The organism is Pseudomonas sp. NFX224 (assembly GCF_048565165.1).
Taxonomy (GTDB): Bacteria; Pseudomonadota; Gammaproteobacteria; order Pseudomonadales; family Pseudomonadaceae; genus Aquipseudomonas.
The window spans coordinates 1,318,084-1,540,573 of the sequence record NZ_CP183416.1; the positions used below are offsets into that span (position 1 = coordinate 1,318,084).

Consider the following 222,490-nt stretch of genomic DNA (forward strand, 5'->3'; position numbering starts at 1 on the left):
CGGCGATCATGCCGTTGATATCGATCAGTGCGGTGTAGTTATCACTGCGGGTCGCGGCTTTTTCCATGTCCATCAGCGGCGTGAACAGCAACAGCGCGCCAAACAGGTACACAAAGGTCAGCAACTTGAAGAAAATCCCCCAGCGCCGGGAGCGACGCTGTTCTTGCACACCGGCCAGCAGCGTCTTTTCCAACAGCTTCCAGCTTTTTTCGTCACCGCTCTCTGCGCTCGCCTTGGCGGGCGCTTTCCACTCGTCGGCCATGCCTTCTACTCCAGCAAAAACGTATTAAGCCCGCTGACTCAGCCAGGCATGCAATTCTGAAAAGCGATCAATGGCTAGCCGCGGCTCGAACAGGTTCAGTGCGTCGATCGATTGAGCGCCGTAGCTGACCGCGACCGAATCCATACCGGCATTGCGCGCCATCTGCAAATCGAAGGATGAATCGCCGACCATCAACGCCTGCTCCGGACGAACCTCGCAATGGGCGAGGATCTGCTCAAGCATCAGCGGATGCGGCTTGCTGGCGGTTTCATCGGCGGCGCGGGTGATATCGAAATATTGCGCCCAACCATGCGCCTTCAGCACCCGATCCAACCCGCGCCGGGCCTTGCCTGTTGCGACCGCCAGGTAATAACCCTCGGCACGAAACGCCTCCATTGACTCCACCACACCTTCGAACAACGGCGAAGGCACAGCCTCCGAAGCAATGTAGTGATCGGCGTAGTGCTCGCGAAAGGCGATCAGCTCGGCATCGCTGATTTCCGGGTACAGCGTGCGGATGGCTTCCGGTAAACCCAGCCCGATGATGCCCTTGACGGCAAAGTCATCGCGCAGTTGAAAACCGGATCGCTCGGATGCCACATGCATTGCCTCGACAATCCGACCAATGGAATCGGCCAGCGTGCCGTCCCAATCGAAAATTAGCAGCTTGTATTCAGATGGGTGCACTCAAGCGCTCCACGGTTTTGGCCCACATCTCATCGACCGGTGCCTGAAGCTTCAGCTCGCCACCATCCGGCAGCGGCACGGTCAGCATGTAGGCGTGCAGGAACAAGCGCTTGCCGCCCAGATCGCGGATTTCCTTACTGAAATCGTCATCGCCGTATTTGGTGTCGCCGGCAATGCAGTGCCCGGCGTGCAAGGTGTGAACACGAATCTGGTGAGTGCGGCCGGTGATCGGCTTGGCTTCGATCAGGGTGGCAAAGTCGCCAAAACGACGCAGGACCTTGAACACGGTCACAGCCTCCTTGCCCTCCTCCTCGTCGACCTCGACCATACGCTCGCCGGAGCGCAGATTGCTCTTGCCGAGCGACGCGCGAACCTGCTTGATCGAGGACGCCCAGTTACCACGAACCAGCGCCATATAGCGCTTATCGACGCCATCGCCGCGCAATGCAGTGTGCAAGTGACGCAGCATGCTGCGCTTCTTGGCGATCATCAGCAGGCCGGAGGTGTCACGGTCGAGACGGTGAACCAGTTCTAGCTCCTTGCAGTCGGGGCGCAGCTGACGAAAGGCTTCGATGACGCCGTAATTCAAGCCACTGCCGCCGTGAACAGCGATACCGCAAGGCTTGTTGATCACGAGCAGCGCCTTGTCTTCGAAGACAATCGAGGCCTCCAGGCGCTGCAGCAGGCCCTGGGCCAATGGCACCGGCTCGTCCCGCTCAGGCACGCGAACCGGCGGCACGCGCACGATGTCGCCCGCCTGCAGCTTGTATTCGGGCTTGATCCGGCCCTTGTTCACCCGCACTTCGCCTTTGCGCAAAATGCGATAAATCAAGGTCTTGGGCACGCCTTTGAGCCGAGCGAGAAGGAAATTATCAATACGTTGGCCGGCATATTCCGGCGAGACCTCAAGCAGTTGTACGCCTGGGGTCGAAGGGGCAGTAGTCGTCATGGCGCGGATGATAACAATTTTTTATGGAATTGAAGCACTTAATCATTGCTGCTATAGTCGCGAACGCCGCCAAAAGCGGCTGGACAGCGGACCAACGGTCAAAAACCGGCCCTGACCAACGCAATTCACCAGGACGCGAGGCCGTCCTACGGGGCTTTCGCTACGTAACGGTGGAGTTTGCAGGTGTAACGAGCGCAGGTGACATGAGGCCTGAATCACGCCGTAAAGCAGAGTTTTCACTCGTTTTGCGAGCCATATTCACGGCCAGTTCACAAAGTGCAGTCAGCTGCGAATGACCCCGAGCGAACGCTTCGGAAACAACGCCTAAATTAGCCATGATGCGTGACCTCCCCTTTCGGAGCTCACGGTAAATGCCAACCCGCTGCGGATTCTGCGCGCGGCAGCACCCGAATTATCAGGGATACGTGTAGGGTGGAGATGCACAACCGCTGGACTGTGTAGCAATAGGCTTTATCAAGACGCTTCATCTCGTCCACAGCCGCCGGTTGATTCCTCCTCCTGACTGAGTGCTTAAGAGCCACAGCAAGCAGGACGCGTACGTCGCGATGAAGGCCCACATTGGCCGGACTTCGCTGGACACGGGAAATGGCCAACCACTCCCGACGCACCTGACACCGACCATGAGAAGTCGTGTGTGCCGAACGCCGTTTCCGGCAGCCCGGAAACCGACGGTACTACATGAAAAGAATGCTGATTAACGCAACTCAACCCGAAGAGTTGCGTGTTGCACTGGTAGATGGCCAGCGCCTCTACGACCTGGACATCGAATCCGGTGCACGCGAGCAGAAGAAGGCCAACATTTATAAAGGCCGGATTACTCGCATCGAACCAAGCCTTGAGGCTGCCTTTGTCGATTTCGGCTCCGAGCGCCACGGCTTCCTGCCCCTCAAAGAAATCTCCCGCGAATACTTCAAGAAAGCCCCCGAAGGCCGCGTCAACATCAAGGACGTCCTGAGCGAAGGCCAGGAAGTCATCGTGCAGGTCGAGAAAGAAGAACGTGGCAACAAGGGCGCCGCCCTGACCACTTTCATCAGCCTGGCCGGTCGTTATCTGGTTCTGATGCCGAACAACCCCCGTGCCGGCGGTATCTCCCGTCGCATCGAAGGTGAAGAGCGCAACGAACTGCGTGAAGCCTTGAACGGCCTGGTTGCCCCGGCCGACATGGGTCTGATCGTGCGCACTGCCGGCCTGGGCCGCAGCAGCGAAGAAATGCAGTGGGACCTCGATTACCTGCTGCAACTCTGGACCGCCATCAAAGAGGCCTCGCTGGATCGCGCCGCGCCTTTCCTGATCTATCAGGAAAGCAACGTTATCATCCGCGCCATCCGCGATTACCTGCGCCAAGACATCGGCGAAGTGCTGATCGACAGCGTTGAAGCCCAGGACGAAGCCCTGACCTTCATTCGCCAGGTGATGCCGCAGTACGCCAGCAAGATCAAGCTGTACGAAGACAGCGTTCCGCTGTTCAACCGTTTCCAGATCGAAAGCCAGATCGAGACCGCTTTCCAGCGCGTGGTCGAACTGCCTTCCGGCGGTTCCATCGTTATCGACCCGACCGAAGCCCTGGTGTCCATCGACATCAACTCGGCGCGCGCCACCAAAGGCAGCGATATCGAAGAAACCGCTCTGCAGACCAACCTTGAAGCCGCCGAAGAAATCGCCCGTCAGTTGCGTCTGCGCGACATTGGCGGCCTGATCGTCATCGACTTCATCGACATGACCCCTGCCAAGAACCAGCGCGCCGTGGAAGAAAAAGTCCGCGAATGCCTGGAAGCCGACCGCGCTCGCGTGCAAGTCGGTCGCATTTCGCGCTTCGGCCTGCTGGAAATGTCTCGTCAGCGCCTGCGTCCATCCCTGGGCGAAAGCAGCGGCATCGTCTGCCCGCGTTGCAGCGGCACCGGGATCATTCGCGACGTTGAATCGCTGTCCCTGGCGATCCTGCGCCTGATCGAAGAAGAAGCCCTGAAAGACCGCACCGCCGAAGTTCGCGCCCAAGTGCCGATCCCGGTCGCCGCGTTCCTGCTCAACGAAAAACGCAACTCGATCACCAAGATCGAACTGCGCACCCGCGCCCGCATCGTCATTCTGCCGAACGATCACCTCGAAACGCCGCACTTCGAAGTTCAGCGTCTGCGTGATGACAGCCCGGAAGCCGCCACCAACCAGTCCAGCTACGAAATTGCCGCTGCCGCTGCCGAAGTGGAAGAAGTCCAGCCAGCTGCCGCGACCCGCACCCTGGTTCGCCAGGAAGCCGCGGTCAAGACTGCACCGGCCCGCGCCAATGCTCCGGTTCCGACCGAAGTTGCCGCTCCGGCCCCTGCTCCGGTTGCCGCGCCAGAGCCAAGCCTGTTCAAAGGCCTGGTGAAGTCGCTGGTCAGCTTGTTCGCTACCAAGGAAGAGCCGGCCGCTCCGGTCGTGGTTGAAAAACCGGCTACCGAGCGTCCGGCCCGTAACGAAGAGCGTCGCAACGGTCGTCAGCAAAGCCGCAACCGTAACGGTCGCCGCGATGAAGAGCGCAAGCCTCGCGAAGAACGTGCACCGCGTGAAGAACGCGCACCACGTGAACCACGCGAAGAGCGTCAGCCACGCGAAGCCCGCGAAGAAACCCCGGCGGTAGCTCGCGAAGAACGCGCACCACGCGCTCCGCGTGAAGAACGTGCACCGCGTGCACCGCGTGAAGATCGCAAGCCACGTGGCGAGCGTGAAGAACGCGTACGTGAACTGCGTGAGCCACTGGATGCCGCTCCGGCCGCCGCTGCCGCTGCTGTCACCACTGAAGAACGTCCAGCCCGCCAGCCACGTGAAGAACGCGCTCCACGCCCACCGCGTGAAGAACGTCAACCACGTGCCGAGCAAGCTGCCGCCGTCGTTGCCGAAGAAGAGCTGCCAACCAACGAAGAACAACTGCAGGATGACGGTCAGGAAGGCGCCGAAGGGGATCGCCCACGCCGTCGCTCCCGTGGCCAGCGTCGTCGCAGCAACCGTCGTGAGCGTCAGCGTGATGCCAACGGCAACGTGATCGAAGGCTCGGATGAATCCGAAGCCGGCGAAAACGCTGAAGCGCCAAGCACTGCCGATCTGGCCGCCGGCCTGGCTGTTACCGCAGCCGTTGCCAGCTCCGTGATCAGCGCTCCGGCTGAAGCACAAGCCAACGAGCAAGCCGAACGCGCCACTGCCGCCACCCTGGAAACTGCTCCGGTTGAAGCGCCAGTCGTTGAAGCGACCACGCCGGTAGAAGTGACCGCCTCGCCGGAAATCGAAGTGGCCCAAGCGCCAGAAGCTCAGCCAGTGGTTGAAGCGGTTGCTGAAGCTGTTGTTATCGAAGTGCCTGCCGAAGTTGCAGAACCGGTAGTTGAAACCGTGACTGAAGTTGTTCGTGAAGTTCGCGAAGAACAAACCGCCTTCAACTGGGTTGCCGAACCAGCAGTTGCTGAAACGCCAGCGCCAGTCGTTGAAGCGCCAGTTGCTGAAGCAATGGTTTCCGAGCCGGTTGTTGTCGCTGCTGAGCCAGATCCAGTGGTCGAAGCACCGGTTGTCGCCGAAGTGGCGGCTCCCGTGGTCGAAGCCGCTCAGGTTAGCGCACTGACTCCAAGTGGCCGCGCGCCGAACGATCCACGTGAAGTGCGTCGTCGCAAGCGTGAAGAAGAGCGCCTGCAGAAGGAAGCCGAATTGGCTGCCGCTGCTGCTCCGGTTGCTGAAGCCGTTGTCGCTGAAGAACCAGCACCGGTTGTTGCTGAAGTCGTCGAGGCAGCGCCTGCCCCGGTTGCCGAAGTCGCTGCCGAGCCAGCTGAATCCGTGATCCACGAAGCGCCACGCTCCGTGCAGGATGCGGTAGAGAAACACGAACAAGCCGAAGAAAAAGAGCACGAGCCTAAACCACTCGTCTGATTCCCTCGGTAACTAAAAAGCCCCGCCTGGTGATCCCAGGCGGGGCTTTTTTATGCATAAAAATCAAAAGATCAATTTCTCCGGCACATCCACATCCCACAAAACCCCAGGATCATCCACCGCCACTTCAACCACCCGCGCCTGAGCAAACAATGGCTTGGCCCCCCGGTCACCCGATAGCGCCATCAACCCCGCAGAAAAACTATGGCCAAATCCCACCGGATGCCCATATTCCCCGTCCTGCACTGGAACACTGATGCAATCATCAGCCACCTGCGCCAGAACCTGTTCGATGGTCGATGGCAGGATGAACGGCATATCCCCCAGCACCATCAACCAGCCACCCAGTTGTGCAGACGCAGCGACACCAGCAGCAATGCTGTCGCCCATTCCGGTGGATTCAATCAGCACGATTTCACAGCCATAGGCCTTGGCCATGCGCATCACCTGCGGACGATCAGCAGTGGTCACCAGCACACGCTTTTCCAGCGTGGCCGGTAGATTCACCAGCACGTGCTCGATCACCGAACGAACAGCACCATCACGCCCCGTACAGTCCGCCAGCAACTTGTCCTTTTCATCGCCCGCCACCTGCCGAAACCGACTGCCCTGCCCCGCCGCCAGAATGATTGCTCCGATGGATTCGCTCATACGCGCTCCCGCAATGGCTTTTTCTGTTTCAGTTCGACACCATTCTTGATCGCGACAATTTCCGCCATCAGCGACAAGGCGATTTCCGCCGGACTGTGGCTGCCGATGTGCAAGCCGATCGGGCCGTGCAGCCGCTCGATAGCCTGCTGCGACAAACCCAGTTGCGCCAGGTTTTCCCGACGTTTCTGGCTATTGACCCGAGAGCCCAGCGCACCGACATAAAAAGCCCTGGAGTCGAGGGCGGTGAGTAGCGCCATGTCGTCCAGCCGTGGATCGTGAGTCAGGGCGACAATGGCCGTGCGTTCGTCAGTCTGGATATTCAGCACCGCATCGTCAGGCATGCCAGGGACAAATCGTCCGTGGTGTTCTTCCCAGCCGTAGACGAACTCGGTGCGCGGATCGCAGATCAGCACCTCGAAATCCAGCAGCCGCGCCATCTCGGCCACATAACGGGACAACTGCCCCGCACCGATCAGCAGCAAGCGCCAGCGCGGACCATAAATGGCCCGCAGCGTTTTGCCATCAAAGGTCAGCACATCCGATTTGTCGGCCGACTGTAAAACCACTTCACCGGTCGCGATCTCCAGCGAACGCGCGACGATTTGATGATCCTCACAGCGCGCCAGCAACTCGGCGACCCAATCTGCGTCGCCGACCCGTTCCTCAGTCAAACGCAAGGTGCCACCGCAAGGCAGACCGAAACGCGCAGCCTCTTCACGAGTGACACCATAGGTAATCAACTGCACCGGCGGGCCATCGACCGGAATACGGCCGTCATGCGACCGCGCAATCAGGTCATCTTCGACACAACCGCCCGACACCGAACCGATCACCACACCATCTTCACGCAATGCCAGCATCGCGCCAGGCGCCCGGGGCGCGGTGCCCCAGGTCTGGACCACGCTGTATAACACCACCCGCTGACCGGCGCGGCGCCATTCCAGCACGCTGCGCAGGACATTCAGATCGACGCTGTCCATCAGGCCTGCGCCTTCTGCCAGCCCTGCAACTGATAGCGTATCGGCAGGTCGCGGATGCGTTTGCCGGTGGCGGCGAAGATCGCGTTGCACAACGCCGGGGCAATCGGCGGCACGCCTGGCTCGCCGACGCCGCCCAACGGCACGGTGCCCGGTGGCGTAACCAGATGCACGGCAACTTTCTTCGGCGCCAGCGACATGCGCGCCACTTCGTACATGTGGAAGTTGTCTTGCTGGACCTTGCCGTCCTTGAAGCTGATCTCGCCCAGCACCGCGTTGCCCAGGCCCATGACGCAGGCGCCTTCGAACTGAGAGCGAATCCGCTCAGGGTTGATCTGCGGTCCACAATCGACTGCAATGTCCGCCTTGTGCACGATCAACGTGCCATCGTCTTTGACTTCAACCTCGATCACCGCCGCCACGTAGGTGACGAAGCTGTAATGCACCGCCAGGCCCAGGCCTCGACCCTTCGGTAATTCACGGCCCCAACCGGCGGCTTTGGCGGCGGTTTCCAGCACGGTGCGCAGGCGCCCGGTGTCGATCGGATAACGCTCGGGCGATTCGCCGTAGTTCCACTCCTCACTCAAGGTACGCGGATCGATCTGCCGATCCGGTCCGAGCAATTTGATCTGGTACTTGAGCGGGTCCTGCCCGGTCTTGTGCGCCAGTTCATCGATAAAGCTCTGGATGGCGAAGCCGTGGGGAATGTTCGACACCGAGCGGTACCAGCCAACGCGGGTGTGCACCGTCGCTTCAGGGTTTTCCAGGCGAATGTTGGGAATCGCGTAGGCCATGTTGGTGAAGCCCATGCCCAACTCGAAAGCCGCTTCGTGATTCATGCCCGGTGCGAACAACGCGGTGATGCTCGGCGCTACCGTGCGGTGCAGCCAGCCGGAGGGCAGGCCATCCTTGTTCAGGCTGGCCTTGAGGTATTCCGCCGACACGGTGTGGAAGTAGGAACAATGGATGTCGTCTTCACGGGTCCATTGCACCCGCACCGCTTTGCCAGGGAGTTCCTTGGCGAGGATAGCCGCCTCGATGATGAAGTCAGGCTTGGACTTGCGACCGAATCCGCCACCCAACAGCGTCACGTTGAACGTGACGTTGTCGAACGGCAGACCGAGGCGCTCACCGATTCGTGTACGGGTGACCTGCGGTGCCTGACTCGGCCCCCAGGCTTCGCACACGCCATCCTTGTAGCGGGCGATGGCGACCATCGGTTCCATTGGCGACTGCGACAAGTGCGGCAGGTAGTAAGACGCTTCCAGCGTGCTGTCGGCGCTGCTCATGGCGTCGTCGATGTTGCCAGTGTTGCGCACCACTTTGCCGGGTTTGAGGGACGCAGCCTCCAGCTCCTTACGGTAGGCGATCGAGTCGTAACTGGCGTTGGCGCCGTCATCCCACTCGATTTTCAGTGCCTCACGGCCCTTGATCGCCGCCCAGGTGTTGGTTGCAACCACGGCGATTCCGCCCAGCGGCTGAAACTCGGAAGGCAACGGACGGCTCTCGATCTGCACAACCTTGACCACGCCCGGGACCTTCATCGCCGCAATCGCATCGAAGGTTTTGACCTTGCCGCCGTAGACTGCAGGCCGGGCAATGGTGGCGAACAGCATGCCGTCGAAATGCACATCGGCGCCGTACACCGCGCGACCGTTAACGATGTCGTCACCGTCGATGGCTTTGGTGCCTTCCTTACCGATGTAGCGGAATTCCGACGGTTGCTTGAGTTTCAGGCTGTCACGCGCCGGGACGGCCAAGGCCCCGGCAGCAGCGGCCAGCGCGCCATACTCCAGTTCGCGACCGGAGGGTTTGTGGATGACTTTATGCAATTGCGCATGGCATTCGCTGACCGGGACTTTCCACTGATTGGCAGCGGCCTGCTCCAGCATGGTCCGCGCGGCGGCACCGCAGCGGCGCATCGGCTCGTACCAGTGGCGCATGCTGCGCGATCCGTCGGTGTCCTGGTTGCCGAAGCGCACTTCGTCACCCGGTGCCTGCTGCACTTTGACCCGCGCCCAGTCCGCTTCGAGCTCATCCGCCACGACCATGGTCAGGCTGGTGCGCACGCCCTGGCCCATTTCCGAACGGTTGCACACCACGGTCACCGTGCCGTCGGCGGCAATGCTGACGTAGACCTTGGGATCATCGACCCAACCATTGGGCATACCGTCGGCACCGAATTTCTTCTCTTCTGCGGCAAACGCGTCCTGCCATCCCCAACTCGCGGCTACCACCAGAGCACCGGCAGCGCCCACACCCTTAAGGAAACCACGGCGGCTGAGGTTGCTCAGGGCGAAATCCATCGGTAACTGGCTCATGCCTTGGCCTCCTTCAGGTGAGTGGATGCCTCGCGGATGGCGGTCTTGATGCGGTTGTAAGTGCCGCAACGGCAGATGTTGCCGACCATTGCCTCTTCGATCTGCTCATCGCTCGGGTTCGGATTGGTCTTGAGCAACGCAGTGGCGGACATGATTTGCCCGCCCTGACAGTAACCGCACTGGGCCACGGCCGTATCGAGCCAGGCTTGCTGCACGACTTTGCCGACCGGGTCGGCGTGCAGGTTGTCGATGGTGGTGACATTCTGCCCGATCACCGAGCCGATCGGCGTGATGCAGCTACGCGCCGGAGCGCCTTCGATATGAATGGTGCACGCACCGCACAGGCCCATGCCGCAGCCGAACTTGGTGCCGTTATAGCCGGCCACATCGCGGATCGCCCAGAGCAGTGGCATGTCCTCGGTGACGTCGAGTTGATGGTCTTGACCGTTGAGTTTCAGGGTAATCATGGGCACGCCCGCATAGTTCTTGAGTTATGGGGTCGAGCAATCTGCCATTGGATCTTGGTTCGGTACGCAGATCGACTCAGGCTAATGGGCTCTCTTGTGCTGACGGGAGCGTCTGCACCGGGCCTTTGATGGAGAAAATGAATTGCATCGTTAGCTCGCTAAGTTAACGCAGCATTAACAAAAAAGCCCTGCACTTTTCATCAGTGCAGGGCTTTGGATTGAACCTTTGAAGCGTAGCCTCAATAGCGGTTCGGCTCCATCTCCAGCTCGACATGGAAACGTTCTGAAATGTCTTTCTGGATACGCTGCGCCAGGTCGAGTAATTGCAGGCCGGTGGCGCTGCCGTAGTTGACCAGCACCAGTGCCTGCAACTTATGCACGCCCGCGTCGGCGTCACGGAAACCTTTCCACCCTGCCCGCTCGATCAGCCATCCGGCGGCGAGCTTCATCTGCCCGTCGGGTTGCGCGTAGGCCACCAGATCGGGGTATTCGCCCTTGAGCTGTGCGACCAGCGCCGCCGGCACCAACGGGTTCTTGAAGAAGCTGCCGGCATTGCCCAGCACCGCCGGGTCCGGGAGCTTTTCGTTGCGGATGCTGCAAATCGCCTGGCTGACATCGCTGGCGGTCGGGTGCTCGATGCCTTGCTCGGTCAGGCGCTGGCGAACAGGGCCGTATTCCAGGTGCAAATGCGCAACACGGTCGAGGGCAAAGCGTACGCGCAGGATAAGCCAGCGCCCCGGTTCCTGTTTGAACAGGCTGTCGCGATAGGCAAAGTTGCATGCTTCCAGGCTGAAATCACGCAGTTCGCCGCTGTGGCGATCAAGCGCCGTCAGACCGGCGAACACGTCTTTGATCTCAACCCCATAGGCGCCGATGTTCTGCATCGGTGCCGCACCGACGGTGCCGGGAATCAGACTGAGGTTTTCCAGGCCCGTCAAACCCTGCGCCAACGTGTGCTGCACGAATGGATGCCAAGGCTCGCCGGCCTCGGCCTCGATCACCACTTTGCTGCCGTCATCGCTCACCACGCGAATCCCGCGTGTGGCCATGCGCAATACCAGCGACTCGACATCCGCCGTCAGCAGCAAATTGCTACCGCCGCCGATCACCAGCACCGGGACATGATGCTCAAGCCCATAGGCCAAGGCTTCTCGCACATCGGCGTCGCTATGGGCTTCGGCGAACAGACGAGCCTGAACATCCACGCCAAAGCTGTTGAACGGCTTGAGTGAGACCTGCGACCGAACCTGCAAACTCATAACCGCCCCTTCAATTCGACCACCAGCAAATCACTGGCACGCTCAATCAAATCCAGCACCTGCTCGAAGCCTTGGTCGCCGTCGTAATACGGGTCCGGGACTTCATCGATTTCCGACTCATAACGACGCAGGAACAAATCCAGCTCGGCCTTGCCCTTGGCCGGTTGCAGGGCCTTGAGGTTGCGCAGGTTGCTGCTGTCCATCGCCAGAATCAGGTCGTAGGTGGCGAAATCGGCGCGGGTCACTTGCTGTGCGCGCTGCGTGGACAAGTCATAGCCACGCAGCTTGGCCGCGGCCTGACTGCGCTTGTCCGGCGCCTTGCCGACATGCCAGTCGCCGGTGCCGGCGGAGGCGACTTCGACCTGATCGGCCAGCCCCGCCTCACGCAGTTTGTGGCGCAACACGCCTTCGGCCGTGGGTGACCGGCAGATGTTGCCCAGGCAGACAAACAGAACCCGCATCAGGCCTCCAGCAGGCGACGAACGCGCTCAAGGTCTTCAACGGTATCGACACCGGCCGGCGGCGCGATCAGCGCGTCGGCGACGTGAATCCGTACGCCGTGCCACAGGGCACGCAGTTGTTCCAGGCACTCGGTGTTTTCCAGCCAGCATGGGCCCCAGCTGACGAAGTCATGCAGGAAACCGGCGCGATAGGCATAAATACCGATGTGGCGACGATACGGCACGCCTTCCGGCAATTGCTCACGGTTCACCGCAAACGCATCCCGTGCCCAGGGCAAGGTCGAGCGACTGAAGGTCAGCGCCAGGCCATTGAGGTCACTGACTACTTTGACCACGTTGGGATTGAACAGGGTTTCCACGTCTTCGATCGGCTCGGCCAGGGTGGCCATGCGCGCTTCGGTGTGGGCAGCCAGGTTGGCGGCAACCTGGTCGATCACACTCGCCGGGATCAACGGTTCGTCACCCTGGACGTTGACCACAATGGCGTCGGGTGCCAGGCCCAGTTTCGCCGCGACTTCCGCCAGGCGATCGGTACCCGAATTGTGATCCTCGCGGGTCAGCACCACTTCGGCACCGAACCCCTTGCAAGCCTCGACGATACGCGCATCGTCAGTGGCGACCACGACACGCTGGGCGCTGCTTTTGCTCGCCTGTTCCCAGACGTGCTGGATCATCGGCTTGCCGGCGATCAACAGCAGCGGCTTGCCCGGCAAACGGGTGGAGGCGTAACGCGATGGAATGACAACGGTAAAGGCTGTGGTCATTTATCCAGACGCTCGTCGGTGGTCAGGGTGCGGGCTTCGGTTTCGAGCATCACCGGGATGCCATCGCGAATCGGGTACGCCAGACCTGCACCCTTGCTGATCAGCTCGGTTTTGTCGGCGCTGAGCTTGAGCGGGCCTTTGCAGACCGGGCAAGCGAGGATATCGAGCAATTTGGTGTCCATGAGCATTCCCTGGATAGAAACGGTTTTAAGGCAACAGACGAGCTGGCAACAGGCGCATCAACTGTGTGTCGAACCAGGCCACGAAGGCCGGCGACGGCACAGCATCGACCGCCAGGTACCACCAGTCGGCGGCGGCAAAGGCACGGCACTTCACCGCGTCCTTTTCGGTCATCACCAACGGCAATGACGGGGTGAAATTCAAGGCCTGCACGCTGTATTCGGCGTGATCGGCGAACGCGTGCGGGACTGGCTGCCAGTGTAGCGTTTCGAGGGTCTTGAAGAAACGCTGCGGGTTGCCGATCCCGGCCACGGCGTGCAGCGCCTGGCCTGCGGAAAAATGATCGAGGGACCGGCGTTCGCCGCTTTGCAGGTTGACCAGCGCAGTGGGTTGCAACTGGAAGGCAAAACCATCATCGCGATCTGCCGTGGCGCCGTTGTAGAGCACTGCATCGACACTTTGCAGACGCTCAGCCGGCTCGCGCAACGGCCCGGCAGGCAGGCAACGGCGGTTGCCCAGACCTCGGGCGGCGTCGATCAGCACCAACTCCAGGTCCCGGGCCAACCGGTAATGCTGCATGCCGTCATCGGAGAGGATCAGGTCCAGCGGTTCGCTGGCCAGCAAGGCTTTGACGGCGCTGCTGCGATCAGGGTCGATCATCAGCGGCACGCCGGTGCGTTGAACGATCAGCAACGGTTCGTCGCCGGCAATCTCTGCACTTTGATCCGCCTCGATCCGCCATGGCAACTGCGGCGGCCTGGCACCGTAACCACGGCTGACCACGCCAACCCGCAAGCCGCTGCGCTGGCAATGCTGGATCATCCACAGGATCAGCGGCGTCTTGCCGGTGCCGCCAACCGTGATATTGCCGACGACGATCAACGGCACCGGCGGCTGGTAGATGTCACCCTCGCCCGCCAGAAAGCGTTTGCGCTTGTTGTTGACCACGCGCCGGTACAGCCACTCCAGCGGCTGCAACAGCTTGAGAGCCGGATGACCGGTGTACCACGCGGTGAGCAGACGATCGGACATGGCCATCAGGGCGCGGTCGGCGCCGCCTCGACTGTGGTCATGCGCAAGTGGCTGAAACCAAGCTTGCCGGCGGCGTCCATCGCAGTGATCACGGACTGATGCTGGGTTTTGCCATCGGCGCTGATGGACAGCGGCAGACTGGTATCGCCATTGGATTCTTTCTGCAGCGCTTCAATCAATGTGGCCAGGTCGCTTTTCGGCAAAACATGGTTGTTCACCGAGAACGCCCCGTCAGCGCTGATGACGATATCGAGCTGCCGGGTCTGGTCATCGGCCGAAGCGCCGCTGACCGCCTCCGGCAGCTCGACACGCAACTGGGTTTCACGGGTGAACGTGGTGGTCACCACGAAAAACAGCAGTAGGATAAACACCACGTCGATCAGCGACGCGAGGTTGATGTCCACTGTTTCCCGTGGTTTACGGCGGAATTTCACGCTTTGCCCTCGGTCAGGTCCACGTCGCGGTCGCCCTGCACTACCTCGACCAGTTTGATCGCTTCCTGCTCCATCCCGACCACAAGTTCATCGATCCGGCGTTGCAGGAATCGGTGGAAGAATACCGCCGGGATACCGACCATCAAACCGGCAGCCGTGGTGATCAGGGCCTTGGAAATACCACCGGCCAGCACCGACGCGTTGGTGGTCATGCCATTGCCGGTGAACGCGCTGAAAATATCGATCATGCCCAGCACAGTACCGAGCAGGCCCAGCAACGGCGCCATGGCCGCAATGGTGCCGAGGGCGTTGATGTAACGCTCCAGATCGTGGATGACCCGTGCCGCGGCCTCTTCGATGCACTCTTTCATGATCTCGCGACCATGCTTGGAGTTGGCGAGGCCCGCCGCGAGGATTTCACCCAGAGGCGAGTTGGCGCGCAGTTCCTTGAGCCTGTCTTTGTTGAGTTTCTTGTCCTTGATCCAGACCCAGACCTGCCCGAGCAAATGCTCCGGGGTCACACGACTGGCCCGCAGGGTCCAGAGACGCTCGGCAACGATCGCCATTGCCGCGATGGAACTCAGGATGATCGGCAGCATCATCCAGCCGCCGGATTTGACCAATTCCCACACAGTGTCAGCCCCCTCGAAAAAGTGCGCCACTCTAACATAGGGGGTGGGCGCACCGAAGACCGCGATGTCGCATCCGGTCGGGCTTTGATTACACGCGGTTACTCCTTCAAGGGGGGTGGGTCGCGCCAGAACCGCCGTTCGTGGCGCATCGAGCGCGGTGGCTCGAAACGTCCGAGTTGCAGATGAATGGCACCCTGTTCGGCACTGTCGTAGATCGCCATCACTCGTTTTCGATAGCGTGCCATCACCGTCGGATGAGGATGTCCGAACGAATTACCCTGACCACGGGAGATCAGCACCGCTCTGGGCTGTAAGCCGTTGAGCAGCGCCATCGAAGACGAACTGCGACTGCCATGATGCGGCGCCTGCAACCAGTCGGTCGGCACGGCCAATGGACTGTCGAGCAGTGCGCGCTCGGCGTTTGTATCGATGTCGCCGGTCAGCAAGAATCGCTCGCCGTTGGCTTCAATCTGCAAAACGCAGGATTTTTGATTGCTGTCCCGGGCTGACGACCATTGCCAGAGCCGGAAATTAACCCCATCCCAGGTCCATTGCCGGTCGAATTCACAGGCTTGGGCTTGCAACTCGACCGGTAACGCCGCGGGATCGCCACTGATTACACGCTTGACCGGCAGCCCGTTGGCAACTGCGCGGGCGCCACCGGCATGGTCGGCGTCGGCGTGGCTGATCAGCATCAGATCGAGTTCTTTCACGCCCAGTTTGCGTAAAGACGGCAGAACCACTCGCTCTCCCAGGTCGAAATCGCCGAAACGCGGGCCGGTGTCGTACAGCAGCGTGTGATGCCGGGTGCGCAGCAGGATCGCCAAGCCCTGGCCGACATCCAGTTGCCAGACATCGGCGATACCTTCCGGTAACTCGCCCCTCGGAGGAAAAACCAGTAACAGCAGCATCGGCCATCCCAACGGGCGCATCGGCACGCCCCTCGGCAATAACAGGAGAAAAGCCCCCAACGCACCTACGCACCAGACCCAAAACGGAACAGCCATGGGTACCCACGCAGGAATCTGACCAGCGACCAATGCCAGCCCCTTGAACAATCCATCGATCAAACCACCCGCCAGCCACAGCAAACCTTCGCCCACGTAGGGCAACGGCAGCAACACGGTGCCGAGCAACGCGGGAGGCAGCACCACCAGACTGATCCAGGGCACCGCCAACAAGTTGACCATTGGCCCACTGACGCTGACCGGCAATCCCAGCACCAGCAATAACGGGCCCAATCCCAACGCGATCAACCATTGCGCGCGGGTCCAGGTTTGCCACCAACGCCAAGGGCCCAACCGGCCGCCAAAGGTGAAGATCAGCACCGCCACCGCCGCGAAGGACAACCAGAATCCCGGCTGAAGACTCGCCAGCGGATCGAGCAGCAAAACGCCATTGAGCGCCAACAACAGTGGCCACCAGGCGCCAAGATGACGAAACCGCAGGCGCCACAACAGCACCAGACCGATCATCAAACAGGCCCGACGTACCGGCACCTCAAAACCGGCCAGTAATCCGTAACCAAGAGCGGCCGCGAATGCCAGGCCACAGGCCCAGGGCAGCCATGGCAGCCGGCTGGGCCAGAGCCCATAGCGGGCCAGCCCAGCGATCAATAGATACACCACGCCCGCCAGCAAACCGATGTGCTGTCCGGAAATCACCAACAAATGCACGGTGCCGGTGTCTTGCAGCACTTGCCAGTCTTCGCGGCTGAGCCCGGCGCCATCGCCCAGCACCAATGCCGCCAAGGCACCGGCTCGCCCCTGGGCGTCCACCGCTTGCAGTCTTTGGCGGATGCCGTCGCGCCAGGCCCATCGCGCTTGCCGTCCTTGACCGTGCCGGTCGCACCGATGCCTTGCGCCAGCAGCCAGGCCTCGTAATCGAAAGCGTGAGGATTGAGCAATCCGGCAGGACGCTTCAACTTGACCGCCAGTCGCCAGCGCTCGCCACTGTTCACCGGCGGGCCTTCATACCAGGCCACGCGCATGAGTTGCGGCACTTTTGCATGTCGCGACCGGGCGTCTGCCAACTCGAAACGTACGACGCCTTCGCTGTTCTGGGGCAACCCCACCACCCGCCCTTCGACCCAGCGGGTTTCGCCATCGAGGCTCGGCGACAGTCGATCGTCCAGCGCCCACTGCGCCTGCGCGCAAGCCCAACTCAAACCGAACAGGAAGAACGCCACGGGATACGTCCTGAACGGCAGCAACATCAAACCGACCACCGGCATCAACAACCACAACCCGACCGGCGGCAATGCCGGTAAAAAACGCAGGGCCAGCAATCCCAGCGCCAGCGCCATCATCCCTGTGCGCATACGCCCGTCCTTGAGAGTCCTGACCTTAGGCATAGCTGTCCGACCGCACGGCCGTGGTTATCAATTGTCACAAAGTCTGAATGGGCGCTTCATAGAATCCAGACATACTTGCCGCCTTGACCGACCGAGAAGCCTTATGCCCCGGCGATTATTCAAACGTTACATGCCAGACCCGACCAGCATCAGGGAACACAAGTCCTTACGCTTTCTCGGCACGCTGCTGCATGACCCGAACCTCTGGCACCTCAACCGCCATTCCGTCGCCCGGGCCATGGCGGTCGGTTTGTTCGCGGCGTTCCTGCCGATTCCGATGCAGATGCTGCTGGCGGCCTTCCTCGCCATCGTGGTGCGAGGGAACATGCCGATTGCGGTGAGCCTGGTCTGGCTGACCAATCCGATCACCATGCCAGCGGTGTTCTTTTGCACCTACCAGACCGGGGCCTGGCTGATGGACGTGCCTGCGCGGCATCTGCCCGATGAGTTGACCTGGGAGTGGATCAGCGGAGAGCTCTCGACCTTGTGGCAGCCGTTTTTGCTGGGGTCGGTGGTGACGGGGTTGGTGTTGGGAGCGTTGGCTTATTGTCTGGTGATGATGTATTGGCGCTGGTGGGTGGCGCGGCAGTGGCGGCGGCGTAAGCAGAGTCGGATGTGATTGGGTTTGATCGTGTACATATCCGTTGCTGCGGTAACGGCGGCTTATGTTTCCGCCCTTACGGCGGGGCACTTGGAAGAGCCTGCGCGGCCCGGCCCAAAGTAACTCGGCAGCGCCTACATCAGGCGTGGAACATTCGTAAGATCTGGTCGGCTGCCAGGCCGTCATCGCCAGCAGGCTGGCCCCCACAAGGGAACGGCGTACACCCAAACAGGCCGAGCGTTAGCTCGGCTGCCGCTTTTAATCCACCCACCCCATCGGCAGGCTGAGTGGAGGCGTTCATCCGCAACCCAAATCTCCCCCTTAGGTCCGCATCCCCCGCCCACTTACCAACAACCGCGCACACCCAAAATACAGAACCACCGTCGCCACCACCATAAAGGCAATCGCCACACTGATCCGGATATCCGAAACCCCAAGAATGCCGTAACGGAAAGCGTTAACCATATGCAACACAGGGTTGGCCAACGACACGGTCTGCCAGAACGGCGGCAGCAGCGTGATCGAATAAAACACCCCGCCCAGATAGGTCAACGGCGTCAGCACAAACGTCGGGATGATCGAAATGTCATCGAAGTTGCGCGCAAACACGGCGTTGATGAAACCCAGCAGCGAGAAGATCGTCGCCGTCAGCACCACCACCAGAATGGTCACGCCCAGGTGATGCACCTGCAAATCGGTAAAGAACAGCGACAGCAGCGTCACGATGACCCCGACCATCAACCCGCGCAGCACGCCACCGAGGGTGTAGCCGATCAGAATAGTGTGTGGCGAAACCGGCGAAACCATCAGTTCTTCGATGGACCGCTGAAACTTGCTGCCAAAGAAACTCGACACCACGTTGCCATACGAGTTGGTGATCACCGACATCATGATCAGCCCCGGCACGATGTACTCCATGTAGGTGAAGCCACCCATGTCGCCGATCTGCCGGCCGATCAGGTTACCGAAGATCACAAAGTACAGCACCATGGTGATGGCAGGCGGCAGCAGGGTCTGCGGCCAGATCCGGGTAAAGCGCCGGACTTCACGGTAAACGATGGTGTTAAGGGCAACGAGGTTGGGTTGCAGCTCGGAACTCATACCGCCACCTTCGACAGATTTTTCTCCACCAGGGACACGAACAGCTCCTCTAGGCGATTGGTTTTATTGCGCAGGCTCAGCACTTCAATGTTTTGCTGCGCAAGCTGAGTGAACAACGCGGTGATCCCCATGGACTTGTCCACCTGGACCTCGAGGGTGTGACCATCGAGCAACCGGGATGGATAGCCGATCAACTGCGGCGGCGCACTCAAGGTGTTTTTTAAATCCAGCAGGAAGGTCTCGACATGCAACTGGCCAAGCAACTGTTTCATGCTGGTGTTTTCGACGATGGTGCCGTGGTCGATGATGCCGATGTTGCGGCACAACTGTTCAGCCTCTTCCAGATAGTGCGTGGTGAGGATGATGGTGATGCCTTTCTGGTTCAGTTCGGTGAGGAAAGTCCACATCGAGCGACGCAGTTCGATGTCCACGCCCGCAGTCGGTTCGTCGAGGATCAACAGGCGCGGTTCGTGAACCAGCGCACGGGCGATCATCAGTCGGCGCTTCATGCCGCCGGACAGTGAACGCGACGGCACATCACGCTTGTCCCACAGGCCGAGCTGGGTCAGGTATTGCTCGGCGCGTTCCTTGGCGACTTTCGACGGGATGCCGTAGTAACCGGCCTGGGTCACGACGATGTCGAAGGTCTTTTCGAACTGGTTGAAGTTGAATTCCTGCGGCACCACGCCGATGGAGCGCTTGAGCTGCGCAGGATTCTTGTCCAGGTCGTGACCGAAGATATTCACCGTGCCGCTGGTCTTGTTCACCAGGGTCGAGAGAATGCCGATGGTGGTGGATTTGCCAGCGCCGTTGGGGCCGAGCAAGGCGAAGAAGTCACCTTCGGCGACGTCCAGATCGATACCACTCAAGGCCTGGAAACCGTTGCCGTAGGTTTTGGTTAGCTGCCGGATGGACAGAGCGGAACTCATATCGGATTTACGCACCAAGAAGGGAAGAAAGGGATAAGTAAGGGCGGGCGGCGAGCAATGCAACCGCGGCGCATGAACGCAATGGTGCTTGCCGCCGCCGCACAAGTACAGTCAAGTGTGTCGATAGTAGGTATTAAGTCAACGCGGTCATAACGGCCTTGCGATACGCCGGACGCTGTTGCAACCGTGCGTACCAGGCCTGCAGATGAGGCAGCGGCGCACGCTCGATCGGCATCTCGAACCAGGCATAAATGAAACTGCCGAGCGGAATGTCGCCCATGCCGATCTCGTCGCCGGACAGGTATGGTTTAGTCGACAACGCCTGATCGGCCATTGCCAGCAAGCCGTCGCACTCCTTGATCGCAGCCTTGATGGCGGGCCAGTCCTGCTGATCTGCCGGAGTACGCAACACGCCCCAGAATACGGTGCGGAACGGGCCGGCGAAACTGGAAGTGGTCCAGTCCATCCACTTGTCAGCGGTAGCGCGCGCTTGCACATCCGCCGGATACCACACGGTATCCGGCGCATGTTTGGCCATCAGGTAGCGCACGATGGCGTTGGATTCCCACAACACGAAACCGTCGTCTTCGATCACCGGCACGCGGCCATTGGGGTTCATGGCACGGTACTCGGGCGTATCGACAACACCGAAGGCACCACCCGCGTCGATCGCTTCATAAGCCAGCCCCAACTCCTCGGCGGCCCACAACGGCTTTCTCACATTCGATGAATTTTTCCGACCCCAGATCTTCAGCATGACCGCCTCTCGATTGATGAATGCGCAGGCAGCATACGCCGGATCAGGCGCGACTCAAATCGCTCTGCATGTCTCCCAGCAGTGGCGACAGTTGTTCGCCGAACAGATGCGGGTAGCACTTTTCCAGGTGCTCGAAAAAGAACGCTTCAGGCACATCGGCAAACTGGCCGTGATCGACGAGGTACTCCATCAGTTTCTCGCCATCACGGTTGAACGGGTGGAAAACGCTGTCATTGATGCCATCGAATTCCAGCGGTGCCACATTGAACAGCTCGCAGAGTTTCTGGTTGAACGCGGGGGTTACTTTGACCCAGCGATCCTGCAGGTAGAACTCGGTGTAGCCGTGCATGGCGAACATGTCGCTCTTGAGCAGTTCGAGCAGGCGCGGCGTCGACAAATGATTGCGCACATCCGCCAGGCCGATCCGCGCCGGGATGCCGCAATGCCGCGCGGCACCGGCGAGCAATGTGGCTTTGGGTACGCAGTAACTCTCCCCGGTGGCCAACGCGTAACTGCCGCACAGGGTCTGCGGATCGCGACTGAAAGTGTACGGGTTGTAGCGCACTGCCTCGCGCACGGCGTAATAAAGACTGATCGCCTGCTCGATCGGGTCGCGACGGCTGCCACGGTGTTTTTCGGCGAACTCCACCACGCTGGGGTGGTCACTATCGATGAAGCGGCCGGGGCTTAGGTACTCGTGCATGGGGGCGATCTCCTGGGGGAGCCTCGAGTCTAGCGAGAGGTTCAGCACAGAGATAACGACGTTTCGGCCAAACATGGACGCTTTGCCGCCCGTTCAATGAACGATTTCCCAGGCCCATTGCCAACCGGGCCTACAAAAATCATCCGGGGTTTCCCACGATTTCAATCACCTCGCTCTGACCACCCCGATTTACGGATGCCGTCTAAGCTCTGTGGGTTGGTTCGCCCTGGTTTCACGGAGGATTAAATATGCTGCTGTTGTGGATACTGGTTCTGGTTGTCGGGATAGCTTATTTAGCCCACCGTCGCATCTCGCCGCTGCCTGCCCTGGGCATCGTGGCTGTCTACCTGCTGGCAATGGGCATATTGAGTCACGCACCGGGCTGGCTGCTGCTGATTTTCTGGGTGCTGACCGCCGCTGTGGCGGCACCGCTGCTATTGCCTGATTTGCGTCGCAAGCTTTTCAGCGCGCCGATGTTCAACTGGTTCCAGAAAACCCTGCCGCCCATGTCGCAAACCGAACGCGACGCTATCGAAGCGGGCACTGTCTGGTGGGATGGCGAATTGTTCAGCGGGCGCCCGGACTGGAACAAATTGCTGTCCTACCCCAAAGCACAACTGAATGACGAAGAGCAGGCCTTCATCGATGGCCCGACCGAAACCCTCTGCGGCATGGTCAGCGACTGGCAACTCGGTCAAACCATGGACTTGCCGGAGGAAGCCTGGACGTACATCAAGGACCAAGGCTTCTTCGCCCTGATCATTCCCAAGGAATTTGGCGGCAAGGGTTTTTCGGCCTACGCTCACTCGCAAGTGGCGATGAAACTGGCGAGCCACAGCGGCGACCTCGCCTCTACCGTGATGGTCCCCAACTCCCTCGGTCCCGCCGAACTGCTGCTGCATTACGGCACCGATGAACAACGCAACCATTACCTGCCACGTCTGGCGCGCGGCGATGATATTCCGTGCTTCGCCCTCACCGGCCCACTGGCCGGCTCCGACGCTGGCGGCATGCCCGACACGGGGGTGATCTGCAAAGGTGAATGGCAAGGTCAGGAAACCCTCGGCCTGCGCCTGAACTGGGAAAAGCGCTACATCACCCTTGGCCCGGTGGCCACCCTCCTCGGCCTCGCGTTCAAGGCCTACGACCCGGACCATCTGCTGGGTGATAAAGAAGATTTGGGCATCAGCCTCGCGCTGATCCCCACCGATCTTCCTGGTGTGGAAATCGGTCGTCGCCACCTGCCATTGGGCGCTGCCTTCATGAACGGCCCGAACGCCGGCAAAGACGTGTTCGTCCCGCTGGAATTCCTCATCGGCGGCCAGGAAATGCTCGGTAAAGGCTGGATGATGCTAATGAATTGCCTGTCGGTCGGGCGTTCGATTTCCCTGCCGGCGGTGGGCACCGGCATGGCCAAGTTCACCAGCCTGGTGACCGGCCAGTACGCGCAGATTCGCGAACAGTTCAACGTGCCGATTGCCGCGTTCGAAGGTATTCAGGAAGCGATGGCGCGCATCGGCGGCAACGCCTGGATGATGGATGCCGCGCGGATGCTGACCGCCAACGCGGTGGACCTCGGCGAAAAACCGTCGGTGTTGTCGGCGATTCTCAAGTATCACCTCACCGAACGTGGCCGCGAGTGCATCAGCCATGCGATGGACGTACACGGTGGCAAGGCGATCATCGAGGGACCGAACAACTACCTTGCACGCAAATGGAACGGTGCGCCGATCTTCATCACCGTGGAAGGTGCGAACATTCTGTCGCGCAACCTGATGATCTTCGGCCAGGGTGCGATTCGCTGCCATCCTTTCGTGCTCAAGGAAATGGCGCTGGCCACCCGTGAGGACAGGGATCAGGCGCTGGTCGAATTCGACGGCCTGCTGCTCAAGCATATCGGCTTTGCCGTGGGTAACGCGGCCAGCACGCTGGTGCTGAATCTCGGTTTCGGTCATCTGGAACAGACGCCGGGCGACAAGCTCAGCCAAGGTTATTTCCGCGCGCTCAACCGTCAGGCGGCGGCGTTCGCACTGCTTGCCGACCTCAGCATGATGCTGCTGGGCGGCGAACTGAAACGCCGCGAACGCCTGTCGGCGCGCTTGGGTGATGTACTGAGCAACATGTACTTGGCCAGTGCCGCGCTCAAGCGTTACAACGACCTCGACGCACCGCAATACATGGAACCGCTGTTTACCTGGGCCATGGAGGAAAGCCTCGGTCAGGCCGAGCGGGCCATGGATGAACTGCTGAACAACTTCCCGAACAAAGTGCTGGCGTGCCTGTTGCGGGTGATCGTGTTCCCGTTCGGTCGTCGCCACAAAGGGCCTTCCGACAAGCTAGGTGCACAAGTGGCTGCGGTCATCGGTCGGGCCGAGGGCGATCCGGCACTGGAGGAGGTTCTGCTCGGTTGCTATCGCCCACAATCCGAGGAAGACCCGGTTGGCGCCCTGCAACATGCCTTCAACCTTTTGAGCGCCGCACAACCGCTACAGAAAAAACTGCACGTCGCGCTCAAGAGCGGTCAGGTCAAACCGGTCGCTGGCGAGCATGTCATCGACGCCGCGCTGGAGGCTGGGGTGTTGCAACCCGTGGAAGCTCAAACCCTGCGTGAAGCCGAGGCGGCGCGGCGCAAGGTGATCGATGTCGATGACTTCGACAAAGATGAGCTTGCAATGGCACAAGGGAAGGTCCGCTGATCCACCCAAGCATGTAAAAACGGGCGCAGGCGCTTTATACTCCCGCGCCCGTTTTGCTCTTGAGGACTTATCTCGTGTCCAACATCGTTGCCGATCATCTCGTATTGCTCGACCACCTGCGCAGCATCCTGGTCGCCGTAGGTGAGGCCGAACAGGTTCCCGACGAAAGTCATGCCTTGTTCCTGGAGCGCTTCGACGAACTGCTTGCACTGCTGCCGGTCGACCCGATCGAAAGCCAGTACCTGGGCCAGGACATCCTGTGCCAGGTCATCACTCGCTACCCGCAAATCGCCCACCTGGTCCCCCGCGACCTGCTGTGGTACTTCGCCGGTGACTGCCTGCACTACATGCCCGATGATGAAATCGACCTGTATCAGGCGCTGGAAGAACGTCGTTTCGAAGCCGAACAGAACGACGAACCGTTTGACTGGAATCAGGAAAAACAGCTGCTGGCGTTGTCGAACCAGGACAGCAAGCACTGATCCACGATCAGAAAATATCAAGGCCCGCACGGTGAACCCTGCGGGCCTTTTTTATGCTTTCAAAACAAGCCGTCACTCTCGGGCAACTCATACTCCGATACGGCCGTTATCAATCGGCCGGACTTGCCTGGTTTGCCCAACGTCGGCTCCTTGGCCAGGCACTCCACCAGGTAATCAATCGTCACCCGTATTTTGGGAGGCAGGTATCGGGTTGGCGAATGCAGCAACCAGGCGCCTCCGTGGTAGGACGCCAAGAAGGTCCAGTCCGGTAAAACTTGTACCATCAACCCTTTCTCCAAGGCACGGCGCGCCGTGAAATACGGCAGGCTGCCAATGCCGATGTGCTGCAATACCGCGCCAAAACGGACTCCCGTGTGATTGGCGGCATATCGCCCGCGTACGCCGACAGTGACCGTTTTACTGCCTTTCTTGAATTTCCAGCGCGCATCGCTTGGAGTTTCACCCAGATAAATGCAGCTATGGTTGAGCAAGTCATGGGGGTGAGTCGGCGTTCCGTGTTCGGCCAGATACTCCGGAGTCGCGCAGAGCAAATGGTCGATCGTCAGCAACTGCCGCCCCACCAACCCCGCAGGCGGCCGATCGGTGATGCGAATTGCCAGGTCGACGTGATCGTCGATCAAATCCACCTGACGATCCTCAAGCAACAGCTCCACATCCACTTTAGGATACCGGCGCAAAAACTCCGGCATATGCGGGTGAATCACGATCCGGCCCACCGCTTTGGGCACGCTGATACGCACCACGCCCTCGGGCTCATCGGTGAATTGGCCGCTGATTTCCATGACTGAACGAGCGGCGTTGACCATCTCCTGACAACGCTTGAATACCTCCTCGCCCCCATCGCTCAAACGCAACTTGCGCGTGGTTCGCTGCAGCAGGCGTGTGGCGAGGGCTTTCTCCAGCCGCGAAATACTGCGGCTGACCGCCGAGGGTGAAGAACCCAGCTGGCGAGCCGCCTCGGAGAAGCTACCGGTCTCGACGACCTTGACGAAAATCGCCATTTCACCCAGCAGCGGCAGTGGAAGATTTATGCTCACAACGCAACAGTCCTTTGATGTTTGAACGGATTATCACGCTATTCGACGCTTCATATAATAAAAAATAGAAATTTGATTACGAGCATGGAACATGACGCTTCGCCTCTTTTTCCATAGTGATGACCTCAGGGCCAACGTGGAAGTCCTGGAATGTACGCCCCACGAGAACGAATTCGCCGTGGTGTTGCGCGCAACATTGTTCCACCCCCAAGGCGGCGGACAACCCTGTGACACCGGCCGGATCGGCGAAAGCCAGGTGTTGCGAGTCGTTCAGGACCCGGACCGGATCATCCATTTTGTCGACCGCCCGGTAAAAACCGGCATGACCCGGATTTGCGTCGACGAACAACGTCGCCGTCTCAACACGCGCCTGCACTCTGCAGGTCATTTGATCGGGCACTTCGTCCAGGCCATGGGCTGGATGCCGATCAAGGGCCATCACTGGCCTGGTGAAGGACGCGTGCAGTTCAAGCCTTCCGAATCGGCACAGGAGGTTGAAGTCCAGACCCTGCAAAACGGCATTCAGCAGTGGATCGCCCACGACTTGCCGCGCCTGACATCGTTGCGCGAAGGCGCGCGGGAAATCGGCTTTGGAGAACTGCCCGCCTACGGTTGCGGTGGCACTCACGTACGTAGCCTGAAGGATCTGGGCACGGTCACGATCGAATCCCTTTCGCAGAAGAAAGGGACGCTGTCCGTCCACTACCACGTGGATTGAGCCTTTGGACAATGGCGCCAATGCCATTGCCCGACTCCGGGGGGAGCCAGCATTCGCAGGCTTCGTCGACTCTCTGATAGATGGACCTAAGACATGATGCTTGACGTCGAATGTCTCGATGAGACGTGCATAAAAAAACTGGCCAACGAAGAAGTCCTCGCCATCCGCGTCAAAGGCTGGCTGCCCTCGCCATTGGCAATCCAGATCGGCGACAGAATCCTCGCGCCGGGATTTGAAGGCTATATCAACGCGCCGAGCATCGGTCGTATCGGCATGGCGTTTTATGAGGCGGAAAACCAGCCGCTGCTGATCGAGGACTATTTCGAACGCGCCACCCGCAACATCGCGGAACTGCGCAACCGTTGCGCGCCCTACGCGTCGCCGGTCGACACCCTGCGCTGCATGCTCGACGAGTCCTGGCCGGCCGGTGCGCAACTGGAAAACCTCTACGGCCGCAAGATGTACGTCGGGCTCTCCCGCGTTGTGAAACCCGGCGTGTGTTTTCTCGCCCATCACGACATTTTCGCCAAGGACGCCCCGGACAGTTTTCAAGCCAGAAGCCTGGAAGCGCAGTTCGCCTGCAATGTTTACCTGAACATGCCCGCCAGGGGCGGTGCATTGCAGATATGGGACGACGACATCTCCCCGGAACAGTTCGATGAAATGCGTGGCGACAGTTACGGCATCGACCCGGCTCTATTGGGTACTCCGACCCTGGAAATTCTCCCCGCGCCCGGGGATTTCATCATGTTCAATTCACGCCGCATGCACTCGGTGACCCCGGGTGTGGCCGATCCACGCTTGAGCCTTTCCTTCTTCGTCGGCTATCGCGGCACTGCTTCCCCCCTGACCTTCTGGAGTTGAGATGCTTTCGAATTACCTGGGCGAGTTCCTGGCGCTGGCGACCATCCACTTCCTGGCCGTGGTCGCCCCCGGACCGGATTTCGCCGTAACCATCCGCCAAAGCGTGCGCTTCGGTCGCTGGGTGGGAATCTGCACGGCGCTGGGCATCGGTGCCGGCATTTCCGTGCACGTGCTGTACACCTTGCTGGGCGTCGGCGCCTTGATGCACACCACCCCTTGGTTATTGACGATGGCCAAGGTCGTGGGCGGTGCCTACATTCTTTACTTGGGCGTGAGTCTGTTGCGTAGCCAACCCAAAACCGTTCTGGAAGGCGAAAAAGACACGAATGAACCGGTGGTTGAACAAACACTGCTGACGGCGTTTACCACCGGTTTCCTGACCAATGCCACCAACCCCAAGGCGACCCTGTTTTTCCTGGCGATTTTCACCACCCTCATCAGTGCTACGACACCGCTGCAGATTCAGGCGCTGTACGGAGTGTGGATGTGCTTTGTGAATGCCTTGTGGTTTGTGATCGTGGCGCTGTTCTTTTCCAATCCCCGGGTCAGATTGCTGTTCATGCGCATGGGCCACTGGTTCGAACGCAGCATGGGGGTGATTTTGATTTTGTTTGCCGGGCGGTTGATGCTGTCGATGTAAAAACTGCCGACACGAAAAAGGCCCGCTCAGTCAGACTGGTGGGCCTTTTTAATATTGCGCATACAAATCGCGCACAAACAAAAACGCCGCTCAATGAGCGGCGTTTTTGTTAAATATGGAGCGGGAAACGAGACTCGAACTCGCGACCCCGACCTTGGCAAGGTCGTGCTCTACCAACTGAGCTATTCCCGCAAATGGCGTCCCCTAGGGGACTCGAACCCCTGTTACCGCCGTGAAAGGGCGGTGTCCTAGGCCACTAGACGAAGGGGACACGCTGCCCGGAACACATGGTGTGTGTTTCGGTGCCCAGATCCGCATCCGAAGACTTGGTTCTGGTTTCACTCAGCCCTGCCCGAAAGCAACGCTGTTTAAAAATGGAGCGGGAAACGAGACTCGAACTCGCGACCCCGACCTTGGCAAGGTCGTGCTCTACCAACTGAGCTATTCCCGCATTGGCGTCCCCTAGGGGACTCGAACCCCTGTTACCGCCGTGAAAGGGCGGTGTCCTAGGCCACTAGACGAAGGGGACACACTACAACATTCACTCCCTGCTTCGTTTCGCTGTGTGCTTTACGCTGCAAGTGGCGCGCATTCTATGGATGGATTGAGAGGTCGTCAACCCCCTGATATAAATTTATTTAAATCAATGACTTCGCCCTGCTTTCCGGCCCCAATCCGGATTTTCCGTCGCCCGGTGTTTGGCGCCTATATTCTGACACTCACCAAGGCGTTATAGTCGGCGCCATCAATGATGGCAATATGCTCTACAGATGCCAGCATTTATATAAGCAGACAGCGGCCGATACAGATTGAGCCACATCGATCCAACTCGTCGAGCGGCCCTGGGCGCTTATACAGCAAGCCACTACACTCGCACGCGAACCCTAAGAAGAGGTCTTACCGGTGACACCACTCATGATCACCCTGCTCGTCGTAGCCGGGATCGCATTATTGATCGCCATTGGCTACATCAACCATGTGGTGGAAAACAATAAGCTGGAAAGGGCCCGTACCAAGGTTGAACTCAACGATCGTCTGCGTCGTTGCGGTGAGATCACCGAAACCTTCCCCGGCCAATTGATGACACCGGCGCTCAAGTTGCTGCTGACGCGCCTGGAATTGAATGTTTGCCAACGCCTGCTGAACCTGGAAAAAACCAGTTCCAACCTCAAGGCCCGGATTACTGAACTGGAAGCTCTGGTGGGCCAAGGCGAATCGATCCCGGTCAACAACCCGCCGGCACCGATCCAGACCGAAGCCAAGGCCAAGGATGTACGCTTCCTCCTTGAAGCCTTGCACGGCCAGATCACCCGCGCGGCACAGGACGGCTTCCTGCCGCCCAACGAAGCCAAGCGCTGGATCCGCGAGGTCCGCCATATTCTGGTGCTGCTGCACATCGAGTTCTTCAACAACCTTGGCCAGCACTCCCTGCAACAGAACCAGCCCGGTCAGGCACGCCTGGCGTTCGAACGCGGTGCGCAATACCTGCGCAAACAGCAGGAACCACAGATCTACGCCGAACAACTGGAGTACCTGGAAAAACTCCTGGCCCGCGCCAACGCACAAGTCATGGACCGCATTGCCCCGGTAGAAGGCGAAGTGAACCAATTGACCGAAGGCCTCAAAGACGTTGAGGCGGATGCGGACTGGAAGAAGAAAGTGATCTACGACTGATCAGCGACAAAAGAGAAAGCCACCGGGAGGTGGCTTTTTTTGGGTTGAGATTTGGTTGGGTGAGCACACCGCCGCAACGGGTTGGCTGCCAGGTCGTCATCGCGAGCAGGCTCACTCCCACAGGGTCGGTGCAGGCATCAAAGCCTGAAATGCCCCACCATCCCCTTCAACTCAACCCCCAACTGCGCCAGCTCGATACTCGACGCCGCATTCCCCTGCATCGCCAGTGAAGACTGATCTGCACTGGCCCGAATACTCGTGACACTGCGATTGATCTCCTCGGCCACCGAACTCTGCTCCTCGGCAGCCGCAGCGATCTGCTGGTTCATCTGCTGAATCAACGACACCGCTGCCGCAATACTACCCAACGCACTCTCTGTCTGCAGCGCATCGCTGACCGCCAGTTTCACCAACTCGCCACTGCTCTGGATCTGCTGCACCGACGTCTGCGCAGCCGAGCGCAAGGCGCTGACCAGCCGCTCGATTTCCTCGGTCGATTGTTGAGTCCGCTTGGCCAATGCCCGCACTTCATCGGCCACCACCGCAAACCCCCTGCCCTGCTCGCCGGCTCGTGCAGCCTCGATGGCGGCATTGAGCGCCAGCAGATTGGTTTGTTCTGCGACACTTTTGATGACGCCGAGCACTGTGCCGATGTTCTGGATTTCCGCGCTCAGGCTTTCAATGCTCGAACTGGCCGAAGTAGCCGAATCCGCCAGTTGCTCGATCCGCGCCATACTCTGGCGCACCACATGCTGACCGCTTTCAACCTTGCCATCCGCCGTTTGCGCCGCCACGGCGGCTTCCTCGGCATTACGCGCGACATCGTGCACGGTGGCTGTCATCTGGTTCATCGCAGTGGCGACCTGTTCGGTTTCTTCCTTCTGGCTGCTGACTTCAAGATTGGTCTGTTCAGTCACTGCCGACAGCGATTGCGCTGAAGTGGCCAGTTGCTCGATGCCGGCCTGCAAACCGCTGACGATATGGCTCAGCCCTGCGCCCATCTGCTGCATCGCTTGCATCAACTGACCAATCTCGTCGCGGCGGGTCACGTCGATGGTCCCGCTCAAATCCCCCGAGGCGATCTGTTGCGCTACAGAAATCACACTGCGCAGCGGCCCCACGATCAACCGGGTGATGACCCACGCGGCAATCAATCCGACCAACAAAGCCAGAGCCGAAGAGCCAATGATCAGCAGCGAGTTCTTTTTCAGTTCGGTCTGCATCGACTGGTCTTCGGCGACATAGGCCTGGTCCACCCGCTCCACCACTTGGGCAGCGCGTTGATGCAATTGCTGATAGACGGTTTTTTCTTGCTCCAGCAGGCCGGTGTACTCGGTGAGTTTGTCGCTGAAACTGGCGATATGGCCGATCACTTCATTGAGGACGGTCTGGTAGCCCTCATCCTTGACCGTGGTTTTCAGCTCTTCAGCCTGAGCCAGTGCCTGACTGGCCTGTTCGATCTTGCCTTGTCCCGCGCTGTCGTCGCCCTTGCGGCTCTGGTCCAGACGCACGCGCGCTTCGTTCATGGCTTGCAGCATCAACCGGGAGACCTGGCTGACCTGATTGGCCTGCTCGATGAATTGCGCACCGTCCTTGCCCTCGGAATCCTTCAAGGTGTAGGTGCCGTCATCGGCAAGCCCGGTCTGCAACACATCGAGATTGTTGGCTACACTGGACACCGACCAACTGGCCATTTCCAGTGCGAGGTCCTTGGCCTGGCTGAGCGAGACAAACTCGTCGAACGCCTTGCGATAGGCGCCGAGGGACTGTCCGACATCGTTCATCACCGGCACATTTGCCGCAGACGCGGCCTTGAGTTCGTTCGCCAGAGCGATCAAGCCATCGACGCCTTCATGCAGGGCATCGACGGTTTTCGGGTTGCCGTGCAAGGCATACTCCTGCTCCAGCAGGCGCACCTTCAGCAGACCGTTGTTGAGCGACGACATCTGCTTGAGCCCGTCGAAACGATGGCTGATGGTTTGCAGGGACCAGACGCCGATGGCCGCCACCAGAGCGGTCAACAACAGCACCAGCACAAACCCGATACTCAGTTTTTTTGCCATACCGAGGTTGGCAAAACGTCCTTGCGCGGCCGAAATCATTGCACTTAGTCCCCTGCCATTTTCTGTAGATGCAGATTCGCAATGGGCCTGTGGCAACACAAGTCTCTGGCATCGGAATAATGGCAAAAAGCTACGTCTGCGTCGTTTTCAGAACGCTTGAGGTCGATCCCGAGCGGTGGCCTGAAAAAATGCCCGGGCTCGCGGATCGCAGGCACACGCCACATTGATGCGCAGCCATTCATTGGCCGCGCCAGCAGGGTCAAATGCCGTCGCCGATGACAGCACGACGCCGAACCGTCGGGCCTGTACCCGCACCTGAGCGTAGTCCGGCAGCCGCGATCGCGCCCAGATGAACAGACCTCCCGTGGGCTTGCCGAAAACCTCCCAATCAGCGTCTTCGAGCTGCTGCAATGCCGCCTGTCGATCGTTGTTCAAGCGCTGGCGCTGGCGCTGCACCAATTTGCGGTAGGCGCCATTGGCCAACAGACAGGCCAGAACAGACTCGCAAAATCTTGAGGCGCCCAAACTGCTGATCATCTTGACCTCGGCCAGTTGCGCAATCACTTCGCTAGTGGCCACCACAAAACCGACTCGCAGGGAGCTGCTGAGGGTTTTGGAATAGCTGCCGACGTAGATCACGCAGTCATCCAGTGCCGCGAGGCGCTTGCCGGGGCCATTGTGCAGGTCTGCATAGACGTCGTCTTCGATCACCTGCACACCGTGTTCTTTCGCCAGTTGCAGCACCTGCTGCGCCACCCCCGATGTCAGGCTGCAGCCGGTAGGGTTGTGGTGGAAGCTATTGATGAACAATCCGCGTGGCCGATGTTTCAGCAGCAACGCTTCCAGCGCTGCAACGTCCGGCCCCTGCGGCGTTCGTGGGACTTCGAGCATGGTGACACCGTGCAACCTGAGCAGATCGAACAGCATGGGGTAACCGGGGCTTTCCACCACCACGCTGTCACCCGGCTTGAACAACACTCGCACGATCAAGTCCAGGGCCTGGCTGGCGCCCGAAGTGGTCAGGATTTGACTGTCCTCAACGCTGATATCCAGCCGTTTCAGGCGTTTGAGAATCTGCCTGCGCAAGGCAGGCAAACCCAGCGGCGTGCTGTAGTTGAACAGACCGGCCATGTCGGTGCGACTGACCTGACGGATCGCGTAAGCCAGGTCGTCCGTTTCACGCCAGCTTTCGGGTAGCCCTCCACCACCCAGTTGCAACTCACACGAGGGAGCGCCCTCCTTGTCCTCAGCCCCTTCGAAACACACAGCCTGCGGATGCCCCTGAGCAGCCGCAGCCGTGGCCGCCACGACAAAACCCGCGCCATGACGCGACGCCAGCACACCCTGCGCGACCAGACGCTCACAGGCCTCGGCGACACAAGACTGACTGAGCAAGTTGATCCGCGCGATTTGTCGTACCGAAGGCAATCGCGCACCCGGCTCCACACCATTGCAACGGAGCCAACAGGTTAGCGCTTCGACAATTTGCTGGACGACCGGCACGAGGGCCTGTCGATCGATTCTCAATTCCATGAGCAAGAAACTCCTGTGCATTCTGCGCAAAGCAGTTAATCACAGGAGCGCTGAAAGGGATGTGCGACAACGCCGCCAAAACCCTTGGTTTTAACCATTTGAAACACACTGCCTGAAACTGCAGGTTTCATGTTTTCTATGGATTTCGCGTCTCTTTTTAGAACGCTGTGACCCCACCATCCACAGCCAATGAATGGCCCGTGGTAAAGGCAGCCCCATTGCTGCACAGGTACAGCACCGCGCTGGCGATTTCCTCGACTTTACCGATGCGGCCCACCGGGTGCATCGCATTGGCGAACTCACCTTTCTTCGGGTCGGCTTCATAGGCGCGGCGGAACATGTCGGTGTCGATCACCGCCGGGCATACGGCATTGACGCGGATTTTTTTCTTCGCGTATTCGATGGCGGCGGATTTGGTCAGGCCGATTACCGCATGTTTGGAGGCGGCATAGATGCTCATCTTCGGCGCAGCACCAAGCCCCGCCACCGAGGCCGTGTTGACGATCGCGCCGCCACCCTGGGCCAGCAACAGCGGCAACTGGTATTTCATGCACAGCCATACACCTTTGACGTTGACGCCCATGATCGCGTCGAACTCGTCGACAGAACCGTCGGCCAACTTACCCTTTTCGATCTCGATGCCGGCGTTGTTGAAGGCATAGTCGAGACGGCCGTAGGTATTGACCACTTCATCCATCAGATTCTTTACATCGCTTTCCAGCGTGACGTTGCAACGCACGAAGGTCGCTTCGCCGCCCGCCGTACGAATCAGCGCCACTGTGCCTTCGCCGCCCGCCGAGTCCATGTCGGCCACCACCACCTTCAAACCTTCAGCGGCGAACGCCTGGGCAGTCGCCCGGCCAATACCATTGGCGGCACCCGTCACTACGGCTACCTGGCCGGAAAACGTCATGCTCATTGTTTTGTCCTCGAAGAGAAGTTTTGCGGGGGATCGCGTTTTCCCAGTCTAGCCATGGCAGCACACGACGCGGCAGCACTATCAGAAGGCCGGTTGGGCGCCCATGAATTGCAGTGATGGAACTACCGTACCAACTATCACTGTACTGGATCAGCCTGCATTCGCCGCATCAGCCAAACTTGCGGCATCGCCCATGAAGGTCTATCAACAAGGCTTCATTCATCTTGAGTGCCTGCCATGACTTCACAGACCAATCGCCAGTTCCTGCTCGCCAAACGCCCCGTGGGTGCGGCGACCCGCGAGACATTCACGTATCGGGAAGTACCGGTCGGCGAACCGGCTGCGGGTCAGATCCTGGTCAAGAACGAATACCTGTCCCTGGACCCGGCCATGCGTGGCTGGATGAACGAAGGCAAGTCCTACATTCCACCGGTCGGTCTTGGTGAAGTGATGCGCGCGCTGGGTGTAGGCAAAGTCATCGCGTCGAACAATCCGGGCTTCGCGGTCGGCGACTACGTCAACGGCGCCCTGGGTGTGCAGGATTACTTCCTCGGCGAGCCGCGCGGTTTCTACAAGGTCGATCCGACACTCGCACCACTGCCGCGTTATCTGTCCGCGCTGGGCATGACCGGCATGACCGCTTACTTCGCCTTGCTCGATGTCGGCGCGCCAAAGGCTGGTGAAACCGTGGTGTTGTCGGGCGCAGCCGGTGCGGTGGGCAGCATTGCCGGGCAGATCACCAAGATCAAAGGATGTCGGGTGGTCGGCATCGCCGGCGGCGCGGACAAGTGCAAGTTCCTGATCGATGAACTGGGTTTTGACGGTGTCATCGATTACAAGAACGAAGACGTCATCGCCGGCCTCAAGCGTGAATGCCCGAAAGGTGTCGACGTGTATTTCGATAACGTTGGCGGTGACATTCTCGACGCGGTGTTGAGCCGTCTGAACATGAAGGCGCGAGTAGTGATTTGCGGCGCCATCAGCCAGTACAACAACAAGGAAGCGGTCAAAGGCCCGGCCAACTACCTGTCGCTGCTGGTCAACCGCGCACGCATGGAAGGCTTCGTGGTGATGGACTACGCGGCACAGTTCGCCGCTGCCGGCCAGGAAATGGCGGGCTGGATGGCCAAGGGGCAGCTCAAGAGCAAGGAAGACATTGTCGAAGGCCTGGAGACCTTCCCGGAGACGCTGATGAAGTTGTTCAGCGGGGAGAATTTTGGCAAGTTGGTGTTGAAGGTTTAACACCAAACAAATCCAGGAGCGAGTTTGCTCGCGATTGCGGTGAATCAGCCAGCATGAATGTCGACTGATACGCCCTCATCGCGAGCAGGCTCGCGCCTACAGGTTTAGCGGTGTTTACGCCAGCTCTGCCACCACAGAAGCCAACGCCTTCGCCGGATCGGCCGCCTGGCTGATCGGACGTCCGATCACCAGATAGTCGGAACCGGCGTCCAGCGCCTGACGCGGGGTCAGGATGCGGCGTTGGTCGTCCTGGGCGCTGCCCGCAGGACGAATCCCCGGGGTCACCAGTTGCAACGACGGGTGCGCCGATTTCAGAGCCTGGGCTTCCAGGGCCGAACACACCAGACCATCCATCCCGGCTTTTTCCGCCAGTGCGGCCAGGCGCAGCACTTGCTCCTGCGGCTCTATGTCCAGACCGATACCCGCCAGATCCTCACGCTCCATGCTGGTCAGCACGGTTACGCCGATCAGCAACGGCTGCGGGCCGCTGCGCTTGTCCAGTACTTCACGGCAAGCCGCCATCATGCGCAGGCCACCGGAGCAGTGCACGTTGACCATCCACACGCCCATTTCCGCTGCCGCTTTAACGGCCATGGCGGTGGTGTTCGGAATGTCGTGAAACTTGAGGTCCAAGAACACTTCGAAACCCTTGTCGCGCAGGGTGCCGACGATTTCCGAAGCGCAGCTGGTGAAGAGTTCTTTACCGACTTTGACCCGGCACAGCTTCGGGTCCAACTGATCGGCCAGCTTCAGTGCGGCGTCACGGGTAGGGAAATCCAGGGCGACGATGATAGGAGTCTGGCAGGCGGACATGAGTGGGCTCTCAGGCAAGTCGAAATCGGCGCGCATTGTAGCGGAACCAAGGGCGCTGCGGGACCCGATGATCGGTAAATCATCGATAACGCTCAGGCAAGACTAGCCTTTGCGGCAATTGTGTCGAGTCCGGTACATTCCCGACACGCCCACAACACCCTTGCCCGCTACCCTCGCCACCCGCAATACGTCTTTACAACAGCACTTCCCGCCCCCGGGCCGGACGCCTATGCTGAAACCACAACCTCGCAGCCCATCTTTGTGGTTGGCAGCCTACCTGGCAGATGAACGCACGCATGCATAACACCCAAGCTCCCGTGAACGACGATCAAAAAGCGCCCGGCGACGACAAACGCTGGAGCATTCGCGCCCTGATCGTCGACGATGACGTCCCGATCCGCGAACTGATGATCGACTACCTCGCCCGGTTCAACATCCACGCCAGCGGCGTCACGGATGGCACTGCCATGCGCCAGGCCCTGCAAGCGGAGCATTTCGACGTGGTGGTGCTCGACCTGATGCTGCCCGGCGAAGACGGTCTGTCGCTGTGCCGCTGGTTACGCGCCGAGTCGGACATCCCGATCCTGATGCTCACCGCCCGCTGCGAACCCACCGACCGGATCATCGGCCTGGAACTGGGTGCCGACGACTACATGGCCAAGCCGTTCGAGCCACGTGAACTGGTGGCGCGTATCCAGACCATCCTGCGCCGGGTTCGTGACGACCGCAGCGAACAACGGGCGAACATCCGTTTCGACAACTGGCGCCTGAACAGCGTGCTGCGTCAGTTGATCGCCGCCGATGGCCTGGTGGTGCCGCTGTCCAATGCCGAATTCCGCCTGCTCTGGGTGTTCATCGAACGTCCACGTCGGGTCTTGAGCCGCGAGCAACTGCTGGACGCCGCCCGCGGTCGCTCGATCGAAGCCTTCGATCGCAGCATCGACCTGCTGGTGTCGCGCTTGCGCCAGAAACTCGGTGACGACCCCAAAGCCCCTCAGTTGATCAAAACCGTGCGCGGTGAAGGCTACCTGTTCGATGCGCGAGACATCGGCTGATGCGCGGGCGCTTCGATACGCTGTTCGGTCGCCTGTTTGGCGTGCTGCTGATCGCGATCTTCCTGGCGCACATGCTGGCGTTTGCCTGGTTTCACTATTACGGCCCGCCGCCACCGCCCCGCCCCCCTGGGTTTTCCGAAGATTTCGCCGGACAACCACCGCCAGTGGACCCGCGCTTCAAAGCGCTTCCGCCACGGCCATGGTTCGGTGGGCCGCTGGTGCCGCTGACGTTTCAGTTGATCTCGCTGATCATTGCCGCGTGGTACGGCGCCAAGCTGCTGAGTAGGCCGATCCAGCGCCTGAGCGACGCCGCCGAGCGCTTGAGCGAAAACCTCGACAGTGAGCCACTCGACGAATCTGGCCCGCGGGAAGCACGGCAGGCGGCGCATACCTTCAACAAAATGCAGCGCCGGATCATCGAGCAGGTCAAGCAACGCTCACGGATGCTCGGCGCGGTGTCCCACGACCTGCGCACGCCACTGTCACGGTTGAAGCTGCGGCTGGAGCAGATCGACGACGACAAACTGCAAGGCCAGATGCGCCAGGACCTGGACGACATGATCAGCATGCTCGACGCCACCCTGACCTACCTGCACGAGCAACGCACCAGCGAGGCACCGCAATGGATGGATGTGCAGGCACTGGTTGAGTCGCTGAGCGAAAACGCCCAGGACCAGGGCGCCGATGTTCAGGCCCGCGGCCATTGTGCGCCGCTGCAAGTGCAGCCGATGGCATTGCGCTCCTGCGTCAACAACCTGCTGGACAATGCCTTGCGCTATGCCGGACAGGCGTTGATCACGCTGGAAGACCATCGCGAACAACTGGTCATCCGGGTCATCGACCACGGACCGGGTATCGCGGCGGAGCAACGTGAGGCGGTGTTCGAGCCGTTCTTTCGCCTGGAAGGTTCACGCAATCGCAATTCCGGCGGCGTCGGCCTGGGCATGACCATCGCCCGTGAAGCGGCAGAGCGGCTGGGTGGTCAATTGAGCCTGGAAGAAACGCCGGGGGGCGGCTTGACCGCGATTATCCATCTCCCTCGCACCTGAGCCCACAGGTTCTCGATGGTCTGACAGATGTGTACCGAATGGTACAAACCCCACACACCCACGACAACTCGCCCCTTGAGGCTGCATAAGCCGGTGCACCCGCCGGTTTTCCATTCCAGGGAGTGAGCCCAATGATTGGTAGCGTCAGCAATTACACGAGCTACACCGGCACCAGCAGCGCCACAGCCGGCAGTGCCCGCTCGCAGCAGTTCCAGAAGGAACTGCTGACGAAACTCGATAGCAATAGCGACGGTGCGGTGGATCAGGATGAGCTCAGCAGTGCGCTGTCGCAGAAAAGCGATGACGGCCTGCTGGTCAGCCTGAGCAAGAACTTCGCCGATCTCGACAGCGACGAGAGCGGGAGCCTGAGCACTGAGGAACTGGCCGCGATGGCCCCGCCACCGCCCCCACCACGGGACGAGGCACCGAACACCGAACTCGCTGACGCGCTGATCAGCGCCCTGGACGCCGACGGTGACGGCGCCATCAGCAGCGATGAACTGAGCAGCGGCCTGACCAGCGCCGGTAGTACCGCAGACAGTTCGCAAGTTTTCTCGGCCCTGGACAAGAACGAAGACGGCACCATCAGCCAGGATGAGCTGGCCAGCAGTCTGACGCCGCCACCGCCACCACGGGAAACGTCCAGCGAGGAGACATTCAGTGTGGCCGATGCCGACACCCTTACTGCTCAATCGACCTCAACTGAAGCCCTGAACAAAATGATCGCCAATCTGAGCAAGCAGTATTCGCTCGACAACGTGGCGAGCGTGGGCAAGTACCTGAACGTGGCGACCTGAGGTCCTGACCGAAACAAATGTGGGCGCGAGCAAGCTCGCTCCCACAGGGGTCGCATGGACCGCGAACTCAGCGCTTACGCAGAATCACGCTACCGATCGAGTAACCGGCGCCGAACGAGCTGAGTACCGCCAGCGAACCGGCAGGCAGGTCGTCCTGGTTCTTGTGGAACGAAATCACCGAACCTGCGGAACTGGTGTTGGCGTAGGTGTCGAGAATCACCGGCGCTTCCTGTTCGGAGGCGTCGCGACCGAGCAGTTTCTTGACGATCAGGTGGTTCATGCTGAGGTTGGCCTGGTGCAGCCAGAAACGCTTCACGTCGCTGACGTTGAGCTGGTTTTCTTGCAGATGCTCACCGATCAGCTCGGCCACCATCGGGCAGACTTCCTTGAACACCTTGCGGCCTTCCTGCACGAACAGCTTGTCTTTGGCACCGATACCCTCTTCCGCCGCGCGGTTGAGGAAGCCGAAGTTGTTGCGGATGTTGTTGGAGAACTTGGTCAGCAGCTTGGTGCTGACGATGTCGAACTGGTACTTGGACGTGGCCAGGTCAGCGCGCTCGATGATCACGGCGGTCGCCGCATCGCCGAAGATGAAGTGGCTGTCGCGGTCGCGGAAGTTCAGGTGACCGGTGCAGACTTCCGGGTTGACCATCAGGATCGCCCGGGCCTGGCCCAACTGGATGCTGTTGGCGGCGGTCTGGATGCCGAAGGTCGCCGAAGAACAGGCCACGTTCATGTCAAAACCGAAACCCTGAATGCCCAACGCTTCCTGTACTTCGATGGCAATCGCCGGGTAGGCGCGTTGCAGGTTGGAGCAGGCGACGATCACGCCGTCGATGTCCGCTGCGGTTTTGCCGGCACGTTGCAAGGCCTGTTCGGCTGCGCCGATGGCCATCTGGCAGAGCACCGACCATTCGTCGTTCGAACGCTCCGGCAGGCGTGGCGCCATGCGTTGCGGGTCGAGGATGCCTTCCTTGTCCATGACAAAGCGGCTCTTGATGCCGGAAGCTTTTTCGATGAACGCTGCGCTGGACTCGGTCAATGCTTCGATTTCACCGCTCGCGATGGCGTCGGCGTTATCGGCGTTGAATTGCGCCACATAGGTATTGAAAGACTGCACCAGCTCTTCGTTGGAGATGCTGTTGGCCGGGGTGTACAGGCCGGTGCCACTGATGACGACGTTATGCATGGTCGTGTCTCTAATCTGTTCAGGCAGAAAGCATTGGCACCGTCGTACCAATACACAAAGGGTCTATTCCCATCCGGGGGACGCAAACCTGGCATCGCTTTATTCCGACCTGCCCGCGGCGGCGAAGGCTCAAAACCGCGGGGCCGGCGTTTATAGGCGCGAAGTTTGCCATAAACCTTGGATTTTGGCGCCTTTTGCGAGAGCAGCAGCGTACCAATGTGCGAGCGAGCCTGCTCGCAATGGCGGTATATCAGGCAAACATTGGCGTCGACTGACACTCCGTCATCGCGAGCAGGCGCGCTCCCACAGGGTACGGTGGGAGCCCCTGTTTTATGGCTCGACCTGGCTCCACTGCTTGTTCAGGCGCTTATCAGAAATCGGCACCTTGGTCCCCAATTGCTGGGCGAACAGCGACACCCGGTATTCCTCCAGCCACCAGCGATACAGTTCCAGTTGTGGATCGCGCTTGCCTTCCTGGGCGTGCTTGTTGGCGCGGGCCTGGTATTGCGTCCACAGGCCGGACAATTCACCACTCCAGACCCGGTCCCGTTGCACCTGAGCGCCGATTTTCTCGAAACGCTGCTCGATGGCCTTGAGATAGCGCGGTAATTCCTTGAGCCACTGCATCGGCGTTTCCCGGACAAACCCCGGATACACCAGATGGCTGAGTTGCTGCTTGATGTCGTTCAGGGCCACGGCTTGCGCCAGATCGATCTTGCCCTTGAAGCGCTTTTGCAGGCCGTGCCAGAGCTTGAGGATTTCCAGGGTCAGCCTCGCCACACGTTCAGCATGTTCAGTCCAGGCGCCACGCTTGCGTTCGGCCAACGACGCCAATCCAGCACCGTCACGGGGCAACGGGTCTTCGCCTTCAAGAATGCAGCTGTCGAGGCTGGCCAGCAGAATGTCTTCCACCAGCGCATCGACGCGGCCCATGTCGCGGTACAGCAGGCCCAGTTCGGTCAGGCCCGGCAACTTGCCGCGCAGGAATTTCGCCGATTCGGCTAGTTGCTGCATGAGCAGACGCTGCAAGGCACGGCGATGCTGGAACTCGGCTTCGGCCGGCGTCGAGAAACGTCCTTCCTTGACCGTACCGCCCTCTTCCACCAGTGCCGGATAGACCGTCATCGACAACCCGGCGATCTTTTGCTGGGTTTTCTCGGCCACGGCAGCGAACACTTTCGGCTCGACCGGCTGCTGGCTTTTCGCGGTTTGCGGCACGGCCAATGCGGCTTGGCTGGCTTCAGCGAAACGCGCAGTCAGCTCGGCCAGATCCCGGCCTTCACCCAGGAACTTGCCCTGGGCATCGACGATTTCCAGATTCATCCGCAGGTGGCTCTCAACCTGCTGCGCGGCCTCGCTCCAGGCTTCGTCACTGACGCGGGCGCCCGTCATGCGCAGCAGCTCACGACCCAACGCCTGGGGCAGCGAGCCCTCGGCAAAGGTCATGCGTTGCAACGCGGCTTTGACAAAGTCCGGCACCGGCACGAAGTTCTTGCGCAGGGCCTTGGGCAGGTTACGCACCAACGCAATGCACTTGGCTTCGATAACGCCCGGCACCAGCCATTCCAGACGCTCCGGCGGCAACATCGGCAGCAGCGGCGCCGGCACCCGCAGGGTCACGCCGTCGCGTGGATGGTTCGGTTCGAAGTGGTAGCTCAGGGCCAGCTCCAGATCGCCAATGTGCAGCGTATCCGGGTAATGCTGGGCAGTGACTTCGCTGGCTTCGCGGGCCAGCACGTCCTCTTCGCGCATGATCAGCAGCTGTGGGTCTTTCTGGCTGTTGATCCGGTACCAACTGTCGAAGGTCGCGGTCTGGTGAATCTCCGCCGGCAGGCGTGCGTCGTAGAAGGCGTACAGGGTTTCTTCGTCGGCGAGGATATCGCGACGGCGAGCCTTGGCTTCCAGTTCGTCGAGTTGCTCCAGCAACTGCTTGTTGGCCGTCAGGCACTTGGCCCTGGACTGGATTTCGCCACGCACCAGCCCTTCGCGGATAAACAGCTCGCGGGACACTACCGGGTCGACCGGGCCGTAATGCACCGGCCGACGACCGACCACGATCAGCCCGAACAGGGTGATCTGCTCGAACGCCACGACCTGTCCGCGCTTCTTCTCCCAATGGGGTTCGAAGTGGTTTTTCTTGATCAGGTGCCCGGCCAGCGGCTCGATCCAGTCGGCATCGATCTTGGCGACCATGCGCGCGTAGAGCTTGGTGGTTTCCACCAGTTCGGCGGTCATCAGCCATTGCGGGCGTTTCTTGCCGATACCCGACGACGGATGAATCCAGAAGCGCCGCTGACGCGCGCCGAGGTAGTCGCCGTCTTCGGTCTTCTGGCCGATCTGGCTCAGCAGGCCGACCAGCACCGCTTTGTGCAGCTTCGGATAATCCGCCGGCTCTTTGTTGAGGCTCAGCTGCATGTCGCGGCAGATCAGGCTCAACTGGCGATGGGAATCACGCCATTCACGCAGACGCAGGTAATTCAGGAAATTCTTGCGGCACCAGTTGCGCAGCGGACTGGCGGTCAGCGCCTGGCGCTGCTCTTCGAAACCGCGCCACAGATTGACCAGCCCGGCGAAGTCCGAATCGGTGTCTTTCCATTGGGCGTGGGCCTGATCCGCTGCTTGCTGACGCTCCGGCGGACGCTCGCGCGGGTCCTGAATCGACATGGCGCTGGCGACGATCAGCACTTCCTGCAAGCTGCCCAGTTTGGCCGCTTCGAGCAACATGCGGCCCATGCGCGGGTCCACCGGCAACCGCGCCAATTGTCGACCCAACGGGGTCAACTGGCTGTTGCGGTCTACCGCCGAGAGTTCTTGCAGCAGGTTGTAACCGTCGCTGATCGCTTTGCCATCAGGCGGCTCGATAAACGGGAACGCGGTGACCTCGCCAAGGCGCAGGTGCAGCATCTGCAAAATGACCGCTGCGAGGTTGGTACGCAGGATTTCCGGATCGGTAAATTCCGGGCGCCCGAGGAAGTCTTCTTCGCTGTAGAGGCGGATGCAGATACCCGGCTCGACCCGTCCGCATCGACCTTTACGCTGGTTGGCGCTGGCCTGGGAAACGGCCTCGATCGGCAGGCGCTGGACCTTGGCGCGATAGCTGTAGCGACTGATGCGCGCGGTGCCGCTGTCGATCACGTAGCGGATGCCCGGTACCGTCAGCGAGGTTTCCGCGACGTTGGTCGCCAGTACCACGCGACGCCCCGGGTGCGACTGGAAAATCCGCTGCTGCTCGGCCGGCGACAAGCGTGCGTACAACGGCAGGATTTCGGTGTGTTTGAGCTGAGCCTTGCGCAGCATGTCGGCGGCGTCGCGAATCTCGCGCTCGCCTGGCAGGAACACCAACACGTCGCCGGGGCTGCGGCGTTCGCTGCGCTCATAAGCAGCGATTTCGTCGAGGGTGGCGAGGATTGCCTGATCCACGGTCAGGTCGTCCTCGACCCGGTTGCCCTCTTCGTCTTGCTCAAGCGTCAGCGGGCGATACCAGGTGTCCACCGGGAAGGTGCGACCGGAGACTTCGACAATCGGTGCATCGTCGAAGTGCCTGGAAAAGCGCTCCAGATCGATGGTCGCCGAGGTGATGATGACCTTCAGGTCCGGGCGACGCGGCAGCAGGGTTTTCAGGTAGCCGAGCAGGAAGTCGATGTTGAGGCTGCGTTCGTGGGCTTCGTCGACGATGATCGTGTCGTAGCGTTCCAGATACCGGTCGTTCTGGGTTTCCGCCAGCAGGATGCCGTCGGTCATCAGTTTGATCAGCGTATTGGAATCGCTCTGATCCTCGAAGCGCACCTGATAGCCGACCAGCGCGCCCAATGGCGTGCCCAGTTCTTCGGCAACCCGACTGGCGACGCTGCGTGCCGCGATCCGCCGTGGCTGGGTATGGCCGATCAGGCCATGCTGGCCGCGACCGATTTCCAGGCAGATCTTCGGCAACTGGGTGGTTTTACCCGAGCCGGTTTCGCCGGCGATGATCAGCACCTGATGCTTTTCCAGCGCCTTCTTGATTTCGTCGCGCTTGGCGGCAATCGGCAGGCTGTCGTCGTAACGAATCACCGGCAGGCTCGCCTTGCGCGCCAGCACCTGATCGCAGGACACCTGCATGCGTGCCACCCACTGGGCCAGCTTGGCCTCGTCGGGTTTCTTGCGCAGCTCAAGCAACTGCCGCCGCAGCCGGTGGCGGTCGGCGAGCATGGCGTGATCGAGGTTTTTCAGCAATTTGTCGATGGAGGGCGATTCGTCGGTCATCGGGTACGCAATTCAGTCGTCTAGTGGCGCAGGGTGCCGATTGTCGCAGATTTAAAGGACAAGCGAGGTGCGGAGCCGACTATTTGCGCCGATACGGAAACACATCGATCACCTTCCCCGCCCGAATCGCCTCCTGCAGGCTCTTCCAGTAATCGGCGTTGTACAACTCACCATGCAGTTGATCGAACAGCTTGCGCTGGCCGGAATCGGCAAACAGGAACGGCGGAAACTCTTCCGGGAACACATCCAGCGGTCCGATCGAGTACCACGGCTCGGAAGCCATTTCGTCTTCCGGGGTGCGCGGCTGCGGGATGTGGCGGAAGTTGGCTTCGGTCAGGAAACAAATCTCGTCGTAGTCGTAGAACACCACGCGACCGTGACGGGTGACGCCGAAGTTCTTCAGCAGCATGTCGCCGGGAAAGATATTGGCCGCCGCCAGTTGCTTGATCGCCAGGCCGTAGTCTTCCAGTGCCTCGCGCACCTGCGCTTCGTTGGCGTTTTCCAGGTACAGGTTCAGCGGCGTCATGCGCCGTTCGGTCCAGCAGTGGCGGATCAGTACCGTGTCGCCTTCCACCGACACCGTCGACGGCGCGACTTCCAGCAACTCTTCCAGACACGCCGGATCGAATTTGCTCAGTGGAAAACGGAAGTCGGCGAATTCCTGGGTATCGGCCATGCGCCCGACACGGTCGACGCTTTTCACCAAACGGTACTTTTCGATCACCGTCGCGCGGTCAACGTTTTTCGACGGCGAGAAACGGTCCTTGATGATTTTGAATACGGTGTTGAAGCCCGGCAGAGTGAACACGCTCATGACCATGCCACGCACGCCGGGAGCCATGATGAATTGGTCGTCGGTGTTGGCCAGGTGATTGATCAGCGCCCGGTAGAACTCGGACTTGCCGTGCTTGTAGAAGCCGATCGAAGTGTACAGCTCGGCGATGTGCTTGCCAGGCAGGATGCGCTTGAGGAAGCCGATGAACTCCGCCGGTACCGGCACATCCACCATGAAATACGAACGGGTGAACGAGAAGATGATCGACACGTCCGCCTCGTCGGTGATCAGCGCATCGATCTGGATGCCGCGCCCCTCAAGGTGCAACAGCGGAATCGCCAGCGGCCATTGCTCGTCGGCGGTGTAGATGCGGCCCACCAGGTACGCGCCCTTGTTGCGGTAGAGCACCGAGGAAAACAGCTCGACGCTCAGTTCCGGGTCCTTGCAGACCCAATCCGGCAGGTTCTCGCGCAGTTGCGCTTCGAGGCGCTTCAGGTCGCCGGGCAGGTCGGCGTATTCCTCGCTGAAACGGTAGTCGGCAAAAATGCTCGCGAGCATGCCGGACAACTGGCCTTGGGGTTGGTAGGTGCGGGTTTGTGCAGCGCGGGCCCGGCGCAGGCTCGGCCGGGTGGTGTGGATGAACATGCAGCCGTCGCTGATCAGGTCGTGGCTGAACAGCCCGCAGAAGATCGAGTTGTACCAGGTCTCGGACAGTTCATCGTCGAAGCGCAGGTCGATCAGGCTGATGTAGGCGCTTTTCACCAGCGGCCAGCAGCTGACGTCCAGGGTGTCGGTATCAAACGCGGTGCGCAGGCGCTCCACGGTTTCACTGACTTTTTCTTCGTACAGATTGATCCGCGCCGCCGACGCCGATTGCGTCTCCTGCCACTTGGCCTGCTCGAAGCGGGCCCGGGCGCCGTCGGTGATCTGGCGAAAATGCTCGCGGTAATCGTCAAAGCCATCGAGGATCAAGCGGGCGATGTCGGCGGCTGGCCATTGCTGCGGCATGGTGAGACCTCTGCGGGAATTCGTGAGCCTTGAGCTTAGCCAGTGAAGCGGGTGCAGGAGAAGTGTAATTTTGCGGGTGAATTAAATGCCCGTTTTCCGGTTGCCACGAACAAGGCTGTCAGCAACACTCTCGTCCCCATCAAGGAAGGAATCGCGCTGTGAGCCCCGTCGATCTATTTCGTTTACTGTCCCTGGCGGCCATTTGGGGTGCGAGTTTTCTGTTCATGCGCATCATCGCCCCGGTGATTGGCAGCATTCCTACCGCTTTCTTGCGCGTATCGATTGCCGCTGCCGGACTGCTGCTGATCCTCGGGCTGATGCGCATCAGTTGGGATTTCAAGGGCAAACTCAAAACCATAATGCTGCTCGGGGTAATCAACTCCGGGATTCCGGCGACACTCTATTCGGTGGCCGCGCAGGTGCTGCCCGCCGGTTACTCATCGATTTTTAATGCCACGACCCCCTTGATGGGCGTGCTGATCGGCGGCCTGTTTTTCCATGAAAGGCTCACCGCCGCCAAATTGGGGGGTGTATTCCTCGGGTTGCTCGGCGTGGGCGTGCTGACCCGTGCCGGTCCGGTGGCGTTCGACATGGAACTGCTGATGGGCGCCGTCGCCTGCCTGCTCGCGACCACCTGCTACGGGTTTGCGGGGTTTCTAGCCCGCCGCTGGCTCGATCAGGCAGGCGGTCTGGACAGCCGTTTGTCGGCACTGGGCAGCATGCTCGGCGCAACGTTGTTCCTGTTGCCGCTGTTCGGCTACAGCGTGATCAGCCAACCACCCGCGAGCTGGGGCGGCTGGAGTGTCTGGCTGTCGTTGCTGGGGTTGGGGCTGGGATGCACGGCGTTTGCCTACATTATTTACTTCCGGCTGCTGAGCTCGATTGGTCCGGTGAAATCGATGACCACGACCTTTTTGATCCCGTTGTTCGGGGTGTTGTGGGGTGGGCTGTTTCTCGATGAGCCGCTGTCGATGGCGCACGTCTATGGTGGGGTGTTGATTGCGGTGGCGTTGTGGCTGGTGTTGAAGCCGGCGGTGTTAAAGGTGGCTGAGGTGACTGCCAAGTAATTCGGTGGTGATGCTGATGAAGCCATCGCGAGCAAGCTCACTACAGCAGATCTTCTGTACACGGATCTCATGTAGGAGCGAGCCTGCTCGCGATAGCGGTGGAACTGACAACAACGATCACCAGGCCAGGTCACTCACCTCCCCATCCACCAACCGCCGAATCCCCAGCGGATTGGCGTTCTGCAACGCCTCGGGCAGCAACCCATCCGGGTAATTCTGGAAACACACCGGTCGCAGGAAGCGGTCGATGGCCAGTGTCCCCACCGACGTACCGCGAGAGTCAGACGTCGCCGGATACGGTCCGCCATGGACCATCGCCTCACACACCTCGACCCCGGTCGGATAGCCGTTGAGCAGAATCCGCCCGACTTTCTCTTGCAGTATTTCAGCCAGCCAGCGGTATTCCAGCAACTCTTCGGCCTCGCCAATCAACGTCGCTGTCAACTGCCCGCGCAGGCCATGCAGCGCCGCCGCCAACTGCGCCCGATCCTCGATTTCGATGACGATGGTGGTCGGCCCGAACACTTCCTCCTGCAACAACTCATCGCCGTTGAGCAACAAGCTGACGTCGGCCTTGAACACTTGCGGCTGCGCCTGATTGCCCTGCTGCGGTTTGCCCGCCAAATGAGTCAGCCCCGGGTGTTCGTGCAACTCGCTCAGGCCTCGGCTGTAGCTGGCCAATGTGCCGACATTGAGCATGGTTTGCGGCGGTTGCTGGTTCATACTCGCGCAGAAGGTTTCCAGGAACGCGCTGAACTGCGGCGAACGCAAACCAATGACCAGACCCGGATTGGTACAGAACTGACCACACCCCAATGTCACTGAACCGGCCAGTTGCGCCGCGATCTGCTCGCCGCGCACGGCCAATGCCTCGGGCAGCAGGAACACCGGGTTGATGCTCGACATCTCGGCAAACACCGGGATTGGCTGTGGCCGAGTCGCCGCCATGTGGCTCAGGGCATTGCCGCCCTTGAGCGAACCGGTGAAACCCACCGCCTGAATCGCCGGATGCTTGACCAGCCATTCGCCAACGCCACCGCCATAAATCATGTTGAACACACCGGCCGGCATTCCCGTGCGTTCGGCGGCGCGGATGATCGCGTCCGCTACCCACTCGGCGGTTGCCATGTGGCCGCTGTGGGCCTTGAACACCACCGGGCAACCGGCGGCCAGCGCCGAGGCGGTATCGCCTCCGGCGGTGGAAAATGCCAGTGGAAAGTTGCTGGCGCCGAACACCGCCACAGGCCCCAGGGCGATGCGGTACTGACGCAGATCCGGGCGTGGCAATGGCTGGCGGTCCGGCAACGCACGATCGATGCGCGCCCCATAGAAATCACCGCGACGCAGCACCTTGGCGAACAGGCGCAACTGACCGCTGGTGCGACCGCGCTCACCTTGAATTCGTCCGGCGGGCAACGCGGTTTCGCGGCACACCGTGTCGACAAAATCATCACCCAGTGCATCGATTTCATCAGCGATGGCATCGAGGAAGGTCGCGCGCTTTTCTGCACTCAAGTTTCGGTAGATCGGGTACGCGGTGGCGGCAGCCGTGGCCGCCGCGTTCACCTCAGCTTCAGAGGCCTGAAAGAAAAATCCAGGCAGTGGCTCGCCCGTCGTGGCGTCGAGGCTTTGCAGCTGCACTGTGCCGTTGGCACTGCGGCGACCGCCTATGAAGTTGTGTCCGAGAAGTGTGGTCATGTGGGGTCCTTGTACCTGATGCCATTCACTGTAGGCACGAGCAGGCTCGCTCCTACAGGTGGGGGCGGATTACAACGTGCGTACTTTACCGATGCCAAGCGGCTGGGCGCTTTCGCCAATGCCGTTGACCAACGGCGCGCCGAACTCGTCGAGGCTGATCTGGAAGCGATCCCCCGGCTGGGTCTTCACACCGTCGGCAAACGACAGCGTCGCAGTGCCGAAGTAATGCACATGAACATCACCGGGACGCAAAAACTGCGCGTATTTGAAGTGGTGAAATTCAAGGTTGGCCAGGCTGTGGCACATGTTGTCTTCGCCGCTGAGAAATTCCTTCTCCCAGATCGTTTCGCCGTTGCGCTTGATGCGGCTGGTGCCTACCAGGTGCTTGGGCAACTCACCGACACGCAACTCCGGCCCATAAGAGCAACTGCGCAATTTCGAATGGGCGAGGTAGAGGTAGTTGCGACGTTCCATGACATGGTCGGAGAACTCATTGCCCAATGCGTAACCGACGCGGTACGGCTGGCCGTCGTCGCCAATCACGTAGAGCCCGGTGAGCTCCGGTTCTTCACCGGCGTCTTCGGCAAATGGCGGCACCGGGAAATCCGCACCGGGGCGCACGACGATGCTGCCATCGCCCTTGTAGAACCACTCCGGTTGCGCACCGACCTGCCCGGCCGGCGGTTTTCCACCCTCAAGGCCCCATTTGAAAATGCGCATGGTGTCGGTCATGCCGGCTTCGATCTCACCGTCATGCTGGTGCATTTTGTCCCGTGCCGACGCGCTGCCCAGATGAGTCAGGCCGGTGCCGCTGATCAGGCAATGGGCGGGGTCTTCGTGGTCCAGCGGTGGCAGGACTTTGCCCTGCTTCAGCAACGTCGCGTAATCCGGTCCCGGTTCGGTGCCGCGCAAGGCAACTTCTTCTTGCAGATTGCGTTGCGCACGAATCGCCGCCAGTGCCAGTTCACGTGTGCTGCGGGTATCGCGCACCAGCAGAATTTGCGCCCCGGCAACCAGGCCGACCTGGCGTTCGCCCTCAGTGTTTTCAAATTGAATCAGGTGCATGTTGTGCCTCCAATCAGTCAACCGAACGCCGCCCGAAAGCGGCGCTTGAAGGTCATTCGATGATGTTGAAATCGCTCAGGTACTCATCGGAGATTTCCAGGCCCAGGCCCGGTTTGTTGTCGTCGAGCTGGATGTAGCCGTTGACCGGTTGTGGCTCGCCCTTGAACACGTAGTAGAAGAGTTCATTGCCGACTTCGACGTCGAACACCGGGAAGAACTCGGCCATCGGCGAAGCGGTGGTGGACATAGTCAGGTGGTAGTTGTGCATCTGCCCGGCATGGGGGATGACCGGCACCGACCAGGCTTCGGCCATGGCGTTGATCTTGCGCGCGGCGGTGATGCCGCCGACGCGGTTGGTGTCGTACTGGATGACGTCGACGGCGCGGCGTTCCAGCAGGTCTTTGAAGCCATACGAAGTGAATTCGTGCTCGCCGCCCGAGATCGGCATGATCCCCATCTTCTTCAGCTCGATATAGCCTTCGATATCGTCGGCAATCACCGGTTCTTCGAGCCAGCGCGGTTCGAACTCAGCGAGTTTCGGCAACATGCGGCGCGCATATTCCAGGGTCCAGCCCATGTAGCATTCAAGCATGATATCGACGTCCGGGCCGGCCAGTTCACGCAGGGCGCGCACTTGCTCGATGTTCTTGCGCATGCCCGCCGGGCCGTCTTTCGGACCGTAGCCGAAACGCATTTTCAGCGCGGTGAAACCCTGGCTCAGATAGCCTTGGGCTTCTTCGAGGAACAGGTCGAGGTTGTCGTTGGCGTAGAGCTTGGACGCGTAGGTCCAGATCTTTTCCTTGGTGCGCCCGCCGAGCAGCTTGAACACCGGTTTGTTCACGGCTTTGCCCATGATGTCCCAGATCGCGATGTCGATCGCCGAGATCGCCGCCATGCCGATGCCTTTTCGGCCCCAGGCGTGACTCTGGCGGTACATTTTCTGCCAGATGTATTCGTTGTCGAACGGGTCTTCGCCGATGGCGATCGGTGCCAGGTAAGTGTCGATGATTTCCTTGGCCACACGCGGCGCCAGAGCGCAGTTACCGATGCCGACAAGACCGGTGTCAGTCTCGACTTCCACCACCAGCCAGCCGTGGAAACGGAACGAGCCCATGGCGTCGCCGCGTTCGAACAGGATGTCGCTGGCGTTGGTGCAGAAGTGCGCTTGAGGCGGGACGACTTTGCCTTTCCACTCGAAAACGCGGGTACGGATCGCTTTGATTTTCATGAATACAGTTCCTTGGGCTGCCGGTTTCTTGTAGTTGTCGGTCGTGTGCGCAGAGCTTTTTTCGGATGGGCTCCTGCATTCGATGGAGCGACTTTAGCCAGCGCCCGGGGGCTGCGGATAATCACTTATGCGTATCCGGCGATAACCTGGGGTGATAGGAAAAACCGATTATTGGGTGGATCGAGTTATCAGCCACACCACAAAACAAATGTAGGAGCGAGCCTGCTCGCGATGGCGGCATGACAGTCACTGCAAAGGTGTCTGTTTTACCGTCATCGCGAGCAGGCTCGCTCCCACAAGGGTGCTGCGTTGTGTCAGTAGGTGTTCGTGCCCATCCGACAGGCAATCTCGAACGCCTGACGTGTCGCGCCGACGTTGGCCTTACCCTGCCCCGCGATGTCGAATGCGGTGCCGTGGGCCGGTGTGGTGATCGGGATCGGCAAGCCGCCCTGCACCGTCACGCCACGGGAGAAGCCCATCAACTTGATCGCGATCTGGCCCTGGTCGTGATACATGGTGACGACCGCGTCGAAGGCACTGGCATCGCCCTGGACCTTGAGGAAAATCGTGTCGCCCGGATACGGTCCTTCCGCTGCGATTCCCAATGCCTGCGCCGAGCGCACGGCCGGGCCGATGATGTCCAGCTCCTCGCGGCCGAACGAGCCGTTGTCGCCGTTGTGCGGATTCAAACCGCAGACGCCGATGCGCGGTTTCTCCAGGCCGTTGCGCTTGAGCGCGGTGTCGATCAGTTGAATCGCTTCCACCACCCGCTGCTGGCTGAGCAGGCCCGAGACATCGGCCAAGGCTACGTGGGATGTCACCCGGGAAGTCCACAAGTTGTCGAGCACATTGAATTCGCAGAACGGCCCGTGGAAATCCAGCAACTCGGCGAACCAGTGCAACTCGTCGTTGTGCGCCATGCCGGCCATGTGCAGCGAGGTCTTGTTCAGCGGCCCGAACAGGATCGCGTCGGTGGTGCCGGCTTCGGTCAGACGCAGCGCCTTTTCCAGCGTGTCGAGGCTGTAGCGACCGCCAATCACACTCGCTTCGCTGCGCGGGAACTCACCAACGGTGTCACCACGGAAGTCATAGAACAACGGCGTGTCATCGACAAACGCCAACTGCTCCAGCGACTCCACGCGGCGATAGGGAAATTCTGTGCCGGCGATGCGCATGCCGCGACGCATCTCCGCCTCATCGGCAATCAGGATCACGTTGGCTTTGTTGCGCACTTCAGGCTCGGCGAGCAGGCGTGCGATCAACTCAGGACCAATGCCCGCAGGGTCACCAAGGACCATGGCGATGGTGGATTTTTTCATGCTTCACTCCTCAAGGGTTCAGGCCACGCCCGGTCAATGGCGCAAGGTTCGCAGCGATAAACGCGCTGCGCGTTGCTGTAGAACAGTCGCTCCTGATCGGCCAGCGGCAGATCGGCGACGATGGATTTGAAACCGCTGTAGATGTCGTCGAACGAGCCGCACAGGCTGTCCACCGGGAAATTACTGGCAAACATCGCCCGACCGGTTCCGAACATGGCGACCACTTCGCGCACGATCCAGGCATTGTCTTTGGCGCGCCAGCGTTGGCCGCCTTGGCCCAGGCCGGAAATCTTCACCTGCACATTCGGCCACTGAGCCAGCCGCGCCATCGCCAGGCGCCAACCGGCCAGGCCTTCGGCGCTACGGTCGTTGGGCAACCCGGCGTGGTTGAGAATCAGGGTGATGCCGGGAAAGTCCCGGGCCAACCGTTCGGCTTCGTGAAGGTTCCACCACGGTGTCTGCAAATCGAAATGCAGCCCCAGGTCTTCGAGTGCGGCGTAACTACGTCGCCAATGCTCGTCGCTCATCAGGCTGCGCAGATGCCCAACCTGGTTTGGCGCGGTCGGTCCGCCGGGTTTGTGGCGAACACTGCGCACACACTTGAAACTCGCCTGTTCGGCCAGCACATCGATGGCGTCCGGATGGTCGAGCCAGGCTTGCGCGACGATTGCATTCGGCACGCCATAACGAGCAGCCAGTTGCTCGATGAAACGGGTTTCGCCAATCGGGTCCTGCGGGTTCCATTCGGTCTCGACGTACACCGTTTGCACGACGTTGTGCGGACCCGCATCGGCGAAGTAGTCCTCGGGAAAATAGCGGCGCTTGATCGCGCTGTAGTCACCGTAGCGAAACGGGATATTGGCTTCGGGGGCGAGCCACGGGTGATCGTTGATGGTCGGGTCCCAGAAATGATGATGGGCGTCGATGATCGGGCCGTTCCAGGCTTTTTTCAGTACGGGCTCAGACATGACGCACCTCGTCGAGACTGATGAACAGCGTTGCCAGCACGAACACCGCCGAGCATGCCGCGAAGAACCCCAGCACCGGGGCAAACCCACCGGACATTTGCAGGATCACGCCCACCAGGATCGGCACCGCAATGCCGCCGGTGCTGCCGGCCATGTTCATCACGCCGCCGATCAGTCCGACCCGCGCCGGAGCTGCCAGTAGCGCGGGGAAGCTCCAGTAGAGGCTGCCCCACATCAGGAAAAACGCGGTCATGGCCAACAACGCCACCGCCGCAAAAGGATTGCTCAGGGTCGGCAGCAACAGGAACGCGCCGAGCGCTACCAGACCGGAAAACGCCAGCAGGCTCTTGACCGCCACTGCGCGACTCACGCCTTTGCGGATCAAGCCGTCGCAGAGGAAACCACCGGTCAACGAACCCAGCGCACCGCAGACGAAAATCACGAATGTCGCTGCGCCAATGCCCTTGATATCAAACCCGCGTGCCTGGGACAGATAGCTCGGCCCCCAGGTCAGCAGACCGAAATACACCATCGCCCAACTGGCCCGACCGATCAGCAAACCGCTCAGGGAACGGGCGGCGATGCCCAGGCCTTTGACCGGTGCACGTGCGGCTTCGGCGGCGGGCGTGGCACGTCCGGCGTTGATTTTCTCCAGTTCCAGTTCATTCACCTGCGGGTGGCTGGCAGGGTCGTCACGCAGATAACGCCGCGCCACCCAGGCCAGCACCAGGGTCGCGATACCGGCGATGACAAAGGCCAACCGCCAGGAGTCCAGCGAGGCAATCAGATAGGCAATGATCAACCCGCCCAGTGCCACACCGAGTGGACTGCCGCTGTCCATCAACACCGCGCCACGGCTGCGTTCACCGGGCGCGAGCCACAGGGAGATCAGCTTGCCGCCCGACGGGAACAACGGCGCTTCCGAAGCCCCCAGCGCCACGCGGGCAAACAGCAATGACAAGCCCCCGGTGGCAAATGCCGCCAGCACCTGAAACGTACCCCACAACCCGGTGGACCAACTGATCACCCGATGCGGACCGAAGCGATCGATCATCCAGCCACCGGGAATCTGCAACAGTGCGTAAGCCCAGAAAAAGCTGCTGAGGATCAGGCCCTGCATGCTGGGTGACAGCGAAAATTCATTGGCGATCGTCGGCATCGCAATCGACAGCGAAACCCGATCGATCAGGTTGACCATGGTCAGCGCGAAGATGATTGCGAAGATCCGCCAGCGTACATTGCTGGCCTTGGCGGTTGCAGCCAGCGGCGCCGCCGCCGCGGCGGGCGAAGCATCTGCGCCAGGTAGATGCAGGGAAGCACTGGAACGAGCCATGGTGCGTACCTCTTTTATTATTTTTGTGGAGACTGCAGCGCCGCTTCATGTCGGCGTTTGTGAGCACTATCGAAGGCTCAGTGATAACCGTCTAATCAAAACTTGAAATAAGGCGATAGCCTCGGGTTATGTCATGCCGCGCTTTCGATGAGCTTTAAACGTTGGCACGCCTGCTTTTCTGTAGGAGCGAGCCTGCTCGCGATGGTCGTCAACGAACACGCGTGTTTCCTGTATTAGTGCAGTGCCCTTGAGTCCATCGCAAGCAAGCTTGCGCCTATAGAACGCCTGCTTCGCTCGCCTTGCTATAACCCCAGGCTATCGGTGTATGTATTGTTTTGACTAGACGCGGCGACGCCACGTTCTCACACTCAGGCCAGGCTTGCGGCTTCACAGCGCAGACAAGTCACTCATAACAAATACAAAAAAACGAGGCTCTTCCATCATGCGAAATGCATTCGTCCGTCGCACATCCCGTCTGTTTCTTGGCTGCACCCTGGTCGCCGCTGGCGCCCTTCCCGCTTTGGCTCACGCCTGGCAACCGGACAAGAACGTCGAAATCGTCGTGGCCGGCGGCCCCGGTGGCGGCACCGACCAACTCGGTCGGCTGATCCAGTCGATCATCACCACCCACAAGCTGCTCGACGTCAACACCATCGTCCTCAACAAGGGCGGCGGCAACGGTGCCGAAGCGTTCCTCGACATGAAAATGAACAAGGGCGATGCCGAGAAACTGGTGATTGGCACCAACAACATCTACCTGTTGCCACTGGTGTCCAAGCTTGGTTACCAATGGCAGGAACTGACGCCGATTGCCGCCGTGGCTGAAGACGACTTCATCCTCTGGAGTTACAAAGGCGCACCGTGGAAGGACGCAAAAAGCTTCTACGAAGCGGTCAAGGCTGACCCGTCGAACCTGCGCATGGGCGGCAGCCAGTCCAAGGATGTCGACCAGACCCTGACCCTGCTGCTGAACCAGACCACCAACAGCAAACTGGTGTACATCCCGTTCAAGAGCGGCAGCGAAGCCGCGACTCAACTGGCTGGCAAACACATCGCCGCCAACGTCAACAACCCCAGCGAAAGCGTCAGCCAATGGCGCGGCGACCAGGTCGAACCGCTCTGCGTCTTCAGTAAAGAGCGCATGGCCTACACGGACAAAGTCGCCGGAGACAAATCCTGGGCCGATGTTCCGACCTGTCAGGAACAAGGCCTGGGCATCGATCAATACCGCTTCCCGCGCACCGTGTTCATGCCCGGGGAAATCAGCGCCGAACAACGGGCGTTCTATGTCGAACTGATGCGCAAAGTCACCGAAACACCGGAGTTCAAGGCCTACGTCAAGCAGAACGCGCTGGTGCCGACCTTCCTCGAAGGCGAGCCGTTGACCGCCTACATCGAAAAAGACACCGCCCGCGTCACCCCGGTATTCAAAGAAGCCGGCTGGCTGAAAAACTGAAGTTGCCAGGGCCGCTCGTCCACGGGCGGCCGTCACCTGCTGGAGGTGTTTCATGTCACATTCTTCGGATTCACCGGCGCTGGTCAGCACCCGTTGGGTCGAACTCGGCCTGACGCTGTTCACCACCCTGATCGGCGCCGTGGTGATGTTCGGCAGCATCGAACAAGGCATCGGCTGGGGGGATGCCGGCCCTGAGCCGGGTTACTTCCCCTTTTACATCGGCCTGATGTTGAGCGCCGCGAGTGTAGCCAACGGCGTGCTGACCCTGGTGCGCTGGAAAGTATTGAGCGTCGCATTCGTCAGTCGCAGTGCTTTTAAACAAGTGATGTCGGTGTTCGTGCCGATTGCGCTGTTCGTCGGTTCGATGCCGTTCACTGGCATCTACATCGCTTCGGCGGCGTTCATTGCCTGGTTCATGTGGCGTGACAAAGTCCGCGCCAGGCCTTACGGCAAATGGATGATCGCCAGCGTGTCCCTCGGCGCGGTGCTGGCCAGTTACCTGATTTTCGCGTTGTGGTTCAAGGTGCCGCTGGATGCTGGCCCAATGGGCGACTGGATTGCCCTGGCCGGGAGAAATTTCAAATGAGCGAATTCGATTCCCTGCTGCAAGGCATGAACCTGATCCTGACCCCGGGCCATATCGGCCTGATGGTGATCGGCGTGCTGCTGGGCATTCTGGTCGGCGTCCTGCCTGGTCTCGGCGCCCCCAATGGCGTGGCGTTGCTGCTGCCACTGACGTTCACCATGTCGCCGGTGTCGGCGATCATTCTGCTGTCGTGCATGTATTGGGGCGCGCTGTTCGGCGGCTCGATCACCTCGATCCTGTTCAACATACCCGGTGAACCCTCATCGGTGGCGACCACCTTCGACGGCTATCCGATGGCCCGCGAAGGTCGCGCCGCCGAAGCCCTGACCGCCGCGTTCAGCTCGGCCCTGATCGGCGCCCTGTGCGGCGTCTTGTTGCTGACATTCCTGTCGACGAAGATTGCCGCGTTCGCCATGTCGTTCAGTTCGCCGGAGTTCTTCGCGGTGTACCTGTTGGCGTTCTGCACGTTCATCGGCATGAGCAAGAACCCGCCGCTGAAAACCGTGGTAGCCATGATGATCGGTTTCGCCATGGCGGCCGTCGGCATGGACACCGTTTCGGGCAACCTGCGCCTGACCTTCGACCAACCGATCCTGATGACCGGCATCAGTTTTGAAGTGGCGGTAATCGGCCTGTTCGGCATCGGTGAAATTCTTTGCACGGTTGAAGAAGGTCTAGTGTTCCGAGGCGAACACGCGCGCATTACGCCGATGGTGATTCTGCGCACTTGGGCCAAGTTACCGCGCTACTGGTGGACGATTGTGCGCAGCACGCTGGTCGGTTGCTGGATGGGCATCACCCCCGGCGGCCCGACCGCCGCATCGTTCATGAGCTACAGCCTGGCACGGCGTTTTTCGAAGAACCGCGAGAACTTCGGCAAAGGCGAAGTCGAAGGCGTGATCGCCCCCGAAACTGCCGACCACGCCGCCGGCACCAGCGCCCTGCTGCCGATGCTGACCCTGGGCATTCCAGGTTCGGCCACCGCTGCGGTGATGCTCGGCGGCTTGATGATCTGGGGCCTGCACCCTGGACCGACACTGTTCGTCGAGCAGCACGATTTTGTCTGGGGCCTGATCGCAAGCATGTATTTGGGCAACGTGGTGAGTCTGATCGTGGTGTTGGCCACCGTGCCGCTGTTCGCCTCGATCCTGCGCATTCCGTTCTCGATCATCGCGCCGATCATCATCATGGTCTGCGCCATCGGTGCGTACTCGGTACACAACTCGTTCTTCGACGTGGTGCTGATGCTGGGCTTCGGCGCGCTGGGTTATCTGTTCAAGAAACTCGGCTACCCGATTGCGCCGCTGGTGCTGGCGGCTGTTTTGGGCGACAAGGCCGAAGATGCGTTCCGTCAGTCGATGCTGTTCTCTGACGGGCAACTGGGGATTTTCTGGTCCAACCCGTTGGTGGGCAGCCTGACCACGGCGGCCCTGTTGATGCTGTTCTGGCCGTTGATTTCCAAGGCGTTAGGCGCGCTGTTGGGCCTGCGCAAATCCCCTGTCGCCAAGGCAAAATCGGTGCTGTGACACAGCAATGCTGGCAACGCCTGACATTTGTTGTCAGGCTTGCCGCAGACTTTCTTGCGAGCGCGGCCCATGACCCGAATTCCTGCTGCCAATATGATCCACAGTCGACTGCGTCTGCGCCAACTGCGGTTGATGCTGGCGCTGCAGGAATTCGGCTCGCTGCGCCGCGCTGCCGATCACATCGGCATGACCCAACCCGCCGCCACCAAGATGCTGCACGAAGCCGAGGACTTGCTCGGTGTCGAACTCTTCGAACGCCTGCCCCGTGGCATGCGCTCTACCCCGTTCGGGGAAACCGTCATCTACTACGCGCGCATGGTTTTCGCCGAACTCAGCGGCATGCGCGAAGAACTGGTCGCGCTCGAATCCGGCAACCTTGGCCGGGTCGCGGTCGGCGCTATTCCAGCGCTCGCTTCGGGGTTGTTGACCCGCACCATCGCGACGTTGAAGAAAAGCCATCCACGCTTGTCCATGAGCATTCAGGTCGATACCAGCGACGTGCTGGTACAGGCACTGTTGCAGGATCAACTGGACATCGTATTGGGGCGGATTCCGGTCGGCGCCCGCGCCGAAGAATTGCTTTTCGACAGCCTCGGCGAAGAAGCCTTGTGCGTGATAGCCAGCGCGCAAAATCCGTTGGCGCAGGAGAAGCACCTGGGCTGGGCCGAATTACAAAACATGACCTGGGTGCTGCAACAGCATCCGAGCCCGATGCGCGCGATCATCAATCAGGTGTTCCACAACGCCCGGGTCGACATCCCCAGCAGCATTGTCGAAACCACGTCGATCATGACCCTGCTCTCGTTGATTCAGCAGACCGACATGCTCGGCGTCACACCGGTATCGGTGGTTGAGGATTATCCGGGACGTGATCTGCTGGCGGTGCTGCCGATCAAGTTCGAGGCGAGGTTGCCTCCGTATGGCTTGATCACGCGGCGTCATCGCATTCAGTCATCGGCGATGCAGGCGTTCATGAACTCGGTGCGGGCCGAGCATGCGCTGAGCAAATAAAAAAGCGCTCCCAAAGTGCGGTTTTTTCATGCAGACAATCACCCAAACAACCAATACCCCAACAACACCAGCACCACCACCGCCAATACCGGCCGCAGCACGCGGTACGCCTTGGGGTTACCGCGCTTCCACTGTTTGACTGCACCGCTGATTTTGTCGCTGGAGTTCTTGCTCCAGGCATACGCCCGGTTGATTCCGCCAACACGCTCGTCATCGAGGTTCTGCGGTGCGGTGGCGCGGCCCAAAAAAGCACTGATCGAACGGTTGATGCGCGTCATCAGGCGACTGCTCAGCGGACGCTCGATGTCACAGAACAGGATGACCCGGGTCTGGTCGGTCTCGTTCTTGACCCAATGCACGTAAGTTTCATCAAACATCACATCTTCACCGTCGCGCCAGGCATACACCTGACCGTCGACAAAAATGCGGCAATCATCGGAATTGGGGGTCGACAGGCCCAAGTGATAACGCAGGGAACCGGCGAACGGGTCGCGGTGAGGGTTGAGGTGACTGCCGCCCGGCAGCAACGCGAACATCGCGCCTTTGACGTTGGGAATGCGGCTGACCAGTTCCACGGTTTTCGGGCATAGCAGCTCGGCCGATGGCAATGGTTTGTCGTACCACTTGAGGTAGAAACGCTTCCAGCCTTTCTTGAAGAACGAACCGAAACCGGCGTCGTTGTTCTTTTCGGCGGCGCGGATGTAGCCCTCGTCGAACAAGTGCATCGCTTCGTCGCGAATGGCTTCCCAGTTGTTCTTGAGCACATCCAGTTCAGGAAACCGGTTGCGGTCCAGATAGGGCTTGGAGGGCACGCTGGAGAACAGGTACATCAAGGCGTTGTAAGGTGCAAACAGCGCCGAATGGTTGACGAACTGACGCAGAACCGGCAGACGTGCCTTGCCACGTAAATGCACATAGAGGGTGCTGCCGAGAAACAGCAACAACAACGACGCCTTTACGGCAAAGGATAAAGTCATCTACGGCTCCCTGGTAACAGACACTTTGCACTACGCCATTTACCCGACGTCGCTGTTGGCATGATAAACGCTACCAACCAATGGAAAAACCCGTCCAAACCAACATTCAGTGCTAACGATTGCGCAACAACACATCAATTAACACAACGCGCCTGAACGTGGGCTGACCTGAATCAGCCCAGTTGAAGAAGGCATTTGCCCCTTCTCCACCACCGCGCGAAACCTGAGCGTTACTGCTGGTTCTCCTGCTCGGTAAACAGATCGCTGAACAGCATGCTCGACAAGTAACGCTCACCGGAATCCGGCAGGATCACCACGATGGTCTTGCCCTGCATTTCCGGTGTCTCGGCCAGACGCACCGCCACCGCCATCGCCGCACCGCAGGAGATGCCGCATAGAATCCCTTCCTCCTGCATCAAACGCAGCGCCATGGCCTTGGACTCCTCGTCGCTGACCAGTTCCACCCGGTCAACGATAGACAGGTCCAGGTTCTTCGGCACGAAACCGGCACCGATGCCCTGGATTTTGTGCGGGCTCGGCTTGATCTCTTCACCGGCCAGCGCCTGGGAAATCACCGGCGAAACGACCGGTTCCACCGCCACCGAGATGATCGGTTTGCCCTGGGTATTCTTGATATACCGCGAGACGCCGGTAATGGTTCCACCGGTTCCAACGCCTGCCACCAAAACATCCACCGCGCCGTCCGTATCGTTCCAGATTTCCGGACCCGTGGTTTTTTCGTGGATGGCCGGGTTGGCCGGGTTATCGAACTGCGCCGGCATGAAGTATTTGGACGGATCGCTGGCAACGATTTCGCCGGCTTTCTCGATCGCGCCTTTCATGCCCTTGGCCGGTTCCGTCAGCACCAGCTCCGCCCCCAGCGCCTTGAGCACCTTGCGTCGCTCGATGCTCATGGATGAAGGCATGGTCAGCATCAACTTATAGCCCCGCGCGGCCGCGACGAAGGCCAGGCCAATGCCGGTGTTGCCGGAGGTCGGCTCGACAATGGTCATGCCTGGCTTGAGTTTGCCGGTGCTTTCGGCATCCCAGATCATGTTCGCGCCGATCCGGCACTTGACCGAGTAACCGGGATTGCGCCCTTCGATCTTCGCCAGGATGGTCACACCACGCGGGGCGATGCGGTTGATCTGCACCAGCGGTGTATTGCCGATGGAATGGGCGTTGTCAGCGAAAATACGGCTCATGGCTGGGTCCTTAACGACAGCATTGAAATAGGGCATCAAGGTAAGCCTCTTGCCCTTGGGCGTCCAGTCAGGTCGAACGTCCGGTTGCCTGCGCAGTCAATGGCTTTAGATCGCCAGAGATTTGCCACTATGAAACGTCGTTACAGCTGGTCGCTGTGGACCCTCGCCGGCCTCGTTGTGCTGCTGATTACGCTGCACTTCGCCCTGCCCTACCTGGTGCGCGACTACCTCAATGACAGGCTGGCGGACATGGGCGACTACCGCGGCCAGATCACCGATGTAGACCTGGCCCTGTGGCGTGGCGCCTATAAAATCAACGGCCTGAAAATCGTCAAGGTCGACGGCAAGGTGCCTGTGCCGTTCGTCAATGCGCCGCTGATCGACCTTTCCGTCAGTTGGCATTCGCTCTGGTACGACCACGCGGTGGTGGCCGAAGTGCAGTTCATCAATCCCGAAGTGAATTTCGTCGACGGCGGCGCTAACAAACAGAACTCACAGACCGGTCAGGGCACCGACTGGCGCGCGCAACTGGGCAAACTGTTGCCCATCACCCTGAACGAAGTGCGGATAGATGACGGCAAGATCAGCTTTCGCAACTTCAATTCCAAACCGCCAGTGAACATGAATGCCACCAAGGTCGACGCAAGCATTTACAACCTGACCAACGTCGTCGACACCAAAGGCAAGCGTGACGCCCGCTTCGAAGGCAAGGCGCTGCTGCTGGGGCATGCGCCGCTGGAGACCAGCGCGACGTTCGATCCGCTGAGCAATTTCGAAGACTTCGAATTTCGCCTGCGGGCCAAGGACATCGAGCTCAAGCGCATGAACGACTTCGCCTCGGCCTACGGCAAATTCGACTTCAACGCCGGCCACGGCGACGTGGTGATCGAAGCCAAAGCCAGCAAGGGCCGACTCACCGGCTATATCAAACCGCTGCTGCGCGATGTGGATGTCTTTAACTGGCAGCAGGATGTGCAAAACGAAAAAAAGGGTTTGTTCCGCTCGGTGTGGGAAGCGCTCGTGGGGGGGACCGAAACGGTGTTGAAAAACCAGGGTAAAAACCAGTTCGCCACGCGGGTTGAACTCAGCGGTAGCGTGCATCAGCAAAATATCAGCGCGTTCGAAGCGTTTTTGCAGATTTTACGTAATGGTTTCATTCAGGCGTTCAATGCCCGGTATGAACGACCGAAGCCGGATGCTGGTTAACGTGACATGCCTCGCATGTCTATCGCCAATACGGCGATAGCTCAATGCCGGCCACGCGCCGAGACAGAGTCAAGATGTGACGCTCCATTCAGAGACTGAATAAGCCGTCTGCGTTCACAGTCGACCGGACAGCGCGTTATAGTCGGGGCTGACCATTTTATTGCGCCCCGCCCTGCCTCGTTCAGGTCGGCGTTACCGTTCGAGGATTAGCAGATGAAGTTCGAAGGCACCCAGGCCTACGTCGCCACCGATGACCTGAAGCTGGCAGTCAACGCCGCCATCACCCTGGAGCGGCCGCTGCTGGTCAAGGGCGAACCGGGCACCGGCAAGACCATGCTCGCCGAGCAACTGGCCGAATCCTTTGGCGCCAAGCTGATTACCTGGCACATCAAGTCCACCACCAAGGCCCATCAAGGCCTGTACGAGTACGACGCAGTCAGCCGTCTACGCGATTCGCAGCTGGGCACGGAAAAGGTCCACGACGTTCGCAACTACCTGAAAAAAGGCAAGCTCTGGGAAGCCTTCGAATCCGATGAGCGGGTGATCCTGCTGATCGACGAAATCGACAAGGCCGACATCGAGTTCCCCAACGACCTGCTGCAAGAACTCGACAAGATGGAGTTCTACGTCTACGAGATCGACGAGACCATCAAGGCCAAGAAACGCCCGATCATCATCATTACCTCCAACAACGAGAAAGAGCTGCCGGACGCCTTCCTGCGCCGCTGCTTCTTCCATTACATCGCCTTCCCTGATCGCACCACGATGCAGCGGATCGTCGACGTGCACTACCCGGACATCAAGAAAGACCTGGTCAGTGAAGCGCTGGACGTGTTCTTCGACGTGCGCAAGGTGCCGGGCCTGAAGAAGAAGCCTTCAACCTCCGAACTGGTGGACTGGCTGAAGCTGCTGATGGCCGACAACATCGGCGAAGCGGTACTGCGTGAACGCGATCCAACCAAGGCCATCCCGCCGCTGGCCGGTGCGCTGGTGAAAAACGAACAGGACGTGCAACTGCTGGAGCGTCTGGCGTTCATGAGCCGTCGCGGCACCCGCTAAGAGGCTGATGCCATGTTGCTCAACCTGTTCAATGAAATGCGTGCAGCCAAAGTGCCGGTTTCGGTCCGCGAACTGCTGGACCTGATCAACGCGCTGAAACAGCGCGTGACCTTCGCCGACATGGACGAGTTTTACTACCTGTCCCGGGCGATTCTAGTGAAGGACGAAAAGCATTTCGACAAGTTCGACCGAGCCTTTGGTGCCTATTTCAACGGCCTGGAAAAACTCGACGATCATCTTCAGGCGTTGATCCCCGAAGACTGGCTGCGCAAGGAGTTCGAGCGTTCGCTGACCGACGAAGAGCGGGCGGCGATCCAGTCCCTGGGCGGCCTCGACAAGCTGATCGAAGAGTTCAAGAAACGCCTGGAAGAACAGAAGGAACGCCATGCCGGTGGCAACAAATGGATCGGCACCGGTGGCACCAGCCCGTTTGGCTCCGGCGGCTTCAACCCGGAAGGCATCCGGGTCGGCGATGCCGGCAAGCGCCAGGGCAAAGCGGTCAAGGTCTGGGACCAGCGCGAATACAAGAACCTCGACGATTCGGTCGAGCTGGGCACGCGCAACATCAAGGTCGCCCTGCGCCGCTTGCGCAAGTTCGCTCGCCAGGGTGCGGCGGAAGAGCTGGACATCGACGGCACTATCGATCACACCGCCAAGGACGCCGGCCTGCTGAACATCCAGATGCGACCGGAGCGGCGCAATACCGTCAAGCTGTTGCTGTTGTTCGACATCGGCGGTTCGATGGATGCGCACGTGAAGATCTGCGAAGAGCTGTTCTCGGCCTGCAAAACCGAGTTCAAGCATCTGGAGTATTTCTACTTCCACAACTTCATTTATGAATCAGTGTGGAAGAACAACATGCGCCGCACCTCCGAGCGCACCTCGACCATGGACCTGCTGCACAAGTACGGCGCCGACTACAAAGTGATCTTCATCGGTGACGCCGCCATGGCGCCCTATGAAATCACCCAGCCGGGCGGCAGCGTCGAGCACTGGAACGAAGAAGCCGGTTACGTGTGGATGCAGCGGTTCAAGGAGAAGTACAAGAAGCTCATCTGGATTAACCCGTATCCGAAGGACACGTGGGGCTATACCTCGTCGACCAATATCGTGAGGGATTTGATCGAGGATCAGATGTATCCGCTGACCCTTCGCGGGCTGGAAGAAGGGATGCGGTTTCTTTCCAAGTGATCTTCTGTGCCCGTTCGGGACCCATCGCGAGCAGGCTCGCTCCCACATTGGTTTTGTGCACGACACAGATCAAATGTGGGAGCGAGCCTGCTCGCGATGCTTTTAGCGGTTATTGAAGCGCTGCAAATACTCGACGTGTTCGCGATGCGCCACATCCTGCACCACCGGTTTCAACCGCACCTGCGCCCCCGGCAAACATTGCGCCAACCGAGCCAGCGCCAACGGCGTCAACGCTCCCAAACGCGGATAGCCACCAATGGTCTGCCGATCATTGAGCAACACAATCGGCTGTCCATCCGGTGGCACTTGCACCGCACCCAACGGAATGCCTTCGGAAATCATCGGCTTACCCTGGTACTGCAACGCCGTGCCCAGCAGGCGAATGCCCATGCGATCGGCACGGCTGTCGAGACTCCACGCACTGTTGAACGCATCGAACAGACTCTGCCCGCTGAACTCACCGATTTGTGCACCGAGCACCAGATCCAGCGGCGCATCAAGATTCAGATTTGGCCGCTGGTCTGCGGTCAACTCCCGCAGCAACATCACTGAGTTGCCTGAGTAACTCAAACCCGCGCCTTTGCTCAACGCGCGACCCATGCCATCCAGTCCACCGAGTTCCTCACGGACCACCGTCGCGCTGCTGCCCAACACCTTCGGTGCATCGAAGCCACCCGGTGCGGCCAGATAGGCACGTGCGCCAAGCAACGGCTGGGTGAATTGCAAACGCTGACCTTTTTGCAGCCTGAAACTGCGCCACGATGCCAGCGCTTCACCGTTCACTTGAGCGCCCAGATCCGCCCCGGCCAGCGCCAGCACGCAATCTTCCTCGGCCACCACGGTGAACCCGCCCAGGGTGATTTCGATCACCGACGCATCCAGTCCGTTGCCCAACAACCAATTGGCCCACGACATCGAACGCCAATCGGCTGCACCGCCCTGGGTCACGCCCAAATGCCGCACGCCGACACGCCCGGCGTCCTGCAGCAGGCACAGCGGCGTGCTCGCCTCTATCGTCAAACGGCTCATACCAGGGACTCCAGTGGCGTGTCGTCACCGCCCAGGTTGATGAATTCGGCATGGCCGACCGCTTCGAAACGCACGGTGTCGCCCGGTTGCATCAGGCTGTAGCCATCACGGTTGCGGTCGAACAATTTGGTCGGCGTGCGGCCGATCAGGTTCCAGCCCCCCGGCGAAACCACCGGGTAAGCCGCCGTTTGCCGTTCAGCGATGCCGACACTGCCGGCAGCGACTTTCTTGCGTGGCGTGTTCAGGCGCGGCGCGGCCAGCACTTCTTCCACCAACCCCATGAAGGCGAAGCCCGGCGCAAATCCCAGGGCAAACACCTGATACTCACGCTCGCTGTGACGGCGAATCACGTCCTCGACTGCCAACCCGCTGCGCTGCGAAAGCAGGCTCAATTCCGGGCCGACGCTCAAGTCGTACCACACCGGCAACACATGACAGGTGCCGCGAGTGTGCGCGTTGGGCGATAGGTCAATCAGAGCTTGGGCAATCAACTCCCGGGCCTGAGTCGGGCTCAACGCGGTCAGATCGTAATGCACCATCAAGGTTGTGTAGGACGGCACCAGATCGATCAGGTGTTCCGCAAACGCCGCTCGCAGACTTTCGCTGGCCGCCAGCATCCATGGCATGTTGGCTTCGGCAATTTCATCGAACAAGCGCACCATCAGACAATCCAGTGCGACCACTTCCACCCGCAGTTTCATGACGCGCTCTGCCGGTTCAGGGCTTCACGGATTCGCTGCACGGCGGCGACCGAACTGGCGTTGTCGCCGTGCACGCAGAGAGTGTTGGCCTGCAAAAGCAGGTCACTGCCGTCGCTGGCGGTGAGGTTGTCGCCACGGGCGATGGTCAGCGCCTGATTGATGATTTTTTCCGGATCGTGATGCACCGCTCCCGGCAGTTGTCGCGAGACCAACATGCCTGCGCTGTCGTAAGCGCGATCGGCGAAGGCCTCGAACCACAGGGTCACGCCGTATTCATCGCCCAACTGCTGCGCGGCGCGGTTGTCTTTGGTCGCCATCAACATCAATGGCAGGTTGCGGTCATAGGCCGCCACCGCTTGCAGCACGGCGCGCAATTGCGCCGGGTTGGCCATCATGTCGTTGTACATCGCGCCGTGGGGTTTGACGTAACTGACCCGCCCACCCTGAGCCCGGCAGATGCCATCGAGGGCACCGATCTGGTAATGCAAAATGTCCTGAAGTTCCTGGCTGGTATACGCCATGGAGCGACGGCCGAATCCCACCAGGTCCTGATAGGCCGGATGAGCGCCGATCTTTACCCCATGACTGAGCGCCAGGCTGACGGTCTTGCGCATGATGCTCGGGTCGCCGGCGTGAAAACCGCAGGCGATGTTGGCGCAATCGATGAAGGGCATGACTTCCGCGTCCAGACCCATGGTCCAGTTGCCGAAACTCTCGCCGATGTCGCAGTTCAATAGCAGGCGGCTCACGATGAACACTCCTGTAGGCTTTGTTCTTTTTAGCTGCGGGACATATCTGTAAGACAGCCCCGCAGATTATCAGTTACTGGGCGTCGAGTTGTTTGCCACGGGTTTCCGGCAGGCTCAGCGCCGCCAGAATCACCACGCCGTAGGACACTGCCGCAAAGGCGCCGATACCTACGCTCAGCGGCACCGTCTGACTGAGCAAGCCGATCAGCAGCGGGAACAATGCGGCCAGCGCCCGGCCGATGTTGTAGCAGAAACCCTGGCCCGAGCCGCGAATGCGCGTCGGGAACAACTCGGTCAGGAACGCGCCCATGCCGCTGAAAATCCCCGAGGCGAAGAAGCCCAGTGGGAAGCCCAGCCACAGCATCACGCCGTTGCTAACGGGCAGCTGGGTGTAGAGCAACACGATGGTGAACGAGCCGACGGCGAACAGAATGAAGTTCTTTTTACGGCCGAGAATGTCGGTCAAATAGGCGCTGATGACATAGCCGACGTAGGATCCGACGATCACCATCGCCAGATACCCGCCAGTGCCGAGTACGCTCAAACCGCGTTCGTTCTTCAGGAAAGTCGGCAGCCAGGACGTGATCGCGTAATAACCGCCCAATGCGCCAGTGGTCAGTAACGAAGCTCGAATCGTGGTGAAGAGCATGCCGGGAGCGAAGATCTCGTAGAACTTCGACGGATTGCTTGGCGCTTGCCTGGCTTTGGCTTCGCGGTAGATTTCCGGGTCCTTGACCAGACGGCGGACGAAAATCACGAAAACCGCCGGCACAATGCCAAGGATGAACAGCGCCCGCCAGGCATCTTCCGGCGGCATGATCGAGAACAGCAGCGCATACAGAATTGCAGTCAGGCCCCAGCCCAACGCCCAGCCGGATTGCACCATGCCCACGGCCTTGCCGCGGTCCTGGGCACGAATCACTTCACCGATCAGCACCGCGCCGGCCGTCCATTCACCACCGAAACCGAAGCCCATCAGGGTGCGGGCGATCAACAGTTGCTCGTAGTTCTGCGCGAAACCGCAGAGGAAGGTGAAGAAGGCGAACCACAACACGGTCAGTTGCAGTGTGCGCACCCGGCCGATGCGGTCGGAGAGAATCCCCGCCACCCAGCCACCGATGGCCGAAGCGATCAGCGTGCTGGTATGAATCAGCCCGGCCTGCCCGGTGGTGATGCCCCACATGGCAATCAGGGTCGGCACCACGAAGCTGAGCATCTGAGTGTCCATGCCGTCCAGGCCATAGCCGATCTTGCAGCTCCAGAAGGTGCGGCGTTCCTGCTGATTGATGTTGCGATACCAGTCGAAAGGCCCCGGGCGAGCCGATGCTTTCGGGATGGCAGTGGTGTCGGGCGCACTCATGGCAAATCTCCGCGCTGATTTTATTGGTATTGTTCTGAGCCCCAACGACGCCTATCGTGGGAACCGGATGCGTCGATTTTTGGTCGCGCCACCCTGCCGCGTCCAACTAATAAAAACCCGTCCTAGCCATAAGAAAAACTTGATCCCATGAACCTGAAGTTTCTCGAGACCTTTGTCTGGGTCGCCCGACTCAAGAGTTTTCGCCTGACCGCCGACAAGCTCTTCACCACCCAGGCGTCGATTTCCAGCCGCATCGCCGTGCTCGAAAGCGAGCTCGGTGTGAAGCTTTTCCTGCGTGATTCGCGTGGAGTGAGCCTGACGCCCGAAGGCTTGAAAGTGCTCGATTACGCCGAGCAGATGATGGACACCATGCAGGCGCTCAAGCAGTCGATCGAAACCCGCTCGAGCAAAGCCGGGCGTGTGCGTATCGGCGTGATGGACACCGTAATCCACACCTGGCTTAGCCCGCTGGTGGCGCAGATGACCGATCACTATCCACTGGTGGAAATCGAGCTGGTGGCCGATACATCGCTCAACCTCTGCGATCAGCTGCAAAAAGGCTTCCTCGATGTGATCCTGCAAACCGACCTGCTACGCCAGGAAAGTGTGCGCAGCCTGGAACTGGCCAGCCACCCGATGGGCTGGATCGTCGCCAGCAATTCGCTGTACAACCGTGAATATTCAGGCCTCGCCGATCTGGCGAATGAGCGGATCATCACCTATTCGAAAAACTCCCATCCGCATCAGGAAGTGCTGGCGCTGATGCAGGCCAATGGCGTGACGGCACCGCGACTCAATTGCGTGAATTCGGTGTCGGCGATCACCCGGTTGTTGCGTGACGGCTTTGGCATCGGCGCGTTGCCGCCGGTGCTAGTGGCCGAGGAACTGGCGCGCGGGGAATTGACCTTGCTGGATATCGATCAACGGCCACCGGACTTGCAGGTGGTGGTGTCGTGGCGGGTGGGCGTTGAGTGGGTCGAGGAAATTGTCGCGTTGTGTCAGCAGGTGCTGGAGGGGTATGCGCGTCGGGTGGGTGAGCACTACATCAAACTGGCGCGTTGAGCTTTGGTAGCAGCAGGCTTCGCCAGCTGCTACAAAAATCCGTAGTGATTTACAGCCCGCGCAAATCCCGCTCTTCGATCGGCCGGCTCTGGCGCAGGCGTCTGCCGCCCAGCACCACCCAATCGATCAGACGGAACAGGCACTCGATGCCGAACGACAGCAGCAGTGCGCCGCTCATGCCCCAGATCATCGCTTCCGGGGTCAACAGGATCTGGTAGCTGTAGCCATTCCAGGTTTCCTTGCGAATATCCGGATCGGCGGCCAGCACCACTTGCAGGAAGCGGATGTACCACGGCCCTTGCATCGCCTGGAACTGCTTGTCCAATGCCACCTGACGGGTCAGCAGGTTACTCAGGCTGTCGGCATCACTGCGAAAGATCGGGTCTTCGCTGGCGCGGTAATGGGCCACCAAAGCCTGCATATCGCCCTTGAAGAACTGATTGGCGGTGTTCTGAAATCCGCTCAATCCGGTTTGCGCTTCAATCAGATGCGCTTCGATCCGCTTGGCATAATCGTTGATGAACCCCGGCACCTGGACACCGATCAACAGGCCCGCCGCAAATAACACCAGCCGTAGATAACTGAGCAACATGGGGAGCAGATCCTTATTCGGTCATGCCCTGGCTGACGCATTCACCGCGTCGCCACAGGCTCCATTGGCCCGGTTCGTAACGGGTCCAGGTTTCGTTTTCGGTCAGGGGTTCGGTGGCGATCACGGTGACCACGTCGTTGGGCGTGGTTTCGGCCTGGAAGTCGACGATCACGTCGACGTCCTTCAGACGCGCCGGGCCGAACGGGGCGCGGCGGGTAATCTGCGCCAGTTTGGTCGAGCAGTAGCAGAACAACCAGTCGCCATCGCTGAGCAGGCAGTTGAACACGCCTTTGTTGCGGTATTCGGCGCAGGCAGCGACCAGATCCGGCAGCAACTCCTCGACCTCGACCGGCTCGGGGAACGCCGCACGTACGCGGTTGAGCAAATCGCAAAATGCCGCTTCGCTGTCGGTATCGCCAACCGGGCGATAAAAACTGACCTTCGGCTGGAAGTCAGCCAATTGGCCGTTATGGGCGAAACACCAATTGCGCCCCCACAGCTCTCGGACGAACGGATGGGTATTGGACAGGCAGACCTTGCCGACGTTGGCCTGGCGGATGTGCCCGATCACCACTTCGCTCTTGATCGGATAGCGCTGCACCAGGTTCGCGACTTCCGACTCGCAGCTCGCCGCCGGGTCCTGGAACAGCCGCAGCCCACGACCTTCATAGAAGGCAATGCCCCAGCCATCGCGATGCGGACCGGTGCGGCCGCCGCGCTGCATCAGCCCGGTGAAGCTGAACACGATATCGGTCGGGACATTGGCGCTCATGCCCAATAACTCACACATGCTCGGACTCTCGCTCAATGGCAGGGGGCAAGGTTACAGACGAGGTTCGACCCGCATGCGCTGGGGATTGCTCGGCACTGGCGGACGACCGTAGCGATCATCGCCGGCACCGCCGAACGAGTGTTCCTCTTCCGGCTCCTCGGCACGGGCAGCAGCTTTCGCGGCGGCAGCCTGTTCCTTGCGGGCATTGGAGGCGCGTTCGAGGGGGAAGCGGATCGCCACGAACACCAGGTAAATGCCGAACGCGATCATGCCGTACATGAACAGATCGGAAATCGCCCGCCACGCGTTGTTGCCGACCTTGAACAACAAGTCCAGGGCGGTAATGGCGATGGCCGGGGCGACCTTTTCCTTTACCGGGTCAATGATGGTCGGGCTGAACAGCAGCACCGCCACCAGCAACCGCAGCGGCTCACGCAGCCAACGCCACATCCAGCGGGTAATGCGCATCCACACCAACAGGCAGCCCAAAGCGGCAAAGGCGTAGAGGCCCCAAGCGATCAGATAGTCGTTCTCGGTCATGGTGTCCATGGCAAGGCAGGCAAAGAGGCGCTTATGATAACGGCTTTTCGCCCGTCAGGCTGCCCCGCTGACGGCGTCGCCTATTTCGAACACTGTCCGAGAGTCCTCCATGCCCCTATCCGCCAACATTTGCGACGCCCCGATCGCCCACAAGGCCGAAGGTTCCGACCCGTATGCCTGGCTGCAGGAGCGCGACACCGCTGCGGTGCTCGACTACCTCAAGGCTGAAAACAGCTATCAGGACGCACAAACCGCCGATCAGGCCGGGCTGCGTGAAACCCTGTTCGAGGAAATCAAGGGCCGGATTCTCGAAACCGACCTGTCCCTGCCCTCGCCGTGGGGCCCGTATCTGTATTACACGCGCACCACGGCGGGCGACGAATACGCCCGCCACTACCGCTGCCCGCGCCCGGCCGATGACAGCCTGACTCTCGACGAAAGCCGGGAACAACTGCTGCTGGACCCGAACGTGCTGGCCAATGGCGGTTTCTTTGCCCTGGGCGCGTTCAGTATCAGCCCGGACCACCAGCGCCTGGCCTACAGCATCGATTCCTCAGGTGATGAGATCTACACGCTGTTCGTGAAGGAATTGTCCGACGGTCGTGTCAGTGAACTGGAATTCCAGGACTGCGACGGCAGCATGACCTGGGCCAATGACAGCCTGACGCTGTTCTTCGGCGAACTGGACGACACCCATCGCCCGCACAAGCTGTACCGCTATCGTCTGGACGGCACCGCGGCCGAAGAAGTGTTCCATGAGCCGGACGGCCGCTTCTTCATGCACTGCTATCGCGCCAGCTCCGAGCAGCAACTGTTGCTGTCCGTGGGCAGCAAGACCACCAGCGAAGTCTGGGTACTCGACGCCAACCAGCCACAGCAAGCCTTTACCTGCATTGCGCCACGGGTCGAGGACCATGAGTACGACGTCGACCACGGCACCCATGATGGCCAGTGGACCTGGTTCATCCGCACCAACCGCGATGGCATCAACTTCGCCCTGTATACCGCTGTCGATACTGGCTCGGCGCCGATCGAAGCCGATTGGCAGAACCTGATCCCCCACAGCGACACCGTGATGATTGATGGCATGAGCCTGAATGCAGCCGCCATGACCCTCAGCCTGCGTGAAGGTGGCCTGCCAATCATTGAAGTCCATCCGCAAGACCTGCCGAGCTACCGAGTGCAATTGCCGGACGCGGCCTACAGCCTGCACGTGCAGAACAGCCTGGAATTCGTCAGCGAGCGGATTCGCCTGCGCTATGAAGCGTTGAACCGTCCGGCGCAGATCCGCCAACTGCAACTGAGCAACGGCGAACAGCAAGTGCTCAAGCAAACCCCGGTGCTCGGTCCGTTCGACGCCGACGCTTACGTCAGCCAGCGCCTGTGGGCCACCGCGCCTGACGGCACGCAGGTGCCGATCAGCCTGGTGGTCAAGCGCGAAGCCCTTGGCAAACCGGTGCCGCTGTACCTGTACGGCTACGGCGCCTATGGCGAAAGCCTTGACCCGTGGTTCTCCCACGCACGCCTGAGCCTGCTCGATCGCGGCATGGCGTTTGCCATTGCACATGTGCGTGGCGGCGGTGAATTGGGCGAAGCCTGGTATCGCGCCGGCAAGCAGGAGCACAAGCACAACACCTTCAGTGACTTCATTGCCTGTGCCGAACACTTGATCGCCAATGGTTTTACCACCGCGCCACAACTGGCAATCAGTGGTGGCAGTGCCGGTGGCCTGTTGATCGGCGCGGTGCTCAACCAACGTCCGGAGCTGTTCGGTGCGGCGATTGCTGAAGTGCCGTTCGTCGACGTGCTCAACACCATGCTCGACCCGGAGCTGCCACTGACCGTCACCGAATACGACGAGTGGGGTAATCCTGAAGAACCGGACATCCATGATCGGATCAAGGCTTACGCCCCGTACGAAAACGTCACGGCACAAGCCTATCCGGCCACCTTGGTGATCGCCGGCTACAACGACAGCCGCGTGCAGTACTGGGAAGCGGCCAAGTGGGTGGCGAAATTGCGCGCGACCAAAACCGACACAAATCCGCTGCTGCTCAAGACCGAACTGGGCGCCGGGCATGGCGGGATGAGCGGTCGATACCAGGGATTGCGTGACGTAGCACTCGAATACGCATTTTTGTTCAAGGTTTTGCGGATTGCCTGAGGAACTTGGCAATACAACAATGATCCCCTGTGGGCCCCAGCCTGCTCGCTCCTACAGGGGGGATTGTGGTGGTTTCAAAATCAAGCCCGTAACAGACACAACAAAAAAGACCGCACGACATGTCAGAACCAACTTTACTGAACAACGAAATTCGCGACTGGCTGATGGACTGCGGTCTGTTCAACCAACTGCTGCCGGCGGATTTCGCCGCCGCTTCGGGCTATTTCAGCATCAGCACCATTGCCCAGGGCGAACAGATTTTCCAGGAGGGCGATGCCGGTAGCTTCATGTGCATCATCCATACCGGTCAGGTGGCGGTACAGAAATCCACCGCCGACGGACAACGGGTGACCATCGCCACCCTGCGCAGTGGCCGTTCGTTCGGCGAAATGGCGGTGCTTGACGGCGAACGTCGTTCGGCCAGTTGCGTGGCGGCGAGCAACTGTCAGTTGCTCAATCTGGGCAAGGATTCGCTGGAAAAGATGCTCAACGACGCTCCGAAAATAGCCGCCAAGATCATCCGCGCCCTCGCCGTCTCCCTTTCCAAGCGCTTGCGCATGGCCGATGGGCAACTGCTTTCGCAACAGGTTTAACCGCCGGGTGATTTGACCTTCGGCGGATTCTGCTCGATCCCCGGCACCGGCTGATCCTTGGTCGGCGGGCTCGGCATTTCGATAGGCACCAACGGCGGACCGCCACTGCCCGGGCCGACTTTTGGCATGGGTGCGGGAGTGATTTGCGGATACGGCGTGGGGGTCGCGGTGCCGGGCGAACCGGGTATCGGCGCGGGACTGACGGGCGAAGTCTGTAGCGTCTGGGCCTGCACTGCAGTAATCGAGAGCGCGGCCAGGGCAATGACCGTTAGAATGGTGCGCTTCATCAATGGCTCCGTTGGCCTTGTTGTCATTTGCAGGCTACTCCCAACTGCGTCCGTTTGCCTTCCCCTGTGCTGCCAATTTTCTTCAAGTGAGCCCCATGAAACGTTTCGTTCTGCTCGATACCGCCCCTATTCCCGAGAACGGCGGTGCCCTGTGCCTGTTCGAGTACGGCGAGGATTTCGTCATCAAGATCCAGGGTGGCGACGGCGGGCAACTGATGAACACGCGCATGCACGGCTCCGAAGATGCCCTGGCCGAGATTCCTTGCCGCAAGGTCGCCGGCCGGCCGAATTCGCGGGTGTTGATCGGTGGCCTGGGCATGGGTTTCACCCTCGCGTCGGCGCTCAAGCACCTGGGTAAGAGCGCTGAAGTGGTGGTCGCCGAGCTGGTACCCGGTGTCGTGGAATGGAATCGCGGCCCTTTGGGCGAAAAGGCCGGAAACCCGCTCCAGGACCCGCGCACGGTGATCCGCATGGAAGACGTGGCCAAAGTGCTGCAAGCCGAGCCGCAAGGCTTCGACGCGATCATGCTCGACGTCGACAACGGCCCCGAAGGCCTGACGCAGCGGGCCAACAGCTGGCTCTACTCCGCTGGCGGCCTGAGTGCCTGCGCCAAGGCCCTGCGACCAAAAGGCGTGCTGGCGGTCTGGTCGGCCAGCGCAGACCGCCAGTTTTCCGACAAACTGAAAAAAGCCGGGTTCAAGGCCGAGGAAGTGCAAGTCTTCGCCCACGGTAACAAGGGCACCCGCCACACCATCTGGATTGCCGAGAAGCTCAAGGGCTGAGCTAAACTGCGCTTATACCGTCATTAGTCATTTAACAAAGGTGAACCCATGAGTTCGTCCACCCCAACCAACACGTCGAAGCTGGACCGCATCCTCGCCGACAACCAGCGCGACAAGGAAATGGGCTACCGCGACAAGGCCCTGAAGATGTACCCGCACGTGTGCGGCCGCTGCGCCCGTGAATTCTCCGGCAAGCGCCTGAGCGAACTGACCGTGCACCACCGTGACCATAACCACGACAACAACCCGCAGGACGGTTCGAACTGGGAGCTGTTGTGCCTGTATTGCCACGACAACGAACACTCGCGCTACACCGACCAGCAGTATTTCGGTGAAGGCTCGCTGAGCACGCCGAAAATCGCCAAGGCCACGCATAACCCGTTTGCCGCATTGGCCGGGTTGATGAAGAAAGAAGACTGAAGATTTTCAGCGCCTGAACCGGCCTCATCGCCAGCAGGCTGGCGATGAGGCCGCGCCTGCACCGCCAATCTCTGATCTGACCGCAGCTCCCCAATCCCCGTATAATCCCGCTTTTTTCCAAAAGGCACCCCGCTCGTGGCAGACAAACGGTACAGCTGCATTGGTTTGTATAACCCCAAATCACCGGAGAACGTCGGTTCGGTGATGCGCGCCGCTGGCTGTTATGGCGTGGCGTCAGTGTTCTACACCGGCAAGCGTTATGAACGCGCCGCCGACTTCGTCACCGATACCAAGCGCGTCCACTACGACATCCCGCTGATCGGCATCGATGACCTGAAGAAAATTCTGCCGCTGAACTGCGTACCGGTCGCCGTGGAACTGGTCGAAGGGGCACGCCCGTTGCCCGAGTACACTCACCCGGACCGCGCGCTGTATATCTTCGGCCCGGAAGACGGCTCGCTGGATAAAGAGATTCGCGACTGGTGCGAAGACGTGGTCTACATCCCGACCACCGGTTGCATGAACCTGGCCGCCACGGTCAATGTCGTGCTGTACGACCGCATGGCCAAGGGCCTGAATACTCGCTCGGGGCCGAAATTCCGCTGAGAGGCCGCACATCCGATGGAACAAGCTGCCCGCCTGCGCAGTCAGCTTAACTATCGATTACTTCCTGCCTGGAGACAGATCATGAGCGAACTCAAACGCGTAGAACGTATCGAATCCACCCCGTTCCAGACCCACTCCGAGCAGAACGTCGAGGGCTGGGAACGCATCGGTTCGCTGGCCGGTGGCGTGGTGATGGTCGGCAAGGGCCTGCGTCGCGGCGGCATCTTCGGCTTGATTCAAGTGGCCATCGGCGGCGTGGCCCTGGCCCGCGGCATAACCGGCCACAGCTCGGCGAAAAGCCTGCTGGAAAAAAGCCGTCAGGACATGAACAACGTGCGGGCGAAGATTCAGCGGGCGGGTGAAGAATTGAAGGCATTGAAGGCCAATGCCGAGGCGGCGACCAAAACCGCGACGGTCACGGGGAATGATTCGTTGAAGTCGCCGAAAACCGGGGTTTGACCTTTAAAAGCAAAAGATCGCAGCCTTGGGCAGCGCCTACGGGGGTACGCAACCCCATACAGGCACTGCCGAAGACTGCGAACTTTTGATCTTTACTGAAGCAACCCGGTATCCAGGACTTTTGAAGATTCGCCAATAACACTTTCCGAAAGCTGCACAAATTCCTTGGTATCAATGCTCTCCAACCGCATTGCCCCGCGCATCACATCATCCAGCGAACGCTTGTTGCGCGTCTTCAAGCGAATCTCGCGGTCCAGTTCCTGCAACAGCACCACCGCTTTTGAAACCTGCGCCGGGCTGACCTGCTCGCCGCGCAGCGTGGTGACTTTCTGGCCGTCCTTGACCAAGCGACGGTGTAATTGATCGTAACGCTCGTCGCTCATGCCTCCGGCACGGCGCACCAGTTCAATGGCGTAATACTCGGCAAACCCTTCGCTGATCCAGTCACTGCGCTGCTTGTCGTTGATCCGCCCGAACAACTGCGCCAACTCCCGCACCAGCGCACTGCTGCCGCTTTCGCTGACCAGCGGTAAACGGCTGTTCAAGTAGATCGATTCTCGCGCGGCCAGGCTGCCGCGCCACATCGGATCGTTGGCGCCGACAATCAACAGCTTGGTGGGATGTCGAGGGAACACGGCTTGCACTTGCGGCCAAACGAACGTCAGCAAGGTGAGCACATCCATGCGGCGCATGCCCTGCCCTTGCGGTGAGGCCACGGTCACTTCGGTTTCGCCGAGACGGGTGCGACGGCTGCCAAGGTTTCCAGCGAGCATCCAGCCCGTGGGCCGGTCGAACAGACGGGAAACGTTGTCGATGCGGAACTTGTTTTTGCCGATTCGCGGCCAGGCGGTTTCGACGCTTTTCCAGCCGTCGGGCAATTCGAATTCGAGGCGTGACACCAGTTCGATGCCGTCCTGCTGATCGAGTCTGGCGGGAGGAACCAGATCGTCGCCGCGCATCAATGCCCAGTTCGGCGTCATGCGCGTATCAAAACTACCGGTTTTGCGGCCATGGCTGATACGGACGCGGTAGGTCAGGCTGGCCTTGTCAGCGGCCGGGTGCCAGACGCCACGGCTCTGTTTGCCCGGAGTCAGTTGCCATTGGCCATCGGCCTTGAAATCGCTGTAATGACTGCCGTCGCCGAGGTCGAAGTCCAGGCTGCGGACCGCCGAGCCCTGCGCCAAGGTCAGGCGCACTTCAGCCTGATCGCTTTGCGGCAACAGGCGCACGTGGTAATCCAGATCGACCTTCTTCGCCGCCCACACGGGCGAACTCAGGGTCAGCAACCCAACGACCAGTGCCCGCCGCCATCCCACAGCCATACACACTCCTTGGTGAACCCTTGACTCGTTCGGCGTTTAACCTGCGCGGAAAATCAGGTGATCTTCCCAATCATCTTCCGGCACGCTGCCTTCGGCGAACATACGCCCGGATTGTGAAATACGTTCGTGATGCACGGCATCGCGGTCGCCGCAGACCAGGTGATGCCACAGCGGCAGATCCTTGCCCTCGCTGACCAGGCGATAACCGCAGGTCGGCGGCAGCCATTTGAATTGATCGGCCTTGCCGGGCGTGAGCTGGATGCAGTCAGGCACAAAGTCGCGACGGTTCGGGTAATCCGTGCACTGGCAGGTTTTCAGGTCCAGCAGTTTGCAGGCGATACGCGTGTAATAGACGCTGTTGTCGTCTTCATCTTCGAGTTTTTGCAGGCAGCACAAACCACAACCGTCGCACAGCGATTCCCATTCCTCCTGATCGAGTTGATCGAGGGTTTTGCGTATCCAGAACGGTTCTACTTTGGCGGCCATGGTTCAAGCATCAACATCAGGTGGTGAAAAGGCCGCCAGTCTAGTGCCCGCAGGCCCGCGGGCCAAGCACTGGCGACTGCCGGTAGAACGCACTTGTCAGTTATTACGTCGCCAAGTAGGGTTTCGCGACGCCAATCACGTTCAAACGTAGCAAGGAATCTCTTGATGAGTGCTAACCCACGCGTTGCCGATTACGCCATTCACCCCCAGTTCACCGATCGCTGGTCGCCCCGCGCCTTCACCGGCGAAGCCATTCCCGAAGAAACCCTGCTGAGCTTCTTCGAAGCCGCGCGCTGGGCGCCATCGGCGTACAACTCGCAGCCTTGGCGCTTTCTTTACGCGCGCCGCGACACGCCAAACTGGGAGCGTTACCTGGGCCTGCTGAATGAGTTCAACCGCAGCTGGGCGCAACACGCTTCGGCACTGGTGATCGTGATTTCCAAAACCACTTTCGCAGTACCTGGCGCCACTGAAGAAACCCCAGCCCTGTGGCACACCTTCGACACCGGTTCGGCCTGGGGCCACCTGGCGCTGCAAGCGAGCCTGAGCGGCTGGCACACCCACGGCATGGCCGGCTTCGATCAGGAATCGACCCGCAAAGCGCTGAACATTCCTGAAGGTTACGCACTGCACGCCGCCGTAGCCGTCGGCAAGCTGGGCGACAAAGCAACCCTGGCGGATTACCTGCAAGCCCGAGAAGAGCCAAGCCCGCGTCGTCCGTTGAGCGAGCTGGCGGCGGAAGGTGATTTCACCCTCTAAATCGAGTAGGAGGCGGATTCACATCCGCCGTCCTCTCACACCACCGTACGTACGGTTCCGTATACGGCGGTTCAGGTTTAGCGGTTAAGCCGGGTTATCGTATCCAGTATCGAGACCAGCCCGAGTCGATCCCATAGTTTCTTCGGCAGCGCCTGATTCATATGGGGGGCTCCGGAGTTCCACCAAGGGCCTCGACCATTGAATGCCGAGTTACAAGCACGCGCCTCGTTGAGTCCCAAGCGCATCAAGTTGCGGGCCCTCGTAGAGGGCTGCTTCCATTGGCGCCAGATGATACAGCGAAGTTTATGTCGCACCCACCCATCCAGTGTCTCAAGTGCCCGCTTGCTCTGACTTAGCTTGAAATAGCCTGCCCAACCGCGCAGTACGGGGTTTATCCGTTCGATGACGTTCACCATCTTGCGGCTCCGCGTTGCACGCAGCAGGCTACTAAGTCGGTCGCGCAAACCTGCAGATCTCCCAGGGTAATTCGCGCGACCTTCCTGCTTATGCCTGTCGGATCTACGTCACAGCGTTCCGTGCAAGTATCGGGCTCTGAAGATGCTTGCCTTCTTACCCCGCTGCGCCGCCTCTATCCGCTTCCTGTTCGTCAGGCCAGCAATTTGCCTCGGGCTTCCTTCAGATTCGCAGTCACCCGCGACACCCTTGCCTCTGGCTAACACTTCCCCTTGCCGGGTGTGTAGAGGACTTTCACCTCCAAGTCACCAGCGAGGCCACCACAGCCAAGCTGGTTGCGCTTACGCGCAACGCGCCATCCCTGGCGCACAAGCAAAAAATCGCAGCCTTCGGCAGCGCCTACAGGTGTACACATAACCCTGTGGAGCTGCCGCAAGCTGCGATCTTTTTCGCTGCGCCTCAATACCCGCGAGCGAAATCCACTTCCCCGCGCAACGCCTCACCCGCCTCATACGCCCGCAGGTTCTCGACAAACAGTTTCACCATCAAGGATGGCGAAGTCGGTGCCGAGCTGTGGCCGGTCAGCAACAGGCCCCAGGCCGTCCAGAACGGATGACGTTGCGGAAGCGGTTCCTGCCGGCAGACGTCAATCACGGCTCCCGCCAGATGCCCTTCTTTCAAGGCGTCCACCAAGTCCGCATCGACCACCGCCACACCGCGCCCGACGTTGATGAACAACCCCGTCGGCTTGAACTGCTTGAACAGCGCTGCATCGTAGATGTCGTGGGTGTTCGGCGTATTTGGCAGCAGATTGACCACGTAATCCACTTGCCCCACCAGACGCGGCAAATCCTCGAGCGAACCGACTTCGACAAACGGCGCAAGCTCACGGGCGCTGCTGGCGATTCCGTACAGCTCGACGCCGAACGGCACGAGGAATTGCGCCACGGTCTGGCCGATGTCGCCAGTGCCGACGATTAACACCTTGCGCCCCGACAGGCTTTGGCCATGGCGACCGTCCCACTTGCGCTCGACCTGGCTGACCAGTCGCGCCAGTACTTCCCGCTCGTGACCGAGCATATAGGTGAGCACGTATTCGGCCATCACCTGACCGAAAATCCCCACGGCGCGGGTCAGGCGATAGTGGCGGGGCAAGCCGTCGGCCAGCAGCGGCGTGATCCCCGCCCAAGTCGATTGCAGCCACTGCGGTTGGTGACCCTGACGCAACAGCGTCGCCAACAGGTCAGGTTGACCGAGCCAGACCGGGCACTCAGCGGCCTGACGGGCCAGTTCAGCGGAGTCGCCGCTGGTCAGCACTTCCAGTTCCGGCGCTGCCTCGCGCAGCAATTGGGCGTACACAGAGTGGTCGTGTTCAGCAATCAGAACGCGCATGCTTCAACCTTAAAAAAAAACGCTGCAAACGGCAGACGACGCAGTATCCCTGCGTCGCCACGGCCATCGCCAAAATCATTCCAGTGTTTCACAGAGGCCCTGAACAGGACCTGTCTGCCGATTACATCGGGTCGTTGCGACGCAGCAACTCTTCCGGCAAGTGCTCGATGTACTCATCTTCGGCCGGCGGCATTTGCAGGTGATAGCCCTGCGTCTCAAGATTTCCCAGCACGACGGCGATGTCCTCGCGCGACAGTTTGCGCTCGGGGGTCAGTACCAGGTCGAAGGCGTGGATGGCTTTGCCGAACGCGGCCATCAAGGTTTCCGGTACGCGCTCCAGAGCATCGCTCTTGAGCACATAGAGGTACATCTCGTTTCTCTTCGAACTGCGGTAGATGGAGCAAATACGTTTCAAGGCTGTTCTCCGGCGGTGGCCAGGCTGTCGAGCAGCGCCTGGCCCATCAATTCGCGGCGCCAGCCACGCAGCGAATCAGGCAATTGGTAGGGACCATTGGGGTAGCCGCTTTTGAGCAGCGCTTCCAGGGTTTTCTTGCGCAGCATCAGCTCAGGCGCAATGTTCAGGCGCTCGCCCTCGGCCTGGCCGATGGCCTTCAGCTGTTTGAGCAGCGCGGCGGCGTCCACCGGCAATGGCTCCGGCACGGCTGGCGGCCATTGATCTGGCGACACACTGCCAGAGCGCTTGATCAGATCAAGCAGAAACTCACCGTCCTGACGCACGGTACGCGGGTGCATGTCTTCGATTTTCGCCAACGCACCGAGGTTGTCCGGCTGTGTGCGCGCCAGTGGCCACAGCGAATGCTCACGGATGATGCGGTTGCGCGGCAGGTCACGGGCACGGGCTTCTTTCTCGCGCCAGGCGCAGAGTTCACGCAGCACGGCGAGTTGGGCGAGGGACAGTTTCCAGGCGAGCTTGGCGTCGCGATAGACCTCGTACGGGTCGGTCTCGCGGCGCAGATTGGCCACCAGTTCAGCACCGTCTTCCAGCACCCAGGCGTATTTGTCGTCGGAAAGCTTCGGACGCAGCTGTACGAAAACTTCCGCCAGATGCACGGCATCTTCGGCGGCGTAGCTGATCTGGGTTTCCGAAAGCGGACGTTGCAGCCAGTCAGAGCGGGTTTCGCCCTTGGGCAGATCAATGCCGAGCACTTCCTGCACCAGCCGCGAATAACCCATCGAGAAACCGAGGTTCAGGTAAGCGGCGGCCAGTTGCGTATCGAACAATGGCGCCGGCAGGCTGCCGGTCAGACGCAGCAGGACTTCGAGGTCTTCGCTGCAGGCATGGACAACTTTGACCACTGCCGGGTTTTCCAGCAACGCGGCCAAGGGCTGCCAATTGTCGATGGTCAGCGGATCAATCAGGTAAGCGCGTACGCCATCGCCCACCTGCAACAAGCCGGCGATCGGATAGAAGGTGTCGACCCGCATGAATTCGGTGTCGAGGGCAACGTAGGGCAACTGCTGCCACTCGGCGCAAAACCGGCCGAGGCTATCGTTGTCGCGAATCCAGTGAATATCGATGGCCACACGGCTCTCCCTTGAAGAATGGCGCGCAGTATATATCGCCCCCGGCGATTTCCGCGCATCCACTGAACAAGAGCTTTAGCGAAAACACCTGACATTCGCAGAGAATAGCCCTCCCGCCGCGGATTAACCTCTCTGGCGGGACTTCTGAAGGTCGATTAAACCGTCGATAGCGTCATTTGTCGGCCAACACACCGTCGATGACCGCTCCACGGCATCCGGCAAACATATCCAGGTCCTGATTGTAGACCTTGGTGTTGACCTCCAGCAGCCCCAGCATCGAGTGGAACAGGTTGTCCTGGCTCAGGGGCTTTTCACGGCTCAGTTGCAAGCAGTGGGTGTCCACGGAGAACGACTTCTGATAACTGTCGGAGAACCAGGCCAGCATTGCCACATGTTTCTGTTGATCCGGCGCCAGCATGTAAGGCGTGCCGTGGAGGAACAGGTTGTACTCACCCAGTGACTCGCCGTGATCCGACAGGTAAAGCATGGCGGTATCGACTTTGTCCTGATTGCTGCGCAGCAAATCGATCAGGGTCGACAGCACGTGGTCGGTGTAAACCAGCGTGTTGTCGTAACCGTTGACGATACTTTCGCGACTGCAATTGTTCAGCGCATTACTTTCACACACCGGGGTAAAGCGTTCGTATTCTTTCGGGTAGCGCTTGAAATACTCAGGGCCGTGACTGCCCATCTGGTGCAAGACCAACACCGTGTCTTTATCCAGGTTGTCGATAAAGTGCTGCAGCCCTTGCAACAGGATTTCATCACGACATTCACTGTTGGCGCACAACACCGGGTCTTTCAGGTTGCTGACATCATCCAGCGTGACCCGATCACAAGTGCCTTTGCAGCCCGACTGATTGTCACGCCAGATCACATCGAGACCTGCACGCTTGAGCACGTCCAGCAGGCCTTCTTCATTCTTCGCCTTGCTGGCGTTGTAATCCTTGCGCCCCATGTTGGAAAACATGCAAGGCACAGACACCGCGGTCTCCGTCCCGCAGGAATGCACGTCAGTAAAAGCAATGAGACCCGACTCTTTATCGAGTTTTGGCGTGGTGTCTCGGTTATAGCCGAGGATGCCGAAGTTCTCGGCTCGGGCACTTTCGCCCACCACCAGAACGGTCAGGGACTTGCGGCTGTGGTTTTGCAAGGCGGGGTTTCGCTGGGCATCTTCACCGAGCTGGGTGAACGGTTGCTGCGCAGACGCGACCTGTTCACGCAGGTAACCGAACGAGGCGCCTATGTAGTTACTCGGCACCACCATAAGCCGCAACTCATGGTGATTGCGGAACAACGAAGAAAGTCCTTGATAGTTAATCAACGCGACACCACCAATGACGGCCATCGATGCAACACTGACCAGCACCTTACTTAATAGCTCACGGTGCCAGCGACGATAGTTGATCGGGGTTTTCCACAACAACCACGAGGGCAAAATACCGAGGAGCACAATATAAAAAAGCAACTTGATCGACAGCAAATCGCGAACTTCGGTGGCATTGGTTTCGGCAAAGTTGCGAAACATACCGGCATCGATCAAGACGCCATATTGGCTCATGAAGTACGCCACGCCGGCACTGACCATGAACAGCACAGTCAGGACTGGCTTCAGGACGGGCCGGAACGCTAGCAGGGTCAGCACAATGTTGAACGCCGCGAGAATCATCGCGCCGAAAGCCACACGCATGACGATGCCTTTACCGTCGGCTGCGGTGATATCGAACAGATGCCGCCACAATACAAAATTGAAAGCGGTCAATAAAAAGGCGCTGACAATGAGTGTCACCCACTCCGGGCGCACGGCTTTAATCTTCAACATGATGATTGGCTGTTCCTGAAAAGAAGTGCCGTCGATAAATGTGAAAATTTCATTTACCGCGACAGCACTAACTTTAGGCAGCCGACCATCAATTTTTTGTGAAAAAGAAGCCAACGATTAGTTGGCCTCGACGATTCATCTGAAACTTTCCACTTATTTGAGAATGGTTCAGCTCGGGTTCAGGCCAAGTTGCCAGTCAAGCCTGCCTCAGGGGACATTGCCGGGTCGTATTGAATTTTCAAATACCTCTGTGGACTTTCTGATTTGCCGCCTCCAGCCCCAGCGCGCCTAATCGGCACATTCACTGAACCGGAAACCCATCATGAAACACAGCGGATTCACCGTCGCCCACGCGGGCATGTTGCTTTGGTCATTGTTGATTGCTGTCTCGTTTTCCGCCGCAGCCCAGGTCAGTCAGGCCATCGATCCGATCCTGCTGACCGGTTTGCGCCTGCTGTTTTGCGCTCTGGTGTTTTTGCCCTTGCTGCTGATCAAAGGCGACAGCCCCATGACCGCCCGCGGACTGCTCGGCCACGGAGTGCTTGGTTTGTTGCTGGCGGTGTATTTCGGTTCACTCTTCGAGGCGCTGCGCTACACCTCGGCGGTCAATACCGGGACGATGTTCACTCTGGTGCCATTGCTGACCCTGGGATTTGAAGCCGTGTTGATTCCCGACAGTCAACTGAAACAGCGGCTGGTACCCATGCTGATGGCGGCAGCCGGTGCTGTGCTGCTGGTGATGAAAGGCGCGGCCCCCGGCGAACTGCCTTCGCTGTATGCGTTGTCCGTGTTCGGAGTTGGTTGCCTGGCGATGGCGCTCTACTCACCTCTCAGTCAACGACTCAAGGCCAAAAGCTTCCAGGGCCGTGGCCCCCTGGGCATGACCTTCTGGAACATGCTCTTCGGCGCGCTGTTTCTGCTGGCGTTTTGCGGTTTCAGTGGTGGCTGGCGCTCGGCGGCACTGCTGACGGTAAGTGATTTCTACTGGCTGATGTACCTGGCGCTGTTTTCCACTCTGGCGACATTCTGGCTGCTGCATCGGGCGATTGGCGTGATTGCTCCTTCCTCGGTCATTTCCTATATCTACTTGAGCACGCTTTTTATCACGTTGTTTCACTGGCTTTGGTGGCGTCAATCACCACCGCCACTGGAAGTGTTGGGCGCATTCCTGGTCGTGGCCGGCATGCTGGCGTTGCTGATGTCCAGCCGACGCACGCTACCCGCGACGGTTCCGAGCTGAATGCTGACAGAAGGTTCTCCTCGCTCCTGCATTCCGCTAGGCTCACTCGCACAAGATTGCGCACGGTTAGCGCAACGAGCACCGCGAGACGGAATGGATGCTGAACAGTAACGTGCTAAGAAAGCTGGATATGCAGGACCTCATGGTGTTCATCGCCGTGTATGAGCAAAACAGCGTCACCGGAGTTTCCGAGACGCTGTGCGTCAGCCAGTCCACCGTAAGCTACTGCCTGAAAAAACTGCGCAGCAGCTTCGAAGATGAACTGTTCATCAACACCCGCACCGGCATGCGCCCCACTTATAAGGCCGGCAGCATGTACCCCCACGTGCTGAAGATCCTCGAAAGCATCAACCTGTGCCACGCCGGAGCCCCCGTGTTCGATCCGACCGCGCAACCGGCGACCTTCAACATTTGCGCACCGGAATACTTCGAACTACTGATCTTGCCGCGACTATTGAAGATCTTCGCTTTCGCTGACCTGCCGGTGATGGTCAATGTGCACAAGCTCGAAACCGACATCCCGGCTGAAGCACTACGTGATGGCAGTCTCGACCTGGTGATTGGCTTCGGCCCGAACTTTCATCGCAGCCATGGCGACTTCAATTCGCGGACGCTATTGGAAGATGACCTGGTCTGCGTCTTCGACAAACGCGCCATCCCGCGCGAGCCGCGCTTGAGCCTGCAAACTTTTGTTGAGCGCCGGCATGTGTTCCCGACGCCCTGGACATCCACCACCAACATGGTCGACGGCTGGTTGGTGCAACAAGCCCGGCAACGGCAGATCGTTGCCCGAGCCAACAGCTACAGCGCGGCACTCAAATTGATCACCGGCACCGACTTCGCCCTCACCCTGCCCCGGCGCATCCATCGATTGCTGGCCAATAAGGCCGTCTTCGATTACCGCGAAGCGCCCAATGGCTTACCGGGATTTACCCTCGACATGCAGTGGAGCCAAAACGTCGATCAGGACAGCGCCAACACCTGGTTGCGTGAGCAGGTGCTCAAGGCCTGCACCGAGCCGGAAATCTGAAACTCAGACGCTGATGGCGGCCTTGGCGTAAGACTCGCGATCGATGTCGAGGATCTCTACGCACAACTGGACCTCAACGCCTGCCGGCCATTCACACAGATCCTTGACCACCGCCAGCAGGCTTTCGGACAACTGCTGCTTGATCTGCGGCGAACGACCGCTCAACACCGCCAGCTTCACATGCACGAACGCCCGCTCCGCCAATGCAGTACCGACCTTGAACGTCTCGACTTTCACCGCGCGACTCTTGATGTCGGACTCGGCACCGAACTGACCGGAAGCCACCAGCGTATTGTTCAGCCGTATCAACGCCACATCGGCGTTCAGCTCCGGCAGGTTGGCGGTGTATTCCAAGTGCAGGTGAGGCATGGTTTCACTCCTGTAGGTCGGCGGAAAGCTCGTACATATAACACAGTGCTGCCCTGCTCACTGGGGCAGCGACAACAGATTGCGCTCACCCATGAACGTTTCAAGCCGTGAACGCAACCAGCGTTCGGCAGGATCGCTGTCGACGTGGCTTAGCCAGACCATCGACAGTTCAAGGGTCGGGGTCTTGAACGGAAAAGGTTCCTTGAACAACTGACCGGACGCCGCCATCGCCTCGGCGGTGTAATCCGGCAAGCTGGCAATCAGATCGGTCCCTGCAAGCAGCGCCGGCAACGAGCTGTACTGCGGCACCGAGAGCACCACCTGACGCGAACGACCGATCTGCGCCAGCCACTCATCGGCGAAGCCACTGACGTTGGCAATATGGGACACCAGTACATGCGGGCGATTGCAATATTCATCAACGGTCAACGGCGTATCGGAGGCATCGGCGCGCAACAAACTAGGATAGATGTGCCGCAGCAACTTGCGCTTGGCGTTGGCCGGCAGACCGCGACTCTGGGTGACTCCCACTGTTATATCACCGGACGCCAGCAGATCGGAGATCCGCCAGTGATCGACGTTCTGCACCACGAACACCACCTTCGGTGCCTCCTTGCGTAATGCATGCAGCAACGGCGGTAATAGCCCGTATTCGACATCGTCGGACATACCGATGCGGAAGGTCATGGTGCTGTTGCTCGGGTCGAAATCGTGGGTCAGGCTCAACGCCACCGACAACGAATCCAGCGCCGGCGACAGGTGACGGAAGATCTCATCAGCCCGTGCCGTCGGCTCCATCCGATGGCCGACGCGAATGAACAACGGATCGTTGAACATCGTACGCAAGCGATTGAGGGCCGAGCTGATGGTTGGCTGACCGAGAAACAGCTTCTTCGCCACCTTGGTGACATTGCGCTCAAGCATCAGCGTTTCAAACACCACCATCAGGTTGATGTCGGCCTTGCGTAGTTCGTTGCGATTCATCCATTGACCCCGCGCCCATTCACTGTCGACAGTTTAGGGAGGTGCCGCAACCGGCGTCTATGTGAGTAAACAAATGTTTCAGGCATTTTTGCGTTTAATGCAAATGCACTCAAAGCCATAAGTACGCCCGGGTGAAACGAAGCTGCTCTGACTGAGCAGCTTCACCGCTTCAAACCTAGATCTCCTTGACCGGGGTCTGATCGCAAGTCCCCTTGATCAAGCTGATCGCATGCACGCAATCCGACCTGTTGACGTAAGCCTCGCCACTGGCAATCGTTTCATGATTTCCCGCCCGCAAACGCCACCGCCACTGACCTTTTCCAGACAGGACAGAGCCACGGGTTTGCCTGTAAATCTCAAAATACATTGTTCGCTCCTTGCGATGACTGGTTACGGCAGATCAGTGACCTGCGAAAACCAGAGTAGAGGAGGATTTGCTGGTGCGAAGTGTTTGAATGTCAGGGGATATTTCGCAAGGAAAGCCCTGAATTACGGGAGGACCAATGAATTCGGCGCCCGGTAAATCGAGGGACTTGGATAGGTAAGTTTTCCCATGAAATGGCATCTTTTTCTTACGCGGGAACACTCTTGGTCCGACACCAGAAAACCCGGACAAACAAAAAAGCCCCGTAACTTTTCAGCTACGGGGCTTTTTCTATGTAATGGCGGAGAGATAGGGATTCGAACCCTAGGTACCGGTGAAGGTACAACGGATTTCGAATCCGTCCCATTCGGCCACTCTGGCATCTCTCCAACGGCGCGCATCATAACAACACTTTTGCCGGAAGCGAACCCCCCTGAGCAAAATATTTCTGTGCTATCAGATGCTTGCGTCGGTTAAAGCGGTACGCCCAGACGCTTGGCGACTTCTTCGTAGGCTTCGATGACGTCACCGAGGCCCTGGCGGAAGCGGTCTTTGTCCATCTTCTTCTTGGTATCCTTGTCCCACAGGCGGCAGCCGTCAGGGCTGAACTCGTCGCCCAAGACGATGGAGCCGTCGCTGAATACGCCGAATTCCAGTTTGAAGTCGACCAGCAACAGGCCGGCGTCGTCGAACAGTTTGCTCAGGACTTCGTTGACCTTGAGCGACAGTTCTTTCATGCGAACCAATTGCTCGGCGGTGCCCCAACCGAAGGCCACGACGTGGGATTCGTTGATGAACGGGTCGCCCTTGGCGTCGTCCTTCAGGAACAGTTCGAAGGTATAAGGGTTGAGCTTCAAGCCCTCTTCAACGCCCAGGCGCTTGACCAGGCTGCCGGCGGCGTAGTTACGCACGACGCATTCAACCGGGATCATGTCCAGCTTCTTCACCAGGCACTCGTTGTCGCCCAGCAGTTTGTCGAATTGGGTCGGTACGCCGGCCGCTTCGAGTTTCTGCATGATGAAGGCGTTGAACTTGTTGTTCACCATGCCTTTGCGGTCGAGCTGCTCGATGCGCTTGCCGTCGAACGCCGAGGTGTCGTTGCGAAACAGCAGGATCAAGCGGTCAGCGTCGTCGGTCTTGTAAACCGACTTGGCTTTGCCGCGGTAGAGTTCTTCACGTTTTTCCATGATGGGCTCCGCTTGCTAAGTAGATGGGCTAGGCGATATGTCGCCAGTCGAGCCCTGAATCTTGATCGGCCAGTTGCAGCCAGTCCGGGTCGCACCCGAGGGTGTCGACAAAACATTGCCGGGCCAGCTGCGGCAGGTTGTTCTTGCTGCTCAGATGAGCCAGGACCAAGTGTTGCAGGTCTTTCCAGCCCAACTCGGACACCAGGAATGCCGCCTGGTGGTTGTTCAAATGTCCCAGCTCCCCGCCCACCCGCTGCTTGAGAAAGTACGGGTAGTGCCCGCGAGCCAGCCTGTCACGGCAATGATTGGCCTCGATCATCAACGCATCGAGGTCCCGATAGCCTTCCAGCACCTTGTTGCAGTACGAGCCCAGGTCGGTCAACAGGCCGAAGCGCCGCTCACCGTCACTGAACACGTATTGCGTCGGCTCCTGTGCATCATGGGCCACGGCAATGACACTGATGCTCAAGTCCCCGATCTGCAGTTGCTCACCGCCCGCCAGGAAACCTGCGGGTTCGATGGGTTTACGCATCCCGCGCAACGTCCCGCGACTGAGGTAGACAGGCAGATTGTAGCGCCGAGACAGCAAACCCACGCCATGCACGTGGTCGGCATGTTCGTGGGTCACGAGTATCGCGCTCAACTGCGCAGGGTTCACACCCAGGCGCAGCAAGCGTTTTTCGGTTTCCCGCAGGGAGAAACCACAATCCACCAGCACGTACGTATCAGCGCTGGCTATCAGCGTGCCGTTCCCTTGGCTACCGCTGCCGAGAACGGCAAAACGCATGTGATCAGCCCAGATTGTCCTGAATCACGCTCAACACTTTACGCGCCACGTCAGCAGGCGCCACGGTGTTGATGTTCTTCTCGACGGTGACCTGGACGCTCTCGCCCACCTTGCTCAGGCGAACCTGATAGCGCTCGGCGCGAGCTTCAACTTCTTCCTTGTTCGGCGCACTGCCGAACAAGCTGCTGAAGAAGCCTGGCTTGTCGTCTTTCTTCTCGGCTTTTTCAGCCAGGTTGATGTAGTACAGGCCCAGGCTGCGGTTGATGTCTTCAACACGCCATTCACCCTGCTCCAGCGCACGACCGACGCTCGACCAGGCACGATCCAGGTCGGTGCCGACGTTCAGCACAGGGTTGCCGCTGCCGTCTTCGCTCAGGCTGACACGGCTTGGGGTGTCGAAATCACGGGACGCCAGCATGGAGACCGAACCGCCCTTCTCGGAGATGCGGCTCATGCTCGCGAGCATGTCGTCGACCAGTGCCGCGTCCAGGCCGGTGTTGACCGAACGGTTGGTGAAGGCCACATCGGCAGTGCTGCCGGCAGGACGTTCGGCGCTGACCACGTAGACTTCACTGGTGTTGCGCTGCACGCCCGGCTCGATGCGTACCCGCACGCGGGTTTCGCTATCGGTTGCGACACCGGCCGCACTCAGGCGCTTGGCCATCGCTGCCGACAGTTCGTCGGAACGCTGCCAGGTAGTGGTGAATTCGCCGGTTTGCGGGCGCTGCTCGTCCAGGCGGAAACCGTTGTCCTGGTAGAACTGCACGGCCACAGGCCAGACTTCGGCTGGAGGGTTCTGCGCCAGGATCGAGCGGGTATCACCGCTCTTCTGTAGGGAGTAGGCGCTGGCATCGGCAGCGGCCGACAACGGCTGCGGACGAGGAACGACGTATTCACCCTTGGCGGTGTCATCGGCCACGTTGCGCGGGATCGGCAACAACGGATCCAGACGCTTGGCGGTGGTGACGTCCGTAGGCAGTTGCATCGGTGCAGTCTGTTGCGCTTCCAGGTAATCGCTACCACGGTCACGGAAATAACCTTCCGGGCCCCAGATCCATCCGCAGCCACTGGTGCTGGAGATAATCAAGGCAAGTGCGGAAAGTCCGGCCATTCGCTTCATGCGGTGTACTTCCTCAATTAAACCAGGACGCCGGACAGGCGCATGGCCTGCCGCAGCGGTTCGTGACATTCGGCGCTGAGCCAGGTGAGCGGCAGACGGATTCCGTCCGGCATCAAGCCCATTTCATGCAGCGCCCATTTCACGGGGATAGGGTTGGATTCGATAAACAGGGTTTTATTGAGCGGCATCAGCTTTTCATGAATGGCGCGAGCCTTCTCGGCCTCACCATTCAGGGCGGCGATGCACAGGTCGGCCATGTCACGCGGGGCGACGTTGGCGGTCACCGAAATGTTGCCCTTGCCGCCCAGCAGGATCAGCTCGACTGCGGTGGCGTCGTCGCCGGAGATCACCAGGAAGTTGCTGCTGACACCGTCGATGATGGCTTTGGCACGCGTCAGGTCGCCGGTGGCTTCCTTGATACCGATGATGTTTTTAACGGTCGACAAACGGATCACAGTCTCGGCCTGCATGTCGCATGCGGTACGACCTGGCACGTTGTAGAGGATCTGCGGGATGTCGACAGCTTCGGCGATTGCCTTGAAGTGCTGGTACAAGCCTTCCTGGGTCGGCTTGTTGTAGTACGGCGTGACCAGCAGGCAAGCGTCAGCGCCGGCAGTCTTCGCGTTGGTGGTCAGCTCGATGGCTTCGCGAGTCGAGTTCGCGCCGGTACCGGCGATCACCGGAATGCGGCCATTGACCTGCTTCACGATGCGACGGATCACTTCGATGTGTTCGTTCACATCAAGAGTGGCCGATTCACCTGTGGTGCCTACCGCCACGATGGCGTGGGTGCCGTTTTGCAGGTGAAAGTCCACCAGTTTGCTCAGGCTGTCCCAGTCGAGACGACCCTGTGCATCCATGGGTGTGACCAGTGCCACCATACTGCCCGCAATCATGCAACCGCTCCTGCCGGAAAAAGAGAGCCGTAATGGTACTGGCGCCAAGATGCTTGTACAAGCGAAGTACTGCGCTGCCGCCATTCCCCTTGGCGCTGCTTTTCGCTACCCTTCAGACTTTGATCGGTACTGACAAGCTCGTACGCCGGGTTTCTGCCTCCATTTTCGGCATCACAAGCCCCATTCCAGCGTTGCAACCGCTCGCTCCTGCCATACTGGAGCACGTTGCAACCTGCGCCTGAGGCTTTCTGAATTCGCATCCGCAGGCTCGCCCCGGTAAAACAGGCCGATAGAAGTACCGACCGCTCATCGCTTTAGGAATGCTGCATGTCCACCCCCACAGTTCGCGAACAATTCCTTGTCATCAGTGCCCTCGGCGCCAACCCCATGGAGCTGACTAACGTCCTGTGCCGCGCCAGCCATGAAAATCGCTGCGCCGTGGTTACCTCCCGCCTGACCCGTCATGGCGAGTGCAGTGCGCTCGTCCTCGAAATATCCGGCAGCTGGGACGCCCTGGCGCGCCTGGAAGGCAGCCTGCCAGTGCTGGCCAAACGGCACGCGTTCACCGTCAACGTGGTGCGTAGCGCGGCGCTGGAGAATCGTCCTCAGGCTTTGCCTTACGTCGCCTACGTGAGCTCGGCTTACCGTTCGGACATCATCAACGAGCTGTGCCAGTTCTTCATGGACCACAACGTCGAGCTGGAAAACCTGACCTGCGACACCTATCAGGCTCCGCAAACCGGCGGCACCATGCTCAATGCCACGTTTACCGTGACCTTGCCGGCCGGCGTGCAAATCAGCTGGCTGCGCGATCAGTTCCTGGATTTCGCCGATGCGCTGAACCTGGACGCCCTGATCGAACCGTGGCGCCCACAGAACCCAATGTAAGGAAGCATTTCATGGCCGTTGCTATCGACCAACCGGTTGCCGACTTCGAAGCACCCGCCACCAGCGGGCAGACCGTCAGCCTCGCGAGCCTTAAAGGCAAGCAAGTGGTGATCTACTTCTATCCGAAGGACAGCACGCCGGGTTGCACGACCCAGGGTCAGGGTTTTCGCGATCAATTGGACGCTTTTAAAGCGGCCAACACCGAAGTGTTTGGCGTTTCCCGCGACAGCCTGAAATCCCATGAAAACTTCAAGGCCAAGCAAGCGTTCACTTTCGAGCTGATCAGCGACAAGGAAGAGGCGCTTTGCCAGCTGTTTGACGTGATCAAGCTGAAGAAACTTTACGGCAAGGAATACATGGGCGTGGATCGCAGCACGTTCCTGATCGACAAGGATGGCGTATTGCGTCAGGAATGGCGCGGCGTGAAGGTGCCGGGCCATGTTGATGCGGTGCTGGCTGCGGCGCAGGCGCTGAACAAGGCTTGATCCTCCAAAAAAAATCGCAGCCCTGAGCTGCGATTTTTTTTCGACCTTCTTTAAAGCAACGGCGCCACCACCGGTTCCTTGCGTGGCCACGCATCAAGCACAGCCTTGAACAGCGTCGCCAGGGGAATCGCAAAGAACACTCCCCAGAATCCCCACAGCCCGCCAAACAACAGCACCGCACAGATAATCGCCACCGGGTGCAGATTGACCGCCTCCGAGAACAACAACGGCACCAACACGTTGCCATCCAACGTCTGGATGATCCCGTAAACCGCCATCAAATAAATGAACTGATCGCTCCAGCCCCACTGGAACAGCGCAATCAGGAACACCGGCACCGTCACCACCACGGCACCGACGTAGGGCACCACCACCGAAACCCCCACCAGTAACGCCAACAGCGCCGCGTAGTTTAGCTCCAGGACAACGAAAGCGATGTAGGTCACGCCGCCGCAAATGAAAATCTCGATGACCTTGCCGCGAATGTAGTTGGCAATCTGCCGGTTCATTTCATGGGCGACACGGGTAATGAGCGCTCGCTCACGGGGCAGGTAGCCGCGCACCCACTGGCCGATCATGGCCCGGTCCTTGAGGAAGAAAAACACCAGGATCGGCACCAGCACCAGATAGATCATGATGTTGACCAACAGCGGCAGACTCGACAGTGAGAATGTCAGTGCCCATTGCCCGAACTTGCCGATCTCGCCCCGTGCCACCTCGATGGCTTGCAGCACCTGTTCGTCGGATACCAGATGGGGATAGCGTTCCGGCAACAGCAGCAACAGCGACTGCCACTTGGCGAGCATGCCGGGTAACTCGTTGAACAAAGTGATCAACTGATGCCAGAGCAGCGGCACCACGATCACGATGAATACCAGCAACACACCCATGAACAGCGCAAAGACCAACCCCACCGCCACCCCGCCCGGCACCCGCAAGCGCTCGAGGGTCAGCACCAAGCCCTGCATCAGGTACGCCAGCACCATCCCCGCCAACACCGGCGCCAGCATGCCGCCCAGCGTGAGCACGGCGGTGAACGCCAGAAACAGCAGGACCGCCAGAACCACGGCTTCTTCATCGGAGAAGTAGCGCTGAATCCAGTCGCGTAACACTTTGAACATCAATAATCCTTAAGAACAAATGCCGCAGGTTTCAGGCCTTTTTCAACCAGTAGCGGTACACGCCCGCCTCATCTTCTTCACGAAGCAGCGTATGACCGGCCAATCGGGCAAAGGTGCGAAAGTCGCGCTGCGAACCCGCATCGGTGGCAATCACCTTGAGCACCGCACCGCTGGCCATTCGATTGAGCTCCATCTTAGCCTTGAGCAACGGCAACGGACAATTCAGACCGCTGGCGTCCAGCTCAACGTCATGGGCTACAGCATCGATCATTGCATTACTCCGGGTCACGTAGTCGAGTCGCCTAGAATATCTGGTCGCAAGGCTGGTGTCCGGCTACAGTAAGGTCTTTGTCGACTAAGGCTTTGTGCATGACTTTTTTGCGCCCTACCCTGCTGACGCTCGCTTGCCTGCTCGCCTCACCGGGCTTCGCCGACGACCTGCCGTCACTCGGCGACGCCAGTTCTGCCATCGTCTCGCCACAGCAGGAATACCAGTTGGGTCGCGCCTGGCTCGCGCTGTTGCGCAGCCAGGTCTCGCAACTCAACGATCCGCAGCTCAAGGACTATGTCGAGTCCAGCGTTTATCGCTTGGTGGAGACCAGTCAGGTCAATGACCGGCGCCTTGAGTTCATCCTGATCAACAGCCCTCAGCTCAACGCCTTTGCGGCACCTGGCGGGATTGTCGGGGTCAACGGCGGCCTGTTTCTCAACGCCCAGACCGAAGGCGAATATGCCTCGGTACTGGCGCACGAATTGGCTCACTTGTCGCAACGTCACTTTGCCCGTGGCGTCGAAGCGCAACAGCGCATGCAAGTGCCGATGATGGCCGCCTTGCTGGCCGGGATCGTGATTGCCGCGGCCGGTGCCGGTGATGCCGGGATTGCCGCCATTGCGGGTACGCAGGCGGCGGCGATTCAGGAACAGCGACGCTTCTCTCGTCAGAACGAACAGGAAGCCGACCGCATCGGCATCCTTAATCTGGAAAAGGCCGGCTACGACCCGCGCTCGATGCCAACCATGTTCGAACGCCTTGGGCGTCAGTATCGCTTCGACGCCAAGCCACCGGAATTCCTGCTGACTCACCCGGTCACCGAATCGCGGATCGCCGACACCCGCAACCGTGCTGAACAGGCTCCAAAAGGCGGCATCGAAGACACCGTGCGTTATCAACTGATTCGTGCACGGGTGCAGCTGATATACGAGGAAACTCCAGGCCTGGGCGCCAAGCGCTTTCGCGCGCAGCTGGATGAAAACCCGAAAAGCGATGTCGCACGCTACGGCCTGGCCATCGCCCAGATCAAGGGCGGCCAACTCAACGAAGCACGGGAAAATCTCAAGCTGCTGCTGGCCAAGTCGCCAAACGAGATCATCTACAACCTCGCTGAGATCGATCTGGACATCACCAACAATCGTCTGGCGGATGCACAATCCCGGGTGGACCGGATGCTGACTCAGTACCCGGGCAACTATCCGCTGAATCAGGTGCGCGTCGACCTGCTGTTGAAACAAAACCGCGCCGCCGATGCGGAAAAAGCACTGGAAGGCCTGCTCAAGTCGCGGCCGGACGATCCGGACGTGTGGTATCAAGTGGCCGAGACACGTGGTTTGTCAGGCAACATCATCGGCCTGCACCAGGCACGTGCCGAGTATTTCGCCCTGGTCGGCGACTATCGCCAGGCGATCCAGCAACTGGATTTCGCCAAGCGCAAGGCTGGCAGCAACTTCCCGCTGTCGTCACGTATCGATGCCCGTCAGCGAGAACTGATGGAGCAAGAGCGCATGATCAAGGACATGATGGGGTAGTTTGTTTCAGGCATAAAAAAACCGCCTCTTTCGAGGCGGTTTTTTATTCAACCGACAACCGGATTATTCAGCCAGCTTGAAGGTGATGAAGCTGGCACGACCTTGACGCAGTACACGCATCGACACCGAACGATTCTTCGGCAGCGCCTTGGCGATGTCGGTGAATTCCTTGGTGGACTCAATCGCCTGGTTGTTCAGGTGAGTAATGACGTCACCAGGCTGCAAGCCGATCATCGAAGCAGGACCGTCCTGCACTTCCTTGATCACCACGCCGCCTTTGAGGTCGTAGGTTTTCTTCTGCTCAGCGGTCAACTCGACGACGGAAACACCCAGACGATTACTGTTGGTCTCGGCGCCCGACTTCGGCAACGCATCGAGTTCTTTGTCTTCATCAGGGATCGCGCCAACCGTCAGGTCGACGTTTTTGCGCTTGCCTTCACGAATCACTTCCAGATTGGCCTTCGAGCCAGCTTTCAGTGCACCGACCAGATGCGGCAGATCGGCGGACATCACGATCGGCTGCCCGTTCATGCTCAGGATTACGTCGCCAACTTGCAGACCACCCTTGGCAGCCGGGCCGTCATCCTGGATCTGGGCGACCAGCGCACCGGCCGGTTTATCCAGACCGAACGACTCGGCCAGATCCTTGTTCACTTCCTGAATCACCACACCCAACCAGCCTCGACTGACCTTGCCACCGCTTTTCAGCTGATTGGAAACGTCCATGGCCACGTCGATAGGAATCGCGAACGACACACCCATGAAACCGCCGGAACGGGTGTAGATCTGCGAGTTGATCCCGACCACTTCGCCGTTCAGGTTGAACAACGGACCACCCGAGTTACCCGGGTTGATCGGCACGTCGGTCTGGATGAACGGCACATAGTTTTCGTTCGGCAGGCTGCGACCGACGGCACTGACGATGCCTTGGGTCACGGTATGGTCAAAGCCGAACGGCGAGCCGATTGCCACGACCCATTGGCCGGCCTTCAGGTCCTGGGATTTGCCGAGTTTCAGAACCGGCAGATCCTTGCCTTCGATTTTCAGCAATGCCACGTCGGAGCGCGGATCGGTGCCGACCAGCTTGGCTTTCATTTCGCTGCGGTCAGCGAGACGCACGAGAATTTCGTCGGCGTCAGCGATTACATGGTTGTTCGTCAGGATGTAGCCGTCAGGCGAAATGATGAAACCCGAACCCAGGGACTGGGCTTCACGCTGACGATCACCACGAGGCGAACGCGATTGCGGCGGCATGCCTCGTTCGAAAAACTCGCGCAGCATCGGCGGCAAGCCTTCGAGGTCGGGCATCTGCTGGTTGACCTTGCGATCAGGCAGTTTCTGCGTGGTACTGATGTTCACCACCGCCGGTGAGGCCTGCTCGACCAGTTGTGTGAAATCAGGCAGTTCGACCGCTTGCGCAGTGACCGCCTGACCGAGCACCAGCACGGTGGCAAAAATGGAAAGATAAGACTTCAAGCGTGGTATCGACATACGGCTCCCGTTACGACGAGCATGGTTAAGCGATATGGATCAAGGAACACCGGGAAAGATACGCCGGTATTTTTGTTCCGGGAACAACAAACAAGGCCAGAGCCGAGGGGCTCTGACCTATAAAAAATTCTGGGGGTATTTGCAAACTGAAATGCTCACGAAACATTTCGATCTCAGCTTACTGTGTGGCGGAAGAGGCATCAGTACGCATGGATAACGCAATCCGTTCAGCAGTGCCTACCGGAATCTCGCCAACCACGGTCACCATGATCTCGCCTTGCGGTGTGGTCAAGCGCCGGGAAACGGCGACGGTTGGTCCCAACTGAGTGCGGGTGTCGGTGACTGTCGCCCCATTCAATGGCTCCAGGAACACCGAAAAACGCGCCAGGCCATCGTCATACATCAGGCTGTTGACCTGGGTTTTGGTGTCGGGATCCTTGCGTGCGGAGCTGCTGGTCAGCTCGAAACCGGGCGGCAACCAATCCGAATGCCAGACCCGAGCGGTCTTGATTGCAGAAGCCTTGTCACTGTCGAGATTGACGGCTTTGCAGTCAGCACCTGGCTGCAAATCACTGTCGGAAGGAACATCGACGGTATCCAGTTGCGTGAACTGGAACCGCTCCAGCAACTGCCCTTTATCGTTCAGCAGCAACGATTTCAGCGGCAAGCCGGTTTCTTTATCCAGATGCAGTTCAAAACCGTAACGATGCTGATCGCGAGGCGTGAGCGAAACGATCACCGCCGCACGGCCGGCCACGCGCGACTTGCCAATGACAGCAAGGTCATACCAGTTCTTGAGCTTTTGGGGATCGAGTGCACGAGCTGCGGAGTTTGGCGAATCCCCCAGCCCTGCGATCAGGGTGCCGCTGACGCATTGAGTATGCCCATCAATGCGTACGACTTCCTGCGCCGAGCCGTCGAGCTGGAGCAGCCGCTCGCGGACTTTGCCATCCTGGACGCGGTGCCAGATGTTATGGGTAGAAAAACTACCGTTACGCTCGTAGACGAAAGTACCGTGAAAGCTTTGCTGTTGCTCGGCCTGACCAAGACGGGTCAACCAGTCCTGGGCTTCATCGGCGTGGGCTGGGACAACAAACCAGCCACTGAGCAGAAGCGAAAGTAGAGGTATGGCGCGCATGATCCTCCTTAACGGTTTTCCAGGCTTGCTGCACGAGCGTAAGGCAGAGCGCTTTCAGTACCTTTCAATGCAGCCTGTTGAGCATGTTGGCGCAGGTAGCTCGGCAGACGTTGATCGTGCCAGCCTGGCTGACCTTGCAATACTCCGTTGGCCATAGGACCAGTGGCTTCCGAACTCTCATTGTAGCCTGCCAAAACAGCCGGGCCCTTGATTTGAGGTGCGGCCAGATTTTGTTGGCTGGATTGCTGAGCCAGTTCGACACCGGCAATCTCGTCCTGGTTGTACAGACGAACACCTGCCAGTACAGCGACGGTTACCGACGCGGCGACGGCCAAACGACCCAGGCTGCGCCATGGACCACGGGTGGCTTTTGCCGGTACGGCTTCGTCAGCCAAGGCTGCGGAAACGGCCGCGGCGATGTCCAGACGTGGAAGCAGCAGATCCTTGTGCATCGCTGCCCGAGCGATCTGATAACGAGCCCAGGTTTCACGGGTTTCAACATCGTCGCAGGCACTGAGTACCCGACGCAATTCCAATTCGTCCGCTTCGTTATCCATCACTGCGGACAGCGATTCCTGCAGGGCTTCACGACTCATGGCGTTCCTCTCTTGGCTGTCGCCGCTGTCTTTAGTTTTCCTGCAACAACGGTTGCAGGGCTTTATCGATGGCCTCCCGGGCGCGGAAAATCCGGGAGCGCACGGTGCCCACCGGACATTGCATGACGCTCGCAATGTCCTCGTAACTCAGACCATCGAATTCACGTAAAGTTAAAGCCGTACGCAAATCTTCTGGAAGTTGCTGAATGGTTCGATGGACGGTGCCTTCGATCTCATCCCGCAGCAAAGCCCGTTCTGGCGACTCGAGATCCTTGAGGCCATGATCGCCATCGTAGAACTCTGCATCCTCGGAACTGACATCACTATCCGGCGGCCGGCGGCCGCGTGAAACCAGATAGTTTTTCGCCGTGTTAATGGCGATGCGGTAAAGCCACGTATAAAACGCGCTGTCTCCGCGAAAATTTCCAAGTGCGCGGTACGCCTTGATAAAGGCTTCTTGCGCCACATCCTGGGCTTCATGGGTGTCGTGCACAAAACGCACGATCAACCCGAGAATTTTGTGCTGGTATTTCAGCACTAGCAGATCGAACGCGCGCTTGTCGCCGCGTTGAACGCGTTCGACCAGCTGCTGATCCTCTTCCTGGGTTAGCATGAACACTCCTCGATAAGCTCGGAGGAGGCTTGCATAACTAAACGACCGGACTTGCAAACATAGACTCGGGCTTTTCGCAAAAGTTCTCCCCCTCCAGGCAAGTTTCCTGCGGGCTCTGATTCGGCACGCACGAAAAGCGCAGCGCGAGATTCCCCGGCTGCGCGAATAATCTTGTCATCGGTTTCGCCGGCAAGGATCCAAAGCGGATCCTGCGCTGAAGCCGACACTGTCCCTTGAATCAGGCAACCGTCTATTGATCTTGGGCCTTTGGCAAAAGTTCCAAATATTTATAGCTACCCGAAACCGACATTGTGCAACCGTGCAGTGAAAAAGACTGTTAAATCCACGATACAGTTCACTTGTCGCCGAATCGGTCGAAAAAACATCCGACGAAGCGTCAGGTCTTTTCCGTGACAGTAGTTTCACAATGCCATATGGGCTCGGCTATTGTGCCGCTCCCCCCCTCTATATACTAGTGGGCTGTACGCAAACCTGACTCGCCTGTCCAGTTGTCCAGCGCCTCCCCCGAACCGGGTCGCTTTGAGCGGAATTCTGAAATGAGCCAACAGCTTCAACACGATGTTCTGGTAATTGGCAGCGGTGCTGCCGGCTTGAGCCTTGCGCTGACCTTGCCCGGTCATTTGCGTATCGCCGTACTGAGCAAAGGCGACCTCGCCAATGGCTCGACGTTCTGGGCCCAGGGCGGGGTCGCTGCCGTTCTGGATGACACCGATACTGTCGAATCCCACGTCGATGACACCCTCAATGCCGGCGGCGGCCTGTGCCATGAAGATGCCGTACGCTTCACCGTCGAGCACAGTAAAGAAGCGATTCAATGGCTGATCGACCAAGGCGTACCCTTTACCCGCGATGAACAGTCCAGCACTGAGGATGGAGGATTCGAGTTCCACCTGACCCGCGAAGGTGGCCACAGTCATCGACGCATCATCCATGCCGCCGATGCCACCGGCGCGGCGATTTTCAGGACATTGCTGGCCCAAGCCAAAGAACGACCGAACATCGAACTGCTGGAACAACGGGTCGCGGTCGACCTGATCACCGAAAAGCGCCTCGGCCTGGAAGGTGATCGCTGCCTGGGTGCCTACGTGCTCAACCGTAGCACCGGTGAAGTCGATACCTACGGCGCCCGTTTCGTGATCCTCGCCTCCGGTGGCGCCGCCAAGGTCTACCTCTATACCAGCAACCCCGATGGCGCCTGCGGTGATGGCATCGCCATGGCCTGGCGCTCGGGCTGCCGGGTGGCAAACCTGGAATTCAACCAGTTCCACCCCACCTGCCTGTATCACCCGCAAGCCAAGAGTTTCCTGATCACCGAAGCCCTGCGCGGTGAAGGGGCGCATTTGAAGTTGCCGAACGGCGAACGTTTCATGCAGCGCTTCGACCCGCGGGCCGAACTGGCTCCCCGCGACATCGTCGCAAGGGCCATCGACCATGAAATGAAGCGCTTGGGCGTCGATTGCGTCTATCTGGACATCAGCCACAAGTCCGAAGACTTCATCAAGACGCACTTCCCGACCGTGTACGAGCGCTGCCTCGAATTTTCCATCGACATCACCAGGCAACCGATTCCGGTGGTTCCGGCCGCGCACTACACTTGCGGCGGCGTGATGGTCGACCAACAAGGTCGTACCGATGTGCCGGGACTTTATGCGATTGGCGAAACCAGCTTCACCGGCCTGCATGGCGCCAACCGCATGGCCAGCAACTCGTTGCTGGAGTGTTTTGTCTATGCGCGCTCGGCTGCTGCAGACATCGTGGAGCAATTGCCGCAAATTTCGGCGCCCATCGCCCTGCCCGCCTGGGATGCGAGCCAGGTGACCGATTCCGATGAAGACGTGATCATCGCGCACAACTGGGATGAACTGCGGCGATTCATGTGGGACTACGTCGGCATCGTGCGAACCAACAAGCGCCTGCAACGGGCTCAGCACCGGGTGCGCCTGTTGCTGGATGAAATCGACGAGTTTTACAGCAACTACAAGGTCAGTCGCGATTTGATCGAACTGCGTAACCTGGCCCAGGTGGCCGAGTTGATGATCCTGTCAGCCATGGAGCGCAAGGAAAGTCGCGGCCTTCATTACACGCTCGACTACCCGAACATGCTGCCGGTTGCCCTGGACACTATTCTGGTGCCGCCCACCTACGTCGACTGAACTTGAGCCGGACCCGCAGGCGGCGGTGCACATCCGACGCTTGCGAATCCCGGGGCACGCAAATGGCCCGGACTCGCCGCTCGCCCCGCAGGCGAAAACGCAGCACGACCACCAACGGCAGCGCCAGGCTGTCCGGCCGCAGTTGTACCGGTCGCCATCCTGTCGCCTGACTCCACAACTCCCAGCCCTCGGCACTGCGGCGCAAACCGCAGAATGCCTGTGGGTGCGTCAGCAAAATCTGCCGTGGCAACGCCCAAACGCCATGCAACAGGCAGCACGAAGCGCCGAGCAGATGGGCCCAGGGCGGCATTTCGAGAAAAAACAGCGAACCCAGCGCGAACAGCTGGGCCAACAGATACGCCGCCAGCAAATGCCGTGAGGCATGCCAGCGGCATTCGAACGAATTACTTGGGCTGGACACGATCCAGGATCATGCGAACCATGCGCTGAAGTTCCGGATCTTGCGATTCGTTGCGCTCCATGAACCAGCCGAACATGTCCTGATCTTCGCATTCCAGCAGACGGACGTACAACGCGCGGTCCACCTCGTTCAGACCTGCGTAAACCTCTTTCACGAATGGCACCAGCAACACGTCCAGCTCAAGCATGCCGCGGCGGCTGTGCCAGTAGAGGCGGTTCAGTTCAACATCTTCGACCATGGAGCGCTCCTCAAATAGGCGGCAAGTATACAGTCCCCGGCATCATCGAACAGTCGGCTTTGGTCGGTCACCGACGATCCTTTGTGAACTACCCATTTCATGGGCGCCCCCTTATCATGTCCGCCAGACTCTTTATCCTGCGATGACCCATGGCCGATTCTGCTTTTTTCTGCACGCTGTCTCATGAAGGTGTTCTGGCGGTCCGCGGCGCGGACGCCGGCAAATTCCTGCAAGGCCAATTGACCTGCAACCTCAATTACCTCAGCGACACCCAGGCCAGCCTCGGCGCACGCTGCACGCAGAAAGGCCGGATGCAATCGAGCTTCCGCATCCTGCTTGAAGGTGACGGTGTGCTGCTGGCCATGGCCAGTGAGTTGCTGGAGCCACAACTGGCGGACCTGAAAAAGTACGCGGTGTTCTCCAAGTCCAAATTGACCGATGAGAGTGCAGCCTGGGTCCGCTTGGGTGTCGAGCACGGCGATGCGGCTTTGAAGAGCCTCGGGATTGACCTGCCGACAGACACCGACAGCGTTGCGCGCCATGACGGTTTGATCGCCATCCGCGTTTCACCCGGTCGCGCCGAACTCTGGGTCGCCGCCGATCAAGCCGACAGCATCAAGGGCAAGCTGTCCGCCCTGCTGGCCGAAGGTGATCTGAATCAATGGCTGCTGGGCCAGATCCGCGCCGGGATCGGCCAGGTGATGCCGAACACCCGTGAGCTGTTCATCCCGCAGATGCTCAATCTGCAAGCCGTCGGTGGCGTGAGTTTCAAAAAAGGCTGCTACACCGGCCAGGAAATCGTCGCGCGAATGCAGTACCTGGGCAAACTCAAGCGTCGCCTGTACCGCGTGCAACTGGATGCCAGCGCACTGCCTGAACCTGGCACCCAACTGTTCTCCCCAAGCCACAACAGTGCAATCGGTGAAGTGGTGCTGGCCGCCAATGCCGAAAATCACATTGAACTGTTGGCCGTGCTGCAAGCCGAAGCGGCAGAAGCCGGTGATATCCACGTGGGCGCCCTCGACGGCCCGGCGCTGCACTTGCTCGACCTGCCTTATCAACTGGACCGCGACCGCGAAATCCAGCGTTAAACGCAGTACCCTTTTGCGACACCTAGAGAAACGAAATGAGTGAGCTGGCGGAAAAGGTCCAACAGGATTTGGTTGAGGCCATCGATAACGATGACCTGGTTCTGCCGACATTGCCGGAAGTGGCTTTACAAATTCGCAAGGCCGCTGAAAACCCGGAAATCAGTATCAGTAGCTTGAGCAAAGTGATCGGTCGTGATGCCGCGCTGTCGGCGCGTCTGATAAAAGTGGTCAATAGCCCCCTGCTGCGCGCGACTCAGGAAGTCACTGATTTGCACACGGCGATCACGCGCCTGGGCATCAACTACAGCAGCAACCTGGCCATCGGCCTGGTCATGGAGCAGATTTTCCATGCCCGCTCCGAGGTGGTGGAACAGAAAATGCGCGAAGTCTGGCGCAAGAGCCTGGAAATCGCCGGTGTCAGTTATGCGCTCTGCCGCAGCTATACGCAGCTCAAGCCCGATCAGGCAGCCCTTGGCGGGCTGGTGCATCAGATTGGTGTGTTGCCGATCCTGACCTACGCCGAAGATCACTATGAACTGCTGTCCGACCCGGTCAGCCTCAACCATGTGATTGACCGCATTCATCCATTACTCGGCGACAAGCTGCTCAGGGTCTGGGAATTTCCGGAGTTGCTGGTGAAGGTGCCGCTGCTGTATCAGAACTTCAAGCGCCAATCCGCTCAGATCGATTATGTCGACCTGGTGCAGGTGGCGAGTCTGTACTGCCACAAAGACACCGATCATCCGATTTCGCGTATTGATCCTTTCAGCGTGCCGGCCTTCGTCAAACTCGGGATTGATCCGGACAACAAGGCGATGTGTGCGGATCTGGAAGAAACCCGGTCGATGTTTTACTGACCCGGACCGCGTCACTCTCCAGCAATAAAGCTCACCCGCACTTTCAACCCCGCCTGCTCGCCATCGTGCAGGCTGATCTGCGCCAGATGTGCGCGGCAGATCTCGCCGACAATCGCCAAGCCCAACCCTGATCCCGCCACTTGCTGGTTGCGTCGGTAAAAGCGTTCGAAAACCCGGTCACGCTCTTCAAGGGGAATTCCAGGGCCATCGTCTTCAACTTCCAATATCGCCGGGGCCGAGACTCGCAGAATGACGTTGCCACCCGGCGGCGTATGGGCCAGCGCGTTGTCCACCAGATTGCTCAACAGTTCGTTCAACAAGGTCGGTTCGCCGCGCAGCCAGACCGGTTCGTCCGCTTCCAGTGCCAACGCCACACCTCGTTTATGGGCCAGCGGCGCCATGGCCATGCCCAATTCACGGGCCAACTGACTGAGATCCAGCAACTGGGCACCGCCCTCGGCAATCGCCCGAGCACCGTTTTCGACCCGCGCCAGTGAGAGCAGTTGATTGGCCAGATGAGTCAGGCGATCGGTGCCTTGAGCGGCCGTTTCCAGCGTGCTGCGCCAAGTTTCGGGTTCGCTCGCTCGCAGGCCCAGTTCCAGTCGCGCCTTGAGGGCCGCCAGCGGTGTACGCAACTCATGAGCGGCATCGGCGATGAACTGCGCCTGCCGCTCGAACTGCCCACGCAAACGTTCAGTGAAGTGGTTGAGCGCACGCACCAGCGGCCACAGCTCGTGCTGGACTTCCACCAACGGCAGTGGACGCAAATCATCGGACTGGCGCTCTTCCACCGCCGTGCGCAGCCGCTCCAGCGGACGCAACGCCGCGCTGACCGCAAACCACACCAACAACAACGCCCCAACCGCCAGCATGCCCAGACGCAGCAAGGTATCGGCAGCCAGACTGCGGGCCATGCTGACACGCGCTTCATCGGTTTCCGCCACGCGGATTTCCGCCATGCCGTTCATGTTCGGTTCGCTGACCGCTTTGAGCAGGCTGACCACCCGAACGTTCTGCCCTTGGTAAGTGGCGTTATAGAACCGCGCCAGCGCCGGATAGTTATCGGTACGCGGCGTTCCCGGAGGTGGCGCCGGCAGGTTTTCGTAGCCAGAAATCAGCTTCTGATTGATGTCGTTGACCAGATAGAAAATTCGCCCGGCGCTGTCGTAGGCGAAGGTATCAAGCGCCACGTAAGGCACGTCGAGGCTGAGACTGCCGTCGCGCTCGGAGAGGCCCGCGGCGATGGTCCGCGCCGAGGCCAGCAAGGTCCGGTCGTAAGCCGTATCCGCGGCTTCGCGGCCGTTCCAGTACGCGCTCAATCCGCTGGCCAGCATCAACACCACCAGCAGCAGCGCCAGGTTCCACAGCAACCGCCAGCGCAGACTGCTGGGCTTATGCATCGCGGCTTTCCAGCAAGTAACCGAGACCACGGAAAGTCACGATGGCCACGGGCTGACCATCGAGTTTCTTGCGCAAGCGGTGCACGTAGATTTCGATGGCGTCGGGGCTGGCTTCTTCGTCAAGACCGAACACCTGGGAGGCTAGCTGTTCCTTGCTCATCACCCGCCCGGGACGGGCGATCAGGGCTTCAAGCACCGCTTGTTCGCGGGACGTCAGGGTCAGCAGTTCTTCACCGAGAGTGAAGCGCCGGGTGTCGAGGTCATAGGCCAATACTCCGCAACGTTGCAGGCGTTCACCGCCCAGCACGCTACGTCGCAGCAAGGCTTTGACCCGGGCTTCGAGTTCGGTGAGTTCGAATGGCTTGGCCAGGTAATCGTCGGCGCCGAGGTTCAGGCCATGCACCCGATCCTTGACGTCGCTGCGGGCCGTCAGCATCAACACCGGCAGGTTTTTGCCGCGAGCGCGCAAGCGCGCGAGCACTTCAAAACCATCCATGCGCGGCAGGCCGACATCGAGAATCGCCATGGCGTATTCCTCGCTGCCGAGCGCCAGGTCGGCCGCCACGCCATCGTGCAGCACATCCACGGTCAAGCCAGTGCTCTTGAGCGCCTGGGCGACACTTTCGGCGAGCTGCAAATGGTCTTCGACGAGCAGGACACGCATGGATCTTTACCTCATTCAGGGATGGCCGACGCCACTCTTTGGCGCGGAGTTTACAGCGGCAATGGCCGCTGTGAAGCCCGAAAAATCGTGAAAGGCTTCTGAAAGGTTAGCGAAAGGTTAGCCCGTTAGAGTCGGACCACGGACAGTTTCGACTGCCGTCGCTGCTGCCACACAGCGATCCGAAAAACGCCTCGAAGCGTTTTCGACAAATAAGAACAATAAACGGAGTAAGTCATCCATGCAGTCCTTGCAGACCCAGGCACTCGCGCCTGCCCGCCTCTCCCGTTTCAGCCACACAGCCCTTGCCAGTGCCGCCGCGCTTACCGGTTTTTCGCCGCTGAGCTACGCCGACTTCATCGAAGACAGCACGGCCACGTTCGAAACCCGCAACATGTACTTCAATCGCGATTTTCGCGATGGCACCAGCGCCCAACAGTCCAAGCGCGACGAATGGGCCCAGGGTTTCATGCTCAATCTGCAATCAGGTTACACCGACGGCACCGTGGGCTTCGGGGTCGATGCGCTGGGCATGTTGGGGGTCAAGCTCGATTCGAGTCCTGACCGTACCGGCACGGGCCTGCTGCCGACCCACGACGACGGTCGCGCGGCGGACGAATACTCCAAGTTGGGGTTGACCGGCAAAGTAAAAATCTCGGCCACGGAACTGAAAATCGGCAGCCTGATTCCGGAACTGCCGATCCTCAAGCCCAACGATGGGCGCATCCTGCCGCAGACGTTTGAAGGTGGCCTGCTGACCTCCAAAGAGATCAAGAACCTGACCTTCACCGGCGGGCGTCTGGAAAAAGCCAAGGACCGCGACAGCACCGATTTCGAGAACATTGCCCTCAACAACAAGAACAGCCGCTTCGCCGGTACGGTAGCCGGCAAGCACTTTGACTTTGGCGGCGTGGACTACAAGTTCACCGACAAAATCACCGGCAGCTACCACTTCGCGCAACTCGATGAAGTCTACAACCAGCACTTCCTCGGCGTGGTTGCCTCGCAGCCATTCGGGCCAGGCACGTTCGGCACCGATTTGCGCCTGGCCATTAGTGATGACGAGGGGCAGGCCCGTGGCGGCAAGATCGACAACAAGTCGCTCAACGGCCTGGTGAGCTACGCCTTGAGCGGGCACAAGTTCAGCGCCGGCTATCAGCACATGTCCGGCGACAGTGCGTTCCCCTATGTGGACGGCGCCGACCCGTACCTGGTCAACTTCGTGCAGATCAACGACTTTGCCGGCGCCGAAGAGCGTTCCTGGCAGGCACGTTACGATTTTGACTTTGCCAAACTCGGCGTGCCAGGCCTGAGTTTCATGAGCCGTTACTTGAGCGGTGACAACATCAAGCTCAAGAACGGTGACGAAGGCAAAGAGTGGGAACGCAACACCGAAATCAAATACGTAGTACAAAGCGGCGCCCTCAAGGACGTCGCCGTTCGCCTGCGCAATGCCACGTACCGCTCCAACTACTCTGCTCGCGATGCCGATGAAGTGCGTCTGCTGGTGAGCTATAGCGTTGCCCTTTGGTAATTCAGTGCGTCGATAACAACAACTCCCAAGGAGACTTGAATGAACCTGTCAATGCGTAAACTAGCCCTCGCCGCCAGCGTCCTGCTGTTCACCGGCCAAGCGCTTGCCGAACCCAAACGCCCGGAATGCATCGCCCCGGCCTCGCCGGGCGGTGGTTTCGACCTGACCTGCAAACTGGCGCAGAGCGCGCTGGTCAACGAAAAGCTGCTGACCAAACCGATGCGCGTGACCTACATGCCCGGCGGTGTCGGCGCGGTGGCGTACAACGCGGTGGTCGCCCAGCGTCCGGCGGATGCCGGTACGTTGGTTGCCTGGTCCAGCGGGTCGCTGCTGAACCTGGCCCAAGGCAAGTTCGGCCGTTTCGATGAAACCAACGTGCGCTGGCTCGCAGCCGTCGGCACCAGCTACGGCGCCATCGCGGTAAAAAGCGACTCGCCCTACAAGACCCTCGACGACCTCGTTCAGGCACTGAAGAAAGATCCGAGCAAAGTGGTGATTGGTTCCGGCGGCACCGTCGGCAGCCAGGACTGGATGCAAACCGCGCTGATCGCCAAGGCCGCCGGGATCAACCCGCGTGACCTGCGTTACGTCGCCCTCGAAGGTGGCGGTGAAATCGCCACTGCTCTGCTCGGCGGTCACATCCAGGTCGGCAGCACCGACATCTCCGACTCCATGCCGCACATCCAGAGCGGCGACATGCGCCTGCTTGCGGTGTTCTCCGACAAGCGTCTGGACGAGCCGGAAATGAAGGACATTCCAACCGCACGCGAGCAAGGCTACGACATCGTCTGGCCGGTGGTTCGCGGCTTCTACCTGGGGCCAAAAGTCAGCGACGAAGACTACGCCTGGTGGAAAGACTCCTTCGACAAACTGCTGGCCTCGCCTGAGTTCGCCAAGCTGCGCGACCAGCGTGAACTGTTCCCGTTCGCCATGACCGGCCAGGAACTGGACACCTACGTGAAGAAGCAAGTCGCCGACTACAAAGTCCTGGCCAAAGAGTTCGGCCTGATCCAGTGATCGTCTCTGTCTAGTGGCCGCGGCTCCGTTTGGCGGAGCCGCGGCACAGGAGTTCCCCATGCTCTTACAACGCATTTTTGCTTCGGTGCTGTTGCTGGTCTGTCTTGGCCTTGCACTGATGGCATGGCCGTATCAAGCGGCTTTTTCCTACGAACCGGTGGGGCCTCGTGCCTTTCCATTGCTGATGCTCGGCCTGATGGCTTCGGCCCTTTTGTACATGGTGTTTCGTCCCGCGCCGATCAAGCACAACGCTGACGAGCCGCCACTGGACCGCGAAACCCTGACCAAGATCGGCATCTGCGTCGCACTGCTGCTGGTGTTCGCCGGCACGTTCGAACCCCTGGGTTTCATCGTCGCCAGCATCATCACCGGTGTTCCGATGGCACGCCTGTATGGCGGCCGTTGGCTGCCGAGCATCGTGATCATCAGCCTGATGGCTGTCGGTCTGTACTTGCTGTTCGACCGTTTGATGGACGTACCGCTGCCCCTCGGCCTGCTCGACGTTCTGGAGAACTGATATGGATACTCTTGGCTATTTGGGTCAGGGCTTCGGCGTCGCGCTCAGCCCGTACAACCTGGTGACCGCCCTCTGCGGCACCCTGATCGGCACCGTCGTCGGCCTGCTGCCGGGCCTGGGCCCGATCAACGGCGTGGCGTTGCTGATCCCGATCGCATTCGCCCTCGGCCTGCCACCGGAGTCGGCACTGATCCTGCTGGCGGCGGTGTACCTGGGTTGCGAATACGGCGGCCGGATCAGTTCGATCCTGCTGAACATTCCGGGCGAAGCGTCCACCGTGATGACCACTCTCGACGGTTACCCGATGGCCCGCAAAGGCATGGCCGGTGTCGCGCTGTCTTTGTCGGCGTGGAGCTCGTTCATCGGCGCGTTTATCGCCACCTGCGGCATGGTGCTGTTCGCCCCGCTGCTGGCGAAATGGGCGATTGCCTTCGGTCCGGCGGAATATTTCGTGCTGATGGTGTTTGCGATCGTGTGCCTGGGCGGCATGGCAGGCGATCGACCGTTGAAGACCTTTATCGCGGCGCTGATCGGCCTGTTCCTGTCGACCGTCGGCATCGATGCCAACAGCGGCGTCTATCGCTTCACTGGCGATAACATTCACCTGACTGACGGCATCCAGTTCGTCGTGTTGGTACTGGGCCTGTTCTCCATCAGTGAAATCCTTCTGCTGCTGGAAAAAACCCACCACGGCCAGGAAGCCGTGAAAGCCACCGGCCGGATGATGTTCAACGTCAAGGAAGCGGCCTCGGTGTTCGCCGTGAACGTTCGTTGCGGCGTACTGGGTTTCATCATGGGCGTGTTGCCGGGTGCTGGCGCGACGCTGGCCAGTGCCGTGGCCTACATGACCGAGAAGCGCATCGCCGGTGCCAGTGGCACGTTCGGTGAAGGCGACAAACGTGGCCTCGCCGCACCCGAAACCGCCATCGGTGGCGCGGCCTGCGGTGCGCTGGTGCCGATGCTGACCCTCGGTGTTCCAGGTTCGGGCACCACGGCGGTGATGATCGGCGCACTGTCGCTGTACAACATCACCCCGGGTCCGCTGCTGTTCCAGCAGCAACCCGATATTGTCTGGGGCCTGATCGCCTCGTTGTTCATCGCCAACGTCATGCTGGTGATCCTCAACATCCCGATGATCCGCATCTTCACCCGTATTCTTGCCGTGCCGAACTGGGCACTGGTGCCGGTGATCGCGATCATTACCGGGATCGGCGTCTACGCGGTGCATGCCACCACGTTCGACCTGTTCCTGATGATCGGTATCGGTATCTTCGGCTACATCCTGCGCAAGCTGGACTTCCCGCTGTCGCCGCTGTTGCTGGGTTTCATCCTCGGAGGTTTGATGGAGCAGAACCTGCGCCGTGCCCTGTCGATTTCCAACGGTACGCTGGAAATCCTCTGGTCGAGCCCGATCACCTTCGGTTGCTGGGTCTTGACGGCAATCATGCTGCTGATGCCGCTGATCCGCATCTGGCGCAAACGTTCGGCCGCGCAACGCGCTATCGCCGATGTCTGATCGGGTCTCCTTCAAAAACTGGTGGGGAACCCCGCTGGTCGGCCTGCTGGGCGGTTACCTCGCCAGCCAGGTCGGCTGGCCTTTGCCGTGGATGGTCGGCTCGTTGCTGGCGATCATCCTCGTGCGCTGCCTGACACCGTGGCAACTCGCGGAAATCCCTGGCGGCCGCAAGTGCGGCCAGTGGATCGTCGGCATCGGCATTGGCCTGCACTTCACCCCGGTGGTGATGGATCAGGTGCTGAGTCATTTCGGCTTGATCTTCTTCGGCGCGTTGGTCACCAGCCTGTCGGCCATCGTCGGCGTGTGGTTGATGCGGTGTACCGGGGAAGATCGCGCCACGGCGTTCTTCTCCAGCATGCCCGGCGGTTCAGGAGAGATGGTCAACCTCGGCGCCCGCAATGGCGCGGTGCTCAGCCGCGTTGCGGCGGGGCAGAGTTTGCGGGTGTTGGTGGTAGTTTTGTGTGTACCGGCAGCGTTCAAGTATCTGTTGGGCGACGGTGCACCGATTTCCCACGCCGGCAGCATCGATTGGCGCTGGCTGGCAATTCTGTTTCCGGCTGGCGCATTGGCTGCCTGGATCTGGGAACGCCTGCGTCAACCCAACCCTTGGCTGTTCGGACCCTTGCTGGTCAGCGCGGCGGTGAGTATCGGTTGGGATCTGCACATCGGTTTGCCCAACGGCGGCAGCCAGATTGGCCAGTGGCTGATCGGCAGCGGGCTGGGCTGTCACTTCAACCGACAGTTTTTCCGTCGCGCGCCTTCGTTCATGGGTCGGACCTTGATTGGCACGGCGCTGACCATGTTGATCGCGACCGCTGCGGCATTGGGCTTGAGTGCGCTGACCCATCTGGACCTGCGTTCGCTGACCTTGGGCATGATGCCCGGCGGGATCGCCGAGATGAGCCTGACGGCGGAGACACTGCAACTGTCGGTGCCCCTGGTGACAGCGATGCAGGTGATGCGGCTGTTGTTTGTGCTGTTTCTGGCGGAGCCGTTGTTCAAGTATTGGAACCGCGATACAGAGTAAGAGCGAGTTGAATTCATCGCCAGCAGGCTGGCTCCCACATTGGTTTTGCGGTGTTTATAAAACCTGTGGGAGCCAGCCTGCTACGGGCGGCACGCCGACGATGCTTTTCAAACCGGCGGCAAGCGCCACTCGATCGGCGTCTCGCCATTCTGTTCCAGAAACTTGTTGGTCCGACTGAAGTGCCCGCAACCAAGAAAGCCGCGATAGGCCGACAGTGGCGACGGGTGCACCGACGTCAGCACCAAGTGTTTGGTGGCGTCGATCAGTTTCTGCTTGCTCTGCGCATGGGCGCCCCACAGCATGAACACCAGATGCGGCTGCTGCTGGCTGACCACTTCAATGATCCGGTCAGTGAAAAACTGCCAACCCTTGTCCTTGTGCGCATTGGCGTTTGCGCGCTCGACGGTCATGGTGGTGTTGAGCATCAGCACGCCCTGCTCGGCCCAGCTCTGCAGGTAACCGTGGTTGGGGATGTCGATGTTCAGGTCACGCTTCAACTCTTTGTAGATGTTCACCAGCGACGGCGGCGCCGGTACGCCCGGCTGCACCGAGAAGCACAAGCCATGGGCCTGGCCCGGGCCGTGGTACGGATCCTGGCCGAGAATGACGACTTTTACCTTTTCCAGCGGCGTGGAATTGAGTGCGTTGAAGATCATCGGGCCCGGTGGATAGATCTCCTTGCCGGCCGCCCGTTCCTGTTGCAGAAAGTTTCGCAACTCTGTCATGTAGGGCTGGTCGAATTCGGCACGCAGGGCCTCCTTCCAGCTCGGTTCGAGTTTGATACGGTCGTCAGCAGTCATGGTTACATCCGGCAAAAACAATGGGGCGAACCCTAGGAAAGCGCATCACGCTTGTCAATTGATCTGACACAGATCCGGCACTTTCCTACACAGCGATCATACTTAACCCTCAATTTCCCGATCGAGGTCACGATGAATCTGCACTTCGAAGAACTCACCGGCACCGACGGCGCCCGCCTCGGCGTCGCTACCCTGGACGCCGAAAAATCGCTGAACGCGCTGTCCTTGCCCATGATCAACGCCTTGCACGACCGACTGGATGCCTGGGCCAAAGAGCCGCAAGTCGTTTGCGTGCTGCTGCGCGGCAGCGGTGCCAAAGCCTTTTGCGCGGGTGGTGAAGTGCGCAGCCTGGTTGAGGCTTGCCGCGCCCACCCCGGCAAAGTGCCGCCCCTGGCCGCACATTTCTTTTCCGCTGAATATCGCCTGGACTTCAGCCTGCACACTTACCCCAAACCGTTGATCTGTTGGGGCCATGGTTATGTGCTCGGCGGTGGCATGGGCCTGCTGCAAGGGGCAAACATCCGCATCGTCACGCCGAGCAGTCGACTGGCCATGCCAGAGATCACCATCGGCCTGTACCCGGACGTCGGCGCCAGTTGGTTCCTGTCGCGATTGCCCGGCAAGCTCGGATTATTCCTCGGCCTGACCGGTGCCCATATGAACGCACGTGATGCGATCGATCTGGACCTGGCCGACCGCTTCTTGCTCGACGAGCAGCAAGAAACGCTGATTGAAGGCCTGCTGCAATTGAATTGGCAGGAGCAGACACCGATGCAGCTCAACAGCTTGCTCAAGGCCTTGCAGCAAGAAGCCGTCGCAAAAATGCCCGAGCCTCAGTGGCTGCCACGCCGCCAGCGCATCGATGATCTATTGGATGTCAGTGATGTGCGTTGCGCGTGGAAGGCCATCAGCCCTTTGCGCGATGATACCGACCTGCTGCTCAGTCGCGCCGCCCGAACCATGAGCGAAGGCTCGCCGCTGACCGCTCACCTGGTCTGGGAACAGATCGCCCGCGCCCGGCTCCTTTCGCTGGCCGAGGTTTTTCAGATGGAATACACGCTGAGCCTCAATTGCTGTCGTCATCCGGAATTCAGCGAAGGCGTGCGTGCGCGGTTGATCGACAAGGATCAGAAGCCGCATTGGCACTGGCCGGACATCAATCATGTGCCGGATGCGGTGGTGGAGGCGCATTTCCACAAGGTGTGGGAGGGTCGACATCCGTTGGCGGATTTATCGGAGTACTGAATTCCGGGCATAAAAAAGCGGCGCTTGATGCGCCGCTTTTTTGTGGATGGTTAACGGTGACTGCCCCGACCGTCGTGATCGCCGCGTCCGTTATGGTCGCCTCGTCCGCCATGATTGTTGTTGCGCCCACCTCGATAGTCATTGTTCCAGCCGCCACGGTTGCGGCCGTCCCAGCCTTGATTCTGATGCGCCCGGTAGTCGGGGCGCGATGGGTAGTAACGCGGTGCCGGTTGGTAATAGCGCGGCGCCGGTTGATAGACCCGCGGCGGGTGGTAATAGCGCGGCGTTGGTTGGTAATAGCGCGCAGGCGGTGCGTAGTAACGCGCGGGTGGTGAGTAATAACCGCCATTGGAATAGTAGGAATTACCGCCCGCGTAATAGGCCGGCGCTGGTGAGGTGTAAACCTCGGAACTGTAGTAACTGACTCCTCCGTCGGAATAAGGCACGCATCCACCAAGGGACAATCCCAAAACAGCAATCAGTAGAATTTGTCGATACATTGGCGGCCTCCTGGACCGCGGGTGAGCCACACCAGCGACGCTGGCAGGCGACAGTCAATTATTCGGTGACTGTCGAAAGATCAGACATCGAATTCGGAATCTGGTGCGTTTCCGCAACAAGTTGAAACATCTCGCCGATGAAAGGTTTTTCATCTATTCACACGCTGATTAATGGTGTCCGTGGTGATATCCACCACCGTAATGACGAGGCGCGATCGCCGCGACCTTCGGATCAGTGGCCGATCACGTAACATCTCAGTGCGCGATGCACCATCTCAATGCAATCCGACGCTAGCCCTCGCCCGTCAAATCGTGCCCCCCCCCCCGCGCTAGACGCATTCACCGAACTTGGCACGCCTCTCGCTTAAGCAACCCCGTGCAGGAGTCATCACAGGTTCGCGGCACCACAATTTGCAATGGCTGACTAGGGTTCCGGCTCGCAATCGCGAGTGACTGGTCCGAGAGTTGGCGACCTCCAGTTGAGGTTACACGGCGGGACAAAAGCCCGGGAGACAAGCCACCGTTCGCGGTGCCGCGTTGACTCCTGCCGCCCTTGATCAACTGGAGAACCATCATGTCCCAGCTTCGTTTACCCGCCCTGCTCGCCGCCGCTTTCGCCGCCCTTGTGAGCGTCTCGTCCCACGCTGCACCGAAAGACCACTTCAGCGTCTGCTGGACGATCTATGCCGGCTGGATGCCTTGGGAATACGCCGGCAGCCAAGGCATCGTCGACAAGTGGGCGAAGAAGTACGGCATCAAGATCGATGTTGTGCAGCTCAACGATTACGTCGAATCGATCAACCAATACACCGCCGGCCAGTTCGACGGCTGCACCATGACCAACATGGATGCGCTGACCATTCCGGCCGCTGGCGGCGTCGACAGCACCGCGCTGATCGTCAGTGATTTCTCCAACGGCAACGACGGCATCGTGCTCAAGGGCGAAGGCAAGAAAGTCGCCGACCTCAAGGGCATGGACGTCAATCTGGTCGAACTCTCGGTCTCTCACTACCTGCTGGCCCGGGCCCTGGATTCGGTGGACCTCACCGAGAAAGACCTGAAAGTGGTCAACACCTCCGACGCCGATATCTCGGCCGCCTTCAATACCGATCAAGTCAACGCCGTCACCACCTGGAACCCGATGCTCTCGGACATCAGGGCCAAGCCAGCGGTGACCGAAGTCTTCAACTCCAGCCAGATCCCCGGCGAAATCATGGACATGATGGTGGTCAACAGCGCCACCCTCAAAGACAACCCGGCCCTGGGCAAAGCGCTGACCGGCGCGTGGTTCGAAGTGGTCGAGTTGATGAATGCGAAAAACGCCGCCAGCAAAGCCGCACTCGAACACATGGCCAAAGCCTCGGGCACTGACCTTGCGGGTTTCCAGGCACAACTGGACACCACCAAGCTGTTCGCCACGCCGAAAGAAGCCCTGGCGTTTTCCACCAGCAAACAACTGCCGGAAACCATGCGCAAGGTCGCCGAGTTCTCCTTCCAGCACGGTTTGCTGGGTGAAGGCGCCAAGGACACCAGCGCGGTCGGCATGGCCTTCGCCAACGGCGTGACCAGCGGCGACACGGGCAACCTCAAGCTGCGCTTCGATCCGAGTTACGTGCAAATGGCCGCCGACGCCAAGTTGTAAAAAGAGGACTTGGCCATGCGCCTGATCAATCGCCACCCGGATCGCCCGAGTCGCCTGTTGCTGGTGATCCTGCCGTTCGCCCTGGTGCTGTTCGCCTACTTCATGGGCTCGGCGGAGCGACTGGCGGACAACCCCAACGACAAGCTGTTGCCCAGCGCCGTACAAATGACTGACGCGGTAAAACGCCTGGCGTTTGTAGCCGACGGCCGCACCGGTGAATACCTGCTATGGCAAGACACCGCCTCCAGCCTGCGACGCCTGGCCATCGGCCTCGGTATCAGTGCGCTGGTCGGGTTGTGCCTGGGTATGGCCGCCGGCACCTTGCCGCTGTTCGGCGCGCCGTTGTCGCCATTGCTGACCGTGCTGTCGATGGTGCCGCCGCTGGCGATCCTGCCGATTCTGTTCATCGTGTTCGGGCTGGGCGAGTTGTCGAAAGTGATGCTGATCGTGATCGGCATCACCCCGGCACTGGCCCGGGATCTGGAACAGCGCGCCCGGGAAATCCCCGTGGAATTGCTGATCAAGGCCCAGACCCTCGGCGCTTCCACTTGGACTTTGATGCTGCGGGTCGTGCTGCCGCAATTGCTGCCACGGCTGTTGATCTCGCTGCGCCTGATGCTCGGTTCGGCGTGGTTGTTCTTGATTGCCGCCGAGGCCATCGCCTCCACCGACGGTCTGGGCTATCGGATTTTCCTGGTGCGCCGCTACCTGGCGATGGACGTGATCCTGCCGTACGTGGTGTGGATCACCCTGCTCGCCTGGCTGATGGATTGGTGCCTCAAGCGCCTGACCCAGCGTGCTTTCCCTTGGTACGAAGGAGCGCGAGCATGAGCTTCATCACAGTGAAAAACGTCTGGCAGCAATACGCCGACCAAGTGGTGCTCGAAGGCCTGAACCTGACCATCAACGAGGGAGAGTTCTGCACACTGGTGGGCGCGTCCGGTTGCGGCAAATCGACCTTCCTGCGCCTGCTGCTCGGCCAGGAGCAAGCCAGTCGCGGCGAGATCCTGCTCGACGGTCAGCCGCTGGCCGGTGAGCCGGATGCCAGCCGTGGCGTGGTGTTCCAGCGCTACTCGGTGTTCCCGCATCTGAGCGTACTGGACAACGTCGCCCTCGGCCTCGAACTGCCGCGCTCGCCGTTGCTCGGTCGCTTGTTCGGTAACGCGAAAAAAGACGCTCGCGAGCAGGCCTCGGTGCTGCTGCACAAAGTCGGTCTGGGGCATTCGCTGGACAAGTACCCGGCGCAGCTTTCCGGCGGCATGCAACAACGGTTGGCCATCGCCCAGGCGCTGATCATGAAGCCGCGCGTATTGCTGCTCGACGAACCGTTCGGCGCCCTCGATCCGGGTATCCGCAAAGACATGCACGACTTGCTGCTGGAGCTGTGGCGCGAGACGCAACTGACGGTGTTCATGGTCACCCATGACCTGTCCGAAGGTTTCAGCCTCGGCACACGCCTGCTTGTGTTCGACAAGGTCCGCGTCGACCCGCACGCCCCCGGCGCCTATGGCGCGCGCATCACCTACGACATCCCTTTGAACAGCGACCGCCGCGCCACCCGTGCCGCCGTCGACGCCCTGCCGGTGCAACTGGCGGGCACGCTTCGTATCGCTTAGAGGAATTTTGAAAATGACTGATTCGACTCAACTGTTCCCACCCTTCGCCGAAGAAATGCTCCCCGGTGGCGGCCATCGTTCGTTCGTATTGAAGCGCGGCCAATTGCTGCGCCTGATCGACATTCGCGGCGGGGCCAACGTCAGCCTGACGCTGCTCAACGCCAATGAAAAAACCGAACGCCTGAGCCTGCCCGACAGCCTCAAATGCCAACACACCGCCAAGCTCACCACCGGCCATTGCCTGTACTCGGACATGGGCCGCGTACTGGCGGCGATCACCGCTGACACCTGCGGCTGGAGCGACAGCCTCGGCGGCGTGCTTTGCGCTGAAGAAGTCGCCGAAAAATACGGTGCGGGCCGCTATCAGGAACTGCGCAACGGCTTCTTCCGCAATGGCACCGACAACCTGCTGGTGGAACTGGGCAAGTGGGGTTTGGGCCTGTCGGACTTGCTGATGACCCTCAACCTGTTCAGCCGCGTCAACGTCGATGACGCCGGGCGTTTCCACTTCGTCGAGGGCAACTCCAAGGCTGGCGATTACATCGAGCTATACGCACCGATGGACACGCTGGTGGTGCTCACCGCCCTGCAGCATCCGATGGACCCGTCGCCGGCGTACGCACCGAAACCACTGAAGCTCAGCTGGATGAACGCCGACGCCAGCGTCGCCGAACACTGCCGCACCTCGCGCCCGGAAAACGAGCGCGGCTTCATCAACACCGACCGTCTGTTCGCCTGAGGATCGCTGCCATGTCACTCGCTATCGCCACCGCTCCACAGTCGCCTGAAACCGCCATCTACCGCGCCACCATTCCCGCCGGCGAACCCTGGCTGATGGAAGTCAAGGCCGGGCAAACCCTGCGTATCCTCGACCTCGAAGGCAACCAGGCGGTCGACACGTTGTTCTACAGCGTCGCCAACCCCAAGGAGCGCTACGACGTACAGCGCACTTTGCGTCGGCAAAACAGCGTGTACCTGAGCACCGGCAGCGTGCTGTATTCCAATCTTGGCAAACCGATGCTGACCATCGTCGCCGACACTTGCGGGCGTCACGACACCCTCGGTGGCGCTTGCGCGCAAGAGAGCAACACCGTGCGCTACGCCCTGGAAAAACGCTACATGCACAGCTGCCGCGACAACTACCTGCGCGCCTGCGTCCACGATGGCCGATTGGGCAAGGGCGACATCGGGCCGAACATCAATTTCTTCATGAACGTGCCGGTCACGGCTGATGGTGGACTGACCTTTGCGGACGGGATTTCCGCTCCGGGCAAATACGTCGACCTGCGCGCCGAAATGGACGTGATCGTGCTGATTTCCAACTGCCCGCAACTGAACAACCCATGCAATGCCTACAACCCGACCCCTGCGGAGCTGCTGGTATGGAACTGAAATTCAGTCGTTTACGCCGCTGGTTGTTTGCGTTGTGTCAGGCCCGTTCCGGGCAGTGCATCAAGAAATAGGAACACCGAATAACCCTGTAGGAGCGAGCCTGCTCGCGATAGCGTTGTGTCAGTCAACATCCACATCAAATGTGCCGACGTCATCGCGAGCAGGCTCGCTCCCACAGGGGATCGGCTGTGTTCTGAAATGAACTGATTTTTCACCGGGGACGGCCCCGGTGCATCAAAAAAACTGCGGGACGGCCCGCATCCCCATCAGGGGCTATGCCATGTTCGAAAAAGTCCTGATTGCCAACCGAGGCGCCATCGCCTGCCGCATCCTGCGTACCCTGCGTGAACTGGAAGCCCAGGGCGTTGCCGTCTATTCCGAAGCCGATGCCGCCAGCCTGCATATCCTGCACGCCGACGAAGCCCACAGCCTCGGTGAAGGCGCAGCCGCCGGCACTTACCTGGCGGTCGATAAAATCCTCGGCATCGCTAAATCCACGGGCGCCACGGCGATCCATCCCGGCTACGGCTTTCTCTCGGAAAACGCCGCGTTCGCCGAAGCCTGCGAAGCCGTCGACATCGCCTTCATCGGCCCGACGCCCGAACAGTTGCGCGTGTTCGGCCTCAAGCACACCGCCCGCGCTTTGGCCAAGCAACACGGCGTGCCGATGCTCGAAGGCACCGAACTGCTCGACAGCCTCGACGCAGCCCTGATCGCCGGTGAACAAGTCGGCTACCCGGTGATGCTCAAAAGCACCGCCGGCGGTGGCGGCATCGGCATGCGTGTGTGCCGCAGTGCAGCGCAGTTGAGCGAATCCTTCGAAGCGGTCAAACGCCTGGGTCAGAACAACTTCAGCGACGCCGGGGTGTTCATCGAGAAATACATCCAGCGCGCCCGGCATCTGGAAGTCCAGGTGTTCGGCGACGGTCTCGGTGAAGTGATCGCCCTCGGCGTGCGCGACTGCTCGGTGCAGCGCCGTAATCAGAAAGTCCTCGAAGAAACCCCGGCGCCGAACCTGCCCGCCGGCATGGCCGAAGAACTGTGCGCGGCGGCGATCAAACTGGCTAAAGCGGTGAACTATCGCAGCGCCGGCACCGTGGAATTCGTCTTCGACAGCGAAGCCCAGCGCTTTTACTTTCTGGAAGTGAACACGCGGTTGCAGGTGGAGCACGGCGTCACCGAACAGGTGTGGGGCGTTGATCTGGTGCGCTGGATGGTGCAACTGGCAGCCGGTGATCTGCCGCCGCTGAGTGAACTGATCAATGGGTTGAAAGCGGACGGTCATGCGATTCAGGCGCGGCTGTATGCGGAAGATCCGGGCCGGGATTTTCAACCGAGCCCGGGCTTGCTCACTGCCGTGAATTTTCCGCCAGCCAATGGCATTCAACTGCGTATCGACACGTGGGTCGAGGCCGGGTGTGAGATCCCGCCGTACTTCGACCCGATGATCGCCAAGGTCATCAGTTGGGCGCCGACTCGCGAACAGGCCCGCGCCGATTTGCATCAGGCCCTCGGCGACAGTCAGCTGTATGGTGTGGAAACCAACCGTGATTATCTGCGGCAGATTCTGCTCGATGTGCCCTTCGCCAGCGGCCACCCATGGACCCGATGCCTGGAGGGTCTGGTGTATCAGGCCGATACCTTTGAGGTGATCAGCGCCGGCACGCAGACCAGCGTGCAGGATTATCCCGGTCGCCTCGGCTATTGGGCCGTTGGCGTGCCGCCGTCGGGTCCGATGGACAGTCGTGCACTGCGTCTGGGCAACCGTTTACTGGGCAACGACGAAGGCGCGGCGGCACTGGAAGTCACCATGAGCGGGCCGTTGTTGCGCTTCAATTGCGACGCTGTGGTAGCGGTGACCGGGGCGGTGATTCCGTTGGCGTTGAACGGCGACAGTGTACCGATGAACACGACGCTGCTGGTTCCAGCGGGCGCAACATTGAGCCTTGGCACCATCGCCGGTTCCGGTGCGCGCAGTTACCTGTGTCTGCGCGGCGGCCTGCAAGTGCCGGACTATCTGGGCAGTAAAAGTACCTTCACCCTCGGTCAGTTTGGCGGCCATGGCGGTCGCGCCTTGCGGGCGGGTGACGTGTTGCATGTACCGGCGCTGAGCGAGCGCAGCGCCGGTCAGCAACTGGCTGAAGAACAAGTCACCGCATTGCCCGCCGTGCGGCAGATTCGTGTGATCTACGGCCCCCACGGTGCCCCGGAATACTTCACCGAAAACTACATCGGCACCTTCTTTGCCACACAGTGGGAAGTGCATTTCAACTCCAGCCGCACCGGCATTCGCCTGATCGGGCCGAAGCCGGAGTGGGTGCGTGCCGACGGTGGTGAAGCCGGTCTGCATCCGTCGAATATTCATGACAATCCGTATGCAATCGGCGCGGTGGATTTCACCGGCGACATGCCAGTAATCCTCGGCCCCGATGGTCCGAGCCTTGGGGGGTTTGTGTGCCCGGTGACGGTGATCGAGGCGGATCTTTGGCAGTTGGGGCAACTGAAGGCTGGGGACAAGGTGCAGTTCTCCCCCGTCGATATCAAAACCGCCCGCGACCTCACCCTGAAATGGAATCAGTGTGGGAGCCGGCCTGCCGGCGATGAGGTCCGACCCGACACCGCATCCACTTCATCGCTGGCAGGCCAGCTCCCACAGGGGCTTGTGTCGCCTGTTGTGTTGGATATCGGTCAGGACGATACGCGTCTGGTCGCGAGGCTTTCTGGTGACACCCACTTGCTGCTGGAAATCGGCGCCCCCGAACTGGACCTCGTCCTGCGCTTTCGCGCCCACGCCCTGATGCAAGCCCTGGAAAGCAAAGACCTGCACGGCGTGATCGACCTCACACCCGGCATCCGTTCACTGCAAATCCACTACCAACCCGAGCAACTGCCATTGGCCGATCTGCTCGGCATCGTCGCCGGGGAATGGGATGCCGTGTGCGCCGCCAAGGACCTGCAAGTGCCATCGCGCATCGTGCATTTGCCGTTGTCCTGGGACGACCCGGCGTGCCAGTTGGCCATCGAGAAATACATGACCACCGTGCGCAAGGATGCGCCGTGGTGCCCGAGCAATCTGGAGTTCATCCGCCGCATCAACGACCTGCCGAACCTCGATGAAGTGCAACGCACGGTATTCGATGCAAGCTATCTGGTGATGGGTCTGGGCGACGTCTACCTCGGGGCGCCGGTCGCCACCCCGCTCGACCCGCGCCATCGACTGGTGACCACCAAGTACAACCCGGCCCGCACCTGGACCGCAGAAAACTCGGTGGGCATCGGTGGTGCCTACATGTGCGTGTACGGCATGGAAGGCCCCGGCGGTTATCAGTTCGTCGGGCGCACGTTGCAGATGTGGAACCGCTACCGCGACGTCGCCGCGTTCGATGGCAAACCCTGGCTGCTGCGCTTCTTCGACCAGATCCGTTTCTATCCGGTCAGCGCTGATGAACTGCTGCGTATTCGCCGGGATTTCCCCCTCGGGCGCTTCGACCTGAACATCGAACACAGTCAGTTGAACCTGGCGGATTACCAGGCATTCCTGTCGCAGGAAGCCGAGACCATCGGGGCGTTTCGAGAGCAGCAGCAAGCTGCGTTCAACGCCGAGCGCGAGCGCTGGATCACCAGCGGTCAGGCGCACTTCGACAGTGAAGAGCTGGCCCCTGAAGCGACCGAAGACGCACCGCTGAGCAGCGGCCAACAGAGCGTCGACAGCCACATCGCCGGCAACCTCTGGCAGGTTCAGGTGGACGTCGGCAGCCGGGTCGAGGCCGGTCATGTACTGGTGATTCTGGAGTCGATGAAGATGGAAATCCCCGTGCTCGCGCCGATGGCCGGTGTGGTCCGCGAGATTCACGTGCAACCCGGTTCGGCCGTGCGCGCCGGACAGCGCGTCGTGGTGCTGGAACTCGACTGAACCCATTTTGAAAAGGACGCACGCCATGAACATCAATCTGCAACTCGACGCCCTGCGCAGCGCTTACTGCGACGGCAGCACCACGCCCCGGCAACTGCTGCTGAACCTGCGGGACAAAGCCGCCGCGCTGAACCCGGACTATCACTTGTTCATCCACTTGCTGAGTGTCGATGAACTGGAACCGTACCTCGCCGCCCTCGATGGTCGCGATATCGACAGCCTGCCGCTGTACGGCGTGCCGTTCGCGATCAAGGACAACATTGATCTGGCCGGCATTCCGACCACAGCGGCGTGCCCGGCGTTTGCTTACATCCCCGAACGCTCGGCAACCATCGTCGAGCAACTGCTGGCACTGGGCGCGGTGCCATTGGGCAAGACCAATCTCGATCAATTCGCCACCGGCCTCAACGGCAGTCGCTCGCCGTATGGCGCCTGCCCCAACAGCGTGTTGCCAGAGTATCCATCGGGTGGGTCCAGCGCCGGCTCTTCATTGGCGGTGGCGCTGGGTGTCGCGAGTTTTTCGCTGGGCACCGACACCGCAGGCTCCGGGCGCGTGCCGGCGGGCCTGAACAATCTGGTCGGAATGAAAGCCACCAAAGGTTTGATTTCCACCGCCGGGGTGGTGCCGGCCTGTCGCACACTGGATTGCGTGACCACGTTTACCGCCACAGCACGGGAAGCCAGTCAGTTACTGGCATTGACCGCCCGACTCGATCCACGGGACGAGTACAGCCGCAGCAATCCGCTATGGAATGACGGTTCGGCTTTCGGCGTGTCGCGCCCGTTCCGCTTCGGCGTTCCCCGCGCGCAAGACCTGGAGTTTTTTGGTTGCGCCGAAGGACCGGTGTTGTTCGGTGATGCCATTGATGAACTTAAGCGCCTGGGTGGCGAAGCGGTGGAGCTGGACCTGACGCCGTTCCTCGAAGCGGCACGCCTGCTGTATGAAGGCCCGTGGGTGGCCGAGCGCTACAGCGTGGCTGGCGAACTGATGGAGCAAAACCCCGAAGCCGTATTGCCGGTAATCCGTGCCGTGCTGGCCAAGGCGCCGGCCGTCAGCGGCGTGCAAACCTTCCGCGCCCAGTATCGGCTGCAAGCGTTGAAAGCGCTGTGCGACAAAGCGCTGGAAAACCTCGATTGCGTGGTCACGCCCACCATCGGCCGCCCGGTGACCCTGGCAGAGCTTGAAGCTGAACCGGTGCTGCGCAACTCCGAACTGGGCTACTACACCAACTTCATGAACCTGCTCGACTACGCCGCCATCGCCGTGCCGAGCGGTTTCATGGGTACCGGCTTGCCGTGGGGCGTGACGCTGTTTGGGCGAGCGTTTACTGATCAATATCTGTTGAGCGTGGCCGATGGTTTGCAGCGCCAGCAGGGTTCGGTTTCGCCTGCTCCGGCCAACGTTGCACGCAATGATCGTGCGCGGCTGGTGGTCTGCGGTGCACACCTGGACGGATTGGCGCTGAACTGGCAGCTCAAGCAGCGCGGCGCCCGATTGGTGGAAACGACATTCAGCTCAGCCGACTATCAACTCTACGCCCTGGCCGGTGGTCCGCCGTTCCGTCCGGGCATGGTCCGGGTCAAGGACGGCGGCGTATCGATTGCCGTGGAAGTGTGGGAATTGCCGAGCAGCGAGTTGGGCTCGTTCCTGACCGGGATTCCGGCACCGTTGGGACTGGGCAAGGTGCAACTGGCGGATGGCCGCTGGGAGAGCGGGTTCATCTGTGAGGCGTATGGCTTGCAAGGCGCGACCGACATCAGCCACCTCGGCGGATGGCGTGCCTACCTGAAAACCCTCGCCTGACAACGATGCGGAGGCTGCGATCTTTCGATTTTGTTTTTCAAGGTGAGAAGATCGCAGCCTTCGGCAGCGCCTACAAGGACCGGTGTAACCACTGTGGTACACAGGAGCGACCATTCGCGGCGCACATAGAGCAGTTATTTCCCGGCAGTGCCACTAGAATGCATGCCATCGGAATACTGACAATGGAATTGCCATGCCGCTTCGCTCACCGCTGTATTCTCAACGTTCGTTGATCCTTACGCTGGTCGTGTTGCTGGGCGCGGGTTTCCTCGCCACGTCATTGCTCAGTTACTACGCCTCGCGGGCGTCGATCCGCGACAACATCGTCAACACCGAACTGCCGCTGACATCCGACACGGTCTATTCGGAAATCCAGAAAGACCTCGTCAGACCGATCCTGATTTCTTCGATGATGGCCCGCGACACCTTCATGCGCGACTGGGTGGTCAACGGTGAAAAAGATTCCGACCAGATGACCCGCTACCTCAACGAGGTCATGACCCATTACGGCGCCTACACCGCGTTCTTCGTCTCCAACACCAGCCTGACCTACTACCACGCCAAGGGCGTGCTCAAGCAGGTCAAGGCGACCGAGCCCCGCGATGCCTGGTACTTTCGTGTGCGCGACATGAACGATCCCTACGAGATCAACGTCGACCCGGACCTCGCCAACAAAGACAACCTGACCGTCTTCATCAACTACAAGGTGTACGACTACAACGACCGCTTCATCGGTGCGGCGGGTGTCGGGCTGACGGTCGATGCGGTGATCAAACTGATCGACAAATACCAGCAGCGCTACCAGCGCAGCGTGTACTTCGTCGACACCTTCGGGCGCCTGGTACTCACCGGCGCCGAGGGCGGGCCGGATGGTGCGCGGGCCGGACAAACGCTCGGTGAAGTCGACGGCCTGAAAAACCTGGTCAGTCAGTTGCCCAAACCCCACAGCGGCAGCTACGAATATTCCGGCGAAGGCCAAGGACATTTCCTCAACGTGCGGTTCATCCCCGAGTTGAACTGGTACCTGTTCGTCGACAAACGCGAAGACGGCGACCTCAGTGACATCCGTCGCTCGCTGTACCTCAACCTGCTGATCTGCCTGGCAGTCACCCTGACCGTGCTGGCCCTGCTCAACCGGGTGATCAAGCGCTATCAGAGCAGGATCCAGGCCCAGGCCACCCTCGACAGCCTGACCGACCTGCCCAACCGTCGCGGCTTCGACCTGCTGGCCGCGCAAGCCATGCACGAGGCTCAGCGCGAACCCAAACCGCTGACGGCGCTGCTGCTGGATCTAGACCACTTCAAGGCCTTGAACGACACCTACGGCCACCTCGCGGGTGATCAGGTGTTAATCGGCTTCGCACGGGATCTGGAGAGCTGCCTGCGGCATTCCGACATCGTCTGCCGCTGGGGCGGTGAAGAATTCATCGTGCTGCTCAAGGACACCGACGGTGAGACCGGTCTGATGATCGCCGAGAAAATTCGCCAACATGTGGAACAACAGCGTTATGCCTACAACGGCAGCAGCTTGCAGCTGACCGTCAGCATCGGCCTGACCACCCTGCAAACCGACGACACCTTGCACACACTGCTGTCGCGGGCCGATCATGCGATGTACCGGGCCAAACAAAGTGGCCGCAACCGCACCTGCGTGGAAAAGCCTCACTCCAGTTATGAACCCGCCTGACCTCTGCCCCGCCTGCGGCGCACCCAACGACTGCGCCCTGGCCGACCCGCGAACCGCTGACCGGGCGTGCTGGTGCTACGGCGTCAGCATCGACCCGGCGGTGCTTGAAGCACTGCCCGCCGAACTGCGCAACGCCGCGTGCCTGTGTCCGCGTTGTGCTGAAGTCGACGCGCAGTTGCAAGCAGCGGCGCGGCCGATCACGTAAGATGCGCGGCCCTCTCTTTACCGATCCTCAAGTCATGCGCGTCGACCGTTTTCTCAGCAACCTGCCTCGCTTCAACCGTAAGCAAGTACGCTTATTGCTGGTCGAAAAGCGCGTCAGGGTTGACGGAAAAATCGTCAGCGACCCGCACAGCGAAGTCCGCGAGTTCAGCCGTTTGGAAGTCGACGACGAGGTGCTGCAAGTCGGCAAACCGTTGCGCCACTTCATGCTGCACAAGCCCGCCGGTTGCGTCAGCGCCACCCGCGATCCGCAGCACCCGACCGTGCTCGACTTGATCCATGAACCGGACAAGGACGAACTGCACATCGCCGGGCGCCTGGATTACAACACCACTGGCCTGATGCTGATCACCAACGACGGCAGTTGGTCGCGGCGCCTGACCCAGCCGCAGACCAAACTGCCGAAGGTCTACTACGTCGAAACCGAGCAGGACATCGGCCCCGAATACGCGATCACCTTCAACGAAGGGCTGTACTTCGCCTTTGAAGACCTCACCACTCAACCGGCCGGGCTAGAACTGCTCGGGCCTAAATCGGCGCGCCTGAGCATCGTCGAAGGCCGCTATCATCAGGTGAAGCGCATGTTCGGCCACTTCAACAACAAAGTGATGCGCCTGCACCGTGAACGCATGGGGCCGCTGGTGCTCGACGATGCGTTGAAACCGGGCGAATACCGCCCGCTGACCGATCAAGAGATCGGATTGATCTAAGCGACCTACCGCTCAGCAGAAGTTGTCGAACAATTTACCAACGGCACTTGCGCAATGATGTGACCCCTGCTTGAATCAGGACGTCGGCGCGAAATGTGACCGACGAGTCACAAAATACTTCTAAGAAACTTTTTGCCGGTAGGAACCCTTGGGTTCCGGCCTCATCCGGCAGACTGCCCGCCAATAACAATACCCGTCGACCGGACTGCAATGGATCGACATGGGCCTCTCAAATTCCAGGCGTATGCCTACCTGTCACAAAGCTCGTGCAATCTCTTTTGCGCGCATACCCGCTTGCCAGGAGTCATATGACATGAGGCCAGAAATCGCTGTGCTGGATATACAGGGTCAGTATCGGGTTTACACGGAGTTCTATCGCGCAGACGCCGCAGAGAAGACCATCATCCTGGTCAACGGCTCGATGGCCACGACTGCGTCGTTTGCACAAACCGTGAAAAACCTTCATCCGCAGTTCAATGTGGTTTGCTACGACCAGCCCTACGCGGGCAAGTCGAAAGCCCACAACCTGCATGAGAAAATGCTCACCAAGGAAATCGAAGGGCAGATCCTCCTGGAGCTGATCGACCACTTCGCCGCCGAACACGTGCTGTCGTTTTCCTGGGGTGGCGCAGCGACCATGATGGCGCTGTCGCAACGGCCACGGCGGATCGAAAAAGCCGTGATCAGTTCGTTCTCCCCGGTGATCAACGCGCACATGCTCGACTACCTCGAGCGCGGCGTCGATTACCTCGGCAGCCGCGACGGCGACCGGGTCGGGCATCTGGTGAACGACACCATTGGCAAACATCTTCCGTCGTTGTTCAAGCGCTTCAACTACCGTCACGTCAGCTCCCTGGCCGAGCATGAGTACGGGCAGATGCACTTCCACATCAACGACGTGCTGCACAGCGACCGCCAGTGCTACCTGCACGCGGCGAAAAAAATCGACGTGCCGGTGCTGTTTCTCAACGGCGAATGGGACGAATACACCGCCGCCGACGACGCCCGACTCTTCGCTGACCATGTGCAACACAGCACCTTCAACACCATCCAGGCCACCGGCCACTTTCTCGACATGGAACACAAAGCCGCCTGCCGAGACAGCCGCAACGCGCTGATGGGTTTCCTGAAACCGGCACAGTTTGAAAGCCGACCGCGTTACCACTACGTTCAGGACCACCATGCATTGGCCATCTGAAACAGCGTCATCGCGAGCAAGCCACGCTCCGCAGCCTTGACTCCCTTGTGCAGGAGCGAGGCTTGCCCGCGACAGACCGTCATGCGGTCGTTGCCCCGTGTCATCTGCGCTAAACCCATCTGGCGCAAAGAAAAACTTCATTTCCCCGCGCACATCTGGTACAAAGTCACCGCTCTGAGCGGGTGTCGTATAATGGCATTACTCCAGCTTCCCAAGCTGATAACGAGGGTTCGATTCCCTTCACCCGCTCCACTATTTTCAAGGCCTCCAGCGGTATCGAGGTAGCGTCAGGCGAAGCTGGTGACAGTTTCAGTGACAGTTACCAAGAATTTGCGTGTCACGCTTCTGGCCAGCCCCGTCCTACCCCCTCCCCGTTTTATGTTGACCCATGGGAAAAAGGTAATTTTGGTAATTGGATTTTTTAGATCCTTCAAAAACCTTTGAAATCAACTGGTTAGCTCATATCGTTAAAGGTAATAATAGGGTAATTTTTTAGTAATTAGATTATCTTTTGGCATGGTTAGACCCTTACCTTAAAAAACCCTTTGAAATCATCACCTTACAAAAAAATTACCTTTTCAATTACCCAAAATTACCTTCTCTGGTAATTGCTCAAAGCCACGCAATACAAGGGCTCCAGCCCCGTCTCCGATACCTATTACCGAAATTACCTTTTCGCCACGCCCTTCCCGAAGATGGCATCCGTCGAGCTATGCTGCATTCATTTTTAGGGGGAAGTAATGAGTACCGAAGACGATCCTTCCATCACGAACGAACAGCTGGTCGCGGTCCTCAGCAATGCTGTGGCTTACGTCGCAAATGAAGTGGTTGTTCTGGGCCAGTATGAGAGAATCCAGCAAGGACGATTCACACAGCTATGGCCTGCGGGCGGTGATAATGGGCACTTTGAAAAGCGCATTAATCGTGTCGTAGAGCATTTGGGCGGCCCCCCCGAGCTGTATCTAATACGAACAGGCGAAAGTCCTCCCCTTGCTGATGACTACCCGGGGAGCTCGATGCGTGAGGTGTTCGATGTATTCCAGCGCGCACGGAAATCAGTCATACGCGCTCATTTGTTCATGACCGGATCAACAATGCTGGTCGAGCAGCCGGATTTACTGCAAAAGCCCAAACCGGGCACCGAAGAATTGTTTCAAAAACATGCGCAATCAGCTTTCTGGGAGCACGCAGAAGCTGCGTACATTCGCCTCTTTTCGTTTTGGGATCGAATAGGGCAAGTCCTAGACTTCACCTTCTTCAACATTCGAAAATTCGACCACAACGGCTTTCATGCTGTCATGGATCGCATCCATGCGAATGTGAGACCGATGAACAATCACCTATGCAATAGCGGCAGTTGGAAGCGCCTGCGCGCATTCCAGACGTCTAACAAAGACGACGGTCTTCAGTTTCTCCTCCAGCGACGTAACCTTCTTGTGCATAGTCTCCATCTACATCCGCACAAGGCCGATGACGATGAAATGTTCAGGTCTCAATTCAATCACCTGGATGAAGCCCATCGCAAAAAACTGCAGCCACGAGAGCCAGCCGCTGAAGCCGAAATTTTAGTTGGTCAGCTCAATAAAGCGTCGACACTGTTCGACGATTTCCTGGTATTGGTTGAATTTTCCCCGTCTCGAAAGTCGAGTCGCTGGTAAAACTACTGAAAATCAGCACTATCCCGGAGACGCCTGCCAGCTAAGGGCGGCAGGCATTTTATCATCCCGACACCCAAGCCATAAAACGCGGAAGTGCGAGCACTTCGAAATCCAAAAACACGCCAAAACCCACGATTTAAAAGTTTTCGCCCAATGAATCCGGGGACTCCAGAGCCACCCCTTCCGTGACCGCCCCGCGTGCCGCTGTGCACCCGCGCTGCATTTCCTTTCAAAACCTTGCACAAAATGAAATTGCCGATCGACTGCGGAGCCCCATAGCCCGCCTGGTCCGCAGGTTCGTTTTCACTACGTACGGATTTGCACAAAAAAAGGACACAAAGCCCGTCGGCGGGAGGGGGATAAGTGCTTTTTCAGATGTTTTTTTCTTTGCCTGGCGATTTTGCCCGCCATGGGTGCCTGCACAAGCTTTCCCACCCTATTCCGTTCGAACTGACCAGCCTCCGACGGTGACGATCACCCTGGCAGATTTGCTGAAGATATTAGTGTAGATTTCACACACAAGCGTGCGATAAAAAGCCGTTCCAAAAATAAGAAAACAATTCATGCACTAATGCGGCCGAACATCTAACTGCCAAGTGAGATATGCAAAAATGGATTTTTCTGAAATTTTTAACTCTTTACTTGAATTCAGCTGCATGGCCAACCAAGCAATTGATAGTTTTAACCATTGGATTATGTCAGCTGCGCAAGCGGCAATCGCAGTAGAAAAAAGCGCCATATGGGCGACATTAGTAACAGACATAATCACAGTTGCCGCAGCCTTGGGCGCACTTGCACTCCCAATTTCTTTGAATGTAATCGAAACCACCAGAACACGCTACAGAAGCCCATCACTATTAAAAATCACATCTTCACTTTCAGGAATAGATGCCAAGCGTCTAAATCGCCAACTGTTCATAATTCTAGCGACATCAATCGCAACAAAGTTAATTATTGCAATTCAGGCATTTGATTTGATTTTATTAGTGCCATACTTATGCGCACTAACAATTTGGTTTGGCTTCGTGATTTACCTTGTGTATAGGCATCTTAAGTTTACGTACACTTTCATGTCGAATATAGAAGAAATACACGAGCGCATATTTCGGAGCATTCACAATTATGCAGAGGCATGCTTTTTACGACCTGCGATTGCGCAGAATCTATTTTTTTCTTACGCATCAAAAGTAAAAATCCACTTCAGCAATAAAATTAGAATTCAGGACAGTATCGCCGCCCTGATAGAACTGGAATCCTATTTACTTTGCACTGATCCGTCGAAGGTAGACTTAGACCCCAGAATAAAAACAATTTCCTACGAAGCCTTCAGTAATTTAGAAAATCATGAAGCAAATGAGTATTCACGTCATTTTCTGGCTTCCCTCCCTTCGGTTTTGGCGGCGGTCGAAACGTCTAGAGAGGTCGACGTTTATCAAGCCGTAGCAGGGTTCTATTTGTACCTTGCCATGATGGCGATCCTGTCCAAAGAAGAGTACAGATCTCAGATTGGAGTCATCGAAAGGATCGCTAGATTCAGAGAAGACAAACTCCCTGCGTATGGTCGCTTCTGCCGAAATGGCCGTCTGTTTCTTTATTTTGCTAACAAAGACAAGTCCAGCAATGAGGCCTATACATATTTGCAAGAGCATTTTATTTTCTTGGTAGAAACCGCTGTTCGTGAACAACCGGAAAATATCCCTGAGCTTTTGAGTAATGTACGTCAAGTTGTACAATTCAAGAGCAATTACCACGAAGGGGGATGGGGCGTCCCTGAAAAAGTTTCAGAGTTATGGGGGAACAAATTTTTACCGGATTTCGATAAAGACGTTGTTGACACGTATGCTGGACGAATCACCGAAGCCGAGCTTAGCGACAAAATTGAGACCAAGTACAAACCAGAGATGCAAACATATCTCCAAGCAAAAATCTCCGATAACGCGCTACTTAAGGAAAAATTTAAAGATATAGATACGGCACTAGATGAGTGCTGGAAGGGGATATCGCTAAAAAGGTTTTCTAGTGAAATAGAAACAGTGACTTTAAGAGCTTTAGCTACGTTACTTTCTACGCATCCCGAAACAGTTGTCGAGTGTAGAGAACTACGCAACCCCGCCGGGGCGAGATCATTTAATGTTGGCCACTCTCCAGTTCCGACATCTTTGGGGGAATGCATCGAAGCTTTTTTAGCCGCGAAGAATTTTAGTGATATTTACTCGCTTCGCAATGACCTTCAGGAGTATAAAATAGTAGATGCCATAGGGGCTCTTGTAGTTTATGAGCTTTGGAACATATACATACTCCGCGCAACTGGTGCAACCATTAAACCGGAGATGACTGCACCTGCGATACCCAATAGCGTGTTGAGTGAGCTAAAGGCAGCATCTCAAAGAGTCCCACTACTTAAAACATCGCTTCTTAAAACCTTGGCTAACGACAGATTCCTGGACAAGCTTGGAGTGCTGTCCGACCAGGTAATAATATTACAGGAGTATGCTTGTAAATTTTGCGAACTACTGAGCGCTGCACTTGATCAAAAAACTAAGTCTCAGATTGCCACTCAGAAGCTAGACCCCGCCTCCTTAGATAGATTTAAAAAAGAATTCACTAAAGCTTTCCGATCGTCAGCTAGCAAATATTCCTTATTTAAAAAATTCACGATAAACAAAGTTGATCCAATAGTTTCACATCTAAGCTTGCCACGCGAAGCATTCCTTGCAGACACCGACACCCATTACCTTTTCGACTCGCACGGGTCAAATTTAGCGCAAGAAGTTCACAACTGGCTGAACGGTCAGATATTGTTTCACAACCACAAAACTGAAAACTCAGAACTCACACTTCCCACTCGTAAAGCCGAATGGATAATCTGCTCTTCTCGCGCATTAAAAAAATTCCTTTCAGTCGGATTTACGACATCAGGCCGAACCATCACATGGCCAGATGGAAAAGGAGAAGTTAAATTTGTTAAAATTGACTGTGACAGCTCTGGCTATTATCTGGTTTTACCAGGTGAAAGTTTGATCACAGTAAACTATGAGAATTTAGAAAACGGACTACCCATCACTATCAACTTCACCGACAACGGTGAAAGTATCACCGTTAAAATTGAATATTTCGTTAACGCACTACGCTAACGCCTTATATTAGACTTCATCACCATCGATTCTCCGTGGCCGCTGAACTGAAAATGCCCCGCCTATGCGAGGCATGACACGTACTTAAGATATTGCGTAGGCTCGATGAAGCTCAATTGAGGCCGCTTCGATATCCGAGTTATTCAGTGCTCGATCGTACGCCCTGACAAACGCATAGCCACCCACAAGCCCCCCTGTGGCCAATGTCGCTCCTTGGCTCCCCAAAACACTCCGTCCGCTGACAGACACACCTGTTGGGCCTTCGACGATCGGATGGTTACCGACTTTGATCTTGGACGTTGGCCCATCGAAAACGGCGACTATGACTGTCCAGGTTGTCGATTTATCACCGCTCTCAAGTCGACTGCCTGCTGAAACACTTTCATAGAAGCCATTCGTACCTGGTGCAATGAGCTGAACACCCGAAGACAACAGACGCGTTTGGTTCGCCGTAAAGACGGAGGCCTGAACGACCATCGCGTAAGTCATGGATTGCGTGATAGCGATCGTGCCTGGACCGTTTGCAATGTGCTGTGTCCCATCCAATAGCACTGCAGGATTGCCCCCTGGTCCCCCGGTTCGCGAAAACTTCGGTTTCCCCCAACCTGCGTATTGGTAGTTGAAGGTTCGGTTAACGATCGGTGCCGGCCCGTTTGCCAGCCAGGTATCTACGGCGGCACCGTCGGCAAGCGCTGCCAGGCTCGCAGCATCGAGCTCGTAAATGATATTGGACTGCACATCAGGGATGTTCGGCGTATCGGGAAGCGGGTTGGACAACACACCAGGTGCGCTGATCACGAGAGAAAACATTTGATGCTCCTTACTGCGTTCAGCGCAGCGCGGTGTAGAAAAATGAGGAAATTACTGGCGAACCCTTCACCGGATCCGGATGGATCTTGTCAGTACTGATCAGAGGCGTTTCGCCGGTGCTCGCGTACTTCGCTGGATCACCCATGGCTGCGTATTGCATGTCCATAAAAGCAAGGCCCTGCGACCAACACCAAGCGGCGACGAGCTTGGTGTAAGCGCTCATGGGGTGCTGACTGGTTCGTGTGGTCTCCCATCGCATAGCGACGATGAAAGAAGCCCCGGGATGGACTTCCAGGTGGGAAGCGACCACGCCCTGCAGGTTGGCGAGAAAGGTCTCCGGCGGGACCGATGCTCCCTGGTCGTTGCCCCCCAGCATGATCAGCACTGCGTCCGCTGGAATGAAGCCCGTGGCGGTCTTCTGCTGCGTTAACCAGGCCGCATCGTTTTTGTACCAATCGCCCGACGCCGAACCACTGGCCGCACACTTGGACACGACCACACCCGACGTACTGTTTTCGGTGTAGAGGCCAAACAGCGTCGGCGTGCCGGTCACAACCTCCATGCGGAACTTCCAGTTACCGCCGGCAGGCAAGACAGGGAAAGCCAATTGCTGAGGCCCAGTTCCGGACAGTGACAGCGTGTTCCACTCCAGGGCATCACCCCAGCGATAGCGCAGGGTGGAATTCGTGCCATCGCCCAGGAACAGCAGTTTCGCCAGCGTCGCGACTGTCGAGATATCCGCGGTGTCGACGGCGGTGATGCTCACGTAATCACCAGCAGCCCCCGCCTTGATCGTTCTGTTATCGGGACTGGCCGCCCCCAACGGCGATAGCGTCCAGCTGCCGCCAAAATAAGAAAGGCTGCTGTTGCTATACAAAAAGTTCTTTGCCCCGAGGGACGCGCCGTGATTGAAGCCGATGTAACCCGAACCACCAAAGCCAAAGTCTTTGGCTAAAAAACGCGTAAGGTCATTCACGTAGAAGTATTGGCCGGCGGAATAGGAGTCGCCGATGATTTTCAGGTACAGCTTCACCCCAGGCACACCCGCGCGAATCTGGCCTTGCTTCATTCGCATTTGAGGTAAGTTGGAAATGTTGTTGTAAGCGGTTTTTGGATGGCTGTCGTCACCGCCGATCAGCGGTTTCAGCCGTTTGGCCCAGCGAAAAATCACCCAGTCCGGCACCTGACCATCGGTATCGCGGATCGACAAATCAGTCAGTCGTCCCAGTGCGTCGGGAAATGCATACAGCAGGCCCGGGACATTCGCCGGCTTGACGCCCAGGTACTTGTACAACATCTTCAGCGCCCAATTGCTGGGCCCGCCGTCCCGGTTATTGATGCCCATCCACGTTTCATGTCCAGCGGCATCACGTACAGCCATTAACGTGTCATTGACGGTCTGAACTTTGAATTTGCTCTGAACGAAGTTATTGATCGTTTCGACGGCGGTCGAACTCGGGTAGCGCGTTTGCTCAACCGCAACGCCCGCTTCATTTTTAAACAGAATGAGCGACTGGGCGTTCTCGGGTGAAACCACCGTGAAGAACATGCCATCGGTCGTCGTGCGCAAGCCTTCCGCCGGACTGGCTTTCACGCCGGCAGCCAACTGGGCAGCGTCCCTTGCCGATTCTGCGCGTAATGCCGCGCCGTTCGCCTCGGCCAGGGACTCGGTAACGTCCAGGAACTGGACAGGCAAACGATAATCCCGTTTCCCTTTGGTGATGCGCAGGTCATACAGCCCGTTGGGTGCGGCAAACTGCACCAATCCGTTTGCGTCGGCCAGGAAAGGGTTGAGCAACCCCAAACCGTTGCTCTTACGCAAACCCAACACGATGTTCTCGGTCCCGCGCTCGTACAGGTAGCAGGTCGCAGCAGGCAAGGCGTTGCCCAGGTCGTCTTGTGCAAAGAAACTCTTGAGTTCCAAATTAGGCTCCGGTGATGGGCTTGAGCTGCCCAATAAGCTGTAGGCCGGTACCGGCGTTGGTGGTGAAGTTCGCGGCGTTGGCTGGGACTGGGCTCGGTCCGTGGACGTGGCCCGCCAGTTCGGTGTTCGTCTGGGTGACCAGGTCAATCAGATCGCACAGCACCTGCAGCACGTTCACCGACTCCGAGCCCAGCCAGATCGTGCGGGCGATGCTGCGGCGGGCGCCTTCGATGCGCTCGAGCAAGTCTCCTCCCACCGTCAGATTGAGCTTTTGACCCACCACCTGGTTGAGGTCGCGCCCGCTGGCCAGGTGCAGGTCATCCAGTGCGGCCAGGCTGGCGGATCCGCCCGACAGCAACTTGAGCGCGCCGATCGCTTCCATCGTCTTGATGCCCCCGACCGACTCGGTCGAATGGTCGTCCACCGTCACCGTGCTGCTCTGGTGGCGCTCGACGTTGGTCAGGCTTTCAATCTCGCGCTCGATCGACTTGTCCCGGATCCGGCCATCGGTCTGGCGCAGCCAGTTGCCGTCTGCGTCAGCTCGCTGTTGGGCGGCTTCGCTGTGCTGCCACACCTGGTCACCTTTCGGCACCTTGGGCAGGCTCAGGCCGTGCGGCAGAATTGCCTGGATAAATGGCTTGCTCGGCAGGCCATAGGCGAAGGATACGACGACCCGCGTCCCTTCTTCGGGGAAGGCGAAAAAGCCCATCTCATCGCCACCCATGGGCATGGGCAGCGGCACGCCGGCAAGCACTGGCAAGTCCGGATCCGGCTCGTCGTCCTCACCCAACAGCTCAAGGTCCACCGCAAAGCGCGGACGGAAGTCGTCGCAGATCCCGGCGCCGGCCGGGGCATCAGCCACACCCACCACACGGGCGAAGCGCGGCAGGTGATAACCGCCGGTGAGTTCGGGAAATTGCCGCTCTACGCTGCGGCGGATTGCGTCTTCCATCGGATCGCCATTTGGTTGCCGGTGAGCGTCACGTTGGTGATCCGCTCCCCTTGATTGATGGATGCACCTGGTCGCAACCCGGGAAGGGCCGCGATCATCGCGCTCTGATTGTTTTGGTAGCCGTTGAACAGCTCGACGGGCAGCTGCAGCGGCGATCGGGAACCGAAAAAGCCGTCAGCCCAACTGCCCACAAACACTTCGCCGTCGCCTTGCTGCTGCCAGATAAAGTCGGGGATCCCGAACACCCGGGACAGGCTATCCATGGCCTGATAGCCGGCGGCCAGGTTGTAGAAGAACGGGGCTTTGACTTTGGCGTATGCCATGTCCGGCACTCGAAAGCTCAACCCGGTTTTCTGGTTGATCTCGCCCAGCACCGTCGTCAGATCCGCATGGCGCAGGTTGAGCGGCAACGGGTTGGCCAAGATCGCCGCCAGTTCGCGACAGAACAGCACTTGCTCGATCGCGTTGGACGGTGTGCAACGCTCGACGTAGCCAATGAAGTGGCGCTGCAGCGGGCTGTCGTTGTAGCCAATATCGAGCGTCACCAGCCCCTTTACCGGCGCCGCCGCTTGAATGGTCAACGTTGCGCGGCCGGGGGTACGCAGTTCAAGGCGAACGTCATCGGTGATAAGCGGATAGACCACGCCACCGACGGTCAGCACCTTGTGCAGCTTCATGCTCATGCCCCACCGCCCAGGTAGTTATCCAGCTTTTTCAGGGTGGCTTCGAAGCCGCTCAGCTCCTGACCTGGTGCGCCGGGTTCACCTGCACCAGGTGCCGTCACTGACTGCCCCGGGGCGCCTTGTTGCGTGACATCCTTGGACGCTCGACGCGTCTCGACCCGCTCGGGGTTGGAGAGCTTTTCCGACAGCGTGAATTGAACGAGCCAGGCGCGAAGCGAGTCGTCCTCCCGGGCGCTGACACCCTCGGAGAACTGCACCTGGCGTACGCCGAATGCGGACGCGGTGTCGTTGACCAGCCGGTAAGTTTTGAGCTGGCCGCCGGTGTCGGTCGCCTCAGCCAGACGCATCAGGTTGCGCAGCTGCGACTCATCGACAAAGGGGATCAGCAACGTGACCGCCAGTGTCTTGGGCTTGAACCCCTTGTGGGCCGAGTCGGTGTTGCTGGTCTGGCCGGACAGGTCGTCACTTTCAATTCGCAGGTTGGCGGTGACCTTGAGGTTCTTGCCGCGTACCTGTTCGCCATCGAGCAATAAGGTCATAGGCCCACCAGTTCCCGAACAAAGCCCAACCCCTTCAGGGAGCCGACCAGCAGCACGCCGGCCGACAATCCCCACTCGTGCCCTGGTGCGTCGCCCTGCAGCAGCTGGTGCCGCAACTCGGCGGCATTCCCCGGACCGATCAGGCGGGCGCGCATGGTGTCGTCGGCCGTGCCGCCGGCGAACTGCGACTTGAGGTCGGCCAATTGTTGGGCCTGGGCCTGGGCCTGGCTGGCTTTGCGGGCGGCCAATCGCCCCAGATCCGCCATCGGCGAACTGTCGGCGTAGCTTTCCAGTGCCGACAGCTGACTGTTCAAGGTTTGCGTGGCGGCCTTGGTCACGGTGCAACGCTCAAGGGGCAACGCCCCCCAGCGCGGCAGCGTGCCGGCGGTGGGCAGTTCCCACTTTTCAGCGTCCAGCGCGAACAGGTTTTTCGCTCGACGTTCGGCGCGCTGCAGGTCGGGCATCGGCAGCACGGCATTGAATCGGGACAAGGTCGCCGCGAATTTGTCGTAGCGCGTGCCCAGGAACATCACCGCCAAGGCGTATTGCGCCCCCGCCGGACGCCCGTCGTCACCGGTGTCTTCCAGCTTCTCGCCCAGCTGCTGCAGCAAGTTCGGCGCGGACAGATAACGCTGGTTACCGCGTCCCTGCCCTACTCCACTTTGAAACGGCGTCACCACCAGGCAGGCCGGGACTTCGCCCAAGGCATCACTGAGCCCGGCGCGGCCAGCGGCCACGGCCGCTTCTGCAGCGGCGCCGACCGGCCCCGGTGAGGTGGTGGCCAAGTCGGCCAGACCCGCCAGGCGCTGCCCGGTGCTGGTCAGTTCACTGCTCGCCAGATCCTTGGCCGCCTCGAGGTCGTCAAGCCACTGGGTGGACTGCTCCGGCCAGCGCATGGTGATGGGTGCCCAAATCATACCGGCGTGGACTCCCACACCACAGCGTTGAGCGCGTCCAGATCCGACGTCGACCGCGCCGCTGCCAAGGCTTGCTTGAGGTCGTTGGCTTTGAGCAGACGCTGTAGCTTGAAGTCGGTGAACTCGTCACCGATCTGGCGCAGCTGGTCGCTGGTGTGTTCCAGGAAGGCTTTCACCCCGGCTTGATCCTGGCAGGGGTAGACGCCACTCAAGCCGCGCAAAATCATGCTGGTCAGGTTCAACTGATCCTGAAGCTGGGTTTCGTAGAAATAGCGATCGCCCAACACCGACGACCAGAACCCGCCGGTGATCTCCTGCAGGCACGCCGTGTTGACCACCGCCAGTTGGGCGACGTAGCGCAACTCGATCACGGCCGGGATGTCGTCGACCCAGTGGCCATTGCCCCAGATCTGGCCCGGGCCTGGCACTTCCAGCGTGTAACCGGTCGGCAGCGAACCCGCACGCTCGATGACCAGGGGCTCACGGGTCTGGATGTTGTAGGCCGTCAGCCCTTGATAAGAGTCGACCAACTGCCAGCGTCGACCATCCCAAAACGCCGCCTTTCTTTCCGGTACCGCCGGCGGCGCCACTTCGACACACCCGCCGGGAATCAACCAAACATTCGGTTCCAGCGGCGAGCGATCGGCCACGGTCTTGCCGGTGAAGATGCCCAGGTGATCGGTTTGATAGACGGTTTTAGTATCCATGGCGGGTCTCAATACTTAATGCAGGCAAGGAAGGCGATGTTCTGGGGACGTGTCTCCGCGCCTCCCGAGTAACCCACGGTGATGGCGTGAGCGTGATCACCAACAGCGCCGACGGTGATGACGTGCGCGTGGTCGCCGACTGCACCCACGCCGATGTTGTGGGAGTGGTTACCCGCTTCGTTGGTGATGTTCGCGGGCTGATCGGATCCGCTGCCACTATCTGCGTAGTACCAAGTGCCGTAGACGCCGCCCGATGAACTGGCGTTGTTGACGGTGTGGGCGTGGTTACCCTGGGCGTCCGCCCATGCCGTGTGACTGTGGCCACCTGTAGCCCCTGAACTGCTTGAGTGGCTGTGTCCACCCGCAGCCGCCGAACTGCCGGCGTGGTTATGGATGCGCGTTTCATCCGCCTGGGAGCTACCCAATACCCGGCCGGCATCGATGCCGCGACCGTCATCCAGAACGCGGATGAACTTGCCGCGTGGGTCCGGCAGGTTGAACGTGTTGACGCCGTCACCGGCGCCGTAAAGGGTGCCGATCTTGGCGAACAACGCGGCGTACACCGTGCGCGACACCGCCGCGCCATTGGCCCGAAACCATCCCGGCGGCGGTGTGGCCATCGCAAAGGTGCCGATACGACCGACCTCCGAGTCAGCGATAACTTTGCGCAGGGCATTGAGCGCCTTGGTGGTCGCCAGAATCTCGCTGCTATCCGTGCCCGGGTCATCGCTTTTCGCATTGGGCAACTCGCCCAGGTCAACGTCGTCTTTGGTCGTAGCCCGGGCGCGCAGGTTTTCGTAGTCGCCATTGCGTAACGCGAATTGCTTAACCAGGGCACCGGTGATCGGCTCGCTTTGACGCAGATCCGTGATGTCCTCGGACACCGACACCTGGGCGAGCTCCACCAGGTAATGCGCGGTGCCATTGCTGTCGACGTAGTCCGTCTTCTCGGCCCCGAACACCACCTTCCATGCAGCGACTGCGTCGCTACCCTCACGGGCCAGCGCCACGTCGAGCCAGGCTTTGACGGGGAGCGCCGGTAGTTGCACCTGGACCGGCTCAGCCAGCTCGACACGGATCCCTTCCACGTAGGCAATGCCCGCTTTCACCTGGTACAGGTCAAAACTGCGTTCCATCTGCAGGCTGTCGGCCAGGTAGCAGACACGACCAAACACGTCGCGGTTGCTCAGGCGCTCGCGCAGATCGATGCCGTTTAGGCGAACCGTGAAGTCGTGCTGCCACGTACTGGCATCGACAGTGATGCCCGTCAGCGCCTGGGCACCGTTGAACTCCACCAGGAAGTTGCGGGTGACGTTGTTGCCGATCTGCAGCGGCGGAATGTTCTTGCGTTTTTGCTGCACCGGCACAGTCGCGACCGCGAGCAGCACGCCTTCCGACGCTTCCAGACCGATCCAGTTAAAGTCCCAGTCGCCGACGTCAGAGCCCACCATCAGGCTGTAGATCACCTGATTGGGGCTGACGTAGCCTTTGCGGTCGTAGGCTTTGGTGAAGACGATCTGCGACGCTGGCGGCTTGCCGGCGGCGCGATCCACCGGGGCGTTCGGGTCAAGGCCTGGCACAAGCGCCAGGACGAAACGAGCAACCTCGAGCTTCTCCCCGGCGCCTTGTTTCTGGGCAATAAGACTCTCGCCGGCAAGGGTGATGCTAGCTCCCATAGGTGCTCCTAAACGGGTTGTTCAAAAAGGTGAGCAATGCGAGCTCGTTGATCACGACCAGGCGACTGGCGCTGTCGTCCAGGGTGGCAATCAGGGTTTGTTGGTCGTCGTTGAGATCGGCCACGCCGATGTTCAGCTTCACGGGGGTGATCGTGACGAAGTCGTAGCGCCGGCACGTGCGCCCGTACTGCTGCATCAGGACGCGCAGCAGCACCGGGTTTTCGCTCAATTGTGTGTCGGACAGGTGCAGCAGGACCACGTCCCAATCGAGGTCCGGTAGGCGCTCCTGGATCTCCACATAACCGACGCCCAGGCGTTCGAAAATGCGGACCATGCCGGCCGTGCTGCCCGCGTCCACGGCATTGATAAACGCGTACTTCACCCGCCGGCGGTAGAGCTTTTCCGGCTCACCGTGGAAACGCTGGATGTCGCGCTGCCAGGCCAGCAGATCGAGCACGCTCAGGTGGCAGGTCTCGGCGTCCATCTGCAGCAACGGCCAATGCAGCCAGCCTTCGACCTTGATCCACCAGGCTTGCGCGGCCGCTTTCAGCTTGGCCAGCTCCGGCCCGTCAAGCCAAAACGGAAGGCTCAACTTAAGCATTTAACATCACCTCAACCCCGGACAGGCGCGGGATGGTCAGCTTGGAAATGATGTCCGCGTTGTCAAAGTCCAGCGAGTCGATGCCCGGGAATTGCTGGTGCAGTTCCTCGCCCAAGCGGCTGAAGGAAAACCGCGACTGAGGGTGAGTCAGCGTCGGCTGATAGTCACTGGCCGTGCTCTCACGGAACGCGGCGCGGATGAACAGCTCGATGTCAGATTTCAACGCAGGCCAGCGCTCGGCACCGACTTCAGCCTTGGGCCAGACCGTCAGCTTCACGGTGTGCAGCGTGGCGGGCATCTCCAACACCAGCAGGTCGTCACCGTGGCCATGGTTGCCCTGGTCGCGGATGTAGTGGTTGATTTCAGCCAGGAAGGTATCCGCCGGCGAATCGGCTTCGAACAGCACGAATGCATTGGCACTGCCGGGGCCCCGGGGCGCGTTGTGCTCAAAGTAAACGCCATCGGGCTGCACACCAGGGAACACAGCGATCATGGCGCGGTACACGGCGTCGGTGTGCCACTGGTTGACCGCTGAGAACTGGTTACGCACGCGCAGGCGCAGCTCGTCGTCGGGCTCGGTGTCGGCGCCGGGTTGGCTCAGCCAACCGTCAGCGTTCACCACCTGGACAACCCCGGGCACCGGCTCCGGCAAAATGGAAAAGTAACCTGGTGCGAGATTGAATCCGCTACCGGCCTGCTTGGCCCGGGCCAACACCCGGATCTGCGATTCACCGTCGGCAAAGCTGGCCGCTGCCACCGTCACCAGCTCATACACGTTGCCGTTGATCGCGATCGACTGCACTCGAGTACCGGCCGGGACTTCCAGCAACCCGGCCAGCGCGCTGCGGGTGAACAGCAGCAACCCCTCGGCCTTGGTCGCCGGCTTGCGGGTGACGTTCACCGCCCAGGCCAGCATGTCCAGCCAAGCACCGGTGGCGGTCTTCACGAAGAAGTTCGGCAACACGGTGCCGGCGATAAAGTCGATCAGCCACATGACCGGCTTGGTCACCAAGGCGGTGATCACTCGCCAGAACGGCGACCAGGCGCTGGTGTTGCTCAACTTGCTGCCCTGGGCGACGACTTCCAGTTCCCAGGCAGCGCGCAGCTTGGCCTCGGTGGTCGGAATACCGGCGTCACTCAACGCCTGCTTGAAATCTACGTCACTCACAGCACTACCTCGACAGATCCGAATTCAACGGTTTTGGCGGTGACCAGGTACCGGCCCTTCCCCTCTTCAAGGATCCGGACGGTGCCTGGTACCAGGCGCACGTCCGCCTCAACCAGCAGTTCCAGTTGCTGGATGCAGTCGGCTTGTCGGAAGCGATCGCGCTCGGCGACCTGCGTCACCAACAGCCCGCTTTCGCGGATCATGTGACCGATGTCCTGGGCGATGCTGGCCCGATCGTCCACTAGCAGTGGCTGGCTCGAGGGGTCCAAGGTCAGGTCGTTATCGGTGATCAGCAGATCGATGTAGAGGCTCATCCGCCTACCCCCATCGCGACCATGTTTTCCAGCTCCAGCGGGGTCAGCGGCTTGGCGGTGTGGATGTTCACGTTTTCAACGTGGGTGCCCTTGTTCTGGCTACTGGTGTTCTGAATGCTGGTCAGCAACCCGCCCGGGGGCACAGCAGAGGCCCGCGACGGTGAAAGGCTGGGGATCGCCGCATTGATGGTCTGCTGGGTTTTCTGCGCGGTACTGGCGGCACTGGCCGCGCTCACCGCCGCGTCGACACCGGGCACTTCCGGCATGCCGCCAAAACGCGCTTCGATGTTCACGCCCGGGATGCTGTTGATCATTTCGATCAGGCTGTTGATAGCCTTGTAAAAGACGCCGACGATACTGTCCCACGCGCCCTTGGCGATGCTCGACCAGCCGCCCATGGAGCCGAACCAGTCGGACAGCGTTTTGAACTGCTCACTGACCCACTTGAAGGCCTCACTGTTGAGCAGCGCGGCGGTCCATTCGTCCCAGTAGTAGACGGCGGCAATGACCAGCGCGACCAAGGCGGCGATCCCCATCACCACGACGCCGATCGGGTTGGCGGTCAGGGCAAAGTTGACCAGCCAGATCGCGCCCTGCCACAGCATCATGGCGCCCCGAATGACAGCCAGGCCGGCGCTCAGGCCATAGATCACGGCGGTATAGGCCAAGATGGCCAGCTTCTGCAGGACGAACCCTGCAGCGGTGCGCAGATTGAGCAGCTGTACCACTTTCCACACCGTGACCAACCCAAGCCAAGTGGTTCGGGCGATCCCGACGACGAGGGTGAGCAGCGACATGCTGGCCACGATGCCCAAAATCGTCAGCGTGGTGATGCCGATCACGCGGGTGATATTCGGAAAAATCTGTGTCCAGCGCGTAAGGCTTTTCCCGATGCCCACCAGCTTATCCATGAGGGGCGCCAGGATCGGAATCAGCACCTGGCCAAAGGCGATGCGCAACGCCTCGACGGCAGCGGCGAACTGTTGCCACGGATCGACCATGGCTTTGGCCATGTTCTCGGCGTTCTCCAGGCCTCGGACTTTGCCCAGCTGGTCCATGCCGTTGCGCAGGCGGTCGGTGTCCTTGGTCAATGCGGTGATGACGCGGGCGCCCTCCCCGCCAAAGGCTTCGATCAGCTTGGCGCCGGTGCTGGCACTGTTCAGATCGCCAAACTTGCCTTCCAGCTTGTCGAGGATGTCGAGCATCGGCAGCAACTTGCCGTTCTGGTCGACGAACTTCATCCCCAGCTTTTCCGAAGCCCCGCCGATGTTCTCGAAGAATGATTTGTAGATGCCGCCAGCGTCCCCGCCTTCCATGGTGCTGCTGAGCGAGCCGATCACGGCGAACTGCTCGGCCAGGTCCACGCCGGCGGTGGTGGCGATCGAGCCGACTTCCTTGAATGCGTCCTTCAACTGCGCGCCGTCAGTGCGGAACAGCTGCACAGCCAGCGCTGTTTGGCCGCCGAGTTTTTCAACCCATTCGCCCTTGCCCATGGCGTCGGCCTGCCCCTTGAACAGGTTGTACATGGTGCCCACGTAATGCCCCATCGTTTCGGCATCGGTCCGGGTCGCCTTGGCCATGACGTCCGAAGCATTTGTGAACACCGCCAACTGGTTACCGGTCAGCCCCTTGATGGCGCCCTCGACGGTGGTCGCCGAGGCAACAAAGTCCCGGGCGCTTTCGCCGTAGGTAACCGAAAACTCCAACGCCTTCTGATTGAGTGCGGACAATGCATCCTCCGCCACGCCCAGCGATCGGACCTCGCCCAGGGCGCGGTTCATCTCCAGCGCCGGCGCCAAAGATTCGGTAATGGCCACACCGGCACCGACCATGCCACCCAGCCCCAGGCCCATCGTCTTGATGTTTTTTTCGCTCTTTTCGGCAAGGTCGGAAAACCCCATTTTCACTTTGCCCAGGGGCGCGGTGACCTTGTCGGTCAGACTCAAGATGAAGGCCAGGCGAGCAGCGCGGTCAGCCATGTGTATTTATCCGTTCAGTGCATGAGCGATGCCGTTAGCCACGGCGATTTCCATGCGTCTCCAGTGTTCGTCCTCTAACCACTTAGCCGCGCCCATCACCTCGGGTGTGGGCTCAGCACCAGGCAGCCAGCGACGGGACAAGGTCATCAGTTGACCGAGTCCGTCTTCACTCAGGCGCTCAGCGTGGTCGAGGGCTTTTTTACGATGACTTCAACATCCGGGCCGTATTCCTCGACCAGCGTGCCGGCGAGCGTCATCACCATCACCGGATTGCCGAGCAGTGCCTTCAGGCTGGCGCGCTCTTCCTGCTTCACGGTGTTAACCAGCAGGTTGTTGGCTGGGGCGACCTTGTTGTTCTGGGTCAAGGCGTTGAAGTACTTGGTGACGTCCTGGGGCGACAGGGTGAAAGTGAATTCTTTGTCGCCGACTTCCAGGGTGATATCGCGTGTTTCGCTCATCGGGTCTTGCTCCGTTTGGGATTCAAAAATGGTGAGGCTCAGCGCAGGCAGATCCTGCGCACGTGGTCCTGCAGGCCCAGGATCATTTGCCGACTGAGGGCAAGCTGATTTCTGAGGGTGAAATAATCCGATCGAGCGTCTGCTGTGAGTTCGGCGGCGCCTGCATCAGCCACGCGGCCGGCGCCGGGTTGGGCGGGCGTGGCGGTGGCGCAGGTGGCGGCGACGCGCAGCCGCTGACGGCCATCGTCAACAGCGCGGCGCAGGTCATCGTTTTGATTGAGCGCATGGCTCAGCTCCTGAGTACGTTGAAGATCGATCGCATCGCGGGCAGCCAACGACTCACCGCTGATTCGGGCCGTTTCGCGCAGGTCAGTAACCTCACGCTGGACGTCGTCGCGTTCGCGGCGCGCGGTGTCGAGCTGATCGCGCACCTGGTCAAATGCAAACCAGACCAGCAGCCCGGACAGCAGAAGAAAAAGGACGAGGCGTAACGGTGGAATGGTCATTGCGCGCACAGGCTCGCTTCCGCCAGGCGCCGTGCATGCAGTCCGCGAACGAACTGTTTGCGGCCCTGGGCATCGGTAACAAAAGCCCACACCGGTGTTTTGCCATCCGGAGCCCAGGCCATCGCCTTGCAACCGTCCGCGATGCGTCCGGCGTTGATCAGGCCGACCGCACGACTGGCGCACGTCGTCGGCACGCCGAAGTTGTGCGCGTGGCTACTCAGCGCGTCGAAGGTGTTCTGCCCCACTTGCTGATTGGTGATGCAGTCGGCCAGCTGCAGTTGGTCGTTCTCGATCACCAGCTGCTCCACCTCGTCACAGCGAGCGTCTGACCAGAAGTCACCGATCACGACCGGATAGGGGCTAGTGTGGTGGGTGATGCCCTTGCACACAGTCGGTAGCCCCCGGGCCAGCTTGTCGGCATACACCACGTTCTGACCCTCTCCTTCCCATTGGCCCAGAAAACCGAGCAAGGAAGCGCTGGACAGCGCAATGGCGCCGGTGGCGATCTTGGTGCGCAGGTTCATAACTTGCCCTTCCAGTCGCGCAGCATCTGACGGTACTTGGGGACCAGCAGCACGATCTGCAGCACCATGTAGAGCGCGGTCAGCATGTAGGCTACCGCTGACCAGTCGATGGCACCTGTCACACCGGTAGCGGCCACGCCGATTGCCGGTGACGCCTTGAGGAATACAATGGCGGTGTCCTGAGCGGCCTGATTCGTGCTCATCGGCGAACCTCTTTCTCAAAAATTGACTGGCATGGCACGCAACGCAAGATCCCGCCAAGCGCCTGGCGCGCTTTGGGGATTTCGCCGTCACAGTCCAGGCACTTACTACGGCTTGGCCCGATCGGGCGCGGCTGAGCCAACTGGGCGGCAATCGCCTGGTCGCGTTGGCGTTGCTCCGTTGCCTGGGCGCGATCGAACGGGCAAGACATCAGCGCAGACCCTCGATCTCGGCGGCGGCCAGGTACGGCACGCCATTGATGCGAATGAAGTCCGGACTGGTGACGTCAAACGGCACCTTGTGCTTGGATTTCTCGCCACCTTTCGGATCGATGCTCAGCAGGCTCGATACCTTCAACTTGCAACCGAAAGCCTCAATACGCAGTTCCTCGTCGCCGGCCTTGGCAAAGAAAATCGAGTCGAATGGCTCGAGCTCGCGAAAGCTGCCAGCCGTGCGAGCGGCTTCGATCAGCAGGTTGAAGTTGCTGGTGTCGAACTCCATTTCCCCGCTGCCCGACACGTCGCCGTCGACGTGTCCGTCGGGGACACCGCCGCTCTGCGCCACCGCGGTGTTGTCCGTGATATCCAGGGTGCAGCTTTCGACGTGAACCAGCAGATCGCCCAGGTTCACGTCGAAGTTCTTGCCGCCAATACGTGACATAGGGGGTTACTCCGAATCGTCGGTGGAAAGGTCGAGGGCAATGTTGGCCGTCAGGTCTTTCGGGCAGTTGAGCGGGCGGAACTTGATGTAAACCTCCACCTTGGTTTTGCTGTGCCACACCAGGACGATGTCGCCGTCCTTGGGTGCCTCGATCTCGCCCGGGAACACCTGGCCGGCGAACGTGGCGGACTTGGCCATCTGGCGCAGGGGTTTCATGAACGCGCTAATCGCGGCGGCCATGCTGTTGGGGGTGTTGTTCAGGCGACGGTCACCCACGCGACGGATCAGCAACGGACGCACCTGGCGCGCTGCCTTGTCGGCCAGACGCAGGTACTCGATCACCTGAAAGTCACTGGCCGGCGCATCGAGCATGTTGCCGTCGCCCCAGAACACGCCGGGATAATCCGGGTAGGTCTGCGACACGGAGAACCGCGCCTTATCCAACTCGGCCCGTGTTGCCGATGGCAGCGGTACGCCTTCGACGTCAGCGGGCACCGGGCCCAAGCCCAGCACCGCGCCGGACGCCACGCGCATTGGGCTGTCGGCAACGCTCACGGCGGCGTTGGCCAAGCGGCCAGCCAGCACGCCCAAGTCATTGCCATGCAACTGGGGGACGACCAGGACACGCGGCGCGGCCAGGCCGCTGGTGATTGCCCGCTGTTCGACCAGGTATTGATCCCAGGTTTGCAGCACGGTGATGCCGGCACTCGCGGCCATCACGAAGGCCCGACGGCCATAGGTGTTGTTCAGCGCGATCGCCGCGTCATGCATGGCCGACAGTTGCGCACCGGTGGTCACCGGTTTGGTGATCACCACCCCCTCAACCGAATAACCTTGCTGTTGGGCGTTTTGCAGCGCCTCAGACCAGTCGGTGTCGGCTGCGATCGGGGCCGCCAAACAGGCCCAGCGATCGCCTCCATTGAGGCGTGCAGCGGTGATCTGGGTTTTCAGGTCGCTGGCCGGAATGCCCAGCGCGCTGTCCAGGTCACTGTCGTTGTTCAGCGGGATCAGTTGGCCGATGCTCTTCGCGCCGGTACCGATGAAAAGGAAATAGCGCTCGATCTCAGTCACGGCGCCTTGGCCCAAATTGAGATTGTTTACGCTGACTTTGCCAAGTGCCATGCAGTGCCTCGTTAGCGGGGGGAATTAAGGATTTGTTGGAGCACCTGGTTCAGCAGCAATGCGGTGTCCCGCTCGGTGCTGACGCCGATGAACTGGCGTTTTGGCAAGGTGATTTCCCAGCTTTGCGCGCCGCTGCTTTCGGTTTTTTCGTCATCCAAGATGCGGATCAGCAGGCCCGCTTTGGCGTAGTTCACATGCTCTTGAATCCACGCCACGGACGGGCGAGAGAGACCCTTTTTGCCTTGCTGGCGAACCTTGAAGCCCAGCCGACGCAGACGCTTGGCCTGCTTTTCGGTGGCCGCCAGGCCCACGGGAACGGTGTTCCATTTGCGCATTTGCGCGGCGGTGCGGCGCTCGCTGGCGCCGTTGTGTTGCTGCGCCGCGACCCAACTGGTCAGCGCGTTACGCCATCCCAGTTCGGCTTCGTCGGCACTCACACGGGTGACCTGCATCAGCTTGGCCAGGCCGGCTTCCATCTTCTTTTTGCCTTTGCCAGAACCCTTGCGCCCCTCGAACGGTGAGCCGTCCAGGTTCTGCTGATCACGCACACGCTTACGGCTCATCGTCCGCACGCGCTTGGTGACGTTGTTCAGCAGGCGACGGCGCAGCTGTGGCGGGAGACTGAGTAACGCCAGTTGCTCGCGCACACCCAGATAGCCCCGGGCATCGAGCTCGAAAGTGCTACGCCCCACGACTGCCTACCTCGCCGTGTTCGGCAATCCACAGGTCGAACGGGACAAACGCCCAGGTCTTGCCGAAGGCGTCGATCTCGCCGGCAGGATCCTCGGCCAGGAATTGCGGTTCGTTAAACTCCAGAGTGATGTCGACGTCGGCCAGATCGTTGTCGAGCATGGTGATGTCGAACTTCGCCGCTGGCAGATCGTCGCGGTCCTGGTCGTTGCCCTCAAGCCAGCTGCCCACCAATGCCATCAGGCGCCCCGGGTGATCAGCGAAACGCTCCAGCGCGATCGTGGCGCTGTAACGCATATCACCCATGCGCAGGCCGTCGAGGTCCGGTTTCCAGATCAGTTCCAGGTTCACCTGGTCGGTCCAGCTGTCGAGCTGTTCCGGCTCCACAAGCCGGCGCTCGATCAGGTAGGTGGTCAGGGCACGGAGTTTGATCACAGCAACGCCGCCGTAATGCGGCCACGGCCCTGCAGCGAGCGGACGGCCTGCTGGCTGAACTCCAAAAAGGCTTCGCCACGCTCGGGCAGTTCTTTGCCGGTGTTTTCTGCACTTTCACGGCGGGTGACCGTAGCGAACTGAGTCAGCAAGCTGGCCTTGGCGCGGCAGTACACGGCGCGCTTGTACGTCGCTGCGTGAAATGTGCGCTCGGGCAGCACCGTGGAGTCCGCAGATTCCACGGTGGTGACGCCTACGTTCTGCCATTCGCTTTTGCGCTTGGCCAGATCGCGATTGACCTCCGTCATCGCCGTGATCAGGTCAGTGACCAGCATGTCCACCAGGTACTCCGCCGGCAGGCGGTAACCCTTTTGAAACTCGGCCACGGAGAGGTCCGGCCAGAAGCCGTCGTTCTCGATCGCCTGTTCCACAAAGGTCGTGGGTTTCCCGGAAAAGCTCATTGCTGGGCACTCGAATAGGGGCGGGAAAACTGTTTCAGTGGGTCAGGCCATAAATGGTTGGCTCACATCCACAGTTTCTCGCCGGGGGGGGGTAGTCGGTTATTCGGCGGCTGTCGAAGCCAGTTGTTTGGCCAGCGCCTTGCGAGCGCCTTCCAGGCGGGTGCCTACACCGACAGCGGCATGCAACTCAGTGGCGCGCTCAAAGTGAGCAATGGCGTTGGCCCACTCCTTGGCGTCGAGGGCACGGATGCCCAACAACTTGTGGTACTTGGCCGGGATCTGTTCAGTGAGTTGCCATTCATCATCGACACGCGGCAACAGGTCGGACACGTACGGCTCGGGACTGCGACCGGCTTTTTGCTCGGCCTCGGCCCACTCGATCACCGCATCCGCGACAAAGGTCTGCACGTTGCGTTTAAACCGCTCGGGCATCGGCTGGCTTTGCTCCATGGCGAAGTTCGCCAGGTCCAGGCCCGCTTCGAATTGCTCGGTGTCGAACAGCCACACCAGGACCTGCATCACCACCGGGTTCGGGAAACTCAATCCGGAATCGCGATAGCGCTGCACGTAGTCCAGGTACTTGGGCACCAGCTCGTCACGCTTGAGTTGTTGGCGCAATCCGAGGTTATCGATCGCACTCAGTCGCTCGAGGTCCTGCGCCAATGCGTCTTCCATCAGCTTCAGGTGTTTTTTGGCGTTGGCTGGACTGGCCAGCGCGGTGGCAGCGGAATACACCACCGCTGCGGCACTGGCGCCTTCAACGGCGGGACCTTCGGCCTGAATGCGGCGTTTGTGCGCCAGTGCCAGGCTCATCAGATCAACTCCACGTTTTCAGCAGCGGCGAATTTTTCCAGCTGCTCGATCACGTAGCCTTCGTTGCGGCCGTTGTAATCCTCGACGCGGGAGCGCTTCGGGTTCTCGATCAGGTGACGGCGCCAGCTGCTGTCCTGGAAGTAGATCGACAGGTTGTCCCAACTGGTGACGACCACGGCGTTAACCGGGAAGTGCGGCACGGTGAAGGTTGGCAGACCGCCATAGGTCGCGATGACCTGGGCGCTTTCAATGCGTTCTTTCTCGGTGGGTTTTCCAGCCTGGTTCGAATACAGCTTGGCCTTGTCGCTGGCCAACAGGTCACTGCCGACGATGGCGATCAGGTCGCCACCGTCACGGAATACGGAGTCGATCATCTGCTTGGTGTCATGCACCAGGGCGTCGAGGTTTTCGTAATCGCCGCCGGCGCCGAGGGTGATTTTCCCGGCCGTTTTGCCTTCGTGCAGCACCTGCTCAGGAATCTGTTCACGAGCCAATTGCAGCCAGCCCTTGTTCACATCCTGCAGCATTGGGCTGGTGGCCAGATTGGTCTGGATGGCAGCGGTCAAACCGTGCCAGCCGATCATGATGCGATCCAGGGCGATCTGTTTCTGCACGGCCGCCGAGTAACGATCGGCAAAGTCCGGAAACTTCGCCCAGCTGTCGATTTTGGCGAACGGCAGGCCGACATCCGACTCAGTGTGAAACAGTTCGTAGCCCAGGCCGTTCAGATCGGAAACGTCTTTGGCTTCGCGGTCGGTGGTCTTGGTGTTGGTGCGGCTGGTCACGGGACCATTCACGCCAAACATGACCTTTTCGCCCTTGATCTCGGTCACCGGCACCACGTTGATGCGCTCGAGGAAATCCGCGCGCTCGGTGATCTTGTCGTTCAGTTCCTGAGCAATGCTCGGCTCGACATTGAACTGGCGAGAGACGTCAACACTGTAGGTTTCGGCGATCGCTTCGCGCAGCGCGGCGTATTGCTTCAGAGCACGATTGCTCAAAGATTGCTGACTCATGTCACAGCACCCGCTTTTTAGTGTCGGTGGAACCGGTGGTTTTCGGCAGCGGCAGACCGGTGGTGGTGTTGAAGGCTTTTTCCAGCAGCGCTTCGATGCGATCAAGACGCTTGCTGTCGCTGCCCTGCTTGGCGAATTCACGATCCGCTTCGGCTTGGGAGACGATCGCGTCAACGGCGGTTTCAACGTCATCGACTTCGGCAACAACCGGGTCAACGACTTCAACAGTCACGGGCTCAATCACAGCGGCGAGGCCGGTGACGACAAGGCCGAGTTGTTCGATCAAGGCCTTCAACGCCTTGGCTGTAGCTTCATCCATTGGGGGTTTGCTCTCGGTGGGAGTGGTCGTTTCGGTGGCCGTATCGTCAACAGCGAAGCGCTTGAACAGACGGGTCAGCAGGCTGTTCAACTTGCCGATTTCGCCCTTTGGCTCCTCATCACCCAACACGCCGAGAGGAACAGAGGCGGCGTAATGCACGGGCTCGCCGGTCTTGCGGGAAAAGTAGAGTTCCTGGGTACCCAGGCTGGCCGGCGAATCGGTCACGGCAAGGCCGGACAGGTAGGCTTTGCCGCTGCTGGCGAAGTTCGGGGTGATTTCAATACTGGTGAACAGTTTTTCGCCCTGGTCGTTGAGGCAAAGCAGCTTGTCGTTGGGCTTGAGCTGAGCTTCCAACGCGACTTGGCCGGGCTCCAGGCCTTCGGCGTCTTCAACCAGACGCACCGCAAAGACGGTCCCGTGGGAACCGAACCAGCGATCGTGCTCGCACCAGATCACGGCCGTGTATTTGGCTGGGTTGTAGGTCTCAGCGATATCGCGCAGTTCCTGGGGAAGGATTTCACGACCGTCAGCGGTAGTGCCGCTGGTGGCGACACGTTTCCAGAACGAAACAAGGGAACGGGGCATGGGCGATAACTGCGCTCAATCGGTGGTTTGAGCCGCCACGATAGGCACCGGCCGAGCACCAAACAAACGGTTCACTTTTGCGCTGGTCCTATTTCGCTGATATAGGACGAACACGGATTTTAACCCCGAGTTTCCCGCGTTTTCGCCGCATAGACTGCGGCCATGCCCTACGCCCCCGAACTAAAAGAAGCCGCCAAACGCCTTTATTTGCGCCGCTGCAAGCCGCGTGAAATTCAGGCGCAATTGTCCTTGCCCAACATCCGGATCATTTACTACTGGATACGCCAGGGTGAGTGGGACGATATGCTGTCGGATGAAGAACCGCTGACCGCCGTCGGACGCCGCATCACCCTCCTCCTGGATAAAGCTACGTCGCTAACCAAAGGTGATCTGGACGAACTCGACCGGCTGACCACTATTCGTGATCGGCTATTGAAGCAATCCATAAAACCGGTACCGGCGCCGATCGGTGATCCGCCGGCGGAGGATGGCCAGCGCCGTGAAGGACAACGCAGTGAGCGCCGGGAGCGCGGCGATCGCCACGACAAGGGCGGCAAGAAGCGCGAGAAGAAGGCTAAAAACGAAGTCGGCGAACTGACCGAAGTCGACTTTCTCGACAAGTTCATCAGCAAGATGTACGGCTACCAAAAGGAGCTGTTTGCCGCCAAACAGAATCCGCTGACGAGTCGGATCCGCAACATTCTCAAAAGCCGTCAGGTGGGCCTGACCTACTACTTCGCTGGCGAAGCGTTCATGGACGCCGTGCTGACCGGCGACAACCAGATTTTCCTGTCCGCCAGCCGCGCACAGTCCGAAATTTTCCGTAGCTACATCGTGTCGTTCGCTCAGGAGTGGTTCGGCCTAGAGCTGACCGGCAACCCAATCGTGCTGAGTAAAGACGGCAAGCCATGGGCCGAGCTGCGTTTTCTCAGCACCAACAGCAGCACCGCCCAGGGTCACCATGGTCACGTCTACGTTGACGAATATTTCTGGATCCGCGACTTCGAAAAACTGAACACCGTCGCCAGTGCCATGGCCACGCACAAGAAGTGGCGCAAGACCTACTTCTCAACGCCCAGCGCTGTATCCCACCAAGCCTATCCGTTCTGGACCGGCGAGAAATTCCGCAACAGCAAACGCAAGAACGCCAAGGATCCGTGGCCCAGTGAGGCGCAAGCGGCGGCGGGTTCGCTATGTCCGGACGGACAATGGCGCAAGGTCATTACGATTCTCGACGCCATAACCGGTGGATGTGATCTGTTCGACCTCGAGCAGCTGCAGCTGGAGTACGACGAAGACAAATTTCAGCAGCTGTTCATGTGCAAGTTCATCGACAGTACGCAAAGTGCCTTTTCCCTGGCGGACCTGGAGCGTTGCTACTCCGACCAGTCGTTGTGGACCGACTACGACGCCGATGAACCGCGTCCGTTCGGCAACAGCCCGGTCTGGATCGGCTACGACCCGAGCCGCACCCGCGACGATGCCAGTTGCGTGGTCATCGCCCCGCCGCTCGAGAACGGCGGCAAGTTCCGGATTCTGGAAAAGCACAGCTGGCGTGGGCAGTCGTTCAAGTACCAGGCCGAGCAGGTCAAGAAACTCACCGAGCGCTTCAACGTGCAGCACATTGGCATCGACACCACTGGCATCGGCTACGGCGTGTTCGACCTGGTGCGCGACTTCTACCCGCGTGCGACATCGATCCACTACAGCCTTGAGACCAAAAACACCCTGGTACTCAAGGCGCAGGACACGATCCAAGGCAGCCGCATCGAGTGGGACGCCGGCTGGAACGACATCGCTCAGGCCTTCCTGACGATCAAGCGCGGCACCACCGGCGGCGGTCAAGTGACCTACAGCGCATCGCGCACCGACGCCTCCGGCCACGCCGACATTGCCTGGGCGATCATGCACGCCCTCGCCCATGAACCCCTCAACACCAACAAACAGCGGCGCAGCCGCTACACCTTCAGCGGATCAAGCACCCATGGGCAAACCAGCAAAAAATCAGCAGCAACTACCGGCAACCGGTCCTATGCGGGCCTTTTCATTCGGTGCGCCGGAACAGGTACTGAGCGAAAACATCGGGCATTACCTGGGCGTGTTCGCCACACACGACGGGCGAACCTACACCCCGCCGGTGTCACGCCAAGGCCTGGCCAAACTGCTACGCGCCAACGCGCACCACGGCGCCATTCCGGGATTCAAACGCAACCTGTTGCTGCGTGAGTTCGTATCGTCCAAAGGCTGCTCGATCAAAACCATGAGCTGTGCGGCGCTGGATTTTATGGTGTTCGGCGAAGCGTATTTCCGCCGTAACCGCAATGCCTTCGGCCAGGTGCTGCAAATGGATCACCTACCAGCGATCAACATGCGAGTGAAAGTGGGTGGCGGATTTGTGATGCTGCAGAAAGACGGCAAAGAGCTGGAGTTCAGCGAAGACGAGGTTGAGCACGTCATGAACTATGACGTGGAACAAAACATCTACGGCGTGCCCGAGTACCTGGGCGGCATGCAGGCGCTGCTGCTCAATGAGGCCGCGACCCTCTTTCGCCGGCGCTACTACAGCAACGGCGCCCACGCAGGCTACATCTTCTACACCAACGACCCGAACCTGACCGAGGAAGACGAAGTATCGCTGCGCGATCAGATCAGTGCGAGCAAGGGTGTGGGTAACTTTCGATCGCTATTCGTGAACATCCCGGGCGGTACCGAGAAAGCGATTCAGATCATCCCAGTGGGTGACTTCCAGGCCAAGGACGAGCTGGAGAAGGTCAAGAACATCACGCGTAACGACGTGATTGCGGCCTGGCGAATGAACCCCGCATTGGCGGGCATCATTCCGGAAAATAACGCAGGCTTTGGCGATATCGAGAAGATCGATCGCGTGTACACCAGCAACGAGATACGTCCCATCTGCCAGTTGTTCAACCAGTTGAACGATTCGCTACGTGAAGACAGGCAATTCACCTGGAAAACACCAAAAGATACAGTTATTTCCACTTAGCATAATCAATACGCAAGAGATTACCACTGCGCACTATGGCAAAATGGTGGTAATTGGATGCCCTGGGGAGGGACACAATGCGAGTTGAATGCAAATGCGGACACCGAGGACGGATCGCTTCAAGAGAGAAGTTTTCCGTGGATTTCGTGAAGCTGTACTGCCAGTGCCTGGATGCAAAGTGCGGGCACACATGGGTTGCAGAATTGACGTTTTCTCACACGCTGAGTCCGTCGGCTCAATCATACGAAAGGATGTTGCTCGATCGATTGAAAGAGATGCCCAAGGCAAAACAGCGCGAGCTGTTTGAGCAGTTGGGAACACAAGCGGTGGCGTGAGGTGTAAACCGCCGACTCCGAAGACGTCGGCGATCAGTTACACCAAAGCCTGGTTAAGCGATCAAGAGATCTTGTCTGTCTCTGTTGGATTGATGGCCAGTACCTCAGAAAGTCGACGGATCTGAGTTTTCTCCTTTTCACTCAATGCCCGGTAAAGACCAATGAGGCGGCGTTCCACGCTGCTTAGACTTTGCCATTCGAAATCGACAAACCCTACGTAGACGGGCTCTTTCTTGATGCGATCCAACATGCGTACTACTCCATAAAATGCATTGCTCAACCGTAATCGGGGCGGTTGGGCGCATTGAAATGAAGCTCGCAGAAAACGACGCAGATGATTTGTTACGGATTAATTCTGCTGCCGAGCAACGTCATCGGCCATCGCTTGAAGAAAACGGCGGATGGCCGATTGATCCTCCTCCGTAATGCTCCGGAACTGATTTATCAGCTCCTCCTCATCAGCCGAAAACAGTTGACCAAGTGGCGTGCAACGACGGCCTGTCAGTACAAACGCGGCGTCGGCACCGTGTTCCTCAAGAGCTGAAACATAGCGAAGGTCGAGCGAGTTCGCTCCCTGCTCGTAGTTCTTTTGAGTTCCCCGACTTACACCTAAAAGCGCTCCAAACTCTGTTTGATTCAAACCTAAGCGCTCGCGCTCTTCCTTTAGGCGTTCACCTACACCATCCGCTATGAGCATTTTTTTATTCACCGCCATTGACTTGATCAATTTTTTGACCAAGAATCACCACAGACAAACACAAGTAAACACAATCGAACAGAGTGCGCACTATGCCCGCCACCGTTACACCCGAGCAAGCCCGTGAGGCGTTGGATCGCAAAGGTATGAGTATTGCGGAGTTCAGTCGACAGAACGGATTGAACAAAAATTTAGTCAGCGACCTATTGAACGGTCGGATCAAAGGTCGCCGTGGGGAGGCACATCGCGCCGCCGTGCTGCTCAAAATCAAAGACGGCGTTATTGAACAGTAACGGCCGTGATTAACAGGGAAAAGTAGAAAATGAAAAGCCCGGTTCTAGAAACACGCAAGGACGCCATGAGCAAGATCATTTGCAGCTACCCCGGCGGACGCGAAGGTGCAGCAGCTCGCTTAGGTATGAAAGTCAAAAAATTCGACAACCACGCCTACGAAAACGCAGGTTGCAGTCCGCTCAGTGATGCTCAGATTTTCATGCTGGAACAAGTGATCGGCACCAGCCACCTCCCAAACTATGTTGCACAAATGTACGGCGGTCTTTTTGTCCCGGTCGCCGACCCAGAAACGTTGGATAACGTCGAGCTGTACGCCCGATCGGTTCAAGTTTCGGCAAAGCGTGGATGCGTTGACCAAGCGATCGCCCAGGCATTGGAAGACGGCGCTATCAGTGCAGTAGAAGCGGAAATTATCCTAAACGCTCACAACCTCCACATGGCCGCACGTCACGCCGAAGTGCTGGCAGCTATCGACCTATACCGCGCTACACCGGGGAAAAACCAATGAACTATCCGCCTGCGGTACAGGAATATCAGGACACTCTCAAAAGCGCCGCACTTGTGTTCCTGGAACGTCACCAATGTGAACATCTGGGCGACGATCAGCAGCTGTTCGATCGTGCTGTGCATCACCTGGTAACGGACTTTGACGTACTGACGACAACCGCTGAGAAGATAGTGCACTTGGCCAGTTCCGATATGTCAGCAGTTCGCGATCGACAGCGATTGGACATGGTCAGCAGCACGTCGACACACACCGTCATTATCGACCCTGCCACAGGTAACGCATGGGCAGTTCCGGTCAGCCTGATCTACGAGCGAATTCTTAACGCACCGGACAACGGTCGTTTCCGCGTAACCGCTTCCTAATATCCACCCAATAATCCGCCTGTCCCACCCCCGTGGGTTTGGGTGAGCTGCGCCCGAAACTGAGGTTTGACGATGAAAAAAAACGCCATGAACATCAACGCAAAACTGACGCCCGATCAGGCGAAAGCGCTCTTGGCCAGCTTGCGCGAGCAATACCGTCTCAGCTTCAACGACCTTTGGTACGCAGACCAGTACCGCCTGATTCCCGATGGCTTGCGCCACGGATCGATCCTTGCCAACAGCCCGGTGATGGCCGCACAGAAACATCTGATCGGTGCCCTCACACAAAGCCTCAGCCTCAGCCTCAAAGTAGTGAAATAACCATGAGAGACGATCTGCGTCACGACGTCCTGCAACGCATTCAATCTGACTTCGGCCTGAAGCACCGCACGCCCACGAATTACATGCGCGGTGGCGTTTGCCCCAAGTGCAATAAGAAAGAGCTGTACACACGTTTCGATAGCCCGTGGCAGCTGATTTGTGGTCGTCAGGAAAAGTGCGGCCATACGCTGCATGTAAAGGAGCTCTACGACGATCTGTTTGAGGACTGGAGCAAGCGTGCTCCTGCTACTGAGAGCGCCCCAACAGCAACCGCACGGGCCTACCTAGAGTTTGCCCGAGGCTTCGATATCTCGCTGATCGGCGGGTGGTTCACACAGGAAACGTTTTACTCCAGCCTCGACCAAGCTGGCAGCGCAACAGTGCGCTTCGCTTTGGAGAAGGGCGGGTATTGGGAGCGCCTGATCGATCGGCCAGCGCGCTTCGGCAAGATGAAGGCACGCTTCAAGCCCGGTGAAACCTACCGTGGTGTGTGGTGGTGCCCGCCATGCGTGGACCTGCTCGAGGTCAACGAAATCTGGATAGTAGAAGGAATATTTGACGCGATCGCGCTTGTGCATAACGGCCTTTCAGCCGTATCGGCAATGTCTTCGAACGCCTTCCCTGAAGAATCGCTGAAGGCACTGTTACGTGATCGCACCGACAAGTTGCCAAAGCTCGTATGGGCTCTGGATAACGAGCCTGGTGCACATGCCTACACCCGGCGTTGGGTTCGCCAGGCGCGTGAAATGGGCTTTGTCTGTGAGGCAGCACAAATGCCTCAGCGCGACGGGCGTAAGGCTGACTGGAACGACCTCCATCAGCGCTGGGCATTCATCGACGGCGATGAAAAACGGGCAATTCAGGTCGCTTCAGACGTTAAACAGATTCGCCACCAGGGTGCGCTGCTGATCGCTGAAAGCGCTGCCGAAAAGGCGTTACTTATGTACGACTGGAACAAGCGCGGCGAATTCCACCTGGGCTTCGCCAACCGTCTCTATTGGTTCAAGTTGGACATGGAGAAATACAACCGGGCCGTCCAGGACCTCGAGGACAGCGATAACCACGATGAGCAGCTGCTGAACCAAACACAAATGCGCGAAAAAGCGCTGCAGCAGTCCGGCAGCGTTGTGGAAATCGCCAACTGCTACCCGCAAGCCCTGTACTTCCAACGGAATGAAGTCACCGATGAGTCTTGGTACTACCTGCGTGTGGACTTCCCCCATGACGCAGGCAGCGTCAAGAACACCTTCACCAGCGGTCAACTCGCCGCCGCCAGCGAGTTCAAGAAACGACTGCTTGGGATGGCCGCCGGCGCCATGTATACCGGCAGCGGCCAGCATCTGGACAAGCTCATGAAAGACCAACTCTATGGCATCAAAACGGTCTCCACCATCGACTACGTGGGCTACAGCAAGGAATACGAGTGCTACATCTACGGCGACGTGGCCATCAAAGGTGGCAACGTTTACCCGGTGAACAGCGAGGACTACTTCGAATTCGGGAAAATGCGCCTCAAGTCCCTGCAGAAGGGCGTGCCGGTGCAGCTGCAGCGCGATGCTAAAGGCTACGACGAGGAATGGCTACGCTTGCTCTGGATCTGCTTTGGCACTCAGGGATTGGCGGCCCTGCTGTTCTTCTTTGGTTCGTTGTTCTGCGAACAGATCCGCGCCCGTTACCAGTCGTTCCCCTTCCTAGAGGCCACCGGCGAAGCCGGCGCCGGCAAGACCACCTTGCTCAATCTGCTATGGAAGCTACTCGGCCGTGAAGGCTATGAAGGTTTCGACCCGATGAAGTCCACCAAGGCAGGCCGGTCGCGCTTGATGGGGCAGGTGTCCGGAATGCCGGTCGTGTTCCTCGAGGCCGACCGCCATAGCGAAGATAAGGCACACGCAAAAAACTTCGAATGGGACGAGCTGAAAGACTTCTTCGGCGGCGGCACGCTGGCGACAAAGGGCGTCAAGACTGCGGGAAACGAAACCTACGAGCCGCCGTTTCGCGGCACTATTGCAATCAGTCAGAACGCTGCCGTGGTTGCTCACGAAGCGATCATGACGCGCATCGTAAAGCTGCATTTCATTCGCCCGACTGTCACCCCTGAAAGTCGCGCTGCAGCGGACCAACTCAACGCCTTGAACGGGAAGGCGCTAAGCCACTTCCTCCTGCAGGCCGTCCGCAAAGAGGCCGAGGTGATGGATCTGTTCAGCAAGCACTTTCCTGAACACGAAACCAAGCTGCGCCGGCTGCACACGTATTGCTTCGCATGTGACACCCAGTTCATGGGGGACGGTGCCTGCAGCAAGTGCGGCAACGGCCTGCGGGGCTACATCGGTGTCGAGCGCATTATCAAAAACCACGCTCAGCTATTCGCCCTTCTGGATGCCATCCGCCTGGTTACCACCTTGACCGAAGTGCAAGTCAGCTCCACGCGCCGGCAGATCGTCGAAATGGCGCTCGAGCGGCAAAGCACCACCAATGCTGACCACAGCGCTGTTGCCGAGTTTTGGCAGGTTTATGACTACCTGGAATCGATCTATGACGAGCCTCTGGTCAACCACAGCAAAAACCCGGACGTCATCGCCATCAACCTCAACGAGTTTGCCGAGCGTGCCGCAGAGCACCGCCAGAAGCTTTCCGACGTCACGACGTTGAAAGATTTACTCAAGGAATCCCGTAGCCATAAATTCCTGGACTACAAGGCCGTCGACAGCGCAGTGCGGTCCGCGCAATCTGCCAAGAACCCCATGAACACCCGCTGCCCTACAGTCAAATGCTGGATTTTCAAGGCCTGACCAAGAGCGAACGGATGCACTTTCAAGTCATAACCAGCCCCGACTGCTTCGGAAAAACCGCTCAGTCAAAAGCTAAACACCAGAACATTTAGTAGTTCATCTTGTACGAAAACTGAGATTTAAAAGAGGGGTTTTAAATGAGTAAACTAGATCGATTTCTGCGAGAAAAAGATGTAATTCAGGTGACATCGCTTTCACACTCTACAATTTGGCGTTCGATGAAAGTTGGGCGATTTCCCCGACCTATCCTGATCTCACCAGGGCGCGTTGGGTGGAGAGAGTCCGCCATTATCGCTTGGCAGATGAATCCGACAAAATGGAAACCTCTAGAGACGGCAAGCTTGACTCAAAGATGAAACTGAGAGATCCGGTTCGTTTTCCCACATTCTGTGACCCTAGAGTCAGTCGGTGAGGACCTGCTGGAGATAGAATATTTTATCTCCAGCAGCATCGATTAACATATTTCACGCGATCGACTGCATCCGCCAGACAAGTGCCAGGAGAATAAAAATTCAACGAAAGCATCTAGCTTTCGCCCTGTTCGTTGAAATACCATAATACGAACTCCAAGCCCTCTCACAAGGCTAGGCAAATTAAATATCGACACAAGGAAGACAAATGAAAAGCTCAATCGATATATGCAACGAAAATGTAACCATTTTATTTGAGCTTATAAACACAATTACCAACTTAATAGGGTTAACACCGCTGGCAAGAGCTGACCGAGAAAATATTGCCAATTTCGAAATCAACTATAAAAATTTCAAAAAACGTACGTCAAGCAACTTGATTGATATTGAGCCAGCAATTAGCAGTGCCAAAAACGCGGCTATTCATGCTGAAGCTTTAGCCACAGGAATTCAGAGTAGAGAAATCTACAATGAGACGGCAAAGCATACTGCCAACGACCTTAAAGAAGCTGCTCGCGAATTCATTAATCAAATCGACTCCGGGGATGAATTTATAGCGCCATATAATTTTTCCTCAAACGGACTCGATCCGCATATCGAAAACCCAAACGTCGCAAGCTCAGTTTCATTCCAAGAAAAACAATTTATTGAACTCCAAGCCAAGCTTCGATCCGACATAGAAGCTTTCGAAAGAGACATCGCGAAAGGCTCCGATGAAATTGACCAACTCAAACAAAAAAGCACTTCCAACTACAAAACGTCTAACGAAGAAATATTGGAGCTGATGCATACAGTTGAAAGCCTGAAATCCAACATATCCGATCTGCATAAAAATATGCAGACTGAATCCGACAAAGCCGCCAAAATTTCGGACGAGGCCAATGAGTACAGCAAAAAAGCTCACTCACAAATTGATGAGTTATTAGGGCATACTGCTTCCAAAGTCTTATTAGTAGATTATGCAAACACAGCAGAAGCTGAAAAAAAATCTGCCGATCGAATGAGAAACGCGTCATTGGCATGCATGGCATTGACCGGCATTGTAATTTGCTTCGCGCTTTATGAATCTCTAGCGAGCCCGCTTGATTGGAAACAATCAATACTTAAAGTATTCACTGCAATTGCGTTATCAGTGCCAGCTGCGTACCTCGCAAGAGAGTCAGCAAAACATAGAAATCAAGAACACATCAATAGACGTATTTCGCTAGACCTGCGAGCGATAACCCCCTACATTGCAACTTTACCAAGCGAAGAACAAAACAAAATAAAATCAGAAGTCGCATCGAAAATTTTTGGCGTACAGGAAAATGGAAACACCCCCCCTGACAATTACCCGATAAATATCCAAGAACTAGTAAAATCAATGATAGAGAAAATTCCAACACCGAAATGATAGACTCTGTTAACCCAGATCAAATCTTAATCAGCTGTTGACCTTGTCACTAGAATCCCACACTGGCAAGGTCGCTGCTTACCAACAATAAAGACACTCTTAATCATAGAGGGTGATCGTCAGCATTAAATTTTCCGGTCACGTTTTTTTGCAACCACAAAGACCAACGTTGAAGGCCGCGCTGCTTTTCTTTGAAGTAGTCATATCGGTCGTAGTGCTTGGATGAAACATCGTTAAAAGCGTGCCCCTGAATGCGATCCCGCAACTCCTTCTCCAGCCCTGCGACTCCCATTAGCGTTTTACAGGTTCGGCGAACATCGCGGAGCGTAAACGGCCCATCGAAAAGCTTCATGTGACGGCCGTAAAGCTTTGTCACCGCTCTGGACAACGACTGCGTGTGCAGTGGCTTACCTTCCATCTTCCCCATGAATCGATAGGCACTCGTCTCGCTGATTTCATCCAGCGTCTTGAGGCTTTGTCGCATCAATCTGTTGTACGGCACCGCGTGCAAAATTCGCTCACCGTCGACGCCCTTCAAGTTACGAATGACCAGATGATCGTCGAAGTATTGCTTGCGTGTGGCGCCCAAGAGTTGCTGCGGACGTTGACCACCTGACGCGATAAGGAATTTGATCAATTCCGATGTCACCAATGAAAGCTGCTCAGGGAGCAGGTTCCATAGCGACTTGAGCTCTACTACGGACAAGGCCCTATTACCTGGTTGCTCCCAATCAGCCTGCACAGGAATGCTGGCTACTGGATTGCTCAGCAGCCCGAACTGAACCTTGTTCTGCAGATAACTCCTTGGGTTGTGCTCTTGCTCTAGACCCAACTGAAATGCGGCGTGTAGCTGTGATCGCACGCGGTTGCAGTAGGTCGTAATGCCGTTGTCAATCATCCTTGCGATTACCGTGCGGATCTCGACTGGTCCAATCATTGCGACAGGTCGCTGAACCATTTGTGGGAAGGGCCGTGACACATAGCGCTCAAACGAACTTTTCACGTCTTCGACTGACGCCGCATTTTCGGCCCGGAGCTTGGCGATGTAGTTGTCCAAGAGCTGCTGAAATGTGCCCGCTGAAATGATTAGTTCCTTTTCTTCACGGCAGTTGTCCCTAGCAACGGACAGACTCAACGTCGGCCATGTTCCCAACTTTGTGAGTTTCTTCTTTCCCCCAACAAAGCGTTGAAAATAGAATTCCTTTGTCCCGTTCGGGCGAATCTTGAGTAGCAACACGCCCTCTCCCCTCGCACTGCGCCCGTCCGATCTGACGTAAGGCTTTTCCCTTGGCTGTAGCGCCCGTATCTGCTTATCCGTGAGCATAGGTATCTCGTCCTGGTGGTTGGTGACAGTTAGCGGTGACAGTTCGCCGGAACCACTGTGGCCCGAGCTGAACAAATGCTGAATGCCGCATCACGCTGAAAGGCACGATTCTACTGGGCTAAGGGGGGTAAATGATATTCCCCGACGGGGGATGGCATTACGCCAATAATAGTTTCCCAAGCTGATAACGAGGGTTCGATTCCCTTCACCCGCTCCAATCGAATTTTGATCTCACGTTAAGAGGGTTTTGACGGGGGATGTAGAGACAGAAAAAACCGGCCTTGATGGCCGGTTTTTTTGTGTCTGCGATTGGGTTCGCGTTTCCTTGCCTGACGGGAGATGCAGAGACTTCACAAAGCCGGTCCAAGTGGCGCCTGAACCCTGGTCTATTTGTCTAGACTCTAAAACGCGCTACCGTCTCTTGCAGTGCTCCTGCCATCTGCGCCAGCTCCAGACTTGCTGCCTGTGTTTGCTGCCCCCCCACCAAGACCAGTTCGGACACGCTACGAATCCCTACCAGGTTGCGATCCACCTCACGTGCCACCAAGGCCTGCTCCTCCGTGGCACTGGCGATCAGCAGGTTGCGCTCATTGATCTGCGAGATCGATCTGGCGATTTCTTCCAGGGCATCGCCGGAGCGTTGCGCGACCTCCAGGGTCGACTGCACCAGGTGACTGCTGCTCTGCATGGCGTTGACAGCATGCACGGTATCGAGCCGAATAGTGCCAATCATCTGCTCGATTTCTTGAGTCGACACCTGAGTGCGATGGGCCAGTGCCCGCACCTCGTCGGCGACCACCGCAAAACCACGTCCCGCATCGCCGGCACGCGCGGCTTCGATTGCCGCGTTGAGGGCCAACAAATTGGTCTGCTCCGCAATACTGCGAATCACGTCCAGCACCGTGCTGATATCTTGCACGCCCTTGGCCAATTGCTGGATACGCTCCGAGGTATCGATCATGCCGTCCGCCAGCGTGCCAATTGCAGACACCGTTTCCTGAACCTGCTCACGGCCGCGTTGCGCGGTTTGCTCCGACACTTGGGACGCCTCGCTGGTTTTGACCGCGTTGCGTGCGACCTCATCGACGGCCGCCGTCATTTGATTCACAGCCGCCGCAGCCTGTTCGATCTCCAGCCCCTGCGACTGCAAACTGCTACTGGTCTGACGACTGACCGCACTCAGTTCTTCGGATGAACTGGCCACCTGTGCAACCGACGCCGCAATGTGTTTAACCATCACGTTCAAGCTCTGCTGCATCTGGTGCATGTTCATCATCACGCTTTCGCCAGCACGCGTATTCACTGGCACTTGAATCGTCAGATCACCCTGCGCGATTTGACTCAAGACCCGCGCAGCATCATCGGGCTCGCCACCCAAAGGTCGGGTGACGCTACGCGTCACGATGACCGTGGCGGCGATGACCGAAGCCAGGCAGAACGCAAGCAACCCCAACATGTTCAGTCGCGCATCGTTGTACAGGGCCTGTGCTGACCTTTCACGGTCGGCAAAGATCTGTCCTTGCAGCGTCATCAGGGCGTCCAGGCTTTTATAAACCTGCTGTTCGGCAGGAATGACGTGCTGTTTCAACTGCGACATCGCGGCATCAAAAGCGCCTTGCCTGATCAATACCTGCACCTGGGTGAACGCGGAAACATAAGCCTCGCGATTCTTTTTCAGGGCGACATAAGCGGCCTTGCCATCCGGGAAATCGAACAATGGCTCCAGGGTTTCAAGTGCCTGGCTGATGCGTTTTTTAGTGTCATCGATGGCCTGCTGTGCTTGCTGATTCTCCTTGTCGATCAGCAAATCCCTGGTGTTCCTCGCGTTGTCCCGTACACCCGTGGCAATGACCAGGATCGGATCGATTTTCGGCCAGTCCTGCTTGACGATCACCATGGCCTGTTCCTTAAGCGTTGCCAGATCGTGCAACGCGTAAAACGTCAGGCCGATCAGTACCAACGGCGCAATTGCAAATCCAATGGCAATACGTCGTGCCGTGCTTAATTTGGCCATATCAAATGTTCCTTGATTTATACCTGTCCAGCGGGCATCACATTTCAGAACGTCATGTGTCCATGAGCCCTACATCCGCAGCACGCTCGGTCGCTTAATGTCCGCGGATGTAGTGTTCCAGTTGCCGAATCAGGTCGGCCTGCTCGACGATGGCTTCTTTCACCAGATCACCAATCGACAAGAGACCAATCAGTTGATCCCCCTCCACGACCGGTAAATGGCGTAGATGACTGTCGGTCATGACCATCATGCAACGCTCGATGCTCTGCTGACTGTCTGCCGTCACAACGGGCGCGCTCATGATGGCCCTGACCGGCGTACCGACCGAAGATCTCCCCTGCAGGACAACCTTGCGCGCATAGTCGCGCTCACTGACAACGCCAACCACCTGCCCATCCTCTATCACGGGAAGAGCGCCTACATTTTTTTCAGCCATCATTTTCAGTGCTTCATACACCATCTGATCTGGCGCGATGCTATGCACCTGCTGGTTTTGCATGGCCTTCAGTTTCAGCAATTGTGCGGCTGTTTTCATAATCACCCCGAAACCCGTTACGGTGAAAAAAGCAAAAAAAAACGCCTGAAACCATTCGGTTCCAGGCGCCTTTGCCTGTTCTTCTGCAGTGTGAAAGCCAGGGCCCCGGTCTGAGGCACTAACGTTGTTCATGGTCTATTCGGCACATCGATCAACATTGACCGAGGACGTGTCCAGAGGAATACGTGGAAGATAATCCTGATGTGAGTCTTGCAGCCTTTGTGCCAGCCGACAGCTGGGGCGCAGAAGTCCGGCCTGCAAGCCATGGATGGGTAACACGGGGACGGCGACCCCATCGAGTTTCAGTGCGGCGAGCAGGTGTTCCGGGAAAGCGAATGGCTTCGCTGAACAAATGGATGGGATTGAGCTAATCGGGGCAAAAGCCCATTGGGCCGCTTCCGATTGGTGCAGGTTGTTATGCGCCTGGCTTTACAACAGTGCATGTCCTGGTTGACTCCATCGTTCAGCGATCCACGTTGCTGAGGCGCTATCCCGACCTGACCGAGCACGTCTTGTACACAGCACGCGTCGAAATACACAAACGACATAAACCTGGACTGACGCAAAGCCATAGTCACAGCACCCTCCTAAACTCAATTTCTCTCACCCTCCCACCGAACCAGGAAGATTTGGTGGTTATAGTGTTGATTAGAAAAAATCAGTAGGTATAGTAACCACAAGCACACCACAAGGAGGTGATGTGAATAGCCGATTTTTGATAAGCCAAATCGTTGCGGACGGCTGGTATCTGGTTCGAATCAGGGGCAGCCATCACCACTTCAAACACCCGACCAAGCCGGGGTTGGTGACGGTCCCTCACCCGAAGAAAGATCTGCTCAAGAAAACGGCCATCAGTATTTTGCAACAGGCGCTGCTTTGACGAACGCGAGGCGCTGAGTCCTTGGAGGACAAAGAACATGCTTTACCCAATTGCGATTTCAATGGGCGACGACGAGCACGCCTGGGGCGTTGAAGTCCCCGACATTCCGGGCTGTTTTTCCGCCGGGGAAGACCTGGATGACGCGATGGCAATGGCCCGTGAAGCCATCGAAGGCCATTTCGAGATTCTGGCTGAAGACGGTTTGCCCATTCCGCCCGCCAACAAAGTGACCTTGCACGCAGCCGATCCAAAATATGCGGGATGCGCGTGGGCGTTGGTGGACATCGACGTTACCAAGTACCTGGGCAAAGCCCAGAAGCTCAACATCACGCTGCCCGGTTACCTGCTCAATCGTATTGATGAGTATGTGTTGCACCATCCGGAAGAGAAAAGCCGATCGGGTTTTTTGGCGTCGGCAGCGCTCAAGGTGTTGCAGCAGAGCTGATGAGATTACTTCAGCGATAAATCAACCGGTCCCATGTGGCCGGTTTTTTTATGGCCGGGGTTCAGTCCAACGCCGAATTCAATCTCCAACTTCGAGCGCTCAAATGAGACTGTTTTGTAGAAAAAGCAACGTCCTACAATTGTCTGGGAAATGTCCGTAGACTTGCGCATTGCTGTGCCTTTGTCATGAGACCTATAGTCGGTGCGCGCCCAAATGGCGTATCGGGTTTGGCGACTCGATGTTCAATGGCATAGAAACCTCCGAGTCTTTCTCTGAGCGTTTTTAGTCGCACTTAGCTGCCTCTTTTGCGGTAGCTGTGCGCGGGAGACCTTCGAGTCTGCCGGTTTGCCACTTGTCCGGTTCGCCAACCCGCGTACAGCTACCACCCTATTGTTTGGCGACAATTGAGTGGTAGGTCTTCCACCTACAATTGGTAATCACTCATGAATGAATATATAGCTTTAACCAGCAACGCCGACGACCTCCCCTCCTTTTACGTCAACACCACCCAACCGCTGCACTCACTGCTCAGCAGCGCCCGATACCGAATCGGTGCTGTGACGCAGGTTCTCTAGAACCTCGCGATGCGCGGTGAAATCAGCACCGATTCAGTCATTCTCAGCGACTTCGCCTTGCTGTGCTGCATACCTCTGCGAGATGGTTGTGATGTATTGGATGTGATCGCTCGGCGCATGGATGCCGAACCGTCCTGACCTAACCCGTGGGAGCGAGCAGGCACGCAACATAGTGTTGAATGTGCATCTGTCATCGCCAGCAGGCTGGCTCCCACATGATTTTTGGCGTCCAGATGCATATTGGACGAACTGAAAAAAGAGTATCCGAAGATGACCCAAAACATTTACGACGACCCCGGATTCTTCCAAGGCTACAGCCAGATGGCCCGTTCAATTGGCGGCCTTGACGCCGCACCGGAATGGCCGGCACTCCAATCGATGCTGCCACCGATGCAAGGTCTGAAAGTGGTCGACCTCGGTTGCGGCTACGGCTGGTTCTGTCGCTGGGCGAATGAGCAAGGCGCCAGCAGTGTGCTCGGCCTGGATGTTTCGGAAAAAATGCTGGAGCAGGCGCGCACGACCACGTCGGCTTCGAACATCCGCTACGAGCGCGCCGACCTGGAACACCTTGAACTGCCGGCGGCCAGTTTCGATCTGGCCTACAGCTCTTTGGCGCTGCATTACATCAAGGACTTGCCGGGGCTGTTCGCAAATATCCACGCAGCCCTCAAGCCCGGCTCGCGTTTCGTGTTTTCCATCGAGCATCCAATCTTCATGGCACCGCGTAACCCCGGCTGGATCTTCAATACCGAAGGTCGCAAGAGCTGGCCCGTGGACAGTTATCAACTGGAAGGCGAGCGCGTAACGAATTGGCTGGCCGACGGCGTGATCAAGCAGCACCGAACCATCGGGACGTTGCTCAACATGCTGATTGGCGCCGGTTTCAACATTCAACAGGTCAATGAATGGGGCCCGACCGATGCAGAGGTCGAGGCACAACCGGCTCTGGCCGAAGAACGGGAACGGCCAATGATGATGCTGGTCGGGGTTCAACGCTGAATACGCTCCTGCCACCCTTGCGCTCGTATAGTTTGCGTATAGATCCTCGCTTCCCGGTAAAGAAGCCGTAGCAAGGTGTTGAGGCCGCCAGCCAATCCCCTATTCTCCCGGCTCACCTTTCGCCAAGAGATCAACATGGCCAGTTCAGAGTTGGGGATCATGATCATTTCAATGATCGGGTTGTTCGGCTTTGCCTCGTTTGCATTTGAATACTTAAGCGCCCGCCGCTCGAAAAAGAACAAGTTGCCTTAATGATTCAGGCGGTCAAGAAAAGGGACAGATGACTCTCAAGGTCATCTGTCCCTTTTTCACCTCAGCGCGTTGCCACCAAAAACAAACGTGGGAACGGCAGCAGCACCGAACCGTCGCTCAGCGCCGGATAGGCCTTTTCGATAGCCGACTGATATTGCCTCAGATATTGCGCCCGCTCCGCCTCATCCAGCGGTTGGAGAAACGGCCGCAAACCACTGCCCTTGAACCACTCGACCACACCCGAGGCACCGTCCGCCAACGGATGATGATAGGTGGTGCGCCACACATCGACGCGGGTGCAGCAAACTTTCAGAATCGAGTAGTAGCCGCTGGCACTTTCCATCGCTGTCCGCTGCCCGGCAACGCCCGATAGTTTGTCGGCCCACGGCCCATCAGCGGCGACTTCGCGCATCAACCGGTGCGAGGCTTCGTTGAGGTTGTCCGGCATCTGGATCGCCAGGCTGCCACCGGGAGCAAGTTTGTCCACCAGCGAAGGCAGCAACGTGGCGTGATCGGGCACCCACTGCAATACCGCGTTGGCGAAAATCACATCGAACGGACCGCTGTCGTTCCAAGTGTCGATATCTGCGATATCAAACTGCACATTCGGCAAGCGCTTGCGTGCGGCTTCGATCATGTCGGTGGAACTGTCCAAGCCACGCACCGCAGCCCCGGCAAAACGCTCCACCAGCAACTCGGTGGAGTTGCCGGGGCCGCAACCGATATCGACGGCCGAACGCACCTCCCCGGCGGGGATCGCCGCCAGCAGATCACGGGCCGGACGGGTGCGTTCATCTTCAAAAGCGACGTATTGTTTGGCGGACCAACTCATTGCGTTCTCCTGTCGGTGTGTTGTTCAGGCCTTGGCCGACAACCGGTCCCCTACAATACATCGACGGGAAGACTGCGCTCTATTCCACCTTTGGTGAAAACGCTGCTGAGCCCGTCGACAAAATTCGCTAACGCCACTACACACAACCCGTAGCAGCCTTCGGCAGCTGCTACGGAGAGCGCGTTACGGCAGGCGGTTCTTTCGCACAACCCAGCCGAATTTTCATCTCCCCACCGATGTCTGAATTTCAGGTTCATCCCCAATAAGGAACACGGCCATGAAATTCGCAAAAGTCGCGCAGAAACTCGCCCTGTGGGCCGGCAGTCCTACGACATTCATGGGGGCGATCATTCTGATTTTTCTGTGGGCGGTGAGCGGGCCGTTGTTTGGTTACAACGACACCTGGCAACTGGTGATCAATACCTCGACCACCATCATCACCTTCCTGATGGTGTTCCTGATCCAGAACACGCAGAACCGCGACACGGACATTTTGCATTTGAAGGTTGATGAGTTGTTGCGGGTAACCAAGGAAGCGCAGAACGCGATGCTTGGGCTAGAGGCGTTGGACCTCAAGGAACTGGAGGCGCTGAGAAAGCAGTATCGGCAACTTGGCGAAGGCCAGACCGTTTCCCTGGACGGCATCGTCGTCCAGGGAAGCAGCAAGCAGGATCTGAATAAGTGCTGATCGGTGGCTAGCGACTGGCCTGCAGCGCCCTGGCCATCTGCAGATGATTTTGCAGTTTGGGCAAGGTTTCTTCGGCGAACGCCTTGATTTGCGGCACATCGGTGGTTTGTGCCGTTTGCTCAAGTTGCTCGATGGCTTCCTGAGTGGTTTTTATCTGGTTCGCGGTGTAGGCCTCGTCGAACGTCGTGCCTTCCATGGCCTCCGGCATCAAGGCCTTGGCCTTTTCCACCACTTCCTCACGCGGGGCCACCGGCAGATCCAGTTGCCTGGCGATTTTCGCCAGGTGCTGGTTGGCGGTGGTGCGGTCGTTGATCACGACGATGGTGTAATCCTTGACCTCTTTGGACTCGGACTTCTGGTGCGCCAGACGGCTGGCTTCGATTTCGGCCACGCCTTTGGCCGAGGCATCGTTGATGAATTCGGTGGGTGTCTGGGCAAAGGCACTGTTGGCACACAAGCCCAGTAACACGGCAAAACCGCTGTTGCGTAATCGGGTGGCCATCCGGCTCATGGTCGCGCCCTCCTCTTCAAATTTCAAACGGGAGCTTTCGCCCCCGCTTCTCGATCAAAACCACCTTCATCCATTACTTCGATTTTTGTGCAGGCTTGCGGCCCATATCGGGTTTAGGCTCTTTATCGACAGTCGTGGTGGTGGTTTTCCCACCTTTGCGACCGGCTTCAGACGCCTTCGTTCGATCGTTGGCGAAGTTTCCCGAGTTCGAGTTTCTTGAGTTAGGCATGATTCTCTACCTCTTGTTTTTAGTCGCGGCGAGCGGGGGCCCGCATAGAATCTGAATTTTCGCGCACCAAAAGGTTTAGAAAACCTGAAATCGCCACGACGAACGGTGGCGAAATTTTCAGACGAGCCGCAGGTGATGCTCACGTTTGGCGGTGTACATCGCTTCGTCGGCGTGACGGAACAGCTGATTTTCTTCCGTGCCGTGTTCGGGGTATTGGGCCACGCCGATGCTCGTCTGGATGTTCAGGCTATGACCATCCAGACGCAGCGGTGCAGCCAGCACCTGACGGATTTTTCCGGCCACGCAGTCGGCATCGCCCGAGGCGTGAATGCTGTGCAGCAACACCACAAATTCGTCACCACCGATGCGCGCCACCGTGTCGGTTTCGCGTACGCAGCCCTTGAGCCGATTGGCCACGGTTTGCAGGAGCATGTCGCCGACCGCATGGCCGTGGGTGTCGTTGACCTGCTTGAAGCGGTCGAGATCGACATACAACAGCGCCATGCGTCCGCACTCTGCGCGGGCTGCGTCCATGGCTATCTTCAGCCGGTCACGCAGTAATTCGCGATTAGGCAGTTGGGTCAACTGGTCGTACTGGGCCATGCGTTGCAGCCGCGCGTGCAATTGCTTGCGCTCGATCGCCGTGGCGACCTGGGCGCAGACGTACTGCAACAGCTCTTTATCCTGCTCGGTGTAGCGCTCGCCGCCGGGAATGCTTTTGACGATCAGTGCGCCGATGGTGCCGTTTTGCGAATTCAGCGGCACACCGAGCCAGCAAGGCGAGTTCGGCCCGGACACTAGCACTTCGAAGCCCTCGGGTAGATTTTCCTGGTCCGGGGTCAACAGGATCGGCAAGCCGCTACGCATGACCTCGGCGCACAGACGCCCGGTGATCGTGCCTGGCTGTTCGGGTTCTTGCTCGTGGTCGTCGACGTGATAGGGGAAATTCAGCTGCGCGCAATGTTCGTCATACAACGCCACGGAGAAATTCAGCGCCGGCAACCACTCGCCGATGATCAAATGGATGCGTTTGAACAGCGCCAGCAAGTCCTCCGCCGCATGCGCCGCTTCGGAAATCGCATACAACGCCGCTTGCCGGGACTCGGCCTGCTTGCGCTCGGTGATGTCGCGGGCGACGGCGATGCGCAGTTGATCGACCTCCGACCAGCGCGCCGACCAAAGGATATGCACCACCTGGCCATCCTTGCGCAGGTAGCGGTTCTCGAAATTGAGTTTGGGTTCACCGCCCATGATTTCGCCTGCGGCATCAAGGGTGCGCTGGCGATCGGCCGGGTGCACCAGTTCGATCATTTGGCGACCGATCAGTTCGTCGGGGCTATAACCGAAAATGCGCTCGCAGGCGGCACTGACAAAAACGAAGCGACCTTGTTTGTCGACCGCGCAAACGGCGTCCAGCAAGAGGTCGATGTAGCTCGCGAACGGAGCGGAGTTTCTGGTGGTCATGGTGCCGAGCGCGTGTCCGAACAATGCAGCAATAGAAAACCATCCCTGCCCCGTACGTGTGCAACTGATGCAGCCCTGCAATCAGCGTCAAGCCTTGTTCGTCACCAGCCCCGGCAGTGCATGGGCCAAAGCGTTGATGGCGAAACCGATGAACATCACCCCGCACAACCGGGTAATCGCCAGTTCGTGGCGTTGGTACAACGTGCGCACCCGGCGCGCGCCGACGATGCCGATGAGGATAGCGTAGGCGAAAAGTCCGCCGACGAAGCTCAGGAAGGTCAGCCATGGCAGCATCGACCAGGTCAGCAACTCGGCGCGGCTCGACAGCAATGCGGTGAATGTGGCCACCGCCACCGGGTACGCCTTCGGATTGGTCAGGCCGAACAGAATGCCGTGCCAGAACGGTTGCCGCGCCGGGCCTTGCGGCGCCTCGGCGCTGTTACGACGAGCCCGCACCGCGCGCCAGCCGAGCCAGAACAGATAGAGCCCGCTCAGCACGCCCAACACGTCAAACGCGGTGCTGCCGATTTCCCGCGCGCCGACAATCGCCACCAGCGCAGTGCTGCACCAGACCACATCGCCCAGCAAATGCCCGCAAAGAAACCCCGCCCCGGCCCGTCGCCCATGCGCCGCACCGATGCCAAACACCGCCAGCACGCCCGGTCCCGGGGTGATGCCATAGATGAATCCCGATGCGAGCACGGCCATCAGCAGCGAGGGGGTCATGGGAAGTCCTTTTGAACGATTGGCTGAATGGGCGCCAGTCTATATCAGGTCTTTGGTTGCTGACTGACTGATCGTCGAAGAACTTCCTCAGCCTTCGATCCCCTCGGCAATCCGCTCATTCAACCAATTCAACGCCTGATCCCCACCCCGCCGCTTGTGCCACACCAACACAAAGGTAAACGACGGAATCTCAAACGGCGGTGGTACGACAATCAAGGTCGACTCATCGATGTCGCGCAAAGCCCGGGAGGCGACGGTGAGGATCAGGTCGGTGCCGCTGATGAATTCCGGGGCGACGCGCCAGTGCGGCAGGCTGACGGCGACGCGGCGGCGTTCGCGCAGGCGGGTCAGGGCGCGCTCGATTTCCGGGGTGCCGCTGCCGCGCATTTCCAGCAGGACATGCGGGCGACTTAGATAGGTGGTCAAGTCAAGGATGCCGGTTTCAGGCAGGCTGTTGCGGTCCACCAGGCAGGCGTAGTGCTCTTCGAACAGCGGGGTGCTGCGCAGCTCGCTCGGTAATTCTGGAAATACCGCAGCGGCAATATCGATATCACCGTTGAGCACGCCGTCGAGCATGCCTTCGCGGCTGGCATGGCTGATTTGCAGGTCGATGCCCGGCGCTTCACGACGCAGTGTACGGATCAACCCTGGCAGGACGATGGCGGCGCCGTAGTCGGACATCGCCAGGCGAAAGGTGCGCTTGGCGGTGGCCGGATCGAAAGCGTTGGGCGCCAGCAGCGATTGCACCTGGGCCAGGGCTTCGGCCAGCGGCGCCATCAGTTCCAGTGCTCGCGCCGTCGGCACAAGGCTGGCACCGGCACGCATCAGCAACGGATCGCCGAGCAAATCGCGCAACCGCGCCAGCGCATGGCTGACCGCCGGTTGACTCAGGTGCAAACGTTCGGCGGCACGGGTGACGTGCTGCTCGCTGAGCAAGGCGTCGAGGATCACCAGCAGGTTGAGATCGACACGGCGCAGATCATTCATCTTATGCATGCTCTGAATACCAACACGGAATTTAAATCTGCGCGACGAATACTCTAGAGTCCAGCAAAACCTGTTGGAGAATGAACATGAGTACGTTGCATTGGGCCGGCCTGTTGCTGCTGGCCGCGTTCGCCGGGGCAGTGGTGCCGTTTCAGAGTGCGATCAACGTCAATCTCGGGCGCGGGTTGGGTCATCCTTTGTGGGCGACATTGGCCTCGTTGGTGGTGAGTATTCTGGTGTTGTTGCCGATCATGCTGGCAATGCGTTTGCCCCTGCCCTCGCTGGCATTTATCAGCAAGGCACCGCTGTGGATGTGGGCCGGTGGCGCGTTCGGCGTGTGTTTTATTTCACTGGCGCTGGTGTTGTTGCCCAAGCTCGGCGCATCGGGGTTTATGGCGTTGGCGCTGGCAGGGCAAGTGGTGGCTTCGTTGTTGCTCGACCACTTTGGCTGGTTTGGGTTGGTGGAGCGGCAGGTGTCATTGCCCAAGGTCTTTGGGGCGCTGTTGTTGATTGGCGGGGTGGTGCTGATTCAGTTGGGTGGGGTGGCGGGGAAAGCAGTGGTAGCGACTTCTTGAAGATCAAAAGATCGTAGCCTCCGGCAGCGCCTACGGGGATGCGTGGTCCCTGTAGGCGCTGCCGAAGGCTGCGATCTTTTAAAACTTGTCGAGGGTCCGCAATTTCTGCGGCAGCCCCCACATCAGCAGCGCCACCGCGATCAGCGCACAGACACCAATGACGTACAGCGCCGGTGTGGTGCTGCCGGTCAGGTCCTTGATCCGGCCGACCATGACCGGGCTGACGATGCCGCCGAACTGGCCCAGGGTGTTGATCACCGCAATCCCGCCAGCGGCCCCCGCGCCGGCACCGGCCAGCAGTTTGGGTGGCAGGGTCCAGAAGCTCGGGATGGAGGCGATGATCCCGGCGCCGAGCAGGCCCAGCGCGACAATCAGGAACGTCGTGTGGTTGGCGAAGATCCCCGCGCTGAAGAAGCCGATGGCCCCCACCGCGACCAGACCGGCGACAAACTTGCGGCGTTCGCCGCTAGCATCGGACAAGCGACCGATCACCACCATGCTGATCGCGCCACAGATGTACGGAATGGCGGTCAGCAGACCGATCATCACCGGGCTCTCGGTCCCTGCGCTGCGAATCAGTTGCGGCGCCCAGAAGTTCAAGCCATAAGACGCCACCTGAATCAGGAAGTAGATCAAGCCAAGGGTCAGGAAACCGGGAATCCGCAACGCCGCGAGCAGCGAGCCGCCACTCTTGTGGGGTTCATGGTGAGCGATGCGGCTGGCCAGCAGCGACTTCTCCGACGGCGTCAGCCAATGGGCGTCTTCGATGCGGTCCTTAAGCAGGGTCAGCACCAGCAAACCGAGGCCGATGCACGGCACGCCGCCGAGCAGGAACAACCAGTGCCAGCCGCGCATGTCCATGAAGCCGTCGAGATGTTGCAGCACCAATCCGGAGAACGGCGCACCGACCAGACCGGCGAAGGCCGAGGACAGAAACAGCATCGAGGTGATGCGACCGCGATAGTGCTGCGGGAACCACAACGTCAGGTAATACAGCACGCCCGGCGCAAAACCGGCTTCCATCGCGCCGATCACGAAGCGCAGTACGTAGAACTGCCATTCGCTGTTGACGAAGACCATCAGTGCGGTCGCAAGGCCCCAGGACATCATGATCCGGGCGATCCAGCGACGGGCGCCGACCTTGTACAGCATCATGTTGCTTGGCACTTCGAAAATCACGTAACCGACCACGAACAGCCCGGCGCCGAGGCCATACGCGGTGTCGCTCAGGCTCAGGTCGGTCTGCAACTGGAACTTGGCGAAGCTGATGTTGATGCGGTCGAAAAACGCGAACAGGTAACAGACCATGATCAGCGGCATCAGGCGCCAGGCGACTTTGCTGACCAGGGCTTTTTCTTCATCGTGGCTAACGGCCGGGCTCACGCCGGCCTCCAGTGCATTGAGGCTCATTGCGGTTCTCCAGGCGGACTTCCCTTGGGGTGTCCGATTGTTTTTGTTGTCTGGTTGAAGTGCTTTTTACTGTGGGGTTTGGCCTGCTCGCGACAGCGGTGGGAGAGTCGACATCCAGGTTGAATGTCAGTCAGCCATCGCGAGCAGGCTCGCTCCTATAGGGATGGGTGTCAGGTGGGGATCGGGTGCAGGTCACAATTGCGCCCGGCCTTGGCCAGTTGGCCGGGCACTTCGTGGCCCAGCAGCGCCGGCAATCCTCTGGAAAGCTTGAGCAGCAGCGGCAAATCGATACCGGTTGGGATGCCGACTTCATCGCACAAATTGACCAGGTCTTCAGTGCAGATATTGCCCGACGCACCCGGCGCAAACGGACAACCGCCGAGCCCGCCGAGTGCCGCGTCGAAACGCCGGGCGCCAGCCTCGTAAGCCGCCAGCACATTGCACAGGCCAAGGCCTCGGGTGTTGTGGAAATGCAGGGTCAGATCCGCTGGCGACACCCGCTGCAACACCCGCCGCACCAAGCGGTCGACCTGACGCGGGTTGGCCATGCCGGTGGTGTCGGCCAGGCTGATACCCTGGATGCCGAGTTCCTGATAGGCCTCGACGATTTGCAACACGCGGTCCTCATCGATCTTGCCTTCGAACGGGCAGCCGAACGTGGTGGCGATGCTGGCGTTGAGGCGCACCTTGGAGCCGTGCACGAAATGTACGATCTCGCCGAACGCGGTCAGCGAGTCTTCGCAACGCATGCGCATGTTCGCCAGGTTGTGGGTCTGGCTGGCGGACATCACCAGGTTCAGTTCATCGGCACTGCACGCCAACGCCCGTTGCGCGCCCTTCAGATTAGGGATCAACGCGACGTAGATCACCCCCGGTTGCCGGGTGATGCCCTTGAACACCGACTCACCATCGCGCAACGCCGGAATGGCTTTGGGCGACACGAACGAACCGGCTTCGATGCGGCTGAATCCCGCCAGCGACAGTTGATCGATCAAGGCGATTTTGTCGACGGTTTCAACCCATGTCGGTTCGATCTGCAAGCCGTCGCGCGGGGAGACTTCCTGAACGATCAGGCGCTCGGAATAATCAGTGATCATTGCACCACTCCTTCGACTTTCAGGCGTTGGATGTCTGCTGCGGTCAGGCCCAATTGCGCGAGGACACTGTCGGTGTGCTGGCCCAATCCGGGACCGGACCAGTTCACGCCACCAGGGGTTTGCGAGAGCTTCGGCACGATGCCCGGCATCTTCACCGTGGCGCCGCCCGGCAGTTCGGCGTTGAGCAGCATGTCCCGCGCTTGATAGTGCGGATCGGCGACGATATCGGCCACCGAATAGATGCGCCCGGCCGGGACTTCGGCGGCTTCCAGCGCGGCCAGAACGTCGTCGATGGGCAGGCTGCTGGTCCAGTGGGTGATGGCCGCGTCGAGCAATCCGCTCTTGGCTGCACGTCCGTCGTTGTGAGCGAACTCGGGGGCGTCGGCCAGATCGCGGCGGCCGATGGTTTCCATCAGGCGCTTGTAGATTGGATCGCTGTTGCCGGCAATCACCACGTAGGCACCATCGGCTGTCAGATAGGTGTTGGACGGCGCGATGCCCGGCAAGGCACCGCCACTGCGCTCACGCACATGGCCGAGCATGTCGTATTCCGGCACCAGGCTTTCCATGACGTTGAACACGCTTTCGGCCAACGACACATCGACGATTTGCCCGCCGCCCTGCCCGGTCTTGACCCGCAGCAACGACATCAGCGCGCCGATCACCGCGTGCAGCGACGCCAGCGAATCACCGAGGCTGACGCCCACCCGCGCCGGTGGCGAACCGGGGGTGCCGGTGGTGTAGCGAATCCCGCCCATGGCCTCGCCGATGGCACCGAAACCCGGACGGTTGCGGTACGGGCCGGTCTGGCCATAACCGGAAATCCGCACCAGCGTCAGGTTGGGGTTGAGGGCATGCAGCACGTCCCAGCCGAGGCCGAGTTTTTCCAGCGCGCCGGGGCGCAGGTTTTCGATCAGCACGTCGGCGCTGGTCGCCAGTTGCTTGACCAGTTCGATGCCTTCGGGGGATTTCAGATTCAGTGCCAGGGATTTCTTGTTGCGCGATTGCAGGTACCACCACAACGAAGTGCCTTCGTGCAGCTTGCGCCATTTGCGCAAGGGATCGCCCTGGCCCATGGCTTCGATCTTGATCACTTCGGCGCCGAACTCGGCGAGCATGCGCGCAGCGAATGGCGCGGCGATCAGCGTGCCGATCTCGATCACTTTGATTGCACTCAAGGGGGCAGTCATCGCGGGGTACCTCTAGTTGTTCTTGGAATTGCTGCCAAGGCTAGAGGACCGGGGGCAAAGGAATCCAACCTTCAGTTGGCAACGGGCGTTCGCGAAATGCGAACGCTCAAACATCCCCTCGCAAATGCTCAAACAACATCCGGCTCACCGGTGACAGCAACGCCTCGTCGCGCACCACCACGATCAAGGCGCGATCCGACCAGTCGTCGGTCAACGGCACCGCCGTCAGCCCCAGTGCCCGGCCAAACAATTCATAAGCCCGCTGCGGTAGCACGCCGATGCCCATATTGGCCTGGACCATGCGGCACATGGCATCGAACCCCGGCACATGGATACGCACCCGCAACATTTTGCCGGCCTCCCGCGCCGCCGCGTGGGTGCGCATGTTGATGGAGCTGGCGGCGTGCAGGCCGACGTAATCGCTGGCCAGCGTGTCGGCAAAGGCCAGGCTCGAACGGCTCGCCAAAGGATGATGCGCGGGCATCAACACCACCAGTTTGTCCTGCCGATACAACACGCTGTGCAGCCCTTTGATGTCACTGTCGATTGAGCAGATCCCGAGATCCGCCACGCCATCCAGAACCCCCTGAATCACCCCGGCGCTGGGCCGTTCTTCGAGGTCAGTCTTGACCTGCGGATGACGCTCGGAAAAGTCCCGCAAGTCTTCGGGCAAGAACTGAATGATCGCCGACAAATTGGCGAGCATCCGCACATAACCGCGCACGCCGTGGCTGTGCTCGTCCAATTCCAGGCCCATTTTCTCGACGTTGAACAACATTTGCCGGGCGTGGTGCAACAGGGTTTCGCCGGCAGGGGTCAACGTCATGCCTTTGGCCTGACGCACGAACAGGCTTATCCCCAATGCTTCTTCCAACTCCATCAAACGCTTGCTCGCCGCCGACACGGCAATCGCTTCGCGCGCGGCGGCACGGGTCAGCGTGCCCTCTTCGTGGACGGCGACAAACAGTTGCAGGGTGATCAGGTCGAGGCGGCGGATCAGGCTTTTTTGCAGCATGGGGGGCTCGATGGCTTGGTGTTCATCTGAGTCGGCAGGATAGCCCTATTCAAGCCAGGGCCGCCAAAGCAAATGGACCACAACATCATCAAGCAACGCCCTACACATAAATCTCTCGTAACACTCAAGCGTACCGGAATCAGCCGATTAAAAGTCCTGCACGCGCCACGTAAAGTCTGGAAATACACACGGACAGTTACATCACTCAAGGACGGATTCATCCCAATGGACCAGACAGCATTTGCGGCAAATACCTTCACCAACTATCGAAAACTGATTTCGCTGGCAGATCATGACTGGGAAACCGCCGAAGCCGGAAAAATCGCCGGACTCAATGTCGAGATCAAGAGCGCGAACCGAGCACCTTGTCGTGCAGTGCCGCGAGTGCCGGACTGCTACCGTTACTGGCCAGTGGCGTGATCACGCAGAATCGCCCGCCCGTTATGGTTTTTGACCGGATGGCTCATTACTCGATGAACCATCTCAAGGCCGCTTGCGCCGATGAAACCAAGGTGGTGACCTGCCCGAGCAACGACATGGACTATCTAGAGAAGCAGTGCCGACAACACCCGAAGGTCGCGTACGTCGCCGATGGTGCCTACAGCATGGGGGGCGTGGCGGACCTGGATAGTCTTTTGTATTTGAAGAACCGCTACGGGTTGTTTCTCTACATGGACGATTCGCACGCGCTGTCCGCCATAGGAAAATTCGGCGTTGGACTGGTACGCCCCAGGCTTCACTCGTTGGACGATAATTGCCTGATCGTCGCATCGTTGGCGAAATCTTTTGGCGCCAGCGGTGGTGTAGTCATGCTGGGCAGTGAACGGCAAAAAAAACTGATTCAGCGCTACGGCGGCCCAAGCAATTGGTCACAAAGCCTGAACAGTGCGGCCATTGGCGCGGGCAGAGCCTCTATCGTCTTGCATCGCACGCAAAAATTTATCGCGTTGCAGGAAAAGCTTCAGGCCAACATCCAGCTCTTTGACAGCCTTATACAAACCGACCAGCGCCAAAGCAACATGGCCATTCGGTTGGTTCCCTGCGGGCAAGCGACGTTGGCGAACCGCATTGCCATTAAACTGGCCGATCTCGGTTTCTTTACCTCGGCTGTTTTCTTTCCGGTGGTTGCGCAAGGCAATGCCGCCATCAGAATCACCCTGCGGGCCGATATGGAACCCATGCTGATTCGCCATTTTTGTGGACTCATCGCCGAGCTGCTGCAGGCTCACGGTCGGGATGTCTGCCGCTGATCCCAAGGACGATTCAATGAAGAGCACCACCACCCTCCTCGTCACCTGCAGCACAGTGTTTCTCGCTCAATTGGGCATGAGCATTTACCTGCCGGCATTGCCCGACATTGCACGCGAACTGACTGTCGACGCTTCGCTGGTTTCATGGGGGTTGGCGGTGTATCTGATCGGCATGGCCCTGCCGATGTTGTTCTGGGGCAGCCTGGCCCAGCGTATCGGCCGCAAACCGGTGTTGCTGGCGGCACTGGGTATTTACGGTCTGGGAAATCTAGCTTTGCCCCTAGGCTCGACACTGGAGTCTTTTCTGGTCCTGCGCCTGCTTCAGGGAGTCGGGGCCAGCGGTATTTCGGTGATGGCCCGGGTGTTGATCCGCGACAGCTCCAGCGGTGATCTGCTGGCCAAGGCGTTGTCCTGGCTATCGATTTCCTTTGTGGTGGCACTGGGTATCGGCCAGTACCTGGGGTCGATCATTCAAGTGGCGTTGGGCTGGCCGGCAATTTTCTACTTGTTGGGAGGTGTCAGTCTCGCGATGGCGGTGGTCGTGGCGCGGATCACTTTTGCGACCCGCGTGGAGGAAAATGCCCGCTCATCCACCTGGCCCAGCTATTGGCAGATTCTTCGCCATCGGGACTTTCTGTTGCCGGCGCTGGCCGGGGGATTGGGCTACGGAGTAATCATTGCCTTCAACACCGCTGCACCCGTGATTCTGCAAGGACCGTTCAACTGGTCACCCATAGAGTACGGATTGTTGGGATGGCCCATCAGCGCGGCGTACTTTCTGGGGGCGCTGGGGGTCAACGGTCTGGTACTTCGCACGGGTCGGCTCTGGCTTATGACAGTAGGTGTCGGACTGGTGCTGGCCGGAACCGCCGTGATGTTGCTGGGGAGCGTAGCGGCCACCTCCATAGCGCTTCTGTTCTGGCTGCCGTATTGCTTAGCGGTGCTCGGGCAATCACTCAACTATCCCATCAGCCTGTCTTTGGCCAACGATGGCGCGCCGGTCGGCGGTGCCTATGCGATGGCGCTAAGCGGCTTCATCCATCAACTGATGGCTGCCACCATCGGGGCGTTGGCGAGTTTCATCGCCAGTGCGCAGGCATGGCCCTTGTCGCTGTTCTGCACCTTGCTGGCCTTGGGGGCAATGATCTGCGTGATGCTGACCAGGCTCCCCACGCGACCGTGATAAAGTCGCCGCCCATCAGCCCCTTTTTGCCGTGAGTCGAACAACGCAATGACCGATTTCCAGGATGTCGATGCCCAACTTGAAGACTGGAACGCCCTGCGCACGAGCGCCGCGTTCGGTGGCCTGCTGGTGGGCAACGGCGCCAGCCGCGCGGTGTGGGACGATTTCGGCTACGACTCTCTGTTCGAAAATGCCCGCACCGTTGAAGAAAAACCACTGAGCCCCTCGGAGCTGAGTGTGTTCGAGGCGATGCAGAGCCGCAGTTTCGAACAAGTGCTGAGCGCGCTGAAAACCACCAGCCGGATCAACAAGGCTTTGGCCGTCAGTTCCGCCGCGCCGCGCAATCGTTACTACGCGATCAAGGAAGCACTGATCAACACCGTGCATGCGGTGCACATCCCCTGGCGGTTGGTCGTGCCATCGACGCTGGCAACGATCAACCAAGAGTTAGCCAGCTATCGCACCGTGTTCACCACCAATTACGACCTGCTCAACCATTGGGCGCTGCAACACCAGCCCGAGTCGATCACCGATCTGTTCCAAGGTGCCGAACCCGCCTTCGACCTGAGCGCCACGGCCGCCCATAAAACCCGCTTGCTGTATCTGCACGGCGGCCTGCACCTGGTGCGCAACCAGGACGGCACGGCGCGCAAGCTGATGTCGACCGAGGGCACGTTGCTCGGTAATTTCGCCATCAACAACACGATCAAGACCCTCGACGACGTGCCGCTGTTCGTCAACGAAGGGCCGAGTGCGGACAAGCTCAAGACCATTCGCAGTTCGGATTACCTGTCGTTCTGCTACCAGCAGTTACTCGGCCATAGTGAGGGTTTGTGCATTTTCGGGCATGCGCTGGGTGAGCAGGACAGTCACATCATCCATGCCTTGCGCCTGGCGAAACCGGCCGTGGTGGCGATCTCGATTTATCCGCGCAGCAAGGCGTTCATCCAGCATCAGAAACGGCATTACGCGAAGGTGTTTGAGGGGACCGGGGTTGAGCTGCGTTTTTTTGATTCGAAGACGCATGCATTGGGTAGCTCGAAGCTGACCGTTCCAGTCGAGGTTTAGAACAAGATCAAAAGATCGCGGCCTTCGGCAGCTCCCATGTATGGAATCGATCAAGGTGGGTTTGCGCCAAACCGGGCTTGAGGTGAGTGATCCACGGTTGCCGGTGTTTCCGTTGGGCGAGGCGGGTCGTGCTCAGTTACAAGGGTTGATCGAAACCTTGCGTTAAAACACGGAACCTGTAGGAGCGAGCCTGCTCGCGATGACGACCTGTCAGTCAACATCACTGTTGAATGGACGGCCTCATCGCGAGCAGGCTCGCGCCTACAAGGGATGCGTGTTGGATTCAAAGCACAGGCAAGGTCTTGTCCTTGATCACTGTGGTCGGCCCATTGGCCTTCACACTGGCGATGCCTTTCTCCATCGCGGCATCGGAGGAATACGATTCGCTGCTGCCGATAATCTCGTGGTTACCGGCCTTCAGATTGAAATAAGGATGGCCATCCTTGGTGGTTTTTTTCTCGTAGCGCTCATCCAGCGGGCTGTTGGCCTGGACCGACGCGATGCCTTTGTCGGCTGCGGCGCGGGTGGTGTACAGCTCACTGGTCAGAATGGTTTCGGCATTCGCCGCCTTCAGCACAAACCTGAACTGACCACTGCTGCTTTTGCTCACTTCGTACCATCCGGACATGCTGTTTCTCCTTGGCGATTGAGAGATTGCGCGCTTCAGAGTAAAGACCAGCCTGGTGTTTCTGTCGCCTGTACTGGCCCTGTCACCAGCAGGCTGGCTCCCACATTTAACTGATGTACCCAATCAACTGTGGGAGCCAGCCTGCTGGCGATAGGGCCAGTAAGTACGCCGCAAACCTACTTGACTGAACGCTTCACCACCGACAGTTCCGGCGAAACCACCCGCCGCTGACTCAAATACCGCGTACAACTCACCCGCAAGAACGAGGCGAAATTCACCACCTCGCCGCGATAGTCCATCACCTCTTCATACAGCTTGGCGATCAACTGGTTGGTGGTCATGCCGTCGACCTCGGCGATTTCGCTGAGGATGTCCCAGAACTGATTCTCCAGCCGCAGCGTGGTCACCACCCCGCAGATGCGCAGCGAGCGGGAGCGCGATTCGTAGAGAATCGGGTCGGCCTTGACGTAGAGCTCGCACATGCACAGGTTCCTCGTTACAACGTGATTTTCGTGCCAAGCAACCCGAGGAAACCGGCGAGCCAGTTCGGGTGGGCAGGCCAGGCCGGTGCCGTGGCCAGATTGCCTTGAACATGGCCGCCCGTCACCGGGATGTCGATAAACGTACCACCGGCCAGACGAACTTCCGGAGCGCAGGCCGGGTAAGCGCTGCATTCACGCCCTTCAAGAACCCCCGCTGCCGCCAGCAATTGCGCACCGTGACACACCGCGGCAATCGGCTTGCCGGCCTTGTCGAAGTCGCGTACCAGTTCCAGGACTTTTTCATTCAGCCGCAGGTACTCCGGCGCACGACCGCCTGGGATCAGCACCGCGTCGTAATCCGCCGCTTTGACCTTGGCGAAGTCGAAGTTCAGGGCAAACAGGTGGCCGGGTTTTTCGCTGTAGGTCTGGTCGCCTTCGAAGTCATGAATGGCTGTGCGCACGGTCTGACCGGCGGTTTTGTCCGGGCAAACCGCGTGAACGGTATGGCCGACCATCAGCAGCGCCTGAAACGGCACCATCACTTCGTAGTCTTCGACAAAATCGCCGACCAGCATCAGAATTTTTTTAGCAGCCATGGGGAGGACTCCTCTGGAGAATGCTTGGGAGTATTGAAGGTAGTCTTTATCTGGCGGGTCGGGTAACAACCGGCTACTACGGTCAATCACTCGGCAGCTCCTGCGTCGGGAACTTCGCTCCCAACTGTACGGATAACTCTGCGCCTAGCTGTAACAGCTGAAAAACCACGGTTTATGGCTATATGAAGCCTTACTCCATCACTCAACATTCTGGTTGCCATCATGTCCTCCCGCGAAAACACCGGCATGGCCCTGGGCCTGCTCGGCGTTGTGATCTTCAGCCTCACCCTGCCCTTCACACGGATCGTCGTGCAGGAACTCCATCCGCTGCTCAATGGCCTGGGTCGAGCACTGTTCGCGGCGATTCCGGCAGCGTTGTTGTTGCTGTGGCGCCGGGAGAAGTGGCCGACCTGGAAACAGGTCAAAGGCCTGAGCCTGGTGATCGCCGGCGTGATCCTCGGTTTCCCGGTGCTGTCAGCCTGGGCCATGCAAACTTTGCCGGCGTCCCACGGCGCGTTGGTCAATGGCCTGCAACCGTTGTGTGTGGCGCTGTATGCGGCGTGGTTGTCCCATGAACGCCCGTCGAAAGCCTTCTGGGCCTGCGCCGCGCTGGGCAGCGCGTTGGTGCTCGGTTACGCGCTGATCAGCGGTGCCGGCAGCATTCAGGCCGGTGACTTGCTGATGCTCGGGGCGATTGCGGTGGGCGGTTTGGGTTATGCCGAAGGTGGCCGGTTGGCCAGGGAGATGGGCGGTTGGCAGGTGATCTGCTGGGCGCTGGTGCTGTCGACGCCGCTGCTGATCGGCCCGGTGCTTTATCTGGCACTGCAACATCAAGGCGAAATTTCCGCCAAGACCTGGTGGGCGTTCGGTTACGTTTCGCTGTTTTCGCAGTTCATCGGCTTCTTTGCCTGGTATGCCGGGCTGGCCATGGGGGGCATTGCCCGGGTCAGTCAGATCCAGTTGCTGCAGATTTTTTTCACCATCGCTTTTTCGGCGTTGTTCTTCGGCGAACACGTCGAACCGATTACCTGGCTGTTTGCCGCCGGGGTGATCGTCACGGTGGTGCTGGGACGCAAGACCGCGGTGCGCCCGGCACAACCGGGCACGTTACCCGCCGGAATTCAGATCAAGCCTTAGCTTCGAGGAATCCATCAGCGCGCAACAGCGTTTCCAGGCAATGCTCGCTGATGTGATAGAAATCCTTCAGTTCCTGAATCTTCGCAAGCAACTGGGTCGGGTCAACCGGCTCGGCGCGCTTGACCGCCAGAATCATCTTGTTCTTGTTGGTGTGGTCCAGTGAAATGAACTCGAACACCTTGGTCTCATAACCACAGGCTTCGAGGAACAGCGCACGCAAACTGTCGGTGACCATCTCCGCCTGCTGCCCCAGATGCAAGCCGTATTGCAGCATCGGTTTGAGCAGGGCCGGGCTCTGGATTTGCAGGCGGATCTGCTTGTGGCAGCACGGCGAACACATGATGATCGATGCGCCGGAACGAATGCCGGTGTGGATCGCGTAGTCGGTGGCGATGTCGCAGGCGTGCAGCGCGATCATCACGTCCAGTTCGCTTGGTGCCACGCTGCGTACATCACCGCACTTGAACACCAATCCCGGATGCTCAAGCTTGGCGGCTGCGGTGTTGCACAGCGTAACCATGTCCTCACGCAGCTCGACGCCGGTGACTTCGCCTTCGGCCTTCAGGGTATTGCGCAGGTAATCGTGGATGGCGAAGGTCAGGTACCCCTTGCCCGAACCGAAGTCCGCCACGCGCACCGGTTTGTCCAATGCCAGCGGCGATGAGGTCAGCGCATGGCTGAACACTTCGATGAATTTGTTGATCTGCTTCCACTTGCGCGACATCGCCGGGATCAGCTCATGCTTGCTATTGGTCACACCGAGGTCGGCGAGGAAAGGCCGGTTCAGGTCCAGGAAACGGTTTTTCTCGCGGTTGTGCTCGGCGGATGGCACTTCGCGCAATTGCTGAGGTTTACTCTTGAACAGCGAACTCTTGCCCTTTTTGCTGTATTCGAGCTGGGCTTCGTCGGTCAGGGCCAGTAAATGCGCATTTTTGAACGACGCCGGCAGCAGGTCGGCAATGTGCGTGACGCCTTCTTCCAGCGGCAGATTCTTGGTGATGTCGCGGGTCTTGTAGCGGTAAACGAAGGACAGGCACGGCTGCGCCTTGACCGTTACCGGTTTGATGATGATCCGCTGCAGATCGGTCTCGGTGCCTGCGTACTTGGCCAGCACTAGCTTGATGAAGGCGTTTTGCTCAAGGCTGGTTTGCAACAGTTCGATGAACTGGGTGTGATGATCCGGCGCGAGGCTGGCGGGAGTGGCGGTGACAGACATGAAAAAACGGCCTCGGCAATACGAATCGGGGGATGCCGGGTATTTTAGGGGGGACGAGGGTTTTGGGCACGGGCTAATTTTGCGTCAGGCCCCGTTCCCGCCGACCGGGACCTGATTCCGACCGCCGCCACCTCAGGCCTCCACCAGCCGGAGTTTTCGATTGGTCGGTGAGTTGATGACGAACTTCACGATCAACCCGACTGGCACTGCCCACGTCAGCCCGCTAGCCGGATCAGTGACCACTGCGACCGTTTCGGAACTTGCCGCAAGATCCAGCCGTCGGCGATCGTTGCTGGATTTGAGTAATCCATAGGCGTGGCCAACCAGACGCTCCGCCTGGTGCATCGGCATGTCCAGACGCTGCATATGCTTCACCGCGCGGCAGAACAGCACCTGATCATCAATCGTACCTTCGCCTTCATGACGTGCCAGAAACGCCTGCGCTATGGTCAACAGTTCCTCATTCAAATGAGCCTGTCCATCAACGTCCTTCATGCTCAAGACTCCTGCTGCATTTCCGCCACCGGAGCGCTCTCGACGACAGGCCTCGCGGCGCGACGCAGGTCCGGGCCGGCACAAGGCAGGTGCACCGCCGGATTGGGCATGCCACTGGGAGAAAGTTCATGGGTCATTTCGAACTCGGCCCGCACCGACCAGCCGCAGGCTTCCGACGTACATTGCAGGTAGGCCACCCGCAGAAAAATATGCCGTCCTTCGCTGGTACGTATACGCATCCTGCTCAAGCAGTGTGGGCACACCATTTTGTAAGTACTCATACTTGCTTCCCTGAGGCCATCTGGTGGTAATCGAATTGATCAAACGCAATACTGCTTGAAAAACAATTCGTGAAAGACAGTTGCTGTAAATAACGTCCGCCAGACAAAAGGAAGTGCGACAGGCAGACACGTAATCGATAGGAGCCAAGCTCGTAGGAAATCACCCTGATACCATTAGGAAGTTTCGACATCGTATTCTTCTGATTCATAGTTGATGATTGATTACTTACAAGAATAAAAGTACTCATTACGCATACGTTAAGCACTCAAAAAGCATATGTCAAAAGGAAGAGGCTCAAATTGCGTAGCAAAAAATCACAAGCTGTTTTGGCCCGACTAAAGCAAATCACCGGCACAAAAACTGATATTTCTCTGTCTTCTGCGCTACAGATCAGCCCGCAGACACTCAGTAGCTGGAAAGGCCGCGACAGCACGCCATACTCATTATGCGTAGATATCGCACAAGCTCGCGGTATCTCCCTCGACTGGTTGTTGCTGGGTGAAGGGCCAATGCTGCGGCAATCCCCCCTCACCTCGCCCGCCAATGTTGCGGACACTGCAACACCACGGGAAAGCACCATCCTTTCCCTCTGGCGGCTACTTGATGAAGACGACCGCAACGCAATTCAGGCTGCGCTGGAGGAAAAGCGACGCCTGCGGGATCTGGAAGCACAACTTTCGGAAATGGCCGCTACCCTGGCAACACTCGAACAAAAGTTAACCTGAGGACCGAAGTTTCAATGTTTGAAGGCATGCCACAAAACAATAATGTTGCCACCGCTGCGAACAATCATTACGCATGAAAAAACACTCACCACTACATGCCACGGGCTCACCGGCAGGAATGTCAGCAAAACGTCGATACCGGCAACACAAAACACCGCACCACATAGGCTGATCAATATCCTGTCGCGCCAATTGCAGCGCTGCTCGTCGCGCTGGTAACACGCGAGCCTGAACGCACTGACCAGGTGAGTGATGCCCGTTACCCACACCAGAGCCGCCATCTCATGGGTCATTGCCCTCGCCCCCTGAGATGTCGAAGGATGTCACCCAGCGCGGCGCCATCGATCCACTGCATAAGCTTGATGCTGATGGGAATAACCAGCAGCGCGCACATAAAGGCCGTCACTCCCCCCGTAAGAAAAGGCGCCAGCGGCTGAGCGACCGGGGCAAACAGGTAACCGACACCCGCCGACAACAACCAGGAGCCGATGCGTTGCCAAGCCTTGAAGTTGGCGCGCGTGGTGGTGACCAACCACGCCCCGAGGGAGGCGCCAAACAAAACCTCGCCGTCAATCACCGGTAACGTCGCGATCCCCATTCCCAACAGCAGCCCGCTGATCGTGTTGTAGGTCGAATCAGTCAGGCCCATAAACACCTCGCGAATCGTCCGGTGTTACGCAGATGGCGCCTGATTCAATCGCTTTGAGCAAGGCCGCGCTGCGGGAGCTTACGGCGAACTTGCGGCGAATATTGGCGAAGTGGAAATTGACGGTGGATACCGAGCAATTCTGAATCCTTGCGATCTCCCATGACGTTTTACCTTTAAGGCACCACATCAGGGTTTGTGTCTCTTTGGCTGTCAGCTGTGCCGGCGAGGTATCAATTTCATCGCCGGGTGCCACCCTCCTACATGGGTAAGGCGAATGTTGCTTTGACATAAGAACTCCCTCTACGTCAGAACGTCCGATTCAGAACGTTCGCTATAGAGAGATGTTGAAGACACGCCGCCCCCCGGACAACGTTCAAGCGTTGTATCGATCAAGGCTACAAAAGCGCGCGCAGGACAACTTATCCGAGCACCACCAAGCGGTTCGGCAACTCATTGCGCACATGCGTCACCGGCACATGCACCTTGAGCAATTCGCCGCAGGCCTCGACGCAGCTGACAAACCCTTGCATCGTTTGCCCCTGGCGCACCTGCCGGGTGAACGCGGCGACAATCGCGTCCCAGTTTTTGTTGTCGAGGCGGCTGGAAATCCCCTCGTCCACCAGGATTTCCACGTAACGCTCGGCTTCGGAGACGAAAATCAAGATGCCGGTGCTGCCCACGGTGTGGTGCAGGTTCTGCTCCAGGAACTGCCGGCGCGCCAGGTTCGAGGCGCGCCAGTGACGCACTGAACGGGGGATCAAGTGAGTGGTGACTTTCGGCACCCGGAACACCAGGCACAGGACGATGAAGCTGATCCATTGCACCAGCAACAGGTTGTGCAGGGTCAGCCAGCCTGTCAGGTAATGCACGATCCCCGGCACCACCAGCGCCAGCAGGCTGGCCCACAGCAGCGGGATGTACGCATAGTCGTCGGCGCGGGCCGCGAGCACGGTCACCAGTTCGGCGTCGGTGTCGCGCTCGACCCGGGCGATCGCCTCGGCGACTTTGCGTTGTTCGTGTTCGGTCAGTAATGCCATGTCGTGAAGTGCCTGCTCATTGTTATTGTTACCAGCCGCCGGACGAACCACCGCCACCGAAACTGCCCCCTCCGCCGCTGAAGCCCCCGCCTCCACCGCCGCCAAAACCACCACCGCCACCGAAACCGCCGGAACCACCAGAGCCGCCACGGCCGGCGGGCAGGATACCGAGCATCTGGCAAACAAACACCGTCAGGATGAACAGCAACACCAGAAACACGAACAGCCCCGGATGCCGCGAGACAAAATCATCACTCGGATCACCGCCGGATTCATACACCGTCGACGGCTCGTCCAGCGGATTGCCGCCCAGCACTACCAGCATCGCAGCCACTCCGTCGCTGATGCCTTTGCTGAAGTTACCGGTCTTGAATGCCGGGGTGATGACCTGATTGATGATCACCGAGCTCTGGGCGTCGGTCAGGCGATCTTCCAGACCATAACCGACTTCGATGCGCAGTTTGCGCTCGTCCCGGGCGACGATCAGCAACGCGCCGTTGTTCTTGTCTTTCTGGCCGATGCCCCAGTAGCGGCCAAGTTGATAGCCGAAGTCGGCGATGTCGGCGCCCTGCAAGTCCGGCAACGTCACGATCACAAGCTGCTCACCCGTGACTTTCTCATGGGCCTGCAACTGCTGGGCAAGCTGCTCACGCACCGAGGGCTCGATCATCTGGGCGTTATCCACCACCCGCCCGGTCAGCTCCGGGAACTTCAATTCGGCCTGGACCGCCAGGGCAAACACCCACAGCAACAACACCAGGCCAGCTTTCAACACGCGCATGGGTAACCTCGTCCGTGGTGACGCACCGATCAGAATTTCACTTCAGGCGGCTTTTCCGACCCCGGCGTGGCTTCGAAGGTCTCGCGCACCGGCAGGTTGCTGTACATCACGCTGTGCCACAGGCGGCCGGGGAACGTGCGAATCTCGGTGTTGTAATTCTGCACCGCGAGGATGAAATCGCGCCGCGCCACGCTGATCCGGTTCTCGGTGCCTTCGAGCTGCGATTGCAAAGCGAGGAAGTTCTGGTTGGCCTTCAGGTCCGGATAGCGCTCGGACACCACCATCAACCGGCTCAAGGCGCCACTGAGCTGATCCTGTGCCTGTTGGTATTGCTTGAGTTTTTCCGGGTTGTCGAGGGTCGAGGCGTCGACCTGGATCGACGTGGCCTTGGCCCGCGCCTCGATCACCGCGGTCAGGGTCTCTTTCTCATGGGCGGCGTAGCCCTTGACGGTTTCCACCAAGTTGGGAATCAGGTCGGCACGCCGCTGATACTGGTTCTGCACCTGGCCCCAGGCGGCCTTGGCCTGTTCGTCAAGCGTCGGGATATTGTTGATGCCGCAAGCGGTCAGCAGCGTGGCCAGCACCAGCAATGTGGCGATTTGCAGCCTCGACCGGTAGGACTCTCGTACATTCATATCAGTGATGCTCCCTTCACATTCATTGAAAAAGCAGCCGGCAACCCTCTCGGCCGGCTCTTCGGGCATAATCGGCCGCGCCACTGGATTGCATCGGGGCAATGGGCTAAAAGATGCCCTGCGCAAAAAACTGCATCCGGCATTTTTTGAATCGGCACCCGAACAACAATAGTCGCTCCCTAAATTTTGGCTGGCCGGCGTGTACCTCGCCGTTTGGGCCCTTGAGAAAACTATTCATGAAGAAGCTGTGTTTGCTGGGCCTGCTCGTCAGCCTGGCCAGTCATAACGTATTGGCCGCCACGACGCCCGCACCTCTGGAGAACAAGGACGCCTTCGTCAGCAATCTGATGAAGCAAATGACCCTCGATGAGAAAATCGGCCAGTTGCGCCTGATCAGCATCGGCCCGGAAATGCCCCGGGAGCTGATTCGCAAGGAGATCGCGGCCGGCAACATCGGCGGTACGTTCAACTCGATCACCCGTCCGGAAAACCGTCCGATGCAGGACGCGGCCATGCGCAGCCGCTTGAAGATCCCGATGTTCTTCGCCTACGACGTGATCCACGGCCACCGCACCATTTTCCCGATCCCGCTGGCCCTGGCGTCGAGCTGGGACATGGACGCCATCGGCCTGTCCGGGCGCATCGCCGCCAAGGAAGCCGCGTCCGACAGCCTCGATATCACCTTCGCGCCGATGGTCGACATTTCCCGCGACCCGCGCTGGGGCCGTACCTCCGAAGGCTTCGGCGAAGACACCTATCTCGTGTCGCGCATTGCCGGTGTGATGGTCAAGGCCTTCCAGGGGACTGGCGCGAATGCGGCCGACAGTATCATGGCCAGCGTCAAGCACTTCGCCCTGTACGGTGCGGTCGAGGGAGGCCGCGACTACAACGTGGTCGACATGAGCCCGGTCAAGATGTACCAGGACTACCTGCCACCGTACCGCGCGGCAATCGATGCCGGTGCGGGCGGCGTGATGGTCGCGCTGAACTCGATCAACGGCGTGCCCGCCACCGCCAACACCTGGCTGATGAACGACCTGCTGCGCAAGGAATGGGGCTTCAAGGGCCTGGCCGTCAGCGACCACGGGGCGATTTTCGAACTGATCAAGCACGGCGTTGCCGCTGACGGTCGCGAAGCCGCGAAGCTGGCGATCAAGGCCGGCATCCACATGAGCATGAACGACACCCTGTACGGCAAAGAACTGCCGGGGTTGTTGAAATCCGGCGAGATCCAGCAGAGCGACATCGACAACGCCGTGCGTGCGGTGCTCGACGCCAAGTACGACATGGGCCTGTTCAAGGACCCGTACCTGCGTATCGGCAAGGCCGAGGATGATCCGGCCGACACCTACGCCGACAGCCGCCTGCACCGCACCGAGGCCCGCGACGTCGCGCGCCGCAGCCTGGTGCTGCTAAAGAACCAGAACGAAACCCTGCCACTGAAGAAGACGGCGAAAATTGCCCTGGTCGGCCCACTGGCCAAGGCACCGATCGACATGATGGGCAGCTGGGCAGCCGCGGGTCGTCCGGCGCAATCAGTGACTCTGTTCGACGGCATGACCACTGCGTTGGGTGATAAATCGACGCTGATATACGCCCGTGGTGCCAACATCACCAGCGACAAGAAAATCCTCGACTACCTGAACTTCCTCAACTTCGATGCCCCGGAAGTGGTCGATGATCCGCGCCCGGCGAACGTGCTGATCGACGAAGCGGTGAAAGCCGCCAAGGATGCAGACGTGGTGGTTGCGGCGGTGGGCGAATCCCGTGGCATGTCCCACGAATCGTCGAGCCGTACCGACCTGAACATCCCGGAAAACCAGCGTGAACTGATCCGCGCCTTGAAAGCCACCGGCAAACCGCTGGTGCTGGTGCTGATGAACGGCCGTCCGCTGTCGATCCTCGAAGAGAAAGAACAGGCTGACGCGATCCTGGAAACCTGGTTCAGCGGCACCGAAGGCGGCAACGCCATCGCCGACGTACTGTTCGGCGACTACAACCCTTCGGGCAAACTGCCGATTTCCTTCCCGCGTTCGGTGGGCCAGATTCCGACCTACTACAACCACCTGACCATTGGCCGGCCGTTCACGCCGGGCAAGCCGGGCAACTACACCTCGCAGTATTTCGATGACACCACCGGCCCGCTGTTCCCGTTCGGCTATGGCTTGAGCTACACCCACTTCAGCCTGAGCGACATGGCCCTGTCATCGACCACACTGAACAAGACCGGCAAGCTCGACGCCAGCGTCACGCTGAAAAACACCGGCAAGCGTGACGGTGAAACCGTGGTGCAGTTGTACATTCAGGACGAAACCGGCTCGATGATCCGCCCGATCAAGGAACTGAAAAACTTCCAGAAAGTGATGCTCAAGGCCGGCGAACAGAAAGTCGTGCACTTCACCATCACCGAGGACGACCTGAAGTTCTATAACACCCAGCTCAAGTATGCAGCCGAGCCGGGCAAGTTCAATGTGCAGATCGGCCTGGATTCCCAGGACGTGACGCAGCAGAGTTTTGAACTGCTGTAACCCTTGAAAGCAAAAGATCGCAGCCTACGGCAGGCTGCGATCTTTTGATCGTTGCGTTACCCGCGTCGATCCAACAGATTCACCACCACCCGATCCACCCATCCCCACACCCTTTGCTTGACCCGCCGCCACAACGGCCGGCGCTGCCACTCTTCGAGGCTGACTTGCTGGCTCAGGGCAAAATCCTTCTCGAAACTCGCCGCCACCGCCCGGGTCAGTCCGGGGTCCAGCGCTTCCAGATTGGCTTCGAGGTTGAAGCGCAAATTCCAGTGATCGAAGTTGCACGAGCCGATGCTCACCCAATCGTCGATCAACACCATTTTCAGGTGCAGGAAACACGGCTGGTATTCGAAGATCTTCACCCCAGCCTTGAGCAGGCGTGGGTAATAGCGATGCCCGGCGTAACGCACCGAAGGGTGATCGGTGCGGGGGCCAGTCAGCAGCAAGCGTACATCGACACCACGGGCGGCGGCTCGGCGCAGGGAGCGACGGACTTTCCAGGTTGGCAGAAAGTACGGCGTGGCCAGCCAGATACGCTTCTGGCCGCTGTTCAGTGCACGAACCAATGATTGCAGAATGTCGCGGTGTTGACGGGCGTCAGCGTAGGCCACGCGGCCCATGCCCTCTCCCTTGGATGGCACGCGAGGCAAACGCGGCAAACCGAAGTGCGAAGCGGGTTTCCACGCGCGGCGATGGCGGTTGGCGATCCATTGGCGGTCAAACAGCATCTGCCAGTCGAGCACGAGCGGGCCGGTGATTTCCACCATCACTTCGTGCCACTCGCTGACGTCTTCGCCTGGCGTCCAGAACTCATCGGTAACGCCAGTGCCACCCACAACCGCCATGCTCTGGTCAATCAGCAACAACTTGCGGTGATCGCGATAGAAGTTACCGACCCAGCGCCGCCAGTTCAGGCGATTGTAAAAGCGCAATTCGACCCCGGCCGCCATCAGGCGCTGACGCAACGTCAGGGTGAACGCGAGGCTGCCGTAATCGTCGAACAAGCAACGCACCCGCACACCGCGTTCGGCAGCCTGGACCAGCGCCTGCACCATGGCCTCGGCGCAGGCACCCGCCTCCACCAGATACAACTCCAGTTCGACTTGTTCTTCGGCGCGGGCAATTGCCACCAGCATGCGCGGGAAGAACTGCGGGCCATCGATCAGCAGTTCAAAGTGATTGCCTTCACGCCACGGAAAAATTGCGCCGGCCATGTCAGCGCGCCGTAAAAATCAGCACCGCACCCACCGGCACCGACAGGCTGATGGCCGACAGACCGGCGACCTTGCGCAGCGCGTCCAGGCCCGGTGCCATGTCGAAGTCTTCAGCGTTGACCACCAGCGGCTCCAGCGTCACCACCTGAAAACGCCGGTCATCGAGACGGGTCGCCAGCAGTTCGGCGTTGTATGTGTGTTGCTTGCCGTGCAGGTCGACGGTCAGCGGCAGACGCAATTCCAGTTGTGCGCCGGGAGCGAGGTCATTGATCGGGCGTAGATCGATCTGCGTGGTGATCAGTGCTTCGGGAAATTTGTCGATTTCGAACAGGTTGTTGCGCATGCGCTCATCGCGCAGCGGAATGCCGCTGTTGATCGAGTCGAGTTCGACTTCAACCTGCGCCACCCCCTTGGGATCGACTTTGCCGTGCAACACCAGAAAGCGCTGCACTTCGGAAATATTGGCGTTTTTGGTGCTGACGAACGACAGCCGCGACGACTCGCCGTCCAGATACCAGTTGGCCTGGGCCGACAGCGAAGCGCCGGCCAATAGCAGTAAGGCGAGGGTTTGGGTGACTGACCGCTTGAACATAAAGACTCGTGGGGGCAAGTAAACCTGTGCTGAACCTTAACCGGCCTGACACAGGTTGCAAGAATTGTGTTGCCTTGAGTCTCTAAACCGCCACAAGTTCCAATCAGGCCATCGCCTGCTGCACACCGCCAATGGTTGTAGCCAGGCTGTTGAGGTGCAGGCTCAGCACCCGTTCTACTGGCGCCTGGTCCATCGGCCAGTGCAGCGCCATGCTGCCGACCAGTCGGCCGTTGGTGCGGATCGGCAAGGCCACCGCGCGGATCAGAAACGGCAGGCGCACCGGGTATTCCCAGTAACCCTCGGTGCGCTGGCCAAAACCTTGATGCAGTGCCTGCCCAGTGGTGCTGAACAGGGATTCGTCGGTCATTCGCTCACGGCTGGCCAGGCGTTCCACTTCCTGGCTGTCCAGTTCACCCAGGCACGCCCGGCCCATGGCTGAATGGAACAGGCTGGCGTGCTGGCCGACGATCTGGCAATTGCTCGGATAGCGCTTGCGCAACACCGTCGGAATGGCACTTTCCATGACCTCGATGTGCTCGCCATCGAAGCACGACAGATCCACCACCAACCCGGTGCGTTCGCTCAATTCCAGCAACAGCGGCGCGGCGTTTTCCACCAGCCGCCGTTTGAAGCGCTGCTGGCTGTCGCCAAACAAACGCTTGGCGCACAAGCGGTAACGCCGGTCGCTCAAGCCGCGATAGATCCAGCCCTGTTCCTGCAAGGTCAGCAACATGCGTGACACGGTGGCCTTGGGTAAAGCCGTCAGATAGTGCAACTCCTCCAACCCCAACCCCTGATGCTCACCCAGCAATTCGACAATCGCCAAGGCGCGTTCGACGGAACGCACGCTGCCGGTTTCTGCCTTGCTCTCCATAGGTTCGATCTCCCTAAGCGCAGATGGATGATCGTTTTATGCAGCAAGATGCGGGCCTTTGTAGCGGCCTCAGGCATTTTCCAGACAACCGGGTGGCCGGCGCTTGACCCATTGGGTCAACTGTTCATGGGCATACGCCAGTTGCAGCACCGCGAAGTCAGCCTGGGCCGGGCCAATGATTTGCAGGCCCATCGGCAACCCGGAGGGGTTGAAGCCCACCGGCACATTCATGCTCGGCAACCCTGCCAGGGTCGGCCCGATGACGACCTCCATCCAGCGGTGATAGGTGTCCATGCTCTGCCCGCCAACAACGCGGGGCCACGGTGTTTGTGCATCAAAAGGAAACACTTGGGCGGTGGGCAGCAACAGAAAGTCGTAACGCTCGAACAATTCGTTCAAGGCCCGATACCAATCGCTGCGGCTGATCGATGCCTGATACACATCGGCGGCGCTCAGGCGCAGTCCGCCTTCAACTTCCCATTGCGCTTCGGGTTTGAGTTGCTCGCGCTTTTTGGGATCGGCATACAACCCGCCGAGGCTGCCTTGCACCAGCCAGTGGCGATGCGTTAACCAGGTTTGCCACAGACGCTCCATGGAGAAATCCGGCTGACAGGCTTCAACCTTGCAGCCCAGCGCCGCGAAGTCCTGCAACGCCGATTCGCACAGGCTCATCACGCCCGGGTCCATCGGCAGGTAACCGTTGTAGTCGCCCAGCCACCCGACGCGGACGTCGCTGAAATCCTGCTGCAGCGACTGGTGGAAAATCTCCGGGTCCTGAGTCAGCGACAACGGCACGCGCGGGTCGTACCCGGCCTGGGTGCCGAGCAAACGGGCGACATCAGTGACAGTGCGGCCCATCGGCCCTTCAGTGGCCAGTTGCTGGACAAACACCTCAGGTTGCGGCCCGTGGGGCACGCGGCCCTGAGAGGGTCGAAAACCGAAGACGTTGTTGAACGCCGCCGGATTGCGCAGCGAGCCCATCATGTCGCTGCCATCGGCCACCGGCAGCATGCGCAGCGCCAGCGCCACCGCGGCCCCGCCGCTGCTGCCGCCAGCGACGAGTGTTGGGTCATAGGCGTTGGTGGTGGTGCCGAAAACCGTGTTGTAGCTTTGCGAGCCGAGGCCGAACTCCGGAACGTTGCTCTTGCCGATGATGATCGCCCCGCAGTCACGCACCCGCGCCACGCTGATGGCGTCGTGCTGCGGGACTTGTTCGGCGAACAACGGTGAGCCCATGGTGGTGCGCAAACCGGCAGTGGCCGCCAGATCCTTGACCGCTTGCGGCATGCCGTGCATCCAGCCTCGGGACTGGCCCTGCTCCAGTTGCCGGTCACAGGTATCGGCCTCAGCCAGCAGTTCTTCGGCAGGGCGCAACGACACCAGCGCATTGACCTGCGGATTGAAGCGCTCGATCTGCGCCAGATACGCCTGCATCACTTCACGGCACGATACCTGCCGCCCATGGATGGCGCGGGACAATGCATCAGCGTCCATTTCAACAATCGAATTCATGCTCAAGACTTCACCCCAAATTCAAGTTCTGCCGATCTCTTTGCGCGTGGTGCTTCCTGCATGCAATAGGTGCCAAGCAGCGCCAGCAAACAGGCGAATAGTACGTAGAAGGAAGGCGCGACTGATGTTTCCAGGACCTTGCTCAGCCAAGTGACAATGAGCGGCGCAAAACCTCCGAACACCATGACCCCGACGTTGTAGGCCACCGATACACCGGTGGAGCGCACCTCGATCGGAAACTGCTCGGCCAGTGCCGTCGGCGAAGGGCCAAAAAAACCACCCATGACACTGCATAGCAACAGCTGCATCACCAGCAGGCGCTCTATGGAAGGCGCTGCCGCCACCCACACATACAGCGGATACACCATCACGAAAAACGCTAGCGTGAAGACCATCAGGACCGGGCGCCGCCCCAGTCGGTCAGACAATGCGCCAGACACCGGAATCACCAACGACATAAGCGCCACGGCGAGCATTTGCACCAGCAGTACCTGGTCCAGTGGCAAACCGAGGTTCTTGTGAGCAAAGGTCGGCATGTTCACCAGCACCACGTAGAACGACACCGTGCCACCGCAGGCCAGCGCCATCGATACCAGAATGCTGCGCCGATGTTCGCGAATGACCTGCAGCAGGCTCGGGCTCGCACCCTTGGCCTGTTTGCGCGCTTGCAGAAACTCTTCCGGCTCTTCCATGTGCTTGCGGATCCACAAGCCCACCGGGCCGATCAACAGGCCCAACACAAAGGGAATACGCCAGCCCCAGCTATCCAGCGCCTGCGGGGACAGCAGATGGGTAAACAGCGCCACCATCGCCGCGCCGGTAAACACCGCCAGGCATTGCCCGACCAATTGCCACGAGCCGTACAAACCCTTCTTGTCCGCCGGAGCGCTCTCCACCAGGAACGCCGTGGCGCTGGCGTATTCGCCACCTGTGGCGAAGCCTTGCAGCATCCGCGCTACCACGATCAACAACGGCGCGCCCATGCCGATGGCGGCGTAATTCGGCGCAAAGGCTATCAGTGCGATGGACACGGTCATCAGGCGGATGATCATCTGCATCGCCGCCTTGCGCCCTTTGCGATCCGAATACATGCCCAACAGAATGCCGCCCACCGGGCGCATGAAGAAGCCGACGCCGAAGGTCGCCAACGCCATCAGCAGCGACGCGTACTCGTCTTCAGAAGGGAAAAACTGCCGGGCGATGATGCTCGCCAGAAAACCGTAAACGATGAAGTCATACCATTCCAGCGCGTTGCCAATTACGGCGGCGACCACCTGCCGGGTGCGCGAAACGCCTGTGCTCGAAGTCTGCATGGGAAACTCTCCAAAAACCTGTTGGGTAACGGCGGGCACGACGTCGCGCGCCCGATCCAGCGGCAGTAGAAAGAGAGGAAATCAGGCGGGCTTGAGCCAGCTCTCGGTCAGCGCGCCCCAGTACGCCGCACCGGTCAGCAGGATGTCGTCGTTAAAGTCATACGCGGGGTTGTGCACCATCGGCCGTGACACACCGTTGCCGATGAACAGATACGAGCCGGGGCAGCGTTGCAGCATCCAGGCAAAGTCTTCGCTGCCCATGAGTTTGGGCGTGTTGCCGTCCACCGCGTCAGCGCCAACCAGCTCTACGCCAACTTGACGGGCGAACTCGGTTTCGGCGGCGTGGTTGACCAGTACCGGGTAGGCCGGACGATGCTCGATGCGTGAGGTGCAACCGAAACTCTGGGCCTGGGATTCGATGATTGCGCGCACGCGGTCCAGGGTTTGCTCGCGCACTTGGGCATTCAGTGCACGCAGGCTCAGACGCAGGATCGCCTGCTGCGGAATGACGTTGGCGGCCTCCCCGGCCTGCAACGCGCCGACCGTGACCACCGCCGCCTGCTGCGCATCGATGTTGCGCGCGACCACGGTTTGCAGAGCCATGACCACACTCGCCGCCGCCACCAACGGATCAACCGCCAGATGCGGCATCGAGCCGTGACCGCCCACGCCTTCGATGGTCACGGTGAGCAAATCCTGCGAAGCCATCATCGGCCCTTCGCGAAAGCCCAGATACCCTGCCGGCAAGCCCGGCATGTTGTGCATGCCGAACAGCGCATCGCAGGGGAAACGTTCGAGCAAGCCATCAGCAAGCATCGCTTCCGCGCCGCCCTGGCCTTCTTCGGCGGGTTGGAAAATCAGGGTCAGGGTGCCGTCGAACTGTCGGGTCGCCGCCAGGTAGCGCGCCGCCCCCAACAACATCGTGGTGTGGCCGTCATGCCCGCAGGCGTGCATGCAACCCTTGTGCTGGCTGCTGTAGGTGGCGCCGGTGTTTTCGATGATCGGCAGTGCATCCATGTCCGCGCGAATCCCGAGTTTGCGCGGGCTGCTGCCATTGCGCAGGACGCCGACCACGCCGGTCTTGCCGATGCCGGTATGCACTTCGTAGCCCCAGTCCGCCAGGGATTTGGCCACCAGCGCCGAGGTGCGGTTTTCCTCGAAGCCGAGTTCCGGGTGGGCATGAATGTCCTGGCGGGTGGCGTGCAGGTCGCTGGCCACGTCGTTGAGCCAGGCAAGGATGTGCTGATGTCGGGTCATGACTTTTCCTCAGGCCGGGTGATTTACCGTTCTTGTTGTTCGCTGTTCTTTTGTGGAGCGCGCGACGCATCAAAGGCAGGCGCTCACCGCCAGATAACCGCGAGTCGCGCGCGAGGACAATCGAAAGTGGTTCCACTAGATGGAACCTGTAGGTCAGGGGTTCAGGCGACAGCCCTGGCGCTCGCCAATCCACACGGCGCTGTTGTTGCGGCCCAGGCCGCTGACGGTGATGCGTTTGCTGGCGGGGTCATCGGTAAAACCGCTGGTGGGCAACCACTGTTTCACGTAACCGCGGCAATACTCGACGTCGTTGTTCATCACGTAGCGGCACGAACAATATTCCTTGGCGGTATAGGCGCTGATGATGTCGGGGAACGCCCACAGTGCAACGCGCTCGTGCCAGATCCAGCCGAGCAAGGCGAGCAGCAGGATCAGCAACAATGAACTGAACGGGCGGCGACGAAGGAACCCGTTCATGGTTGCACCTTCCCGGCAAAAGCCCCCAACGCGAGCTTGAGCAATTCGTTGTGCCGGTAGCTGCCGTCACGGTCATCGCCGTAACGCACGATCACCAGATTTTCGCTGGGAATCACGTACATGGCCTGCCCCCAATGACCCAGCGCGGCGAACGTATCGGAGGGCGCATCGGGCCAGGGTCGGGCGGCGCTGTCTACCGCACGGTTGAGCCACCAGTGACCGCCAGGCACCGCCTCATCCTGATTGGCACGAAAGTGAGCGAACGGTTCGCGGTTGAAGGCCGCCCAATCCTTGGGCAGCAGTTGGCGATCGCCCCAACGACCGCCACGAGCCATCAGCAAACCGACCCGCGCCAGATCCCGCGCCGTGAGGTAAGCAAACGAAGACGCGACAAAAGTCCCCGTGGTATCGGTTTCCCAAACCGCGTGGCGAATGCCCAGCGGCACGAACAGTGCGGTCCATGGATAGTCCGCATAGCGATTCGGCCCGACGATGTTTTTCAGCGCGGCGGACAACAGGTTGCTGTCGCCACTGGAATAGCGAAACGCCTGGCCCGGCGCCGCGTAACGGGGGTGATCGGCGGTGAACGCGGCCATGTCCCCGTGGCCTCGGGTGTAGAGCATGGCCACCACCGAGGACTTCAGCGGTGCGTATTCGTAATCTTCCTGCCAGTCGATGCCCGAGGCCCAGTGCAGCAGATCGGCGATGGTCATGTCCGGGTGTTTTTTCAGTGGCGGATAAAACTTCTGAGCCGGGTCCTGGAGCTTGAACAGGCCTTCGCCGTAAGCCACACCCAGCACCGTGGCCATCAGGCTTTTGCTGATCGACCAGGTCAGGTGCGGGGTGTCGGCAGTGGTCGGGCCGGCGTAGCGTTCGTAGATCAACTGACCGTCGCGGATCACCAGCAAGGCGTCGGTGCGGATGCCTTGGCGGGTAGTGTCGTTGCGGGGTGGGAAGGCGTAGGCCTCAAGGGCTTGAAGCGCCGGGCCGGTAGTCTTTACCGAGGTCGACCATTGCTCGGCTGGCCAGTTTTCGGCGTGGGCCATGAGGCTGAGCAAAAACAGGAAAAACAGACACAAGCCTTTGGGCATGACGGCGGCTCGGAGGATAGGCCTGCAGAGACTAGTTGAAGCTGATGACAGTTTCGAAATTTGTATTGCCTGAAAGATTGCTAGCGCGAGCAGGCTCACTCCTACAGGGGAATGTATTCCAAATGTGGGAGCCTGCTCGCGATGACGGCCGTCAATACACCGCAAGAGCCTTGGCCAACCGCTTCCCCCGCGCCCCCGCCGCCAAATCCATCACCGCTTGATCGCGCTGCCACATCGCCGCCCACTCCGGTGGTCCCTCGGACAGTGCTTCATTGATTTCAGTTTTCAGCGCTTCGAACTGCGCAAACAACCCGCCGAGCAACACATGCCCGGCCGGATGACTCGGCGCCTGTCGGCTGACTTCCGCACAACCGGCCAACAGCGCCAGCAAGCGCAATTGCAAGGATTGCGGCCAGGCGCAGTCATCGCCGACGCCATACAACCAAGCGCTCATGGCGCTCAGTACATAGACGTCTTCAAGCGTGCGGAACGGCTTGACGTAGGCATCCCAGCCATCCCCCGCGAGCAATTCACACAGCGCGTTATCGAGAAACAAGCGGCCATGACTGATATCCGGCATCAACGGAATCGGCGGCAGTTGCTCAACCTGCACACCCGGTTCATCGGGATAAATCACCGCCAGACTCAACCGCGGATCTTCGCCGGGTTCCTCACTGCGCGCGGCGACCAGCAGCCAATCGGCCGCATCGCCGGCGGTGACGAAATCCTTGCGCCCGCTCAAGCGCAAACCGTTTAGCCGGGTTTGCATGTCCGCCGGGCGCAGGCTGCGTTGCTCGGTCGCGCACAGGGCGCCGAGGCTCAGCGGCGCGCTCGGCCAGAGCATGCGCAGTGCCGCCTGATAGCCCACCAGAAACGCCAGCCCCGGTGTTGCCATCAAACGTCCGCCCGCCACCGCCAACTCGAACGGGGTGACGCAGCCCAAGTGCTGCAACAACGTCGCGAAGCCTTCTCCCAGATCCGGGTTGGCGGGCAAGCGATCGCGGCGTTTCAACAGGATTTGCCAGGGCATAAGAGGCTCCTTGAGGTCTGTCATATAAGCATCACCAAAGCTTAATGGCGATGACACCGGGGCTACATAGCCTGACTTTGCACAACAAGGCTGGATAAAGAAAGTCGATCCGCTGTAACCCAAAGACGGGTGAGCAGCCCGCACGGAGAATCGCCATGACTCAGATCGCCCGCATCAGCGACACCGGCAACGAACGCCGCCTGCAAGCCGAACGCCTGGTGGGCGCCGAGGCTTTGCAGGAAGCCCAGGCCTTGCGCTTCAACGTGTTCAGCGGCGAATTCAACGCCAAGCTGAAAGGCGCGGAACTGGGTCTGGACATGGATGACTATGATGTTCACTGCGCCCACATCGGTGTGCGTGACTTGAACACCGGGCGCCTGGTGGCAACCACCCGCTTGCTCGACCACACCGCCGCCAGCAGCCTGGGCAAGTTCTACAGCGAAGAAGAATTCAGCCTGCATGGCCTGGTCCATCTGCAAGGCCCGATCCTGGAAATCGGCCGCACCTGCGTCGACCCGGCCTACCGCAACGGCGGCACCATCGCCGTGCTCTGGGGCGAACTGGCCGAAGTGCTGAACCAGGGCGGCTACAGCTATTTGATGGGTTGCGCGAGCATCCCGATGCAAGACGGCGGCATCCAGGCCCACGCGATAATGCAGCGCTTGCGCGAACGCTACCTGTGCACCGAACACCTGCGCGCCGAACCGAAAAAACCGCTGCCGACCCTGGATATTCCTTCCAACGTGATCGCCGAAATGCCACCGCTGCTCAAGGCCTACATGCGCCTGGGCGCGAAGATCTGCGGCGAGCCGTGCTGGGACGAAGACTTCCAGGTCGCCGACGTGTTCATCCTGCTCAAGCGCGACGAACTCTGCCCGCGCTACGCCAAACACTTCAAGGCGGCTGTGTAATGAGCCGGCTGCGCGTGTACGCGCGAATTGCGCGGGTGTTGCTGGTGGTGGGTCTTGGCCTGAGCATGGCCAGTGTGTTCGGCGTGTTCGAACGCTTGGGCATGGCCCATTCGATGGAGCGTCGTCAGCGCTGGTCGCGGTTTTTCATGGCTCGGTTGAGCAACGCCCTGCCCTTCGACGTGACCGTCCACGGTCAAATGCCGAAAACGCCGATGCTGTGGGTCAGCAATCACGTGTCCTGGACCGACATCCCGTTACTGGGCATGCTCACACCGATGTCCTTCCTGTCCAAGGCCGAAGTGCGCACCTGGCCGGTGGCAGGCTGGTTGGCAGCCAAGGCCGGCAGTCTGTTCATCCGCCGTGGTTCGGGTGACAGCCAGTTGATCCGCAAACAGATGACCCGTCATCTGGAGCAGGCACATCCGCTGCTGATGTTCCCGGAAGGCACCACCACCGATGGCCGTTCGCTGCGTACTTTCCATGGTCGTCTGCTGTCGGCCGCCATTGATTCAGAAGTAGCGTTGCAACCGGTGGCGATTCGTTATGTGCGTGACGGTGAGCTCGATACGCTGGCGCCGTTCATTGGCGACGATGATTTGCTGTCGCACCTGATGCGTCTGTTTGCCAATGACCGCGGTGGTGTGGAGATTCATTTGCTCAAGCCGATCGCTTGTGAAGGCCGGGAACGTGCAGCACTAGCGTTCGACGCGCAGCAGGCGGTGCAGAAGGCGTTGTTTGGTGAGATCGTCGAACCGCAACGAGCACCGATGCGTCCCGCGATTGCAGCGTAAACACCCATCATCTGTGGGGGCGGGCTTGCTCGCTCCCACATTTAGATTCGCGGCGTTGCGGCGAAATCCTGCAACTGCGGATAGAACAACCGAAAATCCTCGCTCAACGGTTCATACAACCGACGCAACTCCTGCATCGCCCCCGCCAGCTCTTCCGGCCGGGTCAAGCGCCGCGAAATCCCCCGCAGCACCTGCTCCAGCACCTCAAATTCCCGATAGGAACCCAACCAGTCATTGGCGACCATGTGCGGCGCAATCTTCGCCAAACGCTCCGGCAATTGCCGTTCACTGGACAGCACGCGATAGACGTCTGATGTGAAAAGTTCGAGAGGCCGATCGGCATACAGCGTCCAGTCCCGCGCCAGGCAATGGTCGAAAAACACGTCGAGGACGATCCCCGCGTAACGCCGGCGCGTCAGGGAAAACCGTGACAACGCGACATCCACCAACGGATGGCGATCGGTGAATACGTCGATGCTGCGATGCAACTGGATGGCCGCTTCGATCTCCGGTTCGAACTGCCCTTGCAGCCTGCCTTTGACGAAATCGCCATACAGACTGCCGAGCAATTGACCGGGACGCTGGCCACCGAGGTGAAGATGTGCGAGATAGTTCATGGGCGCAGCTTAGCACTGCGTCCTGGTATCTACATCCACCGCATCGTTATAACCCGATATACCGATTTATTCGGCCACCAGAGCAAAATCATATTGGCGTATCGCGAAATAGCGATATAAAGTTCGCTTCATCGCGATATAGCGTTTTACTGATCACGAGCACACAGCCATGAACCTTGACCTCGACGAAATAATAAAAGCCCTGGCGCACCCAGTACGGCGAGACATCCTGCACTGGCTCAAAGACCCGAGCGTCGAATTTCCCGACCAGTCCCATAGCAACGAGCACGGCGTTTGCGCCGGGCAGATCGATCAACGCTGCGGTCTGTCGCAGTCCACGGTGTCTGCGCACCTGGCAACCCTGCAACGCGCCGGCCTGATCAGCAGCCGCAAAGTCGGCCAGTGGCACTTCTTCAAACGCAACGAGGAAACCATTCAGGAGTTCCTCAAAATCTTCAGCAAAGCGCTCTGACCCTAGGGGGCGTTCTCAATTAGTTTTCACACCGCGCCGGAAACCAATTGAGAACGCCCCCTAACGTCAGCCAGCCGACAAGGAATTAACCAATGCCCCTCTCGCTACTCATCCTCGCCTTGAGCGCCTTCGCCATCGGCACCACCGAGTTCGTCATCATGGGCTTGCTGCCCGACGTAGCGGCGGACCTCGGTGTGTCGATCCCCGGCGCCGGCTGGCTGGTGACCGGTTACGCCCTGGGCGTGGCCATCGGTGCGCCGTTCATGGCACTGGCCACCGCCAAACTGCCGCGCAAGGCTGCATTGGTGGCACTGATGGGCATTTTCATTATCGGCAACCTGCTCTGCGCAGTGGCCAGTGACTACAACGTACTGATGTTCGCCCGTGTGGTCACAGCTCTGTGTCACGGCGCCTTCTTCGGGATCGGCTCTGTTGTAGCCGCCGGACTGGTGCCTGCCAACAAACGCGCCTCGGCCGTGGCCCTGATGTTCACCGGCCTGACCCTGGCCAACGTGCTCGGCGTGCCGCTGGGCACTGCGCTCGGGCAGGAAGCCGGCTGGCGTTCGACCTTCTGGGCGGTAACTGTGATTGGTGTGATTGCGCTGATCGGCCTGATCCGCTACCTGCCGGCCAAGCGCGACGAAGAAAAACTCGACATGCGTGCCGAACTGCGCGCTCTCAAAGGCGCCGGTATCTGGTTGTCGCTGAGCATGACTGCGCTGTTCGCCGCGTCGGTGTTCACCCTGTTCACCTACGTCGCACCGCTGCTGGGCGAAGTGACCGGTGTCTCGCCCCGTGGCGTGACCTGGACCCTGATGCTCATTGGCCTGGGCCTGACCGTCGGCAACATCATCGGCGGCAAGATGGCCGACAAAGGCCTGGCCGCGACACTGATCGGCGTCTTCATCGCCATGGCCGTAGTGTCCACCGTATTGACCTGGACCAGCGTCGCGCTGATCCCGACCGAAATCACCCTGTTCCTCTGGGCCACCGCCTGTTTCGCCGCCGTACCGGCGCTGCAAGTCAACGTGGTGACTTATGGCAAAGCGGCACCGAACCTGGTTTCGACCCTGAACATCGGTGCCTTCAACGTCGGCAACGCCTTGGGCGCCTGGGTTGGCGGTAGCGTCATCGCCCACGGTTTCGGCCTGACCAGCGTGCCGCTCGCGGCCGCCGCGCTGGCGGTACTCGCTTTGCTGGTGACCCTGATTACTTTCCGTCAGAACGGCAATCCCGAGCTGGCTCCTGCTACCCACTGATTCACTTACCTCACGAGGGTTGTATTAATGACGACTATTTTCGATCCGATCAAACTGGGCGACCTCGAGTTGGCCAACCGCATCATCATGGCCCCGCTGACCCGCTGCCGCGCCGACGAAGGTCGCGTACCCAACGCGCTGATGGCCGAGTACTACGTGCAACGCGCCACCGCCGGGTTGATCCTCAGCGAAGCGACCTCGGTCACGCCAATGGGCGTCGGCTACCCGGACACCCCGGGTATCTGGTCCAACGACCAGGTGCGTGGCTGGGCCAACGTGACCAAGGCGATCCACGGCGCGGGTGGCAAGATCTTCCTGCAACTGTGGCACGTGGGTCGTGTATCGCATTCGTCGTACCTCAACGGTGAAGCGCCGGTCGCACCGAGCGCCATCCAGCCCAAAGGTCACGTCAGCCTGGTTCGCCCGCTGTCTGACTACCCGACCCCGCGCGCTCTGGAAACCGCTGAAATCGCCGACATCGTCGACGCCTACCGCACCGGTGCCGAAAATGCCAAGGCCGCTGGTTTCGACGGCGTGGAAATCCACGGCGCCAACGGTTACCTGCTCGACCAGTTCCTGCAAAGCAGCACCAACCAGCGCACCGACAACTACGGCGGCTCCCTGGAAAACCGTGCGCGGCTGCTGCTGGAAGTGACCGATGCCGCAATCGAAGTCTGGGGCGCCGGCCGCGTGGGTGTGCACCTGTCGCCACGCGCCGACTCCCATGACATGGGCGACGACAACCTGGCCGAAACCTTCACCTACGTCGCTCGCGAACTGGGCAAACGTGGCATCGCGTTCATCTGCTCCCGCGAGAAAGAAGGCGCCGACAGCCTTGGCCCACAACTCAAGGAAGCCTTCGGCGGCCCTTACATCGCCAACGAACGCTTTACCAAGGACAGCGCCAACGCGTGGCTGGCCAGCGGCAAGGCGGATGCGGTCGCTTTCGGCGTCCCGTTCATTGCCAACCCTGACTTGCCGGCTCGCCTGAAAGCCGACGCGCCGCTGAACGAAGCGCGCCCGGAACTGTTCTACGGCAAGGGCCCGGTTGGTTACATCGACTATCCGACGCTGTAATTCACACCGTATAGTTTCAAAGGCCTCCGCGCACTTGCGCCGAGGCCTTTTTTTGTGTCCGTAAAAATCAAACAATACTGCTTTTACTAACGTTCTCGACTTCCCGCCCTCAAACACTCTATTCACATCAAGAAAGATAAATTTATACCTCACTTAAGCTTGCTTATTGAATATGCGCCACTCACGAACAACAATGACTTAAACCCATTAACACCCAAGCACAACTGAAAAGGAATTCAGCCAATGCCTTCACCCGTAAAACCCCTAAAGCATACACTGACAGGGTTAACATTCGCCCTCATGACCAGCAACGCCAGCGTTGCTTCAAACGAAATACATAAGCCACTTATTAAATCCGAAGACCCGGACACAACGACTATTCACTACTACCTTCAAAACCTCACAAACAGCACAATGAAGCTTTCAAAGCCTACAAAAAAACAAATCAACGCTTCCTTCCCCATCAATGAGTTCGATGTCCCCGCCAAGGGCCGAAACGATTACGCAGCTGATTTTCCAAAATTCTTCAGCGCTATTGCTTTCGGTAAAGCGACCGAGTTGACAGAAACATTTGCCTACGCTTCGGGAAACAAGGAATGCCTATACACGGCGTCCATTGAAGTCAGGCTGGAAAAACAAGGGGACGACGTCGAACGAGTACCCCACTGGTCGGGCAAGGGAAAATCAACGGGCGCTGAAGCGGCCGACTGCTCGACTGAAATTCTTGAAGTGCAAAAGGGCTACCCAAACAGCATGAGCATTGAGTTCACCATGGAATAACCCACGCCCCCATCTACGAGCAACCCAATATGCACACCTACAAACTGCCAATACTTGCATTGCTTTTATTTTATTCAATCAATGCAAGCAGCATGACCGACACCGTCATCACCCTCAAACTTTCGAACAATACTTTCGGCACATTAAAAATGAAGAGCATTTCGGGCCTGGAAGTTCCGCTGAATGGTCCCTTGATACTATTTAACGTCGGACCAGGCACCCAAGAGTTCCTCGACATTCCCTACTCCAGACCATTCACACTCGACAAATCAGGTTGGCAACCTCTCAGGCAAAAAATTGCACCTGTCAGCCTCGACCTGGAATATGAAGTACATGGTTATCGATGCCGATTGAAAACCCGAATGGAGGCACCGGTCAGGTACGGTGTTTTAGAGCCTGACTACAAACCTGACTGGAAGATAACAGTCGTACCTTCAGGAAGTGGCCAGTACCAATGCAACGCGACGATTTCAAAAAGGATGACGAGACCACCCTTCAGTTACAGGGTTGACTTTAGTATCAGTAAATAGCCGTCGAAATAAATCGGAGGGAAACGCCCCGACCTCTGTCCCCCCTCCCTCCGAGCTCCCCTGCGCCCCGAGATCAGTTCGCAAACCGATGTCCGCACGGTGCAAAAAACGGAAGACTCACCTTCGCTGATAGTAACGACACAAAATTCCTACAAATTACTGAGCTCGCTACCTGTCAACCTGCCGAGTGTAAGTATATAAAAGCAGCCCATTGCCCCAGCGCGCGTGAAGAACTGTTCATCTACGGCGCCAGCGGTTGACGCACCTGACGCCAATTCCGCATTTTGCTTTATTTGCGCAGGCTGGGGCTAAAGCGCAACAGGTCCAGCCCGGTATCAACCCAACGCTCGGCCTCAATGTGCAGCTGAAAGCTGTCGGGGGCCAACAGCCACTGATACAGAATGCCATCGATAAAAGCGTGCAAGCTGATGGCGGCTCGGGCGGTGTCGAGGTTTTCCGGCAACTGCCCGCGATTCACTGCGTTACTCAAAGCCAGGCCGATCCGCACATTGCAGTCAAGGCTGGCTGCCACGCGCTGTTGGCGCAGGTCGCACATTTCATCGGTGAATTCGCACTTATGAAACAGAATTTCGTTGATGCGCCGGGTTTTCGGGTCCAGTGCAACTTGATGAAACAAATGAATCAACAATTTGCGCATGCAGCCCAACGGATCGAGTTCGTCTTCGCTCTCGCTGGCCCTGGCCATTTCTTCCAGCGGCTCCTGCAAGGTGTCGAGCATGGCCTGCACCAGATCCGCCTTGTTGCTGAAATGCCAGTAAATAGCCCCGCGCGTGACGCCGGCCAGGGTCGCGATATCCGCCAGGGTGGTTCGGGCCACGCCCCGCTCGTAAAAGGCTTTCTCGGCCGCTTCGAGTATCTGGCTACGGGTTTCTTGAGCTTCCTCTTTGGTGCGACGAACCATGGCAGTACAACCTCAATCAGGATGCTTCAGCGATGTCTGAATACCAGCTGAATAAAAGTGGGGCGAGCGTTCTTGGGTATCGTCCCCGGGCCTACAATTCCAATCTTTCAGCGGCGTCTGTAACGGCATGGATACGCAGCCAAGGTATTTACAAACAGCCGTGAACGTAAGTATATTCATTAGCATGCTACTTATCCACCCGGCACCCCATTTTTACCTTCCATCTTTTCTTGTGCGTTTATTTCGCGCCTGACCCGAGGATTTTCATGCAATTCAAGCCAGCTGTTACCGCTCTGGTCGCCGCCGTCGCCCTGGCATCGCTGCTCAGCGGATGCAAAAAGGAAGAAGCACCACCGACCGCACCACCGCCTCAGGTCGGTGTCGTCACCCTTCAGACGCAAACGTTTACGCTCACTTCGGAATTGCCGGGGCGCACCAGCGCGTACCGCGTTGCCGAGGTTCGTCCGCAGGTCAACGGCATCATTCTCAAGCGTCTGTTCAAGGAAGGCAGCGACATCAAGTCCGGCCAGCAGCTGTACCAGATCGATCCATCGATCTATGAAGCGACCCTGAAAAGTGCCGAAGCCAACCTTCGTTCGACCAAATCGGTTTCCGATCGCTACCAGCAACTGGTCAACGAACAGGCCGTGAGCCGTCAGGAATACGACACTGCCGTGGCCAACCGCCTGCAATCGGAAGCCGCGCTGCAAACCGCCCAGATCAATGTGCGCTACACCAAGGTCTACGCGCCACTGACCGGTCGTATCGGCCGCTCTACGGTCACCGAGGGTGCGCTGGTCAGCAATGCCCAGACCGAGGCGATGGCTGTGATTCAGCAACTCGACCCGATCTACGTCGACGTGACCCAGTCTTCGGTTGAATTGCTGCAACTGCGCCGTGACTTGGAAAGCGGTCGCCTGCAAAAGGCCGGCGACAACGCCGCGACCGTCAAGCTGACCCTCGAAGACGGCAGCCAGTACAAACTCGACGGCAAGCTGGAGTTCTCCGAAGTCTCGGTTGACCAGACCACCGGCTCCGTGACCCTGCGCGCCGTGTTCCCGAACCCTGATCACACGCTGCTGCCAGGCATGTTCGTACACGCCCAGTTGCAGGCCGGTGTGAACAGCGCGGCGATCCTGGCCCCGCAACAAGGCGTGACCCGCGATCTCAAAGGCACACCGACCGCACTGGTCGTCGGCCCGGACAACAAGGTCGAACTGCGTCAGCTCAAGGCCAGCCGTACCGTCGGCAACCAATGGCTGATCGAGGACGGTCTGAAAGCCGGCGATCGCCTGATTACCGAAGGCCTGCAATTCGTCAAACCTGGCATTGAAGTCAAGGCCAGCGATGCGACCAACGTAGCCGCCAAGAACCCGGCCCCCGCACAGGCAGCTGACAAGGCTTCCAGCGGCAAAGGGGAGTAACCCATGTCGAAATTTTTTATCGACCGTCCGATTTTCGCCTGGGTAATCGCACTGGTGATCATGCTGGTCGGGGCTCTATCGATCCTCAAGCTGCCGATCAACCAGTACCCGAGCATTGCGCCTCCGGCCATTGCCATTTCCGTGACCTACCCGGGCGCGTCTGCGCAAACCGTGCAGGACACCGTGGTGCAGGTGATCGAGCAGCAGCTCAACGGTATCGACAACCTGCGTTATGTGTCCTCGGAAAGTAACTCCGACGGCACCATGACCATCACCGCGACCTTCGAGCAAGGCACCAACTCCGATACCGCACAGGTTCAGGTCCAGAACAAACTGAACCTGGCCACCCCGCTGCTGCCGCAAGAAGTGCAGCAACAGGGTATCCGCGTGACCAAGGCAGTGAAGAACTTCCTGCTGGTGATCGGCGTGGTGTCGCGTGACGGCAGCATGACCAAGGACGACCTGTCCAACTACATCGTGTCGAACATGCAGGACCCGATCTCGCGGACCGCCGGTGTCGGTGACTTCCAGGTGTTCGGTTCGCAGTACGCCATGCGTATCTGGCTCGACCCGGCCAAGTTGAATAACTTCAACCTGACCCCGATCGACGTCAAGACCGCCATCGCCGCACAGAACGTGCAAGTATCGTCCGGTCAACTCGGCGGCTTGCCTGCCCTGCCCGGCACCCAGCTGAACGCGACGATCATCGGCAAGACCCGTCTGCAGACCGCTGAGCAGTTCGACAAGATCCTGCTCAAGGTCAACAAGGACGGTTCCCAGGTTCGTTTGAAAGATGTCGCCGAAGTCGGCCTGGGTGGTGAGAACTACAGCATCAACGCTCAGTTCAACGGTGCCCCGGCATCCGGTCTGGCGGTGAAACTCGCCACCGGCGCCAACGCGCTGGATACCGCCAAGGCGCTGCGCACCACCATCGACAACCTCAAGCCGTTCTTCCCGCAAGGGATGGAAGTGGTGTTCCCGTACGACACCACGCCGGTGGTGACCGAGTCGATCAAGGGCGTGGTTCACACCCTGGTTGAAGCGGTTGCGCTGGTGTTCCTGGTGATGTTCCTGTTCCTGCAGAACTTCCGCGCCACCATCATCACCACGATGACCGTGCCGGTGGTATTGCTCGGTACGTTCGGCATCCTCGCGGCGGCCGGTTTCAGCATCAACACCCTGACCATGTTCGGTATGGTGCTGGCCATCGGCTTGCTGGTGGACGACGCCATCGTCGTGGTGGAAAACGTCGAACGGGTGATGAGCGAAGAAGGCCTGTCGCCCAAGGAAGCCACCAAAAAATCCATGGGCCAGATCCAGGGTGCATTGGTCGGTATCGCCCTGGTGCTGTCGGCGGTATTGCTGCCGATGGCGTTCTTCAGCGGTTCCACCGGTGTGATCTACAAGCAGTTCTCGATCACCATCGTCTCGGCCATGGCCCTGTCGGTACTGGTTGCACTGATCTTTACCCCGGCGCTGTGCGCCACCATGCTCAAGCCGATTGCGAAAGGCGAGCACGGCACCCCGAAACGCGGCTTCTTCGGCTGGTTCAACCGCAACTTCGACCGCGGTGTCAGAAGCTACGAGCGTGGCGTGGGCAGCATGCTTACGCACAAAGCGCCGTACCTGTTGGCGTACCTGATCATCGTCGTCGGCATGATCTGGCTGTTCACCCGTATTCCAACAGCGTTCCTGCCAGAAGAAGACCAAGGCGTACTGTTCGCCCAGGTGCAAACTCCAGCCGGTTCGACTGCCCAGCGCACCCAAGTGGTCGTGGACGAAATGCGTGAGTTCCTGCTGCGTCCGAGCAAGGATGGCGGTGAAGGCGATGCGGTGAACTCGGTGTTTACCGTGACCGGCTTCAACTTCGCCGGCCGTGGCCAGAGTTCGGGTATGGCGTTCATCATGCTTCGTCCTTGGGACGAGCGTAACGCCGACAACAGCGTGTTCAAGGTGGCAGCCCGTGCCCAACAGCACTTCTTCACCTTCCGTGACGCCATGGTGTTCGCCTTTGCCCCGCCAGCGGTACTGGAGCTGGGTAACGCCACGGGTTTCGACGTGTTCCTGCAGGACCGCGCCGGTATCGGTCACGAAAAACTGATGGCTGCCCGTAACCAGTTCCTTGGCATGGCGGCGCAAAGCAAGATTCTGACTCAGGTGCGTCCGAACGGCCTGAACGACGAGCCGCAATACCAGCTGGAAATCGATGACGAGAAGGCCAGTGCCCTGGGCATTACCATCGCCGACATCAACAACACCCTGTCGATTGCCTTGGGCAGTAGCTACGTCAACGACTTCATCGACCGTGGTCGGGTGAAGAAGGTTTACGTGCAAGGCCAGCCTGGCGCTCGCATGAGCCCTGAAGACCTGAAGAAGTGGTACGTGCGCAACAGCGTCGGCACCATGGTTCCGTTCTCGGCGTTCGCCAAGGGTGAGTGGATCTACGGTTCGCCAAAACTGGCCCGTTACAACGGCGTGGAAGCGATGGAAATCCTCGGTGCCCCGGCGCCGGGTTACTCCACCGGTGAAGCCATGGCCGAAGTCGAAGCCATTGCCAAGAAACTGCCGGCCGGTGTCGGTATTTCCTGGACCGGCCTGTCGTACGAGGAACGTTTGTCCGGCTCGCAAGCACCAGCGCTCTATGCCCTGTCGCTGCTGATGGTGTTCCTGTGTCTGGCGGCGCTGTATGAGAGCTGGTCGATTCCGATCGCGGTGATGTTGGTGGTGCCGCTGGGGATCATCGGTGCGTTGATGGCTACCAGCCTGCGCGGTTTGTCCAACGACGTGTACTTCCAGGTGGGCTTGTTGACGACCATCGGTCTGGCGGCGAAAAACGCCATTCTGATCGTCGAATTCGCCAAGGAACTGCACGAGCAAGGGCGCAGCTTGCGCGACGCGGCGATTGAAGCCTGCCGCATGCGTCTGCGACCGATCATCATGACCTCGCTCGCCTTCGTCCTCGGTGTGGTACCACTGGCGATATCCACGGGCGCGGGCTCGGGTAGCCAGCATGCCATCGGTACCGGCGTGATTGGCGGTATGATCACCGCCACCGTACTGGCGATCTTCTGGGTCCCACTGTTCTTCGTCACTGTGTCGGCCATGGGTCAGCGTAAAAAAGTCGACCAGCAAGACGCTACTGAAACTCCTAAAGAGGCTGGCTAATGAGCAAGTCGCTACTCTCCCTGGCAGTCGCCGCCTTCGTGCTCGGTGGCTGCTCGCTGATACCTGATTATCAGCAGCCGGATGCTCCGGTGGCGGGCCAATACCCTCAAGGGCCGGCGTATTCGCCGGCCCAGGCACCGGCGCAAGCCGCTGCCGAGCAGGGCTGGAAGCAGTTTTTCCATGACCCGGCACTGCAGCAGTTGATCCAGGTGTCCCTGGAAAACAACCGTGACCTGCGCGTCGCGGCCCTGAACATCGACGCGTTTGCGGCTCAGTACCGCATCTCCCGCGCCGATCTGTTCCCGGCCGTGTCGGCCAATGGCACCGGCAGCCGTCAGCGGGTTCCGGCCGATGCGTCGCAGACCGGCGAAGCCGGCATCACCAGTTCCTACTCGGCCACCGTGGGCGTCAGCGCCTATGAACTCGACCTGTTCGGGCGGATTCGCAGCCTGAACGAAGAAGCGCTGCAGAAGTACTTCGCCACCGAAGAAGGCCGCCGCAGCACGCAGATCAGCCTGGTGGCCAGCGTGGCCAATGCCTACCTGACCTGGCAGGCCGACAAGGAACTGCTGAAGCTGACGCAGGACACCCTCGCCGCGTTCGAGGAGAGCTACAAGCTCACCGCGCGCAGCAACGAAGTCGGGGTCGCTTCGGCCCTGGACCTGGCGCAGTCGCGTACCTCCGTGGAAAACGCCCGTGCGCAACGGGCGAAGTACACCCGTCAGGTCGCTCAGGACGAGAACAGCCTGGTGTTGCTGCTCGGCACCGGTATCCCGGCCAACCTGCAAACGGCCAAACCGCTGGCGGATGATCTGTTGGCCGAAGTTCCGCCGGGCCTGCCGTCGGATTTGCTGCAACGTCGTCCGGACATCCTGCAAGCCGAATACAACCTGAAAGCGGCCAACGCCAACATCGGCGCGGCACGCGCAGCGTTCTTCCCGAGCATCAGCCTGACCGCCAATGCCGGGACCCTGAGCCCGGACCTGTCCGGTCTGTTCAAGGGCGGTTCGGGCACCTGGCTGTTCCAGCCGCAGATCAACCTGCCGATCTTCAACGCCGGCAGCCTGCGCGCCAGCCTGGATTACTCGAAAATCCAGAAAGACATCGGCGTGGCGAACTACGAGAAGTCCATTCAAACGGCCTTCCAGGAAGTCGCCGACGGCCTGGCCGCCCGCCAGACCTACGTGCAACAGTTGCAGGCGCAGCAAGACTTCGTCAGCGCCAACCAGGACTACTACCGTCTGGCCGAGCGCCGCTACCGCATCGGTGTCGACAGCAACCTGACCTTCCTCGACGCACAGCGTCAGCTGTTCAGCGCGCAGCAAGTATTGATCACCGACCGTCTGGCGCAACTGGTCAGTCAGGTGAACCTGTACAAGGCATTGGGCGGTGGCTGGAATGAGCAGACGGCAAAGATCGAGCCGTTGAAGGAAGAAGCGCCAAAGTTGAAGTTGTTCTGATCCGGCAATAAATAACCGCAACATGGAAACGGACTCCCCATGTTGCGGTTTCGTTACAAGAACTCATACTGACCAACACACTCCGCACCTACACCATAAAACCCACTCACTTTCCAATCAAAGTCAATGGAGCTCCTGATAGTTCTTTGACTCCACAGAAAAATTATTGCACCGAAACGTGACCTTAAGAGTAAAATCCTCGCCGGCCTTAGCAAAATTCAACGAAAACCGAAAGTTACCCTCAACCCGTGCAACCTTGCCATAATTTTCAACAAACCTGAAGAAAATCTCTCCAAGCGCCTCAGTGCTTCTATTGTACTCATCAGCAAGGCCCCGTAGCCTGAACATTGCGGACGCTTCAGGCCATTCGCCAGTAATCTGATGAGTTATTCCAGCTGCCAAGCCTTTACCTACAACCTGTACTTTCAGACCGAGTTCTTCATCTATAGCCGTCAGAAAAAAGCAATTTTCTTTATTGTCCCACAGATCAAAATACACTTCCCTTAAATTAACTTCTACCGTCTTTTCTTCATCACCTTCAAGAACATACTCTCCATACACTCTATCGGCTAGTACTTGAGGAATTACCCTTCCCTTATAAACTAGATTCCCGTCACCATCTTTCGTATATTCAAACCACTTACCTTCTACAATATCCATAACAACATCTCCCTTCAAAGAAGAAAACCACACAACAACAAAAACAATACTAGACTTTAAAAACGCCAAAACAACTATCAGATATACTAGGTTGACACCCTCTCCAAGCTCATACACTCTGAAGAGCTAACCAATATTAAAAAAACAAAATAAATGACTCCATATAAACCAGAAAACATATTGCCTTCCATTTTCGTTCGATAATCGCCCAAAACCCGCTTTCAGCAATTGAACCATCCAGTACATTCCACGCACCATCCGAACCACAAAACCAATAACAACAGGTTCGACACCATGCCCCCGCGCCCCGCCCTGTCCGGCTGATCCCCAAGCGTTACCCCAAAAAATCGTTTATCTGCCCGCACCCTTCCGGTGGCGGCATCACCCCGTTTCATCCCCAAGAATTAGAGAGACCCGAGCCCATGACGCCTTCCACCGCGCAGTTTTTCGTTCCCAGTCTGATCGCCGCCGCCCTGGCCAGTGCAGCCCTGCCCGCACAGGCCGAAGAGTCAGGCTTTGTCGAAGGCGCCAAGGTCAACCTGAACCTGCGCAACTTCTACATCAACCGCAACTTCACCAACCCGACCAAGGCCCAGGGCAAAGCTGAAGAATGGACGCAAAGTTTCATTCTCGACGCCAAGTCCGGGTTCACCCAAGGCACCGTCGGGTTCGGCATGGATGTGCTGGGGTTGTACTCGTTGAAGCTCGATGGCGGTAAAGGCACGGGCGGTACGCAACTGCTGCCACTGGACAGCGACGGTCGCCCGGCGGACAACTTCGGGCGCACCAACGTGGCGTTCAAGGCCAAGTTGTCGCAGACCGAAGTGAAGGTTGGCGAATGGATGCCGGTGCTGCCGGTCCTGCGTTCGGACGACGGTCGCTCACTGCCGCAAACCTTCCGTGGCGGGCAGATCACGTCGAAGGAAATCAACGGCCTGACCCTCTACGGCGGCCAATTCCGCCAGAACAGCCCGCGCGACGACAGCAGCATGGACGACATGTCGATGACCGGCAAAGCGGCGTTCACTTCCGACCGTTTCAACTTCCAGGGCGGTGAATACCTGTTCAACGAGAAACGCACCCAGATCGGTGTGTGGAATGCCGAACTGAAGGACATCTACAGCCAGCAATTCATCAACCTGACTCACAGCCAACCGATCGGCGACTGGACCCTGGGCGCCAACCTAGGGTTCTTCTATGGCAAGGATGACGGCAGCGCCCGCGCCGGCGAGCTGGACAACAAAACCATGTACGGCCTGCTTTCGGCCAAGTACGGCGGCAACACCTTCTACGTCGGCCTGCAAAAACTCACCGGCGACAGCCCGTGGATGCGGGTCAACGGCACCAGCGGCGGCACACTGGCCAACGA

Annotated in this window: 218 protein-coding genes, 6 tRNA genes, 6 pseudogenes and 1 riboswitch (2 of these 231 running past the window's edge); of the genes and pseudogenes, 90 read left to right on the plus strand and 140 right to left on the minus strand. The window is 59.2% G+C overall.

Translation table 11 applies throughout. The annotated features are described in order from the left end of the window. The 3 genes in view from ACNYC6_RS05805 to rluC are tightly spaced (at most 24 nt apart) and all read right to left on the minus strand, a layout consistent with a single transcriptional unit that may run on beyond the window. Positions 1 to 262: the 5' end (the start) of a S49 family peptidase gene (locus ACNYC6_RS05805; RefSeq protein ID WP_419711485.1), read on the minus strand. The gene continues 728 nt to the left of window position 1, outside the view; the window shows 262 of its 990 coding nt (coding positions 1–262); the start codon lies at positions 260 to 262; its stop codon lies beyond the left edge, outside the window. Positions 263 to 286: 24 nt separating this feature from the next. Then, positions 287 to 949, minus strand: a complete 663-nt coding sequence (locus ACNYC6_RS05810; RefSeq protein WP_419711486.1) for an HAD-IA family hydrolase — start codon at positions 947 to 949, stop codon at positions 287 to 289. Further along, positions 936 to 1,898: a 23S rRNA pseudouridine(955/2504/2580) synthase RluC gene (gene rluC / locus ACNYC6_RS05815; RefSeq protein WP_419711487.1), complete on the minus strand. Its 963-nt coding sequence runs from the start codon at positions 1,896 to 1,898 to the stop codon at positions 936 to 938. Before rluC ends, ACNYC6_RS05810 begins: the two co-directional genes overlap by 14 nt. 699 nt (positions 1,899 to 2,597) lie before the next feature. On the opposite strand from rluC, the gene rne reads away from it, so the two are divergent. Continuing rightward, a complete protein-coding gene (rne, locus tag ACNYC6_RS05820) occupies positions 2,598 to 5,807 on the plus strand; it encodes a ribonuclease E (protein WP_419711488.1) in 3,210 nt (1,069 codons plus the stop codon). A 63-nt stretch (positions 5,808 to 5,870) separates the two neighbouring features. Here the strand turns inward: rne and ACNYC6_RS05825 are convergent, their stop codons facing one another. The 12 genes and pseudogenes from ACNYC6_RS05825 to ACNYC6_RS05880 form a co-directional block, all read right to left on the minus strand. Then, the gene (locus ACNYC6_RS05825) at positions 5,871 to 6,458 is read right to left on the minus strand and encodes a nucleotidyltransferase family protein (RefSeq protein ID WP_419711489.1); all 588 of its coding nucleotides are present in this window, start codon (positions 6,456 to 6,458) and stop codon (positions 5,871 to 5,873) included. Next, positions 6,455 to 7,438 (minus strand): XdhC family protein, encoded by a 984-nt coding sequence (locus tag ACNYC6_RS05830; protein WP_419711490.1) that lies wholly within the window; start codon positions 7,436 to 7,438, stop codon positions 6,455 to 6,457. Before ACNYC6_RS05830 ends, ACNYC6_RS05825 begins: the two co-directional genes overlap by 4 nt. Next, the gene (locus tag ACNYC6_RS05835) at positions 7,438 to 9,756 is read right to left on the minus strand and encodes a molybdopterin cofactor-binding domain-containing protein (protein ID WP_419711491.1); all 2,319 of its coding nucleotides are present in this window, start codon (positions 9,754 to 9,756) and stop codon (positions 7,438 to 7,440) included. The genes ACNYC6_RS05830 and ACNYC6_RS05835 overlap by 1 nt, the downstream gene beginning before the upstream one ends. After that, complete coding sequence (locus ACNYC6_RS05840) at positions 9,753 to 10,223, minus strand: (2Fe-2S)-binding protein (protein ID WP_419711492.1); 471 nt, start codon at positions 10,221 to 10,223, stop codon at positions 9,753 to 9,755. The genes ACNYC6_RS05835 and ACNYC6_RS05840 overlap by 4 nt, the downstream gene beginning before the upstream one ends. A gap of 239 nt (positions 10,224 to 10,462) precedes the next feature. After that, entirely contained in the window at positions 10,463 to 11,482 is a 1,020-nt protein-coding gene (gene murB, locus ACNYC6_RS05845) for a UDP-N-acetylmuramate dehydrogenase (RefSeq protein WP_419711493.1), read from the minus strand. Beyond that, a complete protein-coding gene (locus tag ACNYC6_RS05850; protein WP_419711494.1) occupies positions 11,479 to 11,943 on the minus strand; it encodes a low molecular weight protein-tyrosine-phosphatase in 465 nt (154 codons plus the stop codon). The genes murB and ACNYC6_RS05850 overlap by 4 nt, the downstream gene beginning before the upstream one ends. Continuing rightward, positions 11,943 to 12,707 (minus strand): 3-deoxy-manno-octulosonate cytidylyltransferase, encoded by a 765-nt coding sequence (gene kdsB, locus ACNYC6_RS05855; protein ID WP_419711495.1) that lies wholly within the window; start codon positions 12,705 to 12,707, stop codon positions 11,943 to 11,945. Before kdsB ends, ACNYC6_RS05850 begins: the two co-directional genes overlap by 1 nt. Then, positions 12,704 to 12,889 carry a Trm112 family protein gene (locus ACNYC6_RS05860; RefSeq protein ID WP_007945752.1) on the minus strand — a complete coding sequence of 62 codons (186 nt, stop codon included), beginning with the start codon at positions 12,887 to 12,889 and terminating at the stop codon, positions 12,704 to 12,706. The genes kdsB and ACNYC6_RS05860 overlap by 4 nt, the downstream gene beginning before the upstream one ends. Positions 12,890 to 12,914: 25 nt before the next feature. After that, complete coding sequence (gene lpxK, locus ACNYC6_RS05865; protein ID WP_419711496.1) at positions 12,915 to 13,925, minus strand: tetraacyldisaccharide 4'-kinase; 1,011 nt, start codon at positions 13,923 to 13,925, stop codon at positions 12,915 to 12,917. Next, positions 13,925 to 14,353 (minus strand): ExbD/TolR family protein, encoded by a 429-nt coding sequence (locus ACNYC6_RS05870; RefSeq protein WP_419711497.1) that lies wholly within the window; start codon positions 14,351 to 14,353, stop codon positions 13,925 to 13,927. The genes lpxK and ACNYC6_RS05870 overlap by 1 nt, the downstream gene beginning before the upstream one ends. Continuing rightward, positions 14,350 to 14,985 (minus strand): MotA/TolQ/ExbB proton channel family protein, encoded by a 636-nt coding sequence (locus ACNYC6_RS05875; RefSeq protein WP_419711498.1) that lies wholly within the window; start codon positions 14,983 to 14,985, stop codon positions 14,350 to 14,352. The genes ACNYC6_RS05870 and ACNYC6_RS05875 overlap by 4 nt, the downstream gene beginning before the upstream one ends. Positions 14,986 to 15,083: 98 nt before the next feature. Beyond that, positions 15,084 to 17,305 (minus strand): annotated as a pseudogene (locus tag ACNYC6_RS05880) (DNA internalization-related competence protein ComEC/Rec2). Between the two features lie 136 nt (positions 17,306 to 17,441). On the opposite strand from ACNYC6_RS05880, the gene ACNYC6_RS05885 reads away from it, so the two are divergent. Next, positions 17,442 to 17,957, plus strand: coding sequence for a DUF2062 domain-containing protein (locus tag ACNYC6_RS05885; RefSeq protein WP_419711499.1), 516 nt, complete (start codon positions 17,442 to 17,444; stop codon positions 17,955 to 17,957). Positions 17,958 to 18,260: 303 nt separating this feature from the next. Here the strand turns inward: ACNYC6_RS05885 and ACNYC6_RS05890 are convergent, their stop codons facing one another. The 4 genes from ACNYC6_RS05890 to ACNYC6_RS05905 all read right to left on the minus strand — a co-directional run bounded on the left by ACNYC6_RS05890 (position 18,261) and on the right by ACNYC6_RS05905 (position 21,429). Continuing rightward, positions 18,261 to 19,040, minus strand: a complete 780-nt coding sequence (locus ACNYC6_RS05890) for an ABC transporter permease (RefSeq protein ID WP_338585293.1) — start codon at positions 19,038 to 19,040, stop codon at positions 18,261 to 18,263. After that, positions 19,037 to 19,969 carry an ABC transporter ATP-binding protein gene (locus ACNYC6_RS05895; RefSeq protein ID WP_419711500.1) on the minus strand — a complete coding sequence of 311 codons (933 nt, stop codon included), beginning with the start codon at positions 19,967 to 19,969 and terminating at the stop codon, positions 19,037 to 19,039. The genes ACNYC6_RS05890 and ACNYC6_RS05895 overlap by 4 nt, the downstream gene beginning before the upstream one ends. Positions 19,970 to 20,102: 133 nt before the next feature. Then, entirely contained in the window at positions 20,103 to 20,726 is a 624-nt protein-coding gene (locus ACNYC6_RS05900; RefSeq protein ID WP_419711501.1) for a glutathione S-transferase family protein, read from the minus strand. 43 nt (positions 20,727 to 20,769) lie between these two features. Next, on the minus strand, positions 20,770 to 21,429 hold the full coding sequence (locus ACNYC6_RS05905; protein WP_419711502.1) for a transglutaminase-like domain-containing protein: 660 nt from the start codon (positions 21,427 to 21,429) through the stop codon (positions 20,770 to 20,772). A gap of 248 nt (positions 21,430 to 21,677) precedes the next feature. Here ACNYC6_RS05905 and ACNYC6_RS05910 point away from each other — a divergent pair, with 248 nt between their 5' ends. Together ACNYC6_RS05910 and ACNYC6_RS05915 are read left to right on the plus strand one after the other, a co-directional pair. Beyond that, positions 21,678 to 24,125 carry an acyl-CoA dehydrogenase gene (locus tag ACNYC6_RS05910; RefSeq protein ID WP_419711503.1) on the plus strand — a complete coding sequence of 816 codons (2,448 nt, stop codon included), beginning with the start codon at positions 21,678 to 21,680 and terminating at the stop codon, positions 24,123 to 24,125. Positions 24,126 to 24,199: 74 nt separating this feature from the next. Next, positions 24,200 to 24,607: a PA2817 family protein gene (locus tag ACNYC6_RS05915; protein ID WP_007972361.1), complete on the plus strand. Its 408-nt coding sequence runs from the start codon at positions 24,200 to 24,202 to the stop codon at positions 24,605 to 24,607. Between the two features lie 59 nt (positions 24,608 to 24,666). Here the strand turns inward: ACNYC6_RS05915 and ACNYC6_RS05920 are convergent, their stop codons facing one another. Beyond that, positions 24,667 to 25,665, minus strand: a complete 999-nt coding sequence (locus ACNYC6_RS05920; protein ID WP_419711504.1) for a LysR family transcriptional regulator — start codon at positions 25,663 to 25,665, stop codon at positions 24,667 to 24,669. 91 nt (positions 25,666 to 25,756) lie between these two features. Between ACNYC6_RS05920 and ACNYC6_RS05925 the strand changes: the two genes are divergently transcribed. The 3 genes from ACNYC6_RS05925 (at position 25,757) to ACNYC6_RS05935 (ending at position 27,887) form a co-directional block, all read left to right on the plus strand. Then, a complete protein-coding gene (locus ACNYC6_RS05925; RefSeq protein ID WP_419711505.1) occupies positions 25,757 to 26,383 on the plus strand; it encodes an alanyl-tRNA editing protein in 627 nt (208 codons plus the stop codon). Positions 26,384 to 26,476: 93 nt separating this feature from the next. After that, entirely contained in the window at positions 26,477 to 27,247 is a 771-nt protein-coding gene (locus ACNYC6_RS05930; RefSeq protein WP_419711506.1) for a 2OG-Fe(II) oxygenase, read from the plus strand. 1 nt (position 27,248) lies between these two features. Then, positions 27,249 to 27,887 (plus strand): LysE family translocator, encoded by a 639-nt coding sequence (locus ACNYC6_RS05935; protein ID WP_419711507.1) that lies wholly within the window; start codon positions 27,249 to 27,251, stop codon positions 27,885 to 27,887. Positions 27,888 to 28,003: 116 nt separating this feature from the next. Here ACNYC6_RS05935 and ACNYC6_RS05940 read toward each other — a convergent pair. From ACNYC6_RS05940 to ACNYC6_RS05955, 4 genes are all read right to left on the minus strand, one after another. Then, a tRNA-Gly gene (locus ACNYC6_RS05940) sits at positions 28,004 to 28,079 on the minus strand. A 3-nt stretch (positions 28,080 to 28,082) separates the two neighbouring features. Further along, positions 28,083 to 28,158, minus strand: a tRNA-Glu gene (locus ACNYC6_RS05945). A gap of 104 nt (positions 28,159 to 28,262) precedes the next feature. Then, positions 28,263 to 28,338: transfer RNA gene (locus ACNYC6_RS05950), tRNA-Gly, on the minus strand. A 2-nt stretch (positions 28,339 to 28,340) separates the two neighbouring features. Then, positions 28,341 to 28,416, minus strand: a tRNA-Glu gene (locus tag ACNYC6_RS05955). Between the two features lie 386 nt (positions 28,417 to 28,802). On the opposite strand from ACNYC6_RS05955, the gene ACNYC6_RS05960 reads away from it, so the two are divergent. Continuing rightward, positions 28,803 to 29,561, plus strand: coding sequence for a hypothetical protein (locus ACNYC6_RS05960; protein WP_338585279.1), 759 nt, complete (start codon positions 28,803 to 28,805; stop codon positions 29,559 to 29,561). A 137-nt stretch (positions 29,562 to 29,698) separates the two neighbouring features. Here the strand turns inward: ACNYC6_RS05960 and ACNYC6_RS05965 are convergent, their stop codons facing one another. The 4 genes and pseudogenes from ACNYC6_RS05965 to ACNYC6_RS05980 form a co-directional block, all read right to left on the minus strand. Next, positions 29,699 to 30,580: a methyl-accepting chemotaxis protein gene (locus tag ACNYC6_RS05965; protein WP_419712916.1), complete on the minus strand. Its 882-nt coding sequence runs from the start codon at positions 30,578 to 30,580 to the stop codon at positions 29,699 to 29,701. A 27-nt stretch (positions 30,581 to 30,607) separates the two neighbouring features. Further along, positions 30,608 to 31,663, minus strand: a pseudogene (locus ACNYC6_RS05970) (methyl-accepting chemotaxis protein); the annotation flags it as partial. Positions 31,664 to 31,771: 108 nt separating this feature from the next. Further along, complete coding sequence (locus tag ACNYC6_RS05975) at positions 31,772 to 33,157, minus strand: PLP-dependent aminotransferase family protein (protein WP_419711508.1); 1,386 nt, start codon at positions 33,155 to 33,157, stop codon at positions 31,772 to 31,774. A gap of 157 nt (positions 33,158 to 33,314) precedes the next feature. After that, a complete protein-coding gene (locus ACNYC6_RS05980; protein ID WP_419711509.1) occupies positions 33,315 to 34,076 on the minus strand; it encodes an SDR family oxidoreductase in 762 nt (253 codons plus the stop codon). Positions 34,077 to 34,313: 237 nt separating this feature from the next. Between ACNYC6_RS05980 and ACNYC6_RS05985 the strand changes: the two genes are divergently transcribed. Beyond that, entirely contained in the window at positions 34,314 to 35,318 is a 1,005-nt protein-coding gene (locus tag ACNYC6_RS05985) for an NADP-dependent oxidoreductase (protein WP_419711510.1), read from the plus strand. A gap of 114 nt (positions 35,319 to 35,432) precedes the next feature. On the opposite strand, the gene pyrF is transcribed toward ACNYC6_RS05985, so the two are convergent. After that, positions 35,433 to 36,131 (minus strand): orotidine-5'-phosphate decarboxylase, encoded by a 699-nt coding sequence (gene pyrF / locus ACNYC6_RS05990; RefSeq protein WP_172668695.1) that lies wholly within the window; start codon positions 36,129 to 36,131, stop codon positions 35,433 to 35,435. Between the two features lie 296 nt (positions 36,132 to 36,427). Here pyrF and ACNYC6_RS05995 point away from each other — a divergent pair, with 296 nt between their 5' ends. The 3 genes from ACNYC6_RS05995 (at position 36,428) to xopAW (ending at position 39,032) form a co-directional block, all read left to right on the plus strand. Then, positions 36,428 to 37,186 carry a response regulator gene (locus ACNYC6_RS05995; RefSeq protein WP_419711511.1) on the plus strand — a complete coding sequence of 253 codons (759 nt, stop codon included), beginning with the start codon at positions 36,428 to 36,430 and terminating at the stop codon, positions 37,184 to 37,186. Then, positions 37,186 to 38,235: a sensor histidine kinase gene (locus ACNYC6_RS06000; protein WP_419711512.1), complete on the plus strand. Its 1,050-nt coding sequence runs from the start codon at positions 37,186 to 37,188 to the stop codon at positions 38,233 to 38,235. Before ACNYC6_RS05995 ends, ACNYC6_RS06000 begins: the two co-directional genes overlap by 1 nt. Before the next feature lie 131 nt (positions 38,236 to 38,366). Continuing rightward, the gene (gene xopAW, locus ACNYC6_RS06005; protein WP_419711513.1) at positions 38,367 to 39,032 is read left to right on the plus strand and encodes a XopAW family type III secretion system calcium-binding effector; all 666 of its coding nucleotides are present in this window, start codon (positions 38,367 to 38,369) and stop codon (positions 39,030 to 39,032) included. Positions 39,033 to 39,099: 67 nt separating this feature from the next. Here xopAW and ACNYC6_RS06010 read toward each other — a convergent pair whose 3' ends face one another. The 3 genes from ACNYC6_RS06010 to aceK form a co-directional block, all read right to left on the minus strand. Beyond that, on the minus strand, positions 39,100 to 40,221 hold the full coding sequence (locus tag ACNYC6_RS06010) for a beta-ketoacyl-ACP synthase III (RefSeq protein ID WP_419711514.1): 1,122 nt from the start codon (positions 40,219 to 40,221) through the stop codon (positions 39,100 to 39,102). 330 nt (positions 40,222 to 40,551) lie between these two features. Further along, positions 40,552 to 44,463 carry an ATP-dependent RNA helicase HrpA gene (gene hrpA, locus ACNYC6_RS06015; RefSeq protein WP_419711515.1) on the minus strand — a complete coding sequence of 1,304 codons (3,912 nt, stop codon included), beginning with the start codon at positions 44,461 to 44,463 and terminating at the stop codon, positions 40,552 to 40,554. A gap of 79 nt (positions 44,464 to 44,542) precedes the next feature. Beyond that, the gene (gene aceK / locus ACNYC6_RS06020; RefSeq protein ID WP_419711516.1) at positions 44,543 to 46,246 is read right to left on the minus strand and encodes a bifunctional isocitrate dehydrogenase kinase/phosphatase; all 1,704 of its coding nucleotides are present in this window, start codon (positions 46,244 to 46,246) and stop codon (positions 44,543 to 44,545) included. A 158-nt stretch (positions 46,247 to 46,404) separates the two neighbouring features. Between aceK and ACNYC6_RS06025 the strand changes: the two genes are divergently transcribed. Beyond that, a complete protein-coding gene (locus ACNYC6_RS06025; RefSeq protein WP_419711517.1) occupies positions 46,405 to 47,313 on the plus strand; it encodes a DMT family transporter in 909 nt (302 codons plus the stop codon). A gap of 117 nt (positions 47,314 to 47,430) precedes the next feature. Here the strand turns inward: ACNYC6_RS06025 and ACNYC6_RS06030 are convergent, their stop codons facing one another. The 6 genes from ACNYC6_RS06030 to ACNYC6_RS06055 all read right to left on the minus strand — a co-directional run bounded on the left by ACNYC6_RS06030 (position 47,431) and on the right by ACNYC6_RS06055 (position 54,924). Further along, on the minus strand, positions 47,431 to 49,011 hold the full coding sequence (locus ACNYC6_RS06030; protein WP_419711518.1) for an aldehyde dehydrogenase (NADP(+)): 1,581 nt from the start codon (positions 49,009 to 49,011) through the stop codon (positions 47,431 to 47,433). A gap of 69 nt (positions 49,012 to 49,080) precedes the next feature. Then, the gene (gene araD1, locus ACNYC6_RS06035; RefSeq protein ID WP_419711519.1) at positions 49,081 to 50,076 is read right to left on the minus strand and encodes an AraD1 family protein; all 996 of its coding nucleotides are present in this window, start codon (positions 50,074 to 50,076) and stop codon (positions 49,081 to 49,083) included. 52 nt (positions 50,077 to 50,128) lie between these two features. After that, positions 50,129 to 51,304: an L-rhamnonate dehydratase gene (locus tag ACNYC6_RS06040; protein ID WP_419711520.1), complete on the minus strand. Its 1,176-nt coding sequence runs from the start codon at positions 51,302 to 51,304 to the stop codon at positions 50,129 to 50,131. 314 nt (positions 51,305 to 51,618) lie between these two features. Continuing rightward, positions 51,619 to 52,623, minus strand: coding sequence for a 4-hydroxythreonine-4-phosphate dehydrogenase PdxA (locus ACNYC6_RS06045; protein ID WP_419711521.1), 1,005 nt, complete (start codon positions 52,621 to 52,623; stop codon positions 51,619 to 51,621). Beyond that, positions 52,620 to 53,591: an amidohydrolase family protein gene (locus ACNYC6_RS06050; RefSeq protein ID WP_419711522.1), complete on the minus strand. Its 972-nt coding sequence runs from the start codon at positions 53,589 to 53,591 to the stop codon at positions 52,620 to 52,622. The genes ACNYC6_RS06045 and ACNYC6_RS06050 overlap by 4 nt, the downstream gene beginning before the upstream one ends. Continuing rightward, entirely contained in the window at positions 53,584 to 54,924 is a 1,341-nt protein-coding gene (locus tag ACNYC6_RS06055) for an MFS transporter (protein ID WP_419711523.1), read from the minus strand. The genes ACNYC6_RS06050 and ACNYC6_RS06055 overlap by 8 nt, the downstream gene beginning before the upstream one ends. Before the next feature lie 442 nt (positions 54,925 to 55,366). On the opposite strand from ACNYC6_RS06055, the gene ACNYC6_RS06060 reads away from it, so the two are divergent. The 4 genes from ACNYC6_RS06060 to ACNYC6_RS06075 all read left to right on the plus strand — a co-directional run bounded on the left by ACNYC6_RS06060 (position 55,367) and on the right by ACNYC6_RS06075 (position 59,503). Continuing rightward, positions 55,367 to 56,380: a Bug family tripartite tricarboxylate transporter substrate binding protein gene (locus ACNYC6_RS06060; protein WP_419711524.1), complete on the plus strand. Its 1,014-nt coding sequence runs from the start codon at positions 55,367 to 55,369 to the stop codon at positions 56,378 to 56,380. A gap of 52 nt (positions 56,381 to 56,432) precedes the next feature. After that, positions 56,433 to 56,966, plus strand: coding sequence for a tripartite tricarboxylate transporter TctB family protein (locus ACNYC6_RS06065; protein ID WP_419711525.1), 534 nt, complete (start codon positions 56,433 to 56,435; stop codon positions 56,964 to 56,966). Then, positions 56,963 to 58,492, plus strand: a complete 1,530-nt coding sequence (locus tag ACNYC6_RS06070; protein WP_419711526.1) for a tripartite tricarboxylate transporter permease — start codon at positions 56,963 to 56,965, stop codon at positions 58,490 to 58,492. Before ACNYC6_RS06065 ends, ACNYC6_RS06070 begins: the two co-directional genes overlap by 4 nt. 69 nt (positions 58,493 to 58,561) lie before the next feature. Next, a complete protein-coding gene (locus ACNYC6_RS06075; protein WP_419711527.1) occupies positions 58,562 to 59,503 on the plus strand; it encodes a LysR family transcriptional regulator in 942 nt (313 codons plus the stop codon). 38 nt (positions 59,504 to 59,541) lie between these two features. On the opposite strand, the gene ACNYC6_RS06080 is transcribed toward ACNYC6_RS06075, so the two are convergent. Both ACNYC6_RS06080 and cysK read right to left on the minus strand, forming a co-directional pair. Then, the gene (locus ACNYC6_RS06080) at positions 59,542 to 60,480 is read right to left on the minus strand and encodes an aspartyl/asparaginyl beta-hydroxylase domain-containing protein (RefSeq protein ID WP_419711528.1); all 939 of its coding nucleotides are present in this window, start codon (positions 60,478 to 60,480) and stop codon (positions 59,542 to 59,544) included. 230 nt (positions 60,481 to 60,710) lie between these two features. Then, on the minus strand, positions 60,711 to 61,685 hold the full coding sequence (gene cysK, locus ACNYC6_RS06085) for a cysteine synthase A (RefSeq protein ID WP_419711529.1): 975 nt from the start codon (positions 61,683 to 61,685) through the stop codon (positions 60,711 to 60,713). Positions 61,686 to 61,814: 129 nt separating this feature from the next. Here cysK and ACNYC6_RS06090 point away from each other — a divergent pair, with 129 nt between their 5' ends. From ACNYC6_RS06090 to ACNYC6_RS06100, 3 genes are all read left to right on the plus strand, one after another. Then, complete coding sequence (locus ACNYC6_RS06090; protein WP_419711530.1) at positions 61,815 to 62,891, plus strand: DUF748 domain-containing protein; 1,077 nt, start codon at positions 61,815 to 61,817, stop codon at positions 62,889 to 62,891. Positions 62,892 to 63,104: 213 nt separating this feature from the next. Then, entirely contained in the window at positions 63,105 to 63,950 is an 846-nt protein-coding gene (locus ACNYC6_RS06095) for an AAA family ATPase (RefSeq protein WP_419711531.1), read from the plus strand. A 12-nt stretch (positions 63,951 to 63,962) separates the two neighbouring features. Continuing rightward, positions 63,963 to 65,141 (plus strand): vWA domain-containing protein, encoded by a 1,179-nt coding sequence (locus ACNYC6_RS06100; RefSeq protein WP_046816791.1) that lies wholly within the window; start codon positions 63,963 to 63,965, stop codon positions 65,139 to 65,141. A 102-nt stretch (positions 65,142 to 65,243) separates the two neighbouring features. Here ACNYC6_RS06100 and ACNYC6_RS06105 read toward each other — a convergent pair whose 3' ends face one another. The 4 genes from ACNYC6_RS06105 to ACNYC6_RS06120 form a co-directional block, all read right to left on the minus strand. Then, positions 65,244 to 66,170: a biotin-dependent carboxyltransferase family protein gene (locus ACNYC6_RS06105; RefSeq protein WP_419711532.1), complete on the minus strand. Its 927-nt coding sequence runs from the start codon at positions 66,168 to 66,170 to the stop codon at positions 65,244 to 65,246. Further along, positions 66,167 to 66,871: a 5-oxoprolinase subunit PxpB gene (gene pxpB, locus ACNYC6_RS06110; RefSeq protein ID WP_419711533.1), complete on the minus strand. Its 705-nt coding sequence runs from the start codon at positions 66,869 to 66,871 to the stop codon at positions 66,167 to 66,169. Before pxpB ends, ACNYC6_RS06105 begins: the two co-directional genes overlap by 4 nt. Then, complete coding sequence (locus ACNYC6_RS06115; protein WP_419711534.1) at positions 66,868 to 67,620, minus strand: 5-oxoprolinase subunit PxpA; 753 nt, start codon at positions 67,618 to 67,620, stop codon at positions 66,868 to 66,870. The genes pxpB and ACNYC6_RS06115 overlap by 4 nt, the downstream gene beginning before the upstream one ends. A 73-nt stretch (positions 67,621 to 67,693) precedes the next feature. Continuing rightward, positions 67,694 to 68,980, minus strand: coding sequence for an MFS transporter (locus ACNYC6_RS06120; RefSeq protein ID WP_419711535.1), 1,287 nt, complete (start codon positions 68,978 to 68,980; stop codon positions 67,694 to 67,696). 147 nt (positions 68,981 to 69,127) lie between these two features. Here ACNYC6_RS06120 and ACNYC6_RS06125 point away from each other — a divergent pair, with 147 nt between their 5' ends. Then, positions 69,128 to 70,042 (plus strand): LysR family transcriptional regulator, encoded by a 915-nt coding sequence (locus ACNYC6_RS06125; RefSeq protein ID WP_419711536.1) that lies wholly within the window; start codon positions 69,128 to 69,130, stop codon positions 70,040 to 70,042. Between the two features lie 49 nt (positions 70,043 to 70,091). On the opposite strand, the gene ACNYC6_RS06130 is transcribed toward ACNYC6_RS06125, so the two are convergent. From ACNYC6_RS06130 to ACNYC6_RS06140, 3 genes are read right to left on the minus strand one after another with little or no spacing between them, the layout of a single operon-like run. Then, positions 70,092 to 70,634 (minus strand): DUF2937 family protein, encoded by a 543-nt coding sequence (locus tag ACNYC6_RS06130; RefSeq protein WP_419711537.1) that lies wholly within the window; start codon positions 70,632 to 70,634, stop codon positions 70,092 to 70,094. Positions 70,635 to 70,647: 13 nt separating this feature from the next. Continuing rightward, complete coding sequence (locus ACNYC6_RS06135) at positions 70,648 to 71,424, minus strand: class II glutamine amidotransferase (RefSeq protein WP_419711538.1); 777 nt, start codon at positions 71,422 to 71,424, stop codon at positions 70,648 to 70,650. Between the two features lie 33 nt (positions 71,425 to 71,457). After that, a complete protein-coding gene (locus tag ACNYC6_RS06140) occupies positions 71,458 to 71,955 on the minus strand; it encodes an MFS transporter (RefSeq protein ID WP_419711539.1) in 498 nt (165 codons plus the stop codon). Between the two features lie 100 nt (positions 71,956 to 72,055). Between ACNYC6_RS06140 and ACNYC6_RS06145 the strand changes: the two genes are divergently transcribed. Both ACNYC6_RS06145 and ACNYC6_RS06150 read left to right on the plus strand, forming a co-directional pair. Next, entirely contained in the window at positions 72,056 to 74,110 is a 2,055-nt protein-coding gene (locus tag ACNYC6_RS06145; protein ID WP_419711540.1) for a S9 family peptidase, read from the plus strand. Positions 74,111 to 74,229: 119 nt separating this feature from the next. After that, on the plus strand, positions 74,230 to 74,703 hold the full coding sequence (locus ACNYC6_RS06150) for a cyclic nucleotide-binding domain-containing protein (RefSeq protein ID WP_338585244.1): 474 nt from the start codon (positions 74,230 to 74,232) through the stop codon (positions 74,701 to 74,703). On the opposite strand, the gene ACNYC6_RS06155 is transcribed toward ACNYC6_RS06150, so the two are convergent. Then, on the minus strand, positions 74,700 to 74,990 hold the full coding sequence (locus ACNYC6_RS06155; protein ID WP_419711541.1) for a hypothetical protein: 291 nt from the start codon (positions 74,988 to 74,990) through the stop codon (positions 74,700 to 74,702). The genes ACNYC6_RS06150 and ACNYC6_RS06155 overlap by 4 nt on opposite strands. 95 nt (positions 74,991 to 75,085) lie before the next feature. Between ACNYC6_RS06155 and ACNYC6_RS06160 the strand changes: the two genes are divergently transcribed. The 4 genes from ACNYC6_RS06160 (at position 75,086) to ACNYC6_RS06175 (ending at position 77,257) form a co-directional block, all read left to right on the plus strand. Then, a complete protein-coding gene (locus tag ACNYC6_RS06160) occupies positions 75,086 to 75,772 on the plus strand; it encodes a spermidine synthase (protein WP_414919870.1) in 687 nt (228 codons plus the stop codon). A gap of 48 nt (positions 75,773 to 75,820) precedes the next feature. Continuing rightward, positions 75,821 to 76,192 (plus strand): YajD family HNH nuclease, encoded by a 372-nt coding sequence (locus ACNYC6_RS06165; RefSeq protein WP_007944009.1) that lies wholly within the window; start codon positions 75,821 to 75,823, stop codon positions 76,190 to 76,192. Between the two features lie 135 nt (positions 76,193 to 76,327). After that, positions 76,328 to 76,798: an RNA methyltransferase gene (locus ACNYC6_RS06170; RefSeq protein ID WP_007911337.1), complete on the plus strand. Its 471-nt coding sequence runs from the start codon at positions 76,328 to 76,330 to the stop codon at positions 76,796 to 76,798. 81 nt (positions 76,799 to 76,879) lie between these two features. Beyond that, a complete protein-coding gene (locus tag ACNYC6_RS06175) occupies positions 76,880 to 77,257 on the plus strand; it encodes a YgaP family membrane protein (protein WP_419711542.1) in 378 nt (125 codons plus the stop codon). A 92-nt stretch (positions 77,258 to 77,349) separates the two neighbouring features. On the opposite strand, the gene ACNYC6_RS06180 is transcribed toward ACNYC6_RS06175, so the two are convergent. Then, positions 77,350 to 78,579, minus strand: coding sequence for a hypothetical protein (locus tag ACNYC6_RS06180; protein ID WP_419711543.1), 1,230 nt, complete (start codon positions 78,577 to 78,579; stop codon positions 77,350 to 77,352). Between the two features lie 36 nt (positions 78,580 to 78,615). Then, positions 78,616 to 79,065 carry a YcgN family cysteine cluster protein gene (locus tag ACNYC6_RS06185; RefSeq protein ID WP_419711544.1) on the minus strand — a complete coding sequence of 150 codons (450 nt, stop codon included), beginning with the start codon at positions 79,063 to 79,065 and terminating at the stop codon, positions 78,616 to 78,618. Between the two features lie 165 nt (positions 79,066 to 79,230). Between ACNYC6_RS06185 and ACNYC6_RS06190 the strand changes: the two genes are divergently transcribed. Continuing rightward, positions 79,231 to 79,824 carry a nitroreductase family protein gene (locus ACNYC6_RS06190; RefSeq protein ID WP_419711545.1) on the plus strand — a complete coding sequence of 198 codons (594 nt, stop codon included), beginning with the start codon at positions 79,231 to 79,233 and terminating at the stop codon, positions 79,822 to 79,824. 77 nt (positions 79,825 to 79,901) lie between these two features. On the opposite strand, the pseudogene ACNYC6_RS06195 reads toward ACNYC6_RS06190, so the two are convergent. From ACNYC6_RS06195 to ACNYC6_RS06215, 5 genes and pseudogenes are all read right to left on the minus strand, one after another. Next, positions 79,902 to 80,288: pseudogene (locus tag ACNYC6_RS06195) on the minus strand (group II intron maturase-specific domain-containing protein); the annotation flags it as partial. A gap of 409 nt (positions 80,289 to 80,697) precedes the next feature. Continuing rightward, the gene (locus ACNYC6_RS06200) at positions 80,698 to 81,630 is read right to left on the minus strand and encodes a D-2-hydroxyacid dehydrogenase (RefSeq protein ID WP_419711546.1); all 933 of its coding nucleotides are present in this window, start codon (positions 81,628 to 81,630) and stop codon (positions 80,698 to 80,700) included. A gap of 121 nt (positions 81,631 to 81,751) precedes the next feature. After that, positions 81,752 to 82,045, minus strand: a complete 294-nt coding sequence (locus tag ACNYC6_RS06205) for a YcgL domain-containing protein (protein WP_419711547.1) — start codon at positions 82,043 to 82,045, stop codon at positions 81,752 to 81,754. Then, positions 82,042 to 83,175, minus strand: a complete 1,134-nt coding sequence (gene rnd, locus ACNYC6_RS06210; protein ID WP_419711548.1) for a ribonuclease D — start codon at positions 83,173 to 83,175, stop codon at positions 82,042 to 82,044. Before rnd ends, ACNYC6_RS06205 begins: the two co-directional genes overlap by 4 nt. Before the next feature lie 172 nt (positions 83,176 to 83,347). Beyond that, positions 83,348 to 84,997, minus strand: a complete 1,650-nt coding sequence (locus ACNYC6_RS06215) for a phosphoethanolamine transferase (RefSeq protein WP_419711549.1) — start codon at positions 84,995 to 84,997, stop codon at positions 83,348 to 83,350. Between the two features lie 322 nt (positions 84,998 to 85,319). On the opposite strand from ACNYC6_RS06215, the gene ACNYC6_RS06220 reads away from it, so the two are divergent. Both ACNYC6_RS06220 and ACNYC6_RS06225 read left to right on the plus strand, forming a co-directional pair. Next, positions 85,320 to 86,237 (plus strand): DMT family transporter, encoded by a 918-nt coding sequence (locus ACNYC6_RS06220; protein WP_419711550.1) that lies wholly within the window; start codon positions 85,320 to 85,322, stop codon positions 86,235 to 86,237. Positions 86,238 to 86,334: 97 nt separating this feature from the next. Next, positions 86,335 to 87,267 (plus strand): LysR substrate-binding domain-containing protein, encoded by a 933-nt coding sequence (locus tag ACNYC6_RS06225; protein ID WP_419711551.1) that lies wholly within the window; start codon positions 86,335 to 86,337, stop codon positions 87,265 to 87,267. A 3-nt stretch (positions 87,268 to 87,270) separates the two neighbouring features. On the opposite strand, the gene ACNYC6_RS06230 is transcribed toward ACNYC6_RS06225, so the two are convergent. The 8 genes from ACNYC6_RS06230 to dapA form a co-directional block, all read right to left on the minus strand. Then, entirely contained in the window at positions 87,271 to 87,636 is a 366-nt protein-coding gene (locus ACNYC6_RS06230; RefSeq protein WP_419711552.1) for a 5-carboxymethyl-2-hydroxymuconate Delta-isomerase, read from the minus strand. Positions 87,637 to 87,693: 57 nt separating this feature from the next. After that, a complete protein-coding gene (locus tag ACNYC6_RS06235) occupies positions 87,694 to 88,620 on the minus strand; it encodes a LysR substrate-binding domain-containing protein (protein ID WP_419711553.1) in 927 nt (308 codons plus the stop codon). A gap of 175 nt (positions 88,621 to 88,795) precedes the next feature. Next, positions 88,796 to 88,987, minus strand: a complete 192-nt coding sequence (locus ACNYC6_RS06240; protein ID WP_419711554.1) for a YegP family protein — start codon at positions 88,985 to 88,987, stop codon at positions 88,796 to 88,798. Between the two features lie 296 nt (positions 88,988 to 89,283). Then, positions 89,284 to 89,373: transfer RNA gene (locus ACNYC6_RS06245), tRNA-Ser, on the minus strand. Positions 89,374 to 89,457: 84 nt separating this feature from the next. Further along, complete coding sequence (purC, locus tag ACNYC6_RS06250) at positions 89,458 to 90,171, minus strand: phosphoribosylaminoimidazolesuccinocarboxamide synthase (RefSeq protein ID WP_338585228.1); 714 nt, start codon at positions 90,169 to 90,171, stop codon at positions 89,458 to 89,460. Between the two features lie 28 nt (positions 90,172 to 90,199). After that, positions 90,200 to 90,958 (minus strand): MBL fold metallo-hydrolase, encoded by a 759-nt coding sequence (locus ACNYC6_RS06255; protein WP_419711555.1) that lies wholly within the window; start codon positions 90,956 to 90,958, stop codon positions 90,200 to 90,202. 4 nt (positions 90,959 to 90,962) lie between these two features. Continuing rightward, entirely contained in the window at positions 90,963 to 92,078 is a 1,116-nt protein-coding gene (gene bamC, locus ACNYC6_RS06260) for an outer membrane protein assembly factor BamC (protein WP_419711556.1), read from the minus strand. A 17-nt stretch (positions 92,079 to 92,095) separates the two neighbouring features. Continuing rightward, a complete protein-coding gene (gene dapA, locus ACNYC6_RS06265; RefSeq protein WP_419711557.1) occupies positions 92,096 to 92,974 on the minus strand; it encodes a 4-hydroxy-tetrahydrodipicolinate synthase in 879 nt (292 codons plus the stop codon). Between the two features lie 327 nt (positions 92,975 to 93,301). Here dapA and ACNYC6_RS06270 point away from each other — a divergent pair, with 327 nt between their 5' ends. Next, complete coding sequence (locus tag ACNYC6_RS06270; protein WP_007979776.1) at positions 93,302 to 93,862, plus strand: glycine cleavage system protein R; 561 nt, start codon at positions 93,302 to 93,304, stop codon at positions 93,860 to 93,862. An 11-nt stretch (positions 93,863 to 93,873) separates the two neighbouring features. After that, positions 93,874 to 94,347, plus strand: coding sequence for a peroxiredoxin (locus ACNYC6_RS06275; RefSeq protein WP_028621874.1), 474 nt, complete (start codon positions 93,874 to 93,876; stop codon positions 94,345 to 94,347). 50 nt (positions 94,348 to 94,397) lie between these two features. On the opposite strand, the gene ACNYC6_RS06280 is transcribed toward ACNYC6_RS06275, so the two are convergent. Then, the gene (locus ACNYC6_RS06280) at positions 94,398 to 95,468 is read right to left on the minus strand and encodes an AI-2E family transporter (protein WP_419711558.1); all 1,071 of its coding nucleotides are present in this window, start codon (positions 95,466 to 95,468) and stop codon (positions 94,398 to 94,400) included. A 31-nt stretch (positions 95,469 to 95,499) separates the two neighbouring features. Continuing rightward, positions 95,500 to 95,739 carry a sulfurtransferase TusA family protein gene (locus tag ACNYC6_RS06285; RefSeq protein WP_338585223.1) on the minus strand — a complete coding sequence of 80 codons (240 nt, stop codon included), beginning with the start codon at positions 95,737 to 95,739 and terminating at the stop codon, positions 95,500 to 95,502. A gap of 98 nt (positions 95,740 to 95,837) precedes the next feature. On the opposite strand from ACNYC6_RS06285, the gene ACNYC6_RS06290 reads away from it, so the two are divergent. Continuing rightward, entirely contained in the window at positions 95,838 to 97,271 is a 1,434-nt protein-coding gene (locus ACNYC6_RS06290; protein ID WP_419711559.1) for a M48 family metalloprotease, read from the plus strand. A gap of 63 nt (positions 97,272 to 97,334) precedes the next feature. Here ACNYC6_RS06290 and ACNYC6_RS06295 read toward each other — a convergent pair whose 3' ends face one another. The 4 genes from ACNYC6_RS06295 to rpoE all read right to left on the minus strand — a co-directional run bounded on the left by ACNYC6_RS06295 (position 97,335) and on the right by rpoE (position 101,109). Next, positions 97,335 to 98,762, minus strand: coding sequence for a DegQ family serine endoprotease (locus ACNYC6_RS06295; protein WP_419711560.1), 1,428 nt, complete (start codon positions 98,760 to 98,762; stop codon positions 97,335 to 97,337). A gap of 178 nt (positions 98,763 to 98,940) precedes the next feature. After that, on the minus strand, positions 98,941 to 99,900 hold the full coding sequence (locus ACNYC6_RS06300; protein ID WP_419711561.1) for a MucB/RseB C-terminal domain-containing protein: 960 nt from the start codon (positions 99,898 to 99,900) through the stop codon (positions 98,941 to 98,943). Between the two features lie 8 nt (positions 99,901 to 99,908). Further along, positions 99,909 to 100,496, minus strand: a complete 588-nt coding sequence (locus ACNYC6_RS06305) for a sigma-E factor negative regulatory protein (protein WP_419711562.1) — start codon at positions 100,494 to 100,496, stop codon at positions 99,909 to 99,911. A 31-nt stretch (positions 100,497 to 100,527) separates the two neighbouring features. After that, positions 100,528 to 101,109 carry an RNA polymerase sigma factor RpoE gene (rpoE, locus tag ACNYC6_RS06310; protein WP_003172477.1) on the minus strand — a complete coding sequence of 194 codons (582 nt, stop codon included), beginning with the start codon at positions 101,107 to 101,109 and terminating at the stop codon, positions 100,528 to 100,530. A 557-nt stretch (positions 101,110 to 101,666) separates the two neighbouring features. Between rpoE and nadB the strand changes: the two genes are divergently transcribed. After that, positions 101,667 to 103,283, plus strand: a complete 1,617-nt coding sequence (gene nadB, locus ACNYC6_RS06315) for an L-aspartate oxidase (RefSeq protein ID WP_419711563.1) — start codon at positions 101,667 to 101,669, stop codon at positions 103,281 to 103,283. Here the strand turns inward: nadB and ACNYC6_RS06320 are convergent. Together ACNYC6_RS06320 and ACNYC6_RS06325 are read right to left on the minus strand one after the other, a co-directional pair. After that, positions 103,252 to 103,704, minus strand: coding sequence for a protein YgfX (locus tag ACNYC6_RS06320; RefSeq protein ID WP_419711564.1), 453 nt, complete (start codon positions 103,702 to 103,704; stop codon positions 103,252 to 103,254). The two genes, nadB and ACNYC6_RS06320, sit on opposite strands and share 32 nt — an antisense overlap. Beyond that, the gene (locus tag ACNYC6_RS06325) at positions 103,688 to 103,942 is read right to left on the minus strand and encodes a succinate dehydrogenase assembly factor 2 (protein WP_273921096.1); all 255 of its coding nucleotides are present in this window, start codon (positions 103,940 to 103,942) and stop codon (positions 103,688 to 103,690) included. The genes ACNYC6_RS06320 and ACNYC6_RS06325 overlap by 17 nt, the downstream gene beginning before the upstream one ends. 149 nt (positions 103,943 to 104,091) lie before the next feature. Here ACNYC6_RS06325 and ACNYC6_RS06330 point away from each other — a divergent pair, with 149 nt between their 5' ends. Both ACNYC6_RS06330 and ACNYC6_RS06335 read left to right on the plus strand, forming a co-directional pair. Next, entirely contained in the window at positions 104,092 to 105,033 is a 942-nt protein-coding gene (locus ACNYC6_RS06330; protein WP_419711565.1) for a YgfZ/GcvT domain-containing protein, read from the plus strand. Positions 105,034 to 105,068: 35 nt separating this feature from the next. Beyond that, a complete protein-coding gene (locus tag ACNYC6_RS06335) occupies positions 105,069 to 105,890 on the plus strand; it encodes an HDOD domain-containing protein (protein WP_419711566.1) in 822 nt (273 codons plus the stop codon). 11 nt (positions 105,891 to 105,901) lie between these two features. On the opposite strand, the gene ACNYC6_RS06340 is transcribed toward ACNYC6_RS06335, so the two are convergent. Together ACNYC6_RS06340 and ACNYC6_RS06345 are read right to left on the minus strand one after the other, a co-directional pair. Continuing rightward, positions 105,902 to 107,290, minus strand: a complete 1,389-nt coding sequence (locus ACNYC6_RS06340; protein ID WP_419711567.1) for a sensor histidine kinase — start codon at positions 107,288 to 107,290, stop codon at positions 105,902 to 105,904. Beyond that, entirely contained in the window at positions 107,283 to 107,954 is a 672-nt protein-coding gene (locus ACNYC6_RS06345) for a response regulator (protein ID WP_075947499.1), read from the minus strand. Before ACNYC6_RS06345 ends, ACNYC6_RS06340 begins: the two co-directional genes overlap by 8 nt. A gap of 238 nt (positions 107,955 to 108,192) precedes the next feature. On the opposite strand from ACNYC6_RS06345, the gene ACNYC6_RS06350 reads away from it, so the two are divergent. The 5 genes from ACNYC6_RS06350 to ACNYC6_RS06370 are packed head-to-tail and all read left to right on the plus strand — an operon-like array spanning position 108,193 to position 113,562. Then, the gene (locus ACNYC6_RS06350; RefSeq protein WP_419711568.1) at positions 108,193 to 109,485 is read left to right on the plus strand and encodes an OprD family porin; all 1,293 of its coding nucleotides are present in this window, start codon (positions 108,193 to 108,195) and stop codon (positions 109,483 to 109,485) included. Positions 109,486 to 109,524: 39 nt separating this feature from the next. Continuing rightward, a complete protein-coding gene (locus ACNYC6_RS06355) occupies positions 109,525 to 110,502 on the plus strand; it encodes a Bug family tripartite tricarboxylate transporter substrate binding protein (protein ID WP_419711569.1) in 978 nt (325 codons plus the stop codon). A gap of 58 nt (positions 110,503 to 110,560) precedes the next feature. Beyond that, complete coding sequence (locus ACNYC6_RS06360; RefSeq protein WP_419711570.1) at positions 110,561 to 111,019, plus strand: tripartite tricarboxylate transporter TctB family protein; 459 nt, start codon at positions 110,561 to 110,563, stop codon at positions 111,017 to 111,019. A gap of 1 nt (position 111,020) precedes the next feature. Then, positions 111,021 to 112,535 carry a tripartite tricarboxylate transporter permease gene (locus ACNYC6_RS06365; RefSeq protein ID WP_419711571.1) on the plus strand — a complete coding sequence of 505 codons (1,515 nt, stop codon included), beginning with the start codon at positions 111,021 to 111,023 and terminating at the stop codon, positions 112,533 to 112,535. Beyond that, positions 112,528 to 113,562 carry an AbrB family transcriptional regulator gene (locus ACNYC6_RS06370; protein ID WP_419711572.1) on the plus strand — a complete coding sequence of 345 codons (1,035 nt, stop codon included), beginning with the start codon at positions 112,528 to 112,530 and terminating at the stop codon, positions 113,560 to 113,562. The genes ACNYC6_RS06365 and ACNYC6_RS06370 overlap by 8 nt, the downstream gene beginning before the upstream one ends. A 107-nt stretch (positions 113,563 to 113,669) precedes the next feature. Here the strand turns inward: ACNYC6_RS06370 and ung are convergent, their stop codons facing one another. After that, the gene (gene ung, locus ACNYC6_RS06375; RefSeq protein ID WP_419711573.1) at positions 113,670 to 114,362 is read right to left on the minus strand and encodes a uracil-DNA glycosylase; all 693 of its coding nucleotides are present in this window, start codon (positions 114,360 to 114,362) and stop codon (positions 113,670 to 113,672) included. Between the two features lie 132 nt (positions 114,363 to 114,494). Here ung and ACNYC6_RS06380 point away from each other — a divergent pair, with 132 nt between their 5' ends. Then, complete coding sequence (locus ACNYC6_RS06380) at positions 114,495 to 115,607, plus strand: enoyl-CoA hydratase/isomerase family protein (RefSeq protein WP_419711574.1); 1,113 nt, start codon at positions 114,495 to 114,497, stop codon at positions 115,605 to 115,607. A gap of 50 nt (positions 115,608 to 115,657) precedes the next feature. Here ACNYC6_RS06380 and ACNYC6_RS06385 read toward each other — a convergent pair whose 3' ends face one another. Continuing rightward, positions 115,658 to 116,107 carry a hypothetical protein gene (locus tag ACNYC6_RS06385; RefSeq protein WP_419711575.1) on the minus strand — a complete coding sequence of 150 codons (450 nt, stop codon included), beginning with the start codon at positions 116,105 to 116,107 and terminating at the stop codon, positions 115,658 to 115,660. Positions 116,108 to 116,520: 413 nt separating this feature from the next. Further along, positions 116,521 to 116,621, plus strand: a riboswitch (guanidine-I (ykkC/yxkD leader). Positions 116,622 to 116,681: 60 nt separating this feature from the next. Here ACNYC6_RS06385 and ACNYC6_RS06390 point away from each other — a divergent pair. The 14 genes from ACNYC6_RS06390 (at position 116,682) to ACNYC6_RS06455 (ending at position 135,083) form a co-directional block, all read left to right on the plus strand. Further along, positions 116,682 to 117,749 (plus strand): putative urea ABC transporter substrate-binding protein, encoded by a 1,068-nt coding sequence (locus ACNYC6_RS06390; protein ID WP_419711576.1) that lies wholly within the window; start codon positions 116,682 to 116,684, stop codon positions 117,747 to 117,749. Positions 117,750 to 117,764: 15 nt separating this feature from the next. After that, positions 117,765 to 118,580, plus strand: coding sequence for an ABC transporter permease (locus tag ACNYC6_RS06395; protein WP_419711577.1), 816 nt, complete (start codon positions 117,765 to 117,767; stop codon positions 118,578 to 118,580). Further along, on the plus strand, positions 118,577 to 119,365 hold the full coding sequence (locus ACNYC6_RS06400; RefSeq protein ID WP_419711578.1) for an ABC transporter ATP-binding protein: 789 nt from the start codon (positions 118,577 to 118,579) through the stop codon (positions 119,363 to 119,365). Before ACNYC6_RS06395 ends, ACNYC6_RS06400 begins: the two co-directional genes overlap by 4 nt. A 13-nt stretch (positions 119,366 to 119,378) precedes the next feature. Continuing rightward, positions 119,379 to 120,104, plus strand: a complete 726-nt coding sequence (locus tag ACNYC6_RS06405; RefSeq protein WP_419711579.1) for an urea amidolyase associated protein UAAP1 — start codon at positions 119,379 to 119,381, stop codon at positions 120,102 to 120,104. Between the two features lie 11 nt (positions 120,105 to 120,115). Beyond that, entirely contained in the window at positions 120,116 to 120,757 is a 642-nt protein-coding gene (locus ACNYC6_RS06410; RefSeq protein ID WP_419711580.1) for an urea amidolyase associated protein UAAP2, read from the plus strand. 280 nt (positions 120,758 to 121,037) lie between these two features. Next, positions 121,038 to 124,670, plus strand: coding sequence for an urea carboxylase (uca, locus tag ACNYC6_RS06415; protein WP_419711581.1), 3,633 nt, complete (start codon positions 121,038 to 121,040; stop codon positions 124,668 to 124,670). 25 nt (positions 124,671 to 124,695) lie between these two features. Next, a complete protein-coding gene (atzF, locus tag ACNYC6_RS06420; RefSeq protein ID WP_419711582.1) occupies positions 124,696 to 126,474 on the plus strand; it encodes an allophanate hydrolase in 1,779 nt (592 codons plus the stop codon). Positions 126,475 to 126,667: 193 nt separating this feature from the next. Beyond that, the gene (locus ACNYC6_RS06425; RefSeq protein ID WP_419711583.1) at positions 126,668 to 128,161 is read left to right on the plus strand and encodes a sensor domain-containing diguanylate cyclase; all 1,494 of its coding nucleotides are present in this window, start codon (positions 126,668 to 126,670) and stop codon (positions 128,159 to 128,161) included. Further along, a complete protein-coding gene (locus ACNYC6_RS06430; RefSeq protein ID WP_419711584.1) occupies positions 128,148 to 128,366 on the plus strand; it encodes a cysteine-rich CWC family protein in 219 nt (72 codons plus the stop codon). The genes ACNYC6_RS06425 and ACNYC6_RS06430 overlap by 14 nt, the downstream gene beginning before the upstream one ends. 34 nt (positions 128,367 to 128,400) lie before the next feature. Next, on the plus strand, positions 128,401 to 129,093 hold the full coding sequence (locus ACNYC6_RS06435; protein WP_419712917.1) for a pseudouridine synthase: 693 nt from the start codon (positions 128,401 to 128,403) through the stop codon (positions 129,091 to 129,093). Positions 129,094 to 129,406: 313 nt separating this feature from the next. Further along, positions 129,407 to 130,291, plus strand: coding sequence for an alpha/beta fold hydrolase (locus tag ACNYC6_RS06440; RefSeq protein ID WP_419711585.1), 885 nt, complete (start codon positions 129,407 to 129,409; stop codon positions 130,289 to 130,291). A gap of 178 nt (positions 130,292 to 130,469) precedes the next feature. Continuing rightward, positions 130,470 to 130,543, plus strand: a tRNA-Gly gene (locus ACNYC6_RS06445). Between the two features lie 488 nt (positions 130,544 to 131,031). Further along, complete coding sequence (locus tag ACNYC6_RS06450) at positions 131,032 to 131,949, plus strand: hypothetical protein (RefSeq protein WP_419711586.1); 918 nt, start codon at positions 131,032 to 131,034, stop codon at positions 131,947 to 131,949. Between the two features lie 611 nt (positions 131,950 to 132,560). Next, positions 132,561 to 135,083, plus strand: coding sequence for a hypothetical protein (locus tag ACNYC6_RS06455; protein WP_419711587.1), 2,523 nt, complete (start codon positions 132,561 to 132,563; stop codon positions 135,081 to 135,083). Positions 135,084 to 135,167: 84 nt separating this feature from the next. Here the strand turns inward: ACNYC6_RS06455 and ACNYC6_RS06460 are convergent, their stop codons facing one another. The 26 genes from ACNYC6_RS06460 to ACNYC6_RS06585 all read right to left on the minus strand — a co-directional run bounded on the left by ACNYC6_RS06460 (position 135,168) and on the right by ACNYC6_RS06585 (position 155,140). Then, complete coding sequence (locus tag ACNYC6_RS06460; protein WP_419711588.1) at positions 135,168 to 135,893, minus strand: hypothetical protein; 726 nt, start codon at positions 135,891 to 135,893, stop codon at positions 135,168 to 135,170. Between the two features lie 19 nt (positions 135,894 to 135,912). Then, positions 135,913 to 137,817, minus strand: a complete 1,905-nt coding sequence (locus ACNYC6_RS06465) for an SGNH/GDSL hydrolase family protein (RefSeq protein ID WP_419711589.1) — start codon at positions 137,815 to 137,817, stop codon at positions 135,913 to 135,915. 1 nt (position 137,818) lies between these two features. Further along, a complete protein-coding gene (locus tag ACNYC6_RS06470) occupies positions 137,819 to 138,769 on the minus strand; it encodes a hypothetical protein (RefSeq protein ID WP_419711590.1) in 951 nt (316 codons plus the stop codon). Further along, complete coding sequence (locus tag ACNYC6_RS06475) at positions 138,742 to 139,452, minus strand: hypothetical protein (RefSeq protein ID WP_419711591.1); 711 nt, start codon at positions 139,450 to 139,452, stop codon at positions 138,742 to 138,744. Before ACNYC6_RS06475 ends, ACNYC6_RS06470 begins: the two co-directional genes overlap by 28 nt. Continuing rightward, entirely contained in the window at positions 139,449 to 139,991 is a 543-nt protein-coding gene (locus tag ACNYC6_RS06480; RefSeq protein WP_419711592.1) for a DNA-binding protein, read from the minus strand. The genes ACNYC6_RS06475 and ACNYC6_RS06480 overlap by 4 nt, the downstream gene beginning before the upstream one ends. Next, entirely contained in the window at positions 139,988 to 140,908 is a 921-nt protein-coding gene (locus tag ACNYC6_RS06485; protein WP_419711593.1) for a hypothetical protein, read from the minus strand. The genes ACNYC6_RS06480 and ACNYC6_RS06485 overlap by 4 nt, the downstream gene beginning before the upstream one ends. Then, positions 140,905 to 141,615 (minus strand): phage tail protein, encoded by a 711-nt coding sequence (locus ACNYC6_RS06490; protein ID WP_419711594.1) that lies wholly within the window; start codon positions 141,613 to 141,615, stop codon positions 140,905 to 140,907. The genes ACNYC6_RS06485 and ACNYC6_RS06490 overlap by 4 nt, the downstream gene beginning before the upstream one ends. A gap of 8 nt (positions 141,616 to 141,623) precedes the next feature. Next, positions 141,624 to 143,291, minus strand: coding sequence for a phage tail protein (locus ACNYC6_RS06495; protein WP_419711595.1), 1,668 nt, complete (start codon positions 143,289 to 143,291; stop codon positions 141,624 to 141,626). Further along, a complete protein-coding gene (locus ACNYC6_RS06500) occupies positions 143,281 to 143,892 on the minus strand; it encodes a phage tail protein (RefSeq protein WP_419711596.1) in 612 nt (203 codons plus the stop codon). The genes ACNYC6_RS06495 and ACNYC6_RS06500 overlap by 11 nt, the downstream gene beginning before the upstream one ends. After that, positions 143,885 to 145,060 carry a baseplate J/gp47 family protein gene (locus ACNYC6_RS06505; RefSeq protein WP_419711597.1) on the minus strand — a complete coding sequence of 392 codons (1,176 nt, stop codon included), beginning with the start codon at positions 145,058 to 145,060 and terminating at the stop codon, positions 143,885 to 143,887. Before ACNYC6_RS06505 ends, ACNYC6_RS06500 begins: the two co-directional genes overlap by 8 nt. Beyond that, positions 145,057 to 145,374 carry a DUF2590 family protein gene (locus ACNYC6_RS06510; protein WP_419711598.1) on the minus strand — a complete coding sequence of 106 codons (318 nt, stop codon included), beginning with the start codon at positions 145,372 to 145,374 and terminating at the stop codon, positions 145,057 to 145,059. Before ACNYC6_RS06510 ends, ACNYC6_RS06505 begins: the two co-directional genes overlap by 4 nt. Beyond that, the gene (locus ACNYC6_RS06515) at positions 145,371 to 147,353 is read right to left on the minus strand and encodes a phage tail tape measure protein (RefSeq protein WP_419711599.1); all 1,983 of its coding nucleotides are present in this window, start codon (positions 147,351 to 147,353) and stop codon (positions 145,371 to 145,373) included. The genes ACNYC6_RS06510 and ACNYC6_RS06515 overlap by 4 nt, the downstream gene beginning before the upstream one ends. A 6-nt stretch (positions 147,354 to 147,359) precedes the next feature. Then, a complete protein-coding gene (locus ACNYC6_RS06520; RefSeq protein ID WP_419711600.1) occupies positions 147,360 to 147,500 on the minus strand; it encodes a DUF6890 family protein in 141 nt (46 codons plus the stop codon). Positions 147,501 to 147,523: 23 nt separating this feature from the next. Then, positions 147,524 to 147,811: a putative phage tail assembly chaperone gene (locus tag ACNYC6_RS06525; protein ID WP_123434213.1), complete on the minus strand. Its 288-nt coding sequence runs from the start codon at positions 147,809 to 147,811 to the stop codon at positions 147,524 to 147,526. 38 nt (positions 147,812 to 147,849) lie between these two features. Next, the gene (locus ACNYC6_RS06530; protein WP_419711601.1) at positions 147,850 to 148,317 is read right to left on the minus strand and encodes a lysis system i-spanin subunit Rz; all 468 of its coding nucleotides are present in this window, start codon (positions 148,315 to 148,317) and stop codon (positions 147,850 to 147,852) included. Further along, positions 148,314 to 148,841: a lysozyme gene (locus ACNYC6_RS06535; RefSeq protein ID WP_419711602.1), complete on the minus strand. Its 528-nt coding sequence runs from the start codon at positions 148,839 to 148,841 to the stop codon at positions 148,314 to 148,316. Before ACNYC6_RS06535 ends, ACNYC6_RS06530 begins: the two co-directional genes overlap by 4 nt. After that, on the minus strand, positions 148,838 to 149,044 hold the full coding sequence (locus ACNYC6_RS06540; protein ID WP_123434210.1) for a hypothetical protein: 207 nt from the start codon (positions 149,042 to 149,044) through the stop codon (positions 148,838 to 148,840). The genes ACNYC6_RS06535 and ACNYC6_RS06540 overlap by 4 nt, the downstream gene beginning before the upstream one ends. Then, positions 149,041 to 149,253 carry a TraR/DksA C4-type zinc finger protein gene (locus ACNYC6_RS06545; RefSeq protein ID WP_419711603.1) on the minus strand — a complete coding sequence of 71 codons (213 nt, stop codon included), beginning with the start codon at positions 149,251 to 149,253 and terminating at the stop codon, positions 149,041 to 149,043. Before ACNYC6_RS06545 ends, ACNYC6_RS06540 begins: the two co-directional genes overlap by 4 nt. Next, the gene (locus ACNYC6_RS06550; RefSeq protein ID WP_123434208.1) at positions 149,253 to 149,702 is read right to left on the minus strand and encodes a phage protein; all 450 of its coding nucleotides are present in this window, start codon (positions 149,700 to 149,702) and stop codon (positions 149,253 to 149,255) included. Before ACNYC6_RS06550 ends, ACNYC6_RS06545 begins: the two co-directional genes overlap by 1 nt. A 6-nt stretch (positions 149,703 to 149,708) precedes the next feature. Then, positions 149,709 to 150,824: a DUF2586 domain-containing protein gene (locus ACNYC6_RS06555; RefSeq protein ID WP_419711604.1), complete on the minus strand. Its 1,116-nt coding sequence runs from the start codon at positions 150,822 to 150,824 to the stop codon at positions 149,709 to 149,711. A gap of 11 nt (positions 150,825 to 150,835) precedes the next feature. Continuing rightward, positions 150,836 to 151,516, minus strand: a complete 681-nt coding sequence (locus tag ACNYC6_RS06560; RefSeq protein WP_419711605.1) for a virion morphogenesis protein — start codon at positions 151,514 to 151,516, stop codon at positions 150,836 to 150,838. After that, positions 151,506 to 151,949, minus strand: coding sequence for a phage tail protein (locus ACNYC6_RS06565; protein ID WP_419711606.1), 444 nt, complete (start codon positions 151,947 to 151,949; stop codon positions 151,506 to 151,508). Before ACNYC6_RS06565 ends, ACNYC6_RS06560 begins: the two co-directional genes overlap by 11 nt. Continuing rightward, positions 151,946 to 152,407 (minus strand): head completion/stabilization protein, encoded by a 462-nt coding sequence (locus ACNYC6_RS06570; RefSeq protein ID WP_419711607.1) that lies wholly within the window; start codon positions 152,405 to 152,407, stop codon positions 151,946 to 151,948. Before ACNYC6_RS06570 ends, ACNYC6_RS06565 begins: the two co-directional genes overlap by 4 nt. A gap of 99 nt (positions 152,408 to 152,506) precedes the next feature. Further along, the gene (gene gpM, locus ACNYC6_RS06575) at positions 152,507 to 153,220 is read right to left on the minus strand and encodes a phage terminase small subunit (protein ID WP_419711608.1); all 714 of its coding nucleotides are present in this window, start codon (positions 153,218 to 153,220) and stop codon (positions 152,507 to 152,509) included. Continuing rightward, complete coding sequence (locus ACNYC6_RS06580; RefSeq protein WP_221106935.1) at positions 153,220 to 154,236, minus strand: phage major capsid protein, P2 family; 1,017 nt, start codon at positions 154,234 to 154,236, stop codon at positions 153,220 to 153,222. The genes gpM and ACNYC6_RS06580 overlap by 1 nt, the downstream gene beginning before the upstream one ends. 1 nt (position 154,237) lies before the next feature. Further along, entirely contained in the window at positions 154,238 to 155,140 is a 903-nt protein-coding gene (locus ACNYC6_RS06585) for a GPO family capsid scaffolding protein (protein ID WP_419711609.1), read from the minus strand. A 162-nt stretch (positions 155,141 to 155,302) separates the two neighbouring features. Between ACNYC6_RS06585 and ACNYC6_RS06590 the strand changes: the two genes are divergently transcribed. The 3 genes from ACNYC6_RS06590 to ACNYC6_RS06600 all read left to right on the plus strand — a co-directional run bounded on the left by ACNYC6_RS06590 (position 155,303) and on the right by ACNYC6_RS06600 (position 158,479). Continuing rightward, the gene (locus ACNYC6_RS06590; RefSeq protein ID WP_419711610.1) at positions 155,303 to 157,366 is read left to right on the plus strand and encodes a terminase large subunit domain-containing protein; all 2,064 of its coding nucleotides are present in this window, start codon (positions 155,303 to 155,305) and stop codon (positions 157,364 to 157,366) included. Continuing rightward, entirely contained in the window at positions 157,278 to 158,144 is an 867-nt protein-coding gene (locus ACNYC6_RS06595; protein WP_419711611.1) for a phage portal protein, read from the plus strand. Before ACNYC6_RS06590 ends, ACNYC6_RS06595 begins: the two co-directional genes overlap by 89 nt. Before the next feature lie 77 nt (positions 158,145 to 158,221). Then, positions 158,222 to 158,479: an ogr/Delta-like zinc finger family protein gene (locus tag ACNYC6_RS06600; RefSeq protein ID WP_419711612.1), complete on the plus strand. Its 258-nt coding sequence runs from the start codon at positions 158,222 to 158,224 to the stop codon at positions 158,477 to 158,479. Between the two features lie 61 nt (positions 158,480 to 158,540). Here the strand turns inward: ACNYC6_RS06600 and ACNYC6_RS06605 are convergent, their stop codons facing one another. Then, positions 158,541 to 158,729: a hypothetical protein gene (locus tag ACNYC6_RS06605; protein ID WP_419711613.1), complete on the minus strand. Its 189-nt coding sequence runs from the start codon at positions 158,727 to 158,729 to the stop codon at positions 158,541 to 158,543. Positions 158,730 to 158,828: 99 nt separating this feature from the next. Beyond that, positions 158,829 to 159,176, minus strand: coding sequence for a helix-turn-helix domain-containing protein (locus ACNYC6_RS06610; protein WP_419712918.1), 348 nt, complete (start codon positions 159,174 to 159,176; stop codon positions 158,829 to 158,831). Positions 159,177 to 159,268: 92 nt separating this feature from the next. On the opposite strand from ACNYC6_RS06610, the gene ACNYC6_RS06615 reads away from it, so the two are divergent. From ACNYC6_RS06615 to ACNYC6_RS06645, 7 genes are all read left to right on the plus strand, one after another. After that, positions 159,269 to 159,469, plus strand: a complete 201-nt coding sequence (locus ACNYC6_RS06615) for a DNA-binding protein (protein ID WP_419711614.1) — start codon at positions 159,269 to 159,271, stop codon at positions 159,467 to 159,469. Between the two features lie 29 nt (positions 159,470 to 159,498). Further along, complete coding sequence (locus tag ACNYC6_RS06620; protein ID WP_419711615.1) at positions 159,499 to 159,978, plus strand: YmfL family putative regulatory protein; 480 nt, start codon at positions 159,499 to 159,501, stop codon at positions 159,976 to 159,978. Continuing rightward, positions 159,975 to 160,340, plus strand: coding sequence for a hypothetical protein (locus tag ACNYC6_RS06625; RefSeq protein WP_419711616.1), 366 nt, complete (start codon positions 159,975 to 159,977; stop codon positions 160,338 to 160,340). Before ACNYC6_RS06620 ends, ACNYC6_RS06625 begins: the two co-directional genes overlap by 4 nt. Positions 160,341 to 160,412: 72 nt before the next feature. After that, entirely contained in the window at positions 160,413 to 160,661 is a 249-nt protein-coding gene (locus ACNYC6_RS06630) for a hypothetical protein (RefSeq protein ID WP_419711617.1), read from the plus strand. Between the two features lie 2 nt (positions 160,662 to 160,663). Beyond that, entirely contained in the window at positions 160,664 to 163,450 is a 2,787-nt protein-coding gene (locus ACNYC6_RS06635; RefSeq protein ID WP_419711618.1) for a toprim domain-containing protein, read from the plus strand. A 137-nt stretch (positions 163,451 to 163,587) separates the two neighbouring features. Further along, positions 163,588 to 163,806, plus strand: coding sequence for a helix-turn-helix transcriptional regulator (locus ACNYC6_RS06640; protein ID WP_419711619.1), 219 nt, complete (start codon positions 163,588 to 163,590; stop codon positions 163,804 to 163,806). 262 nt (positions 163,807 to 164,068) lie between these two features. Further along, positions 164,069 to 165,253: a hypothetical protein gene (locus ACNYC6_RS06645; protein WP_419711620.1), complete on the plus strand. Its 1,185-nt coding sequence runs from the start codon at positions 164,069 to 164,071 to the stop codon at positions 165,251 to 165,253. A 103-nt stretch (positions 165,254 to 165,356) separates the two neighbouring features. Here the strand turns inward: ACNYC6_RS06645 and ACNYC6_RS06650 are convergent, their stop codons facing one another. From ACNYC6_RS06650 to ACNYC6_RS06660, 3 genes are all read right to left on the minus strand, one after another. Next, on the minus strand, positions 165,357 to 166,577 hold the full coding sequence (locus ACNYC6_RS06650) for a tyrosine-type recombinase/integrase (protein ID WP_419711621.1): 1,221 nt from the start codon (positions 166,575 to 166,577) through the stop codon (positions 165,357 to 165,359). A 394-nt stretch (positions 166,578 to 166,971) separates the two neighbouring features. Then, positions 166,972 to 168,591 carry a methyl-accepting chemotaxis protein gene (locus ACNYC6_RS06655; RefSeq protein ID WP_419711622.1) on the minus strand — a complete coding sequence of 540 codons (1,620 nt, stop codon included), beginning with the start codon at positions 168,589 to 168,591 and terminating at the stop codon, positions 166,972 to 166,974. A 94-nt stretch (positions 168,592 to 168,685) separates the two neighbouring features. Then, entirely contained in the window at positions 168,686 to 169,126 is a 441-nt protein-coding gene (locus ACNYC6_RS06660) for a CBS domain-containing protein (RefSeq protein WP_419712919.1), read from the minus strand. Between the two features lie 700 nt (positions 169,127 to 169,826). Here ACNYC6_RS06660 and ACNYC6_RS06665 point away from each other — a divergent pair. The 4 genes and pseudogenes from ACNYC6_RS06665 (at position 169,827) to ACNYC6_RS06680 (ending at position 172,025) form a co-directional block, all read left to right on the plus strand. Beyond that, entirely contained in the window at positions 169,827 to 170,006 is a 180-nt protein-coding gene (locus tag ACNYC6_RS06665; protein WP_007984690.1) for a type II toxin-antitoxin system HicA family toxin, read from the plus strand. Positions 170,007 to 170,043: 37 nt separating this feature from the next. Then, the gene (locus tag ACNYC6_RS06670) at positions 170,044 to 170,451 is read left to right on the plus strand and encodes a type II toxin-antitoxin system HicB family antitoxin (RefSeq protein ID WP_419711623.1); all 408 of its coding nucleotides are present in this window, start codon (positions 170,044 to 170,046) and stop codon (positions 170,449 to 170,451) included. Positions 170,452 to 170,894: 443 nt separating this feature from the next. Next, positions 170,895 to 171,164, plus strand: a pseudogene (locus tag ACNYC6_RS06675) (short-chain dehydrogenase). Between the two features lie 132 nt (positions 171,165 to 171,296). Then, the gene (locus ACNYC6_RS06680) at positions 171,297 to 172,025 is read left to right on the plus strand and encodes a class I SAM-dependent methyltransferase (protein ID WP_419711624.1); all 729 of its coding nucleotides are present in this window, start codon (positions 171,297 to 171,299) and stop codon (positions 172,023 to 172,025) included. 313 nt (positions 172,026 to 172,338) lie between these two features. On the opposite strand, the gene tam is transcribed toward ACNYC6_RS06680, so the two are convergent. After that, positions 172,339 to 173,109: a trans-aconitate 2-methyltransferase gene (gene tam, locus ACNYC6_RS06685; RefSeq protein ID WP_419711625.1), complete on the minus strand. Its 771-nt coding sequence runs from the start codon at positions 173,107 to 173,109 to the stop codon at positions 172,339 to 172,341. A 277-nt stretch (positions 173,110 to 173,386) separates the two neighbouring features. Here tam and ACNYC6_RS06690 point away from each other — a divergent pair, with 277 nt between their 5' ends. Next, positions 173,387 to 173,797: a low affinity iron permease family protein gene (locus ACNYC6_RS06690; protein WP_419711626.1), complete on the plus strand. Its 411-nt coding sequence runs from the start codon at positions 173,387 to 173,389 to the stop codon at positions 173,795 to 173,797. A 7-nt stretch (positions 173,798 to 173,804) separates the two neighbouring features. Here the strand turns inward: ACNYC6_RS06690 and ACNYC6_RS06695 are convergent, their stop codons facing one another. From ACNYC6_RS06695 to ACNYC6_RS06715, 5 genes are all read right to left on the minus strand, one after another. Continuing rightward, positions 173,805 to 174,308: a DUF4142 domain-containing protein gene (locus ACNYC6_RS06695; protein ID WP_419711627.1), complete on the minus strand. Its 504-nt coding sequence runs from the start codon at positions 174,306 to 174,308 to the stop codon at positions 173,805 to 173,807. Between the two features lie 73 nt (positions 174,309 to 174,381). Beyond that, positions 174,382 to 174,537, minus strand: a complete 156-nt coding sequence (locus ACNYC6_RS06700) for a KGG domain-containing protein (RefSeq protein ID WP_007911485.1) — start codon at positions 174,535 to 174,537, stop codon at positions 174,382 to 174,384. A 117-nt stretch (positions 174,538 to 174,654) separates the two neighbouring features. Further along, complete coding sequence (locus tag ACNYC6_RS06705) at positions 174,655 to 176,001, minus strand: diguanylate cyclase domain-containing protein (RefSeq protein WP_419711628.1); 1,347 nt, start codon at positions 175,999 to 176,001, stop codon at positions 174,655 to 174,657. Between the two features lie 87 nt (positions 176,002 to 176,088). Then, positions 176,089 to 176,727: a LysE family translocator gene (locus ACNYC6_RS06710; RefSeq protein WP_419711629.1), complete on the minus strand. Its 639-nt coding sequence runs from the start codon at positions 176,725 to 176,727 to the stop codon at positions 176,089 to 176,091. An 87-nt stretch (positions 176,728 to 176,814) separates the two neighbouring features. Next, a complete protein-coding gene (locus ACNYC6_RS06715; RefSeq protein ID WP_419711630.1) occupies positions 176,815 to 177,723 on the minus strand; it encodes a LysR family transcriptional regulator in 909 nt (302 codons plus the stop codon). Positions 177,724 to 177,800: 77 nt separating this feature from the next. Between ACNYC6_RS06715 and ACNYC6_RS06720 the strand changes: the two genes are divergently transcribed. Then, positions 177,801 to 178,289: a DMT family transporter gene (locus tag ACNYC6_RS06720; protein WP_419711631.1), complete on the plus strand. Its 489-nt coding sequence runs from the start codon at positions 177,801 to 177,803 to the stop codon at positions 178,287 to 178,289. A 78-nt stretch (positions 178,290 to 178,367) separates the two neighbouring features. On the opposite strand, the gene ACNYC6_RS06725 is transcribed toward ACNYC6_RS06720, so the two are convergent. From ACNYC6_RS06725 to ACNYC6_RS06740, 4 genes are all read right to left on the minus strand, one after another. Continuing rightward, positions 178,368 to 179,699, minus strand: coding sequence for an MFS transporter (locus tag ACNYC6_RS06725; protein WP_419711632.1), 1,332 nt, complete (start codon positions 179,697 to 179,699; stop codon positions 178,368 to 178,370). Between the two features lie 170 nt (positions 179,700 to 179,869). Further along, on the minus strand, positions 179,870 to 180,796 hold the full coding sequence (locus ACNYC6_RS06730) for a hydroxymethylglutaryl-CoA lyase (protein ID WP_419711633.1): 927 nt from the start codon (positions 180,794 to 180,796) through the stop codon (positions 179,870 to 179,872). Next, complete coding sequence (locus ACNYC6_RS06735) at positions 180,793 to 181,986, minus strand: CaiB/BaiF CoA transferase family protein (protein WP_419711634.1); 1,194 nt, start codon at positions 181,984 to 181,986, stop codon at positions 180,793 to 180,795. Before ACNYC6_RS06735 ends, ACNYC6_RS06730 begins: the two co-directional genes overlap by 4 nt. A 106-nt stretch (positions 181,987 to 182,092) precedes the next feature. Beyond that, positions 182,093 to 183,001 carry a LysR family transcriptional regulator gene (locus tag ACNYC6_RS06740; protein WP_419711635.1) on the minus strand — a complete coding sequence of 303 codons (909 nt, stop codon included), beginning with the start codon at positions 182,999 to 183,001 and terminating at the stop codon, positions 182,093 to 182,095. 225 nt (positions 183,002 to 183,226) lie between these two features. On the opposite strand from ACNYC6_RS06740, the pseudogene ACNYC6_RS06745 reads away from it, so the two are divergent. The 4 genes and pseudogenes from ACNYC6_RS06745 to ACNYC6_RS06760 form a co-directional block, all read left to right on the plus strand. Beyond that, positions 183,227 to 184,251: pseudogene (locus tag ACNYC6_RS06745) on the plus strand (aminotransferase class I/II-fold pyridoxal phosphate-dependent enzyme). Between the two features lie 16 nt (positions 184,252 to 184,267). Continuing rightward, positions 184,268 to 185,434, plus strand: a complete 1,167-nt coding sequence (locus ACNYC6_RS06750; protein ID WP_419711636.1) for an MFS transporter — start codon at positions 184,268 to 184,270, stop codon at positions 185,432 to 185,434. A 48-nt stretch (positions 185,435 to 185,482) separates the two neighbouring features. After that, positions 185,483 to 186,502, plus strand: coding sequence for a DUF4917 family protein (locus ACNYC6_RS06755; protein ID WP_419711637.1), 1,020 nt, complete (start codon positions 185,483 to 185,485; stop codon positions 186,500 to 186,502). A 4-nt stretch (positions 186,503 to 186,506) separates the two neighbouring features. Then, a pseudogene (locus ACNYC6_RS06760) lies at positions 186,507 to 186,668 on the plus strand (dihydrodipicolinate synthase family protein); the annotation flags it as partial. A 117-nt stretch (positions 186,669 to 186,785) separates the two neighbouring features. On the opposite strand, the gene ACNYC6_RS06765 reads toward ACNYC6_RS06760, so the two are convergent. The 3 genes from ACNYC6_RS06765 to ACNYC6_RS06775 all read right to left on the minus strand — a co-directional run bounded on the left by ACNYC6_RS06765 (position 186,786) and on the right by ACNYC6_RS06775 (position 188,208). Further along, positions 186,786 to 187,130, minus strand: a complete 345-nt coding sequence (locus ACNYC6_RS06765) for a YegP family protein (RefSeq protein ID WP_419711638.1) — start codon at positions 187,128 to 187,130, stop codon at positions 186,786 to 186,788. Between the two features lie 176 nt (positions 187,131 to 187,306). Continuing rightward, positions 187,307 to 187,612 carry a ribbon-helix-helix domain-containing protein gene (locus tag ACNYC6_RS06770; RefSeq protein WP_419711639.1) on the minus strand — a complete coding sequence of 102 codons (306 nt, stop codon included), beginning with the start codon at positions 187,610 to 187,612 and terminating at the stop codon, positions 187,307 to 187,309. A 14-nt stretch (positions 187,613 to 187,626) separates the two neighbouring features. Beyond that, a complete protein-coding gene (locus ACNYC6_RS06775; RefSeq protein ID WP_419711640.1) occupies positions 187,627 to 188,208 on the minus strand; it encodes a DJ-1/PfpI family protein in 582 nt (193 codons plus the stop codon). A 222-nt stretch (positions 188,209 to 188,430) separates the two neighbouring features. On the opposite strand from ACNYC6_RS06775, the gene ACNYC6_RS06780 reads away from it, so the two are divergent. Then, the gene (locus ACNYC6_RS06780) at positions 188,431 to 189,345 is read left to right on the plus strand and encodes a DMT family transporter (protein ID WP_419711641.1); all 915 of its coding nucleotides are present in this window, start codon (positions 188,431 to 188,433) and stop codon (positions 189,343 to 189,345) included. Here ACNYC6_RS06780 and ACNYC6_RS06785 read toward each other — a convergent pair. The 3 genes from ACNYC6_RS06785 to ACNYC6_RS06795 form a co-directional block, all read right to left on the minus strand. Beyond that, positions 189,335 to 190,561 carry a class I SAM-dependent methyltransferase gene (locus tag ACNYC6_RS06785; protein WP_419711642.1) on the minus strand — a complete coding sequence of 409 codons (1,227 nt, stop codon included), beginning with the start codon at positions 190,559 to 190,561 and terminating at the stop codon, positions 189,335 to 189,337. The two genes, ACNYC6_RS06780 and ACNYC6_RS06785, sit on opposite strands and share 11 nt — an antisense overlap. Positions 190,562 to 190,693: 132 nt before the next feature. Next, on the minus strand, positions 190,694 to 191,056 hold the full coding sequence (locus ACNYC6_RS06790; RefSeq protein WP_419711643.1) for a hypothetical protein: 363 nt from the start codon (positions 191,054 to 191,056) through the stop codon (positions 190,694 to 190,696). 2 nt (positions 191,057 to 191,058) lie between these two features. Further along, entirely contained in the window at positions 191,059 to 191,337 is a 279-nt protein-coding gene (locus tag ACNYC6_RS06795; protein WP_419711644.1) for an ogr/Delta-like zinc finger family protein, read from the minus strand. A 300-nt stretch (positions 191,338 to 191,637) separates the two neighbouring features. Between ACNYC6_RS06795 and ACNYC6_RS06800 the strand changes: the two genes are divergently transcribed. Continuing rightward, the gene (locus ACNYC6_RS06800) at positions 191,638 to 192,063 is read left to right on the plus strand and encodes a helix-turn-helix domain-containing protein (RefSeq protein WP_419711645.1); all 426 of its coding nucleotides are present in this window, start codon (positions 191,638 to 191,640) and stop codon (positions 192,061 to 192,063) included. Between the two features lie 11 nt (positions 192,064 to 192,074). Here ACNYC6_RS06800 and ACNYC6_RS06805 read toward each other — a convergent pair whose 3' ends face one another. The 6 genes from ACNYC6_RS06805 to ACNYC6_RS06830 all read right to left on the minus strand — a co-directional run bounded on the left by ACNYC6_RS06805 (position 192,075) and on the right by ACNYC6_RS06830 (position 195,165). Then, positions 192,075 to 192,356, minus strand: coding sequence for a phage holin family protein (locus tag ACNYC6_RS06805; protein WP_419711646.1), 282 nt, complete (start codon positions 192,354 to 192,356; stop codon positions 192,075 to 192,077). Beyond that, positions 192,353 to 192,712: a putative holin gene (locus tag ACNYC6_RS06810; RefSeq protein WP_419711647.1), complete on the minus strand. Its 360-nt coding sequence runs from the start codon at positions 192,710 to 192,712 to the stop codon at positions 192,353 to 192,355. Before ACNYC6_RS06810 ends, ACNYC6_RS06805 begins: the two co-directional genes overlap by 4 nt. Next, positions 192,699 to 193,001, minus strand: coding sequence for a helix-turn-helix transcriptional regulator (locus ACNYC6_RS06815; RefSeq protein ID WP_419711648.1), 303 nt, complete (start codon positions 192,999 to 193,001; stop codon positions 192,699 to 192,701). Before ACNYC6_RS06815 ends, ACNYC6_RS06810 begins: the two co-directional genes overlap by 14 nt. Positions 193,002 to 193,131: 130 nt before the next feature. After that, positions 193,132 to 193,749, minus strand: coding sequence for a TPM domain-containing protein (locus ACNYC6_RS06820; RefSeq protein ID WP_419711649.1), 618 nt, complete (start codon positions 193,747 to 193,749; stop codon positions 193,132 to 193,134). A 28-nt stretch (positions 193,750 to 193,777) separates the two neighbouring features. Next, entirely contained in the window at positions 193,778 to 194,530 is a 753-nt protein-coding gene (locus tag ACNYC6_RS06825; protein WP_419711650.1) for a TPM domain-containing protein, read from the minus strand. Between the two features lie 29 nt (positions 194,531 to 194,559). Further along, a complete protein-coding gene (locus ACNYC6_RS06830; protein ID WP_338585165.1) occupies positions 194,560 to 195,165 on the minus strand; it encodes a LemA family protein in 606 nt (201 codons plus the stop codon). A gap of 236 nt (positions 195,166 to 195,401) precedes the next feature. Between ACNYC6_RS06830 and bglX the strand changes: the two genes are divergently transcribed. Beyond that, complete coding sequence (gene bglX / locus ACNYC6_RS06835) at positions 195,402 to 197,693, plus strand: beta-glucosidase BglX (protein WP_419711651.1); 2,292 nt, start codon at positions 195,402 to 195,404, stop codon at positions 197,691 to 197,693. A gap of 56 nt (positions 197,694 to 197,749) precedes the next feature. Here bglX and ACNYC6_RS06840 read toward each other — a convergent pair whose 3' ends face one another. The 9 genes from ACNYC6_RS06840 to ACNYC6_RS06880 form a co-directional block, all read right to left on the minus strand. Next, positions 197,750 to 198,907: a phospholipase D-like domain-containing protein gene (locus tag ACNYC6_RS06840; protein WP_419711652.1), complete on the minus strand. Its 1,158-nt coding sequence runs from the start codon at positions 198,905 to 198,907 to the stop codon at positions 197,750 to 197,752. A gap of 1 nt (position 198,908) precedes the next feature. Beyond that, positions 198,909 to 199,499, minus strand: coding sequence for a YceI family protein (locus ACNYC6_RS06845; RefSeq protein ID WP_419711653.1), 591 nt, complete (start codon positions 199,497 to 199,499; stop codon positions 198,909 to 198,911). Positions 199,500 to 199,602: 103 nt separating this feature from the next. Further along, positions 199,603 to 200,373 carry an IclR family transcriptional regulator gene (locus ACNYC6_RS06850; RefSeq protein WP_419711654.1) on the minus strand — a complete coding sequence of 257 codons (771 nt, stop codon included), beginning with the start codon at positions 200,371 to 200,373 and terminating at the stop codon, positions 199,603 to 199,605. 69 nt (positions 200,374 to 200,442) lie between these two features. Further along, entirely contained in the window at positions 200,443 to 201,885 is a 1,443-nt protein-coding gene (locus ACNYC6_RS06855) for an amidase (protein WP_419711655.1), read from the minus strand. A 2-nt stretch (positions 201,886 to 201,887) separates the two neighbouring features. Continuing rightward, a complete protein-coding gene (locus tag ACNYC6_RS06860; RefSeq protein WP_419711656.1) occupies positions 201,888 to 203,198 on the minus strand; it encodes a citrate-proton symporter in 1,311 nt (436 codons plus the stop codon). 81 nt (positions 203,199 to 203,279) lie between these two features. After that, positions 203,280 to 204,455 (minus strand): M20 aminoacylase family protein, encoded by a 1,176-nt coding sequence (locus ACNYC6_RS06865; protein ID WP_419711657.1) that lies wholly within the window; start codon positions 204,453 to 204,455, stop codon positions 203,280 to 203,282. A gap of 153 nt (positions 204,456 to 204,608) precedes the next feature. Further along, complete coding sequence (locus ACNYC6_RS06870; RefSeq protein ID WP_419711658.1) at positions 204,609 to 204,932, minus strand: amidase; 324 nt, start codon at positions 204,930 to 204,932, stop codon at positions 204,609 to 204,611. Beyond that, positions 204,929 to 206,023, minus strand: coding sequence for a serine hydrolase domain-containing protein (locus ACNYC6_RS06875; RefSeq protein WP_419711659.1), 1,095 nt, complete (start codon positions 206,021 to 206,023; stop codon positions 204,929 to 204,931). The genes ACNYC6_RS06870 and ACNYC6_RS06875 overlap by 4 nt, the downstream gene beginning before the upstream one ends. 151 nt (positions 206,024 to 206,174) lie before the next feature. Then, positions 206,175 to 207,053, minus strand: coding sequence for an acyl-CoA dehydrogenase (locus tag ACNYC6_RS06880; RefSeq protein ID WP_419711660.1), 879 nt, complete (start codon positions 207,051 to 207,053; stop codon positions 206,175 to 206,177). 155 nt (positions 207,054 to 207,208) lie between these two features. Between ACNYC6_RS06880 and olsB the strand changes: the two genes are divergently transcribed. Then, a complete protein-coding gene (gene olsB, locus ACNYC6_RS06885) occupies positions 207,209 to 207,964 on the plus strand; it encodes an L-ornithine N(alpha)-acyltransferase (protein ID WP_034146715.1) in 756 nt (251 codons plus the stop codon). Beyond that, positions 207,964 to 208,755, plus strand: coding sequence for a lysophospholipid acyltransferase family protein (locus ACNYC6_RS06890; RefSeq protein WP_419711661.1), 792 nt, complete (start codon positions 207,964 to 207,966; stop codon positions 208,753 to 208,755). Before olsB ends, ACNYC6_RS06890 begins: the two co-directional genes overlap by 1 nt. A 41-nt stretch (positions 208,756 to 208,796) precedes the next feature. Here ACNYC6_RS06890 and ACNYC6_RS06895 read toward each other — a convergent pair whose 3' ends face one another. Then, positions 208,797 to 209,372 carry an ACP phosphodiesterase gene (locus ACNYC6_RS06895; RefSeq protein WP_419711662.1) on the minus strand — a complete coding sequence of 192 codons (576 nt, stop codon included), beginning with the start codon at positions 209,370 to 209,372 and terminating at the stop codon, positions 208,797 to 208,799. A 169-nt stretch (positions 209,373 to 209,541) separates the two neighbouring features. Between ACNYC6_RS06895 and ACNYC6_RS06900 the strand changes: the two genes are divergently transcribed. The 5 genes from ACNYC6_RS06900 to ACNYC6_RS06920 all read left to right on the plus strand — a co-directional run bounded on the left by ACNYC6_RS06900 (position 209,542) and on the right by ACNYC6_RS06920 (position 213,490). Then, entirely contained in the window at positions 209,542 to 209,844 is a 303-nt protein-coding gene (locus tag ACNYC6_RS06900) for an ArsR/SmtB family transcription factor (protein WP_419711663.1), read from the plus strand. Between the two features lie 92 nt (positions 209,845 to 209,936). Beyond that, entirely contained in the window at positions 209,937 to 211,103 is a 1,167-nt protein-coding gene (locus ACNYC6_RS06905) for an MFS transporter (RefSeq protein WP_419711664.1), read from the plus strand. 27 nt (positions 211,104 to 211,130) lie between these two features. Then, positions 211,131 to 212,180: an alkene reductase gene (locus ACNYC6_RS06910; RefSeq protein WP_419711665.1), complete on the plus strand. Its 1,050-nt coding sequence runs from the start codon at positions 211,131 to 211,133 to the stop codon at positions 212,178 to 212,180. 243 nt (positions 212,181 to 212,423) lie between these two features. Further along, positions 212,424 to 212,960, plus strand: coding sequence for a hypothetical protein (locus ACNYC6_RS06915; protein WP_419711666.1), 537 nt, complete (start codon positions 212,424 to 212,426; stop codon positions 212,958 to 212,960). Between the two features lie 29 nt (positions 212,961 to 212,989). Then, positions 212,990 to 213,490: a hypothetical protein gene (locus tag ACNYC6_RS06920; protein WP_419711667.1), complete on the plus strand. Its 501-nt coding sequence runs from the start codon at positions 212,990 to 212,992 to the stop codon at positions 213,488 to 213,490. A 289-nt stretch (positions 213,491 to 213,779) separates the two neighbouring features. Here ACNYC6_RS06920 and emhR read toward each other — a convergent pair whose 3' ends face one another. Then, entirely contained in the window at positions 213,780 to 214,412 is a 633-nt protein-coding gene (gene emhR / locus ACNYC6_RS06925; protein WP_419711668.1) for an efflux system transcriptional repressor EmhR, read from the minus strand. Positions 214,413 to 214,678: 266 nt separating this feature from the next. On the opposite strand from emhR, the gene ACNYC6_RS06930 reads away from it, so the two are divergent. Genes ACNYC6_RS06930 through emhC form a run of 3 tightly spaced genes read left to right on the plus strand, consistent with a single transcriptional unit; the run spans position 214,679 to position 220,461 of the window. After that, the gene (locus ACNYC6_RS06930; protein ID WP_419711669.1) at positions 214,679 to 215,836 is read left to right on the plus strand and encodes an efflux RND transporter periplasmic adaptor subunit; all 1,158 of its coding nucleotides are present in this window, start codon (positions 214,679 to 214,681) and stop codon (positions 215,834 to 215,836) included. 3 nt (positions 215,837 to 215,839) lie between these two features. Next, complete coding sequence (gene emhB / locus ACNYC6_RS06935) at positions 215,840 to 219,001, plus strand: efflux RND transporter permease subunit EmhB (RefSeq protein WP_419711670.1); 3,162 nt, start codon at positions 215,840 to 215,842, stop codon at positions 218,999 to 219,001. Further along, positions 219,001 to 220,461: an efflux RND transporter outer membrane subunit EmhC gene (gene emhC, locus ACNYC6_RS06940; RefSeq protein ID WP_419711671.1), complete on the plus strand. Its 1,461-nt coding sequence runs from the start codon at positions 219,001 to 219,003 to the stop codon at positions 220,459 to 220,461. The genes emhB and emhC overlap by 1 nt, the downstream gene beginning before the upstream one ends. Positions 220,462 to 220,584: 123 nt before the next feature. Here the strand turns inward: emhC and ACNYC6_RS06945 are convergent, their stop codons facing one another. After that, entirely contained in the window at positions 220,585 to 221,121 is a 537-nt protein-coding gene (locus tag ACNYC6_RS06945) for a hypothetical protein (protein WP_419711672.1), read from the minus strand. Positions 221,122 to 221,543: 422 nt separating this feature from the next. On the opposite strand from ACNYC6_RS06945, the gene ACNYC6_RS06950 reads away from it, so the two are divergent. Continuing rightward, positions 221,544 to 222,490: the 5' portion of an OprD family porin gene (locus ACNYC6_RS06950; RefSeq protein WP_419711673.1), read on the plus strand. 313 nt of this gene lie beyond the right edge of the window; the window shows 947 of its 1,260 coding nt (coding positions 1–947); it begins with the start codon at positions 221,544 to 221,546; its stop codon lies beyond the right edge, outside the window.

Excerpts from the sequence above, each read along its gene's own strand:
- ACNYC6_RS06625 (WP_419711616.1), top strand. The coding sequence starts at position 159,975 with ATGAACTATCCGCCTGCGGTACAGGAATATCAGGACACTCTCAAAAGC.
- tam (WP_419711625.1), bottom strand. The coding sequence starts at position 173,109 with ATGAGTTGGTCCGCCAAACAATACGTCGCTTTTGAAGATGAACGCACC.
- ACNYC6_RS06455 (WP_419711587.1), top strand. The coding sequence starts at position 132,561 with ATGGATTTTTCTGAAATTTTTAACTCTTTACTTGAATTCAGCTGCATG.
- ACNYC6_RS06165 (WP_007944009.1), top strand. The coding sequence starts at position 75,821 with ATGAGTTCGTCCACCCCAACCAACACGTCGAAGCTGGACCGCATCCTC.
- ACNYC6_RS06645 (WP_419711620.1), top strand. The coding sequence starts at position 164,069 with ATGAAAAGCTCAATCGATATATGCAACGAAAATGTAACCATTTTATTT.
- ACNYC6_RS06485 (WP_419711593.1), bottom strand. The coding sequence starts at position 140,908 with ATGATTTGGGCACCCATCACCATGCGCTGGCCGGAGCAGTCCACCCAG.
- ACNYC6_RS06585 (WP_419711609.1), bottom strand. The coding sequence starts at position 155,140 with ATGCCCCGTTCCCTTGTTTCGTTCTGGAAACGTGTCGCCACCAGCGGC.
- ACNYC6_RS06855 (WP_419711655.1), bottom strand. The coding sequence starts at position 201,885 with ATGAATTCGATTGTTGAAATGGACGCTGATGCATTGTCCCGCGCCATC.
- ACNYC6_RS06755 (WP_419711637.1), top strand. The coding sequence starts at position 185,483 with ATGACCGATTTCCAGGATGTCGATGCCCAACTTGAAGACTGGAACGCC.
- ACNYC6_RS06010 (WP_419711514.1), bottom strand. The coding sequence starts at position 40,221 with ATGCATAACGTCGTCATCAGTGGCACCGGCCTGTACACCCCGGCCAAC.
- ACNYC6_RS06525 (WP_123434213.1), bottom strand. The coding sequence starts at position 147,811 with ATGAGCGAAACACGCGATATCACCCTGGAAGTCGGCGACAAAGAATTC.
- ACNYC6_RS06430 (WP_419711584.1), top strand. The coding sequence starts at position 128,148 with ATGAACCCGCCTGACCTCTGCCCCGCCTGCGGCGCACCCAACGACTGC.
- ACNYC6_RS06515 (WP_419711599.1), bottom strand. The coding sequence starts at position 147,353 with ATGGCTGACCGCGCTGCTCGCCTGGCCTTCATCTTGAGTCTGACCGAC.
- ACNYC6_RS06230 (WP_419711552.1), bottom strand. The coding sequence starts at position 87,636 with ATGCCTCACCTGCACTTGGAATACACCGCCAACCTGCCGGAGCTGAAC.
- ACNYC6_RS06770 (WP_419711639.1), bottom strand. The coding sequence starts at position 187,612 with ATGTGCGAGCTCTACGTCAAGGCCGACCCGATTCTCTACGAATCGCGC.
- ACNYC6_RS06150 (WP_338585244.1), top strand. The coding sequence starts at position 74,230 with ATGTCAGAACCAACTTTACTGAACAACGAAATTCGCGACTGGCTGATG.
- murB (WP_419711493.1), bottom strand. The coding sequence starts at position 11,482 with ATGAGTTTGCAGGTTCGGTCGCAGGTCTCACTCAAGCCGTTCAACAGC.
- ACNYC6_RS06095 (WP_419711531.1), top strand. The coding sequence starts at position 63,105 with ATGAAGTTCGAAGGCACCCAGGCCTACGTCGCCACCGATGACCTGAAG.
- aceK (WP_419711516.1), bottom strand. The coding sequence starts at position 46,246 with ATGCCGCAGCAATGGCCAGCCGCCGACATCGCCCGCTTGATCCTCGAT.
- ACNYC6_RS06510 (WP_419711598.1), bottom strand. The coding sequence starts at position 145,374 with ATGAGCCTCTACATCGATCTGCTGATCACCGATAACGACCTGACCTTG.
- ACNYC6_RS06870 (WP_419711658.1), bottom strand. The coding sequence starts at position 204,932 with ATGAACGGGTTCCTTCGTCGCCGCCCGTTCAGTTCATTGTTGCTGATC.
- ACNYC6_RS06700 (WP_007911485.1), bottom strand. The coding sequence starts at position 174,537 with ATGCCTAACTCAAGAAACTCGAACTCGGGAAACTTCGCCAACGATCGA.
- ACNYC6_RS06715 (WP_419711630.1), bottom strand. The coding sequence starts at position 177,723 with ATGCATAAGATGAATGATCTGCGCCGTGTCGATCTCAACCTGCTGGTG.
- ACNYC6_RS06145 (WP_419711540.1), top strand. The coding sequence starts at position 72,056 with ATGCCCCTATCCGCCAACATTTGCGACGCCCCGATCGCCCACAAGGCC.
- lpxK (WP_419711496.1), bottom strand. The coding sequence starts at position 13,925 with ATGGCCATGTCCGATCGTCTGCTCACCGCGTGGTACACCGGTCATCCG.
- ACNYC6_RS06920 (WP_419711667.1), top strand. The coding sequence starts at position 212,990 with ATGCACACCTACAAACTGCCAATACTTGCATTGCTTTTATTTTATTCA.
- ACNYC6_RS06155 (WP_419711541.1), bottom strand. The coding sequence starts at position 74,990 with ATGAAGCGCACCATTCTAACGGTCATTGCCCTGGCCGCGCTCTCGATT.
- ACNYC6_RS06275 (WP_028621874.1), top strand. The coding sequence starts at position 93,874 with ATGGCCGTTGCTATCGACCAACCGGTTGCCGACTTCGAAGCACCCGCC.
- ACNYC6_RS05910 (WP_419711503.1), top strand. The coding sequence starts at position 21,678 with ATGCTGCTGTTGTGGATACTGGTTCTGGTTGTCGGGATAGCTTATTTA.
- ACNYC6_RS06655 (WP_419711622.1), bottom strand. The coding sequence starts at position 168,591 with ATGGCCAAATTAAGCACGGCACGACGTATTGCCATTGGATTTGCAATT.
- ACNYC6_RS06615 (WP_419711614.1), top strand. The coding sequence starts at position 159,269 with ATGCCCGCCACCGTTACACCCGAGCAAGCCCGTGAGGCGTTGGATCGC.
- ACNYC6_RS06180 (WP_419711543.1), bottom strand. The coding sequence starts at position 78,579 with ATGGCTGTGGGATGGCGGCGGGCACTGGTCGTTGGGTTGCTGACCCTG.
- ACNYC6_RS06350 (WP_419711568.1), top strand. The coding sequence starts at position 108,193 with ATGCAGTCCTTGCAGACCCAGGCACTCGCGCCTGCCCGCCTCTCCCGT.
- bglX (WP_419711651.1), top strand. The coding sequence starts at position 195,402 with ATGAAGAAGCTGTGTTTGCTGGGCCTGCTCGTCAGCCTGGCCAGTCAT.
- ACNYC6_RS05975 (WP_419711508.1), bottom strand. The coding sequence starts at position 33,157 with ATGGAATTGAGAATCGATCGACAGGCCCTCGTGCCGGTCGTCCAGCAA.
- uca (WP_419711581.1), top strand. The coding sequence starts at position 121,038 with ATGTTCGAAAAAGTCCTGATTGCCAACCGAGGCGCCATCGCCTGCCGC.
- ACNYC6_RS06815 (WP_419711648.1), bottom strand. The coding sequence starts at position 193,001 with ATGTCAAAGCAACATTCGCCTTACCCATGTAGGAGGGTGGCACCCGGC.
- ACNYC6_RS06160 (WP_414919870.1), top strand. The coding sequence starts at position 75,086 with ATGAAACGTTTCGTTCTGCTCGATACCGCCCCTATTCCCGAGAACGGC.
- ACNYC6_RS06480 (WP_419711592.1), bottom strand. The coding sequence starts at position 139,991 with ATGACCTTATTGCTCGATGGCGAACAGGTACGCGGCAAGAACCTCAAG.
- ACNYC6_RS06470 (WP_419711590.1), bottom strand. The coding sequence starts at position 138,769 with ATGGAAGACGCAATCCGCCGCAGCGTAGAGCGGCAATTTCCCGAACTC.
- ACNYC6_RS06660 (WP_419712919.1), bottom strand. The coding sequence starts at position 169,126 with ATGAAAACAGCCGCACAATTGCTGAAACTGAAGGCCATGCAAAACCAG.
- rpoE (WP_003172477.1), bottom strand. The coding sequence starts at position 101,109 with ATGCTAACCCAGGAAGAGGATCAGCAGCTGGTCGAACGCGTTCAACGC.
- ACNYC6_RS05905 (WP_419711502.1), bottom strand. The coding sequence starts at position 21,429 with ATGCACGAGTACCTAAGCCCCGGCCGCTTCATCGATAGTGACCACCCC.
- ACNYC6_RS06775 (WP_419711640.1), bottom strand. The coding sequence starts at position 188,208 with ATGGCTGCTAAAAAAATTCTGATGCTGGTCGGCGATTTTGTCGAAGAC.
- ACNYC6_RS06100 (WP_046816791.1), top strand. The coding sequence starts at position 63,963 with ATGTTGCTCAACCTGTTCAATGAAATGCGTGCAGCCAAAGTGCCGGTT.
- ACNYC6_RS06285 (WP_338585223.1), bottom strand. The coding sequence starts at position 95,739 with ATGATCGATGCTGTAGCCCATGACGTTGAGCTGGACGCCAGCGGTCTG.
- ACNYC6_RS06865 (WP_419711657.1), bottom strand. The coding sequence starts at position 204,455 with ATGACCCGACATCAGCACATCCTTGCCTGGCTCAACGACGTGGCCAGC.
- ACNYC6_RS06435 (WP_419712917.1), top strand. The coding sequence starts at position 128,401 with ATGCGCGTCGACCGTTTTCTCAGCAACCTGCCTCGCTTCAACCGTAAG.
- ACNYC6_RS06570 (WP_419711607.1), bottom strand. The coding sequence starts at position 152,407 with ATGAGCTTTTCCGGGAAACCCACGACCTTTGTGGAACAGGCGATCGAG.
- ACNYC6_RS06735 (WP_419711634.1), bottom strand. The coding sequence starts at position 181,986 with ATGACTGCCCCCTTGAGTGCAATCAAAGTGATCGAGATCGGCACGCTG.
- ACNYC6_RS06300 (WP_419711561.1), bottom strand. The coding sequence starts at position 99,900 with ATGCGCGCCATACCTCTACTTTCGCTTCTGCTCAGTGGCTGGTTTGTT.
- ACNYC6_RS06000 (WP_419711512.1), top strand. The coding sequence starts at position 37,186 with ATGCGCGGGCGCTTCGATACGCTGTTCGGTCGCCTGTTTGGCGTGCTG.
- ACNYC6_RS06875 (WP_419711659.1), bottom strand. The coding sequence starts at position 206,023 with ATGCCCAAAGGCTTGTGTCTGTTTTTCCTGTTTTTGCTCAGCCTCATG.
- ACNYC6_RS06360 (WP_419711570.1), top strand. The coding sequence starts at position 110,561 with ATGCTCTTACAACGCATTTTTGCTTCGGTGCTGTTGCTGGTCTGTCTT.
- ACNYC6_RS06330 (WP_419711565.1), top strand. The coding sequence starts at position 104,092 with ATGGCCGATTCTGCTTTTTTCTGCACGCTGTCTCATGAAGGTGTTCTG.
- rne (WP_419711488.1), top strand. The coding sequence starts at position 2,598 with ATGAAAAGAATGCTGATTAACGCAACTCAACCCGAAGAGTTGCGTGTT.
- ACNYC6_RS05980 (WP_419711509.1), bottom strand. The coding sequence starts at position 34,076 with ATGAGCATGACGTTTTCCGGCCAGGTAGCCGTAGTGACGGGTGCCGCC.
- ACNYC6_RS06810 (WP_419711647.1), bottom strand. The coding sequence starts at position 192,712 with ATGGGCCTGACTGATTCGACCTACAACACGATCAGCGGGCTGCTGTTG.
- ACNYC6_RS05965 (WP_419712916.1), bottom strand. The coding sequence starts at position 30,580 with ATGCAAGCGATGCAGCAGATGGGCGCAGGGCTGAGCCATATCGTCAGC.
- ACNYC6_RS05900 (WP_419711501.1), bottom strand. The coding sequence starts at position 20,726 with ATGCTGAAGATCTGGGGTCGGAAAAATTCATCGAATGTGAGAAAGCCG.
- ACNYC6_RS06425 (WP_419711583.1), top strand. The coding sequence starts at position 126,668 with ATGCCGCTTCGCTCACCGCTGTATTCTCAACGTTCGTTGATCCTTACG.
- ACNYC6_RS06390 (WP_419711576.1), top strand. The coding sequence starts at position 116,682 with ATGTCCCAGCTTCGTTTACCCGCCCTGCTCGCCGCCGCTTTCGCCGCC.
- ACNYC6_RS05935 (WP_419711507.1), top strand. The coding sequence starts at position 27,249 with ATGCTTTCGAATTACCTGGGCGAGTTCCTGGCGCTGGCGACCATCCAC.
- ACNYC6_RS06905 (WP_419711664.1), top strand. The coding sequence starts at position 209,937 with ATGCCCCTCTCGCTACTCATCCTCGCCTTGAGCGCCTTCGCCATCGGC.
- ACNYC6_RS06185 (WP_419711544.1), bottom strand. The coding sequence starts at position 79,065 with ATGGCCGCCAAAGTAGAACCGTTCTGGATACGCAAAACCCTCGATCAA.
- ACNYC6_RS06495 (WP_419711595.1), bottom strand. The coding sequence starts at position 143,291 with ATGGGAGCTAGCATCACCCTTGCCGGCGAGAGTCTTATTGCCCAGAAA.
- kdsB (WP_419711495.1), bottom strand. The coding sequence starts at position 12,707 with ATGACCACAGCCTTTACCGTTGTCATTCCATCGCGTTACGCCTCCACC.
- ACNYC6_RS05890 (WP_338585293.1), bottom strand. The coding sequence starts at position 19,040 with ATGAGTTCCGAGCTGCAACCCAACCTCGTTGCCCTTAACACCATCGTT.
- ACNYC6_RS06785 (WP_419711642.1), bottom strand. The coding sequence starts at position 190,561 with ATGTCTGTCACCGCCACTCCCGCCAGCCTCGCGCCGGATCATCACACC.
- ACNYC6_RS06140 (WP_419711539.1), bottom strand. The coding sequence starts at position 71,955 with ATGGACACCATGACCGAGAACGACTATCTGATCGCTTGGGGCCTCTAC.
- ACNYC6_RS05925 (WP_419711505.1), top strand. The coding sequence starts at position 25,757 with ATGACGCTTCGCCTCTTTTTCCATAGTGATGACCTCAGGGCCAACGTG.
- ACNYC6_RS06235 (WP_419711553.1), bottom strand. The coding sequence starts at position 88,620 with ATGAATCGCAACGAACTACGCAAGGCCGACATCAACCTGATGGTGGTG.
- ACNYC6_RS06890 (WP_419711661.1), top strand. The coding sequence starts at position 207,964 with ATGAGCCGGCTGCGCGTGTACGCGCGAATTGCGCGGGTGTTGCTGGTG.
- ACNYC6_RS05885 (WP_419711499.1), top strand. The coding sequence starts at position 17,442 with ATGCCCCGGCGATTATTCAAACGTTACATGCCAGACCCGACCAGCATC.
- ACNYC6_RS06790 (WP_419711643.1), bottom strand. The coding sequence starts at position 191,056 with ATGAAGGACGTTGATGGACAGGCTCATTTGAATGAGGAACTGTTGACC.
- ACNYC6_RS06220 (WP_419711550.1), top strand. The coding sequence starts at position 85,320 with ATGAAACACAGCGGATTCACCGTCGCCCACGCGGGCATGTTGCTTTGG.
- gpM (WP_419711608.1), bottom strand. The coding sequence starts at position 153,220 with ATGAGCCTGGCACTGGCGCACAAACGCCGCATTCAGGCCGAAGGTCCC.
- ACNYC6_RS06765 (WP_419711638.1), bottom strand. The coding sequence starts at position 187,130 with ATGTCCGGATGGTACGAAGTGAGCAAAAGCAGCAGTGGTCAGTTCAGG.
- ACNYC6_RS05895 (WP_419711500.1), bottom strand. The coding sequence starts at position 19,969 with ATGAGTTCCGCTCTGTCCATCCGGCAGCTAACCAAAACCTACGGCAAC.
- pyrF (WP_172668695.1), bottom strand. The coding sequence starts at position 36,131 with ATGTCCGCCTGCCAGACTCCTATCATCGTCGCCCTGGATTTCCCTACC.
- ACNYC6_RS05835 (WP_419711491.1), bottom strand. The coding sequence starts at position 9,756 with ATGAGCCAGTTACCGATGGATTTCGCCCTGAGCAACCTCAGCCGCCGT.
- xopAW (WP_419711513.1), top strand. The coding sequence starts at position 38,367 with ATGATTGGTAGCGTCAGCAATTACACGAGCTACACCGGCACCAGCAGC.
- ACNYC6_RS06695 (WP_419711627.1), bottom strand. The coding sequence starts at position 174,308 with ATGAGCCGGATGGCCACCCGATTACGCAACAGCGGTTTTGCCGTGTTA.
- ACNYC6_RS06640 (WP_419711619.1), top strand. The coding sequence starts at position 163,588 with ATGAGTAAACTAGATCGATTTCTGCGAGAAAAAGATGTAATTCAGGTG.
- ACNYC6_RS06200 (WP_419711546.1), bottom strand. The coding sequence starts at position 81,630 with ATGCGCGTTCTGATTGCTGAACACGACCACTCTGTGTACGCCCAATTG.
- ACNYC6_RS06385 (WP_419711575.1), bottom strand. The coding sequence starts at position 116,107 with ATGTATCGACAAATTCTACTGATTGCTGTTTTGGGATTGTCCCTTGGT.
- ACNYC6_RS06520 (WP_419711600.1), bottom strand. The coding sequence starts at position 147,500 with ATGACCTTGTCCCGTCGCTGGCTGCCTGGTGCTGAGCCCACACCCGAG.
- ACNYC6_RS06370 (WP_419711572.1), top strand. The coding sequence starts at position 112,528 with ATGTCTGATCGGGTCTCCTTCAAAAACTGGTGGGGAACCCCGCTGGTC.
- ACNYC6_RS05995 (WP_419711511.1), top strand. The coding sequence starts at position 36,428 with ATGCATAACACCCAAGCTCCCGTGAACGACGATCAAAAAGCGCCCGGC.
- ACNYC6_RS06880 (WP_419711660.1), bottom strand. The coding sequence starts at position 207,053 with ATGCCCTGGCAAATCCTGTTGAAACGCCGCGATCGCTTGCCCGCCAAC.
- ACNYC6_RS06045 (WP_419711521.1), bottom strand. The coding sequence starts at position 52,623 with ATGAAAAAATCCACCATCGCCATGGTCCTTGGTGACCCTGCGGGCATT.
- ACNYC6_RS05830 (WP_419711490.1), bottom strand. The coding sequence starts at position 7,438 with ATGGACAGCGTCGATCTGAATGTCCTGCGCAGCGTGCTGGAATGGCGC.
- ACNYC6_RS06590 (WP_419711610.1), top strand. The coding sequence starts at position 155,303 with ATGCCCTACGCCCCCGAACTAAAAGAAGCCGCCAAACGCCTTTATTTG.
- ACNYC6_RS06795 (WP_419711644.1), bottom strand. The coding sequence starts at position 191,337 with ATGAGTACTTACAAAATGGTGTGCCCACACTGCTTGAGCAGGATGCGT.
- ACNYC6_RS06540 (WP_123434210.1), bottom strand. The coding sequence starts at position 149,044 with ATGAGCACGAATCAGGCCGCTCAGGACACCGCCATTGTATTCCTCAAG.
- ACNYC6_RS06680 (WP_419711624.1), top strand. The coding sequence starts at position 171,297 with ATGACCCAAAACATTTACGACGACCCCGGATTCTTCCAAGGCTACAGC.
- ACNYC6_RS06080 (WP_419711528.1), bottom strand. The coding sequence starts at position 60,480 with ATGACTTTATCCTTTGCCGTAAAGGCGTCGTTGTTGTTGCTGTTTCTC.
- ACNYC6_RS06030 (WP_419711518.1), bottom strand. The coding sequence starts at position 49,011 with ATGACCACACTTCTCGGACACAACTTCATAGGCGGTCGCCGCAGTGCC.
- ACNYC6_RS06475 (WP_419711591.1), bottom strand. The coding sequence starts at position 139,452 with ATGAGCATGAAGCTGCACAAGGTGCTGACCGTCGGTGGCGTGGTCTAT.
- ACNYC6_RS06395 (WP_419711577.1), top strand. The coding sequence starts at position 117,765 with ATGCGCCTGATCAATCGCCACCCGGATCGCCCGAGTCGCCTGTTGCTG.
- ACNYC6_RS06845 (WP_419711653.1), bottom strand. The coding sequence starts at position 199,499 with ATGTTCAAGCGGTCAGTCACCCAAACCCTCGCCTTACTGCTATTGGCC.
- ACNYC6_RS06580 (WP_221106935.1), bottom strand. The coding sequence starts at position 154,236 with ATGAGTCAGCAATCTTTGAGCAATCGTGCTCTGAAGCAATACGCCGCG.
- ACNYC6_RS06400 (WP_419711578.1), top strand. The coding sequence starts at position 118,577 with ATGAGCTTCATCACAGTGAAAAACGTCTGGCAGCAATACGCCGACCAA.
- ACNYC6_RS06840 (WP_419711652.1), bottom strand. The coding sequence starts at position 198,907 with ATGGCCGGCGCAATTTTTCCGTGGCGTGAAGGCAATCACTTTGAACTG.
- ACNYC6_RS06345 (WP_075947499.1), bottom strand. The coding sequence starts at position 107,954 with ATGCGTGTCCTGCTCGTCGAAGACCATTTGCAGCTCGCCGAAAGTGTC.
- olsB (WP_034146715.1), top strand. The coding sequence starts at position 207,209 with ATGACTCAGATCGCCCGCATCAGCGACACCGGCAACGAACGCCGCCTG.
- ACNYC6_RS06405 (WP_419711579.1), top strand. The coding sequence starts at position 119,379 with ATGACTGATTCGACTCAACTGTTCCCACCCTTCGCCGAAGAAATGCTC.
- ung (WP_419711573.1), bottom strand. The coding sequence starts at position 114,362 with ATGACTGCTGACGACCGTATCAAACTCGAACCGAGCTGGAAGGAGGCC.
- ACNYC6_RS06670 (WP_419711623.1), top strand. The coding sequence starts at position 170,044 with ATGCTTTACCCAATTGCGATTTCAATGGGCGACGACGAGCACGCCTGG.
- ACNYC6_RS06060 (WP_419711524.1), top strand. The coding sequence starts at position 55,367 with ATGCGAAATGCATTCGTCCGTCGCACATCCCGTCTGTTTCTTGGCTGC.
- ACNYC6_RS06130 (WP_419711537.1), bottom strand. The coding sequence starts at position 70,634 with ATGTTGCTCAGTTATCTACGGCTGGTGTTATTTGCGGCGGGCCTGTTG.
- ACNYC6_RS06635 (WP_419711618.1), top strand. The coding sequence starts at position 160,664 with ATGAGAGACGATCTGCGTCACGACGTCCTGCAACGCATTCAATCTGAC.
- ACNYC6_RS06535 (WP_419711602.1), bottom strand. The coding sequence starts at position 148,841 with ATGAACCTGCGCACCAAGATCGCCACCGGCGCCATTGCGCTGTCCAGC.
- ACNYC6_RS06365 (WP_419711571.1), top strand. The coding sequence starts at position 111,021 with ATGGATACTCTTGGCTATTTGGGTCAGGGCTTCGGCGTCGCGCTCAGC.
- ACNYC6_RS05960 (WP_338585279.1), top strand. The coding sequence starts at position 28,803 with ATGATCACCCTGCTCGTCGTAGCCGGGATCGCATTATTGATCGCCATT.
- ACNYC6_RS06440 (WP_419711585.1), top strand. The coding sequence starts at position 129,407 with ATGAGGCCAGAAATCGCTGTGCTGGATATACAGGGTCAGTATCGGGTT.
- ACNYC6_RS06335 (WP_419711566.1), top strand. The coding sequence starts at position 105,069 with ATGAGTGAGCTGGCGGAAAAGGTCCAACAGGATTTGGTTGAGGCCATC.
- ACNYC6_RS06650 (WP_419711621.1), bottom strand. The coding sequence starts at position 166,577 with ATGCTCACGGATAAGCAGATACGGGCGCTACAGCCAAGGGAAAAGCCT.
- ACNYC6_RS06325 (WP_273921096.1), bottom strand. The coding sequence starts at position 103,942 with ATGGTCGAAGATGTTGAACTGAACCGCCTCTACTGGCACAGCCGCCGC.
- ACNYC6_RS06120 (WP_419711535.1), bottom strand. The coding sequence starts at position 68,980 with ATGAGTGCGCCCGACACCACTGCCATCCCGAAAGCATCGGCTCGCCCG.
- ACNYC6_RS06070 (WP_419711526.1), top strand. The coding sequence starts at position 56,963 with ATGAGCGAATTCGATTCCCTGCTGCAAGGCATGAACCTGATCCTGACC.
- ACNYC6_RS06055 (WP_419711523.1), bottom strand. The coding sequence starts at position 54,924 with ATGGCTCGTTCCAGTGCTTCCCTGCATCTACCTGGCGCAGATGCTTCG.
- ACNYC6_RS06550 (WP_123434208.1), bottom strand. The coding sequence starts at position 149,702 with ATGTCACGTATTGGCGGCAAGAACTTCGACGTGAACCTGGGCGATCTG.
- ACNYC6_RS06780 (WP_419711641.1), top strand. The coding sequence starts at position 188,431 with ATGTCCTCCCGCGAAAACACCGGCATGGCCCTGGGCCTGCTCGGCGTT.
- ACNYC6_RS06075 (WP_419711527.1), top strand. The coding sequence starts at position 58,562 with ATGACCCGAATTCCTGCTGCCAATATGATCCACAGTCGACTGCGTCTG.
- ACNYC6_RS06255 (WP_419711555.1), bottom strand. The coding sequence starts at position 90,958 with ATGCGTTTTGCCGTTCTCGGCAGCGGTAGCCAAGGGAACGGCACGCTG.
- ACNYC6_RS06490 (WP_419711594.1), bottom strand. The coding sequence starts at position 141,615 with ATGGATACTAAAACCGTCTATCAAACCGATCACCTGGGCATCTTCACC.
- ACNYC6_RS06630 (WP_419711617.1), top strand. The coding sequence starts at position 160,413 with ATGAAAAAAAACGCCATGAACATCAACGCAAAACTGACGCCCGATCAG.
- ACNYC6_RS06900 (WP_419711663.1), top strand. The coding sequence starts at position 209,542 with ATGAACCTTGACCTCGACGAAATAATAAAAGCCCTGGCGCACCCAGTA.
- rluC (WP_419711487.1), bottom strand. The coding sequence starts at position 1,898 with ATGACGACTACTGCCCCTTCGACCCCAGGCGTACAACTGCTTGAGGTC.
- ACNYC6_RS06710 (WP_419711629.1), bottom strand. The coding sequence starts at position 176,727 with ATGACCCCCTCGCTGCTGATGGCCGTGCTCGCATCGGGATTCATCTAT.
- ACNYC6_RS06530 (WP_419711601.1), bottom strand. The coding sequence starts at position 148,317 with ATGACCATTCCACCGTTACGCCTCGTCCTTTTTCTTCTGCTGTCCGGG.
- ACNYC6_RS06450 (WP_419711586.1), top strand. The coding sequence starts at position 131,032 with ATGAGTACCGAAGACGATCCTTCCATCACGAACGAACAGCTGGTCGCG.
- emhC (WP_419711671.1), top strand. The coding sequence starts at position 219,001 with ATGAGCAAGTCGCTACTCTCCCTGGCAGTCGCCGCCTTCGTGCTCGGT.
- ACNYC6_RS06930 (WP_419711669.1), top strand. The coding sequence starts at position 214,679 with ATGCAATTCAAGCCAGCTGTTACCGCTCTGGTCGCCGCCGTCGCCCTG.
- ACNYC6_RS06740 (WP_419711635.1), bottom strand. The coding sequence starts at position 183,001 with ATGCTGCAAAAAAGCCTGATCCGCCGCCTCGACCTGATCACCCTGCAA.
- pxpB (WP_419711533.1), bottom strand. The coding sequence starts at position 66,871 with ATGAAACTGCGGGTGGAAGTGGTCGCACTGGATTGTCTGATGGTGCGC.
- ACNYC6_RS06270 (WP_007979776.1), top strand. The coding sequence starts at position 93,302 with ATGTCCACCCCCACAGTTCGCGAACAATTCCTTGTCATCAGTGCCCTC.
- ACNYC6_RS06305 (WP_419711562.1), bottom strand. The coding sequence starts at position 100,496 with ATGAGTCGTGAAGCCCTGCAGGAATCGCTGTCCGCAGTGATGGATAAC.
- ACNYC6_RS06340 (WP_419711567.1), bottom strand. The coding sequence starts at position 107,290 with ATGCATAAGCCCAGCAGTCTGCGCTGGCGGTTGCTGTGGAACCTGGCG.
- ACNYC6_RS06915 (WP_419711666.1), top strand. The coding sequence starts at position 212,424 with ATGCCTTCACCCGTAAAACCCCTAAAGCATACACTGACAGGGTTAACA.
- ACNYC6_RS06720 (WP_419711631.1), top strand. The coding sequence starts at position 177,801 with ATGAGTACGTTGCATTGGGCCGGCCTGTTGCTGCTGGCCGCGTTCGCC.
- ACNYC6_RS06620 (WP_419711615.1), top strand. The coding sequence starts at position 159,499 with ATGAAAAGCCCGGTTCTAGAAACACGCAAGGACGCCATGAGCAAGATC.
- ACNYC6_RS05825 (WP_419711489.1), bottom strand. The coding sequence starts at position 6,458 with ATGAGCGAATCCATCGGAGCAATCATTCTGGCGGCGGGGCAGGGCAGT.
- ACNYC6_RS06290 (WP_419711559.1), top strand. The coding sequence starts at position 95,838 with ATGACTTTTTTGCGCCCTACCCTGCTGACGCTCGCTTGCCTGCTCGCC.
- nadB (WP_419711563.1), top strand. The coding sequence starts at position 101,667 with ATGAGCCAACAGCTTCAACACGATGTTCTGGTAATTGGCAGCGGTGCT.
- bamC (WP_419711556.1), bottom strand. The coding sequence starts at position 92,078 with ATGAAGCGAATGGCCGGACTTTCCGCACTTGCCTTGATTATCTCCAGC.
- dapA (WP_419711557.1), bottom strand. The coding sequence starts at position 92,974 with ATGATTGCGGGCAGTATGGTGGCACTGGTCACACCCATGGATGCACAG.
- ACNYC6_RS06105 (WP_419711532.1), bottom strand. The coding sequence starts at position 66,170 with ATGAGCCGTTTGACGATAGAGGCGAGCACGCCGCTGTGCCTGCTGCAG.
- ACNYC6_RS06175 (WP_419711542.1), top strand. The coding sequence starts at position 76,880 with ATGAGCGAACTCAAACGCGTAGAACGTATCGAATCCACCCCGTTCCAG.
- hrpA (WP_419711515.1), bottom strand. The coding sequence starts at position 44,463 with ATGACCGACGAATCGCCCTCCATCGACAAATTGCTGAAAAACCTCGAT.
- ACNYC6_RS06545 (WP_419711603.1), bottom strand. The coding sequence starts at position 149,253 with ATGTCTTGCCCGTTCGATCGCGCCCAGGCAACGGAGCAACGCCAACGC.
- ACNYC6_RS06750 (WP_419711636.1), top strand. The coding sequence starts at position 184,268 with ATGAAGAGCACCACCACCCTCCTCGTCACCTGCAGCACAGTGTTTCTC.
- ACNYC6_RS06125 (WP_419711536.1), top strand. The coding sequence starts at position 69,128 with ATGAACCTGAAGTTTCTCGAGACCTTTGTCTGGGTCGCCCGACTCAAG.
- ACNYC6_RS06460 (WP_419711588.1), bottom strand. The coding sequence starts at position 135,893 with ATGTTTTCTCTCGTGATCAGCGCACCTGGTGTGTTGTCCAACCCGCTT.
- ACNYC6_RS06280 (WP_419711558.1), bottom strand. The coding sequence starts at position 95,468 with ATGTTCAAAGTGTTACGCGACTGGATTCAGCGCTACTTCTCCGATGAA.
- ACNYC6_RS06705 (WP_419711628.1), bottom strand. The coding sequence starts at position 176,001 with ATGACCACCAGAAACTCCGCTCCGTTCGCGAGCTACATCGACCTCTTG.
- ACNYC6_RS06040 (WP_419711520.1), bottom strand. The coding sequence starts at position 51,304 with ATGAAAATCAAAGCGATCCGTACCCGCGTTTTCGAGTGGAAAGGCAAA.
- ACNYC6_RS06555 (WP_419711604.1), bottom strand. The coding sequence starts at position 150,824 with ATGGCACTTGGCAAAGTCAGCGTAAACAATCTCAATTTGGGCCAAGGC.
- ACNYC6_RS06190 (WP_419711545.1), top strand. The coding sequence starts at position 79,231 with ATGAGTGCTAACCCACGCGTTGCCGATTACGCCATTCACCCCCAGTTC.
- emhR (WP_419711668.1), bottom strand. The coding sequence starts at position 214,412 with ATGGTTCGTCGCACCAAAGAGGAAGCTCAAGAAACCCGTAGCCAGATA.
- ACNYC6_RS06850 (WP_419711654.1), bottom strand. The coding sequence starts at position 200,373 with ATGGAGAGCAAGGCAGAAACCGGCAGCGTGCGTTCCGTCGAACGCGCC.
- cysK (WP_419711529.1), bottom strand. The coding sequence starts at position 61,685 with ATGAGCCGTATTTTCGCTGACAACGCCCATTCCATCGGCAATACACCG.
- ACNYC6_RS06725 (WP_419711632.1), bottom strand. The coding sequence starts at position 179,699 with ATGAGCCTCAATGCACTGGAGGCCGGCGTGAGCCCGGCCGTTAGCCAC.
- ACNYC6_RS05930 (WP_419711506.1), top strand. The coding sequence starts at position 26,477 with ATGATGCTTGACGTCGAATGTCTCGATGAGACGTGCATAAAAAAACTG.
- ACNYC6_RS06410 (WP_419711580.1), top strand. The coding sequence starts at position 120,116 with ATGTCACTCGCTATCGCCACCGCTCCACAGTCGCCTGAAACCGCCATC.
- ACNYC6_RS06065 (WP_419711525.1), top strand. The coding sequence starts at position 56,433 with ATGTCACATTCTTCGGATTCACCGGCGCTGGTCAGCACCCGTTGGGTC.
- ACNYC6_RS06605 (WP_419711613.1), bottom strand. The coding sequence starts at position 158,729 with ATGTTGGATCGCATCAAGAAAGAGCCCGTCTACGTAGGGTTTGTCGAT.
- ACNYC6_RS05985 (WP_419711510.1), top strand. The coding sequence starts at position 34,314 with ATGACTTCACAGACCAATCGCCAGTTCCTGCTCGCCAAACGCCCCGTG.
- ACNYC6_RS06090 (WP_419711530.1), top strand. The coding sequence starts at position 61,815 with ATGAAACGTCGTTACAGCTGGTCGCTGTGGACCCTCGCCGGCCTCGTT.
- ACNYC6_RS06600 (WP_419711612.1), top strand. The coding sequence starts at position 158,222 with ATGCGAGTTGAATGCAAATGCGGACACCGAGGACGGATCGCTTCAAGA.
- ACNYC6_RS06050 (WP_419711522.1), bottom strand. The coding sequence starts at position 53,591 with ATGTCTGAGCCCGTACTGAAAAAAGCCTGGAACGGCCCGATCATCGAC.
- ACNYC6_RS06805 (WP_419711646.1), bottom strand. The coding sequence starts at position 192,356 with ATGACCCATGAGATGGCGGCTCTGGTGTGGGTAACGGGCATCACTCAC.
- ACNYC6_RS06690 (WP_419711626.1), top strand. The coding sequence starts at position 173,387 with ATGAAATTCGCAAAAGTCGCGCAGAAACTCGCCCTGTGGGCCGGCAGT.
- ACNYC6_RS06355 (WP_419711569.1), top strand. The coding sequence starts at position 109,525 with ATGAACCTGTCAATGCGTAAACTAGCCCTCGCCGCCAGCGTCCTGCTG.
- ACNYC6_RS06215 (WP_419711549.1), bottom strand. The coding sequence starts at position 84,997 with ATGTTGAAGATTAAAGCCGTGCGCCCGGAGTGGGTGACACTCATTGTC.
- ACNYC6_RS06240 (WP_419711554.1), bottom strand. The coding sequence starts at position 88,987 with ATGTATTTTGAGATTTACAGGCAAACCCGTGGCTCTGTCCTGTCTGGA.
- ACNYC6_RS06945 (WP_419711672.1), bottom strand. The coding sequence starts at position 221,121 with ATGGATATTGTAGAAGGTAAGTGGTTTGAATATACGAAAGATGGTGAC.
- ACNYC6_RS06895 (WP_419711662.1), bottom strand. The coding sequence starts at position 209,372 with ATGAACTATCTCGCACATCTTCACCTCGGTGGCCAGCGTCCCGGTCAA.
- ACNYC6_RS06910 (WP_419711665.1), top strand. The coding sequence starts at position 211,131 with ATGACGACTATTTTCGATCCGATCAAACTGGGCGACCTCGAGTTGGCC.
- ACNYC6_RS05860 (WP_007945752.1), bottom strand. The coding sequence starts at position 12,889 with ATGGACACCAAATTGCTCGATATCCTCGCTTGCCCGGTCTGCAAAGGC.
- emhB (WP_419711670.1), top strand. The coding sequence starts at position 215,840 with ATGTCGAAATTTTTTATCGACCGTCCGATTTTCGCCTGGGTAATCGCA.
- atzF (WP_419711582.1), top strand. The coding sequence starts at position 124,696 with ATGAACATCAATCTGCAACTCGACGCCCTGCGCAGCGCTTACTGCGAC.
- ACNYC6_RS06380 (WP_419711574.1), top strand. The coding sequence starts at position 114,495 with ATGAATCTGCACTTCGAAGAACTCACCGGCACCGACGGCGCCCGCCTC.
- ACNYC6_RS06295 (WP_419711560.1), bottom strand. The coding sequence starts at position 98,762 with ATGTCGATACCACGCTTGAAGTCTTATCTTTCCATTTTTGCCACCGTG.
- ACNYC6_RS06820 (WP_419711649.1), bottom strand. The coding sequence starts at position 193,749 with ATGGCATTACTGACCGAACACGAACAACGCAAAGTCGCCGAGGCGATC.
- purC (WP_338585228.1), bottom strand. The coding sequence starts at position 90,171 with ATGGAAAAACGTGAAGAACTCTACCGCGGCAAAGCCAAGTCGGTTTAC.
- ACNYC6_RS06500 (WP_419711596.1), bottom strand. The coding sequence starts at position 143,892 with ATGCTTAAGTTGAGCCTTCCGTTTTGGCTTGACGGGCCGGAGCTGGCC.
- ACNYC6_RS06135 (WP_419711538.1), bottom strand. The coding sequence starts at position 71,424 with ATGTGTGAGTTATTGGGCATGAGCGCCAATGTCCCGACCGATATCGTG.
- ACNYC6_RS06860 (WP_419711656.1), bottom strand. The coding sequence starts at position 203,198 with ATGCAGACTTCGAGCACAGGCGTTTCGCGCACCCGGCAGGTGGTCGCC.
- ACNYC6_RS05840 (WP_419711492.1), bottom strand. The coding sequence starts at position 10,223 with ATGATTACCCTGAAACTCAACGGTCAAGACCATCAACTCGACGTCACC.
- ACNYC6_RS06825 (WP_419711650.1), bottom strand. The coding sequence starts at position 194,530 with ATGCGCGTGTTGAAAGCTGGCCTGGTGTTGTTGCTGTGGGTGTTTGCC.
- ACNYC6_RS06225 (WP_419711551.1), top strand. The coding sequence starts at position 86,335 with ATGCTGAACAGTAACGTGCTAAGAAAGCTGGATATGCAGGACCTCATG.
- ACNYC6_RS06610 (WP_419712918.1), bottom strand. The coding sequence starts at position 159,176 with ATGCTCATAGCGGATGGTGTAGGTGAACGCCTAAAGGAAGAGCGCGAG.
- ACNYC6_RS06830 (WP_338585165.1), bottom strand. The coding sequence starts at position 195,165 with ATGAATGTACGAGAGTCCTACCGGTCGAGGCTGCAAATCGCCACATTG.
- araD1 (WP_419711519.1), bottom strand. The coding sequence starts at position 50,076 with ATGCACCTGATTCAATTTGAAAACACTGAGGGCGAACGCCAGGTCGGC.
- ACNYC6_RS06730 (WP_419711633.1), bottom strand. The coding sequence starts at position 180,796 with ATGATCACTGATTATTCCGAGCGCCTGATCGTTCAGGAAGTCTCCCCG.
- ACNYC6_RS05850 (WP_419711494.1), bottom strand. The coding sequence starts at position 11,943 with ATGCGGGTTCTGTTTGTCTGCCTGGGCAACATCTGCCGGTCACCCACG.